The sequence below is a fragment of the Polaromonas aquatica genome (genome assembly GCF_050626995.1).
GTDB lineage: Bacteria > Pseudomonadota > Gammaproteobacteria > Burkholderiales > Burkholderiaceae_C > Polaromonas > Polaromonas aquatica_A.
This window is the reverse complement of the sequence record NZ_CP192467.1, coordinates 2841175-3061114: the sequence shown is the minus strand read 5'-3', so window position 1 is coordinate 3061114 and position 219940 is coordinate 2841175. Positions and strand designations below refer to the sequence as shown.

Sequence of the window (219940 nt, the reverse complement as noted above, 5' to 3'; positions counted from 1 at the left end):
ACCAAAAAACTTCCCCCCCTGCGCGTAGGCATAGGCGGCCCGGTCGGTTCCGGCAAAACCACGCTGCTTGAAATGCTCTGCAAAGGCATGAAGGCCAAATATGACCTGGTCGCTATCACCAACGACATCTACACCAAGGAAGACCAGCGCATCCTAACCGTCAGCGGCGCACTGGACGCCGAGCGCATCATGGGCGTGGAAACCGGCGGCTGCCCGCACACCGCCATACGTGAGGACGCCTCGATCAACCTCGAAGCCATCGACCGCATGCTGGTGGACTTCCCCAACGCCGACATCGTGTTTGTGGAGTCGGGAGGCGACAACCTGGCCGCCACCTTCAGCCCCGAGCTGAGCGACCTCACGATCTACGTGATCGACGTTGCCGCCGGAGAAAAGATCCCGCGCAAGGGCGGCCCAGGCATCACCAAAAGCGATTTGTTCGTCATCAACAAAACCGACCTGGCACCCCACGTCGGCGCTGACCTGGGCGTGATGCAGGCGGACACCATACGCATGCGCACCACGGCCAAGGGCCTGAAGCCCTTTGTCATGACCAACCTCAAAACCAACACAGGCCTTGCGGAGGTCATTGCCTTCATCGAAACAAAAGGCATGCTTCTGGCCCAGCCCGAAGCCGCATAGCCGCGGGCAGGCAAAAAAAAGCCCGGAAGACCGGGCGGTAAAACTGGCTTCGCCAGTGGAGGGAGGTGCGACCCAGGACGGGCCGCAAGGAAAGTTTAGCCAGCAGCCAACTCGCGCTGTGTAGGACAAAGCCGTAAATGCCGCTTCGGCCAAAGTCTCAGCGGGCAATCCTGACCATGGCGGGTTGCAGATTCATATGCAGAAAGCGGTATGGCAAGCGCCTCTGCTCTTACAGTTCAAACTCGCTGGGGTGAACGGTTTCAAACATCTTCCCTTCGCGGAAGAAGACCACCATCCAGCTTCCAAACTGTTGCGTAGGATGCGGCGGGATAACCTGGTTCAAGGCTTGGGCAATGGATTTCTTCACGGGTAACTCAATTTCATGAATTTCCGGGGAAAGTGAGTCCACGCTGATCAACATGAAGGTTCCCCGGTCCTGGATTTCTACACGGGGGAACGACCAGCGGGCGCCGGTGGCATGCACAAACGCCGTAGTAACCTTCTCTGCCGCCTCGGGGGAAAATGCTTGAGCAGTCATATTTGTGTCCTCAAAAAGTGCTGTAACCGAATGTTTCAATCATGGCTACGACAGCGCCTTTAGTCACCACTCTTAAAAACGTTTAGCGAGCGGAGAGGAAATAGTTCCAGGAAATAAGTCCGCTTATTTGGGCCTATTTGCTTGACACCACAAAACAGCCAGCGGCGATCCAAGGGGCCGATGTTTTAGCCCCTGCTTTCCAGCGGCGTTCCCCGCCTTGCAGGTAATCAGTATTTTGGAAGGCATCAGTGCGACGGACGCGCCTGTTATTGAGGCGGTGAGACCGCATTTACCGTCATTGATTTACCAAAGGACCAGATGACCGCTGGCGAGCGGTTAAACTATGCGGCTCGGAAGCGTGGCAGAGCGGTTGAATGCAGCAGTCTTGAAAACTGCCGAGGATGCAAGTCCTCCGTGAGTTCGAATCTCACCGCTTCCGCCACTTGTTGGCACTCACTTTTAGCTGCTCTAAAAGCGTACTATCCGGCTCTGCCTCAAGAGCCGCAATAGCAATCCAGTGCTCTGGATTTTCTCCCAAGTCGATAGCAAGGCCGCTGCAGCATTGGCATCCAGCATGCCCTGGGCCTTCAGCAATTCGACCACAGCCCCAGCAAGTCGCCTTCTTCCAACCCAGACGCAGTCTCCACCGGCGGCTGCCAGTCCATCGGATCCAGAAGCGCGGCCGGTTTCGCATGCGAAACGCCTGCATCGGCCACAGAAACGGTTTCGGTAATCACAGCAGTGATGGGAATTCTCCAAAAGGAAGTTGATGAACGAGGGAAGTTGAAAAACATCCTCTCGCTCGGGCTTCCTCGTTCCCCCGAGTAGGGGACGGAGGGGGTGCGGGTCGATCAACAAGAAAAAAACCGGGATGACCCGGTTGCCGCTGTATTGAAAATCCCCCCCCACAAGTGCCCCTCACACCGGGACGGGGTCTTGTGGGGGGATTCAGCGGCGACCGGGGCAGCGCGGTTTTTTCACAGGGAAGGCCTGGCGCCCGCAGCCGACGTGACACCAAGCGCAGCGACTGGCACCCAAGGGTGCAGCCAGGCCGGGTTATGGGTAGCGATGGTCAACACAACGAAACCGGCTGTTTGGGCTGCACTCGTCCATATTGAGGAGGTGGTCTCCACACTGTCCGCCTAGAATCGGCTTGCGGGGTTTGCTCCCTTTTTTATCGACCTGAGTGAAACTCAAAATGGGCAATAAATCTTTTAATAACAAGCACTTGGCTGGGTTTTCAGTGGCCAGGTTATACCGCAGGCGCGATGTTATACCGCAGACCTTGCGGTATACATTACGTTAAGCATCATGGGTGAAGAGTCATTGCATCCCATCGCCGCCGAAGCGCTCGTTGCTTTCGCGCCGGACACACGTGGTGTACCACCTCTCTCCTTGCGAGGGGGCAATGCGCTCGATGACTACCAAGCTCCGCCCGCTTTTGATTGCGTGGCAGACAAGCTCACTGACGAGTACCTTGAGAACTATCACTGGGGAATTGCTTACCTCGATCCCGCTTCGTTCCGTCACTACTTGCCACATCTCATTGAGTACGCGCTTCGGCGCACTGAAGCGGGCAGCAATGTAGTGGATGCACTGCTTAATGGCCTTCGCCCACCCGATCGGGAGCCACCGCGGTTGGCTTCGTTTTCCTCGGGGCAGGAGGTGGTCATCGTTAAATTTCTCGATGCGCTGGCTTTCTCGGACGGGTCCGCACATACAGAACTAGCATCGCAGGTGCTAGAAGAGTGGTGGGCGCCCGGTGCGCTTTACCGTCCCGCTGCGAATGATGCTTAACATGTCAATCGACACGGACCCACAACAGCAGGCTGCGGCTCCGCCGCAGGTTGTTGTGGTCCGGTCATTTTCACGTTAGATTGCATGCAAACCCCCGCGCCACTTTCCGATGAAGAGGCCTTCAGGAACGCCCTCCAATACTTCGGAGAAGCCTTGCAGGTGTTGGCTGCTGCGCCAGATGCGCAGTGCGAAGCAGTCGGGGACTACAACGTAGCTTGGGAGTTGAAGGACGACGTCATGGCGGGTAGGTACTTAGTTGGGCGCGGATATCTCACTCCCGCGCAGGAGAATGCCATCACACACCTCGCAGACGCTCTTGAACGAGTTGACGTCACGCGCTTGCCGAGCGGTGAAGGCAGAGAAGAGAATCTCAAGGCTATGTCAGATCCTTCTTGGGAGCCCGTGAGAAGCCTGGCACCTCGAGTCTTGGACGCACTGGTCGTTCCAATGGCTGACACGGCGGCCTACTTCGCCAAAGGGAATCATGCAATCTAACTGGTCGCCCAACACGGACCGCGTTGCGGCAGGCGTCGCCTGCCTTCGCGCGGCCGGTTGCCTTCAACGTTAGATGCGCATGAACTTCCCGCAAGCGCTCGGGCTTCTCTTTCTGGTTGGTGGCATCGTGCTGCAACCAATCGGGTGGGCCTATGTGCACTGGCTGACTCCGGCATCCTTCGTATTGATTGTGTTCGGAGTGTTCTTTCTGTTCATGGGTTGGCGAGACGCGCGGAAAGACCGTATGCGTAAACTGGCGCCAGAAGGTGGTGGTCCTGGCGACATCCATGGCTACAGCGGGCAGATGCATGGTGGTCGCTCCACTTCTTGGGAAGCAAGCCATGACGGCATTGATGGAGATGGAGGAGGCGATTGATGCGGAGTTTGGTTTCGGACTACGAAGGCACATCTAACATATCAATCGGCACGGACACGCAGCCTCAGAAGGCGGCTTCGCCGCAAGTGCTGCGCGCCGGGCAGCTTCAACGTTAAATCTCACCGATGAGTGTTGCCTTTCCGCTTCAATGTCCTGCTACTGGGGAGGGGCGCTTCATCCGTCAGCAGGGGTCGCCTGGTCGGTACGGGCACGTCTCGCTGCTAGTGGAACCAGCGGAGGGGGGAGAACCTTGGGCACTTTTATGGGAAGTCCAGCCATTCCAAATCCCCGATCACTTTGAGGAGGCGGTTCGGCGAGGCATTGCTTCTCTTTTCGTGGAAGATGCTCCCCTGGGGAGATGGCCTCTTGAGGGCTTCTCAGTCCGAGTCATCGGAGGTTCGTTTCACGACACTGACTCGAACGAACTCAGCTTCGTGATGGCTGCCGGCTACGCATTCCTCGATGCACTGAAGAATGGAGGGTGGCAGGGTGAGACTTAACTGGTCAATCGACGCGGACCAACAACAGCAGGCTGCGGCTTCACCGCTCGTGTTGGTGGTCCGGTCATTTCTACGTTAGCCGACACATGCGCACTCGCTGGCTTTTCTCACCCTGGAGGTTCGCGATGGTCGCTCCCCCCATCGCAGGGGTGCTGACATTGATAACGACGCCTCTCGGCCAAGTGGCGTTTTCCTTCTTTCCAATCTCCTTGATATTTGCTGCACTGGTTTCAACGTTGTTCGGTGTGCTGCCGGCTTTTGCGGCTGGTCTTGTTTTTGCGTTCCTTGCCCTGGGATGGGAGGCAACGGGGCGCGGTAGGTCTGTAGGCCCCCTGATTGGCGCCATCTTTGGGCTATTGAGCACAATAGGACCTATGGTCGTTTTTCTGCGAATAATAGGTCCGGGGCAATTGGAGCGAGTTGGTCCCGAGCTGCTTCTATTGGGTATTGGTGCGGTAAGTGGGGCCGTGGCAGGCGCGTGGTGCTCCCGTTCTGAAAGCGTCGAGCAATCGGCAGGTACCGACTAACATGGCAGTCAAGAAACATCGCCTTCGGCATCCATTTACTTCCAACGTTAGACCGCAGAATTGATGTCGTGCCCGTACTGCAAGACTGTGAACGCCCTCTGCTTCTGGGGGCCTCGTCCCGAAGCGCGGTGGAAACGTCCGTTCCTGTTCGTGTGCTCCCTCGCACTCGTAGCTGGCTTCGGCTGGGCGCTTTGGCACTTTCGGGGCCGCACGGATGCGTGGCTGTACTTGGCGCTCACGACATTCTTGGTCCTCATGGGAGGTCTCGGCTTGGCGGTCTCGGTTCACGGTTGCAGCGCCTGTGTAGCTCGCCTAACTGGGGAGGCCTGAGCATGCGCGCGCTTCGGCCTGGTTTGCCAATCGACACGGCCCCACAGCAGCAGGAGGCGGCTTCGCCGCAAACGTTGTTGGTCCGCTCATTTTTACGTTAGAGTTCACTTTTGAACCAAGTCATTGCATTCATCGTCGTCGAGGTTCATACGAGCCCGTGGGAAGCTCACGTCGCTCGGGCACTTCTGGAGTCTGAGGGCATTCCGGCCTTCCTTGGAAGCGAGCATATCGTGGCGGCTTGGTGGCCCATGTCTATGGTTTTCGGTGGCGTCCGCTTGCTCGTTCGTCGCGAGCATGTTGAGCAAGCGCAGGATGTCCTGACATTGCGTGATCGCGGAGAACTTGAGGCTGCCTTAGCCGAGTCCTATCCATCTGAAGTCATGCAGTGCACGCTCTGCGGGTCGGAGCAGTTTGTAGAGCGTAGGAGTTGGCCCGCGATCACGCTCGCGGTTATGCTGTTGTTCATCGGCCGTGCAATTTTTCCGCCGGCGAAAGAACTTCGGTGCGTTTCGTGCAATGAGATCAAGTGATGAGCTCTAACAGGTCAGTCAAGGCAGACCCTCTACTGCAGGCTGTCGCTTGCATCGGGTCCGCTTACCTCCAACGCTAAACGGCAATCATGTTCGGTCCTAATGCACTCGGCCACTGGAGCGGGATCAAAGCGCCAAATGCGGGTGGCGGCTATCGCTTTCTGAAAGTAGGAGAAAAGTATCGCGTTGTGCGTCCATTTACGGACCATGACGGCGACTTGCACCAGGAGGGCGAGTCGTGGACCTTTCTTGGTTATGCATTCCTGCCGTACGACGATGGGCTCTCTTTGTTTGTCTCGCTAGATGGAGCAGGTGAGTGGCATATCCCTATGCAGTGCCGTCCTGAGGAACAGGGTGGAGTGGTTGATGAATTCGATGACTATGTGCAGTCGGTTTAAGACATTGACCTCCGGCGGCTTGGCGTTTAACAGGTCAATCCAGACGGACGCCTTCGGCGCCGCTGGTTTCCAACGTTAGGCTGAATACATGGATCCCGGGGACATTCTGCGCAGGGGGCAACTGCATGCATCTGAAGGGCGGCATGGGGAGGCCCTGAGCGACTATCTTTGGTTTCATCAGCATGCGTTGAAACACGATCGCGCCTACTATGGAGTGAGACTTTCATTCGCTCTGATGTACTGGAAGGAGCTTTCCGAGGTCTATCCCCCGGCGGCCGAGACCCTGATCAACGTCAGGAACGAAGCCGCCTTCGCAGTGCTGGAAGCCCAGGGAGATACCTGGACGCTCTTCGACGAGGCAGTGGCGATCGACCGCGAACTTGGTCGCAGCCGAGACACCTACGAGCTGTTTCTTTCCTTAATGGCGAAGGATCAAGAGCGCGCGAAGAGATGTGCCGCAATTGCGATGCCCAGCATCGTCGAAGCCGGAGATTTCGCTCTCGCCACAAAGTTTTTTCCGCACCCTGAGCACTACCTTCTACTCAAAAGTGATCGTCTGAACGAAAACCTCGAGCGCAATGTTGCACCACGCAGCAGGGCGCTGGCAGAACGTGACGCATTCGTGCACATCTACTGCGAAGACGTAGAACTGCTGCTGCGCGTGATAGATGGAGTCGGAGAGAAGTCGTGGCACCGCGCTGCTACGCTGTGGGCCATTGCGTTGGTGCGGCCACGGAAAGCTCGCTCGATGGTTGCTAGTCTCTTGTTGCCTGGTGGCGCGCCCAAGGAGAGCGCTCGTGGCGCTGCAGCCTAACAGGTCGGTCGACTCGGACACGTTGCGGTCACCTTTACGTTAGATAGCTGGTGGACACACATGAAATCAGGGTTCGAAGACATGATCCGGCAATATCCAGATGATTGGAACAGAAACGTGTACGCGAAATTCGCATGTCAAGCTGGTGACGTGGATACGTTTATTGCCATGGAAGACGTCTAGCCTGGCAACTACTTTCAAAAATGCAAAGAGTACGCTGCGAAGCTGCGGCCAAACGCTCCACTATGAAGCGCATATTCATTCTCCTCCTCGCCCTCTTGTTCACCCTGTCCGGCTGCTCTCCGGTAGCAAATACGGCAGCGGCGGAGCAAGCGGTTCCACAATTCCATCAACTGCTGGATGCAGGTCACTTTTCCGAGATCTACGAGCTATCTTCCGAAGATCTCAAGAAGGTTGCGAGCAAGCAGGACTTTCTCGTCCTCCTTGAGGCAGTGCATCGAAAATTAGGAAACACGAAGTCGTCCGAAATGCAAAGCTTGAACATCACCTATAAGACGTCAGGCACTTTTGTGACCCTGGTGTACAAGACGAATTTTGCAGAAGCCGAAGCTTCTGAGAGATTTGTATTTCGCATGCGCGACAAGGCCGCGCTCCTCGCCGGTTATTACATAAATTCAAATGCGCTGCTCAAATAGAGTCGGTTCTAACTGGGGTACTCGGAACGGAAACGCAGCTGCAGGAAGAACTAACGCATCGCTTGGCCGGACGGGAGAAGCCTGCGAATAACCAGGCAAGTCAACGTTGCCATCCCCTGCAGTGCGCTGGCCTGGACAAGTGGATAAAAAGTATCGACGTCATAACGAGAGCCTCTGTTCACGAAGTCTGCGCCAAAATAAACTGCAGCCGCGCCAAGCACGGTCAAAAATCCCACCCCCCCACAAGTGATCAATCGACGCTCTCGAAAACACGTCTTCTGTAGAGCTAAGAACTGAAAATACAAGATGGACGGCATTCATAAGAATCGGAATGCCCAAAGCTATATACAGCGTTAAGGGATAGGAATCCTCTCGGTACATCCGCAACATAACGAAGCTGAGTCCCCAGCTAATCATCCTCAGGTCAAAGAAGGTACTGCGATTCATCAGTTGCTTTGAAGTGGATCGGCCACTAAAACTGCTCGATCAGTTCGCTCATCGCGACAATGCCCGCGGTTAAGCAGCCAAAAATGGAATGGCTTGAATGCTGCAATAGAGCCATCTTGCACCGAGTTGAAAAGATTCAATACATCTGCCAAAGTCAGAGCCCGATCAGAACGGGAAGTGCGGCGGTTTTTGTCATCGTGGCATCGTATCAATAACTCATTCGCATGCGAAATGGGGTCGTCTTAATGCAGCACTAAGTGCTAGTTACTAATTGCCCAAGCGCAGCGACTGGCATTCAAGGGTGTAGCCAGGCCGGGTCACGGGAAGCGATGGTCAAACACAACGGAATTGGCTTCTTGGGCCGCGCTCGTCCATATTGAGGAGGCAATAACCAAACTGCCCGCCTAGAATCGATTTGCGGGGGTTCAAGCAATTCAAACGTGCGCCTGAGGTCTCTAACATGGCAATCGACACGGACGTGGAGCTTGCAGCGTCCCGCGGCTTCGTCGCGTCCTAGTGCAAGTCGCTGGTTAACTCTACGTTAAACATCAAGGAGGTCCGCATGGAATGGCACGAGGGCATTACACAGGTTCACCCGCACATCGTTCACATTTCGACCCCTCGCGGGTCCGGCACCGGTTGGTTGGTCTCGACGAGCAAGACTACGGATTTGTGCGCGATCGCTACGGCCGCCCATGTCGTCGATCACGCACACTACTGGGAAGCACCTATTCGAATTCTCCATCCTGAATCGGGGAAATCTGTACTCTTTCGGGCCGACGAGCGTGCCATCCATCTTGATCTCTCGATAGACTCCGCGGCAATCGTTATCCGTCGCGGAGAGCTACCTTTACCTGAAGAGCCGCTGAAACTCGTGGAAGACGGGTACTACATCAAGTCTGGCGTTGAAATTGGTTGGCTTGGATTCCCCGCCGTCCATCCATCGCACGCTTGTTTCTTCTCTGGCCGCATCAGCTACTACGACGAGGCGAAGAAGCACTATTTAGTCGACGGAGTAGCGATAAACGGCGTTAGCGGCGGACCGACATTCCGTTTGACCGGAACCGCCGAACTTCTCGGCATTGTGTCCGCATACATGCCAAATCGTGCGACTGGTGAGCCGTTGCCGGGTTTGGCGATTATCCAGGACGTATCTCAGTTCTACGATATCGCCCAACGATTCAAGAATCTTGATGACGCGAAGGTAAACGAAACACCGGCTGAGGAGACAGCTGAAGCTGAGCAACCCCAGCCCGAACCTCCGCCGGCTCAAATTGGACAGAGTTAATGCTTAACCTATCAATCGATGCGGACCCACAACAGCAGGAGGCGGCTTCGCCGCTTGTGTTAGTGGTCGGTCATTTTCACGTTAGCCCCCAATTCGCATCGAGGCTCGTCTATGCCTTTCCCTCGTCAAGTTCGTGATGAAGTGCTCGTCAAGTCGCATCGTCGATGCTGCGTCTGTCATGAATTTGGTGGGCGCAGTGTAAACGTGCATCACATCGTTCAAGAGGCAGATGACGGGCCAAACACCATCGCCAACGCTATCTGCCTCTGTTTGCGATGCCACGCCGAGGCTGGCCACTTCAATCCGAGACATCCAATGGGCACGAAGTACTCGCCCGACGAGCTTCGCGCTCATCGCGATCAGTGGTGGGCTCACTGCCAAGCCCATCCCGACGAGCCTCCCGGGCTGTTCCTTGACGTTCGATTCAGAGTAAGGTCTCGCGCCGCCGATGTTCACAAGTACCGTCTGGTCGTCAACTACACGAATACTCTTTCCGAAGCACACAACGGTTGGAAGGTCCAGATCTACATCCCTGTTTTCGTACCGGTCGAAGTGGGAGACCTCGACCGGTACGAAGTCCGGGTCGACGGTGAAGCCTACGTAGAGCTTGAGTCTCGGTCCTCAGAGAAGGTCTTTCCCGGAGAGCCAATCGAAGTTATTCCCGACACTCGGCACTTCTTCATCGAGTACGAAGTTAACCATGCCAACTATCATCGCGTTCTGCGCGAGGGTAAGGTCATGTGGAAGTTCTTTACCTCCAATGCTCCGGTAATTGAGGGCGAGAGGCCCATGACGGAGCTCCAAGAGTTCTGAGGCATGGGAGCTAGCACCTCCATCGAGCGGACATGCCACGGCAGCTTCGCCATCCCGCTCATGTTGAACATTAAATGGATCTTATGGACAAGCCAACTTTCCGCGAGCGTCTCGACATGACAAACAACGAACGCGAAGTTCGGGAGCGCATAGCGCGCGGCCTCTACCACACCCAACACCTGGCAGTTGCGAAAGAATGGGTTCGCGAAAGAGAGGACGCGAGAAATCGAGAAGCAGAGGCCCGCCGCGAATCTCGAGAAGAGCAGGCGCTGGCAGTCGCCCAAGAAAACATGGAGCTAGCGAGAGCCAGTGCTGACGCCGCTTCTACCAGTGCTCACGCAGCTCGATCACAGGCAACTTGGGCCAAGTGGGCCGCAATCATCGCCGTAGTAGCAGCAATCGCAGCAGCGAAGGACATGCTCTATTCGCTGTGGCAAGCGCTCCGGTTGTAGTCATGAACATCCCTGCGTATGTACCCACATCCGTTCTGGCTTTCTTCGGTTCTAGGAGCAAGCCAAGCTACTCGAAGTGCAGTTTTATCTTTTTGGCTTGCTGACCTCGTGCCCAATCACGCCGCCCACTGCGGCGCCACCGACAGTACCCAAGGCACTGCCACCGGTTAGAGCTGAACCGGCCACGCCGCCTACGCCGGCGCCGATGGCGGTGTTTTTCTCTTGCTGGGTCATGCCGCTACAGCCCGCCAGGCCGGCGAGTACAACCACGCAAAGCGCGCTACGTTTAATGCTGTTCATTTTCAATCTCCTTAAGAAAGTGATGAAGGCTATTGAAGAGCAAATGCCGCGCAATCACGCCATCAAACCCTTCTTCACGAGAATGAATCGTCGTCTGCCGTTCCTGGTCCACCGTTCATGGAAACAAGCCACGGCGACGACTTTTCATTGCTGGTGTGTTCATGCTAGGACGCTGCTCAATTGCGGTTCTGTAGGACGGATTCCCGATACTCCGTCCAATCTCGGCGGGCACGCTTGCACGTGAAACGGACGCAGGAGCGACGGAAAAGAAGGCTAGCTAACAGCAACCTGGTGTCGTGGATTTCTCCAGAGAAGCGCTGTCAAAGCACTTTCATGAAGATTGGGCTGGATGGGAGTTGAAGTGCTTTGAAAACTTCGTAGGCTCTTACCGAGGTCCCAAAAAGAAGTCTGCCGACAGAAGGAGATATCTAGCTTGCCGATGATGCAAATATGCGTTCCCTGTTTCACTGCCTTCTACTCAACCGGGAAGAGTTGACTGGCGAGGTGACGCCCATCCCGAATGCTGCGCAGGTAATGGACTCTCGATGCAGTGCGCCGCGGCGGCCTTAAGTCAAAGTTGAGGTCAAGAAATGCATAAGAGCCGCCTGGCAACTATCGTCATCGACTGCCAAACCGACCAGCTAGATGCGGCGGCCGCTTTCTGGTCGGAGGCGTTGGGCTGGCCGTCGAAAAAACTCTCTGATCCTGACGATCAAAACTATCGACAGCTGCGCACCCCACCCAACGAGCCTACTGTCCTGGTGCAGTCTGTCTCTCATCCCAGCCGTGTGCACATTGACATTGAGACTGACAATATTGATGCCGAAGTCGAACGGCTGGAGCGGCTGGGGGCACGCCGCGTCGCACAGATCAAGCGATGGTGGGTCATGGAAGCGCCCACGGGGCAGCGCTTTTGCGTCGTACGCCCCCAGCGGAACAATTTCGAGAGTGAGGCGAATGTCTGGGGTTGATACTTTGTAGAGATTTGCAATGCTGTTTGGTGGAAGGCCCTCAACGCGTAGCGGCCCCCTTCCCTTGTAGCTCATGCCATCTTTTTCTCTTTATGCTTTCAGTCGATCGCCACCGGTTAACGGGCTGATGATGGCTTGCACAAACTCAACGCACATCATCCTGATGGGATGGACCTCGGCTTCGGTCACGCTGGCCTTGGCCATTGCTGCTTTCTCGATGTCTTCATTTTCCAGTTCTACAAATACGTTTTCACCGTCGTGTGTGCGGAGATGAACGCGCAATTTGATTCCGGTGCTGGACAGCAGCATGTTGAGATTCCTTTGTGGTCGGGTTGATGGGATTGGTTGTCGAGGCAAATGAGGTGGGCGCCGAAGCAAGGGGCCAGCCGTTCGCTCTTCGATGACTTCATTTCTGGCTGATCGCCAGTCAATCCATCGACGCATCGGCCAATCGGACCACTTCGCCACCGCGTGAGCACCTGGCTCCTGATCTACGGCAACTTCTAAGCCGGGCGGGGTTTTGCAGTCGGGGGTGACGCCGTAACTCAGCCGGCTTGTCTGGTGGCGGCTTTCCACAAAACTACCAGCCTCCAGCATGTCCATGGCTTGCTGGACATCATGAGGCTCGTATGTCGGCTTCCAGTGAGAGCCCAGCGAGTTGAGCGTCCACCAACCGCCGGTTGCGTGTAGCTGCAACCACAGGGTACGCACATCGTGGGTGAGAAGGTCGCCCATGATTGGTCGGGATCTTGTTCAGCTGCTCAGGTAACGATCAGGTCTTGGACTGCGGAGGTCCATCCGCAAGCTGGCCGAAGTTGCCTGGCGTCAGCTCATGTGCCGGCTTGCGCGGTGTCTGGTTGCGCTGATGCGGCATGGTGACGGCGATCTTGCGTGTCTGCTGAAAGGCCAGTGCGCGGTTGGCCGGATTGACATAGCGCGACGGCCACAATTCTTCGGGCCTTTTGTCGAGGGCACGCGCCACAAGCTGCTCAGCCGCCAGCCAAGGGCTGGTCAACACGCGTTGTATGTGGCTGTAACCATTTTCGATAGCAATTTTCCGCAGGCTGGTGCCTCGTTTGCGGAGGGCGGCAATGACATCGGCTGGATGCATATCGTCTTGTGCGTCTGTCGATTTCTTTGGGCTCATACCCATTATTTTCAGCACAAAAGAGGGCAAGTCAAACGGTTTTTTTGAGATGTTTCAATTTGTGCTACTTCCATGGTATTTATTACCAAAAAAATGGGTGTTATGTTTGCCTATTTTGTGCATGAAGACACAAAATAGTGTTCATGAACACAAAAGAAACAGCACAAAAAACAGGAATTTCCCGCCCACTTGGTGAGCTCCAGCCCTATTCTTTGACCTCGGTATTGCCAGCCAAGGTAGAGGAGCCAGTTGCCTGGTACCTGCATGAAGCCGCAACAGCGGCTGACAAGGCCGGGGTCAAGTCGGTACGAACCGAAGCCAGGACGGTTTTCATGCGCCAGTTCGGCCAGCGCTGCCGGATGGCCCGGGGCGCCAGGGAAATCAATGAGGTCGCGGCCACGGTCGGGGTTCACCGCAATACCATCTGGAACATTGAACGCGGCGACAGCCTGCCAGATGCCTTCGAGCTTGAAGTACTGGCCAGGGAATACCACCTGACGCCCGAGCAACTGCTGGGCCGGGAGCCTCAAAACCCAACCCGACCCGTCGCCACGGTGGCCCGAGATGTGCGCGCAGTTGAGGCCGGTACGTTTGTCTATGCGCCGCTGTTTGACCTCCGTGCCCCTCCGGATAGAGACGTCTTCAGCGATGTTGGATCGGTCGTGTCGATGCGCCCCTTTGACGCACAGTTCATCCGGTATGACCTGGGAATAGCCCATAACGACATCGTCATGTTCGTGGTGACGGGCACCTCCATGGAGCCATGGTTGCACTCGAAAGACGCAGTGCTCGCTGACCTGCGGGATCGCGATGCACTGACGGAGGGTGTGCACGTGGTAAGGCTTGACGGCGCCCTGCTGGTGAAAAAACTTCAGCGCCTGCCCGGAAGAATATTGCGTGTCAGCAGCTACAACCCGGCGTATGAGCCGTTTGACATACAGGGCTACGAAGGTACGGACCGGGATTTTGCCGTGCTTGGCCGTGTGCGCTGGGCGGGTGTGACGTTTAACTGAGCGTAAGTCCCGAGACGCCAGTGCAACAGGCGTGCGTTTCGGATGGTATTGCGGCCGCGGATGCGACGTAAACTCGGCTTCCATGGACCACCCCTTAGCGATCCGGCCTACCCAGAGCGCATCAGATATTTCGCGCGAGGATTGGGTCGAAATGCGGCTGATCCATACCTTCATGCGATATGCACAACCTGCCCTGCATTCGGCGTTGGTGCTGATCGTGTGCATGGCGGCCATTCTTTACCAGCACGTGGATTCTCTTACCCTGGGGATCTGGGCATCTGCGGCCACGGCGGTGACCTTTGTGCGCTACCGCATCATCCGCATTTACCAGCGGTCCCTGGTAGGTGTCAGCGGCCCGCCGCTGCGGGCGTTCATGGCGCGTTACACCTGGACATGGCCGATGAGCGCCGTGGTCTGGGGTGCATCGATGTTTGTGCACTTCCTCAAAGCACCTGTGTACGACCAGTTCCTCGGCATGATCGTTCTGGTGGGCATGGCCGGGTTTGCGGTGGGCACTTTTTCTTCCTGGCTGCCCTGCTTCAAAGGCTATGTGAATGGCCTTGGATTTTCCTCAATGACTGTGCTGGTTTCGCAGCTGCTTCTGGAAGGAGGGATCCCGTCCACCTTCAATACCTATGGCATGGTCGTGCTGGTGATGATTTACTGGATCGTCATTCTGATCTCCGGTCAGCGTTTTCACGAAGTGCAGCGAGCCAACCTTGAGCTGCAGTTCGACAATTCAGAATTGATCAGGTCCCTGACCGAAAAGAGCCGCGCTGCGCTGGAGGCAGTGGAAATCAAAAACCGCTTTATTGCCAGCGCCGCCCACGACTTGCGCCAGCCTGTGCACGCCCTGGACCTGTATGCCGGCTGGCTGGCTGCGGAGCCCGAATTTGTGACGCAGATAGCGCCCAAGATCGTCCGCTCCACCAAAGCGGTCAATGACCTGTTCAATTCTCTCTTCGACCTGGCGGGACTGGAGTCCAACCCGCTGCGGGTCCACCTGCAGGATGTGGATCTGAGCGGGCTGGTGCAAGACCTGGAGGCACAATACGCGCCCTTTGCCCGGGAGCGCGGCCTGCGGCTCAGGGTACGGCCTGCGGCAGGGCGAATCAGATCTGACCCCGTGCTGCTTCAGCGCCTCGTGGGCAACCTTCTCTCGAATGCGCTTCGAAATACACATCGCGGTGGCGTGCTACTGGCTGTGCGTAACAGGCGTGGCGTGCCACGCATCGAGATATGGGACACCGGGGTGGGCATTGCGAAGGAGCACCAGCAGGCGATCTTCCAGGAGTTTTACCGGATTCCCCTGCAAGGCACCGAAGAGGGCTTCGGGCTGGGGCTGGCTATCGTCGCCCGCCTGAGCGAGGCGTTGGGCCACCCTGTGGGGCTGGCCTCAAGGAGTGGCCGGGGCAGTGTCTTCTGGGTGGAGCTGCGGGAACCTGGCTAGTAACGCAGCCGTGGGATCAGGTGCTGTTAAAGCAGGCCCTGAGTGCGCGCGAGGTGGCTAGCCTGTGACCGGCTTTTCACATTCAGGCGCCGGAAGAGCCGCCACAAATGTACCTTCACCGTGTGCTCACTGATCTGGAGTTCCTCGGCGATGTCGCGGTTGCTCATGCCCTTGTCGAGCATGACCAGCAACTGCTTTTGCCGCTTGGACAACTTCTCCGTCGGCGTGGCGGGTTCGGGATCAAGCTCTTCGCTCAGGAAGACACGCAAGACGTTGGAGATCTCAGTGGCGCCCGCGGACTTCTGGATATACGCATCAGCCCCCGCCTCAATGGACAAGTCCTCGTAGTCCTGGGCCGGTGCTGCTGACAGCACCACCAGGGGAACGTTGGGGAATTGGTGTTTGAGCTCACGCACACCTGAAACACCATTGGTGTCAGGCAGCTTCAAGTCGAGGCAGATCAGTTCAGGGGTACCGTATTGCTGTACGGCGGGCATCACGGCGGCGAGCCGGTCCAGCTCGGTCACGGTGGCCTTGCTGCTCAAGCGGCGAATCAGCATGACAACTGCTTCGCGCATCAGCGGATGGTCATCTATTACAAAAATACTCATTAGTTCACATCTAAAGTATCGTTCCTGTCACCTGATGAGCATAACTGGTGAATGTCAACTTTGGGGCACTAATAAACTTGAAATTGCGGTATTTTTTCAGGGTGGTAGTACCCGAAAACAACAGCCAATAAGTCTTTCGTACCAATGTGATTCCGCTGAGGCCTGTTGCACGCGGCCTCAATTTTTGGCGGCGAGGTTGGCGTGCATCAGACGCTCAAGGCGTTTCAGATGTAAAGAATCGTAGCGTTGCTTGCACTTCTGTTACCTCGATACCGGGCGATATTTGAAGCTGATTTTGCAGTGCAGCAAACGCATTCACGCCTTCCTTCTGCAAAGCCGAAATCATCACGGCCGCCTCCCGGGGAGAGTCAAAACCATGGCTCTGCAGTAGTACCCGGCTGTCGGCATCCTGCAGCTTGAAATAAAACTTGCCGTCCTTCTCGCGGTACTGTTTGAAGGCAGGAGCAATACTTTTGACTGACTTGCCTTTCGTTGCAGCAGCGGATTTTTTTGTTGCTAGATTGCGCAAACCCACGGCGCGACGCAATTCGCCCATAAAAGGTGTCGCCTCTGCGCGTGCCTTTTGCGCACCCGCCTGCAAAGTCGCTTCGATTTTTTCCGGGTCGCTGATGAGATCGTGATAACGCTCGCGCATAGGTGCCACTTCACGGTCGATGCGTTCGAACAGTAATTGTTTGGCGTCACCCCAGGCAATGCCCTCGGCATATGCCTTGCGCAGGGCCTGGGTTTCATCCACGCTGGCAAAGGCCTGATAAATCTGGAACAGCGCCGAGCCTTCGGTTTCTTTGGGCTCGCCCGGCGCGCGTGAATCAGTGACGATGCCGGCGATCAGCTTGCGCATCTGCTCGCGCGGCGTAAAAAGCGGGATCGTGTTGTCGTAGCTCTTGCTCATCTTGCGCCCGTCCAGGCCGGGCAGCAGCGCGACGGACTCTTCAATCACCGCATCGGGCAGCACCAGGTGCTCACCATAGAGGTGGTTGTAGCGTTGGGCCATGTCACGCGCCATCTCGATGTGCTGGATCTGGTCGCGCCCCACCGGCACCTTGTGTGTCTTGAACAGCAGGATGTCCGCGCCCATCAACACCGGGTACATGAAGAGGCCCGCCGTCACGTCCGCATCCGGGTCGTTGCCGGCCGCTTCGTTCTTGTCGACAGAGGCCTTGTAGGCATGGGCACGGTTGAGCACGCCCTTGCCCGTCACACAGGTCAGCAGCCAGGTGAGTTCGGGGATTTCGGGAATGTCCGACTGGCGATAGAAGGTGACGCGCTCCGGGTCCAACCCGGCCGCGAGCCAGCTGGCGGCGATCTCGAGTGTGGACTGCTGGATGCGCGCAGGCTCGTCGCATTTGATCAACGCGTGGTAGTCCGCCAGGAAATAAAAGCTGCGGACGTCGTTGCGAAAGCTGGCCTGTACCGATGGCCGGATCGAGCCGACATAGTTGCCCAGGTGCGGTGTGCCTGTGGTGGTGATGCCGGTGAGGAAGCGGGTAGGAGAAGCCACGGCGGCGCCGGGTTGGAGGTCTTGGGTCATTTATTTCACCAGCATCGCCAGCGGCGTCAAAACGGTTTGGATCACGGTGTAGGTCACGTCCATTAAGGGGCGCATCCAGAGATTGCTGATGACACCGGAAATCACCAGCGCCATCACAATGAAAAACCCCCAGGGCTCCACGCGAGAGACCAGCAGCGCCTGTTTGTAGGGCAGCAGGCCGACCAGCACACGGCCGCCGTCCAGCGGCGGCAAGGGGAAAAGGTTGAAGACAAACATCACGACGTTAACAAGAATGCCGGCCTGGCACATCTTGATAAAAAACGGCTCGGTCACACCAGCGCCCGCGAGAAAGTAAAACAGGATGCCCCACAGCAAGGCCTGTGCGAGGTTGGCCCCAGGGCCTGCCAGCGCCACCCAGATCATGTCCCGCTTGGGGTTGCGCAGATTGCCAAACTGCACCGGCACCGGCTTGGCATAGCCGAAGAGAAACGTGCCTGCGGTTGCAAAGTACAACAGTAGCGGCATGAGGATGGTGCCGATGGGGTCAATGTGCTTGACAGGGTTGAGCGTCACACGACCCATCATCCACGCGGTGTTGTCGCCGAGATAGCGGGCAATGTAGCCGTGCGCGGCCTCATGCACGGTGATGGCGAACAGCACCGGAAGCGCATAGATGGCAACGGTTTGAATCAGGTTGGCGATATCCATGCCTGATTATCGCCCCCGCGGTCGCTCACTTCGTGTAGCTCCCTGCCCACCGAGGGAGCCGCTGCGCCTGTGGCCCGGCAGACCCGGTTCCGCAGGCCCTGCTTGAAGGGGAAGGAGAGGTACGTGACTGGAATCCCGTTCGGCGCGCTAAAGGCCCAGCGCGGCCAGCTCGCCCCTGCCCTGCCGCACCACAACAGGCTCGCCGCCATCGCCCATGGCTGTCAGGTCGATCACCGTGGTGGGCTCCTGGTGACAGGCACCCGCGTCGATCACGGCGGCCAGTTCGTGCTCCAGCAACTCGCGAATCTCGTGCGCGTCATTCAGGGGCTCGGTGCCGCCGCGTGGAATCAGTGTGGTGGCCAGCAGCGGCGCGCCGTGCAGCTCCAGCAGCGTCTGAAGCACCTTGTGTTCAGGCACGCGCAAACCGATGGTCTTGCGTGACGGATGGCTCACGCGGCGCGGCACTTCCTTGCTGGCTTCGAGGATGAAGGTGTACGGCCCTGGCGTGGCAGCCTTCAGCAGCCGGAACTGCTTGTTGTCGACCCGCGCGTAGTTCGCCAGCTCGCTCAGGTCGCGGCACAGCAGCGTCAGGTGGTGTTTGTCGTCCACACCGCGAATGCGGCGCAGGCTGTCGGCCGCGGCCTTGTCATCAAGATGACAGACCAGCGCGTAGCTGGAGTCTGTCGGCACCGCCGCAATGCCGCCGCGCTCCAGCAGTGCCACCGCCTGTTTGAGCAGGCGCGTGTGGGGGTTCTCAGGGTGAACTTCAAAAAACTGTGACATGGTGACTCAGGTGGCCTGGATGTGTGCAGACAGGTTGAACTCAAGACTCAACGGGCTCGATGGAGACCCGACTGTCACGCACCGCGAGCCATGCGCCTGTTGCGCCGCAAATGGCGATCATGGCCATGCCCAGCATGGACCACCGGTCCGGCACATGGGAGAACGCCAGCCAGCCGCCGATCATGGCAAAGCCGATCTGGGCATACAAAAACGGCGTGAGGGTCGATACCGGCGCACGGCCATAAGCCAGGATCATCATGAAATGGCCCACCGTGCCCAGCAGGCCCATCAGGCAAAGGCCGGCCCACAGCGTCCAGGCGTCCAGCCATGTCCAGACAAATGGCAGGGCCAGCGAGGCCACCAGCGTGCCGACCCAGCCGGTATAAAAGTGCATGGTGAAAGGATCTTCGGTGCGTGCCAGCCGGCTGGTCAAAATCTGGAACCAGGCGTTGGTGCCCACCAGGCCCAGCGGCAGCAGCATGGCCCAGTTGAAGTCATCACCGTCCGGCCGGATGATGATCAGCGTGCCGGCAAATCCGCCTATGACCAGCGCCCAGCGCAACCACGACACCCGTTCTCCCAGGGTCAGGGATGCCAGGAGTGTGATGACCAGCGGCGTGATCATGACGATAGCCGTGAACTCGCCAACCGGCATGTGCTTGAGGCTGAAAAACGCGAGCATGCTGCTGCACAGCAACAGCACACCGCGCAGACACTGGAATTTCGGATGCGCGGTACGCAGCACAGACCAGCCGCGTGACGGGAGCACAGCCACCGTGGTGGCAATGGCCTGGAAGGCATAACGAAACCACAGCGCCATCAACAACGGCACGCTGGCGGAAATGAACTTGGTGGTGGTGTCCAGTACGGCAAAGCAGGCAACTGCGGCTACCAGGAGCGCAATACCGGTCGGGGCGTGGGACTGTTTGTTTGCGAAGCCGGCCATCACTGGATGCGGTCCGCCAGCAGTTCCCACACAGGCGTCAGTTCACCGGGCAGGTAGGGTAGCGTTCCCAGGTCAGTGTGGCTTTCATCAGGGCTATGGAAGTCGCTGCCGCGCGAAGCGGCCAGGCCGAACTCTTTGGCCGTTTCGGCGTACTTGACGTATTCCTGCGGGGTGTGGCTGCCGGTAACCACCTCCACGCCGCGCCCGCCATGGGCCTTGAACTCGGTGAACAAGGCGTATTCCTCGTTGGGGGTGAACTTGTAGCGGCCCGGGTGGGCAATCACCGCAACGCCCTTGGCTGAGGTGATCCAGGTCACGGCGTCGCGCAGGTTGGCCCAGCGGTGCGGCACATAGCCGGGCTTGCCCTCGGTCAGGTATTTGCGAAAGACTTCAGGCGTTTCGCGGCACACGCCGGTTTCGACCAGAAAACGGGCAAAGTGCGTGCGCGAAATCAGCTCCGGGTTGCCCACAAACTTCAGCGCGCCTTCGTAAGCGCCCTTGATGCCCGCCTTGGCCAGCGAGTCCGACATTTCCATGGCGCGCTGTTCGCGGCCGCCGCGCGTGGCGCGCAGGCCCTGCTGCATCGCTGGGTCCTCAGCGTCAAAACCCAGGCCGACGATGTGCACCGTCTGGCCTGCGAAGGTCACGGACACCTCGGTGCCGGTGAGGTAGTGCATGCCGTGCGCTTTGGCAGCGGCTGCGGCGCGGTACTGACCGCCAATTTCGTCGTGATCGGTCAGGGCCCAGAGTTCGACCCCGTTGGCCTTGGCCCGTTCAGCCAGTGCCTCCGGTGTCAGCGTGCCGTCTGACACCACAGAGTGGCAGTGCAGGTCGGCATTCAGAATGTTTTTGGGAGTCACTGGGCCATTTTAGGCGTTGCGGGCTGTTGGCGCAGGCCAGCCGAAATCTCCCTGACCCCAGAAGGCCCGCCGCGTGTAGATGTCCAGCCTCCTGGCGTGGAAGACGGTTTTTATGCATTTTCAGCCTCCAGCCCAATAAAAGCGGGCGCAACAAGCTATCAATTTAATAGCGCCGGCAACCTGGCCTGATATGCGTTCCTACGCCCGAAGCAACGGATTGCTATTAAATACATAGCATCTTGCGCCCAAGTTCATTGGGCTATAGCCCCAAGGAAGTGATTTCTTTAGAGAGATTTTCCCAGGGAACATCGAAGCCGGCCTTGCTGCGCTGCGGTGGCGGTGCATGGCTGCGCAGGGCCCAGTGGGCACCGGCCAGCACGCTGTCGATCAGCGGCACGCTCACCCCCGGTTGCAGCGCCGCAGCCATGCCGGCCAGGCCCGCGCCGCCCAGAATGACGGCCTGCGCGCCCAGCTGGCGCACCGCGTCGCGGCAGGCCTGCGCAAGCAAGGTGCGCGCAGCGGCAGGATCGGCCGCAAGCTGCGCACCGGTCGGCGCGACGGTGTGGATGCCGGCCAGCGATGGCGCGTGGCCCAGCGCCTGCGCCAGCCGCTGCAGCATCGGCCCCCAGCGCTCACCCCCGGTGACGATGGCAAAACGGCCGTGGCGCGCCGCCTCGATGAACGCCGCCTCGGCCAGGCCGGTGACGGGCACCGGGCTGCTTTCGCGCAGCGCCAGCAGGCCAGGGTCACCAAAGCAGCCGATCAGTACCGCATCAGGCGCTTCTGATGCTTTTTGGGCGCTACCCGTTTCACCCGCACCGGCCAGCGCAGCGGCCCACGCGTCCAGCGTGGCGTGGGAGGCGATAGCGTAACTGGCTTCGTCCGAAATATAGGGTGCGCCGAAACGCGCGGTCACGGTGCGTACCTGCACATGCAACCCGGCGGCGGCCTGCACATGCGTTTGCAGCAGGGCACTGACCGAAGCAGACGTGTTTGGATTGATGACCAACAGCTTGCGCATGGTTAAAAATTCACCCCTGTCCAGGCTCACTGCGTGTAGCCTGTTCCCCCCTCAAGGGGGCGGCGCCTGCGGTCTGGCAAAGCCAGTCCCGCGGCCCCTGCTGGCGTGGAACCCGGCGCGAAGCGGCAAGCTTGGGGCGCATGTCAGGCAAAGAGCGTGGACAAGTCGGGCGCATCATCCGCTGGCGGCGTGAACTGCAGCTGCGACTCCAGCCGCGTCAGGTGCTCGCGCATGTGGCGCGCGGCTTCGCGAACGTCGCGCAGGCGAATCGCGTCCAGCAGGGTGCGGTGCTCACGGCAGCCGCAGGCAGCGGCTTCGTCGCGGCTGTCCTTGTGGGCCGTGCTGTAGGTCATCAGGATCAGGGACGTGCGCGAGGTGAGCTCGCGCAGGATGCGGCCCAGCGTCTGGTGGCCGGCGCGCTCGGCGATCTGCAGGTGAAAGTCGCCCGACAGCCGGATCGCGCGGTGCATGTCGCCGGCCAGGCGTGCGGCTTCCTCGTCGTCGATGCAGCGTTTGAGCTGCTGCATGTCGGCCTCGCTCGCCTTGGCAATGAAGAGCTCCACCAGCGTGGGTTCAATCAGCCGGCGCACCTCAAAAACTTCGCGTGCTTCCTGCTCGGTGGGCTGGGCCACGGTGGCGCCACGATTGGGGATCAGTGTGACGACCTGCTCATTGGCCAGGCGCACCAGCACCGGGCGGATGCGCGTGCGCGACACGCCGAAGGCGCCCGCCAGCTTATCTTCGACCAGCTTGGTGCCCGGCGGCAGGCGGTGGTCCAGGATGGCCGAAATCACGCGTTCATACATTTCGGTGTCGGTCAGGGGAGTTACCTGCGTTGTCTCGCTCATCGGGTGCCTTTCTTTTGCCGGCGGCCCAGCCACCAGGCCAGGCCCAGTGCCAGCGCCATGACCAGCAACGACACCACGGTGGTGACGGTACCCAGAGCATAAATGGACGGCGTGGTGACGGTGGTCGTCAGGCCCTGCAGCTCCAGCGGCAGGGTGTTCACGTCGCCGATGGCCTGCGAGGTGCGGGCGATTTCGTCCCAGCTCAGGGTAAAGCCAAACATGCCGATACCCACCACCGACGGCGCAATCAGCGGCAGCACCACATGGCGAAAGCCCTGCCAAGGCGTGGCGCCGAGGTCGCGCGCGGCTTCTTCGTAGGCCGGGTTGAAGCGGTTGAAAATCGCGAACATGATCAAGAGGCCAAAGGGCAAGGTCCAGGTCAGGTGCGCGCCCAGTGCCGACGTGAACAGGCCCAGTGAGGTGCCGTAGCCTTCCAGCGCATCCGTCATGCCGAAAGCTTCCAGCACATTCTTGACGCCGGTATCGAGCAGGCGAAACTCCAGGCCAATGCCCAGCGACACGATGATGGACGGCATGATCAGGCTGGCCACCACGACAAAAAACAGCGTGTTGCCGCCCGCCAGCTTCTTGCGAAAAGCCAGACCGGCCAGCACCGAGAACACCACCGTGAAAGCCATCACGGCCAGGCCCAGGCCCAGTGAGCGCTGCAGTGCCGCGCCAATATCCACCACGCCCAGCCCTTCGGCCAGCTTGTAAAACCAGTGCAGCGAGACACCGCGCAGCGGAAATGTCAGTCCGCCTTCAGGCCCCTGAAAGCTCAGCACCACGATGACAAACATCGGGCCGTACAAAAAAAGCACAAACAGCGCAAAGAATGCGGCGAGGAACCAGAAGCCGGCGGTGCGTTTGTCGGACATAGTTAGAACCCTCCCAGAAGGGGCCGCAGCGCCGGGCCGCCCCAAGCAAGGCCAGCCCCCTCGGGGGGCAGCGCAGTACACGAAGTGACAAGCGTGGGGGTCATAGTTCCTTGCGGATGTCGACCAGGCGGGTCAGCGCCCAGATGATCATCAGCACAATGGCCAGCAGGATCACCGCATTGGCCGCTGCCAGCGGAAACTGCAGGTAAGAGGTCTGCACCTGGATGATCTTGCCGATGGAAGCGATCTGCTGGCCGCCCATCACGCCAATAGTAACGAAGTCGCCCATCACGATGGTGATGACGAAGATGGAGCCGATGATGATGCCCGTGCGCGACAGCGGCACGATGACATTCCACAGCGTTTGCCAGGCCGAAGCGCCGCTGTCGTTGGCCGCTTCAATCAGGCTGCGGTCAATGCGCATCATCGAATTGAAGATCGGCACGATCATGAACATGGTGTAGAGATGCACAAACGCCAGCACCACCGAAAAATCCGAAAACAGCAGCCACTCCACAGGCTGGTTCACGATGCCCAGCCCCGCCAGGCTCTGGTTCACCAGGCCATTGCGGCCCAGCAGCGGCACCCACGAGATCATGCGGATCACATTGGATGTCCAGAACGGAATCGTGCACAGCACGAACAGCAGCGTCTGCACACTTTGCGAGCGCACATAAAACGCCAGGAAGTACGACACCGAAAATCCCGTCACCAGCGTGATCAGCCAGACCAGGAAACTGAATTTGAACGTCGAAAGGTAAGTCTTGAAGGTGACGCACAGCTCCGACGTATTGCCGCAACCCTCAAAGACCGCCAGGTAATTCTTCAGCGTGAAGCCCGGCAGCAATTCATATTCATTGAAGTCCCAGAAACTAACCATCAACACCAGCGCCAGCGGCACCAGAAAGAACAGCACAAACACCGCCGTCAACGGCGTAGCCTGCCACCAGGCCGCAAGGCTGCGCCCCGGCGCCTTGGCCGGGCTCGGATGGGCAGTGATTGCAGGTGAGTTCATGACGATCTAAAGTTAAAGCTATTCAAAAATCCTGTTTCGCAGACGGCGCAGAACCGGCTTTGCCGGGCTGCAGCGGTCGCCCCCTGCAAGGGGGGAGGACGCTACACGCAGTGAGCGGCAACGGGGGTGTGCCAAATCCACGGCTTTGCCAGGCCGCAGCTGTCGTCCCCTGTAGGGGAGAGGCCGCTACACGAAGTGAGCGACCACAGGGGGGTGCTTATTCAGGCCGCGACGAACTCATTCCACTTCTGGACCATGTAGTTGTTTTCGTCCATCACCGCGTTCCAGCAAGCGATGCCGCCCATGCGCGACTCATAGCTGCCGCCGTCGCGCACGGCGCCGGTTTTGGCCAGCACATCGCCGTTGGGGCTCTTGATGTCCTGCGAGGCCGGCTTGCCTTCCATCCAGTAGGCCCACTCGTACGCTTCCATCTTCGCCTTGGCGGTTTCCAGCACAGCGCTGTAATAACCCTGGCGGTTCAGGTAGGCGCCGGCCCAGCCGTCGAGGAACCAGTTGATGAACTCATACGCGCCGTCCAGCTTCTTGCCCGACAGCGTGGCGGGCAGGCCGAAGCCGGCAGCCCAGGCACGGTAGCCCTCTTTCAGCGGCTGGAAGTTGCAGGCGATGCCTTTGGTGCGCACCGCCGTCACAGCGGGACTCCACATCGACTGGATCACCACTTCGCCGGAGGCCATCAGGTTGACGGACTCGTTGAAGTCTTTCCACAGCGCGCGGAACTGGCCGGCCTTCTTGGCTTCGATCAGCGTGGCGATCGTGAGGTCGATCTCCTTCTTCGTCATGTTGCCCTTGTCCGGGTATTTGTAGATGCCCTTGGCTTCCACCACCATGGCAGCGTCCATGATGCCGATCGACGGAATGTTCAGGATGGCCGCCTTGCCCTTGAACTCAGGGTTCAGCAGTTCGGCCCACGAGCTGATGGGACGCTTGATCAGGTCGGGGCGGATGCCCAGCGTGTCGGCGTTGTAGACCGTGGGGATGAGCGACATGAATTGCGTCGGGCTCTTGGCGAAGACCTTGCTTTTTTCGCCTTCGAGGTAAATCACTTTCTTGGGCGCGGTGCCCTGGTCGCCTACGGCCTTGCCGGCCACAGTACCGGTGGTGAAGAGCGAGGTGATCTTGTCGGCGTTCTTGATGCGCTTGGTATCAATGCCCTTCAGGTTGCCGGTGGGCACGATTTTCTTCAGCGAAAAATATTCGGTGTCGATCAGGTCAAAGCTGTTGGGTGCGGTCACGGCGCGCTTGGTCACGTCGTCGGTGGTCACGGCCACGTACTGGATGGTGATGCCAGTGTCGGCTTTGAACTTTTCGGCAATCGCCTTGTCCTGGTTCACCGCGGTGCCCAGGTAGCGCAGCACGATTTTTTCCTGCGCGTGAACGGCCGGGAACAGGCCCGTGGCCAGGATGCCGGCTGTGCCCTTGAGCAAAGCGCGGCGCGGTACGCCGCCCACAGAGGCGTCGGCGGTGGTGTCTTTTTGATCAGGAAGAGCGTCGGACATGGTGAAAAACTCCTGGTGGCTTGGGTAAAAAATCTTCTTGCGAAGGGACGGTGGAAAACTCTGTGCTTCTGCGTTCTGTTTGGATCAGGCACTAATGACGGCAGGAGGGGCGGCCTGCAGCGTGTGCGCCGCCTCCGACGCCCATGACAGCTGCACGCTGTCACCCGGCGCATAGGGCCGGGCCGTAAACGCTGCCTCCGGCACCATCACCGACAACTCGGCCGTGGTGTGGGCTGTGGGTGAAACGCCCGGGTTCTGCAAGCCCAGCAGCACATAGGGGCCCTGGTATTCGACATCGGTCACCACGGCGCGCCGGTTGTGCGGCGCGTCGGGCGCGGCCTGGCCGGCCGGGGTGATCTTCATGTGGTCGGTACGCACGCCGATCTTGCCGGCGGGTGTGTCCAGCACGTTGTGCCCACCCATGAAGCGCGCCACAAATTCACTCGCGGGGCGGTTGTAGATTTCGTGCGGTGAACCCACCTGCTCGATCAACCCGTGGTTCATCACCACCATGGTGTCGGCCAGCGCCATCGCTTCTTCCTGCGAATGCGTGACGTGGATGAAAGTCAGCCCCAGCTCTTTTTGCCATCGGCGCAGCTCGGCGCGCATCTGGATGCGGAGGAAAGGGTCGAGCGCCGACAGCGGTTCATCGAGCAGCAGCACACGCGGCTGTGTGATCAGCGCGCGCGCCAGCGCCACGCGCTGCTGCTGCCCGCCTGACAGCTCGGCCGGCTTGCGCTCTGCCAGGTGGCCCATGGCCACGCGTTCCAGCAAGTCTTTGGCCTGCTGGCGGCGCGCCGCCTTGTCCACGCCTTTCATCTTCAGGCTGAAGGCGACGTTGTCGAGTGCCGAAAGATGCGGAAACAGCGCAAAGCTCTGGAACATCATCGCCGTACCGCGGCCGGCGGCGGGCAGGTCGGTGATGTTGCGGTTTTCCAGCAGGATGTCGCCGCTGGTGACGGACTCATGCCCCGCCATCATGCGCAGCGTCGTGCTTTTGCCGCAGCCCGAAGGCCCGAGCAGGCAGCAGTAACTGCCGCTGGCGATGCGCAGGTTAATGCCGTCGACCGCAGGCTTGTCTTGCTGCGCGTACCGTTTGGTCAGCGCGATGGCTTCAATGGCGGCTGGGGTCGGGCTGGCAAGAGCATTCATGCCATCCTTCTTGCAAAGCCTGTGCCAGCTTTGTATGCGATTTATCTAAGGATTGTGTACAAAATGCATGATTCTGGTGCTTGGACGGCCCAAGCGGCATGCCATGCTGGTGCATGCTGTCACCAGAAGTTTCCGTGAGCGTGCGATTGTGCGCGGCAATGAAGCCACCAGAATTGCTATTAAATAGATAGCATGCTGCGCCCGTTTTCAAAGGGCTGAGGCCGCTTTTATTTGATATTTTCGGCTTGCGGCGTGAGCGGCAGGCTGGTTGACGGGATGGGCGGAAAAGGCGCCTGCCTGCTGCGCACAAACTGCATGGCCTGCGGCTGGCCGACCAGTACGCACTGCTTGCCGGTGCGCCGGCAGTGGTCCTGCACGCGCCAGTAGGCGTCGTGGCTCACGCAGCCGGTCTGGCAGATCACCAGGTCGGCGGCCACCAGGCTGGCTTCAAGTGCGGCCGCGTCCTGCACGTCATCGCCCGCATGGTGCAGGAAGTGTCCTGCCCGCCATTTCAATGACATGCTGGCAGGCGGTGGTGCCGGCGCCCTGCTGGCCAACGCACAGCACGGACTTTTCGTGCAGGACAGGCGGGGTGTGCGAGGTGGACAAGGCGTCCGCCAGCGTTGCCGCGGTTTGCGGGCTCACCGCACTCCTCTTCTGCCGGCGCAGGCGCTCCCGCACCAAAGCCTGTAAATCATGGACACGGCCCAGCAGCCATTCCACCCGACGCGCCAGCGTCAGCCGCTTGGGCAGGCCGGGGATAGCCGCCTCGACTGCCTGGCGGTCTTCGCGCTCCCAGGCCAGCGCAGTCTCCCGCGCCATCGCCGCTGCGCGCAGGCGCACTGCCTGGGATTGCAGGCGCGCAATTTCTGCGGCCTGCGCGGCAATCACGGTGCTGCAGCGCTTCTGGATCTCGCCGTATTGGGCAAGCAAAGCGCGGTGTTCACGGTCAAGGCCGGGCAGAGCGTTACAGGGTCCTTGCATGTCGGGTCTCCAGAAGATGAAGGTGCCCCACTCCACAACCGGCGATCCGCAGCCGAAGGAAGAGGGAAACCCATCTTAAATGAGAATTGCTCTCATTTGGAGTAAGAATTGAAACCCGATTTGCTATGAATTCAGGAGCGGCTCGCGCACGTTCCTGTTGGCCTGAGCCCCGATTTCTTGAAATTTCAGCGAAAACCGAAGTAAGACAGGACGGCGCCGATGATGACAACAAGGCCGACGATATAAATGATGGTGTTCATGGATGCCTCAGGGGTGGTAGGCGGCGCACCGGGTTGGGCACCTTTGCGTCATCATTCCCGCCGCGTCGGCGGCCAGCTGTAGGTGGCTCCACCCGGCCATCGTCGGACAAGCGCTACAGCGCGAAAGGCCTGGGGGGTCTGGGCGGCAGAAGGCACATCGGCTGCCAGGCGAGCGCAGCGGTCCGCCTAAAGCTCCGCCGCTTCCACCAGGAACCGCACCCGCTTCACGCCCTGCCACTCGTCCGCATCCAGCCGGAAAGCCAGCTTCACCCGCGCGGGCAACGATTCGGTATGCCCAAACCAGATGCCGTCGACCGGCTGGCCCTGGTGCTTGAGCTTGAGCGCCAGGTGCTTTTCACCCACCAGCCGCTGTGACACCACTTCCACCACTTCGCTGAAGGTCGGGGCCGCAAAACCCTGGCCCCAGACTTCCCTGTGCAGCGTATCGACCACGTCGGTACGGCGATATTCGGCCGGCAGCGGGCCGTCGGTGTCCATGCGGCGCGTCAGCGTGGCGGCGTCCAGCCATTCGTGGGCGACCTGCTGCAGCGCTCTTTCGAAGATTTCAAAATGCTCTTCGGCAATGGTGCAGCCGGCCGCCATGGCGTGGCCGCCAAAGCGCAGCAGCACGCCGGGGTGGCGCTTGGCAACCAGGTCCAGCGCGTCGCGCAGATGGAACCCCGGGATCGAACGGCCAGAGCCCTTGAGCTCATGCTCCTTGCCATCGGCCTGGCTGGCGGCAAATACAAACGTCGGGCGGTGCAGCCTGTCCTTGATGCGTGAGGCCACGATGCCGACCACGCCTTCGTGAAACTCCGCATCGAAAATGGCGATCGCCGGCGGCGGCTCTTCGTCCTCGTCAATCATCGCGTCGGCCGCCAGCTGCGCCTGCTCGCGCATGCCGGCTTCGATGTCGCGGCGCTCGCGGTTGATGCCGTCCAGCATCTGCGCCAGCTCGTCGCCGCGCCCCACGTCGTCGGTCAGCAGGCATTCAATGCCCAGCGTCATGTCGCTGAGCCGCCCTGCCGCATTGATGCGCGGGCCCAGCGCAAACGCAAAGTCAAAGGTGGTGGCCACCAGCGTCTGGCGGCCCGCCGCCTTGAACAAACTGGCCAGGCCTGCAGGCAGATGGCCCATGCGTATGCGCTTGAGGCCCTGCGCCACCAGGCGGCGGTTGTTGGCGTCGAGCTTCACCACGTCGGCGACCGTGCCCAGCGCCACCAGAGGCAGCAACGCATCGAGCTTTGGCTGTGTGGCGGCATCAAATGCCCCCCGCGCACGCAGCTCGGCGCGTAGCGCCAGCAATACATAAAACATCACGCCCACGCCGGCGATTGATTTGCTTTCAAACGTGCAGACCGGCTGGTTCGGGTTGACGATCACGTCGGCCTCGGGCAGCACCACCTCACCGTCTTTCAGCGCGGGCAGGTGGTGGTCAGTCACCAGCACCTGCATGCCCAGGGCGCGCGCGCGCGCCACGCCGTCGATGCTGGCAATGCCGTTATCCACCGTCACCAGCACGTCGGCGCCAGCGGCTTTCACGCGCTCGGCAATCGGCGGGGTGAGGCCGTAGCCGTCGGTGACGCGGTCGGGCACCAGGTAGCTGACATGCTGCGCGCCCAGCAGCTTGAGGCCGCGCAAGGCCACGGCGCAGGCGGTGGCGCCGTCACAGTCGTAGTCGGCCACCACGCAGATCTTTTTTCCGGCTGCCATCGCGTCGGCCAGCAGCTGAGCCGCCTGCTGCACGCCATGCAGCGACACCGGCGGCAACAACCGCGCGAGGCCGTCGTCCAGCTCGTCCGCCGCACTTACACCGCGCGCGGCATACAGCTGCGCCAGCAGCGGGTGAATGCCGGCTTGCTGCAGCGCCCAGACGCTGCGCGGGGGCACGTCGCGTACCTGTATTTTCATTATGCTTACTATCTTTTTTATAGCTGGTTGCGCTCATACCATAAGGGCTGAGGCATCAAAAGGCTTGAAATTCTGGCCATCAGGTCGGCCGGGTGCGTTTCAAAGGTCTGCCAGCCGCGCTCGCCGCACAGCGTCAGCCGCACGGCCTCGCCTGCACGCTGGCGGGCCAGCAGCTGCGCGATGTCGCCCGCATCCAGCGCCGCCCAGGCCTGGGCATAAGCTTCCCAGTCGTCTGCAAAAACGGCTTGCGCCAGGCTGCGCGGCACGGTCGGTCTCTGGCCGCCGGGTGCGTACCCGGCAGGCAGGGCGCCGGTGCCGCTCAGCCAGAATGAATTGACCGGCAACTGGCGGCGCTCGGCGCGTTCATCGTTCAGCGCGTGGGTGTACAGCAGCATCTGCATTTCGTTCTGCAGCAGTTTGATCTTGCGGGCCGTGCTGTCCTTCGCCTCGGTTTTTCCGCCCGGCAGCCATGGGTCTACATTGCGGCCCATCACGCGGTCGAGCGAAGCGGTGGGCAAGGCACGAAACAGTTCGCCCTCGGCCAGCCACTGCCCTGCCCCCAATGCAGGCACATAGCGCAGCGTGATGCCGTCACTGTCAAAGTAAGGCTGCATGGCCGCCAGCAGCGCGCGGGACTCCGCATCATCAAGCCCCAACGCGGCCGGGTCCGTCAGCGTGGCGTGCTCGCGGCCCATGGCCCAGTGGCAAGGCGTTACCCAGGCCCAGGCTTTGCCCGACTCGCCTTGCAGGTGCTGCGCCGCATCTTGCGCCGCCCACGGAATCAGCCCATCAGGCGTGTCGGCCGTGGCAAGGCCCAGCGCAAGGGCCAAGGCCCGCTCGTGCGGCGTCGACAGCGTGTGTGCATCTGCTGTATCAGTGTGCACTGACTTCATGCCCTTGAGCAGCTGGTTGAGGTGGCGCGTGCTTTGCGCCGGCAGCGCCTTCATGGTGGGCAGCCAGGCCTCAGCGCTGCAAGCCGCAAAGGGAACCAGCAGGTGCGGCCCTGTGAAAGGAGTGGCGGAATTGGCTGACATGGGGCTATTGTCCGGGATGCCACAATTGGCCTTCAAATTTGGCGCGTAAATCGCACCGTATAAGAATCCGTTCGGGCGGGCCATCAATGGCCCGCAACGACAACCAGGTTGAGTATGCAAATTCCTTATGAGCTGATATTGGGCTGGCGCTACACCCGCGCCGGCCGTGCCACCCGGCGCAACGGCTTTATCTCTTTTATTTCAGGCGTGTCCATGCTGGGCATCGCACTCGGTGTGGCCGCGCTGATCATTGTGCTCAGTGTGATGAATGGCTTCCAGAAGGAAGTACGCGACCGCATGCTGGGCGTGATCTCCCACATCGAGGTGTTCGCCCCCAACGGCGCAGCTCTGCTAAACCCGCAAAAAACGCTGGCTGAAATCAAGGCCAACCCGCAAGTCACCGGCGCCGCCACCTTTATTGCTGCGCAGGCCCTGCTGGCACGCGGTGAAGACATGAAGGGCACCGTCGTGCGCGGCATTGATCCGACGCTTGAAGGCCAGGTCACCGACCTCGCCGCCACATCCGGCCCCACGCTGGCCAAGCTGATCCCCGGCGAATTCGGTGTGGTGCTGGGCGGCGAGCTCGCCCGCGCCATGGGTGTGCGCGAGGGCGACAGCGTCACGCTGATCGCACCCAGCGGCCAGGTCACCCCGGCGGGCGTGGTGCCGCGCCTCAAACAAATGACCGTGGTCGGCACGTTTGACTCCGGCCATTTTGAATACGACTCGGCGCTGGTGATGATGCACCAGGAAGACGCCGCGCGGATCTTCCGCCTCGAAGGGCCCACCGGCATCCGCATCAAGCTGAAAGACCTGCACCAGGCGCGTGAGGTCGCGTTTGAGCTGTCACGAAGTTTGAGCGGTGACCTGCTGATCCGCGACTGGACGCGCCAGAACAAAACCTGGTTCGCCGCCGTGCAACTCGAAAAACGCATGATGTTCATCATCCTCACGCTCATCGTTGCGGTGGCGGCTTTCAACCTCGTCAGCACGCTGGTGATGACGGTGACCGACAAGCGCGCCGACATCGCCATCCTGCGCACGCTGGGCGCCAGCCCGAAAAGCATCATGAAAATCTTCATGGTGCAGGGCGCGCTGGTCGGCGTGATCGGCACGCTCTCGGGCCTGCTGCTGGGTCTGGGCATCGCCTTCAATATCGACGTTATCGTGCCTGCGATTGAGCGCGCCCTCAACGCCAGCTTCCTGCCCAAGGACATTTACCTCATCAGCCGCATGCCGAGTGAGCCGCAATACGCCGACATCATGCCCATCGCCGTCATCTCCCTGGTGCTGTCCTTCCTGGCCACCATCTACCCCAGCTGGCGCGCCAGCCGCGTCAACCCGGCGGAGGCCCTGCGCTATGAGTGAGCTCAAAAAAGATATGACCCCCACGCTCCCGACTTCGTCTGGTTCGCTGCCCCCCGAGGGGGCCGCTGCGCCTGCGGTCTGGCAAAGCCAGTCCCGCGGCCCCGACTTGAATGGGGAGGTCGTCCTGACAGCGAGCGCTCTCACCAAACGCTTCCACGAAGGCATGATCGACCTGACCGTGCTGCACGGCGTAGACCTGCAAGTCCACGCCGGCGAAACGCTGGCCATCGTCGGCGCCTCGGGCTCCGGCAAAAGCACGCTGCTGCATTTGATGGGCGGGCTGGACGCGCCGACCAGCGGGCAAGTCGAACTCAAGGGTCAAACCCTGTCGTCGTTGTCACCCCAACAACAAGGCGACCTGCGCAACAAGCACTTGGGTTTTGTCTACCAGTTCCACCACCTGCTGCCCGAGTTCAGCGCGCTGGATAACGTAGCGATGCCGCTGTGGATCCGCCGCGAATCTCCTGCGGAATGTGCACGCGTCGCCACCAAGATGCTGGCGGCTGTTGGGCTGCAAGATCGCATCCACCACCGCCCTGCAGAGCTTTCAGGCGGCGAACGCCAGCGTGTGGCGATTGCACGCGCGCTGGTCACGCAGCCTGCTTGCGTGTTGGCTGATGAGCCGACCGGTAATTTGGACCGATCAACGGCCGACGGCGTGTTTGAATTGATGCTGCAACTCGCACGCGACTTCGGCACAGCCTTTGTGCTGGTCACGCATGATGAAACGCTGGCCTCGCGTTGCGGGCGGCGGTTTAGGTTGGTGTCGGGGCGGCTGTCGGAATGGGGTTGATCTGCGGCGTTGATAAGCGACTTGCTTGTCGAGGGTCGTGTTCTATATCGTTCTCAACATGAGGTAACGTCGGACTTGACCGGCGCGCACAAGTGAGGTGCGACCGAAGGGAGTGGACGCACTTGTGCGTCCGTGTCGAAAGACTTGTTAGAGCGCATCTTGCGAGTCTAGCCGCCTGACGATTGATACGAGATTTCGGATGGACGCGCCAAGTTCTTCGCTATCCACGGCAAGCGAGTGGTCTTGCCCAATGTACACAGCCGACGGTGGCTTGCGCCGGGATGCATGAATTCGCAACGCCGTGTTCACAGTTTCGACGGACAAGTACGTGCAGTTCTCCTCAAATGCTCGCCCCGACTTCGCGCCGGAGACAACAAATGCGGGCCAGTCAGACAATTTTGCGTCCGTGTGCGACGGCACAGGATGCAAGTAGGTTTGGAGGAGTAGCTCGCGAACCGCTTGGCCAAGATCATCGTTAGAAACAGAAAACGGCAGCCTAACCGGCGTACCTGCCTCGGAAAATCCTGACGTCGCGCAAGCAATTAAGGCTTCCTCTCCGAACGCATACAAGGCTACGCGCAGTTCGATTTGGCGTTTGGATCGAAGCTTGGCATTGATTTCGTCACGCCGGTCAAGGAAGCTGCGCGGCGTGAGTTCTCGATCGTGAAACATGGCGTCCATGCGCTCTAACGTTGGAGCTGACCGGAACCCAACCATCGCGGCGAAGCCGCAGCCTTTGGTTGTTTTTCCGTGTCGAGCAAAATGTTAGACAGCACGGTCACTTTAACTCCCACTTTTCCAAGAGTTCACGACCTTGCGAAGAAATCTCGTACGCTGCATCAATCGGAACTTCCTTTTCCTCCTTCTCATCACTTGAGCACCACGACAGGTCTTCGACGTGCCTTAAGTAGCCCCACTCGACGAGATGATCGACTGTGAAAGGACTCGCAACGACTCTCGGGTTTCTGTAGGCGCGCTTCAGGGCGTTCAGCCCCAGGCGAGTGAGTGTCTTCACAATGAGCCGGCGCTTGATGTCGCGGATCTCATCGTCGCTCGGGCCTTTGCCGTTGTGATGGCACGTGTGACAGTTGTGGCATAGAACGATCTTATTGTCATAGTTCTCGTTCTTCGGCTTAGTCTGCTCGATGTGGTGAATCGTCAATGCCCGAACATCACGCAACCCGCAGTTTGCGCAGGCATCTTCAGTCTCTATATAAAGTAGGTCGTCAGTACGCGCCATAGCAATGTGGTCTAACGTGAAGGTGACCGGACGCCGTAGGCGGTCCGCTTGACTGACATGTTAAGCATCATGCTTCACCCGCTGGTACTCAATGAAGCCGCGTGCCACTTCTCTCAGACGTTCGTCCAAGTCTGGACGCTGGGCTACTTCGGTCAGGAGGTCGAGTAACGGCCGGTCCCCGCAAGCCGTGATTCCAGCGTTTAGCAATCGATTGACCATAGCGAGGCTCAGTTCGGCCGGTTGTCTTCCGATAGATGCGAGCAGAGAAGGTTCATAGCCCTCGCATGCCTCTAAGAAATGAACGATTGACCAGTATGACTCGAAGCCATCATCAAGCGGCGCTCGTTCCAACACGCCCAGTAAGGCCTCGAACTCCTCCGGCCCACAGTTATCTGGCTCCAGCTCTGGAATCAGAGACTCCAGCGCCTTCAGATGTTCGACGCTCTGCGCATCAGAGATTCCCCTAAGACGCTCGAGCTGGTCGCGTGTGGCCGGCATGATGTTTAACGTTGGCGCTCAGCCGCGGCCGAAGGCCGTCGGATGGAACAACGAGTTAGGCCGCATGTAGGTCAGACAAGAGTTTCCTCATGTCAGTGAGTTCGATCGATTCGCGGGCGGCTTCCTCCACTCGGCGACCAGGCGGAAACGCTCGGAAACCCCAGGCAATGACTCCACTCACCAGTTCCACACGCTTGCCGTCGAGTAATACATCTGCTTGGTAGACGATGCCGATTGCCTTGAGTTTGTAATCAGCTTCGAATCGAAGCACTGTGCCCGAATAAGAGTGCACATGTTCTCCAACGATGGTTCGAACCGCCATATGTTCGCGTTCCCTTATGTATGCGCTGCTGGTTCGACTGCGGCCTAATGTTTGACATGAGAGGCGCTTGGAGGCCGAAGGCCGGAAAGCGTCCTCTCGATGGAACGGTTAGGCCGCATTGCCAGGTGGGATGCGCGGCGGCTTTAGCGTGGGGAATCCCAGGCGTTCCGCTCTGACGAAAAGTTCGTTGATCTTCCCTACGACTTCCGAAAGCGAGAGCATTTCCGCCGCTTCGGCCTCTTTCATAGGGTACAGCGCGACGTCAATGTCTTGGCCGCGCCTGTATGGGCCAGGATAGCAACCTACCCATGTATAGGAGATCGTGTCTTGAAAGGTAGGTAGCAGTTCGCCTTGGGAGGACTCATGCATTCCTGAGAAAACAAGCGGCTCAATCCCTGGGATAGTCATCTCAATGTCCGCAAACGTAAGACGGTAGTACGTTTGCCCTACGACGAGCGATGAAGTTTCCATGCGGTCTAACGTCAAAGCTGCCCGGCACGCAGCAAGCGCCGCGCAGCGGCATTCTGCTGTTGTGTGTCCGTGCCGAGCGAAATGTTATGTGTCACTGACGGTCTCCATGGTTGCCGCCAAAAATGTGACACCTGGATCTTGCTCGAAGTTTCTTACTTCAATTCGTGCAGAGTCCCACTGGCGATCGGAGATGTCCACTATCTCCATTCCAGACAAAGAACCATTAAAACCTTCGTCTATTCTCAGATTGGACACACCTGAAAAGCGCAGGTGCCGCTTTCTTCCTTGGCCTTGGGCAGTCAGCTCAATGTAGCTGCCTTTCCAAGACTGCCAGTCGATGTGGTAATGAAAATCAACGAGGTCCATATTGCTAAAGCCTGCAAGGAGAACAGCGTCATTCATTCATTTCCCCGTGACACATAACGTCGAAGCTGCCCGGCACGCAGCAAGCGCCGCGAAGCGGCATCCTTCTGCTGTGTGTCCGCGCCGAGCGAAATGTTAAATTGCATTGGCAGCCCACCCCTTCAATCCTTCGCTAAAACGAAGGTAGGAAAACGGACTCTCTCGCAGTTGGTGTGACAGTTCAGGACTGGCGAACAGGTACTCACCGTTGAGACCCAACAACCTGCAACCGTCAAGATTCAGATCGTTGATTTGGTCGGGGAAAAACTGCTGTCCAACGACAAGGCGCTCGTGAGTACGAAACTCTTGACCAGTGCGCCGATGCCAAATGGTCGCAGGCACAAACCTCACACGTTCCAACTGAAATTCTCGTAGATGGTCTGCAAGTCGGTTCTCAACCAACACATAACCAGGTCCAACCATAAGTGGTGCGATTGGACCATCTTCGATAAGCTGAAAGCGACCGTCGGCCAACTCATACAAGCCGACCGCGGATTCACTGCAAGAAACGTGGAAAGGCAGCACCATACTTGCAATTTAACGTAGAAATGACCGGCGGACAGTAGGCCGGCGAAAGCCGGACGATAGGACGTCCGTGTCGATTGTCATGTTAGACGTCACGGGCGCGAGCCTTCAAGGTACGAAACACCCACAGAACGAGGCCTCCAGCCAAGACCGACTTGTTCAATCCCCACCTCCGCAGGAACCACCGTCAGCAGCACATCCGCCGTCTGAGGATCCTTCTGACCCGCTGACATAAGCCCAGCTGTCACCACTAGACGACGGCGGACGCTCTCTGGCCTTGCGCGCGAGTTCTTCGGCTTCCTCTTGAGTTCGAAGTACGGCAACCTCTTCGCCTGAATGACGCATTCTCTCGGGCAGTTGCACCCCGCACTGCTCACACTTGGGGTAACGGCGATTGAATACGGCAAAGCCGCAATTGGGGCAGTTGAAGCTTGGCGAGCGGCGCATGGCTAGGTATAGAGGGGTGCTTTGTTGGGTGAACCGCAAAATTGACGTCTAACGTAATGTATACCGCAAGGTCTGCGGTATAACATCGCGCCTGCGGTATAACCTGGCCGCTGAAAACCCAGCCAAGTGCTTGTTATTAAAAGACTTATTTCCCATTTTGGGTTTCACTCAGGTCGATAAAAAAGGGACTAAACCCCGCAAGCTGATTCTAGGGGGACAGTGTATTGATCGCCTCCTCAATATGGACGAACACAGACCAAATCGCCGATTCCGTTGTGTTTGACCATCGATACCCATACCCCGGCCCGGCTGCCCCCTTGGGCGCCAGTCGTTGCGCTCGGTGTCACGTCGGCTGCGAGCGCCAGGCCTGCCCCTGTGAAAAAACCGCGCTGCCCGGTGGCCGCTGCCCCCCACAAGACCCCGTCCCAGTGTGAGGGGGGATTTCAATACAGAGGGCAACCGGGTCATCCCGGTTTTTCTTGTTAACTAGCTTCCCTCTCTGTCTGCGACCACTCGGGCCTCACCTGCGGCTCGAACTTCGGGCGGCAGTACGGGACAAAGCCATTTCCCGGCCGCCAGCCTGCACGGCCCCAGACGGGCATAATCCTTGATCCCTCCGCCAAGCGCGCAGGCGACTCCCCCTCACCTCGTGAGCCTCCCAACATGCCGTGCAGCTCCCTGCCTGCGGTCCAGGACACAGCCACTTTCGCATGACTGATCACTACACCGCCCTCGGGCTGGACAGCGCGGCAACGCTGGCCGATGTCAAAAAAGCCTTTCGGCAAAAGGCCTCCTTCTGGCACCCCGACAAAAATGCCAGCCCCGAGGCGCCCGAGCGTTTCAGGGCGGTGCAGCAGGCCTATGAGGTGCTGTCGGATGCGGACAAGCGCCAGGCCTATGACGACAACCGCCGCCGCAACCTGCTTGACAGCCCGATAGGCACGGCGCATGCCATCTGGGCCGACTATCTCAACCCGCTACTGTGACCCTTGCTGACCGAAAGAAAAGCACCCCATGAAAAACCCAGCAGCATGAGCGTCTCCCCCTACTTCATCGACCTGCGTTCGGCTTACCAGTCCGAGATGGATGACCTGCGATTCGACTCTGAGGGGCGCGACGTGCTGCACCAGCGCCTGGCGGGCAAACGCCAGGAGATGGCCTTTCTGGTCCAGATGATGGACACCAGCCCCGAGATGGTGGCGGTGGTGTTTCACCAAGGTTTTGACTTCACGGAGAAAACCGTGATGGACCATCTGCTCACCCACGATAGCCACGACGCCGATGGCTTTCCGGCCTGGAGCAGCCTGGCGGATGGCTTTGTGCTGGCGCCTTGGGCTCAGGACCTGGCGCACATCGTCCTGCAGGCGCCCGGCGGAGAGAAATTCCTGACGCTGACGGCGGGGCTGGAATACATGGCGGGCATGCCTGTGGCCGCGTCAATGGTGAACGCCGAAGAAGATAGTGACGGCGACGACGGCGATGACGAAGAAGACAGTGATGAGAACGGCGACGGCGCCGTGGTGATGTTTGAGGGCGATGACGATCGCGAGCAAAGCGCCGATGCCCGGGCACGCCACGAGGCAGGTTCCGAGTGGCTGGTCCAGCAGGGCTTTGATGCCAAAGACTGACGCAAGCAAGCATGACCTGGAAGGTAAAACCCTGATGACAAAGCATCTCGCCCTGATCGAAAAAACCCAAAGCCTGATCGCGGCCGGCGACATCGTCGGCGCTGAGGCTGCGCTGGTCGCGCTGGCCGACGACGAAGGTGATGCTGCGCTGATGGTGGTGCTGGAGCAGTTGCCGCCCAAGGACGTCCTGGCGGTCATTCGCGAGTACGACAACTCGAAGGAGTCGGTGGTCAGCCTGCTGGTCACGCCCGCGCAGTTTGCCCGCGCCGTGGTGATTGAAAAGCTCTACAAGGACCTGACCCGCACGCATCTGCGCGGCATGGTCAATGCGGTGATCTTCCGGGAGGACGCGGATCCGCTGGAATTTCTCACCGCGATCGGCGACCTGGAGGGTGGGAGCGAAGCCCTTGCCGATTATTTTTCCGACCAGTGGAGCCGTGTTGAAGCCTTTGCGCGCAGCGGCAGCTTTGAGCTGGCCGACGAGTACGGCAAGATGCTGTCCCAGTCCGCGCTGCTGGCCTCGGCCTACGAAAGACCGCGTGTCCAGCTGGATGAAATTGCCGACCAGGACTGGATGCAGCTCGCCTGGCTGCTGCGTTACGAACTGCCGGACCTCTTCATTGAAATGCTGATGGTGCTGCGTGCCAAGGGCACTGCGCACAAGACGGCTTCCGATGAGGAGGACGAAGAGGATGTGCAGGACGACGACGGCAAGGTTGAGCCCGGCGACACCGATCGCGGCAAGGCCACGCCGACGGCACGCGAGTCCGATGAGGAATCGGCGATCTGAACTTGCAAACGCCCATGTCCTCGCCTTCCGCCATCTCACTCTACGATACGCGCGCCTTTTTTGAAAAGGCACTGCAGTACGGCGTGCAGCACGGCATCATCGGTGCCGAAAAAATCGAAGCCATGCGGGTTGAAGGCCCCAAGGGCATGGTGCAGATCGCGCGATATTTCGGTAATGAGTACTTGCGCCCGGATCTTGAAAAAGCCCGCGATCGCATGGTGAACCTGATCAGCCTGTACCTCGAACATTCCTGTCAGGGCGACCTCCGGCAGGCGGCTGAATCGCTGCGCGATTTCTCGCTGTTGTCGCGCTCCAAGGGCGGCTCGGACATGCTCAAGGCGCTGATCGCCATGCCACAAAACAGCCACTTCGGCATGAATGAAAGCGCCGGCTTCACTGACGAGCACATTCCGCTGCTGGCCAAATGGTCACTGCGCAACCTGGCCGACTACCGGGCCGAACTCGCCAGGCGCAGCCATGTCGCGCGGGTGGTGGATGCGGCCATCTGGTTAGCGGGCGAACTGGGTATGGACGCCGACGAGCTCGAAGAAGCCGGCAAGGATGCGGAAGCGGTGATTCGCACCGCCTTGCTGGTGCTGGCGACGGGCCGCACCGAAATGCCCGACTGGGTGGCGTTCGAGAAGATGATTGCCGCCTTGCGCAAAAAACACGGGGCCGCGCCGGCTGCGCTGCCGCTCGCCGTTCCGAAAAAGCTGCCCGCCCACCTGCGGGATGTGGTGGAGGCGGTGCGACAGTCCGTGATGGCCGATGCGTCAAAAGTGCTCGATCCGGCGTTACCGCCGCGCCAGCTATTTGACCGCAGCCCGGCCTTCATGGGCCGGTATTTCTGGGTGGAAGACGGGCTGAACGAAGTCGATCACCATGACCGTCAGGCTTCCGCTGTGTGGAGCAAGGTGACCGGCGGCAATGCGGACGATGGTTCGCTATTGACCCTGTTCCTGTGCGTGGCCGCCGGCTCCGCGCCCAAGACCCTGCTGACCGAGAAAAGCGCCGCAACCCTGCTGCGCAAGATCCGCAAATCCGGTTTCGATCCCGCGCTGGCCCACCAGTACATCATGGACCACGCGCCGGTGCAGCACCAGGATGCCTACGCGAGCTTGTGGGATGAGTTTGTAGAAGAGGCGCAGGCCACGCTGCAAAGCGATGCCGTTCAAGCGTTCGACGACGCGCTGGCGTTGCTGCGGCGGGAATGCCACGTGCAATAGGCGGTTTGTGCCCGCGGTAGCGGGAACGCCGGTTTATATGCTTTTCGATTGATTCAAATTGCCCGGTTGATGAACTCGTGCGATGGAAGCCTGGGCCGTACAGGACGCTATTCCCGGCCTCGAATCGCGACCCAGAACATCAAACCGGCGAGCGCAAGCAGAAGCCCGCGTATACCCCAAGGGCCAAGAAAATAGTAGGCTGCGCTGAAATAGCGGCTCGAGCAGATTGCCGCAACCGGTTGCACAGAGAGTTGGCCTGGCGAAGCTTAGCAAGGCAACGCAGAGAAGAAAAACTCCGAGCAATGCGGCGATGAGTCTCAAATTCATGACTGAGTCCTAACTTCTCAGATGAACGAACGCCGCACTCATAACGGGCGTAGATTCAATCGAAAATCCGGGGACCCGCCAACTTCCAGTTGGGCCACCCAACGTGCCACAGATTTATCGTCCATTTCCCAGAAGCGCTTTACCGCCTTTAGATAAGCGATGACTTCTTTTCGCTTTCCTATCTTCACAAGCTCGTCGGCAAGGAGCATCGAAGGACCAAATGTGTCGAGCTGAGGGGAGCCCGTTGACTTACTTGCGGCGGCCAGAAACTGTACCGCCTCATCAGTGTTCCCCTGATGCAGCGCGGCTAATCCGAGGGCGGTGTTTGCATCGTGTATCGCGTTTCCAAAATTCCAGTTGCAGCGGAAACTTTTTGCGGCTTCCAGGTACTGCTTCGCAGCAGTCACGGATTGCGCTGAATTCCCATCCTTGTGCGCGGCGGACAGCCGATCTCCAAGGTCGTAGAAGCGTTTCAGTTGAGGGGAAACCGCGGAATTGGGAGGGTTCCACCTTTGATCGGGGGGAAGAGACTTGTCGCCGCACGCAACTACCTGGGCATGTGCCTGCGAGCACAGCGACAAACCGAGGACGAGCAAAAAAGAGGCAATCTTTTTCATGGCGACTTAGGTAAAAGCAACGTTGACCATAATTCGGTACCCAAGGCGGGTGCTATTCGCCAGATAGAACTTCCCCCCAACTTTCTCGATTTCTGTGAGCATGACGTACCCCTTGCACTTAACACGTGAGATGAGCGGTTTCCGTTGCGATCGGATCCGGGTGATATTGGAAATTGGGAAGAGCCATTGCCGCTACTTTGGCATAGCTAACGTTAAGGTGACCCGTTGGGGATGACCGTCGGACGGCAAGCGGGCGAAGCCGGCCGATAGTACGTCCGCGCCAATCGACTTGTGAGTCTGCATGCTATTCAAAGTCGCACCCCACGGGAAACGCCCCGGGCACGTCCTTGGCCGCAGCATTACGGAGCTTTGCAACGCAACCGGGCGGAAAGGACTTTGCCAGCAAGAAATCCGGATGGGCACAGTCCGCCTTGTTTCCCGACACCACCTTTCCGTTCTGGTATCGGCATGCCGCGTAGGCCCCATCAGGAAGCCAGATACGCACAGGATCGCCAGAGAGAATCTCCGTTTTCACAATTGCCTTCCACCTTGCACCATCTGCAACCCATGTGGTTTGGCAACCGCTGTAGTCAGGGCCAATCACTTTCGCACGCGGGAACACTCTCAGCAAAGCTCCGTGGCTTTGACTCTCTCCGGCCGCTGCCGGGGGTTCGTGCAGAAGGCAGTTGCTTCCAGCGAGGTCCTGGGCAAAGGCATTAGCACTGCCAAGAACGAGTAGTGCGGTGATGGTTAACGAACGCATCGCGAGGTTTAACGTTGAAGGTCGGCGCCAGGTGCAATGCCTTGCTCCAACAGGCGCCGAGCTTTGAAAGCTTCGGGAAAAAAGCCTCCTAGCGTGAGCAGGATGCCGAACAGGAACATACCCGCCGGGGCAAGCACAGATTGGAGGCTCCTATTTTCGGAAATGAAGGCATTGAGTGCGCCGACACCGACGCCTCCAAGCCACACCAACAGAAAGACAACGACAAGAGGATGCAGATGCATTCGTACGAATATTCTGGAACCAGCTGGAATCGATATCACAGAACCATGCACTCGGGGCAAGAATGAGTTCCGATACCGAATGTCGCGGCGCATCTTGAACACAGTTCCGTTGACGTTTCCGACGAAGGGCGGACCTTCTTGCGGACGTTTCTCGAAAGACTCCTTGATCGACTGAAAAAAACTCGGTGATTCGCGCATGAGTCCGCGCACGCGAAGCAGTACGGCTCGCGTTGCGAACGGGGAGTCAATCTGGAAGCGGTAGAAGGGCATCGTTATGGCGAGTCACTTGAGTTATCGAGGTATTCCCCCAGAATTTGTGCCTTCCGGTACTTGTCAGGCCCGTTGATGTCTTCCTGCGGCTCGTCGAACTGTACCCAGTGAACGAAGGTCACACCCAGAAGCGTCTCGGTAGCTTCCGGCTCATCCATGACCGTCCCCACGGAAGATCGCTTCCACCCACCACTGGTGAGGACGCGAACCCTGGAACCAGCGGGGAATCGCAACTGCTTCTGAGGAGGCATGGTACCCATTCGGTGCAAAGTGACGTTGGAGTAACCGCTCGATTCAGCCCGCGGCTGAATTATCGGCATTGAACAACCTGTCAGGCATAACTATCGAAGCTTGGGATCCGGAAACGGCAACTTATCTTGCGAACTGCTCGGCTGCGCCACCCACTTATTGCCGCGACGGTAAAAATCCGCCTGAGTTGCAGAAGTGCCGGCCCCAATCTTCAATGCGACCCCGCAAGCCACCTGACCCGGGTGTTTGGCATCAACAGCCGGGATGCACGTGCCAAGCTTGAGTTCGGCGTTTTTGTACTCTTGCATGTCCATCATCACGAGGAATGCCTGCGTAGCCTCTTTGGCATCCGGTAAGACGAGTGCAGCGGCCGTGGCAGGAGCAGGTGCGATGGTTGACACTGCGTTTGGGGTGACGGCTGGTTGCGATGATGTTTCGCTGCAGGCGGAGCAAAGAAGCAATGAGGACAAGATGACTGTGTAACGCATGAAGAATTCTTTGTGTTTTAGTTCGATAAATGAAGGGCCCAGGCCCAGCGACGATTCTAGGCGGCCGGTCTTCCCACTGCGTCCTCAATATAGACGAGCGCACGTGAACAGTCGATTCCGTTGCGTTTGATCATCAAGACCTCCAGCCCAATCCGCAGATCATTGTCATGAAATACGAAGGGCTAGCGATGCGCCCAGGAAAAATCCGGCCATGGCAAAACTTAGACGCCAAGTCACCCGCCCAACAACCACGGCTGCGCTGAGTAAGCCGTCATGAAGCTCCCGAGCGCGAGAACTATGGATGAATTTCCTGAATCTGCGAAAGGCATCGCCCATTCCCCACGATAAGTCCTCATTCGTCGCCGCGATTTCTCTGTATATCTTCGGATGGTTATTCTTTAAGCGATAAAGGATGAAGTGGAAGGATACAAAGCCGGGAACCATAAGCAGCACAACGCCGCCTATAAATACCTTTTCCAAGACCTCCGGGAACCCAATCGCGGCAACCATCACGCCTATGGCTACGCCGACCAAGGCGGTGACGAATTCTGTACGGTCCATGGGCTTTACGTGCCACCCAGGGTGGACGATACAAGCCGGATTTCAGAGTAGCGCATTGACCAGACGTGGCCAACGATCTCGACCTTGCCCATGTCTTCCAGTTCATCCATGCGTGCCTGTATGTAGGCGAATGGCAGGTGAGCGTATGCCTGATCGAATTCTTCAATCAGATCCCCGACGATCTTGGCAACCTTCTGCCAGCGGTCTGAGCACTCCCGAAGGATCAATGCGTCTACCGCGGCGGCTTCAGCGGGTGAGGCCGCGCGCATCGAAGCAATCTCTTCATTGCTTGGTTCGTAAGGCGCGGAATCCGGGTCGTAATCAGAATTTTCATTCATGGCTCAAGCGTAACTGGTCGGACCCCGGGAAAACTACTACTACTCAAATCCGCCTGAGCATGTGGTCTGGGTCATTGCCAGAACAAACACACCCAAAGAAAAGAGAACCCCACGCAGAGAGAAGAAAGCAGCAAGGACCGGCATTTCCAATGCCCGAACAACAAAAGCCACAGGACGTCGCCGCTCAAACCCATGGAAGAAAGGTAGCTGTCCCAGTTTAATTCGTGCGACAAGCTTGGGTACCGTGAACGTATCAACCCATACAAGCAGCCATGGAGCACGCCCTGGCAAGCGAAAGCACCCCACAACATCCATCCGCAAGTCGTTTTTTATATCATCAGACATCGACTTTCGCTTTCTGTGCACAGCGGATGCCCAAGAGATGAATGAGCGCGCTGACCGCCTCTGGGAGCAAGAAAACAAAGACGACCGAATCGCGAACAACGAGATAGCAGACGGCGAAAACAAGGCTATGTGCCGCCAGGGAGAGCTTCCACGTGCGAAGCCTTCGCCGCGCACCGTGGCGACCAATAGTGCCTAGATAGTGGACTTGGAGCAGGTAGACCGTGAAGACAGCTGAGGCCGCCGCCGCTCCCAGCCACATGCCGAGGATAGACGACCCCGTGAAGATAAAAAAAGCGCAAAGCAGGATGATGGAGCTCGACATCGCCGCCGATGCCGAGCGGCCAAGACTCGCCTCTTGAGGTGCCATGATCGACGTTGTAAATCGCATAACGGGCGGCTACCTTTAGATGTAACTGGCGGCATCTACCAGGTAACAGCGAAGCGAAGAAGTCGTCTGCACAAGTCGAGTAGCCAGTTAGATGCCATGTATGGCAATGTACCCCGCAAATGCGATGGCAAAAAGCGCTGCGACCTTCCAGAGGAGTCTCAATTTTGACTCCGGATTGCGCTTGGCGCGCATGCTGCCGGCAAGCAGCGCGGCGATCATGGCTAGGACAATCGTTGGCATCGAGATCGCTTGATGCTCGACGAACAAGTACCAATAGAGCGGCTCCAGTGCAAACGTGTTGGCGGTATAGCGCAGGTAAATCTCGCACGTCATAAAGCCAACACCGAGAACGAGGAAGAGCCACGTCATGCTGCTGCGCAGCACACTTCGGATGCGCCCTTCTTCAGGTTCGCTGTCTTTGTGCATGGATTCCATCGCCTCAGCCTCCCGCCAGTTCCGCCAGTTTAGCAAGTACATCCGTTACCCGCCTTCGTTGTCGACCGACGCAACACCAGGCTATAGCTGTCACCCTGGCTTCGGTGCTGCCCATCGGGCTTCTTCCACGTCTCCGGTCGCCACCACGTCCTACAGCATCACATTCAATACCCTTACAAAGTAGCGCATAAAGATCGGATGCAATAGCCTTAACCGCTACTGCGTAAAGCTAGTCGGTAAACCTACCGCTTGTCGGCTGAGTGACAGCCCTCCGTCGAGCCCGTGGCCATGTGCCACTAAACCTCTCTCGAAGGGAATCAGCATGTCTACAAGCGAACGCAAGGAATGGCGCAGAAGTTTTACCGAAAAAATCATGGAACTGGCCAACGGCAGGATCGACGTACTTGAGGCAGCCAGCTGGGCGATGGAAGCGCAGCACATCCAGGGCTATCGCGATCCGCAAGAGGTTGCGCGGGAACAGTTCAAAAGCATCGATACACCCGTTTTGGTTGGCGACGATGTTTCCGGCCAGATGCCAACACGCGTCACAAGCCAGGAGTTTCTTCTGACCAGGCCGGATCAGAATCTGCTTGACGCCGGGCCTCCGTAGAAATTGTCCTACAGCGGAGCAGGCCGCTGTGCCCATACGATCTTTTCTTTAAAGGAGACCGTATGGACAGCTACCACATCAAATCGCATGACGGGCATTGGGATCTGACCAAACAAGGCGCTGATCGCGCCTCTATCAGCAAGCCCACCAAGGCAGAGATCCTGCAGGCGACCCGGGAATTCATGGTCGGCAAAACTGCCTCGGTGAAAATCCACCGCGCCGACGGAACGTTTGAGGAAGAGCGAACCTATCCGGGTTCGGCCGACCCTTCCAGGTCCAAGGGCTAGGGATAAGCTCCGAACAAGGCCCCCGGCTCTTGCGCTGACTCTTGCGATGAGTACGATGGCCGTTCTTCGCGCCATGGCGCATGCCGGGCGTTCACCCCCTCAGGAGACACGAAATGGCCAGCAAGAAAATCAGCAAGAACACGATTTGCCTTTGGTACGAACACGACGCCGTTGAGGCCGCGAACTTCTATGCCAAAACCTTCCCCGACAGCGCTGTTGGCGCCGTCTTCCACGCACCGGGCGACTACCCCGACGGCCAGCAAGGCGACGTCCTGACAGTCGAGTTCACCGTCGCCGGCATCCCGTGCATCGGACTGAACGGCGGCCCGCACTTCAAGCACAACGAATCTTTCTCTTTCCAGATCGCGACAGACGACCAGGCCGAAACCGACCGCCTGTGGAATGCCGTCGTCAACAATGGCGGCCAGGAAAGCGAGTGTGGCTGGTGCAAGGACAAATGGGGCCTGTCATGGCAGATCACGCCGCGCGTACTCATCGAGGCCATAGCCGACCCCGATCGCGCAGCAGCCAAGCGCGCTTTCGACGCCATGATGACCATGAAGAAGATCAACATCGCCGCGATAGAGGCGGCCCGGCGCGGCTGAAGGCGCGCGGCGGATCGGTCTTGCCGGCATCACCGTGCGTCCCAGACTAAAGGAGCTGCAGCGTGCGGCCACGCTTCGGGCCGCAACGCACCAGGGACGCTCACTCCTTGAAGACTGGGATCGAACCGCCAGCGTTTCGCCGGTCTCCCGCGGCGATCAGGAGTTTCCGCAAGCGCTCAATGTTGGCCTCCCCTTTAGCCAGGGAATCTGCCGAGGTGTGGACCGAGTAGCTCCCGAGATGCAAGTCATGGGGATGCGGTGTGGCGGAACCAATCACGAAGATGGCGTCGCCAGTGGGGCCGGCCTTCAATTTCACAGGCTGAACTCCCTGCTCAAAAATGACCATTTCGCCGGCATCGGCTGGAGTTTCTCCGGTCAAAACACCGCTTGAGACCGCCATCCAGGCGAGCGGCTGTGTCGGAGGTGGCGTGAACGTCCACTCCGTGCCAGCGGCCAGCCTCACCAGCAGATAAGTCACACCCTCAGGGGCGCGTGCCGGGCTGCGGGCACCTTCGTAGCTGCCGAGAATCACGCGCGCGGGCCCGGCAGTCGGCACATGCCTGGCTTCAACATACTGGCTGTCTACAGCCTCGTGCTCAAGGTCGGGAGGCAACGCTATCCAGAGCTGAAATCCCTTGGCTCTTGGCGTCGTCCCGCCGGACAGCTCTTTACCGTGCCACACGCCGTTGCCCGCGCGCATCCACTCGAAGCCGCCAAAGCCGATATGACCAGTTCCGTCTGTGGGGTCATCGAATCGCAGGTCTCCGTCTGTGATGACTGTGATCGTCGCAAGCCCTGAGTGCGGATGGATGGAGAAGCCTGCTCGCGGATCGTGGAGATCGACGTTAAACAGGTCGAGAAACACGTAGGGCTTGAGCATGTGACCCAGGTCTGATGGGCTCATCAAGCGGGTGACCGGACCGTGTGTATTGCCGCGCGTCCTGAAGGTGACGCGACGAACGCTTTCGTCGGCAGAAATCGGCAGCTCGTTGACTGAATTCATGGTTTTTCTCCTTTTAAACTTCCGCACCTCATCGGGTTTGGCGATAGCCGCCGAAGTGTTTGATCGGTGACCAAGCGGGCAGGATCTCGGGCAATGCAGGCGAAAGCGACTGGTAGTCCTGCGCGCCGTACACCACCGGGCCATCCATGACGGTCAAGACCGAGGCGATGGATTTGATCTGGGATTCAGCAACTTCGAAGTAGTCCCTGTCGAGCAGCACGAAGTCGGCGAGGTGGCCAGGGGCGATCATGCCCAGCTCGGATTCGGCGTTCATGAACCACGCTGCATTGCGGGTAAAGAGTTTCAGCGCTTCGGCGCGTGACAGACGGTTGTCCCTGGCCAGCACTTCCGCTCCGGAGACCGACTTCCCCGACACCATCCAGCTGATACCGACCCATGGATTGAACGAAGATGCACGGAAGGCGTCAGTGGTCATGGCCAGGGGGATGCCGCTGTCGACGAGCTGGCGCAGGCGCGGGGTCAGCAAGGCTTTGTCGCGGCCATGCGTCTTGATGAAACCGTCGCCGTGCATCGCCATCTTGGCGTCCAGGGCGATGCCACCACCCAGTGCCTTCACCCTGGCGATGTTCGCGGGACTGATGGTCTCGGCGTGTTCGATGCTCCACCGCAGGCCGTCGAGCGGCGTCTTCTCATTCAGCTTCCCAAGGGCATCGAGGAAAGGCGTGATGTTCTCGTCGTAACTGATGTGCTCGCGGAAAGGAATTCGCCGCTGCACCAATTTGGAAACGTCCCGCTCCACCAGTTCCCGCATCTTCTCCGGCTCGATGATGACCGCCGGACGGTCGAAGTTCTCGTGGTCGTGGACCTCCGCCGATAACAACTCGCCGGCGCCGCGGTAAACATGACCGTGCGCGAGTTGCGGGTGCAGGTTGTGCCCCGGGCCGATAGGCGCAGTCTTCGTGATCGCCTTGATCTGCCCGTCCACCATGTTCACGGAGCCGTCTCCAAACTGCAGGTCCACGAAGGGCATGCGGATGTTGAGGCGGTTGTCGCGGGCGAGGACGTTGACGGTGGCTTGGGCCTTGGGGTACTCCCGGAACCCGGTACCCGCATCGACGATGGACGTGACCCCAAATCGGTTGAGATGGTGGGTCGTCTGGATCAGCGAGCTCACCTCTTCATCGAAGGAGAGCTGCGGCACCATGGTCTCCAGGGCGATGAACAGGAACGTGTAGCCATGGACCACGCCGGTATACCTGCCTTGCGCGTCCTTCTCGAACTCGGTGCCTGGAACCTTGGGAAATTTTTCAGTGCCCACGCCGAGGGCATCCATCGCCTGCTGGTTCATGAAGGCGCGGTTGTAAGCGTACTGCACGATCAACGGGCGATTGGGCACGGCCCGGCGGAGTTCATCCATGGTGGGGAAGCGGTTCTCCTCGAACTGGTAGGGAGACCAGCCGCCAATCACCTTGACCCAGTGGCCTTCCGTTGTTCGTTTGGCTTGCTCGTTCAGCATCGCCAGGGCCCGGCGCAGCGTCGGCACGCCTTCCCATCGCAGGGTGTAGTTGTATCCGCCCTCGTTGAGCACATGGGTGTGCGCGTCGATGATGCCCGGAATGAGCCGCCGGCCGCGGGAGTCAATGACCCGGGTGTTGGCGTTCTTCAAATCCAGCACCTCGGCATCCGTACCGACCGAGTAGATGCGGCCGTTTTTGACGGCCAGCGCAGACGCCGCGGGTTGTGCTGCATTGCCGGTGAAGATTCTGGCGTTGTGCACGATCAGGTCCGCGCCTGGCGCCACTTGCCTGGCTTGTGCATGGACGTTGGCGAAGCCAATCGTCGCCATGAATCCAATCAATATCAATTTCACTGTTATTTCTCCATTCGAGGGATCTGAAGACAGCCGCTGGGCGCCAGTCTGGATCACCCCGCTTTGGCCGGCACGGGCGTGTTGAGGAGTTGCTGCTCCCACAGGAACGCAATACCGCTGCCGCCGGCATGCTGAACGATCACTGGCGTCAGTGCGGCGGCTTGTTCGGCCCTGGCCCAGTCGCGCTGCCATTCGGCAGCCAGCGCCAGCCAGGTCATCATGTTCGCGCCGGCTGCGATCATGCGCTGGATGGCGACCTGGTGGGCTTCCACGGAAACGGCGCCCGACGCGTCGGTGATCACAGTAACGTCCCAGCCTTCGCCGAGGGCCTGGATTGTCGGCATCGCGACACACACCTCGGTCCACAGGCCGGCGATGACCAGCTGCTTGCGCCCTGTCGCCTTCACCGCGTCCACTACTTTCTTGTCCTCCCAGGTATTGATGAACGTACGGTCAATCACCTCCTGGCCGGGGAACACATCGGTGATCTGGGGAAAGAGCAGTCCGCCCCTTTCGACGATCACCGACGTCAATATGGTGGGGACACCGAAGGCTTTGGCGGCCTTGGCCAGACCGGCCGTATTGTTGATCACCATTTGCGGCTCGTGGCTGTTCACGTTCGCCAGCTGGTAGGGCTGGTGGTCGATCAGAAGAAGTACGGAATCTTCCGGACGAAGAAGCGAAGCAAGACCGTTGCGAAAAGTCATTGGTGAATCCTTTGTTGCGGTTGTGAGGGGTGGTTCCGACGGAGATTGCGCCGGCGGCCACGTCCCTGAAGGTTATTTTGCTGTTCCTCTTCTCGATGCGGTAGTACCATTTCGTGGCGAGCTGTGTCGCGAAACAAGGAACACCGAAGTGGACATCGAAGAGCTGCAGACATTCGTGGAAGTCGCCGATGCCGGGGGGATTTCGCCTGCTGCGCAGCGGCTCGGCGTCGCCAAGTCCATCGTCAGTCGCCGGCTCTTGCGGCTTGAAGCGGAGCTTGGTGTTCAGCTGCTTTCGCGATCCACGCGCGGAGCTGCCCTCACGGAAGCCGGGGCCACTTTCCGGGACTATGCTGCGAGAGTCTGCGCGGAGATCGACGCGGCCAAGGAAATGATCCTGCCCGCCGGTGACCTTCGCGGACGCTTGCGAATTGCTGCACCGCTTTCTTTCGGCCCGACTCACTTTGCGCCAGTACTCGCGGAAATGGCACGACGCCACCCGCAGCTTCACATCCAGACCTGCTACAGCGACCGCTTTGTTGACCTCATTGCGGAAGGTTACGACTGTGCGATACGAGTTGGCTATCTTCCCGACTCCAGCATGATTGCAAGGCGCATTAGCCCGATCTATGGGAAGCTCGTCGCAAGTCCAGACTATGTCAAGGCACATGGGTCGCCTGAGACGCCTGAAGAACTTCTCGTTCACGAGGCGCTGATGCAGGGCACCGAAGCATGGCAACTCACGGATGGCGACAAAATCATTACGGTTCGTCCACAGGGGCGCTTTAAGGCCGACAACGGCACAGCGTTAGTCAGCGCTGCGGTAGCAGGACTCGGGATCGCCTACTTGCCCGATTGGCTCACCCATGAATATGTGGCCTCTGGAGCACTCGTGCCGATCATGACCCGGCATCCGCCTCCGCCAGCGGGTGCTTATGTCATTCGCCCGCCAGGTCACCATCCCGCACGGAAGATAAGGGTTCTCACCGAACTCCTGATCGAATACTGCGAGAGCTTTGTACCCTTTGCGGGAGCTGTCACTGCATGAGTGGTGCTCCGACTTTGAACTCCATCCAATTCGACCACAAGCCTACCCGCACATGAACAAGTCCACACATCCTTCGGCACCATTGCCCCCGCGCTCTGCAGCCCCTGTGCCGCGTGAACCGCAGTCGCCTCCATCTCCAGCGCCGGTGAATCTTGAGGAAGAATCAGTCGCCGGCGAGGAGGACCCGGGAGCCGCGCTTGACTTGCCTACCCCGACGTCTGTCAAGCCGCCTTTAGATAAACCAGAGCGCTGAGACTTCCTGAGTATCTGGTTGTCATCGAAGGCCTCTGATCCTGCACTTCCCGACGATGACCTGGTGAGGTAATCGAGGGCGCCGCTGATGCTAAATCTCGACGACGTAGGCGTGCAGCGCAGCCATCTTGCCGTCACGAAAGCGCCAAATGTCGCAATAGGCATTGCGGGTCGCTGTCCCTTGTTCATTCCGCAGCGTGATTTCGCCAATTGCCGCGACGGTATCACCTTCGGCAATCATTTGATGGACCTTGAACTGGGGCGGCTCTTTGTACGTGGTTACCATCCACTGGCGAACGTTTTCCTTCCCGCTGATAGCTCTGTCGCCCAAGAAGGTCCACTGCGTATCTTCGGTGCAATGGACAAGAAATCCTTCAAAGTCACCCTCTGAGATTGCCGCGTTGGCCTTGGCCAATATTTCTTTGTGAATCTCAGACATGCACTTGCTCCTCGTAACTAGAACCGCCGCTTCCAGATAAACCAGCGCGTTTACGGCTGATCTTGCTTAGATCTGCCTCATTGGCAAAGGGGAAGAATTCTTGATTAGCCGTAGGAAGCGATGAAGGCTCATCCCTCTGGATACCGCCGCGAGGCATTTGGGGAACTGGCGAACATGTGGAAATTTCTTCTCGCCGTTCTCCCAAAAAAACCTGGATGCCAAAAAACCAATCCAGACGAGCGGAAACGAAAAAGCCCCGGCAAGCGGGGCTTTCAAGGCATTTCTCAGATTCGTCGGAACTTGTCTGGATGCATGTTGGCGGAGAGGGTGGGATTCGAACCCACGGTACCTTGCGGTACGCCTGATTTCGAGTCAGGTACATTCGGCCACTCTGCCACCTCTCCAGTGTGGAGCCGATATTCTATCAGCCCAAAATATAGCCCCCACGGTCGCTCACTTTGTGTAGCTTCCTGCCCCCCGAGGGGGCCGCCCGCCTGCGGCCTGGCAAAGCCAGTTCCGCGGCTCATGCTGGGTTTAAGACGCCCTACTTTGCGGCCGGTGCCAGCACCTTGATGCCGCCCATGTACGGTTGCAGTACCTCGGGCACGGTGACTGAACCATCGGCCAGTTGATAGTTCTCCAGCACCGCCACCAGGGTGCGCCCTACGGCGAGGCCAGAGCCGTTGAGGGTGTGCACAAACTCGTTCTTGCCTTGCGCGTTCTTGAAGCGCGCCTGCAGGCGGCGTGCCTGAAAGGCTTCGCAATTCGAAATGGAGCTGATCTCACGGTACGTGTTTTGGGCGGGCAACCAGACTTCGAGGTCGTAGGTTTTGGCGGCGCCAAAACCCATGTCACCGGTGCACAACAGCATCACGCGGTACGGCAGGCCGAGCTTTTGCAGGATGGTTTCTGCGTGGCCCGTCATGGCTTCGAGCGCCTCGTAGCTTTTGTCGGGATGCGTGATCTGCACCATCTCGACTTTGTCGAACTGGTGCTGGCGGATCATGCCGCGCGTGTCGCGGCCGTAGCTGCCGGCCTCGGACCTGAAGCACGGCGTGTGCGCGGTGAACTGCAGCGGCAAATCAGCTTCAGCAACGATTTCATCGCGCACGAAGTTGGTCAGCGGCACTTCGGATGTGGGGATCAGGTACAGGGCCGTGCTTTCGGCTTCGGCCGCGCCCTCTTGCCCGCCCTTTTTCGCGGCAAACAGGTCTTCTTCAAACTTCGGCAACTGGCCGGTTCCGCGCAGCGAATCTCCGTTGACGATGTAAGGCGTGTAGCACTCGGTGTAGCCGTGCTCTTGCGTCTGCACGTCAAGCATGAATTGCGCAAGCGCGCGGTGCAGGCGCGCGAGCTGGCCCTTCATCACGGTGAACCGCGAACCCGTCAGCTTGGTGCCCAGTTCAAAGTCCAGCCCCAGGGGCTGGCCCACGTCGACGTGGTCTTTCACTTCAAACGCAAAAGCCGGAGGCTCGCCGCCCGGCCCTTCAATCGGGGCCCATTTGCGCACCTCGACATTGCCGGCCTCGCCTGCGCCCTGCGGCACGCTTTCATGCGGCAGGTTGGGCACGGCCAGCAGCAGGGTCTGCATGTCGGTCTGGATCTGGTCCAGGCGCGCAGCAGACGATTCGAGTTCGGCCTTGGAAGCGCTCACCTGCGCCATGATGGCGCTGGCGTCTTCGCCCTTGGATTTGAGCTGGCCGATCTGCTTGGACAGCGTGTTGCGCTGGTTCTGCAGCTCTTCGGTGCGGATCTGCAGGGCCTTGCGTTCGGCCTCCAGTGCCTGGAAGGCTTCCACGTTGAGGAAGCCTTGCGGGGTTTTACGGGTCTCCAGCCGGGCGATAGCCGAAGGCAGGTCTTTGCGAAGCAGGTTGATGTCTAGCATGGGGCCATTGTATTTTGTGCAGCTGAGATGACCAGAGCCCGTTCAGCTCAGTTCAGGCTGGCTGGGTCCAGGTTGGCGCCGCAGATGATGAGGCAGACTTTTTCGTCGGCGCGGGGCGTGTAGCGGCCGCTTTGCAGCGCGGCCAGCGGCAGGGCCGCGGCGGGCTCAACGGCCAGCTTCAGTTCTTTCCAGAGCCACAGCTGGGCGGCGCGTATCGAGTCATCCGTGAGCAGCAGTGCATCACGCACATGGGCCTGCGTGGCGTCCCAAGCCAGGCTGCCGATGCGCTTGGCACCCAGCGAATCGGCTGCAATACCGCTGACGGCCACATCCACCGGCTCACCGGCCTCGCGGGCTTTGTAGAGCGTGGGAGCCAACTCAGGCTCCAGCGCCACCACACGGCTGCGCTGCTCAAACCAGCTGGCCACGCCGCCAATCAGGCCGCCGCCGCCCACGCTGACGAGCACGGAGTCGGGCACACCGCCCTGCTGTTCGATTTCGGCCGCCATGGTGCCCGCGCCGGCCAGCACTTCGGGCTGGTCATAGGCATGCGTCAGCAGCGCGCCGGTTTCCTGCTGGCGGGCCAGGCAGGCCTTGAGCGCGTCGGCATATGCCGCGCCCGTGACCACCACCTCGGCACCCAGCGCGGCCAGCTTGGCTCGCTTGGCGGGGGTGGAAACTTCGGGCACAAAGACTTCACAGCGCACACCCAGCTCACGCGCGGCAGCTGCGGTGGCAATGCCGGCGTTGCCGCCGGAGGCCACGATGACACCGCTGGCGGGAATCGGGTTGGACAGCAGCCGGTTGAGCATGCCGCGCGCCTTGAAACTGCCGCCGGTCTGCAGGTGCTCAAGCTTGAGCCACACTTCGGCACACTCCACGCCCAGCGCCTTGCCGGGCAGCTTCCACAGCGGCGTTTGATGAATAAAGTGGCTGTAGCCCGCTTCGAACGTGCGCAAGCAGCTCTCAATTTGATAGCGATTGGTCATTGCAAAGACAGGAGGTTCAAATCAGAGCTGATGCAGCTGGCTGTCGCTGACTTCCAGCACCTGGCCTTGCGCGTCCAGCTTCAGGCCCTTGGGCAACGGGAACTTGATGGTTTCCTCGATCCCATCCATCTTGCGCACCGACACCGCGCCCAGCGCCTTGATGCGGTTTATCACCTGCTTGACCAGAATCTCGGGCGCCGAGGCCCCGGCCGTCAGGCCCACGCGGCTCTTGCCGTCAAACCACGACTCTTTGAGCTCGCTGGCGTCGTCGACCATATAGGCCTCGGTGCCCAGCTTGGCGGCCAGCTCACGCAGGCGGTTGCTGTTGGAACTGGTCGGGCTGCCGACGACGATGAGAATGTCGACCTGCGGGCTCAGCACCTTCACGGCATCTTGCCGGTTTTGCGTGGCGTAGCAGATGTCCTGCTGCTTGGGCTCGCGCACCTGCGGAAAGCGCTGCTTCACGGCCGCGCTGATCTCGGCCGCGTCGTCCACGCTCAGCGTGGTCTGCGTGACGACTGCCAGGCGTTCGGTCTGGGCAGGACTGATGCGCCAGACATCGGCCACGTCTTCCACCAGGTGGATGCCGCTGTCGAGCTGGCCCATGGTGCCTTCAACTTCAGGATGGCCCTTGTGGCCGATCATGATGAATTCGTAGCCCTCTTTGTGCAGCTTGGCGACTTCGACGTGCACCTTGGTCACCAGCGGGCAGGTGGCGTCAAAAATCTGGAAGCCGCGGCGCTCAGCCTCTTTCTGGATGGCCTGGCTCACGCCGTGGGCGCTGAACACCAGCGTGGCGCCCGGCGGCACGTCGTCCAGCTCTTCAATGAAGATGGCGCCTTTTTCCTTGAGGTCGTTGACGACATAAGTGTTGTGCACGATCTCGTGGCGCACATAAATCGGCGCGCCGAATTTGGTCAATGCGCGCTCGACGATTTCGATGGCGCGGTCTACGCCTGCGCAGAAACCACGGGGTTCCGCGAGCAGGATCTCCTGGGGTAACAGTTTGGATTCAGTCATAACACCCCAATCACGTAGACTTCAAAAACGACCGGCTGGCCGGCCAGCGGGTGGTTGAAGTCAAACTGCACCGCGTCGCCGTCAGGGTTGACCTGCTGCACCGCCCCCGCGTACTGGCCCGCGCCGTCCGGCGTGGGGAACTGCACCACATCACCGACCTTGTATTGCTCGTCCGGGTCACCCAGCTCGTTGAGCAGCTTGCGCGCCACCCACTGCACCAGCTCCGGGTTGCGGTCGCCAAAGGCCTCGCCGGCGGGCAACCCGAACGTTGTGCGCGTTCCTTCCGGCAGGCCGATCAAGCGCTGCTCAATGGCCGGCGAAAGCTCACCCGTGCCCAGGCTCAGGGTGGCGGGCTTGCCGTCAAAGGTGTTGATGATGTCCGCACCCGGTTTGCCATCCACGGACGGCCCGGCCATGCGGTAGTGCAAGGTCAGGAACGAGCCTTGCTGGACAAGGGTTGCGTCAGGGGACTCCACGGTGGGCATAAGACTTTCTGCGGCCGGGCTGGCGCCGGGCAAGTGTTTGTAAACTGCCCCTATTGTAGAAAGTACGGCTTGACCGGGCCAAATCAGGCTTAATCCGGCTCAAACAGGTTTTTCGCTCCTCGCCGGCACCGGCTTTCCCCTTCCACACAGCCCACAAGCCCACTCATGCTCCTGAAAGACCTCCCAGAGGACGCCCGCCCCCGCGAAAAACTCCTCGCCCGCGGCCCCGGCGCACTGAGCGATGCCGAGCTGCTGGCCCTGCTCCTGCGCACCGGCCTGCCCGGCAAAAATGCGTTGCAGATGGGGCAGGAGCTGGTCGACACCTTTGGCGGTGTGGCCGGGCTGCTGCACACCGGCCCCGAAGCGCTGAAAAGCATCAAGGGCCTGGGCCCGGCCAAGCGCGCCGAACTGGTGGCCGTGCTGGAGCTTGCCCGGCGAGCGCTTGCAGAAAAGCTCCGTGAAAAGACCCTGTTCGACACGCCGCAGGCGGTACGCGACTATTTGCAGCTGCAGCTGGGCAGCCGGCCGCACGAGATCTTTGCGGTGCTGTTCCTGGACAGCCAGCACCGGCTGATCGTGCTCGAAGAGCTGTTTCGCGGCACCTTGACGCAAACCTCCGTCTACCCGCGCGAAGTGGTGGTGCGCGCCCTGGCGCTCAACGCGGCCAGCGTGGTGCTGGCCCACAACCACCCCAGCGGCACCGCCAAACCCTCGCGCGCCGACGAGGCATTGACGCAAACGCTGAAGTCAGCCCTCGCGCTGGTGGACGTGCGTGTGCTGGATCATTTCGTCGTGACAAGCTCCCAAGCGGTGTCGATGGCTGAGCTGGGCTTGCTGTAAGGTGCCTTTATGAAAAAAGCGCCCGCCCTCAAAAGCCTGCAGGACCTCAAAGCCGTCAAGCGCGACATCGAAGCCCGTGCGAAGCTGGAGAAAGAACAGGAAGCCGCGCGGGTTGCTGCCGCAGCCAAAGCCAAAGCCGAGAAAGAACTCTTCTCCCGCGCCGTCGGCCCCGTCAAAGCCCTGCCGGCCAAACACCTGCCGGGCCACAAGGCAGCATTGGCGCCGAACCAGGCACCACCCATCCCTGTGCAACAGCAGCGCGATGAACTCGCGGTGATGCGCGAAGCGATCTCCGACGAGTTTGACGTGGAGACGCTGCTCGATACCGACGAGGCGCTGAGCTTCAGGCGGCCCGGCATGGGGCCTGATGTGGTGCGCAAGCTGCGCCGCGGCGGCTGGAGCATCCAGGGCCAGCTCGATCTGCACGGCCTGCGCAGTGAAGATGCGCGCGAAGCGCTGGCTCACTTCATCAGGGACGCACACAAGGTCGGCTGGCGCTGCGTACGCGTGGTCCACGGCAAAGGCCTGGGGTCACCCGGCAAGACACCGGTACTCAAGGGCAAGGTGCAAAGCTGGCTGATCCAGAAGCAGGAAGTGCTGGCCTTTGTGCAGGCGCGGCCGGCGGAAGGCGGGGCCGGGGCGCTGGTGGTATTGCTGGAAGGCTAGCAAGGCCCATCAGCTGCTATCAATTTAGTAGCTGCTTGCGCACGTAAGAATTGGGCTAGTGGCCTATTTGATGCCTGAATTGACCTAACCATGCGCAAGGTGATCCGGTTCGCATGGGGCATGCCACAAGGCCGGTCAGGCATCGCGAAGGCACTTTCTACAGGCAAAAAGTGCTTTTAGCCCAATTGTTGCGTGCGCAAGCTGCTATATTTTTAATAGCACAGCAAATTCAAAGCCCAGGCCTGATTCGGCCGCTTCCCGGCTTAAAGTCCGAACCCCGCCCGCCCGGCTGCCGCGCATTCATAACCGTGCCTGAACAACAGCTCATACATCGGCAGTGGCATCTTCTTCAATGAGGTCGGGTAGGCAGCTGCCACCCTGACGCTCTCCGCGTCCAGCCATTCGCCGGCCGGGCAGTCGGCACCTGCACGTTCGGCGACCTCCTGGGCGGTGGCCCCTATGCGCAGGTAGGAAGCACGCCCGGGCTCCCGCGCGGCGTAAGCCATAAGTCCCCTGGCGCGCAGCGCGCGGACCTGGTCGGACATGATGTCTGCGACATGCTTGAGCCGGTACAGGCTGAGGCGGCCCATGGCAAAACCCACCGGCAAGGGTGCACCGGCGTCGGACGCAATGATGACGCCGTCGATTTTGGGTTTGGGGCCAAAGCCGGCGTCAAAGAACGGCTCCAGCCCGAGGTTGTCGTACACACCGCCGTCGTAGAGGTGGATCCGGGCAAAGCGGTCTTCGGCTGGCCGGGCGTCGTCGCCGGAAGCGAACATCGGCAGGTTCCAGTCAAAGCTGTCGGTGGGCAGGACATAAGGGCCAATCAGCCCCGGGAAAGCCGCCGACACGGCCATGGCGTCACGCAGCGGCAGCTGCTTCAGGCGTGTGGAGCCCAGCATCCAGTCGCGCAGTGCATCGCCTTCGAGGCTGGCGCGCTTGCCGGTTTCGGCCGTGGTGGCATTGACCACCCAGGCCGGCGAAGCGGGGATGTCCTCCATCAAGGCGTCAATCCCCCAGGTGCTGCCGATGGCCGACGCCAGCACATTGGCGCGCGACAGCACGAAGCGCCAATTGCGCGGGTGCAACATGGCGCGCATGGCGGCGTTTTGCAGGTCTGTGGTGGTGAGCAGCGTTTTCACGCGCGGAAGCAACACTTCCAGGCATTCCTCGCTGTCCGGCCAGCGCATCGCGTTGAGCTGCAGCAAAAGGCCCACCAGCAGGCTGCCGCCCGATACGGTAGATACCTTGCTGACCCGCTCCAGCGCGTGGTGTTCGGCCAGGAAGCTGAGCACGCCGCAGTGAAACACCATGGCGCGCGTACCGCCGCCCGACAGGGCCAGGTACACGGGCTTCATGCCGCGGCCCTGCTACGCGCAGGCAGAGTAAGCGGGCAATGCGCAGGGATCGCCATGGGAAAGCCGTGTTGCATATTTTCTTCGTGGGTGGGCTGGCCAGATTGTCCTACGCCTGCCGCCTTGATGCCCAAGCCGGCCCGGCTCGGCCCTGGGGGCGAGCCTCACAGCATTTTTGAGCAGGCGTTCAGGAAGGAGCTGCCATTCATGGATGTGACCGAATACTCATTTGCGTTGGCCTCAGACCACTCGCGCGTGGAATATACCGCCGACCTCTTCTTTCTCTTCTTTAGTTGCGCGGGGCATCCGCGCAATGCGTCTCAATCTCGTTAGAGTCGCCTTACTAAAACAAAGAGGAGTTGTCTGGATGAACGCGCTGCACAGGAAAAAACTTGGCATTCAAGAGGGCCACCGGATCGTCCAGAGGGACATCAAGGTGCAAGCCAGCGAGAGTCAGGTCACATCGACGTACTGGTATGACGAAATTGACGAGCGGGGAGAATTTGTCCGCGGCCATGTACTCAGGGAAACCAACTTCATCCAGAAAGACAGGCAAGCCGAACCCGCCAAGGCACCCGAAGCCCCCCGCAACGGCGACAAGGAAAATCCGGATGATTTGTCTGCCAATTCGCTGCGGGCACACATCCGCGAGCGCATGTGGCTTCACAACGTGCTGCCCCACGGGCGGCACCGATGTGCCATCTAGCGGGGATCAATACCGCTGCAGCCCTTTTCATTCGGGGCAAGCAGCTATACCTTTCATGGCATGCAGCGGTCCGGCATTGCGCCGGACCGTTGAGGCATCACTCGCCCCGGTTGCGCATCCAATCCGCTGTCTGGAAAAACGAGGTATTGAGCCGCGTGCGCAGGCCTTCGTCAACGCCGGTCTCGCGCATGGCCTGGTCCATGCAGGCCAGCCACTGGTCACGCTCGGCAATGCCGATGGAGCCGCCACCGGTTTGCTGCGGCATGTGGCGCATGCGCAGGCGCGGGTGGCCGAAGCGGTCGGTGTAGTACTGCGGCCCGCCCAGCCAGCCGCATAAAAACCAGAAGAGGCGCTGGCGGGCATTGTCCAGCGTGCTGCCGTGCGCGGCGCGCAGCGCTTTGTAGCCAGGCTCCAGATCCATCAGGTCGTAGAAGCGCTCAACCAAAGCTTTCACGCGCTCTTCGCCGCCTATCCAGGCGTAGGGGGTTTCGAACGGGGGGTTTCCTGGGGGCTTTTCTTCTATCTGCATTCTGGGATTATCGAGCGTTGAGTTTTTGGGTAGATTGAGAGGGTTTTAGGTTGTTGGTGATTTGGGTCTTTGGTGATTTGGGATTTGGGATTTGGTGGGCGTGCTCTTTGCATGGTTCTGCTGGCCGGGGGTTGCCCGGCGGCAAGTAACTTTCTTTTGCTTCGCCAAAAGAAAGTCACCAAAGAAAAGGCGACCCGCAGTCTGGGTCCCCTACGCTGCGCTACGGGGCAACCTGCGCTGCTCGACCCAGCCAGGACGGGGCAGTCCGAATTCGAATACCGAAAACCAATACCGACAAGGACACGCCGTGGCGTGTCCTTGTTTCTTCCGGTGTTCGGAGTTTTGTCTTCGGCTGTTGGCTGCTCGGTATTCCTTCCCCCACCCCTTCTGTATGCGCCGAGGAGCGGAGGGCCAGACGGATCAGGGCAAAAACTTGTCTGAGCCGAAGGCGAGTTGTTTTTGACCCCGGCTGGACCGAGCACCGCAGGTTTCCCTGAAGCGAAGCGCAAGGGACGCAGACAGCAGGGTCGCCTTTTCTTTGCTTACTTTCTTTTGGCGAAGCAAAAGAAAGTGAGTTGCATGCCGGGCAACCCCCGGCCAACAACCCTCAGCAAAAAACCCAACGCCCGAGCAAGCACAGGGCAAGGGCCAAGGCGACCTTATTGAGCCTTCCGCAAAGTCTCCACCACAGGCGTATTCAAAACCGACCTCAACCCCCACCACCCCGCCGCCAACGCCAGCACCGCCCCGGCAAGGCTGCCCATCAGCGGTACCGTCCAAGACCCGGTCCAGTTGAAGTCAAACACAAACCGCGCCAAGCCCCAGCCCACCGCCAGTGCGACGATGGAGGCGAGGAAACCGGCCAGCAAACCAACCCCCGCCAGCTCGGCACGCTGCACCTGCCGCAGCAGCGAGGCGCGAGCCCCTACAGCGCGCATGATGGCGAACTCACGGGCGCGCTCTTCGCGTGTGGCGGTGATGGCGGCAAACAGCACCACCAGGCCGGCGGCCAGCGTGAAGCCGAACAAAAACTCGACCGCGCGGATCACCTGGTCGAGCACACGTTGCACCTGGGCCAGCGTGCTGCTCATGTCGACATTGGTGATGTTGGGGAAGGCCTTCACGAGGGTGTTGTCAAAACTCTGGGGCGGTGGCTGGCCGGCTGCCGCTGCAACCGGGTCCGGCGAGCGGAAGGCGCTGATGAAAGAGACCGGTACATCGGCAGGCAACTGGGCCACCGGGTACATCACAAAGAAATTAACGCGCATTGATCCCCAATCGACCTTGCGCAGGCTGGTGATCTTTGCTTCACTGAGCTGGCCGCCGATGTCAAAGCGCAGGGAGTCACCCAGCTTGAGGCCCAGCGTTTTCGCCAAACCATCTTCAACACTGATCGCGTCTTTTTCACCGCCCGTCCATTTCCCGCCGGTTACCTGATTGTGCGTGGGCATGTCGGCGCTGTTGGAAAGGTTGAACTCGCGGTCCACCAGGCGTTTGGCGCGATCGTCCTCAAAGTCATCCGGCGTGACGGCCTTGCCGTTCACGGCCACAAGGCGCCCGCGGATCATGGGATACCAGTCGAACTTCTTCACGCCACCGTCGCGCAACGCTTTCTGGAAAGCTTCGCCCTGCTCCGGCTGCACGTTGATGACAAAGCGGTTGGGCGCATCGGGCGGTGTGGCTTTGCGCCAGCTGCTGATGAGGTCGGTGCGCAGCAACACCAGCAGCATCAGTGCCAGCAGGCCGACTGCCAGCGCGCTGGTCTGGACTACCGCATACACAGGGCGCGCCGACAACTGGCGCGTGGCCAGCACCAGCCAGCGCGGGGCGGTGGCTTCGTTCACGCTGGCGCGCAGCAGCTTGACGGCGGCAAAGCTGGCCACCGCAAACACCAGGACGGCGCCGGCAAATCCGCCCACGGCAATCAGGCCGAGTTTGAGATCGCTGCTGGCCGCCACCAGCAGGGCGGCAAAACCAGCCACCCCCACACCCAGCACTGCCAGTGAAGCGGGTTTGAGGTTGCCCACATCGCGGCGGATCACGCGCAGCGGCGGCACTTGCGCCAGCTGCAGCACCGGCGGCAGGCCGAAGGCCAGCAGCAGTGTCAGGCCCATGCCCATACCGAAGGCGACAGGCCACAAGGTGGCGGCCGGCAATGCTGTTTCAACCAGCCCGGCCAGCAGCACCACAAAGCCGTAGTGCACCGCAAAGCCCAGCGCAACACCAAGGGCGCTGGCCAGCATGCCCGCCACGACAAACTCAAAGGTATAAGCCAGCGCTATGGTGCGCTGGGGCTGCCCCAGCACGCGAAGCATCGCGCAATCGTCCAGGTGTTTGGCCGCAAACCCGCGCGCCACAATCGCCACCGCCACGGCACTCAGCAAGGCTGCAAGCAGCGCCACCAGATTGAGGAATTTTTCGGCGCGGTCCAGGGTCTGGCGCATTTCGGGGCTGCCCGATTCGAGCGATTCCAGGCGCACGCCACGTATGCCGGATTCAGCGCCGGGTTTTTTGATCTCGTCCGCGGCCCATTTCACGTAGGCCTTGACGGCCTTGTCGTCGCCGGCCACGGCAAAGCGGTAGTTGGTGCGGCTGGCCGGCTGGATCAGGTTGGTGGCGGCAACGTCGGTCTGGTTGACCATGACGCGGGGAGAAAAACTGATGAACCCGGCACCGCGGTCGGGCTCCTGCACGATGATGCGGGTGACCTTGAAGCTGGCATCGCCCATCAACAGTGTCTGGCCCAGCTTCAGGCCCAGCGCATCAAGAAGCGACGCATCTGCCCAGGCCGTGCCGGGCGCCGGTACCTCCTGCGTGTTCTGGCCTGCGCCGTCCAGGCTGTCGGCGACTTTCATGCTGCCGCGCAGCGGATAACCCTCTGGCACACCCTTGAAAGCCACCAGCTTGCTGGCACCACCGTCTGCGTCGGTCGCGCGGCCCATGGTGGGAAAGGTAACGGTTGAGACGCCCTTGAGGCCGAGGGCCTGCGCTTTGGCGATGAAGGCGGCGGGCGTCGCACCATCGCTGCGGACCACGGCATCGCCGCCCAGCAGTTGGCGCGCGTCGCGCTGCAGCCCGCCTTTGAGGCGATCGGCAAAAAACCCGACCGCCGTGAGGGCTGCGACGGCCAGGGTTACCGCCACGATCAGCAGCCGCAGCTCTCCCGCACGCATATCACGCAACAGGGTTTTCCAGCCGAGTTTGAGGAAAAGGGTGTTCATGGGCAGACCATAACGCAAAGTCCACGCCCCGGCACCCTGGCCTGGATTTACAAGGGGTTCTGCGAGGGGTTATGGCGACGTTTTGAAGCCAGCGCCAGGCAGCGGGACCGGCGTCGGAGCCGGGACCGAAGCCGGCGCAGCCGCCAGGGTATCCAGCCGCTGCTCCAGCGCACGCAATACGGGGCGGATACCGGTGCCTGCGCTGATCTGCGGGTTCGAGAAACCGTCGTCCTTGCCGGCGTCGATCTCGCGTTGCTTGATCAGGGGGACGGCACTGGCAAAGGCCTGCTCGAACGAGCGCGTCTTGCGCAACTGCTCGTCAAAGAGCGCCCGGCCAAAGAAGGTGAGCTCGGACAGGCTGCCGCAACCATAAGAGGTATGGGTGGCATCCGCAGCGGTCATGACGAGGGTGGTGTCGCCGGCAAGCACATCAACCCAGCCGCCTGAGAAACAGGCCGATATGGCGATCACGCGGTGACGAATGCCGGCGTTGTCGAGCGCTTCACGCAGCTCGCCGGGACTCAAGGGCGGTACCTGCAAGGGCCAGTGGGACGCGGCCAGCTTGAAATCGCTTGCGCCGTGCGAGGTCATGTAGATCACGAGCAGGTCATTCTCACGGTCCATGCGCTGGGCCAGCGCATCGATGGCGCGCTGCAAATTCAGCGTGGTGGCCCAGGGATGGCTCTGCACCGTGCTGGCGTGATTGACCAAGTGCACCACGCGGCCTTCGGCATCGAAACGCTCGGTGAGCACGCGGCTGACCATGGTGCTTTCCCGCAGGAACACGTCTTCCCCGGCATAAGGGGCAAACACCAGGCCGTAGACGTCAGTGACGCCGCGGCGCTGCGGCGCGATGGCTGCCATGGTCTTTTCCATCAAAGCCTGCTGGTGCTCGAAGGTCTGCTGGCTCAGCTGCAGGCGGGGGCTGTCTTCGGCGCCGGTCTGGCTCGCATAGTCCGGCCCCCAGGTACGCGCGTGGAATTGCCAGGCGGACAAGCCTGTCGTTGTCAGAAAGACCAGCACAAAGATTGCAGTCCGCCAGGTCCATCCGGCGAAACGAACAAAGAGGAAAAGGCCCACGCCAAGCGCCCAGGCCGTCATCGCCAGATAGAACGCCCAGTAAAACCAGGGGGCGGAAAACACCGCCGCCTTGATCCAGCCCTGCGCAATCGCACCGACCACGCCCTGGGCGACGAACACGTTGGGCAGCGCTGACGCCAGCCATAGCGCGATAAAGGCCGCCACACCGCGAGGCGCTTGATCAGGCACCGGCTCGCCCGCGTCAGGCGCAGGCGCAGGCAAAAGAGGCGAGGCAGGAAAGGCCCACCAGGCCAGGCCAATCCCCAACCCGATGGTCCACCATGTCGACAACCAGGCCTGCAGGTTAAAAACCGCAGGACCTGCAACTTCCAGCCTCATCAATGCAACTTCCGTTGCGGAGACCAGAACCGCAATGCCCAACACTTGCATAGGCGTTGGCGTTTTGCCTGCCACGCGAACAGGCAGAAAAAACGCAGCACGGAGCCCCTCCACTATCCAGCGCAATGTGCTCAACCCCCCAGAGGTATCAGGAGGGCCGCGGTCCGCGGGGCTCAGCAAAGGCTCCGGGATTCCAGGCAGGGTGTGATGAACTTGGGAGTCGTGCATGGCGGCATCATGCCACGGCAGTTTCAGGGCTCAGCGCCCACATTGCGAGGGCGAGGGCCGGCCAGTTCTGGCTGCAGCTTGAGCCGCTGCGGACTGGCATAGCAGACAAAACGTTTGTTGGTGGCACGACCGATAGCGCACAGGCCCACCGTCTGCGCGACCTGGTGCCCCATCTGCGTGATGCCGCTGCGCGAGACGACGATGGGGACCCCCATCTGCGCGGACTTGATGACCATTTCGCTGGTGAGACGGCCAGTGGTGTAGAAGACCAGACCTTCCCAGCCGGGATCCGTCAATGAAGCGCCGACGACGCCCTTCCCCTCTTCACCAGCCGGGGCCGCGGAACCGGCTTCGCCGGGCCGCAGGCGCAGCACCCCCTCGGGGGGCAGCGAACCACACGAAGTGGGAAGCGTGGGGGCTCCATCTTCATCAGCCGGGGCCGTGGAACCGGCTTCGCCGGGCCGCAGGCGCAGCGCCCCCTCGGGGGGCAGCGAGGACACGTCAGTGCCGAGCGTGGGGGCCATATTGATAGCCATCCAGCCTGCGATGGTGTCGATGGCGTTATGACGGCCGACATCCTCCACGAAGAGCAGCATTTCAGGATCGCCCCCGGTCATCGCAAACAATGCGCAGGCATGCACCGAACCGGCGGATTTGTAGGTCGTCTCTTTGAGCCGTATGGTGTTGACGAGCGAATACAACTGGGCTTGCGTCATCTGCGCCCCGGCAGGCAGCACGATGCCGTCGACCTCGTCCATCAGGCCGCCGAACACACTGCCCTGCCCGCAGCCCGTGGTGACCACGCGGCGCGAGGTTTTTTCTTCAATATCTTCAATGCCGTGGCGCGTCTTGACGGCGGCCGCGCCCACATCCCAGTCGACCGTAATGGACTCGATGTCTGCCACGTCTTTGACCAGCCGCTGGTTGCGCAGGTAACCCAGCACCAGCAATTCGGGGTGGGCGCCCAGCGTCATGAGCGTGACGAGTTCACGTTTGTCGACGTACACGGTGAGCGCACGCTCGGCGGGGATAGCGATTTTTTGCACCTCGCCGTACTCGTTGACGGCGTCGACCTCGCAGGTCAGCGCCGCCTGGGCATGGGTCATCCGAGGCAGGCTTTGCAGGCGTGAAGAAGGAGGTGTCGAAGCGCGCATGAGGGAAGACTACAACAAAAAAGCCGGCCCCTCGCGGGGTCGGCTTATAGAGCCTGTCTACGATCTAAAAGGGGCCGCGTTGGAGTGCAACCGGGATGAGTGGGCCGACCGGGAACGCCGCATGGGCTCATGCCCATGCAAGGGCTCGGGTGGCTCAATCGCCCGATTTCACCCCAACCCGGAGGGCAAGTGCCTTCTCGGGCGGTCTGCGGCGTTGCGGCGCTAGCCCATAGCTGGCTATGGGCGTCGCACCGCGCCTTGCATCCCATCCCGAGAAGGTGCTTGCGCGGTCCCTTTTAGATCGTAGACAGGCTCTATACCGGGACGGATCAGGACTTCTTGGCCGGGTTTCCGACCGCATCGGGTTGCTTGGTACTGGGCGGGCTACCGGCAGTGCCTGCGGGCGAATGCGCGCCGGCCGCTTCAATCGGCTTGGCTGCGGGCGGGGTGTAGGCGAAAGGGCCGGGGTCGGCGCAGGCGGGTGCAGCAGCGGCTGGCTTCGTTTCCTTGCCGGCGGCTTTGGCCGTCTTGTAATAGCTGGCGGCAACCTTGTCTTGCGACTTGCACAGCAGGTAGGCCTCCACCTTGCCCGTCCACGCGGTCTTGGCGGCGGCTTCAGCGGCCTTGGCCTTGGCTTCGTCACTCAAAGGAGGCAGCTTGGCCAGCGATGCGGCTGACGCGACGGCCAGCAAGCTCATGATCAGGAGTTTTTTCATCGTTGAATCCTCATTCGGGGTCTGTTAACGCTATGCCTGGACCGTCTGACCGGGCGGATCAACAGGCTTGGTGCGCTGGGCCGGGATGGTTCCGGCCTTGACATCGTCATACCAGTATTCGTGGTGCTCGCGCGCCCAGGTCTCGTCGACATAACCGGTGCGCATGGCCTTGTATGCGCCCTGCATGCCGATGGTGCCGAGGTAAATATGACCGAGGAACATGCACATCATGAGCACGGTGGCCACGGCATGCACCATGTGTGCAATCTGCATGGTGGAGCGCTCGTAGATCAGGCCCGGCAGCAGCTTGTCGAGCACAAAACCCGAGGACACCACCACGATGCCGAGGAAGAACACGCCGCCCCAGAAGATGAGTTTTTCACCAGCGTTGAAACGGTTCGAAGGCGGTTCTTCGCCGCCCGTGATCAGGCCACCGCCTTTGGCCAGCCAGTGCAGATCGCCCTTCTGCGGCCAGTTGTCGCGCAGGAAGGTAAAGAACACGATCACCAGCGACACTGCGAACAGCGGGCCGGCAAAGTTGTGCATGGTTTTTAGCACCCATGTGAGCCAGCCGAAAATCGCACCGCCGAGCACGGGCAACAGGAAGAACTTGCCAAAGGCCATCACCAGCCCCGAGATGGCCAGGATGGAAAACGCGATCGCATTGGACCAGTGCGCAGCGCGCTCAAAGGGCGTGAAGCGCTCGATCTTGCGGCCGGTATCGGCGCCGTGGGTCTTGATGGTGCCCTTGCTGTAGTAAAAAATCGCGATGGCGAGCAGCACGATCAGGAAGAGTGAGCCGCCGTAGGGAATGATCCAGTTGTTGCGCACCTGGCGCCAGGCTTCGCCGGCGTTGGTCAGGCGTGAGCCGGGATACTGCACAAAAGGCTGGATCAGATTGCCGGCTTCGGGGGCCTCGCTTTTAGGCAGGCTGCTGTAGCCGGTGACGCCTTCGCCGACCTGGCGCCACATGGGCGCGTTGTTGCCGGGCTGTACCTTGGCTCGTTCGCCGTTGGACTGCTTGGCATAGTTCGGGTCGGCGCTGGCCTCGGGCTTGACTTCAAAGATGTTCTGGCCCTGGATACCACCGGCCGCAGGAGCAGTTGCCTGCGCGGGTACGGCAACCCCCGCAGCCTGCGGAGCGGCGGCGGGCTGCTTTGCGGGTGCCTGCGCCACAGCAAACCCCGCCAGGCTACTCGCTATCAAAAATATAGCTGTTCGTGCACGAAACATAAGGCCTCCGGTCACTATTTCGAGCTGCCGATCTTGTTGTACTCGTTTTGGCTGTTCTGCGCGCGGGCCTTCAGGCTCTGCTCCCAGCTGGTCTTGTCGCCGGCCTTCCAGCCGGGCGCTGCAAACTGGTTCTGCACGCCCTGGTAGGCTGCGCCGTCGGTTTTGACGCCGCTACCCAGGGTTTGCGGCTTGTCGCCGCAGGCCGACAAGCCTGCAACCGCGATGGTCAATGCAAGAAGGCGCATCATGATTTGGCTCCTGCAGGTGGCTGGCCAGCTTGTTTAGAGCCGTAGGCGGTGCCCCAGCCCCAGACCTCGGCGCCCTTGCCGCGTTGGACCACGCGGTTACGGAAGATGTCGGCAACCACATCGCCGTCGCCGGCCAGCAGGGCCTTGGTCGAGCACATTTCGGCGCACGCCGGAAGCTTGCCTTCGGCCAGGCGGTTGCGGCCGTATTTTTCAAACTCGGCCTGGCTGCCATTGACCTCGGGGCCGCCGGCGCAGAAGGTGCACTTGTCCATCTTGCCGCGCACCCCGAACGTACCGGAGGCCGGGAACTGCGGCGCGCCGAAGGGGCAGGCGTAAGAGCAGTAGCCGCAGCCGATGCAGACGTCCTTGTCATGCAGCACTACGCCCTCGTCGGTGCGGTAAAAGCAGTTAACGGGGCAGACGGCCATGCAGGGGGCGTCGCTGCAATGCATGCAGGCGACCGAAATGGATTTCTCGCCGGGAACGCCGTCGTTGAGCGTGACCACGCGGCGGCGGTTGACGCCCCACGGGACTTCGTTTTCGTTTTTGCAGGCTGTGACGCAGCCGTTGCATTCAATGCAGCGCTCGGCGTCACAAACAAATTTCATTCTTGCCATGGTTATGCCCTTTCGACGTTGCAGACCGTCGTTTTTGTTTCTTGCATCATCGTGACGCTGTCGTAGCCGTAAGTCGTTGCCGTGTTGATGGCCTCGCCGCGCACAACCGGTGCTGCGCCGTTCGGGTAGTACGCCAGCATGTCGGCGCCTTGCCAGCGGCCGGAGAAGTGGAAAGGCATGAACACGGTATCGGGCCCGACGCGGTCGGTGACCAGGGCCTGCACGTTGAGTCGGGCGCCGGTGGGGGTATTGACCCAGGCGCGTTCGCCGTTGCGTATCCCTTTTTCGGCCGCGACCTTGGGGTTGATCTCGATGAACATCTCCTGCTGCAGCTCGGCCAGCCAGGGGTTGGAGCGGGTTTCCTCGCCGCCGCCTTCGTATTCGACGAGCCGGCCCGAAGTCATGATCAGCGGGAATTTCTCATGCACCTTGTCGGCGATGTTCTTTTGCTGGATGGTTTTGTACAGCGTGGGCAGGCGCCAGAAGGCTTTCTTGTCGTCGTGCGTCGGGTACTTGGCCATGAGGTCGGCCCGATTGCCGTAAAGCGGCTCGCGGTGCTGCGGAATGGCATCGGGGAAGTTCCAGACCACAGCGCGCGCCTTGGCGTTGCCGAAGGGATGGCAACCGTGGTTCTTCATGACGACGCGGATCAGGCCGCCTGAAGAGTCGGTCTTCCAGTTCTTGCCCTCGGCGGCGGTTTTTTCGGCGTCCGTCAACTCGTCCCACCAGCCGAGTTTTTTCACCAGCAGGTGGTCGAACTCGGGGTAGCCGGTCTGGATGTCGGCACCCTTGGAATAGGAGCCGTCTTCCGCCAGCAGGTTTTTGCCTTCGCGCTCCACGCCGAAGTTGGCGCGGAAGTTACCGCCGCCTTCCATGACATGTTTGGAGGTGTCATACAGATTGGGCGAGCCCGGGTGTTTCATCTCGGGCGTGCCGTAGCACGGCCATGGCAGGCCGAAATAGTCGCCCGTGGTGTCGTAGCCGGTTTCCTTGTCGACGCCGCCTTTGGACTTGAGGGTCTTGACATCGAACAGGTGCATGTTGCGCATGTGCGCCTTCAGGCGCTCAGGGCTCTGGCCGGTATAGCCGATGGTCCAGCAGGTCTTGTTGATCTCGCGCAGGATGTCTTCCGGCACGGGCTCGTCCATGCCCTTGACCTTTTGCATCTTGTAGTTCTTGGAGAGCTCCTTGGCGAAGCCCAGCTTCTCGGCGAACTGGTGCATGATCATGTGATCGCTGCGGCTCTCCCAGAGCGGCTCGATCACTTTTTCGCGCCACTGGATGGACCGGTTGGACGCCGTCACAGAGCCGCTGGTTTCAAACTGCGTGGCGGCCGGCAGCAGGTAGACCGCGCGGTTGGGGTTGAGGTCTTCGGCCTTACCGGGCATGGCGGCCATGGCGGCGGTGGCCGATGGGTAGGGATCCACGACCACCAGCAGATCCAGCTTGTCCATGGCCCGCTTCATTTCCAGGCCACGCGTCTGAGAGTTGGGCGCATGGCCCCAGAAGAAGACGCCGCGCAGGTTGGAGTCCTGGTCGATGAGTTCGTTTTTCTCCATCACGCCGTCGATCCAGCGCGAGACCGTGATGCCGGGCTTGCCCATCATGGCCGCCGATGCATAGCGGCCCTTGATCCAGTCAAAGTCAACGCCCCAGGTTTTTGCGAAGTGCTTCCACGAGCCTTCTGCCAAGCCGTAGTAGCCGGGCAGCGAGTCAGGGTTGGGGCCGACGTCGGTGGCGCCCTGCACGTTGTCATGCCCACGGAAGATATTGGTGCCGCCGCCGGACACGCCGACATTGCCCAGTGCCAGCTGCAGGATGCACGAAGCGCGAACCATGGCGTTGCCGATGGTGTGCTGGGTCTGGCCCATGCACCAGACGATGGTGGACGGCCGGTTCTTGGCCATCATCTCGGCGGCCATGTAGACGCGCGCTTCGGGCACGCCGCAGGCTTCTTCCACCTTGTCGGGTGTCCATTTGGCCAGCACGTCTTCCTTGACCTTGTCCATGCCGTAGACACGGTCGTTGATGTACTTCTTGTCTTCCCAGCCGTTCTTGAAGATGTGGTACAGCATGCCAAACAGGAAGGGGATGTCGGAGCCCGAGCGGAGGCGGATGTATTCGTCCGCCTTCGCCGCGGTTCGCGTGAAGCGCGGGTCAACCACGATCATCTTGCAGCCGGTTTCCTTGGCGTGCAGCATGTGCAGCAGGCTGACGGGGTGTGCTTCGGCGGCATTGGAGCCGATGTACAGGGCGACCTTGCTGTTTTGCATGTCGTTGTACGAATTGGTCATGGCGCCGTAGCCCCAGGTGTTGGCAACGCCTGCCACCGTGGTGGAGTGGCAGATGCGGGCCTGGTGGTCACAGTTGTTGCTGCCCCACAGGCTCATCCACTTGCGCAGCAGGTAGGCCTGCTCGTTGTTGTGTTTGGACGAACCCACAACGTACACGGAGTCAGGACCGCTGGCCTTGCGCAGCTCGAGCATTTTGGCGCTGATCTCGTTCAGTGCAACGTCCCATGTGATGCGCTCGTACTTCCCGTTGACCAGCTTCATCGGGTAGCGCAGGCGGAATTCGCCGTGGCCGTGCTCGCGCAACGCGGCGCCCTTGGCGCAATGGGCGCCCAGGTTGATGGGAGAGTCGAATACCGGCTCCTGACGAACCCAGACGCCGTTTTCAACCACCGCATCCACAGCGCAGCCCACCGAGCAGTGGGTGCAGACGGTGCGCTTGACTTCAATCTTGCCTGTGCCGTCAGACGTCGTGCCGGGCGCGGCGGCGGAGGCCTTTTTGACCAAGGTCAGCTGCGTGGCCGCGAGACCCACACCGACGCCCAGGCCGGAGCGGCGCAGGAAAGCGCGGCGGTCCATGGTGGGCAAGGCGTTGGACAGGCCCCGCGAGAGGCTTTGCACAAAGCGCGCGGAACCCGCGCGATGCACGGGATGGACATCAGAGGATTTTTTCGTGAGCAGCATGAAGCTCTCCGTAGAAGGTGAAATCGGGGGCTGATCGGGCTTGAGTCGAACGCCTGCGGCTACTTGGGTGCTAGATGCGGGTGGTCTTGTAGTAGCGCTTGACGTGTTCTGAGAGGGTGTAGCCGCCCCCTTTTTCAGGAGCCGGCTTGGGCGCCGGAAGCTCGGCTTGAAGTGCCGGAGCACCCGGCAGGGCCACAATGGCCGCGGCTGCCGCGCCGGTGGCGGCTGCGCCGAAAAAGAATCCCCTGCGTGAGGGTTTTGGCTGGCTGTCCTGCATGGTGATCTCCAGGGAAGGCTTGCTGGCTATGTAACCGTTTGCATAGTACTGTAAGGCAGAGTGCTGTGCACCACAATCTTTAGCGTTGCTCAACGTCCAAGTCTAGGGAAAACGATAAGCGATCTTATTGTCTGGACGGCCTGTCAGGGTTCTTGCACCGCACGAAGCTGTCTCAATTTGAGAAAAAAGCTTTCGGCTCGACGCGCGGCGTTCAAGCCAGCATGTCGAAGCCTTGGGCCTCGACGCTGATAAAAGTCTGGGTAAAGGCCGCCAGCGCCGCATAAAACCGGGCCTTGGGATGCGCGGTGATGGCATCACACATCAGCGGCACCCAGGGCTGAACATGCCGCGAAAAAAATTCGCGCTGGCGTGTGAGATTGGCAACCTCCACATCGTCACCGGCGATCAGGTAGCGCATGACCTCGCACAAATAGGCCACATGGTCTTCCGTCTCGGGCATGGTTTCATCGCGCGCCAGGCCCAGTGCGGCAATGTCGTTGCGCAAGGCGGCCAGGGGCTTCTCGTTCAAGAAACCGCTGAGGTAGTGCGACCCAAAGAGATACACCTCGGGCTTGCCGACGCCGCCGAACAGGGCATCGTGCTCGCGCGTAACGTCGGCCAGGCTGTGCGCGCGGGCAGCGGCAACCAGTTCGCTCCACGAACTTTCGAGCACGCCACCCGTCGCGGGCGCCTCGGTCACGGCTATGCGGAGGTTTTCATGAAACTCCGCAGAAGGCGCTGCGTAATAAAGCGCGGCCAGCAAGCCATAGACTTCCGCCCGCGCGGTTTCTTCGTCCAGGGTGGAAGCGGTCAGTTGGGCTTGCGTCATGGTGGTTTTGGTCGTTTTTGCTTAGCGGATGTCAGTGATCTTGATCTCGTTCTCGGCCGAATAGATGTCTATGACCCGGCAGTCACCGCACATCTTGAGGCGGTCGGCCGCCGCGCCCTGGAACATCGCATGCCCCGCGAGCTTGCCCAGCATGGACTCGATGGCCTTGAGCGTGCCGAAGGGTTTGCTGCAGCGTATGCACTGGTATGGCTGGCTTTCGTTGAGCACACGCGCTTCCTTGCGCTGCGGTGTGAGCAGCAGGCGCGGCTGCAGTGTGATGGCGTCTTCCGGGCAGGTGGTGGCGCACAGGCCGCACTGCACGCAGTTCTTTTCGATGAACTTGAGCTGCGGGCGATCAGGGTTGTCTTGCAGCGCGCTGGCCGGACAGGCGCTCACGCAGCTCAGGCACAGTGTGCAGCTGTCGGCATTGACGGCCAAACTGCCGAAGGGTGAGCCTTTGGTGGGCAGCCCGATGGCTTCGGGCAAGGCGGCGGGCGCCTGCCCAATGAGGTGGTCCAGCGCCATGTCGAGCGTGCTGCGCTTTTCCTGCGCGACAGCAAAACGCGCCGCACTGGCGGGTACTGTGGGCCGGCCGCGCGAAAGTAGCTGCAGGTTGGTGTCCAGCGCGGCGACCGCATCGCCCCCCTCCCCGGCCTGAACCAGATGAAAATGAACGCCTGCATAGCCGAGGCCATTAAGCAGGGTTTGCGCCACACGCATTTGCTGTGCCAAACCTTCAAGATAAGCAGGAGCCTCTTCACGCGTCACCAGCACCGCCACCTGCGCCGCACCGAAGGCGATGGCGCTGAGCCACAAGTCCAGGCCCATGCTGGCCGTGTGCCACAGCGCTTGCGGGATCACGTTGGCGGGCACACCCCGCACGGTTTTCTGCAGGCGCGCGGCGCGGCCCAAGGCCTCGATGGCTTGCTGGCCGCTGGCCTGGCTGTGGAACAGCAGCACCGGTTGCGTGCCGCCAGCTTTGGCGTATGCCGACAGCAAGGTCTTGATGCGCACGCCCTGTTCGCTCGCGCGAGGGTAGGCATAGGTGAGTGCGCCTGTGGGGCACGCCGTGGTGCAGGCGCCACAGCCGACGCACAGATTGGGATTGACGACGATCTGTTGTCTGTTTTTTTCGCTGCTGACAGCGCCGGCCGAGCAGATGTCGATGCAGGCATTGCAGCCCACGGTTTCGTTGCGGCTGTGCGCACAGAGTTTTTGTTTGTAGGCAAAAAATTTGGGCTTTTCAAACTCGCCCACCATGTCGCGCAGCTTGACCACGGTAGCCAGCAGGCCGGGCGAAGCCAGGCCGGCAGACGCATCGAGGGCGAAGTAGCCTTGCGGGGGGGCATGCAGCGCTACCAGCGGTTGCGCGCCAAGGTCGAGCACCAGGTCAAATGCCTCTGTGAGTGTTTGCGGCGCACGGCTGAAGTCGATGGCGCCGGCCACCTTGCACACGGCCACGCAGTCGCGGTGGGATGTGCATTTGTTGGCGTCGACCTGATAGCTCAGGTCGATGGCACCTTCCGGGCACACGGCGACGCAGGCGTTGCAACGTGTGCAGAGATCCAGGTCGATAGCGTTGGTTTTGTCCCAGCTTGCCTCAAAAGCGCCCAGCCAGCCTTTGAGCGTGAGCCGCTCGCCGCCGATCACGGGATACCTGCGCTCTTGTGAGGGAAAACCGGCCTGCGCCTGAGGCGACACGCCCTGCGCGAAGATCGTCACGTCCAGCGTGTCGGCAACAAGAGCCGCAACCTGCTCAGCCTGGTCAAGTGCGCCCACGATAAGCAGGCGCCCTGCGCTCTTGTAGGTGATAGTGGATACCGGCTCGGCATCAGGCAAGTGCGCCGCCGCCAGCAATGCCGCGATTTTCGGCATGGCGCTTGCAGCATCTTTGCTCCAGCCGCCGGTCTCGCGGATATTGACGAACTTCACCACCGAGGTGACGCCCTGGGTTTGTTCACCCACTTCGGCAAACAGCCGCTTTTCCTGGGTGCAGGCGACGACGACATCGTCACCGGATTGCGCGGCTTTCTGGAAGGCGCCTACCTCGCGGCGGCACAGCGCCGAATGCAGCGTCAGGGTTTCATTAAGTGCCGCGCCGAGCCCCTGGGGCTGGAGCGGCATGGTCTGGTTGCAGTCGCAAATCAGTGTGGGCATGGTCTTGTTGGCTGGCACCGGCCGGGTCGGGCTGGGATTGGCTGGTTGATAAAGCGCCTGGCGCCTGCGATGAGGCTATGTCCGGGTTTTCATAGGACTGTGCCACGGTTTCGCTCACGGGGTTATTGGCGCTTTCCCGTGGCGGGTTGGCGGGGCCGTCTTGCGAGCCGGTGGCCTGCGCTTGGCCTTCGCCTTCCGCCGCACCCTGCTGGTCTTTCTCCTTGTCCTCTTCGTCATCAAAGAGATTGAGAAATTTCGCGCTAGTCATCTGCCGCAGCATGGACTCAGGGATGGGGTCGGACTTGGAGTAGTCGTCGATGTAAATGTCCAGGCCGTCCATCACATTGAAATGCGGGTCGGTAAAGAGCTGCTTCATGGCCGCGTTGCGCACATCGGGCGTCACATCGCCAGCCATGAAAGGCTTGAAGTCGGAATCTTTGGTCAGCACTTTGGCGTCAGCCAGCGTGAGCACCTTCTTTTCTGGCGGATTTTCCAGCGGTGGTTGCGGCTCTTGTGACACCGGGCTTTGCGCGGCAGGCGCATCAGACGTGTTCTCGCTCATCGCAGGCGGTACGGCCGCCACCGGCTCTTCCAGTGGTTTTCCTTGTGCGATGTCAGTCTTGCGGCGGGACCACCGCCCCAGAAAGCCGGTCGGCTCGTCAGCCATGCTGGCCTCCACCGGTTTTCTTTTCTGTGCTCACCCGCGCCGGATTGCCGAAGCGATCAGTCAGGGGCTTGAAGCTCTGCGGGCGTTGGCGGCGCTTGGCTTCGATGACGTAATGCTGGTCCACAAACTGCTGGAGCCACTGCACGATTTGAATCGGCGCAGGCACCTGCTCCACCGTTTCCTGCGCGTCGAGCCAGCGCCCGGCGTCGTGGTAGCTCAGGGTGACAATTTGCGGCACGGCGATGGGTTCATCAGCCAGCAAGGCCTCTTCTTCCATGCGCCAGACCACCCAGAAGCAGGGCTGCCCGGTGCTGGCATTGAGGTAGTAGCCTTCGGCATCGTCGGTAAAGAGCTCGACCTTGAAGCCGGGATGCAGCCAGCGCTCTTCGCGCTCATCCTTGAGGAGCAGGCGCGGCGCGGCACCAAAGGCCTCCTCGTGAGGCACGATATCGGCCAGCTCCCAGCGCCAGGGCTGCCAGCGGTTGTCGATGCGCTCGCGGCGCATGACCACGGCCACCGCGGTGCAGGGGCGGTGGACGGTGGCGTCTGTTTCAGGGGACTGCAGCAGGAAATCCGACATGCCCGCAGTGTACGGCGGCGCATAAGCCCCTGAACCAGGAAGGTCCGGCCAGCGTGAATGCCTTAGGTGTTTTTGGAGATCGTGATGGTCGGGAATTTGGCGGAGAAATCCTTGGCCTTGGCCGCCACCGTGACAGCCATCTTGCGCGCCACGGCCTTGTAGATGCCGGCGACTTCGCCGTCCGGGTCGGCCACCACGGTGGGGCGGCCGTTGTCGGCCTGCAGGCGGATCTGCATGTCCAGCGGAAGCGCGCCCAGGTAGTCCATCTTGTAGTCGGCCGCCATTTTTTTGCCGCCGCCTTCGCCGAAGATGTGCTCGGCATGGCCGCAGTTGCTGCAGACGTGCACTGCCATGTTTTCGACGATGCCCAGGATGGGCACACCGACTTTCTCGAACATCTTGATGCCTTTTTTGGCGTCGAGCAGCGCGATGTCTTGCGGTGTGGTGACGATGACGGCGCCCGTCATCGGCACGCGCTGCGACAGCGTGAGCTGGATGTCGCCGGTGCCGGGCGGCATGTCGACGATCAAATAGTCCAGGTCTTTCCAGTTGGTCTGGCGCAGCAGTTGCTCCAGCGCCTGGGTGGCCATGGGGCCGCGCCAGATCATGGCTTCGTCCTGCGCGACCAGGAAGCCGATGGACATGACCTGGATGCCGTAGTTTTCCATCGGCTCCATGTTTTTGCCGTCCACGCTTTCCGGCCGGCCTTCGATGCCCATCATCATGGGCTGGCTGGGGCCGTAGATGTCGGCGTCGAGCAGGCCGACGCTGGCGCCTTCAGCGGCCAGGGCCAGCGCCAGGTTGACGGCGGTGGTGCTTTTTCCCACGCCACCCTTGCCCGAGGCGACGGCGATGATGTTCTTGACGTTGGGCAGCAATTGGACGCCGCGCTGCACGCTGTGGCTGGCGATCTTGAACGTGACGTTGACGGAGACATTGCCCACGCCCGGCACGCCCTTGACGGCGGCAATCAGGCTTTTGCGCAGGCCGGCGATCTGGCTTTTGGCCGGGTAGCCCAACTCGACATCAAAAGACACGTCGCTGCCGCTGAGCTGCAGGTTTTTCAGGGCCTTGGTGGTGACGAAATCTTTGCCGGTGTTGGGGTCCAACACGGTTTGCACGGCGTTCAGGACGGCCTGTTGGTCCAGGGACATGGGGAAATACTCCGTTGAAACTCGTTGAATCTGACTGGGCGGGGCCGGGCGCCTTTGGGGCGGCAAGCCGGCGGGGGTGTTGGCGTGAAGTCTAACGCCGCAGCGCCCAGCCCTGGGGTCATGGGGGCTTGGCGGGGCGCCCGGCAGCCCGGGAGACTTAAAATCGCGGGTTAGCCCTTCTCATAGCCTAGAGCCACCAAAGCACCCTTATGTCCCAGCGCCGCCTGTTTGTCACCACCGCCCTGCCCTATGCCAATGGCAATTTCCATATCGGCCACATCATGGAATATATCCAGGCCGACATCTGGGTGCGGTTTCAGCGCATGCAGGGCCATGCGGTGAACTTTGTGGGCGCGGACGACGCCCACGGCGCGCCCATCATGATCGCGGCTGAAAAAGCCGGCAAGACGCCGCAGCAGTTTGTGGCCGACATCGCTGCGGGCCGCAAGCCCTATCTGGACGGTTTTCACATCAGCTTTGACAACTGGCATTCGACCGACGGACCGGAAAACCACCAGCTGGCGCAGCAGATCTACCTGGACCTCAAAAAGGCCGGGCTGATTGAGACCAAGACGATTGAGCAGTTCTTTGACCCTGAAAAGAACATGTTCCTGCCGGACCGCTACATCAAGGGCACCTGTCCCAAGTGCGGCACCAAAGACCAGTACGGCGACAACTGCGAAAGCTGCGGCGCGGTGTATGCGCCCACAGACCTGATCAACCCATATTCAGCTTTGTCCGGCGCGACGCCTGTACTCAAAAGTTCTGACCACTTTTTCTTCAAGCTGTCCGACCAGCGCTGTGTGGACTTTCTGGAAAAGTGGACGCAGGACGGCAAGCTGCAGCCCGAAGTCGCCAACAAGGTCAAAGAGTGGTTCAGCGTCCGCACCAACCCTGACGGCACTCAGAGCGAAGGCTTGGGCGACTGGGACATCAGCCGCGACGCGCCTTACTTCGGCATTGAAATTCCGGACGCGCCGGGCAAGTACTTTTACGTCTGGCTGGACGCGCCCGTCGGCTACCTCGCATCGCTGAAAAACTGGTTCGACAAGGGCGGCCCCAAGGCCAAACACGGCGACACCCGCAGCTTTGACGAGTACATGGCCGCGCCCGACACCGAGCAGTACCACTTCATCGGCAAAGACATCGTCACCTTCCACACGCTGTTCTGGCCGGCCATGCTGCACTTCAGCGGCCGCAAGACGCCGGACAACGTGTTTGTGCACGGCTTCCTGACCGTGAACAACGGCGAGAAGATGAGCAAGAGCCGCGGCACCGGGCTGGACCCGCTCAAATACCTGGGCCTGGGCATGAACCCCGAATGGCTGCGCTACTACCTGGCCGCCAAGCTCAATGCGAAGAATGAAGACATTGACTTCAATGCCGATGACTTCATGGCGCGGGTGAACAGCGACCTGGTGGGCAAATACATCAACATCGCCAGCCGCGCCGCAGGCTTTATCGCCAAGCGCTCTGCAGGCAAGCTCGGCGAGGTGTCGGCCGACGGCGCTGCCCTGCTGGAAGCGCTGCGCGCCGCGAAGGAAACGATTGAGCCACTGTATGAAAGCCGGGAATACGCCAAGGCCCTGCGCGAAACCATGCTGCTGACGGACCGGGTGAATGCCTATGTGGACCAGAACAAGCCCTGGGAGCTGGCGAAGCAGCAAGGCATGGATTCGCGCCTGCAGGATGTCTGCACGGTGTGCATCGAGGCCTTCCGCCTGCTCACCATTTACCTGAAGCCGGTGCTGCCTGCACTGGCGGCGCAGGTGGAAGAATTCCTGAAAGTCAAACCGCTGACGTTTTCCGATGCTGCTTCCAGCTTGGGTAACGGCCACCTGATTGGCGACTACAAACACCTCATGCAGCGCGTCGACATCAAGCAACTTGAAGCACTCTTTGAGCCTCCAGCCCAGGCGGAATCTGCGCCAATCGCTACCGATTTGATAGCAGAGGCCACAGTCCCTGGCGGCGAGGTGATCGCCCCCACCATCACGATTGACGACTTCGCCAAGGTCGACCTGCGCATCGCAAAGATCGTCAACTGCGAAGCGGTGGAAGGCTCAACGAAGCTGCTGCGCCTGACGCTGGATGCCGGCGAAGGCCGCATGCGCAATGTGTTCAGCGGTATTGCCTCGGCCTACAAGCCTGAAGACCTAGTGGGCAAGCTCACAGTGCTGGTGGCCAACCTGGCGCCGCGCAAGATGAAGTTCGGCATCAGCGAAGGCATGGTGCTGGCCGCCAGCCACGCCGATGAAAAAGCCCAGCCGGGGATTTATGTACTGGAGCCCTTGCCGGGCGCTACACCGGGCATGCGCATTCACTGAGTGTGTTGCGCGAGGCCCGCCTGCATCAGGCTGGCGCTACGGTCCTGGCATCCGTCCCGCCCGCAAAGCGCAGGCCGGTCCCCGAGCGGCTCGAGAGTTCGCCGAGCACAAGGCCCAGCGAGTGGAGCAGTTGCGTGGCGTCGCCTTCTCTGAACGGCGCTTCGGCCACCGCAACCTTGAACTGCAGCACGGTGTTGACTGGCAAGCTGGGGCTGTCGGCAAGTCCACGGGCAATGAGCCGCTGGCCGATGTCGGTGAGCGCCCCGCGCGTCAGGTGCCCCTGCAGGATCAACACAAAATCTCCATCGCGGTGGCGGGCAACGGTATCGCCTTCCTGTGCGACGCTTGTCACGCAGGCACCCGCCTGGACCACCGCGCTTTGTGCTGCCTCCATGCCGTAATCTTGCCGGATGTCGACGGAATTGCCCAGCCGGATGCGTACCACGGCGCCCGCACCCGGGTCGCGCTGCTGGCGGATCAACAGGGCGTCCAGCCGTTGCAGCAGCACGCGGTGGTTGCCCAGGCCGGTCAGCGGGTCCACACGTGTCAGTGCACCCACCCGCACCTGGTTGTCGCGCTTTTCGCGGCTGCGCAGGTACAAGGCCATCAGCAGGAAAAGGATTTCCAGGGCGGCGCCGATTTGCGCGCCGAATTGCGTGGCCGTATTCAAAGGCATCATGCCCTGCGTGCGCAGGATGGGGAAGATGGAACCCACTGTGAGGCATAGCATCGCGGCCATCACCCAGATACCCACACCGGGCCGGCGCCACGTATACCAGACGGAAACGAACAGATAGACGAGGATGCTTCCCAGGTAATAAGGCGTGGCCAGGTTAAAAGACGATTTGTTCCCCAGGATCAGGAAGGCCAGCATGATCGCAAAGCCCAGAAAGGTCATGACCAGCAGCCCGCGGGACAGCCAGGGCACATCGCGGTCAACCACCATCTGGCGCAGCAGGAGATGCAGCAAAGCAGCCGTTGCCAGCGACAGCGCCACGGGGGCGCAGTCGTTCCACCATGCATTGCGGGGCCAGAAGAATTCCCCCGCCAGGCCAGTCAGTGACAGCTGGCCAAGCGCCACGACCAGCACATAGCCGGCATAAAACAGGTGGATGGAATCACGCCATGAGACCGCGTGAAAGCCGCTCATCAGCGCCATCAACAAGACCAGGCCTATGTACACCCCCAGCAACAGGTGCCACTGCTTGGACTGCTCGTGAAAGCTGCCCGGGTCCGACAAGACCCAGTGCATGCTGATCGGGTAGTTGTGGGTGACCCGGAGGTAACTGGGCTGTGTTTCACCGGGCAGCAGCAGCAGCTCGAAAGCCGGCGTCAGGTGGCGCACCGGCCATTGTGCCACCGGGACCACATCGCCAGAACGTTTGATCTGCCATTGCCCTGCAGTGAGAGGGTCTTGTGAAGGCCGATACAGGGAGACGCTGTCCATGTTGGGATGCGGCATCGTGAGCATGAGCCGGGTGGGCTGGCTGACCGCAGGTAACGCAAGGCGGTACCAAAGCGCGCGCCCGTCCCCGGTCTGCATGATCTGCGCGGGCCTGACCGGCGCGCCCTCGCCGGCTTCAAAACGGCTATGGGCCTGCTCGAATGTCAGCGTACCGGAATTGTCGAGCAGTACCCAACCCTGCCCGATGAACCCATTCCCCGCGGGCGGCACGCTTTGTGCAACAAAGGTTGACGCTTCGCCGGTGCTTGTGACTGGCGATTCCTGCGCAATAGCCGCGGCGTGCGCCAGCAGCAGACCTGCCACGCAGGCAGGAAGGCCTGGCAGACGCAGCACAGTCGCTAGCAGAAAACCCAAAAACCCCAACAACCACTTCCCCCCAAGAAACCACAGTGCGATGATCGAAACGGAACGACACTGGCAATTCGGCCCTAAATCGCACCAAAAGTAAGCATTTTGAACTAACTTAACTTCTAATGTAACGAATGTTTACACCTCGAGCAACGGAAAAAAGTCACGAGGAGCGCCTGTTGAGAAGCCAGGTGCAACTTTGCAACTGATCAGCATGATGCATCTACCTGCCTATCTCGCGCCTTTTCGTCCCCGCATGCTGTCTGCGCTCGCCGGCTACAACCGCGAGCGGTTTTTCAGGGATGCCGGCGCGGGCGTCACAGTGGGTATTGTGGCCCTGCCGCTGGCCATGGCATTTGCCATTGCCTCGGGCCTCAAGCCAGAGGCCGGCATCTGGACAGCGATCATCGCCGGCGCGCTGATCTCGGCGCTCGGCGGCTCGGCTGTGCAGATCGGCGGGCCGGCCGGCGCCTTCATTGTCATCGTCTACGGCATCCTTGAGCGCTACGGCCTGGCCAACCTGCTGATCTCCACCGTCTGCGCCGGTGTGTTGTTGTTCCTCCTGGGGTTTTTCAAGATGGGCACGCTGGTGCGCTACGTCCCGGTCAGCATCGTGGTGGGTTTTACCAACGGCATCGCGGTGCTGATCGTGCTGTCGCAAATCAAGGACCTGCTGGGACTGGTCGTGCCCAAAATGCCGGCCGATTTTTTCTCGCAGCTGCGCGTGATCGGGGCGCACCTGGACAGCTTCAACCCTTACGCACTGGGGCTCGGGCTGGTCTGTCTGCTGGGCCTTTTTGTGTGGCCCAAACTGTTTGGCGCGCACACACGAAGCGCCGGCGGTTTCACTACCCGGCTGATCAGGCTGATGCAGGCCGTCGAAGGCGTGCAGCTCAAGCGGGCCACGCGCATGGCTTCCCGCATGCCGGGGCCGATTGTGGCGCTGGTGACGCTCACCGCATTTACCTATTTGCTGAGCCTGCCGGTAGAAACCATCGGCACCCGGTTTGGCGGCATACCGCGCGCCCTGCCGTCCTTTGCGCTGCCTGACTTTTCCTGGGAAACGGTGCGCCTGCTGGTGGCGCCCACCATCACCATTGCCCTGCTGGGTGCGGTGGAGTCACTGCTTTGCGCGCGCGTGTCAGACCAGATTTCCGGCCTGCCGCGCCACGACCCCAACCAGGAGCTGATGGCCCAGGGCGTCGCCAACTTCGTCGTGCCGTTTTTTGGCGGCATGCCGGCCACCGGCACCATTGCCCGCACGGTGACCAACGTGCGCTCAGGTGCCACCTCTCCTATCTCGGGCCTGGTGCACGCCCTCACGCTGGTGGTGGTGGTGCTCGTAGCGGCCCCGTTGGCGGTACACGTGCCACTGGCGGTACTGGCAGGCATCCTGCTGTATGTGGCCTGGAACATGGGGGAGTGGCGCGAATTTGTCCATCTTCGCCAGGCCAGCAGCCACTACCGGCTCATCATGCTGGGCACCTTTTTGCTCACGGTGATTTTTGACCTGACGGTCGCCCTGCAGGTCGGGCTGATCCTGGCTTGCGTGCTGTTTGTGCGGCGCATGAGCACCCTGTTTCAGGTGGTGGAGGTCTCACGCAGCGCGGACGGCGCCAGCTTCCAGCTCTACGGCTCGCTGTTCTTCGGGGCAGTCGCCAAGCTCGACCCCATCCTGAACGTGGTGGAAAGCGCGCCCAAGGGCCTGGTGGTCCGGCTGGACGTACAGTCGCTGCAACTGCTGGACACCTCCGGCCTGGATGTGCTGGAACAACTGCACAAGGCCATTGTGCTGCGCGGCGGCAGGCTGGTGATGGCAGGGCTCAATGCCCAGCCGCGTGCGGCGATGGAGCGCTCCGGTTTTCTGGCAAAAATAGAAACGCTATAAAAACAGGAGCTGCCGGCGCACGTTTTGCCTGGGCTACAGCCGTGTTTTATTTGAAATTCAGCTTCAGCGGTTGTCACCGGTGGAGCCGGCGCTTTCCTCATCCACCGAGCCCGTGCTGACCACCCTCAGGTCCCGGTCAAACACCACCGTGAAAATACGCGCTGTCGACGGCGGATTCAGGTAACGCCAGTCGTAATGGGTTTCCTGTTTCAGCGCATAGGGCGTGACCTTCATCGGCTTGCCCAGCATCTTGCGCACCTGCTCCATGCGCATGCCGGGCTGCACCTTGGCGAAATTTTGCGGCGTCAGCACCTGCCGCAGCGCACTCATCTTTCCGTCCGCGCCGATAGTGATCATGTAATTGACCTGGCCTTGCGGCTGGCGGTTGTATTCGAAGGTGCGGGCGCCGGGCGCCGCCGCAGCGCCGGGCAGCGGCGTTTCGGCCATATCGGCCGCTTCCCAGATTTTTTCAGGCTCACCGAAGCGGGCGCGCACGTCGGCTTCCGTGGCCACGCCTTCTTCCAGTTCGGCGATGCGCTGCGGGTCGCACGCCACCAGGCCCAAGGCCAATGGCAGCAAAGCCATACAGGCAATCGTCCTTATGGAAAAAGAGAGGGAAAAGCCCCCGAGGGCAGGTAATAGTGGACGCAAGGCAGACCCCGGTAAAATCAGTCAACTACACGATTCAGGCAGCTTAGACCCATGTCCCTCCTCAACTTCTTCCGCCGCTCCGACTACACCTCCGACACCACGCAGTTCATTGACGAGCTCAAGGCGAAAAAACCCACCCTGGAAGCCGAGCAGCGCGCCGGGCGCGCCCTGTTGTGGGACAAGAACCTGAGCCGGGCCGAACAAGAGGAATACGGCGAGGCGCGGGTCCCCCAGCAACCTTACGTGTACGGCACCAGCAGTCACCCGAACGGAAAATAAGGGCCAAACAGGCCTTCAGCCCTTGCAGAATGAGCGCAAGTAGCTATCTTTTTTATAGCGACTTTCAACGCACTCACCGCAACGGCTTTTGCCACGGTTCCTTTCCTCACCCTTCCCCCCATGTCCCAAACCCCATTCTTGCCGTCTCCCCAGGAGCTGCCGCCGGCTGCGGGGCAGGAGCTGTCCGCAGCCTTGAGCCCGGACATGCCCGCGGTGATTGACCAGGTGGCGCTGGCCCGCCTGTACGGCGAGCCGCTGTTTGCCATGCCGCAGGACCTGTACATCCCGCCGGATGCGCTGCAGGTTTTCCTGGAGGCATTTGAGGGGCCGCTGGACTTGCTGCTGTACCTGATCCGCAAGCAGAACTTCAACATCCTCGACATCCCGATGGCCGCGGTCACCCGCCAGTACCTCGCCTACGTCGATGAAATCCGGTCCACCAACCTGGAGCTGGCGGCCGAATACCTGCTGATGGCGGCCATGCTGATCGAGATCAAGTCGCGCATGCTGCTGCCACCCAAGAAGGTGGCCGAGGGCCAGGAGCCTGAAGATCCGCGCGCCGAACTGGTGCGCCGGCTACTGGAATACGAGCAGATCAAGCTGGCGGCACACAAGCTCAACGAGGTGCCGCAGTTCGGCCGAGACTTCCTGCGCGCGCAGGTGTATGTCGAGCAGTCGCTGCAGCCGCGGTTTCCGGATGTGCACATCGTGGACCTGCAGGAAGCCTGGCGCGACATCGTCAAACGCGCGCGCCTGGTTCAGCACCACGTCATCAGCCGTGAAGAACTCTCGGTGCGCGAACATATGAGCATCGTGCTGCGCAAGCTGCAGGGCCGCAAGTTCCTCGAATTCGAAGATCTGTTCGATGCCACGCGCGGCATGCCGGTGCTGGTGGTGACCTTCATCGCGCTGCTGGAGCTCTCCAAGGAAGGCCTGCTGGAAGTCACGCAGGCCGAGGCTTTCGCACCGATCTACGTGCGGCTGGCGTATACCCCCGCCTAAAATATTGCCCCCACGGTTCAATGGAGCCCCACGGTCGCTCACTGCGTGTAGCTCCCTGCCCCCGAGGGGCCGCTCCGCCTGCGGTCTGGCAAAGCCAGTCCCGCGGCTCCTGCTTGGCTGGATAGTCCACTCCGCCAGAACCTGGTTCCATTTCAACGATGAATGAGTTTCCATGACTTCCGACAGCCTGGGTTCACATAACTTCGACGTTCTCATCATCGGCAGCGGCCTGGCGGGCCTGTCTGCTGCGCTGCTGCTGGCGCCTGACCGGCGTGTGGCGGTGGTCACCAAGCGCGAACTCAACGATGGCTCCAGCAGCTGGGCGCAGGGTGGCATGGCCGCCGTGCTGGCCGAAGGCGACTCCGTGGAGCAGCATGTGAACGACACGCTGGTGGCGGGTGCTGGCTTGTGCGACCTGCCGGCCACACGCGCCGTGGTGGAGGGTGCGCCGGAAGCCATCAGCTGGCTGCGCGAACTGGGCGTGGCCTTTTCGGAGGACGGTGACCACCCCGGCGAACTGCACCTGACGCGTGAGGGCGGCCACAGCCAGCGCCGCATTGTGCATGCGGCCGACGCCACCGGCGCAGCAGTGCAGCGCACCCTGATGGAACAGGTACGGAGCACGCCGAACATCACGCTGTTTGAGCACCACATGCTGGTTGACGTCATCACCGACCGGCAGCTCAAGCAGCCCGGCAAGCGATGCTACGGCGCCTATGTGCTCGACACCGCCAGCGGCAAAGTGCTGACCTTCAGCGCCGGCCACACCATCCTGGCAACCGGCGGTGCGGGCAAGGTCTACCTCTACTCCACGAATCCCGACACGGCCACCGGCGACGGCATTGCCGCGGCGTGGCGGGCCGGGTGCAGCGTGGGCAATATGGAATTCATCCAGTTCCACCCGACGTGCCTCTACCACCCGGAGGCCAAATCGTTTCTGATCACCGAAGCCGTGCGCGGCGAAGGCGGCAAGCTGCTGCTGCCACCCTCGGCCGGCGGCGGGCGCTTCATGCCCGCGCATGACGAACGCGCCGAGCTCGCGCCGCGCGACGTGGTGGCGCGCGCCATCGACTTTGAAATGAAGAAGCACGGCCTGGATTGCGTCTACCTGGACATCTCACACCAGAGCCCGGCCTTTCTGCAGGAGCACTTCCCCAACATCCTCAAACGCTGCCTCGAGCTCGGCATCGACATCACGCGCCAGCCCATTCCGGTCGTGCCCGCCGCGCACTACACCTGCGGCGGCGTGATGACCGACCTGGCGGGACGCACCGATGTGGCGGGTCTTTATGCCGTTGGTGAAACCGCTTGCACCGGCTTGCACGGCGCCAACCGCCTGGCCAGCAATTCACTGGTGGAATGTGTGGTGCTCGCGCGCGCCACGGCCCAGGCGATTGAAGCCCTTGCACCGGCAGCGGCTCCCGCCCTGCCGGCCTGGGACGAAAGCCAGGTCACGAATGCCGACGAAGCGGTGGTGATCTCGCACAACTGGGACGAACTGCGCCGCTTCATGTGGAACTATGTGGGCATCGTGCGCACCACCAAACGGCTGGAGCGTGCGGCACACCGCATCGCTTTACTCAATGCCGAGATCCAGGAGTTCTATGCCAACTTCCGCGTCACGCGTGACCTGCTGGAACTGCGCAACCTCGTGCAGGTAGCGGACCTTATCGTGCGCTCCGCGCACGGACGGCACGAAAGCCGCGGCCTGCATTTCAGCCGCGACTTCCCCCGCACGGCTGAACAGGCCATCCCAACAGTGCTGATACCGCCTGCAAGCTGATGCTTCCTGAGTTTTTTACCACTTACATCCGGAGCCCCTATGCCTCACCTGACCGTTGAATATTCCAGCAACCTGATCGGCTTTCCCAAAGCTGAAGTGCTCCAGGCGCTGAACCAGGCCGTTGCCGGCAGCCCTGAAATTCAGAACGAATCCGACCTGAAGACGCGGCTGGTCGCGCTGGAGAACTTTGAAATCGGCACGGCACCGGCCGCACGCGCTTTTGTGCATGCCCAGCTGCGCCTGTTGTCGGGCCGCACACCGGAAGCCAAGAAGGACCTGGGTGAGCGCATCGCCGGCGTGCTGCGCCGCCTGACGCCGCAGCCTGCGGGCCTGACGGTGCAGCTGAGCGTGGAAATGGTGGACATGGACCGCGCGTCCTATGTCAAGGAAAAGCTTTAACGGCTCACACGAGCGGGGGCTTAGACAAGGGTCGCGTCAATCCAGCCCCTCAGGCTGTTCACAAACGCCCAGGCCTCTACCGCGGCCAGCGCATCCACCCGCACGACCGCCTCGGTCAGCCGGCCTTCCCGCAAGGCCAATGCACGGCCTACACCCGGCAGCAGCCCGCAGGCCAGCGGCGGCGTTACCCAGCGGCCGTCCACCCGCATGGCGATGTTGCCGCGTGTGCATTCGGTGATCTCACCCTGCGCATTCCACAGCACGCTGTCGAATACATCAGGCGCGGTCGGCGTGAAAGCATCGTAATGGGCGCGTCGCGTCGTTTTGAAACGTACAAATTCGCCATGCATGGCATCCAGCGGGTTGCCGGCCAGTTGCAGGCGCACCTCAGGCGGTGACGGCTCCATGGCATAAGCCTGGGCGGTGAATTGGCCGCCGGCACTGAGCAGCAGGCGCACACGCCAGAGCCCCTGCGGGTGCCCCTGCGCCAAAGCCTGCAGGCACGCGCGGGCTTGCGCCGCATCCCATCGGTGGCCAAAGTGGGCCGCAGAAGCCGCCATGCGTGCCAGGTGGTCTTCCCTGTGGCGCAGCCGGCCGGCGTCCAGCGCCAGGGTTTCCAGGATGTCAAAAGGCTCGCTGGCACGCGCCAGAAAGGCCTGCTTGTGGCGCCACTCCTGCCATTCCCCTCCAGCGACGGAGCCCGAGGTGATGCCGCTGCCGATGCCGCACCGCGCCTGGGCACCGCGCAGGCTGACCGTACGGATCGGCACGTTGAAAGTCGCCGCGCCGCCGGGCTGCACTACGCCAATGGCCCCGCAGTACACACCGCGCGGCCCGGCTTCCAGCGAACGAATCGCCTGCATGGCGCGCACCTTGGGTGCGCCAGTGATCGACCCGCAGGGAAACAGCGCGGCAAACACATCGGCCAGGCTGCAGCCGGGCCGGGTGCGGGCCTGCACATCGGAGGTCATTTGCCAGACCGCGGGAAGCGGCTCGGTGTGGAACAGGCGCGGCACATGCACGCTGAAGGGCTCGGCAATGCGCGACAGGTCATTGCGCAGCAGATCCACGACCATCACGTTTTCGGCACGCTCCTTGACCGAGGTACGCAGCGCATCAGCGTGGGCGGCATCGCTTTCGGGAGTCGACCCACGCGGCGCCGTGCCCTTCATCGGCCGTGTCAGAAGCTCCCCATTACGCCAGTCAAAAAACAACTCGGGTGACACCGACAACAACTGCTCATCGCCGGTATCCAGAAAGGCCGCATAACCGCCGGGTTGTGCGCGCTGCAAAGCGCCAAACAGGACTTGGGCTGGTGCAGCTTCCTGGCCCGGCAACAACAGGCCGGTCATCTGGGCCGTGAAATTGACCTGGTAGTACGCGCCGTCGGTTATCGCCTTTTGCAGCGTGCCGAGGGCTTCGTCAAAAGCCGGTCGCTCCAGCCCCGGTTGCCACTGCACCTGCACGCCAGCGTCCGGTCCGGTCGCCGGACTGGTTGGCGGCCAGGGCAACGCTTCGTCATGCACCGCAAACCAGGCCAGCGGGCCATCCGCTTCGTGCACGGCCAGCGCGGTGTCAAAAGCCGGTGCGGCCTCATAGCGCAGGTAACCCACACACCAGGCGCCCTGCGCAGCTGCGGCCTGCACGGCATCCAGCACCGGCCGTACCTCATCAGGCGTGCGGGCGACCAATATTGATTGCGGGGTGCCGAAGGCACGGCGCAGACGCGGCGCGGCACGATCATGCGGGTCCGAGAAGTCAATACGGGCCGTTATAAGGCTCATATCAGCCTCCAGCCCCAATAAAACAAGCGCGAGCAGCTATCAAAACAGGAGCGTTTTCCTGCCCGGAGCCGGCCTCATGCCGCTCCGATATGCGGCACCAGCCCGGCGGTAGGCTGGCCTTTTTTCAGGGCGGCGGTAAAAGCCAGCATGCGGTCAATCGGCAGCCGGGCGCGCAGGCCCAGTGCAGGGTCTATCTGTACCTCATGCGCACCGGTTTCCAGCACATGGGCCAGTCCGGCCAGGCCGTTCATGGCCATCCACGGGCAGTGCGCGCAGCTTTTGCAGGTGGCGCTGTTGCCGGCAGTGGGGGCTTCAATAAACACCTTGCCAGGGTTAAGCGTGCGCAGCTTGTGCAGCATGCCGTTGTCGGTCGCCACAATGAATTCCTGCGCATCCATCTCGCGTGCGGCTTTCAGGATGCCCGAGGTGGAACCCACGGCATCGGCCAGCGCCACCACGTCGGCGGGCGACTCGGGATGCACCAGTACCTTGGCGCCTGGGTGTTCTGCTTTCAATGCCTGCAATTCAAAGGCCTTGAATTCGTCATGCACGATGCAGGCACCGTTCCAGAACACCATGTCGGCACCGGTTTCGCGCTGGATATAGCCACCCAGGTGCCGGTCGGGCGCCCAGAGGATTTTCTGGCCCTGGTCCTTGAGCTCGCGCACGATGTCCAGCGCGCAGCTGGAGGTGACGACCCAGTCCGCGCGCGCTTTCACGGCCGCGCTGGTATTGGCATAGACCACCACCGCGCGGTCCGGGTGGGCATCGCAAAAAGCGCTGAATTCATCCACCGGACAGCCCAGGTCAAGCGAACAGGTGGCATCCGGGTCGGGCATCAGCACGCGTTTTTCTGGTGAAAGAATCTTCGCCGTTTCGCCCATGAAGCGCACACCCGACACCACCAGCGTCTGTGCTGCATGGTCCCTGCCAAAGCGCGCCATCTCCAGCGAATCCGATACCAGGCCGCCGGTCTCTTCCGCCAGGTCCTGCAGGTCGGGATGCACGTAGTAGTGCGACACCATGACGGCGTTGCGGGCCTTGAGCAGCTCGCGGATGCGGGCCTTCAGTGCAGCGCGTTCGGCCGGCTTGGGCTCGGCCGGCACACGGGCCCAAGCCTGGTGTGTGCTGCAGGCAGCACCCTCGGGCTGCTCGTAGTCGACCCGGATGATGGGCAATACCTCGCTCATGCCGCCTCCGCGCTTTCCGCATCAAAACGCATGGAAAAATCAATCGCCCGCACGTCCTTGGTCAGGGTGCCGATGGAAATCCGGTCCACACCGGTTTCGGCCAGCGTACGCAGGCCCTCCAGCGTGACCCCGCCTGAAATTTCCAGGATGGCTCGCCCGTGGTTAATGCGTACGGCTTCTTTGAGGTCAGGCAGGCTCATGTTGTCCAGCAGCACCATGCGTGCGCCGGCGTTCAGCGCCTGCGCGAGCTCGTCCAGGTTCTCGACCTCAATCTCCACAAAGTCAGCCTGTGCGGCGGCATCGGCGGCACGTGCCAGCACCTGCGCAATACCGCCCGCCGCCGCGATGTGGTTTTCCTTGATGAGCACGGCGTCGTACAAACCGACCCGGTGATTGGTACCGCCGCCCGTGGCAACGGCGTATTTCTGCGCCAGCCGCAAGCCGGGAAGTGTTTTGCGTGTGTCCACGATGGCAGCCCGCGTGCCTTTCACGATGTCGACATACAGGGCCGTTTTACTCGCCACGGCGCTCAAGAGCTGTAAAAAATTGAGCGCCGTCCGTTCAGCCGACAGCAGGGCACGGGCCAGGCCGCGCACCTCGAACACAACCTGGCCGGCTTCACAGCGCTCGCCATCCAACACATGCCAGACCAGTTGGGCCTCCGGATCCAGCTGCCGTATCGCAGCCTCGACCCAGGCCCCGCCGCAAACCACTGCATTCTCACGTGCCACCACCTGAGCCCGCGACTGGCGGGCCGGGTCAATCAGCGCCGCGGTCAGGTCGCCGCTGCCGAGGTCCTCCGCCAAGGCACGCGCCACATCTGCCCGGGCCAGCACGGCAAGCGATCTGGGTGTGAAATCAAATGACTTTTTCATAAGCAATCTAAGAAAAAAACCGCGCAGTACCCTGCACTAAACTATTGAGCAGACCTCAAAACTGTCGCAAATGTTACAGCGACATCTGTCGGCGCCACCTGCCGGCCCTCCCGCCCCTTTTGGGTGTTTCCTTTTGCCGGAGTACACCTCCGCACAAAACATGTTCAGAACCCTGCTCAAATCCAAAATCCATCGCGCCGCGGTGACCCACTGCGAACTCAACTACGAAGGCTCCTGCGCCATCGACGAAGACCTGCTGGACGCCGCCAACCTGGCCGAGAACGAACAGGTGCACATCTGGAACATCAACAACGGTGAACGCTTCATCACCTACGCCATCCGCGCCGAGCGCGGCAGCCGCATCATTTCGGTCAACGGTTCCGCCGCACGCCGCGCCGCGGTGGGTGACCTCGTCATCATCGCCGCATTTGCGCAGGTGCATGAAGAGCATGTCGCAGGCTTCAGCCCCAAGCTGGTGTTCGTGAATCCGGACAACCGCATCAAGGAAGAGCGCTCGACCATTCCGGTGCAGAAACCCTGACCCGCGCCCGACTCGTGCTTTAGTCCCCGGCCTGCAACGCAAGAGCAGCCTGGGCTTTCGCTTCTTTCTTTCACCACGGGCCTTCATGGACAACCTCTCAATGACCCAGCGCAGCCTGCGCCATGTGTGGCATCCCTGCACGCAGATGAAGCTGCACGAGGCGCATCCCCCCGTGCCCATCGCCAGGGCCGAAGGCGTGTGGCTGTATGACTTTGAAGGAAAGCGCTACCTGGACGGCATCAGCTCCTGGTGGGTCAACCTGTTCGGCCACGGCCATCCGCACATCAAGGCTGCACTGCGCGACCAGCTGGAGCGGCTTGATCACGTCATGCTCGCAGGGTTCACGCACGAACCGGTGGTGGAGCTGTCTGAGCGGCTGGGCGTGCTGACCGGCCTGGGCCATGCGTTTTACGGCAGCGACGGCGCCAGCGCCACCGAGATCGCACTGAAGATGAGTGCGCATTACTGGCGCAACACCGGCAAGCCCGAAAAGTGCCGCTTCATCGGGCTGGCCGGCGGCTACCACGGTGAAACCGTGGGCGCGCTGGCCGTGACGGACATTGCCATTTTTAGGGAGGCCTATGCGCCGCTGGTGCGGTTGGCAGCCACTGTGCCCAGCCCCGATGCACGCGGCGCGCAGCCTCGCGAAAGCGCCGCGGATGTAGCGCACCACGCGGCTGCCGGGCTGCAAAGCTGGCTGGAGCAGCACCACGCGCAGACTGCCGCACTTATCCTGGAGCCCATGGTGCAGTGCGCCGCCGGCATGGCCATGCACGATGCCGCCTACCTGCGCGAGGCCCGTGCGCTGTGCGACCGCTATGAGGTGCACCTGATCGCCGATGAAATCGCCACCGGCTTTGGCCGCACCGGCACGATGTTCGCGCACCAGCAGGCGGGCATACGGCCTGACTTCATCTGCCTCTCGAAAGGTCTTACGGGCGGCACGCTGCCGCTGTCGGCGGTGCTGACCACCGACACGGTGTACGAAGCGTTTTACGACGACGACGTGGCGCGCGGCTTTCTGCATTCGCATTCCTACACCGGCAACCCGCTGGCCTGCCGCGCCGCGCTGGCCACGCTGGAACTGTTTGAACAGACCGACGTGCTGGCCCGCAACACCATGCTGGCAAACACCCTGGACCAGGCTTTTGCGCCGCTGACACAGCACCCTGCGGTGCGAAACGCGCGCAGGCTGGGCATGATCTGGGCCTGGGATATTGAGCCCGGCGCCGCTCCCAACTTCGCACGCCGCTACACGCAGCATGCGATGGCCAACGGCGTGCTACTGCGTCCTATCGGCCAGGCGATTTATGCCATGCCGCCCTATGTGATGGACGAGGAAGCGGTGGACCACCTGGCACGCGGCGCGCTGGCGGCACTCAAGGCCACGCTGGCCGAAGAAAGCAGCGCACATGGCTGAAGCGGCGCACAAAACGGTTTCGCTGTTTGTGACCGGCACCGACACCGGCGTCGGCAAAACACTGGTCAGCACCGCACTGTTGCATGCGCTGGCCCGGCGGCACCTGCGTGTGGTGGGCATGAAGCCGGTGGCGGCAGGCACGATGTCCGTTAATGGCATGGATACCAATGAAGATGTGCTGGCCCTGCGCGCCGCGTCGACCTGCCGTGTACCACCCGAACTCGATAACCCCGTGCTGCTGCCCGACCCGATGTCCCCGCACATCGCGGCGGCCCGCGCCGGTGCACGCATTGACATCGCCCACCTGGCGGCCTGCCACCGCCAGCTCGCGCAACTGGCCGATGCGGTGGTGGTGGAAGGCGCCGGCGGCTTTCATGTGCCGCTCTCGCCGCTGGAGACGGGCGCTGACCTGGCCCAGGCGCTGGGCCTGCCCGTGGTGCTGGTGGTGGGCCTGCGGCTGGGCTGCCTGAACCACGCGCTGCTCACCGCCGAAGCCGTCCGCGCGCGCGGCCTCACGCTGGCCGGCTGGGTGGCCAACCACATAGCCCCCGACATGCTGGCGCAAGAGGACAACATCGAATTTCTGCAGCAACGGCTGCAAGCGCCCCTGCTGGCCAGCATCGCCTGGCAGCCGGGCATGGACGCACACAACATCACCATCAACCTTCCCGCTGAATGGCAATGAACATGACTTCCTCCTGGCTCGACGAATTCCCGGCGCGCGTCGCCGAACTGGACCGTGCCCATCTGCGCCGGCAGCGCCGCGTGGTGGTGCCCGAAGGCGGCGCGCGTCTTTCGATTGACGGGCAAAACATGCTGGCCTTTTGCAGCAACGACTACCTGGGCCTGGCCACACATCCGGCGCTGGTGCAGGCCGCTTGCAAAAGCGCGCAAGCGTATGGCGTAGGGGCCGGTGCATCGCCGCTGGTCAGCGGCCACAGCGCCGCCAACGAAGCACTCGAACGTGAACTGGCCGCCTTCGTGGGCTTGCCGCGTGCGCTGTATTTCTACGCCGGCTACGCCACCAACATCGGCATCGTGCCGGCGCTGGTGGGTGCGGGCGATGCGATTTTTTCGGACGCGCTGAACCATGCCTGCCTGATTGACGGCGCCCGGCTCTCGCGTGCAAAAATCCACCGCTACGCCCATGCTGACCTGGACGCGTTGCAGCGTGAGCTCGCACAAAGCGATGCGCCGCGCAAGCTGGTGATCAGCGATGCGGTGTTCAGCATGGATGGCGACATTGCCGACATCGCTGCCCTGGTGGCGCTGTGCGAGCGCCACGACGCCTTGCTGCTACTGGACGACGCGCATGGTTTTGGCGTGCTGGGGCCACAGGGACGCGGCAGCCTGGCTGCGGCTGGCCTGCATGGCGCGAAAGCTTCGCGCCGCGTGCTCTACATGGCCACGCTGGGGAAAGCTGCCGGCGTGGCTGGCGCGTTTGTGGCGGGCGACGAGGCGCTGATCGAATGGCTGCTGCAAAAAACCCGCAGCTATATCTTTGCGACCGCCGCGCCTGCACTGCTGGCCAGCGCGCTGCGCGCCAGCCTTGAACTGATTGAGCAGGATGAATGGCGCCGCACACATTTGCAAAAGCTGATCACGCGGCTGCGCAACGGTTTGTCGGCTGGCCTGAAGGGCAGCCACTGGCAGCTGCCTCCATCGCGAACGGCTATCCAGCCGCTGCTGATAGGCCGCAACGACGAAGCGCTGGCCGCGATGGAAGGCCTGCGCGCACGCGGCATCTGGGTGCCGGCGATTCGCCCGCCCACCGTGGCTGAGGGAACGGCCCGTTTGCGCATCGCATTGTCGGCTGCTCACAGTGAAGCCGATATTGATCTGCTGGTCGAAGCCCTGACAGCCTTGGTCAAACAGCGACCGCAAGCATCACAACAACTGGCATCACCAATACCGTGCTGAAGAACGCTTCAGCTAGACTCAAAAACCCAGTCCCCCGAAAGGAAAAAGACCATGTCCCATGTCGCAGAACAATCCATCACGCTCCACCGTCCACGCCCTCAGGTTTCACATGCCGAACCAGCAGGCGAGCAGCGCTGGAGTGTGGACGCCATCGAGGCTTTGTTCAACCTGCCTTTTCCGGAATTGATGCACCAGGCACAAACCGTGCACCGCGAAAACTTCGATCCCACACGCGTTGAATTCGCCACCCTGCTGTCCGTCAAAACCGGCGGCTGTGCCGAAGACTGCGGCTACTGCCCGCAAGCCGCGCGCTACGACACCGGCGTAGAAGCCAGCAAGCTGATGGAGCCGGCCGAGGTGCTGGCCGCGGCCCAGCGCGCCCAAGCCGCAGGCGCGACGCGTTTTTGCATGGGCGCCGCGTGGCGCTCACCCAAAGACCGCGACATTGAAAAAGTCGCCGAGCTGGTGCGCACCGTGAAGGCGCTGGGCCTGGAAACCTGCGCCACGCTGGGGATGCTGGAAGACGGCCATGCCCAAACGCTGCAAAGCGCGGGCCTGGACTATTACAACCACAACCTGGACAGCGCGCCGGATTTTTACGGCGACATCATCACCACGCGCGACTACCAGGACCGCCTGGACACGCTGGCGCGTGTGCGCAGCGCCGGCGTCAAGGTCTGCTGCGGCGGCATCGTTGGCATGGGCGAGACGCGCCGCCAGCGCGCCGGCCTGGTGGCCGAGCTCGCCAATCTCACGCCCTACCCAGAGTCGGTGCCCATCAACAACCTGGTGAAGGTGGAAGGCACGCCGCTGGCCAATCAGGCCGACCTGGACCCGTTTGAATTTGTGCGCACGATTGCCGTGGCGCGCATCACCATGCCGACCGCGCGCGTGCGCCTCTCGGCAGGCCGCCAGCAAATGGGCGACGGCGTGCAGGCACTGTGCTTCCTGGCTGGCGCCAATTCAATTTTTTACGGCGACAAGCTGCTGACCACCGGTAATCCCGACACCGAAGCGGACGTGAAGTTGCTGGAGCGCCTGGGCATGAGCCGGTCGGCACCCGAGGCCCGCTAGGCGGCACAGCTTGTCTGGGCTCTCTAAACCGGGCACAAAAAAGCACCCCGAAGCTGGTTAGACTCTCGCTAAATTCCGGACTCACCCATGACGACTCCTGCCGACACTTCCCATCCAGCATCAGCCACGCCTTACGGCACGCTGCCGCCGTCGTCTACACCTGGTACGCCGCCTGCGCGCAAGCCGGTCAGCCTGCCGCGCCTGCGTGAAATGCAGGCGCACGGCGAAAAGATCACCATGCTGACGGCCTACGACGCCACCTTTGCCGCGGTGGCCGACGCGGCCGGCGTGGAATGCATTCTGGTGGGCGATTCATTGGGCATGGTCTGCCAGGGGTTGACCAGCACCGTCGGCGTGACGCTGGAGACCATGCGCCACCACACCGAGTGCGTGGCCAACGGCCTGCGCCGCTCGCAAGCCACGGCCTGGTTGATTGGCGACTTGCCCTTCGGCAGCTATCACGAGTCCAAAGAGCAGGCCTTGCGCAGCGCCACCGTGCTGATGCAGGCCGGCGCCCACATGGTCAAGCTGGAAGGCGGCGGCTGGACGGCCGAGACGGTGCGCTTTCTGGTGGAGCGCGGCATCCCGGTCTGCGCCCACCTGGGCCTGACACCGCAGACCGTGCATGCACTGGGCGGTTACCGCGTGCAGGGCAAGGGCGACGAAGCCGCTGCCACGATGACGCGCCACGCGCGCGACCTGCAAGACGCGGGCGCCGCCATGATGGTGCTGGAGATGGTGCCCGCGGCCCTGTCGGCCACGCTCACACAGGAGCTCACACATTGCGCCACCATCGGCATTGGCGCGGGCAACGGCACCGCAGGCCAGGTTCTGGTGCTGCATGACATGCTGGGCATGAACCTGGGCAAGATGCCGAAGTTTGTGCGCAACTTCATGGAAGGCCCGGACAACAAGACGGCCAGCGTGCGCGGCGCCATGGAAGCCTATGTTCGCGCCGTGAAAGACGGCAGCTTTCCGGTGAATGCCACCCACGCCTGGTAGCACGCTTCACCCTCCCGCCCTTTCACGAGTCAGGAAAAACAAGATGCAGATCGTCCACACCATCCCGGAGCTGCGCGAGGCCCTCAGCCCATATAAACGCCCGTCTTTTGTGCCCACCATGGGCAACCTGCACGACGGCCACATCGCCCTCGTCAAGCAGGCCAAGCCGCTGGGCGACGTGAGTGTCTCCAGCATCTTCGTGAACCGCCTGCAGTTTGCGCCGCATGAAGACTTCGACAGCTACCCGCGCACGCTGGATGCCGATGCAGAGCGCCTGCAAGAGGCCGGCTGCAACGTGCTGTTTGCGCCGCTGGAAAAACACCTTTATCCCGAGCCTCAAAGCTACAAGGTGCACCCGGCCACCGATATCAGCGACATCCTTGAAGGCCATTTCAGGCCCGGCTTTTTCATCGGCGTCAGCACGGTGGTGCTGAAACTCTTTTCCTGCGTGTTTGCCGGCATGCCCACCGGCGTGGCGGCTTTCGGCAAAAAAGACTACCAGCAGGTGATGGTGGTGCGCCGCATGGTGCAGCAGTTCGCCCTGCCGATCGAGATCCTGGCCGGTGAAACCCAGCGTGCCGAAGACGGCCTGGCGCTGTCATCGCGCAACAGCTACCTGAACCCCACCCAGCGCGCCGAAGCGGTGGAGCTCTCCAAGGCGATACGCGCCCTGGGCGAGGCCGCCCGCGCGAGCAGCACACCCGACCTGCCCGCGCTGGAAGCCCAGGCCATGCAGGCGCTGGCCCGCCGCGGCTGGAAGCCCGACTACCTCACCGTGCGCCGCCGCGCCGACCTGCTGGTGCCGCACGGCCCGCTGGCCGACGTGCCGCTGGTGGTGCTGGGCGCGGCCAAGCTGGGCAGCACGCGGCTGATCGACAACCTGGAAATCTAGGCCGAGCGCGCTCCGCCCCCACGTGGGCGGGCAGCTGGCGTGGCTCTTTCATGGCGCTCTCACCGCCTGTTCATTGCTCTCTTTTTGATAGCTGTTTGCGCAGGTTTTGCCTGGGCCACAGCCATTTTTTATTCACAAAGAAGCCGCTGCCGGCTGATTTTGTTCCCCACAGACCGACATGACCTCTCTTTCCGTACGCCTCGCCACTTTGGACGACCTGGCGGCAATCGCCGCGCTCTTTGACGCTTACCGCCAGTTTTACGAACAGCCTGCCGATGCCGCGCTGGCGCTGGACTTCATCGGTTGCCGGATGCGAAACCACGAATCGGTCATCCTGGTGGCCGAACCGGAAGACGCACCCCGCACAGGCGCGCTTGCCGGTTTCTGCCAGCTGTATCCCGGCTTCTGCTCGGTGATCGCCCAGCCCATCTACACGCTGTATGACCTGTATGTGGCACCCGCCTCGCGCAAGGGTGGCGCCGGCCGCGCGCTGATGCAGGCCGCCTACGCGCACGCGAAGCAACACGGCTTTGCACGCCTGGACCTGACCACCGCCAGAACCAATCACACAGCGCAGGCCTTGTATGAGTCCCTGGGCTGGATGCGCGACGATGTCTTCCTGGCGTACAACAAGGCAGTTTCCACCGCCTGACGCCGGTTTGCTCCCGGGGCCTACGCAGCCCCGCAAAAGCCCTGCGGTATAACGGAAGCGTTCGTCCCACGTCGCAACGTCCGCAGGAGTTCACCATGGCCATTCCCCACGCCGCTGCCGGCCAAGTCATTGACATCCAGCCGCTGGCAGGCCAGTTGCAGGAAACCAGAACTGTCGCCCTGTTCAAAAGCAGCGGACTTGAGGTCATGCGGCTCATCCTCCCGGCGGGCAAGACCGTGCCCCCGCACCACGTCAAAGGTGAGCTGACCGTACAGTGCCTGGACGGCGAAGTGGCTTTCACTGCGGGCGGCCGCACGCAAGCCATGAAAGCCGGCCAGTTGTTATGGCTGGAGGGGGGAGTGGAGTACAGCGTGACGGCGTTGCGTGACGCCTCGCTGCTGGTGACGCTGCATTTGCGCGAATAGCCAGGCGGGCCGCACGGCATACGTCCGTCGACGTGGAGCATGATTTAAGGCTCCAAGCCAACCAGTCCCGGCGCAAGCAGCTATGTATTTAATAGCAAAGACATATGGATGAAGCCCACTGCGATGACCGGCGAGAAAAAGTCCGTGGCTCAGGGTCAGGCCAGTTCCGCTGTCGGCCCTCGTCCCATCAGCGCCGCCACGGCTTCAGCCGGCTTGAGCTTGCCGTCCAGCAAGTCCACCACGCTTTGCGCGATCGGCATTTCGACGCCCAGACCGGCGGCGCGCTGCACCACCGTACGGGCGCAATACACGCCCTCGGCCACGTGCCCCAGCGAATCCACCGCTTGCGCCAGCGTCTTGCCTTCGGCCAGCAGCAGGCCTACCTTGCGGTTGCGGCTCAAGTCCCCGGTGGCCGTCAACACCAGGTCACCCAGGCCCGAAAGGCCTGTGAAGGTTTCGGCACGCGCGCCCAGCGCGACGCCCAGCCGTGTCATTTCGGCCAGACCGCGGGTGATCAGCGCCGCCCGGGCGTTCAGCCCCAGCTGCAGTCCGTCGCAGAGCCCCGTGGCGATGGCCAGCACGTTCTTGACGGCGCCCCCCACCTCGACGCCCACGACATCGTCGTTGGCGTAAACACGCAGGGTGGCACTGTGAAAGGCGGCTACGAGGGCATCGCGCACTTCAGGATGCTCGCTGGCGGCCACCAGCGCGGTCGGCTGGCCGCGGGCGACTTCGAGGGCGAAGCTGGGGCCACTGAGCACTCCCGCTCTTAAATTGATAGCAGCTTGCGCCCGTATTTCATGGACCATCAGCCCAAATGACGCTGAAGATGGGGTGGTGCCAAGCGGTGCCTCAAAACCCTTGCTCAGCCAAGCCACGGGAACGCTGGCGTGCTGCAAAGCCTGCAGCATGGGACGCGCCGCTGAAACAGGCGTCGCCAGGATGATGAGGTCCTGGCCTTTGATCGCCTCTGCCAGGGGCACATCGCCGCCTTGCAGCCGCAGGCCGGCAGGCAAGGCCACGCCGGGCAGGTAGCGGGCATTGACGCGGCTGGCGCGCAGGTCTGCGGCCAAGGCCGCATCGCGCGCCCACAAAGTGACCTGGTGGCGGGCGGCGCTGCTGACAGCCACAGCCGTGCCCCAGGCGCCGGCGCCGATGACCAGAATTTTCATGCGTGAGTCTGCAGGAGGCGGCAGCCGGAAGCCCGGCGCACCGTTAAACGATGATCTGGGGCGCAGCCGGTTGGGCTGCAGCCTCGGCCTGCTGCTGTTCGTACATGGCCTGGAAGTTGATTTCCGCCATGTGTACCGGTGAGAAGCCGCCGCGCTGGATCACGTCGGCAACGTTGCCGCGCAGGTAGGGGTAGACGATCTGCGGGCAGGCAATGCCCAGGATGGCGCCCATCTGGTCATCAGGCACATTGCGGATTTCAAAGATGCCCGCCTGTTTGGCTTCCACCAAAAACACGGTTTTGTCGCCGATTTTGGTCTGCACGGTGGCCGTCACGGAAACTTCAAACAGGCCATCGGCCACAGGGGTGGCACCTACGCCCAGCTGGATGTCAACCGCAGGCTGCTCCTGGCTCAGCAGGATTTCGGGCGAATTGGGCTGCTCCAGCGACACGTCTTTGAGGTAAACGCGCTGGATCTGGAATACGGGGTCAAGATTGGCTTCAGCCATGGTGCTCTTTCGGGTGCGGGGAAGGTTGGATAGAAGATTCGATGCGCCGGGCTAGCCGGTGACCAGCGGATTATAGGGAGCCGGGGATGTGGCCCCCACGGTCCCTCACTTCGTGTAGCTCCCTGCCCCCCGAGGGGGCCGCCCGCCTGCGGTCTGGCAAAGCCAGTCCCGCGGCTCATGCTGGCTTGAAGAGTTCTGTGGGTGCGTCCAGTAATGGAAGTATTTCACCAGTGGGGGCCGCGGGTCCGGCTTTGCCGGCCCCAGGCGCCGCCCCCTCGAGGGGGGAGCAGGCTACACGAAGTGAGCCTGAACGGGGGTGTTACGGATTCAACAACGGCAGCAGGCCGCCGCGGCTGTCCAGGGCCATGAGGTCGTCGCAACCGCCGACATGGGTGTCGCCGATAAAAATCTGGGGCACGGTGCGCCGGCCGGTGATGTCCATCATTTTTTGTCGTTCACCTGGAACCATGTCCACGCGAACTTCGTCAAGCTCGGTGACACCGCGTTGTTTCAAAATCTGCTTGGCCTGGATGCAATAAGGGCAGGTGCCGGTGGTATATATCTTGACGGTTTGCATGGTTCCTCCGGAGGAGCTGGTCTACGCGCAGCGCAGGAAAATGGATGGCCAGGGGTGAAAGCCGGGCCAAAGCCCGGTCGCCATGGCGCTGCAGTTTTCGTGCCTGCCAAAAGCCGGATCAGAAAACTGACCAAAACTGACCTGATCAGGCCTTCTCCAAGGGCAGGTTAGCTTCTTTCCACGCTTTCAGCCCGCCGCCCAGTGATTGGGCCTGCTCGTAGCCGAGCTTTTTGGCGACGGCGACGGCACGGCCGGCGCGGGCACCCGTGGCGCAGACCAGGATCAGCGGCAGGGTCTTGTTTTTGACGGTGGCCGGGAGTTTTCCTTCCAGTTCGCTGAAAGGTACGTTCTTGGCACCCGTGACGTGGCCGGCAGCAAATTCGTCGGCTTCGCTGACGTCCACCACCACCGCTTTTTCGCGGTTGATCAGCTGTACGGCGCCGCTGGCCGTCAGCGCGCCAGCGTTCATGGCGCCGGAAACCATGGGCCAAATCAGCATGCCGCCCGAAGCGAGTGCTATCGAAATCAGCATCCAGTTATCGATCAAAAATTTCACGTTGTACCCTTTATGTGTCTTGAAGCGCTTTTTCAGCGAACCCATGATTTTAGAATGGAGGGGCCCAAACGCCCATCCTGTGGCGCCCTATCCCCTCTTTTTATCTTTTCCCTCACCTTTTCATACCTTTCTGACCATGTACAAACTCGTGCTTATCCGCCACGGCGAATCGACCTGGAACCTTGAAAACCGCTTCACCGGCTGGGCCGACGTTGATCTCACGGAAACCGGCATCGAGCAGGCCAAAAACGCCGGGAAACTGCTCAAGAAAGAAGGCTACGACTTCGACGTGGCCTACACCAGCGTGCTCAAGCGTGCAACTCGCACACTCTGGCACACCCTGGACGAAATGGACCGGACCTGGTTGCCGGTGGTACACAGCTGGCGGCTCAATGAGCGGCATTACGGCGCACTGCAAGGGCTGAACAAGGCCGAAACGGCGAAAAAATTCGGGGATGAACAGGTGCTCATCTGGCGCCGCAGCTATGACACACCGCCCCCGGCGCTTGACGCCTCTGACGAGCGCAGTGAACGGAACGACCCGCGTTACGCCAGGCTACAGCCGGGGCAGGTGCCGCTGACCGAATGCCTGAAAGACACCGTGAACCGGGTATTGCCGTTCTGGAATGAGTCCATGGCACCTGCCATCAAGGCCGGCAAACGCGTGGTGATGGCGGCTCATGGCAATTCCATTCGCGCGCTGGTGAAATACCTGGACAACATCTCGGACAGCGACATTGTGGGGCTCAACATACCCAACGGCATCCCGCTGGTCTATGAACTGGATGCCGAGCTTCGGCCGTTGCGCCACTACTACCTGGGCGACAGCGAGGCGGCAGCCAGGGCGGCAGCAGCCGTCAGCGCACAAGGCAAAGCCTGACCCTCTTCCTGAGGGAACAAAAGGCAGATTTGCCTCTGCCGGGCAGGAATTCAGTGGTCGTCCTTGTAAAAGTCCTGTAAAAGCGTGCCCTTTTATCTCTTTTACAGCGTCAGGCCGCATGAATGGCGGAACTGCGGCAATTGGCCTTTCTCCAAGGTGTATATTGCTTCATTAGAGGGCGCAGGGGCTCTTCAACAGGTTTACGAAGGTATTTTCTATGGGTCAAAAGCTCAAGATAGCAGGCTGGATTTCAATTGGTGCCGTGGCTGGGGCCCTCACCACCGTGCAGTTGCAAGCTGTAGCCCGCGCAGGCCTTGCTCCCCTCCCGCTGGAAGAGCTGCAGCAGCTCGCCGCTGTCTTCGGCATGGTCAAAACAGACTATGTCGAGCCGGTGGATGAGAAAAAGCTCATTACCGACGCCATTTCCGGCATGGTGGCCAGCCTGGATCCGCATTCCGTTTACTTTGACAAGAAATCCTTCAAGGAATTCCGTGAAGGTACCACGGGCCGTTTTGTCGGGGTCGGCATTGAGATCAGCCAGGAGGATGGCCTTGTGAAGGTGGTGTCGCCGATCGAGGGTTCACCCGCGGACCGTGCCGGCCTCAAGCCCAATGACCTGATCACCCGCATCGACGATACGGCCGTCAAGGGCCTGAGCCTCAACGACGCAGTCAAAAAAATGCGCGGAGAACCCCGTACCAAGGTGTTGTTGACCATTTTCCGCAAAGACGAAAACCGCACTTTTCCGGTCACCATCACGCGGGAAGAAATCCGTACCCAGTCGGTTCGCAGCAAGGTTATTGAACCTGGTTATGCCTGGATCCGTCTGAGCCAGTTCCAGGAACGCACGGTTGATGACTTCGTGACCAAGCTTGAGCAGATTTACAAACAGGAGCCCAATCTGAAGGGCCTTGTGCTGGATTTACGCAATGATCCGGGCGGCCTGCTGGATGCGGCTGTCGCAGTGTCGGCTGCCTTCCTGCCTGAAAACGTCACCGTGGTGTCCACCAACGGCCAGCTGGCTGAAAGCAGGTTCACCTACAAGGCTTCACCGGAGTTCTACCAGCGCCGCAACGGGCCCGATCCGCTCAAACGCTTGCCTGCGGCCCTCAAGAATGTGCCCCTGGTCGTTCTGGTCAATGAAGGCTCGGCCTCTGCCAGCGAAATCGTCGCTGGCGCTTTGCAGGACCACAAGCGTGCCACCATCATGGGCAACCAGACCTTCGGCAAGGGATCTGTGCAAACCGTCCGCCCCCTGGGCCCTGACACAGGCCTGAAGCTCACCACGGCGCGCTACTTCACGCCCAGCGGGAAATCCATTCAGGCGCGCGGCATCGTGCCCGATGTACTGGTTGACGAAACCGCCGAGGGCAGCCCGTTTGCCGCCCTGCGCACCCGCGAGGCCGACCTGGAAAAGCACCTCAATAGTGGCCAGGGTGCCGAGGTGAAAGACGCTGGCCGTGAAAAAGCCCGCGAGGAAGCCCTGAAACGGTTTGAAGAGGAAGCCAAAAAGACGCCCGAGCAACGCCGGCCCCCGGAACTGGGCAGCGACAAGGACTTTCAGCTGGCCCAGGCGATCAACAAGCTCAAGGGGCGTCCCGTGCTGGTCAGCAAGACAGCCGTGATTGAGCCAAAGAACGAGAAAAAGGACAACTAGGTCGATGCGGAGCCGTGGAACCCGCCACGTGTGGGTCACACGTATCCGCACGCAGGCCCTTTCCGCCGATCCGGCCTGCTTGCGGACTGCACGCTTCCTTCCATGAACGACGAACAGCTGCTTCGTTACTCGCGCCATATCCTGCTCGACGAAGTCGGTATCGAAGGCCAGGAAAAACTCCTTCAGGCGCATGTACTGATCGTCGGTGCAGGCGGGCTGGGTTCGCCTGTCGCGCTTTACCTGGGGAGCGCAGGGGTCGGCCATATCACCGTCGCCGATCATGACCGGGTGGATGCCACCAACTTGCAGCGGCAAATTGCCCACAACCAGTCTCGCATCGGCAAGTTCAAAGCGGAATCCATCGCCGAGTCCATCGCGGCCATCAACCCCGACGTTGAGGTCACCCCGGTTACCCGGCGCGCCGAGGGCGTACTGCTCGATCAGCTGGTGCAGGACGCCGATGTCGTGCTGGACTGCACGGACAATTTTTCAACGCGCCATGCAATCAACCGCGCATGCGTCAAACACCACAAGCCCTTGGTATCCGGTGCCGCCATCCGTTTTGACGGCCAGGTCGCCGTCTATGATTCGAGACGCGAAGACTCCCCGTGTTATGCCTGCGTGTTTCCTGAGTCAGACCAACTGGAAGAAGCCCTTTGCGCGACGATGGGCGTTTTCGCGCCGATGGTTGGCATCATAGGCAGCATGCAAGCTGCCGAAGCCCTGAAACTGATTTGCGGCATCAGCGGCTCGTTGACCGGACGGCTCTTGATGCTGGAAGGCAAACACATGGAATGGAGCGAAATGAAAGTCGCGCCCCATGCAGGATGCGCTGTCTGCGGTGGCAGGACCCTGAAAATCAGCTGAGAACCCGGCCGAGGCTGCCGGAAACCTTATTTGGTGGCCGACGCCGGCATCCGCGAACCAGCACTGGAGTTTGCGGCCCTGGCAAGAATCGCAGTACAGTTTTCGTTCTGCCCCGGTCCGGTTTCAATGGTAGCGGCCAATGCCAGCAAGGGATTGATCACACCCAGCCCGACGGCAATGGCTGCGCGCCCTGCAAGAGCGCCCTTGTCAGGGCCAGCTGAAGGAGAAGCGAAGGTACCACCTATCTTCAGGGGAGAGCGGAAGCTCAGTATGCTGCGGTCTTTGGGCGCCGGATCCAAAACGAGGTCCAATGTTTCATCAGCAAGATTGACCGTTCCCCGACCGTTGATGACCGTATCTGCCGTATCCAGCACAATGGTTTTGGTGGTCATCAATCCCCTGTTCACTCCAAAGGCCGCAGCAGCACAACGCAGTTGCACATTACGGTCACCGCGAACCAGGAATTTGATCACTTCTCCACCGTCGAGGCCCATGAATTCAAGCAGGATATTGCTGATTTCGCCTTTGCCCATCAGCACGGCAACATCGCCGGACGATGTACCGAGCATTTGCGCCAATGAATTTCCACGCCCTTTCAGGTCCAGTTGGCCGCTGATCTTGCCCAGGCTGCTTTTGGAGGTCTCTATGGCCGGAAAGAGCTGGTTAAGCTGCACAGCCCGCAGGTCCAGTCGTGTCGAGAAAACTGCGGGCACAGGGTTGGAGTCGATGCGAATACTGCCCGCCACCGTTCCACCGGCAATGCCGAGCGAGACGGGCTCCAGTTGCAACACACCGGCTTTCAGCTTGACATGGACACTGCCTTTGTCGAGCGGCAGAACTTCGACGTGCCGGATATCTGCCGCGGAATAGATCACGTCGGCGTTCATGGCCTGAAGCCTCGTGACATCAAGCGCTGCAGCAGGCAGAACTTTGCGCGTTGTGCCAGTGGCAACGGATTTATTGCTTTGCGCCACCGAATCGGGGTCAGTTTTGGAGACCGGCACATTGGCCGCAGCCTTCTCAGGCTGATCGAGACCGATAACCGGTGCCAAATCGGCGAAATCAAGCAGCCTGGACTGCACCTTACCCGTCAAGAGTGGCACGGCGGCAGACTGGTCGAAACTCAGCGCGCCGCTGAGATCGGAGTTCCCGAGGGTTCCCTGTATCTGGGTGGCTGCCCATACCTTGCCATGCTTGGCGAGCTTGCCGCGCAGCTTGTAGGGTGGCGTCGAGGGCAACACGACGCCCAACAGCCTGTAGAGTTCCTCCAGATTGCGCCCCTGCAGATCGAAGGTAGCGTCAACGCCGGCCAGTTCCGCGAGATTGGAGATGGAACCCTTCGCCTTGAGGCTCGTTTTGCCCGCAACCGCATCCACCTCTATCGGGAACGGCGCCACCCTGTCCTTGCTTAGCTGGAGCACGCCACCCGTACGTCCGCTGGCGTTGAAGGGTTCGCCTTGCCACTTTCCGGCAGCCTTGTAGCTAAGGGGCAGCTGGCCTTGCAGCTCCCGTGCAAGCGAGAATTGCACATGAATATTCGCGCCTTGCGCGGCGGACTGGTAATCGACCGTTCCCTTGTCGATGATCAAAGCATCAATCCGTGGAACGGAGCCTTCATCGGAGGTATCCCGCGACAGTGCCCACGTCCTGCGGCCGTCTGGTTCTATTTGAAGCCCTATCTGCGGCTCGGTCAATGCAATGCGAGGCAGCTCGATCCGTCCCAAAAGAAGCGGTAACAGCCTGATGTCGAATTCTGCGGCGGTCGCCTTGACCAGGTAAGGTTTGCTCGCCCATTCGGGATTTGCTATTTCTACACCGTCGGCCCTGACGGTGGCAGTACGCCCCAGTTGCACCGACAGGTGGCGGGTGATTTCAAACCGCCGCCCCAGTTGCTCGGAGACATGTCGATTAATCGGGCCACGAAGCATGTCCCACGGGAAAAACAGCGCCACCAACAACAGCACAACAAGCAACACGCCAATACCGGCCAATGTCCTGCGCAGAACGGTTGAGTGAAACAAGGCGTTGTTCGTCATGTTGAGGTCGGGGTGGTTCAATCGTGGGCGCTGCATGAGAACGGGTCTGTAACGCCCCAGCATGCATGGGCTGCACACAGAAAATCGCCCGTGCAGCGTACTGAACTCCAGAGACTCAAATGTCCACCGAATCGCTTCGCAAAACCGTCGGCTAGCGCCACTGAAGCCTGTGGGCACGTACCTACAGCGCTTCCGAAGTCATCGTAGGAAACAACCTACAGGCACAAGCCTTGGCCGCTGGCAGAATGGGATTTCATAACAAGATACATTAGGAAACAAGAGCACTCACGTTCTTGAGACTTTCGTAATACTCGAATAGCCCCGCCTTCCCACCTGGACCCGAGCAGTGAGACTGAAAACGTACATCGTAGAAGACAACCCCACCATTCGTGAGAATCTGATCGGGACGCTTGAGGAATTGGCAGGCATTGATGCGGTGGGGACGGCGGAAACCGAAGACGAAGGCAAGGCGTGGCTTGCCGAGAACCGCAGTGATTGGGATTTGGCGATTGTTGACCTGTTTCTGAAACAGGGAAGCGGATTAGGCGTACTTGCGGCTTGCAGGGACCGCCCCGCCACTCAAAAGGTCGTGGTACTCAGCAACTACGCCACAGCAGATATTCGCCAAAGATGTGCCCAGCTCGGCGTTGACGCGGTCTTTGACAAATCCAATGAGATCGACGCCTTGGTGGACTATTGCATCCACCAAAGCACCATTTCCGGTTGAACTCAATCAATCAGCTTGTTCTTGAGCGCGTAGTAGGTGAGGTCGCTATTGGAGGAAAGACTCATCTTTTCCATGACGCGCGTCCTGTAGGTGCTTACGGTTTTTACGCTCAGCGAAAGCGCCTTGGCAATATCGCCCGCAGTTTCGCCCTTGGCGAGTTTGAGGAAGACCTGAAATTCACGTTCAGACAATTGCTCGTGAGAGGCCACATCATTGGGCCGGTTCAACTGTTGCGCCAGCAGCTCTGCCACCGCCGGGGTAATGTAACGTTTTCCCAGCGAAATCACGCGAATTGCATCAACAATCTCGGAAGGATCACATTCCTTGTTGAGGTACCCGCTGGCGCCTTGGCGGATCAGATTCACCGCATAGTGTTCCTCAGGGTAACCACTCAGGATAAGGATCCCGACGTCGGGTGCCTTGGCGCGGATCATGGCCAGTGCATCAATGCCGCTTTGGCCCGGCATGGACAGGTCCATCACAAGGATATCCAGTTCGACGTTACGCACCAGATCGATCGCCTCGCGGCCGCTGCCGGCTTCGCCTACGACGCGCAGGTCAACCTGGTCCGAGAAGAACTGTTTGAGCCCTGAACGCACAATGGCATGGTCGTCCACAATTCCAATTTTGATCATGTCGCTGTCTTTCTATAAGGTCTGCGCATGCGGGCAACGCAATGAAAAAGATGGCCTGCCGGACATCCGCATTGATTTTCAGTGTTCATTATTGACGAAATTTTCACCGAATTACTGAATGGAGTTTGCCGTGAAACGATTTGCGATCCCCCAAATGGCCGTCAGCCTGCCCCTGGCGGTGCTGGCCGCCGCGATTCTCATTTTCATTAATGAGGCCAGTTTTCAGAAATCCACAGAAGCGGCGGCCAGTATTGAAGAGGCCCAGCAAACCCGCGGCGCCATCACCAAATTGCTGCAACATATGCTGGATGCGGAAACCGGGCAGCGTGGCTACCTCCTGACCGGTGACGTCCGGTACCTGGAACCTTACAACACGGCCTTGGCCGATATAGACCAGAACCTGGATGTCTTGCGCCAGCTGTTCACCCCTTACAAGGATCAGCTCTCGGAATTCGGCGTCATGTCCAGGCACGTCTCGCGCAAGCTGGCCGAAATGGATTTAAGCGTGCGCATGCGCAAGGAAGGCAACGAAGATGCCTGGAAGTTTGTCCTGACCACGGATGTCGGGAAAGAGCATATGGAGGCGATCCGCGAGCAGTCCGCCAAACTGGCCTCAAACAGCATCAGCAAGATGGAACAAGGGCAAGTTCAGATCAAGAAGGCGCTGCAGCTCTCCCGCATTGGCATTGCGGCCATGGCCCTCGCGGGCCTGCTGGCTTTTTACATGTACCTGCTTCAAACCAAAGCGCTGATTGCATCCGGTCGGCGTGAACAGGAATCCCTGCAACGCGAGCGAGATTTCCTCGAAATACAGGTGCGTGAAAGAACAGCCAATCTGGCCGAGCTGGCTACTCACCTGCAAAATGTGCGTGAGGACGAGCGGGGTCATTTGGCGCGCGAGCTGCATGACGAGCTGGGAGCGCTTTTAACCGCCGCAAAGCTGGATGTCGCCCGATTGAAATCACGCCTGGCAGGCAACCTGCCGGAAGCAGCCGAACGGCTGACGCACCTGACCAACACGCTCAACAGCGGTATTGCCCTGAAACGCCGCATCGTGGAAGACCTGCGGCCCTCCTCGTTGTCACACCTGGGCCTGGTGGCTTCCCTTGAAATCCTTGCGCGCGAGTTCGAAGAGCGCTCCGGCCTGTCTATCACCACTGACCTGGAATCGGTTGAGCTCGGAGGCTCCGCGCAGCTGACGGTCTACCGCCTGGTGCAGGAGTCACTGACAAACATCGGTAAATATGCAGAGGCCACGCAAGCTGAAATCAGCCTTCACAATTTTGATAGCTACATCACCGTGGAGGTCAAGGACAATGGCAAAGGCTTCAAGCTTGAGAGCGTCGGCTCGGGAAGCCATGGCCTGGCCGGCATGCGTCACCGCGTGGAAGCGGCCGGCGGGCGCTTGACAGTAGCCAGCTCTGAAGCCAGCGGCACGCGCATCTCCGCAGTACTGCCAAAAGCACTGTGAGCAGTCCCGACCGCTGCTGAAATCTCCGGCGCTCCCGCTGTTGCCGGACTTGAAATGTCCGGTGGCTCTTTTCAAAACGCGTACTGCCGGCGTAACAAAATGTCGGCCACCTCCTACAGGGCGTGCCCGCGCGAACTGACAGGGCCTCACGCTGACAGCCGATGAGAGACACGGACCGCGCTCCTTAACCTTGCTGAAGGCGTTTCGAAAGAAGCACCATTTCTTTTCTACCCAGCAAGGAGCCCGAGATGCTGCACTACTCCGTCATTTTTCTTGTCATCGCATTGATCGCCGCCGTGTTCGGCTTCGGCGGCATCGCGGCAGGCGCTGTCGAGATCGCCAAGATTCTCTTTTTCATCTTTGCCGTCATGGCTATCGTGAGTTTTGTCATCAGCTTGATCAGGAAGAATTGATCACTTCCTTCTCCTCTCGATACCCCTCGCCGGCTCCTGTTCCCTGACCCCAACCTATCCACTTACCCAAGGACTGACATGAACACCCAAACCGTCGCCAAAACCGCCCGCCAAAGCGCTGATGAGTTGCTGCACACGGCAGAAAAAACTGCGGATACCACCCGAAGCTATGCAAATGACGCACTCGACAAAGCTGAGAACAAGGCTCGCGAACTGCGCGGAAGCGTGGACCCTGTTGTAGACATGCTGACTTCAAAGGCCCAGCACCTGGCACGCCAGAGCCTGGAAATCGCATCGGAAGCCAAACATCGCGCGCAGCAGTCACTGTCCAATGCTGCGGGTGCCACTACACGCTATGTTTCGGAGCAACCCCTTCGCTCGGTATTGATTGCAGCAGCAGTAGGCGCCGGCGTTGCACTGCTGATTTCCTCTGCACGCCACCGCAACCAGAACCGTTATTGATTCACTGCGTCAGACGCCCCCGATCTTTCGCCCGGACCCAGACCATTTCCCATGCTTCACCCCCTGTTTTCCACGATCGTGCAACGGCCTGACCTCGTCATGGACCATTTGTCGGCCTATGCGGCACTCTTCCACGAGGAAGCTTCCGATGCAGGTGCCGAGTTGCTTTCCCGGGCGGTTGCGTGGGTCATCGCAGTGCTGGCGGCTGTCGTATTTCTGGGGCTGGCGGGAACGGCTGTGATGCTTGGCATGCTGCAGAACCAGTTCCACTGGGCATTGGTAATTGTGCCGGGTATTGCATTGGCAATCCTGGTAGTAGCTTCACTGCGGGCGCGCAAGCCTTTCGTCCACGAACGATTTCCCGAGCTGAAAGCGCAGATTGACAGCGATGCGCGTGCATTGCGAGTGGCAGCCTGACACCCCGTGCCACCAGGATATCGCATGACTTCCCTTACTTCCCCTACGCCGGTGGAAAGACTGGCCAATAGCCGCAAGGCCATCGTCAGGCACATGAGCCGCGACCAACTGGCCCATGACGAAGAAGCCGGCGCCGGGGAGTCAGAGGCAGAAGATCCGGCGAACTTTGGGGACGGTGGAACCTGGGGCATTCTCAAACACGTCGTGGGAAGCTGGTGGCAGCATCACCCTGTGAGCATTGCATTTCATCTGGCTCGTCCAGCCATCGGCAAATACGCTGAGGAAAAGCCGCTCCAGTTATTAGGTCTTGCTGCAGCGGCGGGTGCGGCGGCGGTCGTGCTAAAGCCCTGGCGGCTTGTGTCACTGGGTGGTGTCCTCGTGGCCGCGCTCAAGTCCTCCGAGCTCTCCGGCGCCTTGTTTTCCATGCTGTCAAGCACACCGCAGCGCCCTGAACAGACCTCGCAAACAAAATGAATACCTCCCCCGTTTCAAGTGCCGATATCAGCGGCCTGGCTCTCGATGAAACAGGCCTGAACGCCGCCCGCAACAGCCTCGCTGACGGCGCGATCACTCCGGCGTACGGGCCTCATCGTGATGCGATCGTCAAGCTTCTGAACGACGCATTGGCAACAGAGCTGATCTGTGTGCTGCGCTACAAGCGCCACTACTTCACGGCCAGTGGGGTGTCATCTCCCGCCATCGCCGATGAATTCCTCGTGCATGCCAACGAAGAGTCGGGACATGCAGACCGCATCGCTAGGCGGATCGTACAGCTAGGGGGCGCGCCGGACTTTTCACCGGCCACCCTGCTTCAGCGCAGCCATGCCGATTACGACGAATCCAGCGATCTCAAGACCATGGTCCGGGTCAACCTGGTCGCCGAACGTGTCGCTGTTGAAACTTACCGGCAGATGATCGCGCTGATTGGCGACAAAGATCCTACAACGCGCCGCCTGCTCGAAGATGTTCTGGCGGATGAAGAAGAGCATGCCGATGAGCTCAAGGACTGGCTGGAGAAATAACGATTACCGCAGGTCGGCCGGCGTGGTGCCGCCAGCCGACAGGCCTTTTTAACCATGCACCGCAACGATTAAACCAACCCTAGAGGAAAACAATATGAAATACGCTCGCGCAATTGCATTCGCCGCCCTGGCAGGCATCACCATCATTGGCAGCGGCTGCGCCGTGGGGCGTGGTCAATCCACCGCTGGTGAGTACGTGGATGACGCCGCCATCACGACTTCCGTGAAGGCGAAATTTGTCGAGGACAAAACCGTGGCGGCCACCTCTATCAAGGTGGAAACACTCAATGGCACCGTCCAGCTTTCCGGCTTCGCCAAATCCGCCGCGGAAAAAGCCCAGGCCGAGAACATTGCCCGCAATGTGAAGAACGTCAAGGCCGTTCGTAACGATATCGTCGTTCGTCCGTAAACGGGTTTTTTCAAGACACGGCCACTGTCATGTGGCCGGAAAAGGCAGGCCGTGGAGTTTCCACGCCTGCCTTTTCTGCGTCTGGGCTCGCAGCCGGTGGTGCAAAAAATTACCCTAAGTCTTTGAAAAAAGGGGGCGCGCCGAGCAGGCCAGAACTAGCCCGCAGCCTTCACCACGAGTTTGTTGTTGACTGAGTTGACGCCTCTGACCGTTTTGGCCAGCGCGGCGGCCTTGTCACGCGCGGCCGCCGTGGGCGCGGAACCGTTGAGGGTCACAGCACCGTTGCGGGTATCCACATTGATCTTGAGCACGCTCAAGTCGGGGTCTTTCGCGAACCCGGCGGTAACGGTTGTCGTGATCGTGAGGTCGTCGATTGTTTCACCGGCCTTGGCGGTCATGTCCTTGGCTGAAGACTCGGCGCCCTGGGTTGCGTTTTTTACCGCGGCGCCGACACTGGCCATTTCGCTTTCCGCCTTGGCCTTGGCCCTGGCGGCCGCCTCTTCGGTTTTGGCAATGGCCGAATCGAGTTGCTGGCCGGCGGTTTTCCCCTCATCTTGCTTGTTGCAGGCCGATAAAGCCATCACTGCGGAGAGCGCAGCCAGGACGACCACAAGACGACGGGCATGGCCCTCACGCGTGGGACTGAAAAGTTTGGAAATCACGATGGCTCCTTGTTGGGGACTATGCGGCGGCCCGGGTTGACCGGTCGGATGCAGGAAATTCGCGAAGCAATGTCCGCGCACAGTCACTCTAGCCAGCGAACTTGCGCCCGCACATCGGCGCCAGCTGAAACAGCCGTAGGACAAGGGACAGCGCGCGGCTAGCGGCAGCTTCCGTGTTGCTTGCGAAACTGCGCGGGATACACCGGCGGCACAGCGTGCGACGGTGAAAAGATTCCCAGTCCCGCAGCTCGGGCACGCCGTTGCTGCTCGGCGTAGGGACCCGCGCTGGCGCGGCTGCGGTAAGACCAGGCCAGGCCCTGCGCCACCATCCACTCGCCCGTGTCCTCGCCTTTAAGCGTGATCTTCACCAGCAAGCGGCCATAGTCATCGTGATGTCGGCCATACACCGCCACGCGCTGACCCAGCAGCTTGCGCATGAGCGCGTCGCGGGATGCGGAGCCACCGGCCTGGCAGATTTCCGGCGCGTCGATGCCGTTGATGCGAACGCTGATAGGCTTGCCGCCGCTTGGCGGCCGCACCCTGACGGTATCGCCGTCAACCACATAGCTGACCACGCCGGACCAGGCCGGCGCCGGAGGTGTAGCCAGCGGGGAGGCCCGGGCCGGAAGCCCCAAGACCAGCAAGGTGATGATGGCGAGTGCCTGTGAAAGCGAGAGCATTGTCCGAAAAAACTTGAAGCGCTGGAGGGAAAGTGAATATGCCGGGCAAACAAACAGTATCGCCGCCCGCTTGCGCAGTCTCAGGCTGTGATGATCCAGCCTTCGAGCGGGTCCATCTCCAGCGGCAGACCGTAGCGCGGAGCGCCCCGCTGCGAGGCCCAGGCTGCCTGCATCAGGCACAGCACCGCATCCAGGCTGTCACCGCTGGCGTCGTCGGCCAGCGCATCGCGCTGGGCATGGCTGACCTTGAGGCGCAGCCCCAGCCGGGTTTGCCCGTTTTCCAGCGCGGTGATCAGGTCCTTGCGCGCAATCAGCCGTTCCGGCGTCTGTTTTGCCTTGTCATCGCTTTTGTACGACCGGCTGCCAAGCACCTCGCGCGCGAGCAGGCCGGGATAGCCCTCCAGCGCGACACGGCCCAGGTCCCCCTCGTGCAGGCCGGGCAGGTGCACGCCGGCCGCCAGCAGCCGCGGCACGCCGGCATGCAGCATGTAGGCGACCGGCGGGTTGACCCATTTCATCGATGGGCTGGAGCCGGCGGGCCCGTCGGCCGCGCGGTGGGCGAACTTCCGCCCGGCGGGACGCGCGTCGCAGAAGGCGGCGAAGGCGGTGCGGATGTCGGGCCGGCTCATCGCCGCGTAGTGCAGCATCAAATCCGGCCAATGGCCGGGCCAGCCGAGCTGTTCGACCAGTTCGCGAGGCAAGCCGAAAGGAAAATCAAAAGCACCTAGCCAAGCGGGTTCGCGGCGCAGCCATTGTTCGAAACCGTCCAGCGACTCGATGCGCTCCAGGCTCACGAGCAGCACACGGCCGCCGGCCGCGGAGCCGGTGGCCATCACGATGGGTTTGCGGCGGCTCGGACTGCTGGAGAAATCGCAGCCCAGAAGCAGGCCGGTCACCGGCGCCATGCGCGCCTCCTCCCTGGCGTTGCCGCCAGGCTCAAACGCGCCCGCAGATGGAAGCGGTGGCCATCAGGTCTTCGAGCAGTGCGTAGGAGACTTTGCCGGAGACGGAATAGGGGTCGAGTTCGGCTTTTTCGGAGTATTTCAGCAGGATGGAATGGTTGAGCTTGGAGAGGTTGACCTGCCCCATGGTCCAGCCGCCGAAACGGCGCTCTGAGATTTCCTCAAAATGCAGCAGCACCACGTCCTTGTGGCGGGCATCGTGCTGGATGTGGCCGAAGAGTTCGCTGACTGCCATGCGACCGCCTTCAATCGCCTGCAGAAAGATGCCACCGCCATAGCAGAGAATGCCGGTGATGCCGGTGGCCGGGTTGTGCTGGCGCGACTGCGACAGGATGCCTTCGATGGCTTCGGGGCTGGTGTCGACCGCGCGGCTTGCATAAAGTAAACGTACCAACATGGTTAGCCTTTTTGGGGAATCAGTGCGAGGAATTCACGGCGCAAAGTCGAATCTTTCAGGAACACGCCGCGCATCACCGAGTTGATCATCTTGCTGTCCATGTCTTTGACGCCGCGCCAGGCCATGCAGTAGTGGCTGGCCTCCATCACAATGGCCAAGCCGTCGGGCTGGGTCTTTTCCATGATGAGGTCGGCCAGCTGCACCACGGCTTCTTCCTGGATTTGCGGGCGGCCCATGACCCATTCGGCCAGACGGGCGTACTTGGACAGGCCGATCACGTTGGTGTGTTCATTGGGCAGCACGCCTATCCAGATCTTGCCGATGACCGGGCAGAAGTGGTGCGAGCAGGCACTGCGCACCGTGATGGGCCCGACGATCATCAGCTCGTTGAGGTGCTCGGCATTAGGGAACTCGGTGATGGTGGGCGGCTGCACATAACGGCCCTTGAACACCTCGTTGAGGTACATCTTGGCCACGCGGCGCGCCGTGTTGTTGGTGTTGTGGTCCCCGGCTGTGTCTATCACCAGGCTGTCGAGCACGCCCTGCATCTTGACTTCGACCTCGTCCAGCAGCTTTTCGAGCTCTCCGGGCTGGATGAACTGGGCGATGTTGTCATTGGCGTGAAAGCGCTTGCGTGCCAGGGACAGGCGTTCGCGAATCTTGACGGAAACGGGCGTACCCTCGCCGGTCGCGTCCTGGGGGGGCGTGTCGGATTTCATAAGCATGCCAGATATTACCAGCCTGCCCCTGTGCCGTCTTGTCCGGAATTTAACAGGGTCTTTGGCATCCTGCCCTTGCAGAATGGGCACAAGCAGCTATCAATTTAGTAGCTTACCCGCGTGACATGGCCCAGGGCTTCAATAGCGCTGGCCGGCCACCAGCAGCGCCAGCCGCACCAGGGCGTAAGCCACCCAGCCCCGCAGGCGCTGGCCAAGGGGGCGGTGGCTGTGGGCCGCCGGCTCCATGCGCCGCCCCTGGGTCACCATGGCCTCGCGCAGGATGCCCGCCAGGCCTTCTGCAAAAGCCTTGTCCTCGACCACTACATTGGCTTCGCGGGCCAGGAGCAGGCTTAAGGGATCGAGGTTGGACGACCCCACGGTGGCCCAGTGCCCGTCCACCACGGCCACCTTGGCATGCAGGAAGCCCGCCCCGTATTCATGGATCTCCACGCCGGCTTCCAGCAGCGCGCCATAGACGGGACGGGCCGCGTGGTACTGCATGAAGTATTCGTAGCGCCCCTGCAGCAGCAGCGTCACGCGCACGCCGCGCCTGGCCGCGCTGACAAGGGCGCGCCGGAGCTTGCCGCCGGGCAGGAAGTAGGCGTTTGCGATGATGATCTCTTGGTGCGCCTTGCCGATGGCCTTGCGGTAGACGCGCTCGATGCTGCTGCGGTTACGCAGGTTGTCGCGCAGGATCAGCGCCGCCTTCGGGCCTCCGGCGCCGGTGTCGCCGGTTTCGCTGGCCGCAGCCACCGGCGTCTTGCCGGTGCGTCCGCCGTAGCCGGCCGCCTTGAAGCGCTCCCACGCAGCGGCCATGTGGCGCTGCCGCGCGCTATAGCCGGCCTGCACACGCCACCACAGCAGCGCCATGGCGTCGGCTGCCTGCACGGCCAGAGGGCCGGTCATCGTCACGGCAAAATCGACGCGCGGCGCTTCAAGGTCGCCATGGTTGGGGTCGTAAAAATCGTCCAGCACATTGATGCCGCCGCAAAACAGCGTGTGCTGGTCTATGACGCAGAGCTTGCGGTGCAGCCTGCGCCAGCGTTCCGGAAGCAGCAAACCCAGGCCGCGCAAGCCTGTTCCCAAGGGCGAATACACAAACCATTCGACCTTGGCCTGCGCGAATTTTTCCCGCCACTGCGGCGGCAAGGGGTTGGTGCCTATGCCGTCCACCAGGACCTGCACTGTCACGCCGCGGCCCGCCGCGCGAAGCAGCGCCTCGGCCACTTCGGCCCCGGCGCCGTGGAGATCGAAAATGTAGGTTTCCAGCTGTATCCAGGTCCGCGCCGCGTCCAGCGCCCGGATCAAGGCGGGAAAGTACTCCTGCCCGCCTTGCAGCAGCTGTAGCCCGCCTGTCTTGTGAAATCGGTACAGCATGGCCGGTGGCGTTCGTCCCTTGCGAGTGGGCGGAGATGGAGCGTGGAGTGCAATCCATTTAAACCGAGCGGCCGCTGTTTGCCAATCCCGTGAAACGCCAACTCACAAAGTGTTGCGTCTGCCGCGCGGCGCGGCTCAAGTCATGAATGTGGGCAGCAGCAGCACCGCTTCCGCGTTCGAGGGCGAAAAGCATAGGTCGGCTGCCTCATGGTGCGGCAGCCATCGCCAGGCGGTGTGCTCCAGGGGATTCAGCCTCACCTCGCAGGCATCGGGCACGCAGAGGCTGAAGACATGTTCCGTGTTGCGGGTGACGCCGGCTGCGTACCTGTGCCGCCAGACCGGATAGATCTCGTAAACATTGGACAGGCCCCAGTCACGAAACTGCGCGGGTGCGGCCGTGATGCCGGTTTCTTCCAGCACCTCGCGCATCGCAGTTTCCAGCAAAACCTCCTCCTCCGTGTCTTTGGAGCCGGTGACGCTTTGCCAGAAACCCGGGTTGTCGGCGCGCTCTATGAGCAGTACCGCGCGTTGCGGTGTGTGGATGACCACGAGCACCGATTCGGGGATCTTGAACGGCTTCAAGCTAGCCCTGAAAGCCACACTCTTTTCGCCGAGCCGCAGGGCGAACGAAAGGTAAAGCCACAAACCAGCAGGGGCCGCGGAACCGGCTTAGCCGGGCCGCAGGCGCAGCGGCCCCCTCGGGGGGCAGGGAACTACACGCAGTGAGAGACCGTGGGGGCCACATTAGACGGGCTGGGGATTGCGCAAGCGGATGTGCAATTCGCGCAATTGCTTTTCGTCCACCGGGCTTGGCGCATGCGTGAGCAAGTCCTGCGCGCGCTGGGTTTTCGGGAAAGCAATCACGTCGCGGATCGACTCGGCGCCCGTCATCATGGTGACGATGCGGTCCAGGCCGAAAGCCAGGCCGCCGTGCGGCGGTGCGCCGTACTGCAGTGCGTCCAGCAGGAAGCCGAACTTCTCTTGTGCCTCATCAGGGCCGATCTTCAGTGCGCTGAACACCTTGCTCTGCACGTCGGCGCGGTGGATACGGACCGAACCGCCGCCCAGTTCCCAGCCGTTGAGCACCATGTCGTAGGCCTTGGCGATGCAGCGGCCCGGATCGGTGTCCATCCAGTCTTCGTGGCCGTCTTTGGGCGCGGTGAAAGGATGGTGCACGGCACTCCAGCGCTGGCCGTCTTCGTCGAACTCGAACATCGGGAAGTCAACCACCCACAACGGCTTCCAGCCCTTGGCGAAGAGGCCGGTTTTCTTGCCGAACTCGCTGTGACCGACTTTCAGGCGCAGCGCGCCAATGCTGTCGTTGACGATCTTGGCTTTGTCGGCGCCGAAGAAAATGATGTCGCCATTTTGCGCGCCGGTGCGCTTGAGGATTTCGGCAAGGGCTGCATCGTGCAGGTTCTTGACGATGGGGCTCTGCAGGCCGTCGCGGCCTTTGCTCACATCGTTGACCTTGATCCAGGCCAGGCCCTTGGCGCCGTAGATCTTGACGAACTCGGTGTAGCCGTCGATTTCGCCGCGGCTCATCTCGGAGCCGCCTGGCACACGCAAGGCAACCACACGGCCACCGGCGGTGGTGGCGGGAGTGCTGAAAACCTTGAAGTCCACCGTCGCCATCACGTCGGTCAGCTCGGTGAACTCCAGGTTCACGCGCAAATCGGGCTTGTCGGAACCGAAGCGGTGCATGGCGTCGGCGTAGGCCATGACGGGGAACTCGCCCAAATCGGTGTCCAGCACGGTCTTGAAGATGTTGCTGATCATGCCCTGGAACATGTCGCGGATGTCCTGCTCGGCCATGAAGGAGGTTTCGATATCGATCTGCGTGAATTCAGGCTGACGGTCGGCGCGCAGGTCTTCGTCACGGAAGCACTTGGTGATCTGGTAGTAGCGGTCAAAGCCGGCCACCATGAGCAACTGTTTGAACAGCTGCGGGCTTTGCGGCAACGCGAAGAACATGCCTTCGTTGACGCGGCTGGGTACCAGGTAGTCGCGCGCGCCTTCGGGCGTGCTCTTGGTCAGCATCGGGGTTTCGATGTCGATGAAGCCATTGGCGTCGAGGAATTTTCGCGTTTCCATGGCCACGCGGTAACGCAGCATCAGGTTGTTCTGCATGTAGGGGCGGCGCAGATCCAGCACACGGTGTGTGAGGCGCGTCGTCTCCGACAGGTTGTCGTCGTCAAGCTGGAACGGCGGCGTCACGCTGGGGTTCAGCACGATCAGTTCGTGGCACAGCACTTCGACCTTGCCGCTTTTGAGGTTGTCGTTGGTCGTGCCTTCAGGGCGGGCCCGCACCACGCCTTTGACCTGCACGCAAAACTCGTTGCGCACGCCTTCAGCAGTCTTGAACATGTCGGCGCGGTCAGGGTCGCACACGACCTGCACATAGCCTTCACGGTCGCGCAGGTCGATGAAGATCACACCGCCGTGGTCGCGCCGGCGATTGACCCAGCCGCACAGGCTCACGGTCTGGCCCATGAGACTCTCGGTCACCAGACCGCAATAGTTGGAACGCATTTGGGAAACGATGGCCATAAAAATACTCGAACTTTCAGCGCCTCATGCGCAGGGTTGCAGTTTTCGCTGTTTAAAGAGGTGGGGTCAAAGGCGGGGTTGCCGTTTTGGCGGGAACCACAACGCCCATGGAAATCACATAGGTCAAGGCTTCATCGACACTCATCCTGAGCTCGATGCAGTCGCTTTTCTTCAGCATGACGAAATAGCCGCCGGTGGGGTTGGGCGTCGTCGGCACATAAACACTCAGGTAGTCGCCTTGCAGATGGTTGACCACATCGCCACCGGGCGTACCCGTGAGAAAACCGATCGTCCAGACGCCTTCGCGTGGCCACTGCACGAGCAAAGCCTTGCGAAAGGCGTTGCCGTTTTCCGAGAACACCGTGTCGGACACCTGCTTCACACTGGAATAAATCGAGCGGACGATGGGAATGCGGCTGAGAAAGGAATTGCCCCAGCGCACCAGTTTTTTGCCAAAAAAGTTGCTGGCAATGGCGCCCATCAGCAGCACGATCAACAACGTGAGCAAGACGCCGAAACCGGGGATATGAAAACCCAGCAGTTTGTCGGGGTGCCAGGAGCCCGGCAGGATCAGCAATGTCTGGTCGAGCGTACCGACGATCCAGTCGAGCACCCACAGCGTGATCGCCAGGGGCACCAGCACCAACAATCCGGCCAGAAGCCATCGACGAAGGGAAGCCATCACGAGGAAGTCTTGGAAGAGGAGTCGCCGCCGGATGCCTTGGCAGGTGCCGCAGGCGCGGGCGCAGGCGAAGAGGCTGCGGGAGTGCTGGCCGGTGCGGCCGCGCCGGTGTCGGCTGGCTTGCTGTCGCCAGCGCTGGCACCTGCCTCACCGCCGTCAGTCTTGGGGGCAGGCGCGCCTGTGCTGTTGCCGCCGCGGAAATCCGTTACATACCAGCCCGAGCCCTTGAGCTGAAAGCCTGCAGCCGTGACCTGCTTTTTGAACGCGGGTTCACCGCATTGCGGGCACACAGTGAGCGGCGCATCCGAGATTTTTTGCAGAACGTCCTTGGCATGCCCGCAGGACTCGCATTTGTAGGCGTAGATTGGCATAGTGCTTGAGACTTTGAGGGGATATTCCCGAGGTACGCCCGGGAAATTTACCTGGAAAAGGCTTCCAGATGCAAAGCCTTCAATTATAGGCCGTTGGGGGCGTCCCCGGCGCCTTTAGAAGACCCGGACGCGCAGGATGAACTGCATCGCAATCAGGCCCAAAACAAAACCCAAACCGCCATAAATCAGGCTTTGCAACAGCTTGTTGGTGCGTTTTTGCTCGTGCAGCAGTTCTTCGAGCTCCCTGCGGGTGATGCCTGGGGGGGATTTCAGGTACTGCGACAGCAGGCGCGGCAGGCCGGGCAGCAGCTTGGCGTAGGCAGGTGCTTCCGCCTTGAGCTGCGCCATCAGTTTCTCGGGGCCTACTTGCTCCAGCATCCATTTTTCGAGGAAAGGTTTGGCGGTGCTCCAGAGATCCAGTTCGGGGTCCAGTTCCCGTCCCAAGCCCTCAATATTGAGCAGGGTTTTTTGCAACAGCACCAATTGCGGCTGGATTTCGACGTGAAAGCGCCGTGAGGTCTGGAACAGCCGCATCAGCACCAATCCAAGCGAAATCTCCCTTAAGGGCCGGTCAAAGTAGGGTTCACAGCAGGCGCGGATGGCAGCCTCCAGCTCGTCCACCCGTGTCTCGGGCGGCACCCAGCCGGATTCGAGGTGCAGCTCAGCCACACGTTTGTAGTCGCGCTGGAAGAACGCGCTGAAGTTTTGCGCCAGATACTCTTTATCGATTTCGGTCAGTGTGCCCACAATCCCGAAGTCCAGTGAGATGTAGCGCCCAAAGGTTTCCGGCGCCAGGCTGACCTGGATGTTGCCAGGGTGCATGTCGGCATGGAAAAAGCCGTCACGGAACACCTGGGTAAAGAAAATGGTGACACCATCGCGCGCCAGTTTTTTCATGTCCACACCGGCATCGCGCAGGCGCTGCACCTGGCTGATGGGCACGCCCTTCATGCGCTCCATCACCATGACGTCAGGCATGCAGAAGTCCCAGACCATCTCAGGGATCATCACCAGATCCAGGTTTTGCATGTTGCGGCGCAATTGCGCCGCATTGGCGGCCTCGCGCAGCAGGTCCAGTTCGTCGTGAAGGTATTTATCGAACTCGCCGACCACTTCGCGTGGTTTGAGACGTTTGCCGTCGGCCGAAGCGCCTTCCACCCAGCCGGCCATCATGTGCATCAGCGCCAGATCTTTTTCGATGGCAGGCAGCATGTGGGGCCGCAGCACCTTGACGGCAACTTCGCGGCCATTGGGCAAGGTCGCGAAGTGCACCTGGGCAATCGAAGCGCTGGCGACCGGGGTGTGCTCAAAGCTCGCAAAAATACGGTCCAACGGACGGCCAAAGGCTTTTTCAATGATGGCGACGGCGATCGTGGAGTCAAAAGGCGGTACCCGGTCTTGCAGGCGTGCCAGTTCGTCGGCGATGTCGGGCGGCAACAGGTCGCGCCGGGTTGACATCACCTGACCGAACTTGACGAAGATGGGACCCAGGCTTTCGAGCGCTTCGCGCAGGCGCTCTCCGCGCGGCGCCTTCAGGTTGCGTCCGACCGAAACGATGCGGGTCAGCAGACGTATCCAGGGGCGCTGAAAGCTGGAAAGCACCAGTTCGTCAAGTCCGAACCGCAGCACGGTCCAGACGATAAAAATGCCTCGAAAGAGGCGGGTCATGCAGGCGCCTTCGCAGGCGCGCCGCCCTCACCTGGGGTCGCGGAGCCCGCCGGGGCCGGCGCTGCCGGGCTGACAACCGCGGAGGAAGGAGAAAAAGAAGAAGCGGAAGGTGACAGCGGTGTCTTTGCCAAAAATTGCTTGAGCCCTTCAAACAGCTTGCGGCCCATATCCGCCACTGCATGGGCGGGCGCATCGCCGATCAGGCGGGACAGGTCTTCCTCAGCATCCCAGCGCAGGTTTTCAGCCAGCCAGCCCAATTCGGCGGCCAGCTGCACATCACCTTCGATCTTCACCGGAGGCGGTTTGCCGGCCATGACGGATTGCAGGGCAACCAGCGGAGATTCGGTGGCAACAGCCAGGGAGAGATCAGGCTTGGCAGACGGCGATGCACGGTCTACAAGGCCTGCGGGGGTCACAACGAGGTCAATGGAAAAAAGGCCCCACTGAAGGTGGACCACACGCCCTTTTTGCCGCAACAGGCGGTCTTGTGCCTGCTTTTCCTGCATCAGGACGTGGTTCAGGAACAGCACCAGCCGCTGCTGCCCCTCATCCACCACCCAGGCGGGTGGCTGAAAACGGGTGGCGATGGATTCCAGAAATGAAAAAGGGGACGTGGGCGAGGTATTCATACGCCCCTGATTTTGACAGCAAATAGAGTCCCCACGCTCTCCCACTTCGTGTGGGTCGCTGCCCCCCCCGAGGGGACCACCCGCCTGCGGCCTGGCGAAGCCAGCTCCGCAGCTCATGCTGGCCTGAAGATTCAGTGGTGTAACCAGTGCAGGGGTATTTCACCAGCGGGGGCCGAGGGTCCGGCTTTGCCGGCCCCAGGCGCCGCCCCCTTTTAACGGGGGAGCAGGCTACACGAAATGAGCCTGAACGGCGGTTATTGGAGAGCCTGTACGCCAGCGACGAGCCAGCCGCTGCCGCCGCTACGCGGCTTGGTCATGTTCCAGACTTCGCGGAATGGGCTGGCGCCTGCGGAGGCGTCTTCGCGGATCATGCCGGAGAACTCCACGCTGGCCATGTAGACGTCGCTCAGCTCCTCAATGCCAAGCAACTGGGCGTCCAGCATCACGACCTCGGTCTTGTTGGTATGGCCGCCGGTATGCGATTCGCGGTCTGCCAGCTGGGTCTTGATCTGCTCGAGCATGTCGTCGGTCATCATGGCGCGCAGGCTCTGGATGTCGGAGCGGTCCCAGGCGTCCTGCAGCGTCACGAAGTTGGCTTTGCTGGCCTTGAGGAAACCCTCAGCGTCAAACCCGGCCGGAACGCCCCAGGACTGCGCACCCAGCAAGGCCGAGCCGATCATGGAGCCACCTGCGGCGGGCGCGGCCGCGTCGTATTTGTTGGCGTCGAAAGCCATGCTGCTGCGCTCCCAAGGGCGCGCAGACGAGTCGTTGCCGACGTTTTCAGGGCTGTAGTTCTTCGGGGTGGTGGCGTTGCCGGCTCCCTGGAACGCAAACGGCGTCTGGCCGGGCGCGGAACCTTGTGCGTTGCCGGCTCCACCCTTGAGCTTGCGCATGATGAAGCCAATCACCACCATGACCACCAATGCCAACAGGGCAAACATGATGACCTGGCCGAAGGCTTCGCCCAGGCCCAGCGAAGAAGCCAGCCAGGCCAGGCCCAGACCTGCGGCCAGGCCGCCCAGCATGGCGCCCCAAGGCCTCTTGGGTGCGGCAGCCGCTGGTGTTGCCGCGGGACCCCCCGGCTTGGCGGCGGTATTGGCCCCGCCAGGCGCGGCCTCGCGTTGCGTGACGTTGGACGACTGTTTGCCGATTGACTTGCCGCCTGCCAGGCGCTTGGCCTCAGCGGACGTGCCTGCCAGGACCATGACCGTGACCAGCACGGCAGAAAGAATTGCGGACCAAATTTTCATATCGTCTCCTTAATCACACTTCAACACTTCAATACTCAACACTTGATTCCAACATGCAATGCCACTACGCCGCCTGTCATGTTGTGATAGTCCACATGACCAAAACCACCTTTATGCATCAGGGCTTTCAGTTCATCCTGACCCGGATGCATGCGGATCGACTCCGCGAGGTATTGGTAGCTTGAGTCGTCATTGGCCACCAGCTTGCCCAGCCGCGGCAGTACCTTGAAGGAATACCAGTCGTAAATTTTTTCCAATGGCTTGGCCACTTTGGAGAACTCCAGCACAAGCAGCTTGCCGCCGGGCTTGAGCACGCGGTTCATCTCGCGCAGCGCGTCTTCCTTGTGCGTCATGTTGCGCAGGCCGAAGGCCACGGTCACCACGTCGAAGCTGGCATCGGGAAACGGCAGGTGTTCGGCGTCGCACACCAGCGTCGGCAGGCTCACGCCGGCGTCCAGCAGGCGGTTGCGGCCTTCGCGCAGCATCGCTTCGTTGATGTCGGTATGGACCACACGCCCGGTGCTGCCCACTTTGGGGGCAAAGGCCAGCGCCAGGTCACCCGTGCCGCCGGCGATGTCAAGCACCTGGTGGCCTTCTTTGACATTGGCCACCAGCACGGTGTAGGCCTTCCAGGCGCGATGCAGGCCCATGGACATCAGGTCGTTCATCACGTCATATTTGGGCGCGACGGAATCAAACACCCCGCGCACGCGGCGCGCCTTGTCCTGCTCGTCAACAGATTCAAAACCGAAGTGGGTGCTGCTCATGATGTCAATGCTAGAGGGCAAAGTCCCGATTGATCCCGACAACCCTGACCTGACGCGGGGCATTGCGGGCTTATTGCGGGCTTTTATGCTGGAAAAACAACAGTGCCGCGGCACGGGCTTTTTTGCCGCACCGGCACGTCGAGACGGGGGGTTCGAGTGGTTCGCAAAATCAGTGGCTTGCGCAGCCGTGGCCACCGGCTGCAACCATGGGCGCGTCGCGATCAACACCGGCTGCCTGCAGGCGTCGCTGGTACTCATCCCACAGCTGGGCCTGTTCGGCGCCCAGCTTGTAGAGGTAGTCCCACGAAAAGATGCCGCTCTCATGGCCGTCGGAAAACACCGGCTTGACCGCGTAGTTGCCAATGGGCTCGAGCTCAACTACGGTCACCTCGCGCTTGCCGGTTTGCAGGATTTCCTGACCCGGGCCGTGTCCCTGTACCTCAGCAGACGGCGAGTAAACGCGCATGAGTTCGAACGGAATCCTGAACTCGGCGCCGTCGGAAAACGCGATTTCAAGCACGCGCGACTGGCTATGGACCGTCAGCGCGGTAGGAGTCGGTGAACCGGGTTGAAGGCCTGCCATTGGTTGTCGCTTTCTGAATGGGAAAAGACCGGACGGATCAGGCCGTCACGGTTTTGGTAATAAGCCCGTTGACACCCTAGACCAGTACTCGCTCAATGCCGCCGTGGTTAGCCGCCTCGACATAGGCCGGCAGCCATTCCTTGCCCAGGATCTGGTTGGCCATTTCCACGACGATGTAATCAGCCTCAAGCAGGCCGTTTTGCAGGTCGTCGCCGTAGCGCGAAAGCCCTTGCAGGCAGCTCGGGCAGCTGGTCAGGATTTTGACGTTGCCGCCCTCTGCCACAGCGCCTGCCTGCCGTAAAGCGGCTTCGCCCTTGCGCAGCTCTTCTTCCTTGCGAAAGCGGATCTGCGTCGAGATGTCAGGCCGGGTGACGCCCAGCGTGCCCGATTCACCGCAGCAGCGGTCGTTCTTGAGCACGTTGTTACCCAGCAGTGCCTTGACGGTCTTCATCGGCTCCTGCTGTTTCATCGGGCTGTGGCAGGGATCGTGGTACAGGTAACCGGCACCGGGCTGGTCGGTGCGCAGGGTGATTCCTTTTTCAAGCAGGTATTCGTGGATGTCGATGATGCGGCAGCCCGGGAATATCTTGTCGAATTCGTATCCTTGCAACTGGTCGTAGCAGGTACCGCAGCTGACCACCACCGTCTTGATGTCCAGGTAGTTCAGGGTATTGGCTACGCGGTGGAACAGCACCCGGTTGTCGGTGATGATTTTCTCGGCCTTGTCGAACTGGCCGCTGCCGCGCTGCGGGTAGCCGCAGCAAAGGTAACCCGGCGGCAGCACGGTCTGCACACCCGCGTGCCAGAGCATCGCCTGCGTGGCCAGGCCGACCTGGCTGAACAGGCGCTCGGAGCCGCAGCCGGGGAAATAGAAGACCGCCTCCGTCTCAGAAGTCGTGCTCTTGGGGTTACGGATGATGGGGACGTAATCTTTGTCCTCAATGTCCAGCAGCGCCCGCGCGGTCTTCTTGGGCAGGCCGCCCGGCATCTTCTTGTTGATGAAGTGGATCACCTGCTCTTTCACCGGGGCCTTGCCGACGGTTGCCGGCGGCAGTGCCGTCTGCTTACGCGCCAGCCGGCCCATCAGGTCGTTGGCCAGTCGTTGGGCCTTGAAGCCCACGTCCACCATCGCGCCACGCATGAACTTGATAGTCTGCGGGCTGGTGGCGTTCAGGAAGACCATGGCGGCGGCGTTGCCGGGCCTGAAGGACTTTTGCCCCATCTTGCGCAGCAGGTTGCGCATGTTCATCGAGACTTCGCCGAAGTCGATGTCGACCGGGCAAGGCGTCAGGCACTTGTGGCACACCGTGCAATGGTCAGCCACGTCTTCGAACTCTTCCCAGTGCTTGATGCTCACGCCGCGCCGGGTCTGCTCTTCGTACAGAAAGGCCTCCACCAGCAGCGAGGTGGCCAGAATCTTGTTGCGCGGGCTGTAAAGCAGGTTGGCGCGCGGCACGTGGGTGGCGCACACCGGCTTGCACTTGCCGCAGCGCAAGCAGTCTTTCACGCTGTCGGCAATCGCGCCAATGTCGGACTGCTGCATGATCAGCGACTCGTGGCCCATCAAGCCGAAGCTGGGGGTATAGGCATTGGTCAGATCGGAGTGTAGAGCCGATTTTTCAGTGTTTCCGACCTCCAGCCCACGTTTTTCATGGGTATGCCGCTCCTGATTTCGTAGCAACTTGCCTTTGTTGAAGCGGCCTTCCGGATCGACCTTCTGCTTGTATTCGGTGAAGGGCCGCAACTCTTCGTCGGTCAAGAACTCCAGCTTGGTGATGCCGATGCCGTGTTCGCCGGAAATCACCCCGTCGAGCGAGCGGGCCAACACCATGATGCGCGCCACCGCTACATGCGCGGTTTGCAGCATCTCGTAGTCGTCGCTGTTCACAGGCAGGTTGGTATGCACATTGCCGTCACCGGCGTGCATGTGCAGCGCCGCCCAGACGCGGCCCTTGAGCACGCGCTTGTGAATGGCATTGCACTCCTCCAGGATCGGCAAAAACGCGCCACCCGAAAAAACTGCCTGGAGCTGGGCACGAATATCGGTCTTCCAGCTGGCGCGCAGCGAATGGTCTTGCAACTGCGGAAACAATGTGGCCATGCCTGCCAGCCATCCGGACCATCGGGCCCGCACGTCAGCTACCAGCGCCAGTGCCTGGGCTACACGGTCTTCCAGCAGCTCCGCCGAAGGAATGTCGTTGGCATCGTCCGATTTGCCCAGAGGCAGGTTGCCCTTGAGGAAAAACGCCTCCAGCTCGTCGCACAGGCGGATCTTGTTGGCCAGGCTTAGCTCGATATTGATCTGCTCGATGCCGTCGGTGTACTCCGCCATGCGGGGCAGCGGAATCACCACGTCTTCATTGATCTTGAAAGCGTTGGTGTGCTTGGAGATGGCGGCTGTGCGCTTGCGGTCCAGCCAGAATTTCTTGCGAGCGTCAGGGCTGATGGCGATAAAACCTTCGCCGTGGCGTGAGTTGGCGATGCGCACGACTTCTGACGTGGCACGCGCCACGACATCGGCGTCGTCGCCGGCAATGTCGCCAAACAGCACCATCTTCGGCAAGCCGCCGTGCTTTTTCGATTTGGTCGCGTAGCCCACTGCTTTCAGGTAGCGGTCGTCCAGGTGCTCAAGCCCCGCGAGGATGGCGCCGCCGCGCTTTTGCTCGGCGAACATGAAGTCCTTGATCTCGACGATGCTGGGCACTGCGTCCTTGGCATTGCCGAAGAACTCCAGGCACACGGTGCGGGTGTGCGCCGGCATGCGGTGCACGATCCAGCGTGCGCTGGTGATGAGACCATCGCAGCCCTCTTTCTGGATGCCGGGCAAGCCGCTCAGGAATTTATCGGTGACGTCTTTGCCCAGGCCTTCCTTGCGGAATGTTTTGCCGGGAATGTCCAGTCGCTCGGTGCGAATAGGGGTTTTGCCGTCAGCTTCGAAATACTGCAGCTCGAAGCTGGCCATCTCGGCGTCGTGAATCTTGCCGAGGTTGTGGCTGACCCGCGTGACTTCCAGCCACTGCGCCTCGGGCGTCACCATGCGCCATGAAGCGAGGTTGTCCAGCGCCGTGCCCCAGAGCACGGCTTTTTTGCCGCCTGCGTTCATCGCAATGTTGCCGCCAATGCAGGAGGCTTCGGCCGAGGTCGGATCGACTGCAAACACAAATCCGCCGCGCTCGGCGGCGTCGGCCACGCGTTGCGTGACCACGCCCGCTTCGGTCCAAACGGTGGCGACCGGCTTTTCAACGCCGGGCAGCGAGACCATTTCGACTTCGGTCATGGCTTCGAGTTTTTCGGTATTGATGACGGCCGACTTCCAGGTCAGCGGGATCGCACCGCCGGTGTAGCCCGTGCCGCCGCCGCGCGGAACAATCGTCAGGCCCAACTCAATGCAAGCCTTGACCAGGCCGGCCATTTCAACTTCTGTGTCGGGCGTAAGCACCACAAACGGGTACTCGACGCGCCAGTCAGTCGCATCGGTGACATGCGACACCCGGGAAAGGCCGTCGAACTTGATGTTGTCTTTGAGAGTCAGTTTGCGCAGCTTGCGTTCCGTCAGGCGACGCAGGTCGTACATCTCGCTGAAGGAGGTGTAGAAGCGGGCGACGGCCCCGCGGGCGGCCTCGAGCAGTTCACCCACGATGGCGTCGCGCTGCTGGTCCGCATCGGGTGTACGGCGCTTTTCGACTTCGGTCAGGCGGTGCTGCAGAGCGTCCACCAGCAGCTTGCGCCGCTTGGGGTTGTCCAGCAGGTCGTCCTGCAGATAAGGGTTGCGCTGCACTACCCAAATATCGCCCAGCACTTCATACAACATGCGGGCGGAGCGGCCGGTGCGGCGCTCGTCGCGCAGGCGGTTCAGCAGATCCCAGGCTCGCTCGCCGAGCAGGCGAATGACCACTTCGCGGTCGGAAAACGAGGTGTAGTTGTACGGAATCTCGCGGATGCGGGCTTCGCCGGCCTTTGCGTCACCGGCAAAGACGTTGAGTTCTTGAAGTGTAGTAGGGGCGTTCATCGTGAAAAGCCAGCGGCTTCAGACCCGTGTCCAGCGCTGTTGCCCTATATTACCGCAGCGCAACATTTATCCTTGGCGCCATGGAAGTCGTATGTATCCTTATGGAAATCCCGCTTGTCGGGAAGCCCGCAAATCGATTAAATCGCTTGTCACAAACAGTTTTTACACTGTCTCGTTTAACGTGGCGCGCCCGGTGCGCGTCCAATTCCAGGAGTTTTAATGAAAAACCGTCTCTCAGCATTCGCCTTCGCGGCCCTCGGCCTGTGCGCGCCGTTGGCCAGCCAGGCCCAGACCGAGATCCAGTGGTGGCACTCCATGACGGCCGTCAACGGCGAATGGGTCAACGACCTGGCCAAGCAGTTCAACGAAAGCCAGAAGGAATACAAGATAGTGCCCACCTTCAAGGGCACCTACGACGAATCCATGACCGCCTCCATCGCGGCCTTCCGCGCCGGCAATGCGCCCCACATCCTGCAGGTGTTTGAAGTCGGTACCGCCACGATGCAGGCCAGCAAGGGCGCCATCGTCCCGGTCGGCAAGATCATGCAGGACGCGGGAGAAAAGTTCGACCCGAAGGCCTACATACCCGCTGTCGCCGGCTACTACACCGCGCCGAACGGCCAGATGCTGAGCTTCCCGTTCAACAGTTCCACCACCATCTTCTATTTCAACAAGGACGCCTTCAAGGCCGCCGGCCTGCCGACCGACAAGGCCCCCGTCACCTGGCCTGAAGTCGTCAACGCCGCCGCCAAACTGAAGGCCTCCGGCCACAAGTGCCCCTTTACGACCGCCTGGCAGAACTGGACGCAGGTGGAAAGTTTCTCCGCCTGGCACAACGTCGAATTCGCCACCAAAGCCAACGGCCTGCAAGGCATGGACGCACGGCTGAAGGTAGATTCGCCGCTGCATGTGCGCCACATCGAGAACCTGGCCAACATGGCCAAACAGGGCCTCTTTATCTACAAGGGCCGCGGCAACGTACCGGAGGCCAGCTTCGTGTCGGGCGAGTGCGCCATGATCAACACGTCTTCGGGCTTTTACGGCAATGTGGCCAAGAACGCCAAGTTCGCCTACGGCCTGGCACCGCTGCCTCATTACCAGGACGTTCCCGGCGCGCCGCAGAACACCGTGATCGGCGGCGCAAGCCTCTGGGTCATGTCGGGCAAGAAGCCCGCCGAATACAAGGGCGTAGCCAAGTTCTTCAGCTTTATCTCGACGCCTGAAGTGCAGTCGGCCAGCCACAAGCGCACCGGTTACCTGCCTGTCACGATGGCTTCGTACGACCTGACCGAAAAGTCCGGCTTCTACAAACAGAACCCGGGCACCGACGTGGCGGTCACGCAGATGATTCGTAAAGTCACGGACAAGAGCCGCGGCATCCGCCTGGGCAACTATGTGCAGATCCGCGCGATCGAGGATGAAGAACTCGAACAGGTCTGGAACGGCAAGAAGACGGCCAAGGAAGCGTTGAGCTCCATCGTCAAGCGCGGTAACGAGCAGCTTGAGCGCTTCCAGAAAGCAAATAAGGGCGGCTGATCGCCCACGAGACAGAGCAAGCCCGTCCGCCGGGCTACACTCGGCCCGCCTGATCCCCTCTCCCTGACAAGGGAAGGCCAGGCGGGTTTTATGTTTAAGCGCCCCCAAGCTTCCGTCCACTGAAGGCCTTATGGAAAAACGCGTTTTCTTTCGATCCAGCTGGCTGCCCTGGCTGCTGCTGGCGCCGCAGATGGCGGTCATCCTGGTGTTCTTTTTCTGGCCTGCAGCGCAGGCCCTGCTGCAGTCGCTGCAGCAGCAAGACCCTTTCGGCACCTCCATCGAATTCGTCGGCCTGGACAACTTCAGGCAGCTCTTGGACGATCCGAGCTATGTGGAGTCGTTCAAGACCACGGCGTTTTTCTCGGTGATGGTCGCCGGCATCGGCATCAGCCTGTCACTGCTGCTGGCGGTTTTTGCCGACCGTATCGTGCGAGGCGGCATGTTCTACAAGACCATGCTGGTGCTGCCCTACGCGGTGGCCCCGGCCGTAGCCGCCGTGCTGTGGGTTTTCATGTTCTCGCCTTCGCTGGGCGTGGTGGCCTATGCCTTGGGCAAGATAGGCATCAACTGGAACCACCTGCTCGATTCAGGCCATGCCATGACGCTGATCGTGATGGCGTCGGTGTGGAAGCAGATTTCCTATAACTTCCTGTTTTTCCTGGCGGGCCTGCAATCCATACCGAAATCATTGATTGAGGCCGCTGCAATCGACGGCGCCCGACCCTGGCGCCGTTTCTGGACTATCCAGTTCCCGCTGCTCTCGCCTACCACTTTCTTCCTGCTGGTGATCAACGTGGTGTACGCCTTCTTCGACACCTTCGCCATCGTTGACGCCGCGACCCAAGGCGGGCCCGGCAAGGACACGGCCATCCTGGTCTACAAGGTGTATTACGACGGCTTCAAGGCCATGGACCTGGGCGGCTCGGCTGCGCAGTCGGTCGTGTTGATGGTGATCGTGGTGGCCTTGACAGTCATCCAGTTCCGCTACGTCGAGAAAAAGGTCCAATACTGATGAAAACAAAAAATAAGGCGGGAGTCCACCATGGTTGAAAAACGCGGAACTCACGGCATCCTCGCCCACGTGATCGTGATGCTGGGCGTCTTCATCGTCGCTTTTCCCCTCTACCTGGCCTTTGTGGCCTCGACCCACACGGCGCAGGAAATCGTGCAGGCACCCATGCCGCTGCTGCCTGGCACCAACATGCTCGACAGCTATAAGGCTGCGCTGTTCGGGCGCGAATCGGCTGCCGGCTCCAACGCGCCGGTGGCGCACATGATGTGGGTCAGCTTCGTCACGGCCATGGTGATCGCCATCGGCAAGATCACGATTTCACTGCTGTCGGCATTCGCCATCGTGTACTTTCGCTTCCCGTTCAAAAAGACCTGCTTCTGGGCCATTTTCATTACGCTGATGCTGCCGGTGGAAGTGCGCATTTTGCCCACCTACAAGGTGCTGTCGGACCTGAACATGCTCAATACCTATGCGGGCCTCACGGTGCCGCTGATCGCCTCGGCCACGGCGACCTTTTTGTTCCGCCAGTTCTTCCTGACGGTACCTGAAGAGCTGACGGAAGCATCGCGCATGGATGGTGCCAGCCCGATGCGTTTTTTCTTTGACGTACTGCTGCCGTTGTCGAAAACCTCGATCGCCGCGCTCTTCGTGATTCAGTTCATCTACGGCTGGAACCAGTACCTCTGGCCGCTGCTGGCAACGACCAGTGAAGACATGTACCCGGTGGTCGTGGGCATCAAGCGCATGATCGCCGGCGGTGACGGGCAGAACGAATGGAACGTGGTCATGGCGACCGCCATCCTGGCGATGCTGCCGCCCGCACTGGTGGTGGTGCTGATGCAGAAATGGTTCGTCAAGGGCCTGGTCGACACCGAGAAATAAAGCTACAGCCCAGAACAACCAAGAACGACCAAGACACAACGGAATACAGACATGGCATCCCTTTCATTCAACAACGTCATCAAACGCTACGGTTCCGGCAAGGAGGCGCTGCAGGTCCTGCACGGCGTGAACGCCGAGATCAACGACCACGAGTTCATCGTCATCGTGGGCCCTTCGGGCTGCGGCAAATCCACCCTGCTGCGCATGGTGGCCGGACTGGAGGAAGTCAGCGACGGGCAAATCTCCATCGGCGGCAAGGTCGTCAACGAGTTGGAACCTTCCGAGCGCGATATCGCCATGGTGTTCCAGAACTACGCCCTTTACCCGCACATGAGCGTGTTCGACAACATGGCTTACGGCCTGAAGATCGCCAAGGTGCCCAAGGACGAAATCAAGACGCGTGTCGACAAGGCCGCGAAGATCCTCGAACTGGGCCACCTGCTGGACCGCAAGCCCCGCGCACTTTCAGGCGGCCAGCGTCAACGGGTGGCCATGGGCCGCGCCATCGTGCGCCAGCCGCAGGTGTTTTTGTTTGACGAACCTCTGTCCAACCTGGACGCCAAGCTGCGCGTGCAGACGCGCCTGGAGATCCAGAAACTGCACCGCGAGCTCGGCATCACCTCGCTCTTCGTCACCCACGACCAGGTCGAAGCCATGACGCTGGCCCAGCGCATGATGGTGATGAACGCCGGCCGCATGGAGCAATTCGGCACGCCCGAAGAGGTCTACAACCGCCCCGCCACCACCTTTGTGGCGAGCTTCATGGGCTCACCTCCCATGAATTTGCTCAAGCAGGCGCCGAATGCCGATTTCGGCGGCAAACCGGGCGCCATCCTGGGCATACGGCCCGAGCACCTGACGGTCGGGGCGACGGGATGGGCTGTGCAGGTCGACACGATTGAAATGCTGGGCGCAGAGCGCCTGGTGTACTGCCGCATGGGCAGCGAAGCCATCATCGTGCGCACCGACGAGAACCTGTCCACGGCGCCTGAGATCGGTGCGACTATCCACGTCACGCCGCGCGCGGACCGTCTGCACTGGTTTGATGCAGAAACCGGCAAACGGATTTAATCCCTCGGCTTTGCCGCCGCCTCAGGCCCCGAAACGCCCATGACAACTTCCGTATCTGCTACCCACTGGCCCTACCCGCGCTGGGTGGCTCACCGCGGCGCCGGCAAGCTGGCACCCGAGAACACCCTGGCCGCCTTCATGCTGGGCGCCAGCCACGGCTACCGCATGTTTGAGTGCGATGTCAAACTCAGCGCCGACGGCATCCCGTTTTTGCTGCACGACGCCACGCTGGAGCGCACCAGCAACGGCAAGGGCGTGGCTGGCGATTTGAACTGGGACGCACTGGCAAAGCTTGACGCCGGCGGCTGGCACTCTCCGGCTTTTGCCGCGGAAGGCCTCGCCAGCTTTGAGCGCATTGCCCGCTATTGCCTGGACAACGGTTATTTCCTGAATATCGAGATCAAGCCCACACCGGGGACAGAAGGCCCTACCGGGACAGTCGTCGCCAATGAGGCGGCCCGGCTCTGGCAGGGCACGGCGGTTCCGCCGCTGCTGACGTCTTTCCAGCCGCTGTCGCTGGAGGCCGCGCGCGCTGCACAGCCGCAGTTGCCGCGCGGCCTGTTGCTTGATGAACTCCCGGCCAATTGGCTGGAAACGGCCACACAGCTAGGCTGCGTGGCTATCGTTTGCAACCACAAGCTCTGGAATGCCGAGACGGTCGCCCAGGCTAAAAAAGCCGGTTTCAAACTGCTGAGCTATACGGTGAATGACAAGGCGAATGTGCAGCGGCTGCTGGCCTTGGGCACCGACGGCATCATCACGGACGCGGTGGATGTTTTTAAGCCCGACTAGGCTTTTAGCTTTTCCAGGCGCCTAGCAAGACCCACTGGCACAGCGCCGCGCCAGCCACCATCGCAGCATAGGTCAGCATCTTCCCATCACGGCCGAACAACACCAGTCCGGCCACCGATATCACGACGCTTGCTACAAAAACAATAGCTGCTTGCGCAATAAAACCGTGGGCTGGAGGACTTTTTGGCTTAAATACAGGGCCCAGAACGTGGCTTGCCAGGACCAGAATCAGGGCGATGGCGACAGCCGGCAGGACAAGATTGAGCAGGTGATTGGCCAGCAGGTAAAAAGTCATGCGCTTGAATGTGGTTGAAACTGGGTCAAACAGGCCTTTAAAGAGGCCTGCGAGAGGGCAAAAAAGGCTATCAGGGCGATTGTGCGGCCTTTGCGCCCGACACACCGCTTCAATTTTATAATCGGAGGATGTCAGTCTGGGCCCTTGGGCTAAACCACAACACCGCACCGCTCGATTTGCGCGGCCGGTTCGCCTACGCCCTGGACCAGGTCGAGCCCACTTTGCGTGCCCTGCGCGAGTCGCTGGCGCGCCAGCCTGAGGCCACCCTGCTGTCCACTTGCAACCGCACCGAAATCTACTGCGCCGGCGAAAAGACAGACCTGGACCACACACTGGACTGGCTGGCGCACAGCGGCGGCGTCTCGCCCTCCCTGCTGCGCTCCCATGCCTACACCCTGCAAGGCGACCAGGTCGCCCGCCATGCCTTCCGGGTCGCCAGCGGGCTGGACTCGATGGTGCTGGGCGAGCCGCAAATCCTGGGCCAGATGAAGGATGCCGTGCGCGCCGCCGAAGACGCAGGCGCCATGGGCACTACCTTGCACCAGCTGTTTCAGCGCTCCTTTGCCGTGGCCAAGGAGGTGCGCAGCAGCACCGAAATCGGCGCACACAGCATCAGCATGGCGGCGGCCAGTGTGCGGCTGGCTGGCCAGCTGTTTGAAAACCTGAGCGACATCAAGGTGCTGTTTGTGGGTGCGGGCGAAATGATCGACCTGGCGGCCACCCACTTCGCCGCGAAAAACCCCAAGGGCATGGCGATTGCCAACCGCACGTTGGAGCGCGGCGAAAAGCTGGCCGGCCGCTTCGGCGCCGAAGTCATGCGCCTGGCCGACCTGCCCAGCCGCCTGCACGAATTCGACGCGGTGATCAGTTGCACCGCCAGCACGCTGCCCATCATCGGCCTGGGCGCTGTGGAGCGCGCCGTCAAGCTGCGCAAACACCGCCCCATGTTCATGGTTGACCTGGCGGTACCGCGCGACATCGAACCCGAAGTCAAGGCGCTGCCCGACATCTACCTCTATACGGTTGACGACCTGGCTCACGTGGTGCAGACCGGCAAAGACAGCCGGCAGGCGGCCGTGGCGCAGGCCGAAGTCATCATCGACGCCGGCGTACAGAACTTCATGCACTGGCTCGGCCAGCGCCGCAGCGTGCCGCTGATCCAGCAGCTCAATGCGCAGACGGATGAATGGCGTGCCGCCGAAATCGTGCGAGCCAAAAAACTGCTGGCCCGGGGCGAGCCCATCGACACCGTGCTGGATGCGCTGGCTCGCGGCCTCACCCAGAAAATGCTGCATGGCACGCTGGCCGAATTGCACGCGGGCGATGCCAGCAGCCGCGAAGCCACGGCGCACGCCGTGTCGAGGCTATTCCTGCGCGGGCAGTTGCCCAAGATTCAGTCCGACGACAAAGAGCGTTAGCGACCACCGCTATGCCGTGGCTGCCCCGCAGCCATTTCCCAATAGCCTCCGGCCGCGGCCCCGCCGCCCCGTTGTGCCCTCTTTAATGTCTTGCGGCATTCCCTTTTCCTGATTCGATTGCCATGAAACCCTTTCTCCGCCAAACCCTGGACCGACAGCTTTTGCGCCTGCACGAGCTGGATGCGCTGCTGTCCGCCAGCGACGTGGTGAGCGACCTGGACCGCTTTCGCGCCCTCACCCGCGAGCACGCCGAAGCCAGCGTGATCGCCGAGCAGTACACACGGCTCACCACCCGCGAAGCCGACCTGGCCGGCGCCGAGGGCATGCTGGCCGAAGCCAAGAACGACCCGGAAATGGCCGCTATGGCCGAAGAAGAGATAGCCGCGGCGAAAGCCGATATTGCGCAGATCGACGAGGCGCTGCAGCTCATGCTGATCCCGAAAGACCCGGACGACGCGCGGGCGGCCTTTATTGAAATTCGCGCGGGCACGGGCGGCGACGAGTCGGCGCTGTTTGCCGGCGACCTGTGCCGCATGTATACCCGCTTTGCCGAGCGCAACCGCTGGCAGGTCGAAATCATCAGCGAGTCCCCGAGCGAGCTGGGCGGCTACAAGGAAGTCGTGCTGCGCATCGACGGGCCGCTGGATGTGATGGGCGTTGGCGTTTACGGCAAGCTGCGTTTTGAGTCAGGCGGGCATCGCGTTCAACGTGTGCCGGCCACCGAAACGCAGGGCCGCATCCACACCAGCGCCTGTACCGTGGCCGTGCTGCCCGAGCCCGACGAAGCCGTGGCCATCCAGATCAACCCGGCCGACCTGCGCATAGACACCTACCGTGCCAGCGGCGCCGGTGGCCAGCACATCAACAAGACCGATTCGGCCGTGCGCATCACGCACCTGCCGACGGGCATCGTCGCCGAATGCCAGGAGGGCCGCAGCCAGCACAGCAACAAGGCCCAGGCGCTGAAGGTGCTGACTGCCCGCATTCACGAAAAAGACCGCTCCGAGCGCGCCGCCAAAGACGCCGCCATGCGCAAGGGCCTGATCGGCAGCGGCGACCGCAGCGACCGCATCCGCACTTACAACTTCCCGCAGGGGCGCCTGACCGACCACCGCATCAACCTGACGCTGTACAAGCTGCTGGCCATCATGGAGGGTGATTTGGGTGATGTTGTCACGGCATTGCAGGTGGCGCGTGGAGCCGAGTTGCTGGCGGAACTGGAAACCGCCAACAGCGGGCTTTGAAGGGCCTTTTTGATGCTTTTATGGCAGTTTTTGGTATGAAATCGGCCTGCAGCCCTTATAAATCGTGCGCGAGCAGCTATATTTTTTATAGCAAAGATAGTCACCTGCCATGAATCCACCCAGCTGCGCACAGGCCTTGGCGGCGGCCCAGACCCTGGGACTGGATCGCCTGGACGCCCAGTTGCTCCTGCTACACGCACTGGGCAAGCCCGGTGACGCACGAGCCTGGCTGTTGGCGCACGATACCGACCTTTTGTCCGAAGAAGCCGTCCAGGCCTTCCAGGCCATGAGCCAGCGACGTGCGGCAGGCGAACCGCTGGCCTATATCGTCGGCAGCAAGGAGTTTTTTGGGTTGACGCTGCAGGTCGACGCTCGCGTGCTGGTACCGCGGCCCGACACCGAAACCCTGGTGACCTGGGCGCTGGAGGTGCTGCAAACGCCCCACGCCCCCGCAGAGCCACGAATGCTGGACCTGGGCACCGGCAGCGGAGCAATCGCGCTGGCCGTTGCGCACGGCCTGAGAACGACCGGCCGCCACGGCCACATCGTGGCGGTGGATGCGAGTGCGGATGCGCTGGATGTCGCCCGTGAAAACGCGGTTCGACTGGAAATTGATGTGGATTTCATTCAAAGTCACTGGCTTGAGGAAGTTAGCGGACACTTTCACCTGATCATCAGCAATCCACCTTATATCGCCAGCGCCGACCCGCATCTGGACGCCCTGACCCATGAACCTCTAGCAGCCCTTGCCGCTGGCCCGGACGGGTTGGACGATATCCGGCAGATCATCCGGCAGGCACCCCGCAGTCTTTTGGAAGGCGGCTGGCTGCTGCTGGAGCACGGCTACGACCAGGCCGCCGCAGTGCGCGAGTTGCTGGCAAGCCAGGGTTTCACGCAGGTTCAGAGCCAGCGGGACCTGGCCGGTATCGAGCGCTGCTCGGGCGGCCTATGGCCAGGCGGGTGGTCAGGCGGGTAAGGCGACGGATCGGCAATTACGCACAAAGCCAAACGGCGGGATAATCAACCTGTTGAATTCTGGTTACCAGATTCCATCTAACTGAGATGTCCCGGCTGAAACTCCAGCCTGACGCAGGCCCAGCAGCCTCCCCCAGATTTTCAAAGGATTGCACATGAGCACCACAGACTCCACCCAGCAGCGCATCGCCGAGATCGTCAAATCCAGTGATGTCGTCCTTTTCATGAAGGGCACCGCCCAGTTTCCCATGTGTGGTTTTTCAGGCCGCGCCATCCAGGTACTCAAGGCATGCGGCGTGAACAAACCCGCCACCTTCAACGTGCTGGAAGACGAAGAAATCCGCCACGGCATCAAAGAATTCAGCAATTGGCCGACGATTCCCCAGCTGTACGTGAAGGGCGAGTTCATCGGCGGCTCGGACATCATGATGGAGATGTACCAAAGCGGCGAGCTCCAGCAGGTGCTGGGTACCACCGCAGCCTAAAGCCGGCGGGTGCACAGCGCCAGCGGCTTCCTTCAGCCGCGGCACTGAAACATCAGCGCGTGTAGCCCGAGCAGGCGCCCGCGTCCACACCGCCCTTGCATTCGCGCTTGAGCCGGGCGCGACGTTGTGCTGGCGTCTCTTCGGATCCGCGGATGAATTTGACGTTTCCGCCGGTACTCGGCGCATCAGATTTGGCCGCTGTTTTTGTGGATTTCGATTTTGACTTGGCAGACTTGCCTGCGTCCTGCGCCGGCTGATTCTGCGCCATGGCATTCCCACCCAGCAAAACGGCAGCGGCCAGCAGGGCCAGTGCCGGCCCCGTGAAGAACTTTCTGTTCATTTTTTCTCTCCCTTTCACCCTCTCACATACGCTGCAGGGCTTTGCCGCTGCAGCGCTCCCATCTTGCCGAAAACGCGGGTGACACCGCTTTCCCGGCAAGCCAATTTTCTCATTGCAGTTTGGGGTCCCCAAACGTTTCGTCGTCCGGCGGCGCATCCGCCGGTAAACGAAAACCTTCACTGGCCCAGGCGCCCAGATCGATGTTCTTGCAGCGCTCGCTGCAAAACGGTCGAAATGGGTTGCTGGACGCGTAAACGCTTTCTCCGCCGCAACCGGGGCATACCACCTGTTTCACAGGGACAGACGGGAAATCTTTTTTCATGGCGGGCATGGCTTCAGGCAGTTCTGAATGAATCAACCAGGAAGGATGCGGGTCAGGAACAGAGTGTCAGCTCAAACGCCGAATCCTCAGTACTGGCATGCAGGCGGTCATCGCTTTCATGGCGCATGAGGCGGACTGAGACAATCAGGCGGTTGCCGCTGATTTCCGGAATCAGGCCCATAGAAGGATCAATCCGCAGGCGCAGCAATTGAAACGTGCGCCCTTGGGGGAGCGTCTGCTGGTACTGGCCAGCCGGGGCGATCACTTTTTGCGGAGCCCCGGAGTCGCGCAGCAGTGTCAGCAGTACCCGTATGGACTCGGCCAGGGGTACCAGCGGCGTGATCCAGCGCTGAAGGTCTTGCTGGCGAACTCCGGCATCCAGGTGCTGCCATGCATAGTAGGCTGGCAGGTCAAACTCACAAGTCCCGCCTGGAATTCCGACGCGGCTGCGAATGCTCATCAGCCAGTCATTTTCCGTCAGGGAATGGCCGGCTTTTCCTGGCAGACCGTTCAGGGCGGAGAAACACCCCTCAAGCTGGCCGGTGACCTCATCCAGAACGGCTTCGGAAATCGCCGGGTTACCGCGGTAACCGTTGAGGACATGTTTTTGCTTTTCGAGATCCTTGAGCACGTCCGTTTTCAGGTCTGCCCGGGCGCCCACATCCATGATTTCAAAAATGGTCGTAATGGCGTAGTGGTGATCTGTCGGACTTTGGCGCTCCACAAGTTCACCAAGACGGCGAAACAGGTGCTCCAGTCGCAAATACGTACGTATGCGTTCGTTAAATGGATACTCGTAAAGGATCACAGCGCTAGATTTCGTCGGCTTTAAATGAGGAGGTTTGTTTGCGCATCATAGCCCGAAGCGCGCGGCAAGCTGGCGCACCTGGGCGTCCAGGGCCTCAAGGGACAAGCCATCGTTATAAATGCTGACGTCTGCTGCTGACAGGCGCTGTTCGCGGCTTGCCTGACTGGCAAGGACTTTCTCCACCGCCTCCCGGGGCCAGCCGTTTCGGGTCATTACACGGCTGAGCTGGGAGGCTTCGCTGCAATCCACCACCAATACCTGGTCCAGCTGCTGGCGCCAGCGTCCGGACTCCACCAGCAAGGGAACGTCAAAAATCACACAAACACTGCCAGCCTGGACGGCTTGGTCATATTGGCGCAAGGTCTCCTGGCTAACCAAGGGATGGATGATGGCCTCCAGCCGCCGCCTGGCAGACGGATCGGAAAAGGCCAGTTGTCGCATCCGATCCCGGTCCATCGCTCCATCTGCTGCAACGAAGTCGCCGCCGAACTGGATGGCAATCTCTTTCATTGCAATCCCGCCGGGAGCCGTCGCCGACCGGGAAATAGCATCGGCATCCACCAGCGTCGCGCCGCACGCAAGAAGAGTACGCGCGACCGTGCTTTTTCCACTGCCTATGCCGCCGGTGAGACCAATGCGCAAGGCTGCAGGACGCATGGCGTCACAAGCCGATAAACCGCAAAATGGACTGGGGCCCGGAGATCATGGCCGTAAAACCCGCACCGGCGAGGAACGGGCCGAAAGGCACGTAGCCCCCTTCGCGCAATCCACTGGAGAACTTCATCGCAATGCCAATAATCGCACCAATGACAGATGCCATCAGGATCATGGGGACCAGCGCAGGCCAGCCGAACCAGGCGCCCAGCGCAGCGAAAAGCTTGAAATCCCCGTAACCCATGCCCTCTTTGCCAGTCACCAGCTTGAAGGCCCAGTACACCAGCCAGAGAGAAAGATAACCGGCCACCGCGCCCCACAACGCGGTCGGCAGATTGACCAAAGGGTTCCATTGCAAGGCTGCGACGATCAGGCCAGCCCAAAGCAGAGGCAAGGTGATGTCGTCAGGTAACAGGGTTGTGTCCCAATCGATCAAGGCCAGCGTCAGAAGTGCCGCGGAAAACCCGCACCAAGCCAGCGCCGTCAGCGACCAACCCCAACGCCATACACAGAAAAAGAACAGGGCACCTGTTGCCGCTTCCACTATGGGATATCGCAGGCCGTAGGGTGTGCCACATACCGAACACTTGCCCCTCAGGAACACGTAACTCAATACCGGCACATTTTCATACCAGCGGATCACATGGCCGCAGTTGGAACAACGCGAGCGGGGCACCAGCAGATTGAATTTCTCAGACGGCTCTGCCGAACTTCCCGCCATTTCGGCACACTCCTGTGCCCACTGCCGCTCCATCATCTTGGGCAAACGATAGATCACGACATTGAGGAAACTGCCGATTAACAACCCCAAAATGCCGGCCAGCGGCGCATCAAACGCCGGGCCCAACCCCGTTCCCATCAAACGACTTGACCCAGCTTAAAGATGGGCAGGTACATGGAAACGACGATTCCACCGATGAGCGTACCCAAAAACACAATGATGATGGGTTCCATAAGACTCGAAAGGCCAGCCACCATTTCATCGACCTCTGCCTCATAAAAATCGGCAGCTTTACCAAGCATGTGATCGACCGAACCAGATTCCTCGCCAATGGCGCACATCTGCAACACCATGGTCGGGAACAGGTTCGCATTGCCCATGGCGGCAGTCAGGCTGGTGCCCGTGGAGACCTCCTGCTGGATCCTCTCGGTGGCATCGGCATAAAGAGAGTTGCCGGATGCACCGCCCACAGAATCCAACGCCTCAACAAGCGGCACGCCGGCCGCGAACATGGTGGACAAGGTACGAGTCCAGCGGGCAATGCACGACTTTTCGATCAGAGCGCCAAAGACAGGTACCTTAAGCAATAGCCTGTCCATGAAGCGTTGCATCTTTTCATTGCGCCTCCAGGCCTGGAAGAAAAAGTAAAGGCCGCCACCGATGCCTCCGAAAATCAGCCACCAATAAGCTACAAAAAACTCGCTTACGGCGATAACAAACAGAGTGGGTGCGGGCAAATCTGCACCAAAGGAAGTGAACACTTCCTTGAACGCGGGAATCACAAAAATCATAATCACCGCGACCACCACAAAGGCCACAATCACTACTGAGATGGGATACATCAGGGCCGACTTGATTTTCGATTTGATGGCTTCGGTTTTCTCCATGTAGACCGCAAGACGGTCCAGGAGAGATTCCAGAATACCCGCAGCTTCACCGGCTTCCACCAGATTGCAGTACAAGGCGTTGAAATACAAGGGGTATTTCCGAAAGGCCGCACTCAGGGAGGTACCAGTTTCCACGTCAGTGCGTACATCATTGAGCAGCTTGGTAACACTGGCATTCGCATTTCCGCGCCCGACAATATCGAATGACTGCAAAAGCGGGACACCCGCCTTCATCATGGTTGCAAGCTGGCGGGTGAAGATGGCGATGTCCCTCGGCTTGATTGATTTGCCGGAGCGCATGCTGCGCTTTTTAATCTTGGTGGGCAAAATGCCTTGGCGGCGCAGGGATGCCTTGACTTGATTTTCCCCCGCTGCCCGGGTTTCACCCCGAACCTGCTTGCCGCCTCGGTCCTTGCCCTCCCACTCAAAAACAAATTCCTTGACGCCTTTGATAGATGCAGCAGTTGCCATGATGGTTTCTCGTTTTATCGATGGCCCAAGCCACCCTTCACTACAGACGCCGATTGATCAGCGCTTACGTAAATAAGTTAAACATTCGTGCAGCCCAAAACCTCTTCCAGGGAAGTCATTCCAAGTTTAACTTTCTGCAATCCAGACTGGCGCAGGCTTCTAACTCCCTCAAGTTCAGCCTGCGCAGCGATTTCAAGCGCACTTCCGTCGCGCAGGACGATACGCTGTATTTCTTCGGAAATTGGCATCACTTGATAAATACCGACACGGCCCTTGTAACCATTTGTGCACATGGAACAACCGACAGGCCTATAAGGCGACCATGAGCCGTCAACATCATCTTCCTTGAACCCAGCATCCAACAGCGTCTCGCGGGGAATATCCGCAGGGGCCTTGCAGTTGGGACAAAGCCGACGCGCCAGGCGTTGGGCAGTGATCAGAATAACGCTTGAAGCAATATTAAAGGGGGCGATCCCCATGTTGCGCATACGCGTCAACGTGGTCGGTGCGTCGTTGGTGTGTAGCGTAGACATCACCATGTGGCCGGTCTGCGCGGCCTTGATCGCAATGTCCGCCGTCTCAATATCGCGAATCTCACCAACCATGATGATGTCCGGGTCCTGCCGCAAAAAGGCCTTGAGCGCAACAGAAAAAGTCATGCCGGCCTTGTCGTTCATGCTCACCTGGTTGACTCCGGGCAGTGTGATTTCGGCGGGGTCTTCGGCGGTGGCGATGTTGACACCCGGTTTATTCAGGATATTCAGGCAGGTATACAGCGACACGGTTTTACCGGAACCCGTCGGGCCAGTCACCAGCACCATGCCATAGGGCCGCTGAATGGCGGCCAACAAACGCTCTTTCTCGATCGCCTCGTATCCCAACGCGTCAATACCCAGCTTGGCACTGCTCGGATCCAGGATACGGATCACGATTTTTTCACCATACATGGTCGGCAACGTGCTCACCCGAAAGTCAATAACGCGATCAGGACCGATCTTGAGCTTCATCTTGCCGTCTTGCGGCACACGCTTTTCTGAAATATCGAGCTTGGAGATGACCTTGATGCGCGCGGCGAGCTTTTCCTTGATGGCTACGGGCGGCGATGCGATTTCACGCAATTCACCGTCAACACGGAAACGGACCCTGTAGGTGTGCTCAAACGGCTCGAAATGAAGGTCGGAGGCGCGCATGCTGAACGCATCGAGCAGCATCTTCTGAAGAAACTTGACGACCGGCGCATCTTCGACTTCAGAGACACCGGCCTCGTCCTCGACCACACCAGAATCCGCGCTGGTCTCATCAAACTCAAAGTCATCTCCGATGATGCTTTCCATCGCTTCGGAAGCGCTGGTATTGGACGTTTCTGACAACTTGGACAGCTTGTCGTATTCGGCAATAACCCAGTCGACCCCCATCTGGGTGGAAAACTTGATTTTCTCGGCCGCTTCCTGGTCGGAAGGATCTGCCGTCGCAACAATCAGCCGGTTGTTGCGTTTGCTCAGCACAACGATACGGTACGTTGCACAGATCTTGGTATCCAGCAGCCCTTTGGGCAAACGCTGTATATCTATGGCATCCAGATCAAGCAAGGGGGCCGCAAAAGCGGTTGACATGGTATGAGCCAGGTCAGATGCGGAAACCGCCCCGGAACCAGTCAGTTCAGCAATGAAGCTGGTACGCCCCGTCTGGGCTTTCCGAAAAATGTCTTCCGCAGCCTTTTGGCCCAGCTTCCCCGCAATCACCAGGGCCCGGCCCAGACCCGGCAATGCCATCGATGGCGGTTGGTTGATAGCAGTGTCGACAGCGGCCATGGGTTCTCTGAATGGGCTTAAATGGGTATCATCGCCTATAGATTACAAGGTGTAAATCGAAAACGCGCCAGAGGCCCGTCGGGCGTTGGAAGTATGCGAACAAACGCACATATGACTAAAGACTGGGACCATTCCTGGTCGGGGTGAGAGGATTCGAACCTCCGGCCTCTACGTCCCGAACGTAGCGCTCTACCAGGCTAAGCTACACCCCGATCCCCAGCTGTCAGAAACGCCTCTCAAGCAATTGGGAAGCCAGCTGCATCAGGGCATTACTGTAAATGTTTTGGGGCAGGGCCTGCAAGGCATCCAGTGCGCGCTGCGCCTCCACCGCCGCAGCATCCCGCGTGGCCTGTAGCGCACCTGTCTGCTGCACGATCCCGATAATCTGCGCCATCTGGTCCGTGCCGCCGGTCTCAATTGCCTGCCGGATGGTCGTACGCTCGGCTTCGGTGCCTCGCTGCATGGCAATGATCAGGGGAAGTGTCGCCTTGCCCTCGCGCAAATCGTCCCCCAGATTCTTCCCCATCTCAGAGACGTCCCCGTCATAGTCCAGAACATCGTCGATCACCTGGAATGCCGTGCCAAGCGCCTGGCCGTAATCCGCGCAGCTTTGCTCAACGGCTGGCGGCGACTGGGCCAGCAACGCCGCCAGGCGGGCGCTGGCCTCAAATAGCTTGGCCGTCTTGGATCGGATCACCCTGAGATATCCATCTTCCGACAACTCGGCATCATGCATGTTCATGAGCTGCAGAACCTCGCCTTCCGCAATCACATTGGTAGCTTCGGCAAGCGTTTGCATGACGCGCATGTCGCCAGCCTCCACCATCATCTGGAATGCCCGGGAATACAGGAAATCTCCCACCAACACACTGGCGGGATTGCCGAACGCTTCGTTAGCGGTCTTGCGGCCACGCCGCAGCGTTGACTCATCCACGACATCGTCATGCAGCAAGGTTGCCGTGTGGATGAATTCGACGACGGCGGCGAGGTTGTAACGCTGGTCCTCCCGGTATCCCAGCGCGCCGCACATCAGCAGCAGCAGGGCTGGACGAAGCCGCTTGCCCCCAGCTGCCACGATGTATCGCGAAACCTGGCTGACCAGCGGCACTTCAGACTTCAGGCGGCGCTCAATGACTGCGTCCATTCCACGCATGTCGTCGGCAATCAAGGCTAAGGCTGCGGCGGTACTTGAGGAATTGGCTGACAAAAGGCGATCCAGACGTTAAGTTTGGGCAGATTATAGGAAGCCCCCTTATTCCACGAGGTCACGAGGTTCCACGAGGTCACGAGGTTCCACGAGGCGCGTGCCCCTCCCTGCCACCCGCCCAAAGCCCCCGAAACGCCCTTCTGGCCAATATGAGTCTTCCATGCTAGAATATTGGGCTCTGCGGAAATCCGTCTGCAGAACTCAATAAAGAGGTCTTACATGTACGCGGTCATAAAAACCGGTGGCAAACAATACAAGGTTGCTACTGGAGAAAAAATTAAAGTAGAACAGATTGCTGCGGACGTAGGCCAAGAGATCGTTATTGACCAGGTATTGGCTGTCGGCACCGGCAGCACAATCACGGTTGGTACGCCCTTGGTGTCCGGCGCCACTGTTACAGTCACTGTCCTTTCCCAGGGTAGGCACGACAAGGTTCGCATTTTCAAAATGCGCCGTCGCAAGCACTACCAAAAGCGTCAGGGCCACCGGCAAAACTACACGGAACTGCAAATCGGCGCCATCGCCGGTTAAACAGGGACGTACCAGGAGTAACGAAAAATGGCACAGAAAAAAGGCGGCGGCTCTACGCGAAACGGGCGTGATTCACAGCCCAAAATGCTCGGCGTCAAGAAATTTGGCGGTGAAGTCATCAACGCAGGCAGCATCATTGTGCGCCAGCGCGGCACCAAGTTCCATCCAGGCGTCAATGTCGGCATCGGCAAAGACCACACCCTGTTTGCACTGGTTGACGGCTCGGTCTCGTTTTCCGTCAAGGGCGCGCTGAACAAGCACACCGTGGACGTGACCCCGGCGTAAGCTGATCACTTCGACTGAAACGAAGCCCCGACCTGTCGGGGCTTTTTTATTTGTAAACTTGATCTCCAGCTCCTGACATCCTGTTTTTAACCGCAGCACTCCATCATGAAATTTGTTGACGAAGCCTTTATTGACATTGCCGCAGGCGATGGCGGGAGTGGCTGCGTCTCCTTCAGCCATGAGAAATACAAGGAATTCGGCGGCCCCAACGGTGGCGACGGCGGGCGCGGTGGCCATGTGTATGCGGTGGCCGACATCAACCTGAACACCCTGGTGGATTTCCGGTTCTCGCGCCGCCACGAGGCCCGTAACGGCCAGCACGGCATGGGGTCGGACATGTTCGGCGCTAAGGGTGACGACATCATTCTCAAGATGCCAGTAGGAACCATCCTGACGGACGCCGAGACCGGCGAGGTCCTCTTTGAGCTGCTGGTCCCTGGAGAGCAAGTCCTGATTGCCAAGGGCGGCGATGGCGGCTTCGGCAACCTGCGCTTCAAAAGCTCGACCAACCGCGCGCCGCGCAGCAAGACACCCGGCTGGCCCGGCGAGCGCAAGAGCCTCAAGCTCGAACTCAAGGTGCTGGCCGACGTCGGTTTGCTGGGCATGCCCAATGCCGGCAAGTCCACCTTCATTTCGGCGGTTTCAAACGCGCGTCCGCGCATCGCAGACTATCCTTTCACCACCCTTCACCCCAACCTCGGTGTTGTGCGCGTAGGCCCGGAGCAAAGCTTCGTAGTCGCGGATTTACCGGGATTGATCGAGGGCGCCTCGGAAGGGGCCGGCCTGGGCCATCTTTTCCTGCGGCACCTGCAGCGCACCCGGTTGCTGTTGCATATTGTCGACATGGCACCTTTTGACGAAGGCGTGGACCCTGTGGCGCAGGCCAAGGCCATCGTGGGCGAGCTTAAAAAATACGACGAGGCGCTGTACGACAAGCCGCGCTGGCTGGTCCTCAACAAGCTCGACATGGTGGACAAGGACAAACGTGCCGCGCTGGTGAAGGATTTCGTCAAGCGTTTCAAGTTCAAGGGCCCGGTGTTCGAAATCTCGGCCCTGACGCGCGAAGGCTGCGAGCAGCTGGTCAAGACCATTTACCAGCACGTCAAGCAGGTCCAGAAAAGCGAACAACCCGCCGAAGAGGTGGATCCCCGCTTTGCCGAGCTGCCGCCCGAGCTTCCAGAGCCGCCTTCTTCCCGGTGATTCTTGTGCGGACGCCATGCGGCGTCTGCTATATAAACGATAGCTGCTTGCGCCCATCCTGCTTGGGCTAGAGCCCTGAAATATACTTAAATGCAAGAAAAAACCGGCTCCCCGATCCTGCGCAACGCCAAACGCATCGTGGTGAAGGTTGGCTCCAGCCTGGTCACCAATGAGGGGCGCGGGCTGGATTCGGCGGCGATCGGCCTATGGTGCGAGCAGCTGGCAGCCCTGGTGAAGGACGGCCGCGAGGTCATCATGGTCAGCAGCGGTGCCATCGCCGAAGGCATGAAGCGGCTGAACTGGACGATTCGCCCCAAAGCCATCCACGAATTGCAGGCCGCCGCCGCAGTAGGCCAGATGGGGCTGGTGCAGGTCTATGAGACCAAGCTGCGCGAAAACGGCATCGGCAGCGCACAGGTCTTGCTGACGCACGCCGACCTGGCAGACCGCGAACGCTACCTCAACGCGCGCTCCACCCTGCTCGCTTTGCTGCAACTCGGCGTAGTACCCGTCATCAACGAAAACGACACCGTCGTCAATGACGAGATCAAATTTGGCGACAACGACACCCTGGGCGCATTGGTCGCCAACCTGGTGGAGGCTGATGCGCTCGTCATCCTGACCGACCAGCGGGGCCTTTACACTGCCGATCCCCGCAAGGACCCGTCGGCGCAGTTTGTCCATGAAGCCAAGGCCGGTGACCCAGCGCTGGAGACCATGGCGGGAGGCGCGGGGTCCAGCATCGGCAAGGGCGGCATGATCACCAAGATCCTGGCGGCCAAACGCGCCGCGGGGTCCGGCGCCTCCACCGTGATTGCCTGGGGCCGGGAACCGCAGGCGCTCATCCGGTTGACGCAGGGGGAACCCATTGGCACCTTGCTGGTGGCGCAAACCCTGAAAATGCAGGCGCGCAAGCAATGGATGGCTGATCATCTGCAAATGCGGGGCTCGGTCACTGTGGACGCAGGCGCTGTGGGCAAGGTTCGTGATGAGGGAAAAAGCCTGCTGCCTATCGGCATGACGGCTGTTCAGGGGGATTTCTCGCGCGGCGACGTCATCGCCATCTGGAGCCCCGAGGGCGCGGAAATCGCGCGCGGCCTGGCCAACTATTCAAGCGCCGAAGCCAGGCTGATCTGCCGCAAGGCATCCTCGGAGTTTGAGAAGCTGCTGGGATACACCGGCGAACCGGAAATGGTTCACCGCACCAATCTGGTATTGACCCGCTAGCTGTATCAGCGCCCGGCTTCGGCACACGCCCGAAAGCCGTCCTGTCCGTTTGGCCCTGTTTAGTCCCTGATCCTGAAATTCGGGTTCTTCAGGCGTGACACCAGCAGGCCCACCGTTTGCACAGGAGCTGCGCCGTCGCAAGCACCCGCCCTGGCCAAGCGCAAAGGGTGCTTGGACGGCATGTTGCCGAACACCGACTTCCATTCCGGGTTACTGACATTGGTCCATTTGCCGTCCGCCGAATAGCGGGCGTAGGTCTTGAATTCGCCGGTGCTGCAGCGTATCCCCTCGTACATCACATTGCGTGCGCCGCTGGCATTCGCAGCCACCACCACGTAGCGCACAACGCTGTCTTTGTCCGAAATGCTGACGGTCGCGGGATCCACACCGTACACCAGTTGGGAATTGGGCGACACCTCGAAGGTCACCAGCTTCGTAAGGTCGAATGCGGGCGGCGGCGGCGTCTCGATTTCCTTCCAGTCGGCAGGGTCCTCCATGGCGTACGTCTGGGCCCAGGCCGGAGTCGAGGCGTTGAGCGCCATCAGGAACAGCGAGGCCAGAAAGGCCGATTTGAATTTCATGATTTTCTGGTGGTCGGATCCGCGCCGAGGCTGGTTTGCGGATCAGGTTCAAAGGTAGCGCCGGGCGGCAATTCAAAAGACGCACCTGGCCTTACCTGGGCGTGAAAAGACTCCCCGGCGGAAGGAAAACCGCCTTCGCCGCCCTGCCCCGCATGGTCGCGTGGGTGGTGCAAACCGCCGCGCAGGTAACGGTTCCGGTGGTCGGGACGCTGCTCGAAGCGGGTATCCACACGCGGAACGAAACGCGACAACTCCGTCAGGGCCATCTCGTAAACGCCTCGCTTGAATTCAACCACCACATCCAGCGGCACCCAATAGTCGTTCCAGCGCCAGGCATCAAACTCCGGATGGTCTGTTGCGCGCAGGTTCAAATCCCAGTCGTGACCGACCAGTTGAAGGAGAAACCAGATTTGTTTCTGGCCTTTGTAATGTCCGCGCGCATCGCGGCGGATGAACCGGTCAGGCACCTCATAGCGCAACCAGTCTCGGGTTCGGGCCAGCACATTCACATGCTGCGGCAACAGCCCCACTTCTTCATGCAACTCGCGGTACATGGCCTGCTCGGGATTTTCGCCCCGGTCAATGCCACCCTGCGGAAATTGCCACGAGTGGGTACGGATACGTTTGCCCCAAAATACCTGACTTCTCTGGTTGAGCAAGATGATGCCGACGTTGGGCCTAAAGCCGTCCCGGTCAAGCATAATCAAACCTCAAATTTTTTAAACTGAGTCCATTATGCACAGCGGAGGCCCCAGCGCCAAGCGCACGGCGGGCTTCAGCACCCTTCCCGCCCCTCCTCTGCCCTTCTTCTTTCCCTTTTCCAACCCCGGAATCCCCGAAAACCGCCCATGAAAGCCTCCCAGTTCTTTATTTCCACCCTCAAGGAAGCGCCTGCCGACGCCGAAGTCGTGAGCCACCAGCTCATGATGCGGGCCGGCATGATCAAGAAACTGGGCGCCGGCGTGTACAACTACATGCCCATGGGGCTGCGCGTGATCCGCAAGGTCGAGGCCATCGTGCGCGAGGAAATGAACCGCGCCGGAGCCATTGAAATGACCATGCCGGTCGTCCAGCCGGCCGAGCTCTGGCAGGAAACCGGCCGCTTTGAAAAAATGGGGCCCGAACTGCTGCGCATCAAGGACCGGCACGGCCGCGACTTTGTCGTCCAGCCGACCAGCGAGGAAGTCGTCACCGACGTAATGCGCCAGGACATCAAGAGCTACAAACAGCTGCCAAAAAACCTGTACCAGATCCAGACCAAGTTCCGCGACGAGCGCCGCCCGCGCTTCGGCCTGATGCGCGGGCGCGAGTTCATCATGAAGGACGCCTACAGCTTTGACCGCGACCAGGCCAGCGCCAAGGCGAGCTACCAGGTCATGGCCGCGGCCTACCGCAAGATCTTTGACCGCTTCGGCCTGACCTACCGCGCTGTCGCGGCAGACAGCGGCGCCATTGGCGGCGACCTCAGCGAAGAGTTCCAGGTGATCGCCGCGACTGGCGAGGACGCCATCGTCTATTGCCCAGGCAGCGACTACGCAGCCAACATGGAAAAAGCCGAGGCGCTTGCGCCCCAGGGGGCACGCAAGCCGGCGTCGCAGGCCATGGCCAAGACGCCAACGCCCGGCAAAGCCACCTGCGCCGATGTGGCCGGGCTGCTGGGAATCCCACTCGCTTCCACAGTCAAGTCGCTGGTGCTCGCTACAGATTTAGATGATGAGTTTGGCGTTCAATCCCAAATATGGCTGCTCCTGTTACGCGGTGACCACGACATGAACGAGATTAAGGTTGGCAAAGTGCCCGGTCTCTCAGGTTTCCGTTTCGCTACGTTGCCTGAGATTGAACAAAATTTCGGTTGCCGGCCTGGATATCTCGGCCCTATCGGCAAGCCTCAAGAATTGATACATCAGGCCATGCCAACGGATGACTCTGTTGTTGCAAACCCTGTTCCCCAGCCGCGAGTTCGTCTTGTTGTGGACCGCGAAGTTGCGGCGATGAGTGACTGGGTATGCGGGGCAAACGAAGACGGCTTTCACCTCACCGGCGTCAACTGGGGCCGCGACCTGCCCGAGCCTGAACTGGTGGCCGACATCCGCAACGTGGTCGCCGGGGACCCTTCGCCCGACGGCAAGGGCGCACTGGTGATTGAGCGCGGCATCGAGGTCGGCCATGTGTTCTACCTCGGCACCAAATACAGCCAGGCCATGAACGCCACCTTCCTCGGCGAAAACGGCAAGCCGCAATTCCTGGAAATGGGTTGCTATGGCATCGGCATCACACGGCTGCCAGCTGCCGCTATCGAACAGAACCACGACGAGCGCGGCATCATCTGGCCCGACGCGATTGCGCCATTCACTGTGGTGCTGTGCCCCATCAGCCCCGACCGTTTTCCCGAAGTCGAGGCGGCGGCCAACAAGCTCTATGCCGAGCTGCTGACGGCCGGCGTGGACGTCATCCTGGACGACCGCGGTGAGCGCCCCGGCGCCATGTTTGCCGACTGGGAACTGATTGGCGTGCCGCACCGCGTCACCATCGGCGACCGCGGGCTGAAGGATGGCCAGCTCGAATACCAGCACCGCCGCGATGCGGCATCCAGCAAGATCGACGCTGCTGGCGCCTTCGATTTCCTCAAGGGAAAGCTGGCGCTTCAGCCACGCTGATCGTGTTGCCCGCTTTGACATCGGCATGGCTTTCGCAGATACCGTGAATGTGCCCGCATCCGGCCCGGCTTCCCTTGCAAGAGCCGGGTTGATTTCAAGAAGAAAATGCGTGCTGTCCTTGCCAATACTGGGCAGCCAGCTATTGATTTCGGAGCAAGCCAGCGCCGGCGCGCAGATTGAGGAGCCCTTGATTGACTCCGTCCGCACCGCACTGAGTTCGGCCATTGCCAACCAGGCGCCGCCCATTCCGGAGTTCAAGGACACCGAAAGCCGCCTCGCCTACCTGCGCTGGCTGGGTGCGATGAGCGAGCGGCTGAAGAAAAAGAAACCGGAATGGCAGATTCGCAAGGAATTCCTGCAGACGGTTTGGTACGAAAGCCGGCGTGCCGGGCTGGACGTCACACTGGTGCTGGGCCTGATCCAGGTCGAGAGCAACTTCCGCAAGTTCGCCGTGAGCAGCGTCGGCGCGCGCGGTTACATGCAGGTCATGCCCTTCTGGACGCGCGTGATTGGCGACGGCGACCCTTCCAAACTTTTTCACATGCAGACCAACCTGCGCTTTGGCTGCGTGATCCTGCGCCACTACCTGGACCGGGAACGCGGCGACCTCTTCATGGGCCTGGGCCGTTACAACGGCTCGCGGGGCAAGTCGCCCTACCCGAATGCCGTGATGGGGGCCAGCAAAGCCTGGGAGTATTAGGTACACCCCCGTTCAAGCTCACTGCGTGTAGCCTGCTCCCCCTTGCAGGGGGCGGCGCCTGCGGACTGGCAAAGCCAGATCCACGGCCCCTGCTGGTAAAGCAGTTCACCGCTATTAAATTCATAGCTGCTTGCGCTCACCAGTATTGGGTTATGGGCATTATTCATGGGGAAAAAGAGGCTCAAAACCCTTTTTGGGCGCCAAAATGGCCGCAAAACCCGTCGTCTCGGCTGAAAAACAACGTCAAAATCCGATTTCAGGCATCAAATAGCGCCTCAGCCCAATAGAGACGTGCGCAAGCAGCTATTGAATTGATAGCACCTTACTCTACCAGCAGGGGCCGCAGGTCCGGCTTTGCCGGCCTGGAGGCGCCGCCCCCTGCAAGGGGGGAGCAGGCTACACGAAGTGAGCCTGAACGGGGGTGTTCTATTTTTCTGCGGCAAACCAGTCCAGCACGGGCACCGTGCCCGGCAACACCGGCTGCACCGTCACCGGCAGGTTTTGCCAGGCAAACGACTGGCCCTCGTGCATGTGGAGTTCGCCCGTCCAGTCGAAGACCTTGCAGAAGTTGAGGCGCACCAGGGCATGGGGGTAGTCGACCATCTCGACTTTCCAGGGTTGGGCGGCGCCTATGGTGACGCCAATTTCTTCCTGCAGTTCGCGGCGCAGGGCCTGTTCAACGGTTTCGCCGGCCTCGAGCTTGCCGCCGGGAAATTCCCAATAACCTTCGTACACCTTGCCGGGTGGGCGTGAGGTCAGCAGGAAATCGCCGTCCGGCCGGATCAGCACACCGACAGCCACGTCGACCACCTTGCGGTCGGAACCGCCCTCGCGCGGGCGCTCGCCGTCGGCGACCAGCACGCTCATGTCGAATGGTCGGGCGCGTGGTCACCGTCGGGCGACGCAGCAGCGGCCGCGGCACCCGGCCGCTCATACGCCGCGATGGGCGCCGCCGCCACGGGCCGGCTGGCGCTGTCGCGGCCGGCGTAGTCGCGGGCGAACTGGTATGCCACGCGGCCGCTGCGCGAGCCGCGCTCCAGCGCCCAGACCAGGGAAGCGGGTTTCGCGGCCGCAATCGCATCGGGGCCCACGCCAAAAGACGACAGCCACTGCGCGACGATGGTCAGGTATTCGTCTTGCGTGAAAGGATAAAAGCTGACCCAGAGGCCGAATCGCTCGGACAATGAAATCTTTTCCTCGACCACCTCGCCGGGGTGCACCTCACCGTCGTCACCGTGGGTGTAAGTGAGGTTTTCCGTCATGTACTCAGGCAGCAGGTGGCGCCGGTTGCTGGTCGCGTAGATCAGCACGTTGGGCGTAGCCGCTGCCACGGAACCATCCAGGATGGACTTGAGCGCCTTGTAGCCGGGCTCACCTTCTTCAAAACTCAGGTCGTCGCAAAAGACGATGAATTTTTCGGGCAGCCCGGACACCACATCGACGATGTCCGGCAGGTCGGTCAGGTCGGCCTTGTCGACCTCGATCAGCCGCAGGCCGCGCGCCGAATATTCATTGAGGCAGGCCTTGATCAGGGAAGACTTGCCGGTGCCGCGCGCGCCGGTCAGCAGCACGTTGTTGGCGGGCTTGCCGCTGACAAACTGCTCGGTGTTGCGCCTGATTTTTTTCTTCTGGTCCTCGATTTCCTTGAGGTCGCCCAGGCTCATGTTGCCGATGTGGCGCACCGGCTCCAGCGAGCCGTGGCCGGAGCTGCGCTTGCGGTAACGGTAGGCAATCGAAGCACTCCAGTCGGGTGCGGTGAGCGGCTGCGGCAGCACGGATTCAATCCGCGCCATCAGGGACTCGACGCGGGTGATCAGGCGTTCAAACTGCTCGTTCATGCGGAGTGCTGATTAACTGCGGTAATCCGCGTTGATCTTGACGTAATCGTAGGAGAGATCGCAGGTCCACACGGTGTCGGCTGCATCGCCCCGGCCCAGCGCCACGCGTACGGTGATCTCGCTCTGCTTCATCACACGCTGGCCGTCGGCTTCAACGTAGCCGGGATGTCGGCCGCCGTTTTTGGCGACCAGCACGTCGTCCAGGTACAGGTCAATTTTCGTCTGGTCCAGGTCGTCAATACCGGCATAACCGACGGCTGCGAGGATCCGGCCGAGGTTGGGGTCGCTGGCGAAGAAGGCGGTTTTCACCAGCGGCGAATGCGCAATGGCGTAGGCCACTTTGCGGCACTCTTCGCCCGTCTTGCCGCCTTCGACCCGGATAGTCATGAACTTGGTCGCGCCTTCGCCGTCGCGCACGATGGCTTGGGCCAGCTTTTTGGCAATGTCCATCATGGCAGCGCGCAGGACCTTGCCTTCTGCGCTGTCCAGCGAAGTGATGGGCGGGTGTTTCGCCTTGTTGGTGGCCATCACGACGAAAGAATCGTTGGTCGAGGTATCGCCATCGACCGTCACACGGTTGAAGGAACCCTCAGCCAGTTCTGTGGCCAATTGCGCCATGAGCGGCTGGGCAACGCAGGCATCCGTTGCCATGAAACCGAGCATGGTGGCCATATTGGGGCGGATCATGCCGGCGCCCTTGCTGATGCCGGTGATGGTGACGTCGGCGCCTGCAATTTTTACGCGCGCGGAGAACGCCTTGGCGACGGTATCCGTCGTCATGATGGCTTCAGCGGCATTCCCCCAGTTGTCGGCTTTGGCAGCTTCCAGTGCGGCTGGCAGGCCCGCTGCGATGCGGTCGTTAGGCAACGGCTCCATGATGACACCGGTGGAAAACGGCAGGACCTGTTCAGGCGCAAGATCCAGCAGCCGGGCCAGCGCAATGCAACTGGCGTGCGCGCGGCTCAGGCCATCGTCACCGGTGCCGGCATTGGCATTGCCGGTGTTGATGAGCATGGCACGTATGCCCGCTGTCTTGCCGTCATTTTTAGCCAGGTGCTCACGGCAGATCTGGACCGGTGCTGCGCAGAAACGGTTTTGCGTGAAGACGGCGCCTACCGAAGCGCCTTCGTCCAGCAACAACACGGACAGGTCCTTGCGATTGGCCTTGCGGATGCCCGCTTCCGTGATGCCCCAGCGTACGCCAGGAACAGGGTAAAGGTCTGCAGCGGGGGTGGCAACCAGATTGACGGGCATGTTCCAGGACTCCGGAAAATCAGGGTTAAGTCGGCAGTGTCAGCGCAAGGCGGCGGCGTTCAGTTCAATCGGCCGTGGCAGTTTTTGTATTTCTTGCCGGAGCCGCAAGGGCAAGGATCATTGCGACCAGCGCGAGGTACCGCACTTGCCGGCATGGCCTGTGAGCGGCGCTGCGACTCCTCGTCCTGTGTCGTCTCCACTTCGCCGGTTTCGGTCGGCGCGGTATAGGTGACGTTGGCGATTTTCTCAGCGCGGCTCTCCATTTCCTCGGCCGCCTGCTCGAGCTGCTCACCCGACTGGATCTTCACCGTCATCAGCACCTTGGTGACTTCGTTCTTCACGCTGTCCAGCAACTGACCGAAGAGTTCAAAAGCTTCGCGCTTGTATTCCTGCTTGGGCTGCTTTTGTGCGTAGCCGCGCAGGTGGATGCCCTGGCGCAGGTAGTCGAGGGCGCTCAGGTGTTCGCGCCAATGGCTGTCGATGCTTTGCAGCAGTACAACGCGTTCGAACTGCGTGAAGTTTTCTTCGCCGATCTTTTCAACCTTGTCATTGAATGCGGCGTTGGCCGCAGCAATGACTTTTTCCACCACATCGTCATCGGTGATGGCCGTAGCTGTCTCCAGCTCCTGGCGAAGGGACAACTCAATCTGCCACTCATCACGCAGCACGTTTTCCAGGCCCGCCAGGTCCCACTGCTCTTCAACGCTTTCAACGGGTATGTACTGCCGTGCCAGGTCGGTGAAGCAGCCTTCGCGCAGCGAAGCGATCTGGGCCTGCAGGTTGGCCGCATCCATGATGTCGTTGCGCTGCTGGTAGATCACCTTGCGCTGGTCATTGGCGACATCATCGTATTCCAGCAGCTGCTTGCGGATGTCGAAGTTGCGGGCTTCGACCTTGCGCTGGGCGGATTCGATGCTGCGGGTCACTATGCCCGCCTCAATGGCCTCGCCGTCAGGCATCTTGAGCCGCTCCATGATGGCCTTGACGCGGTCGCCCGCGAAGATGCGCATCAACGGGTCGTCCAGACTCAAATAAAAGCGCGACGAACCAGGGTCACCCTGGCGGCCCGAACGGCCACGCAGCTGGTTGTCAATACGGCGTGATTCGTGGCGCTCCGTCGCGATGATGCGCAAGCCGCCCAGTGCCGTGACTTGTTCGTGCTCTTCTTTCCATACCGCGCGCAGGCGGGCAATTTCCGTTTCTTTCGCAGCCAGGTCGAGCGACTCATCGGCTTCAACGGCCTCAATCAACTTCTCTACATTTCCACCCAAAACGATGTCGGTGCCACGGCCCGCCATGTTCGTGGCGATGGTGATCATCTTGGGACGTCCGGCCTGCGCCACGATGTCCGCCTCGCGGGCATGCTGCTTGGCGTTGAGCACCTGGTGCGGCAGGTTTTCCTTGTTCAGCAGCTGGTCGATGATCTCGGAATTCTCGATCGATGTGGTGCCGACCAATACCGGCTGGCCGCGCTCATAGCATTCGCGGATGTCCTTGATCGCAGCTTCGTATTTTTCGCGCGTGGTTTTGTAGACGCGATCCAGTTGGTCGTCACGCCGGCTCACGCGGTTGGGCGGAATGACCGTGGTTTCGAGGCCGTAGATCTCCTGGAATTCGTAGGCCTCGGTGTCTGCGGTACCGGTCATGCCGGCCAGCTTGCCGTAGAGGCGGAAATAGTTCTGGAAGGTGATGGATGCCAAGGTCTGGTTTTCAGCCTGGATCTGCACGCCTTCCTTGGCCTCAACGGCCTGGTGCAGGCCGTCGCTCCAGCGGCGGCCCGACATCAGGCGGCCGGTGAACTCGTCAACGATCACGACTTCGCCGTCCTGCACCACATAGTGCTGGTCACGGTGATAGAGCAGGTTGGCGCGCAACGCTGCGTACAGGTGGTGCATCAGCGAAATATTCGCCGGGTCGTACAGCGTGGCGCCTTCGGGGATCAGGCCCAGGTTGAACAACAGGCGCTCTGCATTTTCGTGGCCCTGCTCAGTCAGGAAGACCTGGTGGGTTTTCTCGTCGATGGTGTAGTCGCCGGGCTTGGTCACGCCTTCGCCGGTGCGCGGGTCGGCTTCACCCTCCTGGCGGGTCAGCATGGGCACGACCTTGTTCATCGCCAGGTACATCTCGGTGTGGTCTTCGGCCTGGCCGCTGATGATGAGCGGCGTGCGGGCTTCGTCGATCAGGATCGAATCGACCTCGTCAACGATGGCGTAGTTCAGGCCGCGCTGTACGCGGTCTGCCACTTCGTAGACCATGTTGTCGCGCAGGTAGTCGAAGCCGTACTCGTTGTTGGTGCCGTAAGTGATGTCGGAACCGTAGGCTGCCTGCTTTTCCTCGCGCGACATGTTGGGCAGGTTGATGCCGACCGTCAGGCCCAGGAAGTTGTAGAGCTTGCCCATCCAGCGTGCGTCGCGGCTGGCCAGGTAGTCATTGACCGTCACCACATGCACGCCCTTGCCGGTCAGCGCGTTGAGGTAGACCGGCAACGTAGCGGTCAGGGTCTTGCCCTCGCCGGTGCGCATTTCTGAAATCTTGCCGTTGTGCAGCGACATGCCGCCCAGCATCTGCACATCAAAGTGGCGCATCTTCATGACACGCTTGCTGCCCTCGCGAACTACGGCAAAGGCTTCAGGAAGGATGGCATCGAGTTCCTCGCCCGCAGCCACACGGTCCTTGAATTCCTGTGTCTTGGCACGGAGCTGGTCGTCATCGAGCTTCTCGTACTGGGTTTCCAGCGCATTGATGCGATCAACGGTTTTGCGGTAGGTTTTAAGCAGCCTGTCATTGCGGCTGCCGAAAATTTTGGTCAGGATGTTGGAGGCCATAAATGCGAGGCCGCCCTGGCCGCTCCCATGAGCTGGCAATGCGGCCGAAATCCCTTTTTGTGTACGGAACCTAGGTGTGGGCGCCAACAGTTACTTCAACTGGGCCCAAACCTCTGATTTTAACTCTGCCAGGGAGTTGCACGGCTATTCGGGATAAAACCGCAGCCAGAGTGAGAAGCCGTGCATGCTGCACGGCGGGCACAGCCTCACCTAATGAGGGCGGGGCTGTTGCGGAAGCTGCATAGTTGCGGGAGCCGGAATCGGAGGCCGCACGGCGGTGGATGCCACCAGCGGTCCAGGCAGTTTCTGCCCCGCGGTGAGGAATTTTTGCGGATCCTGGAAAACACCCTGGACCAGAACCTCAAAATGGAGATGCGGACCAGTGGAACGACCGGTGGTGCCGACTTCTGCGATCTTCTGGCCGCGCTTGACCAGATCGCCTTTTTTGACCAACACACGTGACGCGTGGGCATAACGCGTGACAAGTTCATTGCCGTGGTCAACTTCGACCATATTGCCATAGGCCGGGTGGTATTCCTGTGTGACGACCACACCGCCGGCTGCCGCGAGGATGGTCGTGCCCGGCTCAGACGGGAAATCGAGGCCCGTGTGCAACGCGGAACGGCCGTTCATCGGATCAATGCGCCAGCCAAAAGGCGAGCCCAAATTGCCACCGGCCACCGGCTCCTGGGTAGGAACCATCATCTTTTTGATCTTCTGGTCAAACAGGCGCGACTCCATCACAGTCATCAGGTCCACCCGCTGGTCCGTCAGCTTGTCCAGGTCCGCCAGCGTGGACTGCAACTCTTCCATGGTCAACGAAGGACCGGCCACCAAGACACCGCCGCGACCTGGCGCCACCTTGATGTCGTTGGGGCTGACGCCCGCCAGGCCAGAGACCCGCTCGCCGAGTGCCTCCAGTTGCATCATCTTGGCCTGCATTTCACCGACCCGTTTGGCCATGACGTCAAGGTTTTCACGCATGAAGCGGTCGCGCTGGTCGAATTCATCCTTGACCATGAGTTTGACCAGCGAGCCAATGACCGGCCAGCCTTCACGGGCGCCCTTGAGAAACACCCAGTGGTAAAGACCAGCGGCTACAAGCATGAGGGCCAATGCGGCGACAAAGCCCGCGAGAACCAGTTTTGTACCGCTTAAATAGATGGCCCGGCTTTTCGCCAGCCACGCATCCGTGATAATCAAATGCACTTGTCTACCTCGTATAAAGCTTGCGCTCTCATGGCCGAGCACCGCACATCATGACCTCAAACCGGCGCCTTCCCCAAGCGCTCTCCGTGTACCAGGCCGCTGGAAACTCCCCTTCCCTGGCACGGCTGACGGAACTCGTCCAGGAATCCAGCGACAGGCTTAAAGCCATTGAGTCGCTTCTCCCTGCGGCTTTGCGCCCTGCCGTACAGGCCGGACCGATTGATGGTGAGACCTGGTGCCTGCTGGTCAGCGGCAATGCGGCCGCAGCAAAAATCCGACAACTATTGCCTCTCATCCAAGCCCGCCTTATAGGCAAGGGTTGGAAGGTTACCTCAATTCGACTCAAAATACTAATAAACAAAAGGTAGTACCAACACCGTCCAGCTGTATCACAAGGGCGGACGGGGCAACGAAACTGCCTGACCATCGCTACAAAATTCGTAGCGCATGATACCCATATGGCATGGGGAAGGCAAGAATCGGGAATAAATGGTGCCGCTTGTCGGAATCGAACTGACGACCTACCGCTTACAAGGCGGTTGCTCTACCAACTGAGCTAAAGCGGCACAAAAGCTATTTTACTTGACCCGTTTCAGCGAGGGCCGTGCGCGTGGCGGTTTGGGAGGATCTGTAGGATCCAAACCATCATCGCCAGCATCGGATGTGCTTTCGGGCACCAATTGCATGATCTTGCCGTCGGAGCCATCCGTCGTGCCATGGGGGTGCGCAGGCGTCGCCACCGGCGGTACCGCATCACCTGCGGTAGCGGGGCCGGCATCACGTCCCGGCTCTGCGCCGGAAGCATCGGTGGCTGAATGTGTGCCCATGGGAAAGGCCATGCCCTGCCCGTTTTCACGGGCGTAGATGGCAATCACATGACTGATGGGCACCATGATTTCCCGGGCGCTGCCAGCAAAACGCGCCTTGAACTCGATGAAATCGTTGCCCAGCTTGAGCGACGAGGTTGCGTCAAAACTGATGTTGAGCACGATCTCGTTGTTCTTGACGTACTCGCGCGGCACCTGGACGGTGTCGTCCACCGACACGGCCACATAAGGCGTGAAACCGTTGTCGGTGCACCAGTCGTACAAGGCCCGTATCAGGTACGGACGCGTTGACGTGGAGTCCAGGGCGTTCATGAATTCAGCCAAGTTAAACCCAAACCATCACGTGGACACCCTCTTGACCGGCCGTGAGAGATCTCTCTTCGCCAGTCAGGAGGGCCGCGGAACCGGCTTCACCGGGCCGCAAGCGCAGCGCCCCTCCTCTTCGTGCAAGGGGCAGCGCACAGCCGAAGGCACACGCAGTGGCAAGCGTGGGGGTCATTATTTCCGCATGACCTTTTCGGAAGGCGTCAGTGCTTCAATATAGGCCGGACGCGAAAAAATGCGTTCCGCGTACTTGAGCAGCGGTGCGGCATTTTTCGACAGGTCAATGTCGTAGTAATCGAGGCGCCACAACAGCGGAGCAATCGCCACGTCCAGCATGGAGAAGTTGTCGCCCAGCATGAACTTGTTTTTCAGGAAGATGGGCGCCAGCTGCGTCAGACGGTCGCGGATGTGCGAGCGGGCTTTTTCAAGCGCCTTGTCGTTGCCCTTGGAAGCGCGCGACTCGAGCGTGCTCACATGCACGAACAGCTCTTTCTCGAAGTTCAGCAAAAAGAGGCGAACGCGCGCGCGGTCGACAGGATCGCCGGGCATGAGCTGCGGGTGCGGGAAGCGCTCGTCGATGTACTCGTTGATAATGTTCGATTCGTACAGGATCAAATCCCGTTCGACCAGAATGGGCACCTGGCCGTAGGGATTCATCACGTTGATGTCTTCGGGCTTGTTGTACAGGTCAACGTCGCGGATTTCGAAGTCCATGCCTTTTTCAAACAGCACAAAACGGCAGCGATGGGAGAAGGGGCAGGTCGTGCCTGAATAAAGGACCATCATGGTGCGGAACTCCTAAATGCAAAGGAGTGGATACATTGAAAGCATCCACTCCAGAAGATGCCGGGGACTAAACCCCGGCGAAAAAAATTACTTGACGTCTTTCCAGAAGGCCGCATTCAGGCGCCAGGTAACAAAGGTCAAGCAAAGAAGGAAAAGCAACACCCAGACGCCAACGCGGATGCGGGTGTTCTGGGCCGGCTCGGCCATCCACTGCAGGTAACCTACAAGATCGCCCATGGCCTGGTCGTATTGCAACGGCGTCATCGAGCCGGGCGTAACCTGCTTCCAGCCCTTGAAGGTGGACACTTTATGGCCGTGCTCTTCTTTCTCATCAAACACGGGGGTACGCACACCCTGCAGTTCCCACAGCACATGCGGCATGGCCACGCTGGGGAAAGCCAGGTTGTTCCAGCCCGTTGCCTTGGTTTCGTCGGGGTAGTAAGTACGCAGGTAGGTGTAAAGGTAGTCAGCACCGGTGCCGCCGGCGCCGGCGCGTGACCGCGCAATCACGGTCAGATCGGGGGGGTTACCGCCGAACCAGTCCTTGGCCTGCTTCGGGTCAATCGCGGCTTTCATGGTGTCGCCCACTTTTTCGGTGGTGAACAGCAGGTTGTCCTTGATTTCCTGGTCGGTCAGGCCGATATCTTTCAGGCGGTTAAAGCGCATGAAAGCTGCCGAATGGCAGTTCAAGCAGTAATTGACAAACAGTTTGGCGCCGTTTTGCAGCGCGCCGAGATCATTGGTCCGGTCAGGCGCCTTGTCCCAGGCAATACCACCTTCGGAAGCATGTGCGCTGGCAACCAGGCCGAAGGCCGCGATCAGGGAAAAAATCAGTTTTTTCATTGTTGTTATCTCCTGCTTAGTGACCGTGGAAAACAATACGGTCAGGCGGCGTTTTGGGCGTACCCAGACGGCTCCACCACGGCATCAAAAGGAAGAAACCAAAATAGAACAGGGTGCCGAGCTGGGAAATACGCTCGCCGATGGCCGATGGCGGCTGAACGCCCAGGTAGCCCAGCACCAGGAAATTGACGACGAAGATGCCGTACATGTATTTGTGCCAGTCAGGGCGATAACGGATGGACTTGACCGGGCTGTGATCCAGCCAGGGCAGGAAGAAAAGGATGACAACCGCGCCACCCATCACCACCACACCCCAGAACTTGGCGTCAATGCCCTTGACCATCATGCCCCAGAGTTCGCCGAAGAAAGGCACGCTCGCCAGCGGTGCGGCAAGTGCATCAAGTCCCTTGGCAATGCCGGCGCCGGCGGAAGGAATCACCAGACCGATCCAGTTGGCAATCGAGGGCAGCAGGCCCAGCAGCAGGGCAGCACCGATGGCGATGACCAGCACTGCAGGCTTGAAGATGCCGGAGAGTTTGCGGCCGGCAAGCACTGCAGCGACGATGGCAATGATGCCCAGTGCGCCGGCCATTTCACCGGTGATGGCGCGCAGCATCGAGTAGTAAGGCGTGAAGTACCAGACCGGGGCGATGTGCGCCGGGGTCTTCAGCGGGTCGGCTGGGATGAAGTTGTTGTACTCCAGGAAGTAGCCGCCGAATTCAGGCGCGAAGAAGATGATGGCCGTGAAGATCATCAGGAAGACGCTCACGCCAAAAATGTCGTGCACCGTGTAGTACGGGTGGAAAGGGATGCCGTCCAGCGGGTGACCGGCAGCATCTTTCGGTGCGTTCGGGCCCTTGATCTCGACCCCGTCGGGATTGTTGGAGCCCACTTCATGCAGCGCAATGATGTGCGCGGCCACCAGGCCCAGCAGCACCAGCGGCACAGCGATCACGTGGAAAGCAAAGAAGCGGTTCAGTGTGGCGTCACCCACCACGTAGTCGCCGCGGATCAGCAGCGCCAGATCAGGGCCGATGAAAGGAATCGCGGCAAACAGGTTGACGATCACCTGGGCGCCCCAGTAGCTCATCTGGCCCCAGGGCAGCAGGTAGCCCATGAAGGCCTCTGCCATCAGGCACAGGAAAATCGCGCAGCCGAAAATCCAGACCAGCTCACGCGGCTTGCGGTAGCTGCCGTAGAGCAGGCCGCGGAACATGTGCAGGTAAACCACCACAAAGAAGGCGGAAGCACCCGTGGAATGCATGTAGCGGATCAGCCAGCCCCAGGGCACGTCGCGCATGATGTATTCGACGGAGCCGAATGCCAGCGCAGCATCGGGCTTGTAGTTCATCGTGAGGAAAATACCGGTCACGATCTGGATGACCAGAACCAGCATCGCCAGCGAGCCGAAGATGTACCAGAAGTTGAAGTTCTTCGGTGCGTAATACTCGCTCATGTGCTCTTTGTAGAGCTTGCTGGCGGGAAACCGGTTGTCAACCCAGTTCATCGCCTTGATGGCGAGCGGGGCATCGGGGGAAATTTCTTTGAATTCAGCCATAACTGATCCTGGTTCGGTGGGGTTCTTTGGCAAGCGCCTGGATACGTGCGGGAATCTGTCGGCTTCGTATGCGGCGCTGGCTACAGGTCTTGTAAAGAGGCTTGGTTAACGTGGGTTAAGGCAAGCGCTCAGGCCTTCTTGTCTTCACCAATCAACAGACGGGTGTCCGAGAGGTACATGTGCGGCGGTACTTCCAGGTTGTCCGGCGCGGGCTTGTTCTTGTACACGCGGCCAGCCATGTCGAAGGTCGAGCCATGGCAAGGGCACAGAAAGCCACCGGCCCAGTCGTTGGGCAGCGAAGGCTGTGCGCCAGGCTGGAACTTGTCGGAAGGCGAGCAGCCCAGGTGCGAACAAATACCCACCACCACCAGCGTTTCCGGCTTGATGGAGCGGTTTTCGTTGCGGGCGTATTCAGGGGTCAGTTCATCGGGCTTGCGCTCCGATTTGGGGTCGGCCAGGAGAGGGTCGATCTTGGGCAGCTCGGCAAGCTGCTCAGGCGTGCGCTTGATGATCCAGACGGGCTTGCCGCGCCATTCCACCGTGATTTTTTCGCCGGGTTTCACGCCGGAGATATCCACCTCGACGGCCGCGCCGGCAGCCTTGGCTTTTTCGGAGGGCTGGAAAGTGCTGACAAAGGGGATTGCGGTAGCTGCAACGCCTGCGCCGCCTACAGCGCAGGTGGCCACGAGCCAGTTTCTTTTATCTTTATCGACAGGGGCACCGTGGGGCACACCGTTCGCGCTTGCTTCGCTTGCTTGGGTCATGAGAGTCCTTCAAGAACTGGCTTGAAATAGGCTTGATGGGAGGCTTAGTGGGGTCAACCCGCAATTGTAGCGGAGCGCGATGTCGTTTTTCAAGGCAGGAAGCCTGACGCGGACAGCCGCAGCCCGCACAGCGGTGCATGCGGTGCCTGTTTTTCAGGCAATCAGCCGCTGCGCATACTTTGTTGCAAGCCGGGCCTGCGCGCCGGCTTGGAAAGCGCGGCCAGCCTTCATAATCATTTTCCAGAAAGCACCGGCACGGCCGGTAGCCGCCGCCAACAAAAGGAAAGAGGAGCAATCCATGGGAATGATGCAGGAATTCAAGGAATTTGCCGTCAAGGGCAACGTGATCGATCTCGCTGTGGGCGTGATCATTGGGGCGGCTTTTGGCAAGATCGTTGACGCCGTGGTGAGTGACCTGATCATGCCGGTGGTGGGCCTCGTCTTCGGCAAGCTGGACTTCTCCAGCATGTACGTACTCCTGGGCAATGTGCCCCCGGGTACCGACATGTCGCTCGACGCCCTCAAGAAAGCCGGTGTTCCGGTGTTTGCCTACGGTCACTTCCTGACGGTCACGGTCAACTTCATCATCCTGGCCTTCATCATTTTCCTGATGGTCAAGCAGATCAACCGACTCAAGCGCCATCACGAGGCCACTCCAGCGGCACCCGCCGCCACACCCGAAGACATCGTGCTGTTGCGTGAGATCCGTGACAGCCTGAAGAAATAGACTCCCCCCTGTTGCCCGCTCACTTCGTGTAGCGGGCCTCTCCCCTACAGGGGACGGCGCCTTGCGGCTGGCAAAGCCAGACCGCGGCCCCCGCTTGCGAAGGGACGGTGCTTGCTATTGATTTAATAGCTGCTAGCGCCGACTGCTATTGGGCTAGAGCCAGATTTCGCTTGATTTTTAGCCAGCAACAAGCTGGCGCGCCATGCGAATGGCTGCTAACAGGCTGGACGCATCCGCGATCCTTTTTCCGGCGATGTCAAACGCCGTGCCGTGGTCCGGGCTGGTGCGCACCAGCGGCAGGCCCAGCGTGACATTGACGCCCTGCTCCACACCCAGGTATTTGACCGGGATCAGCCCCTGGTCGTGGTACATCGCCACCACCACATCAAACTCACCGGGCTTGCCGGCTGCATGGCGTGCCCGCATGAACACCGTGTCGGGTGCGAAGGGACCGCTCACATCCAGGCCCTCCGCGCAAGCGGCGGCGATGGCCGGCGCGATGATGGCCTGCTCTTCGCTACCGAACAGCCCGCCTTCACCGGCGTGCGGATTGAGCCCGGCCACAGCGATGCGCGGCGCCCGGCCCAGACTGGCCGCCACCGCGCGGTGCGTGATGCGCAAGGTCTGCAGCACGTTGTCAAAGGTCACGGCTTCAATAGCGCGCCGCAATGACATGTGAATGCTCACCAACACCGTCTTGAGTTCGTCGTTGGCCAGCATCATGCGCACCGGCACGTCGCCTGCAGCTTTGCCCAGAAAAGCAGCCGCCTCAGCCTGGAGCATTTCGGTGTGGCCCGGAAAAGCCGCCGCCCAGCCACCGGCAGCCGCCAGCGCCTCTTTGTGGATGGGTGCGGTCACCATGGCGCAAGCCTCACCGGCCAGCACGCTACGGGCCGCCCAAACGATGCAATCGGCTGCGGCCTGGCCCGCCTGGGCATTGATCTTGCCGTAGGGTACGGCCGCCAACTCGCATTTTTGCAACACCCCGATGCAATGGGGCGGCACCTCCGCCGCCGCAGCCAGTGCGTCCAGCCGGGCCACCGGCAGCGCCAGCGGGGAGGCTGTCAGCGCAGCCGCGCGGCGCATCGTGGCGACATCGCCCACCACGAGGCAACCTGCCATGTCAGAGGGAGCATCGCGAAAAGCCCTGGCGATGATCTCGGGGCCGATGCCGGCGGCATCCCCCATGGTGACAAGCAGGGGCTTGTTCACAAGCCGGATCCTGCAGCGACAAATTGGGTCCGCCGTGTGCATTTGCTTACAGTACGGCCCATAATCGCAAAAAAACGGGTCAACCCGCTGACGGCATGGTCCGGCGGCAGATAAATGGATTCAGGGAGTTCGGTCAGATGCATGCTGGGAGTATTTTGGCCCAAACCACACCGCTGCGGCAGGTAGCCGGCGCGCAGGACACCAGCCTGCCGTGAGTCCCGCCCTGCCCGCCCTGATGTCCAGCATCGAGATGATGCTGTGGAGTGCCGTAGCCGGCGCACTGGGCCTGGTGCTTCTGCTGGCACTGGCCGACGCCTTTTACAGCCGCACCCGCGCTGCTTGGCAAACCCTGGCTTACCTGGCGCTTTGCTGGCTCGTTGTGATGCTGCTGTGCGGCCTGCCTGTCGAACTCTGGCCGGAGGGCAAAGAGCCGCTGGGCATTGCGCAACTCCTGGTGGGACCAGTTTGTGCTGCGATGGGCAGCTACGGCGCCAGCAAGTGGCTCTCGGCCCACCAGCGAGACCACCTGATGAAGGTCAGCCTGCTGGCCATGACGCTGGTATGCGTTATCGGCGGGCCGCTGTGCCTGTTGCTGGCGCCGCAATGGGCCCTGCCCGCCTCAGCCGCGCTGGCTATTGCCAATCTTTCCGTGGTGCTGTGGCTGTCGGTGCGCGCCACGCAGCTTGGTGACCGGCTGGCCTGGGGCCTGGCGCTAGGCTGCCTGCTCACCCTGCCCGCGCAGATCGGCCTGTATGGCCTGGCGCTGAGCCCCACCCGGTTTTCGCTGCCGCTGCAGGCAGGCGTGGCAATGATCGCCTTGCTCAGCGTGGTCACCACTGCCGCCATGTTGTGGCTGCGCAACCGGCAAATCCGGCAACTGAAGCGGGGCGAAGCGTCGGGGCGCGACCCGATCACCCAGCTCTATGACGGCGTGACGATGGTGCAGAAAATCATCCGGGCGCAGCGCCGGCGCAGGCGCACGCGGCGCGACGGCGCGCTGATGGCCGTGCTGCTGTTCGAGCCCGAAAACCTGCTGCCCCAGATCGGCCAGGCAGGCCTGAACGAAATCTACATCCAGATGGCGCGCCGCATTCAGCGCCACACCGGCGCCGTCAATCCGGCTGGCCGCTACTACGACCGCTGCTTTGTGGTGCTGCTGGAAACCATGCATTCGCCGCGCTGGATACGCACGCTGGGCCTGCGCGTGGCCTCCAGCCTGCGCCGGCCGATGGACGTGGCGGCCCTGGGCGGAGGGCGCGTGCGGATCAAGCCGGACATCGCTGTCGGCATCGTGCATCTGTCGGTCATTGGCAAGGACGTTGCCCAGTTGCTGCATGAAGCGCAGTCTGTGGCGCAGGCCGCCCGCGCCATGCGCTCCCGCGCCGCGCTGCTGGATCCGGAAACCCGCACCGCCGTGCCGGTAGAGCATGCCGAGCTGGGCTCCAGCTGGCATGCGCTGCGAAACGCCACGCCGCAAACCCCGCTGCGGGCCGAACCCGGCAACCCCAACCCGGGCCGAACCGGGCGGCAGCGCCACAAGCCCGCCTGATCCCCGCAGAAAAACGTTTCAAGCCGGGTTGTCGATATCGATGAACTGGTGGACCAAACCCAGCTGTGCGGCAACATGCGCGGCCACGGCCGGTGCGCCATAGCGCTCGGACGCATGGTGCCCGCAGGCAATGAAGGCCACGCCCATTTCGCGTGCGTAATGCGCCTGGGGCTCGGAAATCTCGCCGGTGATGAAAGCGTCGGCGCCAGCGGCAATCGCTGCCTCAAAATATCCCTGTGCACCACCCGTGCACCACGCTATGTTTTTGATAGCTTTCTGCGCGGATCCTACTTGGGTTACAGGCCGATTCAGTACTTTTTCGACGTGCGCCGCCAACGCAGCCGCATCGGCAAACAGCTCGCCACCAGCGCGCCCACCGATAAAGCCCAGGTCTTGCTCGCCGAAGCGCCCTGTTGCGGCAAGGCCCAGCTGCAACCCCAGCTGCGCGTTATTGCCAAGCGCCGGGTGCGCATCCAGCGGCAGGTGGTAGGCGTAAAGATTGATGTCATGCGCCAGCAGCCGCGCCAGCCGCTGCTTCATCCAGCCGGTGACACGGCCGTCCTGCCCGCGCCAAAAAAGGCCGTGGTGCACAAAAATGGCGTCGGCCTGCGCCGCCACGGCCGCTTCAATCAACGCCAGGCTGGCCGTGACGCCGGAAACGATCTTTTCCACCGTGGCCCTCCCCTCGACCTGCAAGCCGTTGGGGCCGTAGTCCTTGAAATGCACGGGCTGCAAAAGTGTGTCGAACGCCTGCAGCAAGTCCTGTCGTGTGGTGCTCATGGCCCTATTGTCTCAGGGCGCTGTTTCGGAGCACTGTCTGGGGCGCTCAGTTTTTCTCGATGCCCAGCAAGGCATCCTTGAGCATGAAGTCAGCCGGCGCAGAACCCAGCCAGATACCCAGCACCATGCGAAAGAACTCCGCGTCACCGACCGCCGCGCCCTGCGGCTGCTCGGCGATGAAAAAGCTGGTTCCCTTTCCCGGCACGAATTCCATCGCGAACGAGTCGCCGGGCATCAACTTGCTGCGGCCTGAGAAGATGTCGATGAGCCGGTTGCTTGACACCGAATGGCGGCTGACGGCATCGCGGCTTGAGTTCTCGGCCATGCCGCGCAGGAAGAGCCGGCCCAGGTCGGTGCCGGAAACTTCGCGCAGCGCCACGAAAGCCAGACGTACGGGCGTGCCCAGCTTCATCGCCTCGTCGGCCGACGTGACCTTGCGCGTCGTGTACATGGCCATGTCATAGACCTTAAAAATGGCCTTGAAACGGGTGCCGGCGCCGTTGAGCTGCAGCGCGGTGCCCTGCACCACCAGGCTGGCCGGGAATTTGGTTGAGGTGGGTGCGGCCAGAACCGGCAAAGCCAGGCCTGTGGAACCCGCCGTCAATACCGCCGCGCCGCGCGCGAGCCACGCCCGCCTTGAAAACTGATGCATGTTGTTGTCTCCTTGTTATGGTTGTTGAGCGTGGGGCGGCTGTTTCAGGCCTGCCTGTCACAAACGGCTTTCCGGCCGTCCAAAACATGGTACCGGAGCAAGCCGGCGTGCTTCCTTACAGCAGCCGGGGACCCGAAGCGATAAACTCCATCACCTGGCGCCGCGCCCCTTCCGGCCCTGCGCCGCCCCGGCTCCTGCCTCTTCGTTTTTTCCGTCTCTTCGTACCGGCTCGCCGACACCCATCGCTTCATGAAACGTACCTGGCTTCTTTTTTCCCAAACAGTCACCGTCCTGCTGGCGGCGTACTTCGTGGTGGCCACGCTCAAGCCGCAGTGGCTGGACCGCGAGATCCCGGGCGTTTCCGTGATCGAAGCACCGGCCGGCGGTGCACCGCGCAGCGCCGGCGCGGGCGCAGGCTTTGCCGCAGCCGCCAAAGTGGCCTCCGCAGCGGTCGTCAGCATCAACACCAGCAAGGCCGCCGCCAGAAACCCGCACGCCGAAGACCCCTGGTTCAGGTTTTTCTTCGGCGACCAGGGGCCCAATGAGCCGCAGGGCGGCCTGGGCAGCGGCGTGATCATCAGCACCAGCGGCTACATCCTGACCAACAACCATGTGGTCGAGGGCGCCGACGAGATCGAAGTCATTCTCAATGACACGCGCAAGGCCAAGGCGCAGGTGATCGGCACCGACCCGGACACCGATCTGGCGATCCTCAAGATCGACCTGGACAAACTGCCCGTCATCGTGCTGGGGAACTCCGACGCGCTGCAGGTGGGTGATCCGGTGATGGCCATCGGCAACCCTTTTGGGGTGGGACAGACCGTGACCGGCGGCATCGTGAGCGCGCTGGGGCGCAACCAGCTGGGCATCAACACCTTTGAAAATTTCATCCAGACCGATGCGGCCATCAACCCCGGCAACTCAGGTGGCGCACTGGTCGACATGAACGGGCACCTGATGGGCATCAACACCGCGATCTATTCGCGCTCGGGCGGCTCCATGGGCATCGGCTTTGCCATCCCCGTATCAACGGCGAAACAGGTGCTTGAAGGCATCGTGAAAGACGGCCAGGTCACACGCGGCTGGATCGGCGTGGAGCCGCAGGATTTGAACCCCGAACTGGCCGAAACCTTTGGCCTGCCTAAGGCGGCAGCCAAAGACGGCGGTGTCATCATCACCGGGGTATTGCAAAACGGCCCGGCCGCGCAGGCAGGCCTCCGGCCCGGCGACGTGATCACGGCGGTCAACGGCAAGGTCGTGCGTAATGTCAGCCAGTTGCTGACGGCTGTGGCGGCGCTCAAGCCCGGGACGCCCGCACCGCTGACGGTGTTGCGCAAGGACAAACAAAGCGAGATTGAAGTCACACCGGGCAAGCGCCAACGGCCCAAGGTGCAGCAGCGCTAAAGACGTTCCCGCCGCAACGGGCGCGAAGGTTTGCTATCAATTTAATAGCTTCTTGCACCCGTATTTATTAGGCTAAAGCCCTATTTGCCAAGAAAATAGAGAGTCAAGGCAGCCTTGGCCCAGCCAGGGCGCGCAGCTTCAGGACTTGGCGGTTTCGGCCTCGCCGTCGCCTTCGGATTTTTTGGTGTGTTTGACGAACAGCTGCGCGGCAACGATACCGACCTCATACAGCCCCCCGACAACGGCCAGCAGCATGAGCATCGAGCCCGCGTCCGGCGGCGTCACCAGCGCGGTACCGACGGCTGCAGCCACCCAGAAGTAACCGCGGTATTCGCGCAGCTGGGCAACAGTAAGCACACCCATGCGCACCAGCAGAATCACGGCAATCGGCACCTCAAAGGCCAGCCCGAAGGCCAGGAACATGCCGAGCACGAAGTTGAGGTACTCCTCAATGTCAGGCGCAGCGGTGATCGACTTGGGCGCAAAACTCTGGATGAAGTGAAACACCTGGCCGAACACGACGAAATAGCAAAAAGCCACGCCGACAAAGAACAGCAGCGTGCTCGACACCACCAGCGGCATCACGAGCTTTTTCTCGTGCGAATAAAGGCCGGGCGCCACAAAGGCCCACACCTGGTAGAGCACCACCGGCAGCGCGATCATGAACGCCGCCATGAACAGGATCTTGATCGGCACCACGAACGGTGAAATCACGTTGGTGGCAATCAGCGTCGCGCCCTTGGGCAACGCGGCCACCAGCGGCGCGGCCAGGATGTCGTAGAGCGCGCCCGGGCCCGGGAATATCGCTAGCACCGCCGCAGCGATACCGATGGCGATCACCGCCTTGATCATCCGGTCGCGCAGCTCCATCAGGTGCTGCACAAAGGGCTGCTCGGTGCCCGCGAGTTCGTCGGGCTTGTCGGTGTTGGGGTCGCTCATGGGGAAAGAGGTGTGCGCTGGATGGATTGCGCCGGTATGCGCGCCTGGCAGGAAATGTCAGTGGGGGCTGCGGGGCAGTTCAAAGCGGGCGGCCCGGCTGCGGGCGGAACCGCGCCACACGGGCAGCGCCGGACTGTGCCCGGGTGCGCACGCCTGAACGGGCTTTGTACCACTGCGGCGTGGCGCCCTGCTTGAGGCGCCACTTCTTTTTAGGGTGCTTGTATTCGGGGAAGATCTCCATGCCGGGGAGGCTGGCGGAAGAACCCGAATCGCCTGTGACGTCGGCCCACGATTTCTCAAAATCACTGGCGTTGGTCTGGATGGAGTTCTCCACGTCGCGGGCCGCGCCCTCGACGGTGTCCTTCATCTTCTTGAGTTCGTCCAGCTCCATGGAACGGTTGACTTCGTTCTTGACGTCGGCCACATAGCGCTGCGCCTTGCCCAGCAAGGTGCCTACGGTGCGCGCCACGCGTGGCAGCTTCTCCGGGCCGATGACGATCAGCGCGACCGCGCCTATGAGCGCTATTTTGGAGATGCCGAGATCAATCATGAAATATCAAATCACGCGACAAGAGGGGCATGACGCCATCACACGCACGCAATTTCCCGCCGGGCCGCCCCCAGGGAAATTAGCCCCTTCGGGGGGCAGCGCAGTACGCGAAGTGACAAGCGTGGGGGCCATATCTTCAGGACTTTTGCTTGGCTTCGACGTCGATCGTCGTCTTGTCGGCGGCTTGGGCGTTGGTTGTGACGCTGGCAGGCGGCACGGGCACATCGGCGGGCGTCTGGCTGCCGTCCTTCATGCCGTCTTTAAACCCTTTGACGGCACCACCGAGGTCGCTGCCCATGTTTTTCAGCTTCTTGGTGCCGAAAACCATCACCACGATCAGTAGAACGATCAACCAGTGCCAAATGGAAAATGAACCCATGATTTGCTCCTAATCTGGAAATTGTGAGGTGTAAGTGCAGGTAAATGCAAAACTTGCGGAATTGCCGGTTTGCACGCAACTAGGCTTGATTCTAAAGGCCCGGCCTGTCAGGACGGTGATTACACACATTGCCCTACCGGGTTAGTGTAGGTTGGGTGCGTCGGGGTTCCCCGCTGACGAGGCTCCTTCTCACCCAGCCGGGGCCGCGGAACCGGCTTAGCCGGGCCGCAGGCGCAGCGCCCCCTCGGGGGGCAGCGAACCACACGCAGTGGGGAGCGGGGGGCTAACCTTTCAACCACGGACGGGGACCGCCGATCACGTGAAAGTGAAGGTGATGCACTTCCTGCCCTCCTTCCGCGCCGGTGTTGGTCACGATGCGAAAACCGCCTTCCGGGTAAGGATTGCAGCCCTGTTCCATCGCCAGCTTCGGGGCCAGCGCCATCAGGCGGCCCAGCATCGCGGCATGCCCCGGGCCGACCTGGGCCATCGAAGGGATGTGTTCCTTGGGGATGATCAGGAAATGCACCGGTGCCCAGGGGTTGATGTCGTGAAAGGCGAAAAGCTCGTCGTCCTCATACACCTTGCGGCTGGGGATGGCGCCGGCGGCGATCTTGCAGAAAATGCAGTTGTCTGAATGGCTCATGGCTTGGGTCAATCCGGAAAGGTCAAGTGGGCCTGTGGCTGTTAAAGCGCATCCAGCCCCGCACGCAACGGTACAAATACCAGAGCCAGACGATGCCGTAAGCCACAAAGCCGGGCAGCACAAACAGCAGCCAAAGCGGAGACAGCAGCACCAGCCAGACCAGTGTCCACCAGAAGGTGCGGATCATGTAGCTGTGGTGGTCGATATAGAGCGCATCGGATTCATCGGCGCGGCGGATGTAATTGATGATGACCGCAATCACCGCGAACACGCCGCCGCTGAACCAGGCCAGCGTGTGCAGGCCATACAGCACGTGCATGATGATGCGGCCGTTGGGGTTCTTGCTTTCGAATTCGGCCAGGTCGGTTTCCATCAGGTCTGGGTCCTCTTGGGATCAAGGGAGATTAAATATTGGCGTCCGGTTCAGGGTTTTCCGGATTTTTCAACCGTATCGCGGTGCTGCGCCTTGCGCAGGGCTTTTTCTTCAATGCCGCTGGTGCCTTCACGGCGCTCCAGCTCGGCAATCACGTCCGCCGGGCTGAGGCCGTAATGCGCCAGCGCGATGAGGCTGTGAAACCACAAATCAGCCACTTCACCGACCAGCTTGCCCTTGAGTTCTGCCGTGGGCCCGCCGCGGTCAATGTCCTTGGCGGCCATCACGGTTTCAGTGGCTTCTTCGCCGATTTTTTTCAGAAAGGCGTCGGGGCCTTTGTGCAACAGGCGCGCCACATAGCTGGTGTCCGGATCGCCGCCATTGGCCGCCTTGCGGCTTTCAATGATTTGCGCCAGGCGCTGGAGGGAGTCATTCGTGCTCATGTTTGCCAGAGTCTGTTGATGCTTTTTTATACATGGTGGTCGGGTCTTTCAGGACCGGCTCGGTCACTACCCACTGGCCGTCTTTATACACACTGAAAAAGCAGCTGTGGCGGCCGGTGTGGCATGCAATGCCGGGCGTGTGACCGAGCTGCGTCACCTTGAGCAGGATCACATCGTTGTCGCAGTCCAGCCGGATTTCGTGCACCGTCTGCTGGTTGCCGGACTCTTCGCCCTTGTGCCACAGGCGGCCGCGCGAGCGGCTGAAATACACCGCCTGGCCGAGCTCAGCGGTTTTTTGCAGCGCCTCGCGGTTCATCCAGGCAAACATGAGCACATCGCCGCTGGAAGCTTCTTGTGCAATGACAGGGATCAGGCCCTTGTCGTCCCAGCTGACTTCATCTAACCAGTTCATAGTGACTATTGTCCGGGATTTGGGGTGTGGTTACAGAAGCTCTTAAAACCAAGGGCATCGCGGAACCGGCTGTGCCGGGCCGCAGATGCCGCCCCAGCAGGGGGAAGGCGTAGCGCAGCGAAGCCTGCAGGGGTTGCTTTTCCTCAGGGGGAAGGCGCAGCGACACGCAGTGCGCGAAGCCTACGGGGGTTACGTCAACCTAACAGGAATGCCGCGTGAATCCATGTGTTGCTTGGCCTGCTGAACGGTGTATTCACCGTAATGAAAGATGCTGGCAGCCAGCACCGCGTCGGCGCCGCCGTTCTGTATGCCGTCGGCCAGGTGTTCCAGGTTGCCGACGCCGCCTGAGGCGATCACTGGCACGCTGATGGCGTCGCTCACCGCGCGGGTCAGCGCCAGGTCAAAGCCGGATTTGGTGCCGTCGCGGTCCATGCTGGTCAGCAAGATTTCGCCGGCGCCGCGCCGCGCCATGTCGGTGGCCCAGGCCACAGCGTCCAGACCGGTGTTTTTGCGGCCGCCGTGGCTGTAAACGTCCCAGCCTGGGCCGACGGGTTTACCTCCCGGCGTCAGGCGCTTTTCGTCTTCGGCGCTGCGGCGCTTGGCGTCGATGGCCACCACGATGCATTGCGAGCCGTACTTGGCGGAGGCGTCGGCGATCACCTGCGGGTTGGCGATGGCGGCTGAATTGAAGCTGGTCTTGTCGGCGCCGGAATTGAGCAGGCGGCGCACGTCCTCAACAGTGCGAACACCACCGCCCACAGTGAGGGGAATGAACACCTGCGAAGCCACCGCCTCGATGATGGGCAGGATCAGATCGCGCCCGTCGCTGGTGGCGGTGATGTCGAGAAAAGTGAGTTCGTCGGCGCCCTGCTCGTTGTAGCGCGCGGCGATTTCCACCGGGTCGCCCGCGTCGCGTAGCTGGGTGAAGTTAACGCCTTTGACGACGCGGCCGCCGGTCACATCGAGGCAAGGAATGATTCGTTTGGCGAGCATGGAACAACTTGTAGGAAAAGAGATCGGGAGATTCGAGAGAACGAAAAGGCGGCGTGGCTAAAAGTCTCTGTAGATGTAACCCAGCAACAGATAGATCGCGGTGGGCAGGCTCAGTACGGTGTAAACAAGCTGCCTGTAAATCGCGGTTTTTTGCCAGTAGCCGTCAATGTGTTGATGGATATACCAATAAGCAAAAATGCATGCTGCCAATACCGCAAAACCGCTCAATCCCTCGAAATACGACGCGGTGGCAAGCCCGAACCAGATCACCAAAAAAGCGCCCACCATGATGGGCAGAGCCGACAGCAGCGACGCACCCCATATGGCCCAAAACCAGCCAGGGGTGACGAGCTTCTCCAAGGGAAGAAGCCCGATTTCAGCCGTTGAGTTCGTCAGCGCGGGCCTGCGCTTTCTCAAAATCGAGGTCACCGCTGTAGATCGAACGCCCGCAGATCACGCCCTCCACGCCCTCTTCTTCAACTTCGCACAGCTTTTCGATATCAGCCATGTTCGAAAGGCCACCCGAAGCGATCACAGGAATGGTCAACGCCTGGGCGAGCTTGACGGTGGCGTCGATGTTGATGCCGGTCAGCATGCCGTCGCGGCCGATGTCGGTGTAGATGATGGATTCAACGCCGTAGTCCTGGAATTTTTTACCGAGGTCGATGACTTCGTGGCCGGTCATCTTGCTCCAGCCGTCGGTAGCTACCTTGCCATCTTTGGCGTCCAGTCCGACGATGATGTGGCCGCCGAAAGCGGTGCAGGCGTCTTGCAGGAAGCCGGGGTTTTTCACGGCTGCCGTGCCGATGATGACGTAGCGCAGGCCGGCGTCGAGGTAGCGCTCGATGGTGTCCAGGTCGCGGATGCCGCCGCCCAGCTGCACGTCGATTTCGCTGCCGACTTCGGCCAGGATCTGCTTGATCGCCGCCTCGTTCTTCGGCTTGCCCGCGAAGGCGCCGTTCAGGTCTACCAGGTGCAGGCGGCGCGCGCCTTTGTCGACCCAGCTGCGCGCCATGGCGGCCGGGTCTTCGCTGAAGATGGTGGATTGATCCATGTCGCCCTGTTTGAGGCGGACGCAGTGACCGTCTTTCAGGTCAATCGCGGGGATAAGTAGCATGTGGCGGTAAAAAAGACGATGAAAAGACGGTAAAAAAAAGAGAGCGGTGTCAGGGTATCAAAAACTCTGGCGTCCCGGTACCGGGTCTGACCCAAGTCGGATATTGCGTGCTAGGGGTTCCAGTGCAGGAAGTTGCGGTACAGGGCCAGCCCGTGGTCGGCGCTTTTCTCGGGGTGGAACTGGGTGGCAAAAATATTATCGCGTGCAATGGCCGCCGTAAAGCGCGCGCCGTAGTCGGCCTCGCCGGCGATGTGGTGCGCATCTGACGGCCGGGCGTAAAAGCTGTGTACGAAATAGAAATACGAGCCGTCCGGTACGCCGGCCCACACCGGGTGGGCTTCGGGCGTGCCGGCCCCATTTTGGTGAACCTGGTTCCATCCCATCTGGGGCACCTTGTAGCGGCTGCCGTCGGGCTGTATCTGGCCGGCCAACTCGAACTTGATGACTTCGCCAGGGATCAGGTTCAAGCCTTTGGTGCCTGCGCCGCCGTCGCCAGGCATACCTTCTTCGCTGTGCGTGAGCAGCATCTGCATACCCACGCAGACACCAAAGAGCGGCTTATGGGCCGCAGCGTGCAGCACCGACTCCAGCATGCCGGAGTCGGCCAGCTCGCGCATGCAGTCGGCAATGGCGCCCTGGCCTGGCAGCACGACGCGCTCGGCGTTCATCACGTCTTCGGCTCTGGAGGTGACCATCACCTCAAAGCCGCTACCCGCGGCGACATGCCGAACGGCCTGCGACACAGAGTGCAGGTTGCCCATGCCGTAGTCGACCACGGCGACAGTTTTGGGTTTTGCCATCAGGATTGGGAAAGTATTTTGCTACAAATTTAATAGCTGCTTGCCCACATCTTTATTGGGCTAGAGCCCTAGAAGGCATTGAATCAGCGGGGAAGGTTATAGCGAGCCCTTGGTCGAGGGAATCACGCCGGCAGCGCGCGGATCGATCTCCAGCGCCATGCGCAGCGCGCGGGCGAAGGCCTTGAACACGGTTTCAGCCTGGTGGTGGGCGTTTTCGCCTTTGAGGTTGTCGATGTGCAGCGTGACGAACGCGTGATTGACGAAGCCCTGGAAGAATTCGTAGGCGAGCTGGCTGTCGAAGGTGCCGATCATGCCGCTCTTGAAGGGCACATGCATCTCCAGGCCAGGGCGGCCCGAGAAATCAACCACCACGCGCGACAGCGCTTCATCGAGCGGCACATAGGCGTGGCCGTAGCGGCGCAGGCCCTTCTTGTCGCCCACGGCCTTGGCCACCGCTTGGCCGAACGTGATGCCCACGTCTTCCACCGTGTGGTGGCCGTCAATGTGCAAGTCACCCTTGGCCTGGATGTCGAGGTCGATCAGCCCGTGGCGGGCGATCTGGTCCAGCATGTGGTCGAAAAAGCCGATGCCCGTGGAAAGGTTGGCCTTGCCGGTGCCGTCGAGGTTGAGCTTGACGGTGATCTGGGTTTCGGCGGTGTTGCGCGAAACCTCGGCGGTTCTCGGCGTAGAAGGAGCAAGGGTGGGGGTGGTCATAGGGATTCTTTAAGCGCCGCCAGCATGTGTGTGTTCTCGTCTGCGGTGCCGACCGTCAGGCGCAAACAATTGGCCAGCAATGGATGCATTTTAGAAACGTTTTTGATGAGGACCTTGCGCGACCGCATGCCCTCAAAGGTCTTGGCGGCATCGGGTACGCGCACCAGGATCATGTTGGCGTCGCTTTTCCAGGCTTGTACGCCGGGCAAGGCCTTCAGCGCGTCAAAAATGCGCGTGCGCTGGAAAAGGATGTCTTTGGCCTGGGCGGCGAACACCTCCTGGTGGGCCAGCGCAAACAGCGCGCACTCGTAGTTGAGCACGCTGATGTTGTAGGGCGGGCGCACCTTGTCGACCTCGGCGATCAGCGCTTTGGGGCCCATCATGTAGCCCAGGCGCACGCCGGCGAGGCCAAACTTGCTCATGGTGCGCATCAGCAGCACATGCTTGTGTTTTGCGATGCGGTTGATATAGCTCTTGCTGGAAAACGGCTGGTAGGCCTCGTCCATGACCACCAGGCCACCTTGTTCGCCCACGGCTTCGATGATTTTTTCGATCACCGCGTCGTCCCACAGATTGGCCGTCGGGTTGTTCGGGTAGGCCAGGTAAATAATCGAAGGCTTGTGCTCCTGGATGGCAGCCAGCATGGCGGCTTCGTCTAGCTCAAAGTCGGCCGTCAGCGGCACGCCGATGAATTTCAGCCCCTGCAGTTGCGCGCTCATGGCGTACATCACAAAGCCCGGCAGCGGCGCCAGGATGGAACCCCCTTCCACGTCGCAGGCCATGGCCAGCAGCGAAATCAGCTCGTCCGAGCCATTGCCCAGCATGATGTCAAAGCCCTCGGGCATGCCTGCGTGGGCAGCCAGTGCGCGGCGCAGGTCGTTGACGCGGCCGTCGGGGTAGCGGTTAAGCGCGACCGCGCCCAGCCGCTCGCCCAGCTTGGCCTGCAGCTCAGCCGGCAGGCGGTGCGGGTTCTCCATCGCGTCGAGCTTGACCATGCCAGCCGAGTCCTGGATGGCGTAGGCGTGCATGGACTGGACGTCCTGGCGGATCAGTTGCTTGAATTTCGGATCTAGCGAAGGAGTGGATTCGGTCATGGAGCTTGCTCCAGCAGTTCAATGCCGGTTTTAAAAGGGTTGATCACCTGGACACCGCCGTAGTGCTGCTCGTGCGTCAGGCCCTCACTGAGCAAATAACGGCACCCCAGGTGCTGGGCCGCGGCGACGACGAGACTGTCGCGGTAATGCAGGCCGTAGCGGCTTTCCACCGCCCAGGCGGATTCGACGGTCGCGTGGTCGGTTTGCCAAGGTTGCCAGAGCTCGTAGCGGCGCACTTCGGCACGCGCATCGCCGGCAGGCATGGGCGGATTGATCTTGCGGGTGGCCAGCAGGTAAAACTCATTGAGCACCTGCGTGCTGATACGGCCCATGCCACGCTGCCACAGCACCGTCAGCCAGGCCAGGGCGGCTTTTTGCTTGGCAGGGTCGGCCCCGTCTTCGCTGTAAATCAGGATGTCGGCGTCGACAAAGACGCCGCCTGTGGTGGTGCTGCCGCTCATGCGCCGCGCTCGTCAAGGTCGATACGGGTGGGATAAGGCCGCCCGTCAGACACCCAAAGCCGCGCCTTGTTCTGCCAGTCGTGCATGGCGCGCTGGTAGGCGTCGGTGCGTTGCATCTTTTCGGTCAGCATCTCGCCCACCAGGCGCGAAACGCTGGTATTGCGCTTGGCCGCCTCCACCCGCACCCATTCGAGGGCGGCGTCGTCCACGGTGATGGTGACGTTCTTCATGGACTGAAGTTTACACGAAATTCGTGTAACACGAAGTTCGTGTAAGAATTCCCACTAATTCAGAAAGAATTTCAGCGTTTTCATGTCCAGGCCGAGGTTTTCCGCGTGGGGAAGGTTTGAATCAATCCACTCTCGATGCGCTGAATCCAGCATTTGCCAGGAATTGTTGAAGTCCCCCAACCAGCGCTGGATGCCAGTGAGGCACAACCGGCTGTGTTGGGAATGCAGGCCGGCGATTTCCAGCAGCAAGGCCAGCTCCAGCCACTTGTCGAGCGACCGGGCCCAGCGGTGAAGGCGTCGCGCGATCGCGTCCGAGGCGGCCTGTGCGGCCAATTCCCGCCATTGAGTGTGTGACGGCTTCAATTCCAGGGTCAGCGCGGCCTGCATGGCGGCGCGACCCACGGCCGATATCTCGCTCACCACGGCGGGCAATAGCAGCGGCCTGGCATCGTCGGGCGACAGCCGCGCTAGCGTCAACAAGGCTGCGCCCCGCACAGTCGGGGCCGGGTGTTTGAGAAAAATCGAATTCGCCAGATCCGCATAGTCCTTTTTGCCGCTTGACCCGAGCAAAAGCAGGCCGACGCGGATATCGCAGGAACTGGCATCTGGTGACCGGACGCGCTGCTCGGTCAGGGCCAGCAAGGCTTCCCGCGACAGGCCGGACAGCTTGAAAGCCTTGTCGCGCAGGGCGGCATAAGGCGACATCAGATGGCTCATCGCGACTTCGCGAGCCTTGGCAGGGTCGACGCGCCACAGCATGTCGAGCCCATACCAGCGCAGGTAGCTCCGGGAGCTCGCCAGCAGCGACTGCGCATAGCCAGCCTGCTCGCTGGCCGGCAGGTTGCGAATCATCTGCAATGCCCGCCCCTGCAGGGTCACGTCAGCCTTCGCCAATCCTAGCTCGATCAAGCGGGCCCGAGGAAAGGCTGATCGCTCCAGTAGCACAAAACAATAGCGGGAGTGCTTGCGCGAATCGCTGGCGCCGGCCGCTTCGAACAACGCGGCCAGATTCTGGTCTTCAATCAGCCGTGAATCGAATTTCGCAATGAAGTCGGCATGATCCTCTCGTCGCCTTGAAACCAATTCGGCGAGTGCCGGAAGGTGGGGCAAAAGGGTTTCGACGTCCGCATCGTGTAGCCAGTCGAGCGCCACTCGCTTCGCCTTCGTCCGTATCGGTGATACCCAGTCATTGCAAAGCCCGAATACCTCCGTCCACAAGGCCGTCGCATGCAGCGAATCCACTCGGCTCAGGGCCGCTTCACGCAAGTAGCCATTGCCATCGCCAAGCAACCGGCGCAACTCCTCAACATCAGCCATGTCCCGGATTTGGGAGATTCCGGCTTCCAGCCAACGCTTGTACTCGTCGCTACTGGAGAAATAGGGCTCGGGCTGCGAAGCCTGCGTCCGGGCCAGTCCCAAGGCGACCTGGATTTTCTCGATCAATGTCGCCATGGATCAGGCAGTAGTTTGGAATCGAAAACTCACTTCAACCGCATCTCGGCCGCCCGCGCATGCGCCTGCAAGCCTTCGCCATAAGCCAGCTCGGCGGCAATCTTGCCCAGCACTTGGGCGCCAGCTTCGCTGACTTCGATCAGGCTGGAGCGCTTCTGGAAGTCGTAGACACCCAGCGGTGAGCTGAAGCGCGCTGTGCCGCTGGTGGGCAACACGTGGTTGGGGCCGGCGCAGTAGTCGCCCAGTGATTCGCTGGTGTAGGCGCCCAGGAAGATGGCGCCGGCGTGTTTGAGCAGCGGCTCCCACTTGTGCGGGTCGCGACTGGAGACCTCGAGGTGTTCGGGCGCGATGCGGTTGCTGATCTCGCAGGCCTCTTGCATGCTGCGGGTGTGGATGAGCGCGCCACGGCCGGTAAGAGACTTGGCAATGATCTCGGCGCGCGGCATTTCAGGCAGCAAGCGGTCAATCGAGGCCTGCACTTCATCGATGTACGCGGCGTCGGGACACAGCAGGATGCTTTGCGCGAGCTCGTCGTGCTCGGCCTGGCTGAACAGGTCCATGGCCACCCAGTCGGCGGGCGTGCTGCCGTCGGCCAGCACCAGAATCTCAGACGGCCCGGCGATCATGTCGATGCCGACCGTGCCGAAAACGCGTTTCTTGGCGCTGGCGACGTAGGCATTGCCTGGGCCGGTGATCTTGTCGACCTTGGGCACGGTATTTGTTCCGTAGGCCAGCGCAGCCACGGCCTGCGCACCGCCGATGGTGAAGGCGCGGGTGACGCCGGCCACGTAAGCGGCAGCCAGCACCAGGGCGTTTTTCTCGCCCTTAGGTGTTGGCACGACCATGATGATTTCGCCAACACCGGCGACGTGGGCTGGAATCGCATTCATCAGCACCGACGACGGGTAAGCGGCCTTGCCGCCGGGCACGTAGATGCCCACGCGGTCGAGTGGCGTGACCTTCTGACCCAACAGAGTGCCGTCTTCGTCGCGATAGCTCCAGCTTTCGCCGCTGGCCTTCTTTTGGGCTTCGTGGTAGCTGCGCACGCGGCGTGCGGCGGCTTCGAGCGCGTCTCGCTGGGCTGCGGGAATCGCGTCAAACGCGGCTTTCAATTCGGCTTGGGTGAGTTCAAGCTGTCCCATGGAAGAGACGTTGAGCCCGTCAAAGCGCGCCGTGTATTCCAGCACTGCCGCATCGCCGCGCTGCTGAACATCCGCCAGGATGTCGGCCACGCGTTGCTCGATGGCCGCGTCGGTATCGGCGGACCAATGCAGCCGCGCCTTGAATTCAGCATCAAAAGTGGCTGTAGCCGTTGAAAGACGTGCGGGAGCAGCTACTAATTTCATAGCATCAGGCTTTTGACGAAGGTGGCGATATGGCGGCGGACAGGTCGTCGATCAGCTTGCGGATCGGCTCCTGTTTGAGTTTGAGCGCGGTCTGATTCACGACCAGGTGCGAGCTGATGTCCATGATGCGCTCGACCTCGACCAGGTGATTGGCCCTGAGCGTGCTTCCGGTGGAGACCAGGTCGACGATCGCGTCGGCCAGGCCGGTGAGGGGCGCCAGTTCCATGCTGCCATAGAGCTTGATCAAATCGACGTGCACGCCTTTGGTGGCGAAGAAGTCGCGGGCAATCGCCACGTACTTGGTGGCCACTTTCAGGCGCGAGCCCTGGCGCACGGCGGCGGCGTAGTCAAAGCCTTCGCGCACTGCCACGCTGATGCGGCATTTGGCGATTTGCAGGTCAAGCGGCTGGTACAGGCCCTGGCTGCCGGATTCGAGCAAGGTGTCTTTGCCGACCACGCCCAGATCCGCGCCACCGTATTGCACATAGGTGGGCACATCCGTGGCGCGCACCAGCACCACGCGCAGGCCGGGCTGGTTGGTGTCCAGGATCAGCTTGCGGGATTTTTCCGGGTCATCAAGCACCTCGATGCCAGCGCTTCGCAGCAGCGGCAGGATGTCGTCAAAGATACGGCCTTTGGACAGCGCTAAGGTAATCATGCTTTGACTCGCTCTATGTCGGCGCCGATTCCGCGCAGTTTTGCTTCCATCTGGTCGTAGCCGCGGTCCAGGTGGTAGATGCGGTCGACCAGCGTTTCACCTTCGGCTACCAAGCCGGCAATCACCAGGCTGGCGGAGGCGCGCAAATCAGTCGCCATCACGGTCGCGCCGGAAAGCTTCTCAACACCTTCCATGACAGCGACCTTGCCCTCGATCTGGATCTTGGCACCCAGACGCACCATCTCGTTGACGTGCATGAAGCGATTTTCAAAGATCGTCTCGGTCACAGTGCTGCTGCCCTGCGCGATGGCGTTGAGCGCCATGAACTGGGCCTGCATGTCGGTCGGGAAGCCGGGGTACTCGGTCGTGCGGAAAGATTGCGCCTTCATCCGGCCGCTGGCCTGGATGCGGATGGAACCCTCGTTTGCCGTCACGGTCGCTCCGGCTTCGCGCAGCTTGTCGATCACGGCATCAAGGTGGTCAGCGCGGCCGTGCTTCAACATCACGTCACCGCCGGCAGCCGCTACCGCGCACAAAAAAGTGCCGGTCTCAATGCGGTCGGCTACCACCTGGTGGATGCAGCCATGCAGGCGTTCCACACCCTGGATTCGGATGCGGCGCGTGCCGTGGCCTTCAATCTTCGCGCCCATCTTGATGAGCATTTCAGCGAGGTCGCCGATCTCGGGCTCTTGCGCGGCGTTTTCCAGAATCGTTTCGCCTTCGGCCAGGCTGGCGGCCATCAGGAAGTTTTCAGTGCCGGTCACGGTCACCATGTCGGTGGTGATGCTGGCGCCCTTCAGGCGCTTCTGACCGGCCGGCAGTTTGGCGATCATGTAGCCGTGCTCGACCACGATCTCGGCGCCCATGGCCTGCAGGCCCTTGATGTGCTGGTCCACCGGCCGCGAGCCGATAGCGCAACCGCCCGGCAGCGACACGGTGGCTTCGCCGAAGCGCGCCAGCAGCGGGCCCAGTGCCAGCACCGAGGCACGCATGGTTTTCACGAGTTCGTAGGGGGCTTCTGGCGAACTCAGGGGCCCGGCGTTGATCACCACGGTGCTGGGCCTTGCCTCGGTGCGCTCGGCCTCCACGCCCATGTTGCGGATCAGCTTGAGCATGGTGGAAACGTCCTGCAGGCGCGGCACGTTTTGCAGCGTGACCGTATCGGCCGTGAGCAGCGCGGCGCACAGCTCCGGAAGCGCGGCGTTCTTGGCGCCCGAGATTTCGACCGTGCCGGCCAGCGACTTGCCGCCCTTGATGAGTAATTTGTCCATGTCGTTTTTCAGTTCGCGTTGTGGTGCGTTGTTGTTATTGTGGATTGTTGGCCCATTCGGCCGGGGTATAGGTTTTCATCGACAGCGCATGCACCTCGTCGGTCTGCATACGGCCGCCCAGCGTGGCATACACCTTCTGGTGTCGCTGGATCAGGCGCAGGCCCTCAAAAGCGCTGGACACCACGGTGGCGTACCAGTGCCGGCCGTCGCCCGACAGCTCAATGTGCTCGCAGGGCAGGCCCGCGGTGATGATGGCTTGGAGTTCTTCGCTGGTCATAGGTTGTCTATTGGGGCATGAGACGAAAGTCTCCGCAAGCAGGGGCCGCGGAACTGGCTTTGCCAGGCCGCAGGCGCAGCGCCCCCTCGGGGGGCAGAGAGCGACACGAAGTGCGCGAACGTGGGGGTCATATTTCTAGTGACGTATTTTGTAGCCGGTCCGCAGCAGGTTGACGGCCACCGCGCTGACGGCCAGCAAGGCGGACGCCACGATACCCAGGCTCAGCCACGGCGAGACGTCGCTGACGCCGAAAAATCCGTAGCGAAAACCGTCGATCATGTAGAAAAACGGGTTGAGGTGGCTGACCTTTTGCCAGAAAGGCGGCAGCGAGTGGATCGAATAGAACACCCCGCTCAGAAAAGTCATGGGCATGATGACGAAATTCTGGAAGGCTGCCATCTGGTCGAACTTTTCAGACCAGAGGCCGGCGATTACGCCCAGCGCGCCCAGCATAGCGGCGCCCAACACCGCGAACAGCACGATCCACAGCGGCGCCACAAAAGCAGGTTGGCCAAAAAACACGGTGACGGCAAACACGCCCGTACCCACCAGCAACCCACGCGCGACCGAAGAGCCGACATACGCAAAGAACCAGTGCCAATGCGACAACGGCGTAAGCAGCACAAACACCAGGCTGCCCATGATCTTGCTCTGGATCAGTGAGGAGGAGCTGTTGGCGAACGCGTTTTGCAACACGCTCATCATCACAAGGCCGGGCACCAAAAAGGCGGTGTAGCTGACCTGGTCGTACACCTTGACCTGATCTTGCAGCACATGGCCGAAGATCAGCATGTAGAGCACGGCCGTCAGCACGGGCGCGCCTACGGTCTGAAAACCCACCTTCCAGAAGCGCAGGGTTTCCTTGTACAAAAGTGTTTGCCAGCCAGTCATGTCGCTACTTTCTCGAGGTCTACCGCCACAGCCGTAGCCTCTACCGCCGGCTTCTTGTTCATGACATCCAGAAAAACATCTTCCAGATCGGCCTTGCGGATTTCAACATCTTCGGCTACCAATCCCGCCTCACGGATCGCTGCGAGATACTGCTCGATCTCGTTGGCGTTGTGCGCCGGAAACTGCACGATGCGCCCGATAATGCGGGCCTGCACAGCCAGATGCCCGGGCAGCTCGCTGTCGATCTTGAAGCGCAGCACATTGGAGGACGCGGCCTTGAGCAGCTCGGACGTTTGCGCCAGCGCGACCACCCTTCCCTGCTTGAGCATGGCGATGCGGCTGCACAAGGCCTCGGCTTCTTCAAGGTAATGCGTGGTGAGCAGCACGGTGCTGCCCTGCTTGTTGAGTTTGGCGATGAACTGCCACAGGGTCTGGCGCAACTCGACGTCGACGCCGGCTGTGGGCTCATCGAGCACGATGACTTGCGGCTTGTGCACCAGCGCCTGCGCGACCAGCACACGGCGCTTCATGCCGCCCGAGAGCTGGCGCATATTGGCGTTGGCCTTGTCGGCCAGGCCCAGGCTGACCAGTAACTCATCAATCCAGTCGTCGTTGTGCTTGATGCCGAAATAGCCCGACTGGATGCGCAGCGCCTCGCGCACGGAGAAAAATGGGTCAAACACCAACTCCTGCGGCACCACGCCGAGCTTGCGCCGGGCGTTGACGTAGTCAGCCAGGACATCACTGCCGTGCACTTTGACAGTGCCGCTGCTGGCCCGCGACAGGCCGGCCAGGATGCTGATCAAGGATGTTTTCCCAGCGCCGTTAGGCCCCAGCAAGCCGAAAAATTCGCCCTGCCGGATATCAAAACTCACATCGTCAAGCGCCTTGACGACAGGCCCCGTCTGGTTTCGCGCGGATGAATAGGTTTTGGAGACGGACTGGAATGAGATCGCTGGCATGAGCCCGTCATTTTAAGGGCGGATGCTGTTTTTACCGGGCTCGGCGGCCGAATGCCCCGCTCCAAGGTCCACAGCGGGCGAAGAATGCCGGAAACGGCGTCTCAGGCAGCCGGGGCGGCAGTGGCAGGAATCAGCTCCGCCACACCATAAAGGCCTGCGAGCTGACGCAGGCGGGCCGGCAGGCCGGCGACCGAAAACGTCTTGCCGGCGGCCAGCGCTTCACGCCGGCACTCCAGCAGCACTGCCAGTGCGGAGGAGTCAAACTCCTTCAGGGCGCCCGCATCAGCCACCACACCGCCCTGCTCGGCTAGCACGGCCTGCTTCAGACCGCGGGCAAACCCGGCCGCTTCAGCATGCGTAAGGACGGAGGGAAGCGTCAGCACAGGTATTTACCTGTTCAGGACTTTTTGGCGGCCGCGCCGGTATTGGACTGGTTACGCTGCACCAGCGATGCGATCAGGCCATCCACGCCCTTGGCGCTGATCTCCTGCGCAAACTGCGTGCGGTAGGTTTCCACCAGCCAGACACCGAGCACATTCAGGTCATAGATCTTCCAGCCCGAGGGGGTTTTTTCCATGCGGTAATCGAGCTGGACGGGGTCGCCCCGGCCCAGCACTTCGGTACGAACCACCACCTCGGTGTCAGCCGGTTCTGCGCGCAGAGGTTTGACGTTGACACTCTGGTCGCTGACCTGAGCCAAGGCGCCAGAATAGGTGCGGATCAGCAGGATCTTGAACTCGTCCTGAAGCTTCTTTTGCTGCTCCGGCGTGGCCTGGCGCCAATTGCGTCCGACGGCAGAGGCCGTCATGCGCGTGAAGTTCACATTGGGCATGATCTTGCTATCGACGAGCGCAAGCACCTTGGTGAGGTCGCCAGCTTTCACGGCCTTGTCTGTCTTGATGTTGTCCAGCACCTCGGCCGATACGCGCTTGATCAGGGCATCGGGTGCCTCGTCAGCTGCGCGAACAAACGGCGCCGATCCCAACAGGGCCAGGCTGAGGACAGTGGTGAATAGATGGCCAAGTGTTCTACGTTTCATGATTTTCCTTCTATGACGAAGCATGCGGTTGCAAAAATGCCATACCTTTTAGAGATCTGCTGCAACCGATGGTTCGATGGTTATTCTGTGCGATGGTTTCCGGGCTGTGGATGAAGTTTTACGGCAGTCTTGTAAATATTGTTTGCAATCAACAGCCTTCAACTCCTCCTCAAGCCCGGCAGGACACTATTTGGCCGCAGGCGCCGGTGCTGCTGGTGCGGTGGAGGCACCCTCAGGCAAATCGTAGCGCTCTTCTTTTTCTACCGAAGCGCCACCTATGAGGCTGCGGCGACGCTGCAGGTAGATTTCGCGGGTAAAACTGTATTTATCCAACGCGGCCTGGTCCAGAACGTCACCGGCTCCCAGGACATTGGCGCGGATGTTAACCAGTCGAAGAGCCGTCAGGGAGTTACGGATAGGAACATCATGGGTACGGCTTACCAGGTCACCCTGGTAGTCAACCAGCGTACCCACCGAGTCGCGTGCAGAAGAAGGGCCCAACAGAGGCAGTACCAGATAAGGGCCCGACCCCACACCCCAGACGCCCAGCGTCTGGCCAAAGTCTTCCGTGTGTTTGGGAATCTTCAAGTCGGTCGCGACGTCAAAAATGCCGCCTACACCCCAGATCGTATTGGTCGTGACACGGAAAAAACTTTCACCGGCGGCCTGGCCTTTACCCTGGAGCAGGTTATTGACGGTAGACCACACATCGGAAATGTTGCCGAAAAAATTAGTGACACCGGTACGCACAAGCTCAGGGGTGACGTCCCGATACACGGTTGCTACGGGCTTGACCACCGCACGGTCCAGGCCGTCGTTGAAGTTGAACATCGTGCGGTTGAACGGCTCAAGCGGATCGGCCGGACTGGCATTGGGGCCGCTCGCACATCCCTGAAGAAGCGCCAACGCAAGCAGGGCCACAACCCAGCCCCCCATTTTTTTCATCGTGTTTTCCGTCGTCATTTTTTTTCTGGCTTCCCTGGTGGCGGTGCAGCCCCTGATCCAGAGCTGCTGTCCGCCGCTTTACTGTATAAAAACTGGCTGATCAGGTTTTCAAGCACGACGGCCGACTGTGTGTTTTTGATCACGTCGCCCGCAGCAAAATTCTTCTCGTCCCCGCCGGCTTCCACGCCGATGTATTGCTCGCCCAGCAGTCCGCTGGTCAAGATTTTCAGCGAACTGTCTTTGGGAAAGACGTAGCGGCTTTCCATGGCCAGGGTGACGCTCGCCTGATAGGACTTGTCGTCGAAAGTGATATTTTCAACCCGTCCGACCACCACACCGGCACTTTTTACCGCGGCACGCGGCTTCAGGCCCCCGATATTGTCGAACTTCGCCGTGATCTTGTAAGAAGTGTCGAAATTCAGGGAAAGAAGGTTGGCAGATTTCAGCGCCAGAAACAGGATGGCAGCGCCCCCAATCAGGACAAACAGGCCAACCCAGAGATCATTTTTTGAGCGTTGCATGGTTCTTCTTTCAGTGGCCCGGGAGGGCAGCCCTGCCCATGCGGGCCGCTTCAGCCCTGCACCATCCATTCAAGGCAAACACTGGAACGGTGGATTTTCTCATGGACGGATTAAAAATGTTTTAGGGGTGATTCAAAGGCCGGATCAGACGCTGAACATGGCAGCGGTCAGCAAAAAGTCCAGCCCCAATACGGCCAAAGACGCCACCACTACGGTACGCGTAGTGGCACGCGAGACACCCTCCGGCGTCGGCTGGGCCTCAAAGCCCTGGTGCAAAGCCACAAAAGTAACCGTGACGCCGAAGACAAAGCTCTTGATGACGCCGTTGCCCACATCGCGCCAGACATCCACACCGCCCTGCATCTGGCTCCAGAAGGAGCCGGCATCAATGCCGATCATGACCACGCCGACCAGCCAGCCGCCCATGATGCCCACCGCACTGAACACCGCGGCCAGCAAAGGCATGGCGATGATGCCGCCCCAGAAACGGGGCGCCAGAATGCGCCGGACCGGGTCAATCGCGGTCATTTCCATGTAACTCAGCACTTCATCGCGCTTCATGATGCCGATTTCGGCCGTCAGGGCGGTGCCAGCACGCCCGGCAAACAGCAGGGCCGTGACGACAGGCCCGAGCTCACGCACCAGGCCGAGCGCCACCAGGAGGCCCAGCGCGCTTTCAGAACCGTAGCGCTGCAGGGTGTAGTAGCCCTGCAAGCCCAGCACAAAGCCGACAAACAGGCCTGACACCGCAATGATGGCCAGCGAATAGTTGCCCAGGAACAGGATCTGGTCTCTTACCAGCCCGAACCGGGCCAGCGCCGGCCCCGTCAGGGCCAGCAACTTCGACATCAGGCGAGCCGCGTAGCCGATTTCCGCCATCTGCTTGCGTACGGCATATCCGAGGTCGGACAGGAGTCGGACAGGGCTGTAGCGGCTCATGACTGCCCCTTGCGGGATGCGGGCTGGCTGCCGAAGTCCGATACGACTTCAGGCCCTGGGTAATGGAATTTCACGGGCCCCTCGGCAAGCCCGTTGACGAACTGGTGCACCAGCGGGTCGGTCGAATTCCTGACTTCGTCGGGCGTGCCTTGCGCGGCAATGCTGCCGTTGGCCAGGATCACCACCTTGTCAGCGATGCGAAACGTCTCTTCAAGGTCATGCGACACCACGATGCTGGTGATGCCCAGTGTGTCGTTGAGCTCGCGGATCAGCTGGGCAGCGGTGCCCAGCGAAATGGGATCCAGCCCTGCGAAGGGTTCGTCGTACATGATGAGTGCGGGATCCAGGGCGATGGCCCTCGCCAGTGCGACGCGCCGCGCCATGCCGCCGGACACCTCGCTGGGCATCAGGTCCCGCGCGCCACGCAGGCCGACCGCATTGAGTTTCATCAGCACGATGTCGCGGATCAACCGCTCGTCCAGGGCGGTGTGCTCGCGCAGGGGAAACGCGACGTTGTCAAACACGCTCAAGTCGGTGAACAGTGCCCCAAACTGGAACAGCATGCCCATGCGCCGCCGCGCCGCATACAACTCAGGCTGGGCCAGCTTGCCGATGTCCTGCCCCTCAAACATGACGGTGCCGCTGATGGCCTTCTGCTGCCCGCCAATAAGGCGCAGAACTGTGGTTTTTCCGCCTCCCGAAGCGCCCATCAGCGCCGTTACCTTGCCACGTGGCACGGACAGCGTGACCTTGTTCAGGATGACGCGATCACCGGCGGAGCCGGGATAGGAAAACGTCACATCCTTGAACTCAACCAGTGATGAAGCGGAAATGTCGGCCATTGAAGGGAAAAGGACAGGCCAACTGCGTGCTGGCCGGGGATAAGTAATACCGAATGATACGGGGTTTGCCCTTATACATTCCACGGCCTGAGACCAAAAACCCTCAGCCGGTAAGCGCAAGCAGCAGGGAGGGCGAACCAGGGTGGCGGGGTTTCAAGGCAAATAACGATCGCGAGCCACAACTATCCGGCGCAAGCAGCTATTTTTTTGATAGCAGTCAGTTTTTTCGGTGTTATTTGCCAAACAGGCTGCTGTGCGCAAAGCGCAACGCCCGTCACACCAGACAGGGGGTTCCTGAGTCCAAACCCATTTCTACACACATGGCACTGGCTTTGGCACTGCCTGCTGCCCTGGCGCCTGGGGTTTACCTAACCGCCCCTCGGGGCGATTTGTGAAGGCCGGGTACAGCGCTTAGCGAGGCAGGTCGCTGTAACCCATCAAAAACTCGTCCACAGCACGCGCTGCCTGGCGGCCTACGCGCACCCCAAGCGCAAGCTTGGGGTTTACCTAACCGCCCCTCGGGGCGATTTGCGAAGGCTGGGCACGGCGTTAGCGAGGCAAATGGCTGTAGCCCATTAGGAACTCGTCCACGGCACGCGCGGCTTGGCGGCCTTCGCGAATCGCCCAGACCACCAGGCTCTGGCCACGGCGGATGTCGCCGGCGGCAAACACCTTCGGTACGTTGGTGGCGTAACCGCCGGTGAAGTCGGTGTGGGCCTTGGCATTGCCGCGGTTGTCTTTCTCAATGCCGAAAGCCTCCAGCACGGAAGCCACTGGCGAGACGAAGCCCATGGCCAGCAACACCAGGTCGGCCTTGAGGGTTTGTTCCGAACCCGGCACTTCGACCATCTTGCCGTCTTTCCATTCGACGCGAACAGTCTTCAGGCCGGTGACCTTGCCTTTTTCGCCGATCAGTTCCTTGGTGGAGATGGCGAACTCGCGCTCGCAGCCTTCTTCGTGGCTGGAAGACGTACGCAGCTTGATTGGCCAGTAAGGCCAGGTCATGGGGCGGTTCTCTTCTTCGGGCGGCTGGGGCATCAACTCAAACTGGGTGACGCTGACCGCGCCGTGGCGGTTGCTGGTGCCCACGCAGTCGGAACCGGTGTCGCCACCGCCGATCACGATGACATGCTTGCCGTCGGCGCGTAGCTGGCCCTTGACCTTGTCGCCGGCATTGATCTTGTTTTGTTGGGGCAAAAACTCCATCGCGAAATGCACGCCGTCCAGGTCACGGCCGGGCACGGGCAGGTCGCGCGACTGCTCGGCGCCGCCGGTGAGGATTACGGCGTCAAAGTCTTTTTGCAGCTGCTCGGGGGCAATGCTTTCCTTGGCCCAGTTGGTGACCTTGGAATCTTTTGGCAGACTGCCGACCATCACGCCGGTGCGGAAGTTCACGCCCTCGGCCTTCATCTGCTCGACGCGGCGATCAATATGGACTTTTTCCATCTTGAAGTCGGGGATGCCGTAGCGCAACAGGCCGCCGATGCGGTCGTTCTTTTCAAACAGCGTCACATCGTGGCCGGCGCGCGCCAGCTGCTGCGCGGCGGCCATACCGGCGGGGCCGGAGCCGACCACGGCAACCTTCTTGCCGGTCTTGTGCTTGGGCATCACGGGCTTGACCCAGCCTTCGGACCAGGCGCGGTCGATGATGGCGTGCTCAATCGACTTGATGCCGACGGCGTCGTCATTCACGTTCAGCGTGCAGGCGGCTTCACAGGGCGCGGGGCAGATACGGCCGGTGAACTCGGGGAAATTGTTGGTGCTGTGCAGCGTGTCAATCGCGTTTTTCCAGTCGGCGCGGAACACCATGTCGTTGAAGTCGGGAATGATGTTGTTGACCGGGCAGCCGCTGTTGCAAAACGGCGTGCCGCAGTCCATGCAGCGCGCGGCCTGCTTGTTGGCCTGCGCGTCGTCCAGCCCGATGACAAATTCCTTGTAGTTCTTCAGGCGCTCCGGCACGGGCTTGTAGCCCTCCTCGATGCGCTCGTATTCCATGAAGCCGGTGATTTTTCCCATGATGCAGTCCTGTGCAATTCTTTAAGCGTTTTATGCCTCTAGCCCTTTAACAAAGGGCGCGAGCAGCTATAAATTCGATAGCAATTAGTTGTGAGTGACGGCGCGGCCGGTTATTTGGCCGCCACTGCTTCCTGGTTGGTGGCGACCTGAGCTTTTGTGGTCTCGGTCGAGGCTTCCAGGCGGCGTTCCTTGCGCTCGATCAGGGCCTTCTTGTATTCATTCGGGAAGACCTTCACAAACTTCAGGCGTGACTCGCTCCAGTTGTCGAGCAGTTCGCGCGCGCGCTTGCTGCCGGTCCAGCGGTTGTGGTCTTGCAGCAGGCGCTTGAGCAATTCTTCGTCGCTTTGCTCGGCATGCCAGTCAGCCTTGTCATGGGTGTGCTGTTCGGCCGTGGTGACGATGCGGTCCATCGACACCATGGACGTGTTGCAGCGCGTGGCAAACAAACCGTCTTCGTCATACACGTAAGCCACGCCGCCGCTCATGCCGGCGGCGAAGTTGCGGCCGGTCTTGCCCAGCACCGCGACGGTGCCGCCCGTCATGTATTCACAGCCGTGGTCGCCCGTGCCTTCAACGACGGCCGTGGCGCCTGACAGGCGCACAGCGAAGCGTTCGCCGGCCACGCCGCTGAAGAAGGCTTCGCCGGTGGTCGCGCCGTACAGCACAGTATTGCCGACGATGGTGTTCTTCACCGCGTCGCCGCGGAAGTCGATGCTGGGGCGCACGACGATGCGGCCGCCGGACAGGCCCTTGCCGGTGTAGTCGTTGGCATCACCGATCAGGTACATGGTGATGCCTTTGGCCAGGAAGGCGCCGAAAGACTGGCCGCCCGTGCCTTCGAGCTGGATGCGCAGCGTGTCGTCCGGCAGGCCCTGTGGGTGGTGGCGTGTCAGCTCGCCTGACAGCATCGCGCCGACGGTGCGGTTGACATTGCGCGCCACCTCGATGAACTGGACTTTTTCACCCTTTTCAATCGCGGCTTTGGATTTTTCGATCAGGCGCACGTCCAGCGCCTTGCCGAGCGCATGGTCTTGCTCCATCACATGCATACGCGGCACGTCGGCCGGCACGTTGGGCTGGTAGAACAAGCGGGCGAAATCCAGGCCGCTGGCTTTCCAGTGTTCGATGCCTTTTTGCGTGTCGAGCAGGTCGGCGCGGCCGATCAGGTCGTCAAACTTGCGCACGCCGAGCTGCGCCATCAGCTGACGGGCCTCTTCGGCGACGAAGAAGAAGTAATTGACGACGTGCTCAGGCTTGCCGCTGAATTTCTGGCGCAGCACCGGGTCTTGCGTGGCGACACCGACGGGGCAGGTGTTGAGGTGGCACTTGCGCATCATGATGCAGCCTTCAACGACCAGCGGCGCGGTAGCAAAACCGAATTCGTCGGCGCCCAGCAGCGCGCCGATGATGACGTCGCGGCCGGTTTTCATCTGGCCGTCGGCCTGCACGCGGATGCGGCCGCGCAGGCGGTTGAGCACCAGGGTCTGCTGGGTTTCGGCCAGGCCGATTTCCCAGGGTGAACCGGCATGTTTAATGGACGACCAGGGCGAAGCGCCCGTGCCGCCGTCATGGCCGGCGATCACCACGTGGTCGGACTTGGCCTTGGCCACGCCCGCGGCAATGGTGCCGACGCCGACTTCACTTACCAGCTTGACGCTGACGCTGGCGCGCGGGTTGACGTTCTTCAGGTCGTGGATCAGCTGGGCCAGATCTTCGATCGAATAGATGTCGTGGTGCGGCGGCGGCGAGATCAAACCGACGCCGGGCACCGAGTAGCGCAACTGGCCGATGTATTCGCTGACCTTGCCGCCGGGCAACTGGCCGCCTTCACCGGGCTTGGCGCCCTGCGCCATCTTGATCTGGATCTGGTCGGCCGACACCAGGTATTCGGCCGTGACGCCGAAGCGGCCCGACGCGACCTGCTTGATGCGCGACCGCAGCGAATCGCCGTCTTGCAGCGGCAAATCCACCTCGACCTGTTTCGGGCCGATCACGCTTTTCAGCGTCTCGCCCTTCTTGATCGGGATGCCTTTGAGTTCTTGCCGGTAACGGTTCGGGTCTTCACCGCCCTCGCCCGTGTTGCTCTTGCCGCCGATGCGGTTCATCGCCACAGCCAGCGTGGCGTGGGCTTCGGTGCTGATGGAGCCCAGCGACATGGCGCCGGTGGCAAAACGCTTGACGATCTCTTTGGCCGGCTCGACCTCATCAATCGGGATGGCCTTGGAGGGGTCAATCTTGAACTCGAACAAGCCGCGCAGGGTCATGTGGCGGCGGTTCTGATCGTTGATCAGCTGGGCGTATTCCTTGTAGGTGTTCCAGTTGTTGGAGCGCGTGGAATGCTGCAGCTTGGCGATGGCGTCAGGCGTCCACATGTGGTCTTCGCCGCGCACGCGCCAGGCGTATTCGCCGCCGGCGTCCAGCATGTTGGCCAGCACCGGGTCGTCACTGAAGGCTGCGCGGTGCATGCGCAGCGCTTCTTCAGCGATCTCGAACACGCCCATGCCTTCGACCTGGCTGGCGGTGCCGGTGAAGAACTTGGCCACGGTGTCACGGTTCAGGCCGATGGCCTCGAACAGCTGCGCGCCGCAGTAGCTCATATAGGTCGACACGCCCATCTTGGACATGATCTTGGACAGGCCCTTGCCGATGGCCTTGGTGTAGTTGTAGACGGCCTTGTCGGTGCTGAGGTCGCCCGGCAGGCCCTTGGACAGCTCAGCCAAGGTTTCCATGGCGAGGTAGGGATGCACGGCTTCGGCGCCGTAGCCGGCCAGCACGGCGAAGTGGTGCACTTCACGGGCGGAGCCGGTTTCAACCACCAGGCCGGCGGTTGTGCGCAAGCCTTCTTTCACCAGATGCTGGTGGATGGCCGACAGGGCCAGCAGGGCCGGAATGGCGACCTGGGTGGCGCTGATACTGCGGTCGCTGATGATCAGGATGTTCTTGCCATCCTTGATCGCGTCAACTGCCTCGGCGCACAGTGAAGCCAGCTTGGCCTCGACGCCCTCGTGGCCCCAGGCCAGGGGGTAGGTGATGTCCAGGGTGTAGCTCTTGAACTTGCCCTGCGTGTGCGCTTCGATATCGCGCAGCTTTTGCATGTCGGCCACGTTGAGCACCGGCTGGCTCACTTCGAGCCGCATAGGCGGGTTGACCTGGTTGATGTCCAGCAGGTTGGGCTTGGGGCCGATGAAGGACACCAGCGACATCACGATGGCTTCGCGGATCGGGTCGATGGGCGGGTTGGTCACCTGCGCAAACAGCTGCTTGAAGTAGTTGTAGAGCGGTTTGTTCTTGTTGGACAGCACGGCCAGCGGACTGTCGTTGCCCATGGAGCCGGTGGCCTCTTCGCCGTTGGTTGCCATGGGAGACATCAGGAACTTGATGTCTTCTTGTGTGTAGCCGAAAGCTTGTTGCCTATCGAGCAGAGCGATGTTGGACGCGGCTGGAGCGGTCACAGGAGCCGCCTTGGCCGCCTTACCTGCCACATCGTCCAGCTTGATGCGCAGGTTTTCAATCCACTGCTTGTAGGGCTTGCTGTGGGCCAGCGTAGCTTTGATTTCCTCATCGTCGACCATGCGGCCTTGTTCCAGGTCGATCAGGAACATCTTTCCGGGCTGCAAGCGCCATTTGCGCACGATCTTGTGCTCGGGAATCGGCAGCACGCCGGATTCGGAGGCCATGATGACCAAGTCGTCGTCGGTCACGCAGTAGCGCGAGGGGCGCAGACCGTTACGGTCCAGCGTGGCGCCGATCTGTCGGCCGTCAGTGAACACGATGGAGGCCGGGCCGTCCCAGGGTTCGAGCATAGCGGCGTGGTATTCATAGAAGGCCTTGCGGCGCTCGTCCATGGTGGTGTGCTGCTCCCAGGGCTCGGGGATCATCATCATCACGGCCTGGCTGATGGGGTAGCCGGCCATGGTCAGCAACTCCAGGCAGTTGTCGAAAGTGGCGGTGTCGGACTGGCTGGCAAAGCTGATCGGGTAGAGCTTTTGCAAGTCGGCGCCCAGCACCGGCGACGACATCACGCCTTCGCGGGCCTTCATCCAGTTGTAGTTGCCCTTGACGGTGTTGATCTCGCCGTTATGTGCCACGTAGCGGTAAGGGTGAGCCAACGGCCACTCGGGGAAGGTGTTGGTCGAGAAGCGCTGGTGCACCAGGCCGAGCGCCGAAACGCAGCGTGGGTCTGTCAGGTCACGGTAGTAGGTGCCCACTTGGTCAGCCAGCAGCAGGCCTTTGTAGACCACCGTGCGGCTGGACATGCTGGGCACGTAATATTCTTTGCTGTGCGTCAGGCGCAGGTTCTGGATGGCGGCGCTGGCGGTTTTGCGGATGACGTAGAGCTTGCGCTCCAGCGCGTCCTGCACGATGACGTCGTTGCCACGGCCGATGAAGATCTGGCGCAGGATGGGTTCCTTTTCGCGCACGGTGGGCGACATGGGCATGTCGCGGTTGACCGGCACATCGCGCCAGCCCAGCAGCACCTGGCCTTCGGCCTTGACGGCGCGCTCCAGCGCCTGCTCGCATGCCAGGCGGGAGGCGTGCTCTTTTGGCAAAAACACCATGCCGACGCCGTATTCGCCAGGTGGCGGCAGCTGCACGCCATGGCCGGCCATTTCTTCGCGGTACAGCGCGTCGGGCAGCTGGATCAGGATGCCGGCGCCGTCGCCCATGAGCTTGTCAGCACCCACTGCGCCCCGATGGTCCAGGTTTTCGAGGATCTTCAGGCCCTGCTGGACGATGGCATGGCTTTTGTGCCCCTTGATATGCGCCACAAAGCCGACGCCGCAGGCATCGTGTTCGTTCGCACCGGAGTACAAACCGTTTTCTTCAAAATGCTTGATTTCAGCAGCCGTGGCCATGGCAATTCCTCGTCAGTTGGGATGAGGGCGATGCCGCACGACCTTTCAAAACAAGGCTTGGCAACGCTCCCATCCGCAAGGTTCATAATTTTTCGCAGGGAATGGGAGCATATTGCATTGCAACAACAATGCCAAGTGTTTTTAAATGGGGTCAGATACTTATTAGTTCTCGATTATTTTCATCAACATTTAATCGGGGACACATCAAATTTGATAGCATCTTGCCCGCATGAAACCTGGACTACAGGTCTTTTTGATCTTCAGCTTTCACCCGGACAGGCCGCCCAGGCTGGTTTTTGGTGAGGCGGCGATCGGTTCGCTTCTGCAGTTCGGCGATGAAGCCTTCGTCGCCCAAAACCCAGCCGCTGAGCGCGGAACGGGTCAGCCGGTCCTGCTGCTCCGGGCTGATGCCGGCACGCACCAGTTCGGCATAGGCCGCTTCACGGGCAAAGGGTGTATTGCCCAGTGCCCAGACCAGAGGATGCGGCGTTAGAAGACTGTCGATTCGCAAGCCCGCGTAGTGTCCATGGCTGGACCACGGATAGTCCCTGGTCTCGGCCACCAGCCCCGCCCGCACCGGATTGAGGTCAAGATAGGTCATGCAGGGAAGCAGGTAGCGCTCGGCTTCGATTACGGTAGCCCGATAACGTCCTTCCCACAGGGTGCCGGAGCGCCCCTGGCTGTCGTTGAAATAACGCACATAGCGCCTCCCCGCGGACTGCATCATCTGCGGCAGGCCGTCAGCCGTGGACGGTGTCGCGAGCAAATGAAAATGGTTGCCCATCAACACGTAAGCATGCAAGGCGACGCCAAATTTCCGGGCGTTTTCTTCCAGAAACCCCAGCAGTACCGGATAGTCAGCCGCTGATGAAAAAATCTCCCCGCGGTTATTGCCCCGCTGGATGATGTGATGGACATAGCCGGGAAGGGTGAGACGGGGAAGGCGCGCCATGGAATGCAGTACCTGAAGTTTGCACCATCATATTGGAATCCGACCCCAATTCTTTCACCCAACCTCTGATCGCTCGGAGCACCTCTTCTCGTGGCGCTCCGAGTGAAGCCGCCTAGCGAACGACTTTGCCGTCGGGGGTGATAGTGACCAAATCGATTGCACGCACCGAATCGTATTTCTTGCGGCGCAGGTTGACGCGAAAGCCGCCCACGTCGTAGTCCGTCATGGTCTCAAACGCCTTTTGCAGGCCTGCCCTGTCGGGCTTGCCGCTACCGGCCGCGCTGCGGCGCACGCCTTCGGCAAAGGTCTTGGCGGCGATGTAGCCCTCGACACTTTCATAGCTGGGCGTCTGGTCGGTCTGGTTCAGCACATCCAGGTATTCCTTGATGATCGGCGTGCCGGTACTGCGCGGTGAAGGCACCACCTGCGAGATGACAACCCCGCCGATCTCCTTGCCCAGCGCGCTGAACAGCGGATCAATCCCCACCACGGAGAAATTGAGGAACTGCCCTCCAAAGCCAGCCTGACGCATCTTGCGGATAAAGGCGGCCGATGAATTGAACAAGCTGACCTGGATGATGGCCTGCGGCTGCGCCTTCATCAGTTGCGCGACCGCAGCGTCCACCTTGTCGCTATTGACTGGCGACAATGCGCTGCCGACGATAGGCGGACGTTTCAGGTCAATCAAGGCCTGGTTGACGGCGGCCAGGCCGCCCTTCCCCATTGCATCGTCTTCGGCAAACACGGCAATGCGGTCCTGGTTCAACGTGGCGCAGTGACGCGCAATCTTGTAAGCCTCATCTGCCAGCGCTGGACGCACATGGAAAACGTTGACGAGCGCGGGATCATGCAGCGCATCTGAAGCGGCAAACGGTGCGAAAAACAGGGTGCCGGAAGCTTTGGCTGCGGCGAAAGCCGCATCACAGCTGGCCGTACCGGTGAAGCCGAATAGCGCATCCACGCCTTCATCGATCAGCAGCTTGGCGTTGGTAGCGGCCTTGGCCGGGCTATAGCCGTCGTCAAGCGCTTTGACTTCGATCTTGTAGCCACTCACGCCGTTTTTGGCATTGACGGCGTCAAAGTAGATCTTGGCACCGTTCAGGTAGGCCAAGCCAATCTGGTCGGCCGCTCCGGTCAGAGGCACAGACTGGCCCAGAACAATTTTTTTGACCCCCTTGGTGCCTTGCGCCCACAACGCGGGACTCGCCACAGCGACACCCGCCGACACACCACCAAGAATTAATTGACGCCGATTGAAGCTCATGACAACACCTTTTGAGATACGAGATAGCCATAGCAGGTTTGATGCCTGTAATGAAGCATGCGCTTACTGTTCCAGAAAAATGTGACAAATTGTGCGCAGACACAGAGCGTAATCCGTGTGGCGCGGAAAAACAGCAGGGGAAATGCCAACACGTCATAAGCCTATGCGGACGCTTGTGGTTTTTTAACTGCTTTTTTGGCCGGAGTGGGGCGCCTTACAAGGTCTAAATGGAGCGGGAAGAACCACGCCAACAGTCAATCGCACCGGCGATCACCCGGGAAAGACGGTGTGTCCCTTGAGCCGTTCATGCTCTTTGGTGGCAAAGCGGTCGGTCATGCCGGCGATGTAGTCCGCCACTACTCGCTCGGGCTTGGCGCCCACCGCATGCGGAGCGTCAATACCGTCAAACCGGTCGATGTGCGCCTGCGGCATCTGCGTGGGGTCGGCCATATAGGCGTCGAACAAATCGCGCACGACCTGCTTGGCAGCCTGCGTGGTTTCCACCACCTTCGGGTGGCGATAGAGGTTTTGAAGCAAAAAGCGCTTAAGTGAAGCCGACTGCAGTGCCATCTCGTCGGTGAAGCAGACCAGCGGGGAATGTCGGCGAACATCATCCACGCCGGCCGGTGCAGCTTGGTGAAGGGCGGCCGATGTCGCGTCCATCACGTTGAAAACCTGCGCGCTTAGCATGCGCCGTATCGTCTCGAACAAAAGCCGCCGCCCTTGCAGTTCGCGATGGGCCAGGCGGGTTTCGCGGCAGTGCTGGGCGAACAGTTCCACGTCTTCGAGCTGCTCCAGGCTCAGCAGGCCTGAACGAACGCCGTCGTCAATGTCATGCGCGTTGTAGGCGATTTCGTCAGCGAGGTTGGCGAGCTGCGCCTCCAGGCCGGGTTGTTGCCAGCGCGGGCCGTCAGAAGCCTGCTCGACAAACCGGCTGGCCACACCGCCGGGTTCGCGGGCCTCGATATGGCGCGCATTGCGCCGCGAGCAGTGCTTCAGTATGCCCTCGCGCGTCTCGAAGGTCAGATTCAGGCCGTTGTAGGCGGGATAGCGCTCTTCCAGCGCATCCACCACACGCAGGCTTTGCAGGTTGTGCTCAAAGCCCGCGCTTTCCGGATTGCAATCCTTCAGGCACGCATTAAGGGCGTCCTGCCCGGCATGACCGAAAGGCGTGTGGCCCAGGTCGTGCGCCAGGGCGATGGCTTCCACCAGGTCCTCGTTGAGCCCCAGGGTGCGGGCGATGGACCGCCCCAGTTGTGCGACTTCCAAGGAATGGGTCAGGCGGGTGCGGAACAGGTCGCCTTCATGATTCAGAAAGACCTGCGTTTTATAAACCAGACGCCGAAAGGCCGTGGAATGCACAATGCGGTCGCGGTCGCGCTGAAATTCGGAGCGTGTTGGCGCAGCCAGCTCAGGATAGCGGCGGCCGCGCGACAACGCAGGATCACAGGCATAAGGCTGCAGGGTCATGGTTTAAGTGAAAAACGGCCTTTAGCCCAGTGAATTCGGCTGCTAGGTGCTACAAAATTCATAGTAAATGATTGCGGCGATTTTGAAGCCATCTGAACCCTGCGCGGGATTATGCGCAGCACAGGTCAATCACACCCCGCACCAGGGCGTCAGGCGCACTCCGAACCACGGCCTTGCCGGGTCCATCGATCACGACAAAACGTATTTCGCCCGCTTCGGATTTTTTGTCGATACGCATCAGTTCGAGGTAGCGCCCGGCGTTATCGCTCGCCGACAGCACCGGCGCCCTGACAGGCAGGCCTGCCCTCAGGGCAAGGCGGGTCAGGCGCTCCACAAAGAGCTTGTCGACCAGGCCCAGGCGTTCGGACAGATGGGCGGCCATCACCATGCCGCAACCTACGCCTTCGCCATGCAGCCATTCGCCATAACCCAGGCCCGATTCAATCGCATGGCCAAAAGTATGGCCGAAATTCAGGATGGCCCGCAGGCCTGACTCGCGCTCGTCCTGGCTCACGACCCAGGCCTTGATCTCGCAGCTGCGCCGGATGGCGTGAGCCATGGCTGCGGGCTCCCTGGCGAGCAAGTCCTCCAGGTTGGCCTCAATCCAGTCAAAGAATTCCATGTCGGCAATGGGTCCGTACTTGATGATCTCCGCCAGGCCCGCGCTCAGCTCACGGGAAGGCAAGGTCGCCAGTGCATCAAGGTCGCACACCACCTGCAGGGGCTGGTAGAACGCACCAATCATGTTTTTTCCGAGTGGATGATTGATCGCAGTCTTGCCGCCCACCGACGAATCCACTTGGGCCAGCAAAGTCGTAGGTACCTGCACGAATGGCACGCCGCGCATATAACTGGCCGCGGCAAAGCCGGTCATGTCACCGACCACGCCGCCGCCCAGAGCAAATAGCACGGTTTTTCGGTCGCAACCGTTTTCCAGCAGCGCATCAAAAATCAGTTGGAGGGTCGGCCAGTCCTTATGAACCTCGCCGTCTGGCAGAGTTACGAGCAGCACCTTGCCATAACGATGACGCAAGGCCTCGGTGAGTTGCGCCGCATAGAGGGGCGCCACCGTAGTGTTCGACACCACCAATGCTGCCGCGGCCTTGGGAATATCCTGGTAAGTCAGACTGCTGCCAAGGAGCCCGCTGCCTATGACGATGGGATAACTGCGCTCACCGAGGTCAATGTGTATATGAGCTGTATCAGGAGAAGAATTTGCTTGCATGACGGAAGTGTAGGGGCTACCACCAGCCTGCTGGGCGATAGGCACATTGCGCCATGCATGCCATCAAGGTTTGGAGCCTGAAGCCACAGGCGCGTCCATAACGCCGGCAAGCTCCAGTTGCATAAAGATCATGTTCACCAAGGTAGACACCGAAGGCCGGCCGGTCTCAATAATGAAGTGGGCAGTTTCCCTGTACAAAGGATCACGGGCCAGGTAAAGATCCCTGAGCCGGGCCAGTGGATCGGCGACCTGAAGCAAGGGCCGGTTCTGGTCATGCCGCAAACGGCGAAACACTTCCTCGGGAATGGAATGGAGGTACACCACATGCGACCGCTCGTGAAGAGATTGTCGGTTGGCCGGACGGAGAACGGCCCCTCCCCCGCTGGAGAGCACACAAGGCGGGCCTTGAGTCAACTCGTCAATTACCAGTTGCTCAATATCGCGAAACGCGTCTTCGCCCTCACGCTCAAAAAATTCCCGGATGGAACAGCCGATGCGCTGCTCGATCACCTGATCCGAGTCAATGAACTGAAGCCCCATTCTTCGGGCGAGATGCCTGCCGACCGTGGACTTTCCCGACCCTGGCAAGCCCACGCAGGCGATTCTCAACGGATGTGCGTTCAATTGATCCATGAAACGGCTGACGGATCGCGTGAGCAATCACCACAGCACCTGAGGGCGCCTTGGAGATACAACGACCTATTCCAAGCGCGGAAAGAGGCCGCGGTACTTGACAGCTAGGAGGCCCGCATCTGAACCCGGCCCCGCGATCTGACCATTAACGCAACGCTCCTCCATTGGTCAGCATTTTTGGAGTCAAGAACACCAACATTTCCGACTTGGTGGCGGAGCGTGTTCTTGTCTTGAACAGGTTGCCGACCCCTGGTAGATCACCAAAGAAAGGAACCTTTGTTTCATTATCGCGATCATTCTGTTCAAAAATTCCACCGATCACCACGGTACCGCCATTTTCTACAAGCACCTGCGTTTGAATATGTTTGGTATCAATGGCAAATCCATTGGCGGTTTCACGGCCGACGCTGTCTTTGTTCACGTCGACATTGAGAATAATGTTGCCCTCTGGGGTGATCTGAGGTGTTACTTCCAGCTTCAGATTGGCCTTACGGAAAGCGATGGACGTTGCGCCACTGGAAGTTGCCTGCTGATAGGGCAACTCCGTACCCTGCTCGATCAAAGCTTTAACCTGATCAGCGGTAATGATGCGGGGGCTGGACACAATCTTGGTTTTCCCATCAGCCTCTGATGCAGAGATCTCGAGATTCAGGAACCGGGTCTTGGCCGCGTTAAACAAAGATATCGCAAACTGGCCGGCAGGAAAACCGTTCTGTCCAACACCCGGAAGTTGAACATAATCCCCCCCAAAAGTCCCGGAAACACCCGGGGTGTAACTCGAACCGAAACTGGAATTTCGGTTGGCATTTAACGAGAACGGCTGACCGCCCAACCTGACACCCAACGATCTTCCAAACGAATCCGAGGCCTCCACAATGCGCGCCTCAATCAATACTTGACGCACCGCTACATCGAGCTTCGCGATAAGAGCCTGCACCTGCTCAAGCCGGGAGGGTATGTCAGTTACAAACAATTGGTTAGTACGCGTCTCCGATATCACGCTCCCGCGCGGAGACAATATTTTTGTAGTACCAGCTCCGGAGCCCAAAAGTCCCGCCGCGATATCGGCAGCTTTTGCATAATTGAGTTTGAAATCCTGAGTCCGCAGCGTTTCCAGACTTTGAATCGCATTCTTGGACTCCAAATCCAGCTTGTCTTTTGCCGCGAGTTCGTCTTTGGGTGCGATGAGAAGCACATTCCCTGATTTACGCATGCCCAAGCCTTTGGCCTGAAGAATAATATCAAGCGCTTGATCCCAAGGTACGTCTTTCAAACGCAGTGTCACAGCACCCGAGACAGAGTCTGAAGTCACAATATTAAAATTCGTGAAGTCCGCGATTACCTGCAAGAGCGAGCGAATTTCAATGTTCTGAAAATTCAGCGAAAGCTTCTCACCGTTATACCCGGGGCCCTGCGTCAGCTTGCTTGGATCTATTTTCTGCTGGCGGACTTCCAGTACAAACTGGTTATCACTTTGGTAGGCACTGTGCTCCCACGCCCCCTTCGGCTCCACGATCATGCGAACCTTATCCCCCGTTTGGAACGTGGTAACAGTTTGGACAGGTGTTCCGAAATCTCCCACATCAAGGCGACGCCGCAGACCTTCTGGCAATGCCGTTTTCAGAAACTCAACCACCAAGCTCTGACCCTGTTGACGAATGTCCACACCCACTTGATTGTTGGGCAAGTCCACCACAATGCGGCCCGAGCCCTCTACCCCGCGACGAAAGTCTATGTCCTTCAGTGGAAGAGTGTCGATATTGCGATTTTCAGCAAATACCGGTGGTGTACCAGCTGCGGGGGCTGCCACGGTCACGTTATCAAGAGTGATCAGGAGTGATTTACCCTGAATCTCGGCTTTGTACGCCGCGGGCACCTTGAGATTGAGAACAACACGAGTCCTCTCACCCGCCTGCACCACGTTTGCCGACCGCAGATTTCCCAGATTAAGGTCAACTGCTGAGCGCCCCATGGAATTGCCGACACCAGGGAAATCCAGCGCAATTCGAGCGGGTGTCTGGATGCTAAAGCCAGTAGGAACTGCGGCCAAGGGCTCAGCCAAGTCAATTCGGATGATTTCCGAGCCGCCTTGAATCGATCCTGAAACAGCCTGAATCGCGTTTTGCGCATGAGCCAGCAAAGGAGCGGCGGTAACAGAAAATGCCAGACTGAGTGAAGCACAGCGCAACACGCGTCCAAACAGAAGCTGCAGACGCTTCCCCATTTTCTGCGTCTTCGATGTCCGTGTCTGCTTGTTCATTTTGATCCCTCTAATAGCTGTAATGTCGCGGTCCGCTCTATCCATTCACCCGCTGCGTCTTGCACTATCTCGCGCAAGGCGAGATCCGTCTCGGTGACCTTGGTGATGCGGCCATAGTTTTGGCCAAGATAATTACCGACTCGAGCCTGATAAATAAGGTTATCAATCCTTACCAGCGCAACTGGCTGACCCACTTTAATCAAACTACCCACCATGACAATCGCATCCAGGGGGTATGCCTCCAGCGGTTCTTTTCGCCGGCTCAATTCGGGCGCGATCAACGCAGCATTGGCTGTTGCCTGGCTGGACTCACGTTTGAGCGCTTGCGTCAGTTTCTGATTACTGAAAGGCTCAATTGAACCTTCCTGTCCGTATGGTTGTGGTGAAAATTTGGTGGGTTCTGGCAAAGGCTCAACCTTGGGCTTGGTAGCGTTGCGTTGCTGCGTCATCCATTCCTGTAGCTCCTCCTGATCGGAAGAACTACAGCCAGACAGGCCAAATACAATCGCCACCAGGCTTAAGGCGGTTAACACGCGTTTGCCTGCACTCATTTTTTCGCTCCTGGAGCACTTTTACGCTGCAAAGCCACTTCTTCAGTATCAAGATAACGGAACGTCTTGGCGGTGGTATCCATGACCAAGGTGCCTTCCTTACCCGGCGTTATGGCCAGATTATTCAAAGTGACGATGCGGGACAGATTCGCGATATCAGCAGCGAAAGCGCCAATGTCGTGATATCGCCCAGTCACACGAACAGCGATAGGCAGTTCCGCGTAATATTCTTTTACGCTGACCTGACCCGGACGAAACAATTCGAACTGCAGACTACGACCTAAACCGGCCTGATTGATATCGGAGAGCAACGCATCCATTTCGGCTTTGCTTGGCAACTGCTTCTCAAGCTGCGTGACATACTGCTGAACTTGCTCACGTTGCTTTTTCAATGCATCAAGATTGACAGCCTGCGCGAGCTTTTTTGTGTAGTCCTCTTTGAGTTGAACTTCCTTGGCCTTTTCTGCGGTCAGCTCTTCATCGGAGGAACTGAGCCATAAAAACCAGAGCGCTACGATTACAAAGATCGCTACCGCCACGCACAACAGATAACGCGGAAGCGCAGGCCAAGAAGGCGGATCATTGGGATCCAAGCCTGTGAACTGGGACTTCAGGCTGCCTTGAATCGCAGCGAAATCAATGGGGTTTTTAGATATTTTTGCCATGATCAAACTCGTTCATCCACCTCATACCTTGGCGGGCGCCGATGCGGCCGAGGCAGGCTTGACAACAGCACCAGACACTACTGGTACCGTCCCTGAGCTCGCCGGTGCAGAGCCAGCGGTTTTAGGATCGCTGGCCCGCTTCAGCCCCACTCTCATCGAGAAATTGGACACCCTACGCTGATCACGAGGACTCAGCGCCACTGTACCGGCGGTGATTTCTACAAGTTCTGGCCGAGTCAACCACGCGCTGTTATTGGACAGGTTGCGCAGAAGTTCCGAGACGCGTTCGTTAGACTGCGCGACTCCATTGATCAACACACTTTGGTTTTCTTGCCGCATGTTGGTGATATAGACACCGTCCGGCAACTGCTTGACCAACTCGCTCAACAGATATACGGGCAGATTACGGTTTCCCTGCAAGTCTTCCACGGCACCCTGACGCGCTCTGAGTGCGGAAATTTCTGCCTGCAGTGTGGCGATGTCCTTGATCTGTCCTTCAAGGCGGGTAATTTCCGTTTTCAGAAAATTGTTCTTACCGCGCTGGCTTTCAATCTGCGCTAGATACCAGGAGTACACAGCGCCGCTTATAAGAACGCCGATCAAGGCAGCCATGCCCAGAGTAGCAAAAAATACTTCGCGCCTGCGCTTGCGCGCAGCTTCACGGTGAGGAAGCAGATTAACCAGAATCACTGCAGGAACCTCCGCAAAGCCAGACCACAAGAGGTCAGATAGGATGCCGCTTCGCGCCGCATTTTCTTTTCACGTACGCCGTCTCCGAGCTCCATTCCCTCGAAAGGATTGGCCAGCACGCAGGCAAACGAAGTCTGCTGAGTGACGGAATCGGTCAGGCCTGGCAAGGCGGATGAACCACCAGCCAACATCACATAGTCAACTTTATTGTGAGGGGTGCTGGTAAAGAAGAACTGCAAAGCCCGTCCGATTTCCTGGGCCATGCTCTCAACAAAGGGCTTCAGCACACCAGACTCATAGTCTTCGGGCAGATCACCGCTGCGTTTTTTGCTTTCCGCTTCTTCCGGGGAAAATCCATATTGGCGAATGATGAGCTGGGTCAGCTGTGCGCCACCGAATGCCTGATCACGCTCGTACAGAACGTCATCGTTTTTGATGACCTGCATACTGGTGGTCAATGCACCAACCTCAAACAGAGCCACCATGGTGTCCACGCCCTTGTTGGGAAGGCTCTCAATAAGGCGCGCGGTAGCCAGGCGGGAAGCATATGACTCCACATCCACGACAATGGGCTTAAGGCCAGCGGCCTCGGCAAGCCCTTGCCTGTCCTGCACTTTTTCTTTGCGGGAGGCTGCGATCAGCACTTCGACATCCCCGCTGGAGGTGGCGCTAGGGCCTACCACACAGAAGTCGAGGCTGACTTCATCCAGTGAGAACGGTATGTACTGATTGGCTTCCGACTCGACCTGGATTTCCAGTTCGGCGTCACTGAGACCACCCGGGAGGATGATTTTCTTCGTGATGACCGCCGACGCGGGAAGGGCCATTGCCACATTCCTGGTACGCGTTCCGCTCTTCTTGACCAGCCGACGCACGGCGTCGGCTACCTCATCGAACTTCTCGACGTTGCCATCGGTGATCCAGCCACGTTCCAGCGGCTCGATCGCACAGCGGTCAAGCACCAGATTACCGGCTTTATCACGGCTCAACTCCACCAGTTTGACGCTGGATGAGCTGATATCTAAACCCAGCAAGGCGGGCTGTTGGCGGTTGAATAACGATCCCAGAGAGATCAAGGCGGTCCCCAAATGACGGCTAATATGTAGCCCTGCATACTTAAGAAATCACTTGAATAGTAGCAGTAAGCTCTTTGTGCAGTAAGGATTTTTCCCGTTTTAGACATCCGAAACGTTGTCAAAAGCAGACGGTCGTGCCGCGCTGCGAGTTGGCAAGTTCCGCAAAACGATGTCTGCAAACGTAAAAGCATGGTGCCCGCGCTGACACTCGGCGCACCCCGCTTTTCAGGATTTTTATAATAGTGACGCGACTTTACGATTGCCTACATGCCCTCCAAGCCCTCCTCCCCTGATTCAAACCCCGGCCCGGCCGCGCAAGGTTCGACCAAGTCCTTTATGCCGGGCTGGCTGATCAAGCTTTTTTTATGGAGCGGAGGTTTGCTGCTGGCCGGAGCCGCCGCGATTTTGCTGTTTGTGGCGGTTGCACTGTCGGTCGCCTATCCCAACCTGCCGGATATCTCCGATTTGTCCGACTACCGGCCCAAGCTGCCGCTGCGTGTTTTTTCTGCTGACGGCGTGGTCATCGGGGAATTTGGTGAAGAGCGTCGCAGTCTTACGCCCATCAAGGACATTCCTCAGGTCATGAAAGACGCCGTGCTGGCAATCGAGGATGCACGCTTCTTCCAGCACGGCGGGGTGGACTATCTAGGCGTCATCCGCGCCGGCTTTGCCAATGTGGGCCGGGCCAAAGCCCAGGGCGCGTCCACCATCACCATGCAGGTGGCCCGCAATGTCTACCTGTCGGCTGAGAAAAGCTACACCCGCAAGATCTATGAAGTACTGCTGACCTTCAAGCTGGAGCACCTGCTCACCAAAGACCAGATCCTTGAGATCTATATGAACCAGATTTTTCTGGGCAACCGGGCCTACGGCTTCGCGGCGGCATCGGAAGCCTACTTTGGCAAGCCGCTCAAGAATATTTCAATCGCCGAAGCCGCCATGCTGGCGGGCTTGCCCAAGGCACCTTCGGCCTACAACCCCATCATCAACCCCAAACGGGCTCGGGCCCGCCAGCTCTACATCATTGAGCGGATGGAAGAGAACGGCTTCATCACCGCCGAACAGGCCAAAGCGGCCAAAGAAGAACAGCTCAAGGTCCGGACAGGGCCGGATGCAGGCCGGGTACATGCGGAATATGTCGCTGAAACCGTGCGTCAGCTGGTTTACAACCAGTACGGGGATGAAACCTACACCCGCGGCCTGAATGTCTACACCACCTTGCGTGCCGACGACCAGACAGTCGCGTACAAGGCCCTGCGCAAGGGGATCATGGACTACGAACGCCGCCAGATTTACCGAGGTCCCGAGAAATTCATCGACCTGCCCGCCAATCCGCAGGAAACCGAAGACGCGATTGACGACGCCCTGACCGACAACCCCGATAACGGCGACGTGATGTCAGCCGTGGTCCTGGAAGCCAACCCCAAGCGTATCCTGGCAATGCGCCAGAACAGCGAAACGGTTGAAATCATCGGTGATGGGCTGAAACCGGCGCAGTCCGGGCTGGCTGACAAGGCAGGGCCCAACATCAAGATTCGCCGCGGCGCCCTGATCCGCGTAGTGAAAACACCGAAAAACACCTGGGAAATCACCCAGTTGCCTGAAGTTGAAGGCGCGTTTGTGGCGCTGGATCCCCGGGACGGTTCCATCCGGGCCCTGGTGGGTGGATTTGATTTCGAAAAAAACAAGTTCAACCATGTAACCCAGGCCTGGCGCCAGCCGGGTTCCAGCTTCAAGCCCTTCATTTACTCCGCAGCCCTTGAAAAGGGTTTCACCCCGGCGACCGTGGTCAATGACGCACCGCTGTTCTTCGATGCCGGCGTTACAGGTGGCCAGCCCTGGGAGCCCAAGAACTACGACGGCACCTTCGACGGCCCCATGAGCCTGCGTACCGGCCTGAAGAAATCCAAGAACATGGTTTCCATCAGGATATTGCAGGCGATCGGTGCTCCGTATGCGCAAGACTGGATCACCCACTTCGGCTTTGAGGCTGAAAAGCACCCTGCCTACCTCACCATGGCGCTCGGCGCCGGCTCGGTAACGCCCATGCAGATGGCCACCGCTTATTCGGTGTTTGCCAACGGCGGTTACCGGGTCAATCCTTATCTGGTCACCAAAATTACCGACCAGCGCGGCAAAGTCCTGCTGGATGTGAAACCGCCCGCGCTGGACGAATCCATGAGGGGTATCGATGCACGAAACGCCTTCATCATGGACAGCCTGCTGCAGGAGGTGGCTCGTTCCGGCACGGCTGCCCGGGCGCAAGCCACCCTTAAACGGTCCGACCTGTTCGGCAAAACCGGAACAACCAACGACTCTATCGACACCTGGTTTGTGGGCTTCCAGCCCACACTGACAGCCGCTGTCTGGATGGGCTACGACACGCCGAAAAAACTCGGCGACCGCGAAACCGGCGGCGGCTTGAGCCTGCCTATCTGGATCAATTTCATGGAATACGCCCTCAAAGGTGTCCCCGTCGCTGAATACCCTCCCCCCGAAGGTGTCGTCAACGTTGCAGGTGAGTGGTACTACAGCGAATATGCCAAAGGCTCCGGCGTCAGCACCGTGGGCATACAGCAGGATCCCGCCGCAGCGGCAGCCGCTCCGGCAGCCTCAGGTGCGATCCAGGTGCTGCCACCTTCGGATGAAAAGAAGCGCATCCTGGACCTGTTCAAGAACTGACAGAACGCGCATCAAAAAAGGGCTCCGTGGAGCCCTTTTTTGTTTCGGTACCAATCACAGACCCCCGCGGCTGCTATGCCTTCTTTTCTTCAGCGAGCGCACGGAACACCAGCGGCTGGCCGGCCTGCTCGCTGGCATAGCGGGACAAACTGGCAAAAAATTCGCTCGAATCCTTGGTATCCGCCCATTGCCCGTTCCGGAATTTGTAGTGAAAGCCGCCAGCCTTGGCCGCCATCCATATTTCCTGCAAAGGCTTCTGGAGATTGATGATGATCTGGCTGCGGTTGGAAAAACTCAGGGTGATCATGCCGCCCGTACGCTGGTTATCGATATCCGCATCGGTCTCGTCATTGATCCGGTCGCAGGCAATTTCAACGGCCCTGAGCGCACTCTCGGCCAGATCCTGGTATTCAAGGTCCGTCATTACAATCCCATCATGGTTTCTTCAGCTCAAATTTTAGGTCGCATCCGCCTTTCGGCTTCCCGCTATGGCCTTGCTGCTGTTGTGGTCGGTGCGGCCCTGCTCGCCGGCTGCGGCCAAAAAGGCGCGCTCTTTCTGCCCGTGCCTCCAAAAGTGCCGCCAGCGCCTACAGCCACCACGCCGCCGTCCGTTACGCCGGCCTTGCCTGCTTCAGCCGCCCGTTAAGGCTGCGGCACACGGGTGCCGACATTCGAAGATTCAGGTCAATCGGTGTCTGGGCCTTGAAATCCAAGGCACCTGTATCTTCACACCACGAATCGGTTATGGCGCGCATGTCACGCGCTCCTTAAGATGGTCTCAAATAATCCAAACGTTTCACAGCCACCCACATGACCCGCCCATCCCTCCCCGGCCACCCCCATTTCATTTACCGTGATGACGAGCTGGTCGTCGAAAACGTCCGTCTGCGCGACGTCGCCGCCGCGCACGGCACCCCCTTGTTTGTGTATTCCAAAGCCGCCATGCTCTCGGCGCTGGCGGCCTACCAGCGCGGCTTTGCGGGGCGCCATGCGCAAATCTGCTATGCCATGAAGGCCAACTCCTCGCTGGGTGTGCTGCAGGTATTTGCCCGTGCCGGCTGCGGTTTTGACATCGTCTCAGGTGGTGAACTGAGCCGCGTCCTGGCTGCAGGCGGCGAGCCCGGAAAAATCATCTTCTCGGGCGTCGGAAAAACCCGCACCGAGATGCGCCAGGCGCTGGCGGCCGGTATCGGCTGCTTTAACGTCGAAAGCGAGGCCGAGCTGGATGTACTGTCTGAAGTGGCGCTGGCCCTGAAGCTTCGCGCGCCGGTCAGCATCCGCGTCAATCCCAATGTGGATCCCAAGACACACCCCTATATTTCCACGGGCCTCAAAGACAACAAGTTCGGCGTGGCGCATGAAGACGCCCTGCGTATTTACCAGCATGCAGCATCCCTTAAGGGCCTGCGGGTTGTAGGCATCGACTGCCACATCGGCTCGCAGATCACGGACACCACGCCTTACCTCGACGCGATGGACCGTGTACTTGATTTGGTGGCGGCAATTGAAGGCGCGGGCATACCGCTTGAGCACATCGACTTCGGCGGCGGCCTCGGCATCAACTACAACAACGACACCCCGCCGGAAGCCGATGCGCTCTGGCAGCAGTTACTCGCAAAAATCGATGCGCGCGGTTACCAGAACAAGAAACTGATGATCGAGCCGGGCCGCTCGCTGGTCGGCAATGCCGGCGTGTGCCTCACCGAAGTGCTGTATGTGAAGCCCGGTGAACACAAGAACTTCTGTATCGTCGATGCTGCCATGAACGACCTGCCCCGCCCCGCGATGTACCAGGCATTTCACGCCATCGTGCCCTTGTCAAAGCCCGGCGATGACGCGGCGAAAGTAACGTACGACGTAGTCGGCCCCGTCTGCGAAAGCGGCGACTGGATAGGCCGCGACCGCGCACTGGCGGTGGCGCCGGGCGACCAGCTGGCGGTGATGTCGGCAGGCGCCTATTGCATGAGCATGGCCAGCAACTACAACACCCGCGGCCGCGCCGCGGAACTCCTGGTCGATGGCGACAAAGTGCACCTGATCCGTCAGCGGGAAACCGTGGACGACCAGATTCGCCAGGAACAGCTGGTCGCCGGCTGAAATCCGGTTGCTATCATTACGATAGCTTGTCACGCATGTTATACACGGGCTGCAGCTTCTTTTTCTTCAAGAATTGCTGCACGCGCCAACCCAGCAGCACGGCAATGATTGCGGCGTAGACAAACACTTCGGCGAAGTCGTTCTTGCCGGCGCGCATCCAGAAGAAGTGCAGCAGCCCCAATCCTGCGATCAAATAGACCAGCTTGTGTAGCCACTGCCAGCGTTTGGCGCCCATCGCCTTGATGGCGGCATTGAAGGACGTTGCCGCCAGCGGCGTCAGCAACACAAAGGCTGAAAACCCCACAAGGATGAACGGCCGCTTGGCAATGTCTTTGGCAATATCGGCAAAGTCAAAGCCCATGTCGAACCAGCTGTAGCTCAACAGGTGAATGACGACATAAAAATACGCGAACAACCCCAGCATGCGCCGAAAGCGCGCCAGCGCCGGCGTGCTGGTGATGACCCGCAGCGGCGTCACCGCCAGCACGATGCAGAGAAAGCGCAGCGTCCAGTCCCCAGTGGCGCGAATCAAGGCTTCGGCCGGGTTGGCGCCGAGTTGATTAGTGAAGGCACCGTAGAAGAGCCAGGCAAACGGCAACAGGCACAGCAAGAATACGACCGGCTTGGCCGCCGGATGCAGCAACCACTTTTGCTGCGCCATCACAGCCATCCACCATCAGGCCAACTCTCGCCGAGATGCAACGCAGCGTAGGCCTTACACCAGCAGGGGCCGCGGAACCGGCTTTGCCGGGCCGCAGGCGCAGCGGCCCCCTCGGGGGGCAGCGCACTACGCGAAGTGAGAAGCGTGGGGACCATATTTTTAGAAGTTCTTCTTGAGGTCCATGCCAGCGTAAAGCTGGCCTACCTGCGCTTCATAGCCATTGAACATCAGCGTCTTGCGCTTCTTGGCAAAGAGGCCGTCTTCACCAATACGGCGTTCGGTGGCCTGGCTCCAGCGCGGATGGTCGACATTTGGGTTGACGTTGGAATAAAAGCCATACTCCTGCGCGGCGGCCTTGTTCCAGGCGGTACGCGGCTCCTTGTCGGTAAAACGGATCTTGACGATGCTCTTGCCGCTTTTAAAACCGTACTTCCAGGGCAGCACCATGCGCACCGGCGCGCCGTTCTGGTTGGGCAGCACTTCGCCATACATGCCGAAGGTCAGCAGCGCCAGCGGGTGCATGGCTTCATCCATGCGCAAAGCCTCCACATAAGGCCAGTCGAGCACGCGCGAGCCCACAAAAGGCATGGTCTTGGGGTCAGCCTGGGTGATGAACTCGACGTACTTGGCATTGCCCAGCGGCTCGACCTTCTTGATGAGCTCAGACAGCGAATAACCCACCCACGGAATCACCATGGACCAGCCCTCGACGCAGCGCATGCGGTAGATGCGTTCTTCCTGCGAGCTGAGTTTGAGGAGGTCTTCGAGCGTGAAAGTCTTGGGCTGCTTGACCAGGCCTTCGACAGCCACCGACCAGGGCTTGGTTACCAGCGTGTGGGCATTCTTCGCCGGGTCGGCTTTGTCGGTGCCGAATTCGTAGAAGTTGTTGTAGGTACTGGCGTCTTTGTAATCGGTGATCTTTTCCATGGTCACCGCACCGGCCACTGCCGATTTGCCACCGGCCAGTGCCGCCAGCTTCCCCGGTTTTTGCACCGTTTGCGCCATGGCCTGCCGCCCAGCCCAGCCGGCCATCGCAGCACCTGCTGCGCCCGTAGCCATGAGCTTGATCAGGTCGCGGCGGCCGTGGTAAACACCTTGGGGCGTGATCTCGCTGGGAACGGGATGGTTGAAGCCGCTGGCGTGGGTCTTGATGAGCATGTGAGGTCCTTGAAAAATCCGTTTAGGGTTTAGTCTGAATACGCCGCAACTTCTTACAGGGATTCAACCTGGCCGGTTCTTATAAACCGACCTTACAAGGACTCGATGCCGGTTACAAGGTTCCGTAGCTGTGCAAGCCCGACAGGAACATATTGACGCCGAGGAAGGCGAACGTGGTTACCGCCAGCCCCACCAAAGCCCACCATGCGGCGACCGTGCCACGCAGGCCCTTCATCAAGCGCATGTGCAGCCAGGCCGCATAGTTGAGCCAGACAATCAGCGCCCAGGTTTCCTTGGGGTCCCAGCTCCAGTAACCGCCCCAGGCTTCCGCGGCCCACAGGGCACCGAGCACCGTCGCGATGGTGAAGAAGGCAAAGCCGACAGCGATGGCCTTGTACATCACGTCGTCGAGCACCTCAAAGCTGGGCAGGCGCGCGGCGATGCGCTTGCGGCCCAACAAAATGCCGGCGGCGATCAGGCCGGACACAGCCAGGTAACCAACCCAGTAGTAGCTGCCGCCCACTTCGGCGGGCGACTTGCTGCGAAACACGATGGGCACAAAGCAAAGCACCACGCCCAGCATCCACAGCGGCGTGAGCCGGTGCCAGCGCGTTTCGTCGGCCTGTTGCTTGATGAGGTAGGACAGCGACACCATGGCGGCGAGCGCAAACATGCCGTAGCCGATGAAGTTGGCAGGCACATGCAGCTTC

The 219940-nt window shown here is 60.6% G+C and carries 228 protein-coding genes, 4 tRNA genes and 2 pseudogenes (2 of these 234 running past the window's edge); 77 read left to right on the top strand and 157 right to left on the bottom strand.

Annotated features, from left to right (window positions below; genetic code table 11):
- Positions 1–642, top strand: the 3' portion of a protein-coding gene (gene ureG, locus ACQ4MS_RS14670) for an urease accessory protein UreG (RefSeq protein ID WP_431095362.1). 27 nt of this gene lie to the left of the window's left edge; only the last 642 of its 669 coding nucleotides appear in the window; the start codon falls outside the window, past its left edge; its stop codon occupies positions 640–642.
- 229 nt (positions 643–871) lie between these two features.
- On the opposite strand, the gene ACQ4MS_RS14665 is transcribed toward ureG, so the two are convergent.
- Positions 872–1180 (bottom strand): hypothetical protein, encoded by a 309-nt coding sequence (locus tag ACQ4MS_RS14665; protein ID WP_431095361.1) that lies wholly within the window; start codon positions 1178–1180, stop codon positions 872–874.
- Positions 1181–1532: 352 nt separating this feature from the next.
- Between ACQ4MS_RS14665 and ACQ4MS_RS14660 the strand changes: the two genes are divergently transcribed.
- A tRNA-Ser gene (locus ACQ4MS_RS14660) sits at positions 1533–1622 on the top strand.
- Positions 1623–1767: 145 nt separating this feature from the next.
- Here ACQ4MS_RS14660 and ACQ4MS_RS14655 read toward each other — a convergent pair.
- Positions 1768–1974 (bottom strand): hypothetical protein, encoded by a 207-nt coding sequence (locus ACQ4MS_RS14655; RefSeq protein WP_431095360.1) that lies wholly within the window; start codon positions 1972–1974, stop codon positions 1768–1770.
- 517 nt (positions 1975–2491) lie between these two features.
- Between ACQ4MS_RS14655 and ACQ4MS_RS14650 the strand changes: the two genes are divergently transcribed.
- The 11 genes and pseudogenes from ACQ4MS_RS14650 (at position 2492) to ACQ4MS_RS14600 (ending at position 10603) form a co-directional block, all read left to right on the top strand.
- Positions 2492–2977 (top strand): DUF6714 family protein, encoded by a 486-nt coding sequence (locus ACQ4MS_RS14650; RefSeq protein ID WP_431095359.1) that lies wholly within the window; start codon positions 2492–2494, stop codon positions 2975–2977.
- A 574-nt stretch (positions 2978–3551) separates the two neighbouring features.
- Positions 3552–3848 (top strand): hypothetical protein, encoded by a 297-nt coding sequence (locus ACQ4MS_RS14645; RefSeq protein ID WP_431095358.1) that lies wholly within the window; start codon positions 3552–3554, stop codon positions 3846–3848.
- A 125-nt stretch (positions 3849–3973) separates the two neighbouring features.
- A complete protein-coding gene (locus ACQ4MS_RS14640; RefSeq protein WP_431095357.1) occupies positions 3974–4348 on the top strand; it encodes a hypothetical protein in 375 nt (124 codons plus the stop codon).
- 967 nt (positions 4349–5315) lie between these two features.
- Entirely contained in the window at positions 5316–5735 is a 420-nt protein-coding gene (locus ACQ4MS_RS14635; protein ID WP_431095356.1) for a DUF2007 domain-containing protein, read from the top strand.
- 89 nt (positions 5736–5824) lie between these two features.
- Positions 5825–6133 (top strand): DUF3601 domain-containing protein, encoded by a 309-nt coding sequence (locus tag ACQ4MS_RS14630; RefSeq protein ID WP_431095355.1) that lies wholly within the window; start codon positions 5825–5827, stop codon positions 6131–6133.
- An 88-nt stretch (positions 6134–6221) separates the two neighbouring features.
- On the top strand, positions 6222–6947 hold the full coding sequence (locus ACQ4MS_RS14625) for a hypothetical protein (RefSeq protein WP_431095354.1): 726 nt from the start codon (positions 6222–6224) through the stop codon (positions 6945–6947).
- Positions 6948–7192: 245 nt separating this feature from the next.
- A complete protein-coding gene (locus ACQ4MS_RS14620; RefSeq protein WP_431095353.1) occupies positions 7193–7603 on the top strand; it encodes a DUF4019 domain-containing protein in 411 nt (136 codons plus the stop codon).
- Positions 7604–8612: 1009 nt separating this feature from the next.
- Entirely contained in the window at positions 8613–9338 is a 726-nt protein-coding gene (locus ACQ4MS_RS14615) for a S1 family peptidase (protein WP_431095352.1), read from the top strand.
- 111 nt (positions 9339–9449) lie between these two features.
- A pseudogene (locus tag ACQ4MS_RS14610) lies at positions 9450–9617 on the top strand (HNH endonuclease); the annotation flags it as partial.
- Between the two features lie 36 nt (positions 9618–9653).
- Positions 9654–10151, top strand: coding sequence for a hypothetical protein (locus ACQ4MS_RS14605; protein ID WP_431099651.1), 498 nt, complete (start codon positions 9654–9656; stop codon positions 10149–10151).
- An 83-nt stretch (positions 10152–10234) separates the two neighbouring features.
- Positions 10235–10603 (top strand): hypothetical protein, encoded by a 369-nt coding sequence (locus tag ACQ4MS_RS14600; RefSeq protein WP_431095351.1) that lies wholly within the window; start codon positions 10235–10237, stop codon positions 10601–10603.
- An 84-nt stretch (positions 10604–10687) separates the two neighbouring features.
- On the opposite strand, the gene ACQ4MS_RS14595 is transcribed toward ACQ4MS_RS14600, so the two are convergent.
- Positions 10688–10903, bottom strand: a complete 216-nt coding sequence (locus tag ACQ4MS_RS14595; protein WP_431095350.1) for a glycine zipper 2TM domain-containing protein — start codon at positions 10901–10903, stop codon at positions 10688–10690.
- A 590-nt stretch (positions 10904–11493) separates the two neighbouring features.
- Between ACQ4MS_RS14595 and ACQ4MS_RS14590 the strand changes: the two genes are divergently transcribed.
- Positions 11494–11874 (top strand): VOC family protein, encoded by a 381-nt coding sequence (locus tag ACQ4MS_RS14590; RefSeq protein ID WP_431095349.1) that lies wholly within the window; start codon positions 11494–11496, stop codon positions 11872–11874.
- A 90-nt stretch (positions 11875–11964) separates the two neighbouring features.
- Here ACQ4MS_RS14590 and ACQ4MS_RS14585 read toward each other — a convergent pair whose 3' ends face one another.
- Positions 11965–12609: a hypothetical protein gene (locus ACQ4MS_RS14585; protein WP_431095348.1), complete on the bottom strand. Its 645-nt coding sequence runs from the start codon at positions 12607–12609 to the stop codon at positions 11965–11967.
- A gap of 37 nt (positions 12610–12646) precedes the next feature.
- Positions 12647–13021: a helix-turn-helix domain-containing protein gene (locus ACQ4MS_RS14580; protein WP_431095347.1), complete on the bottom strand. Its 375-nt coding sequence runs from the start codon at positions 13019–13021 to the stop codon at positions 12647–12649.
- A 143-nt stretch (positions 13022–13164) separates the two neighbouring features.
- Between ACQ4MS_RS14580 and ACQ4MS_RS14575 the strand changes: the two genes are divergently transcribed.
- Both ACQ4MS_RS14575 and ACQ4MS_RS14570 read left to right on the top strand, forming a co-directional pair.
- On the top strand, positions 13165–14034 hold the full coding sequence (locus ACQ4MS_RS14575) for an XRE family transcriptional regulator (RefSeq protein ID WP_431095346.1): 870 nt from the start codon (positions 13165–13167) through the stop codon (positions 14032–14034).
- An 82-nt stretch (positions 14035–14116) separates the two neighbouring features.
- Positions 14117–15484, top strand: coding sequence for a sensor histidine kinase (locus ACQ4MS_RS14570; RefSeq protein ID WP_431095345.1), 1368 nt, complete (start codon positions 14117–14119; stop codon positions 15482–15484).
- A 26-nt stretch (positions 15485–15510) separates the two neighbouring features.
- Here ACQ4MS_RS14570 and ACQ4MS_RS14565 read toward each other — a convergent pair whose 3' ends face one another.
- From ACQ4MS_RS14565 to ACQ4MS_RS14495, 15 genes and pseudogenes are all read right to left on the bottom strand, one after another.
- Positions 15511–16095 carry a LuxR C-terminal-related transcriptional regulator gene (locus ACQ4MS_RS14565; RefSeq protein ID WP_431095344.1) on the bottom strand — a complete coding sequence of 195 codons (585 nt, stop codon included), beginning with the start codon at positions 16093–16095 and terminating at the stop codon, positions 15511–15513.
- Between the two features lie 214 nt (positions 16096–16309).
- The gene (locus ACQ4MS_RS14560) at positions 16310–17647 is read right to left on the bottom strand and encodes a tryptophan--tRNA ligase (protein WP_431095343.1); all 1338 of its coding nucleotides are present in this window, start codon (positions 17645–17647) and stop codon (positions 16310–16312) included.
- Positions 17648–18316, bottom strand: coding sequence for a site-2 protease family protein (locus tag ACQ4MS_RS14555; protein ID WP_431095342.1), 669 nt, complete (start codon positions 18314–18316; stop codon positions 17648–17650). It lies immediately after the preceding gene.
- 147 nt (positions 18317–18463) lie between these two features.
- Entirely contained in the window at positions 18464–19099 is a 636-nt protein-coding gene (locus ACQ4MS_RS14550) for an L-threonylcarbamoyladenylate synthase (protein ID WP_431095341.1), read from the bottom strand.
- A 40-nt stretch (positions 19100–19139) separates the two neighbouring features.
- A complete protein-coding gene (locus ACQ4MS_RS14545) occupies positions 19140–20045 on the bottom strand; it encodes a DMT family transporter (RefSeq protein WP_431095340.1) in 906 nt (301 codons plus the stop codon).
- Positions 20045–20905: a 3',5'-nucleoside bisphosphate phosphatase gene (locus tag ACQ4MS_RS14540; protein WP_431095339.1), complete on the bottom strand. Its 861-nt coding sequence runs from the start codon at positions 20903–20905 to the stop codon at positions 20045–20047. The genes ACQ4MS_RS14545 and ACQ4MS_RS14540 overlap by 1 nt, the downstream gene beginning before the upstream one ends.
- A gap of 259 nt (positions 20906–21164) precedes the next feature.
- Positions 21165–21926, bottom strand: a complete 762-nt coding sequence (locus ACQ4MS_RS14535; protein ID WP_431095338.1) for an aspartate/glutamate racemase family protein — start codon at positions 21924–21926, stop codon at positions 21165–21167.
- Positions 21927–22069: 143 nt separating this feature from the next.
- Entirely contained in the window at positions 22070–22774 is a 705-nt protein-coding gene (locus ACQ4MS_RS14530; RefSeq protein ID WP_431095337.1) for a GntR family transcriptional regulator, read from the bottom strand.
- Entirely contained in the window at positions 22771–23652 is an 882-nt protein-coding gene (locus ACQ4MS_RS14525) for an ABC transporter permease (RefSeq protein ID WP_431095336.1), read from the bottom strand. The genes ACQ4MS_RS14530 and ACQ4MS_RS14525 overlap by 4 nt, the downstream gene beginning before the upstream one ends.
- A 100-nt stretch (positions 23653–23752) precedes the next feature.
- Positions 23753–24667, bottom strand: coding sequence for an ABC transporter permease (locus tag ACQ4MS_RS14520; RefSeq protein ID WP_431095335.1), 915 nt, complete (start codon positions 24665–24667; stop codon positions 23753–23755).
- Between the two features lie 221 nt (positions 24668–24888).
- Positions 24889–26184 carry an ABC transporter substrate-binding protein gene (locus ACQ4MS_RS14515; RefSeq protein WP_431095334.1) on the bottom strand — a complete coding sequence of 432 codons (1296 nt, stop codon included), beginning with the start codon at positions 26182–26184 and terminating at the stop codon, positions 24889–24891.
- A gap of 84 nt (positions 26185–26268) precedes the next feature.
- A complete protein-coding gene (locus ACQ4MS_RS14510) occupies positions 26269–27336 on the bottom strand; it encodes an ABC transporter ATP-binding protein (RefSeq protein ID WP_431095333.1) in 1068 nt (355 codons plus the stop codon).
- Positions 27337–27563: 227 nt separating this feature from the next.
- Positions 27564–28179, bottom strand: a pseudogene (locus ACQ4MS_RS14505) (DUF2325 domain-containing protein).
- Positions 28180–28766: 587 nt separating this feature from the next.
- Entirely contained in the window at positions 28767–30491 is a 1725-nt protein-coding gene (gene recJ, locus ACQ4MS_RS14500; RefSeq protein WP_431095332.1) for a single-stranded-DNA-specific exonuclease RecJ, read from the bottom strand.
- 17 nt (positions 30492–30508) lie between these two features.
- Complete coding sequence (locus ACQ4MS_RS14495; RefSeq protein WP_431095331.1) at positions 30509–31525, bottom strand: hypothetical protein; 1017 nt, start codon at positions 31523–31525, stop codon at positions 30509–30511.
- A 114-nt stretch (positions 31526–31639) separates the two neighbouring features.
- Between ACQ4MS_RS14495 and ACQ4MS_RS14490 the strand changes: the two genes are divergently transcribed.
- The gene (locus ACQ4MS_RS14490) at positions 31640–32893 is read left to right on the top strand and encodes a lipoprotein-releasing ABC transporter permease subunit (protein ID WP_431095330.1); all 1254 of its coding nucleotides are present in this window, start codon (positions 31640–31642) and stop codon (positions 32891–32893) included.
- A gap of 163 nt (positions 32894–33056) precedes the next feature.
- Positions 33057–33686: a lipoprotein-releasing ABC transporter ATP-binding protein LolD gene (lolD, locus tag ACQ4MS_RS14485; protein ID WP_431099596.1), complete on the top strand. Its 630-nt coding sequence runs from the start codon at positions 33057–33059 to the stop codon at positions 33684–33686.
- A 147-nt stretch (positions 33687–33833) separates the two neighbouring features.
- Here lolD and ACQ4MS_RS14480 read toward each other — a convergent pair whose 3' ends face one another.
- The 7 genes from ACQ4MS_RS14480 to ACQ4MS_RS14450 form a co-directional block, all read right to left on the bottom strand.
- Positions 33834–34367: a hypothetical protein gene (locus ACQ4MS_RS14480; protein WP_431095329.1), complete on the bottom strand. Its 534-nt coding sequence runs from the start codon at positions 34365–34367 to the stop codon at positions 33834–33836.
- Positions 34368–34464: 97 nt separating this feature from the next.
- A complete protein-coding gene (locus tag ACQ4MS_RS14475; protein WP_431095328.1) occupies positions 34465–34926 on the bottom strand; it encodes a hypothetical protein in 462 nt (153 codons plus the stop codon).
- Between the two features lie 60 nt (positions 34927–34986).
- Positions 34987–35424 carry a hypothetical protein gene (locus tag ACQ4MS_RS14470; protein ID WP_431095327.1) on the bottom strand — a complete coding sequence of 146 codons (438 nt, stop codon included), beginning with the start codon at positions 35422–35424 and terminating at the stop codon, positions 34987–34989.
- 55 nt (positions 35425–35479) lie between these two features.
- Positions 35480–35746, bottom strand: a complete 267-nt coding sequence (locus tag ACQ4MS_RS14465) for a hypothetical protein (protein WP_431095326.1) — start codon at positions 35744–35746, stop codon at positions 35480–35482.
- Positions 35747–35854: 108 nt separating this feature from the next.
- Entirely contained in the window at positions 35855–36217 is a 363-nt protein-coding gene (locus ACQ4MS_RS14460) for a hypothetical protein (RefSeq protein WP_431095325.1), read from the bottom strand.
- Positions 36218–36301: 84 nt separating this feature from the next.
- The gene (locus ACQ4MS_RS14455; RefSeq protein ID WP_431095324.1) at positions 36302–36619 is read right to left on the bottom strand and encodes a hypothetical protein; all 318 of its coding nucleotides are present in this window, start codon (positions 36617–36619) and stop codon (positions 36302–36304) included.
- Between the two features lie 96 nt (positions 36620–36715).
- Entirely contained in the window at positions 36716–37147 is a 432-nt protein-coding gene (locus tag ACQ4MS_RS14450; RefSeq protein WP_431095323.1) for a hypothetical protein, read from the bottom strand.
- A 1154-nt stretch (positions 37148–38301) separates the two neighbouring features.
- Between ACQ4MS_RS14450 and ACQ4MS_RS14445 the strand changes: the two genes are divergently transcribed.
- Genes ACQ4MS_RS14445 through ACQ4MS_RS14430 form a run of 4 tightly spaced genes read left to right on the top strand, consistent with a single transcriptional unit; the run spans position 38302 to position 41235 of the window.
- Positions 38302–38577, top strand: coding sequence for a DnaJ domain-containing protein (locus tag ACQ4MS_RS14445; RefSeq protein ID WP_431095322.1), 276 nt, complete (start codon positions 38302–38304; stop codon positions 38575–38577).
- Positions 38578–38622: 45 nt separating this feature from the next.
- The gene (locus ACQ4MS_RS14440; protein WP_431095321.1) at positions 38623–39219 is read left to right on the top strand and encodes a hypothetical protein; all 597 of its coding nucleotides are present in this window, start codon (positions 38623–38625) and stop codon (positions 39217–39219) included.
- Positions 39220–39253: 34 nt separating this feature from the next.
- Positions 39254–40009 carry a hypothetical protein gene (locus ACQ4MS_RS14435; protein WP_431095320.1) on the top strand — a complete coding sequence of 252 codons (756 nt, stop codon included), beginning with the start codon at positions 39254–39256 and terminating at the stop codon, positions 40007–40009.
- Between the two features lie 14 nt (positions 40010–40023).
- A complete protein-coding gene (locus ACQ4MS_RS14430; RefSeq protein WP_431095319.1) occupies positions 40024–41235 on the top strand; it encodes a hypothetical protein in 1212 nt (403 codons plus the stop codon).
- 365 nt (positions 41236–41600) lie between these two features.
- Here the strand turns inward: ACQ4MS_RS14430 and ACQ4MS_RS14425 are convergent, their stop codons facing one another.
- The 8 genes from ACQ4MS_RS14425 to ACQ4MS_RS14390 all read right to left on the bottom strand — a co-directional run bounded on the left by ACQ4MS_RS14425 (position 41601) and on the right by ACQ4MS_RS14390 (position 46258).
- Positions 41601–42179: a hypothetical protein gene (locus tag ACQ4MS_RS14425; RefSeq protein ID WP_431095318.1), complete on the bottom strand. Its 579-nt coding sequence runs from the start codon at positions 42177–42179 to the stop codon at positions 41601–41603.
- A 771-nt stretch (positions 42180–42950) separates the two neighbouring features.
- Complete coding sequence (locus ACQ4MS_RS14420) at positions 42951–43454, bottom strand: hypothetical protein (protein WP_431095317.1); 504 nt, start codon at positions 43452–43454, stop codon at positions 42951–42953.
- A 2-nt stretch (positions 43455–43456) separates the two neighbouring features.
- A complete protein-coding gene (locus tag ACQ4MS_RS14415; protein WP_431095316.1) occupies positions 43457–43612 on the bottom strand; it encodes a hypothetical protein in 156 nt (51 codons plus the stop codon).
- Positions 43613–43795: 183 nt separating this feature from the next.
- Entirely contained in the window at positions 43796–44191 is a 396-nt protein-coding gene (locus ACQ4MS_RS14410) for a hypothetical protein (protein WP_431095315.1), read from the bottom strand.
- A 165-nt stretch (positions 44192–44356) separates the two neighbouring features.
- Positions 44357–44752: a hypothetical protein gene (locus tag ACQ4MS_RS14405; RefSeq protein ID WP_431095314.1), complete on the bottom strand. Its 396-nt coding sequence runs from the start codon at positions 44750–44752 to the stop codon at positions 44357–44359.
- 5 nt (positions 44753–44757) lie between these two features.
- A complete protein-coding gene (locus ACQ4MS_RS14400; protein ID WP_431095313.1) occupies positions 44758–45090 on the bottom strand; it encodes a DUF3658 domain-containing protein in 333 nt (110 codons plus the stop codon).
- A 337-nt stretch (positions 45091–45427) separates the two neighbouring features.
- A complete protein-coding gene (locus ACQ4MS_RS14395; RefSeq protein ID WP_431095312.1) occupies positions 45428–45802 on the bottom strand; it encodes a hypothetical protein in 375 nt (124 codons plus the stop codon).
- Between the two features lie 108 nt (positions 45803–45910).
- The gene (locus ACQ4MS_RS14390) at positions 45911–46258 is read right to left on the bottom strand and encodes a hypothetical protein (protein WP_431095311.1); all 348 of its coding nucleotides are present in this window, start codon (positions 46256–46258) and stop codon (positions 45911–45913) included.
- Positions 46259–46580: 322 nt separating this feature from the next.
- On the opposite strand from ACQ4MS_RS14390, the gene ACQ4MS_RS14385 reads away from it, so the two are divergent.
- From ACQ4MS_RS14385 to ACQ4MS_RS14375, 3 genes are all read left to right on the top strand, one after another.
- A complete protein-coding gene (locus tag ACQ4MS_RS14385; RefSeq protein WP_431095310.1) occupies positions 46581–46868 on the top strand; it encodes a hypothetical protein in 288 nt (95 codons plus the stop codon).
- Positions 46869–46930: 62 nt separating this feature from the next.
- On the top strand, positions 46931–47155 hold the full coding sequence (locus ACQ4MS_RS14380; protein WP_431095309.1) for a DUF2188 domain-containing protein: 225 nt from the start codon (positions 46931–46933) through the stop codon (positions 47153–47155).
- A 113-nt stretch (positions 47156–47268) separates the two neighbouring features.
- Complete coding sequence (locus ACQ4MS_RS14375; RefSeq protein ID WP_431095308.1) at positions 47269–47760, top strand: VOC family protein; 492 nt, start codon at positions 47269–47271, stop codon at positions 47758–47760.
- Between the two features lie 100 nt (positions 47761–47860).
- Here ACQ4MS_RS14375 and ACQ4MS_RS14370 read toward each other — a convergent pair whose 3' ends face one another.
- Genes ACQ4MS_RS14370 through ACQ4MS_RS14360 form a run of 3 tightly spaced genes read right to left on the bottom strand, consistent with a single transcriptional unit; the run spans position 47861 to position 51301 of the window.
- Positions 47861–48763: a pirin family protein gene (locus ACQ4MS_RS14370; RefSeq protein WP_431095307.1), complete on the bottom strand. Its 903-nt coding sequence runs from the start codon at positions 48761–48763 to the stop codon at positions 47861–47863.
- 28 nt (positions 48764–48791) lie between these two features.
- Positions 48792–50594: an amidohydrolase gene (locus ACQ4MS_RS14365; RefSeq protein ID WP_431095306.1), complete on the bottom strand. Its 1803-nt coding sequence runs from the start codon at positions 50592–50594 to the stop codon at positions 48792–48794.
- 53 nt (positions 50595–50647) lie between these two features.
- The gene (locus ACQ4MS_RS14360; RefSeq protein ID WP_431095305.1) at positions 50648–51301 is read right to left on the bottom strand and encodes a hydrolase; all 654 of its coding nucleotides are present in this window, start codon (positions 51299–51301) and stop codon (positions 50648–50650) included.
- Between the two features lie 148 nt (positions 51302–51449).
- Here ACQ4MS_RS14360 and ACQ4MS_RS14355 point away from each other — a divergent pair, with 148 nt between their 5' ends.
- Positions 51450–52346, top strand: coding sequence for a LysR family transcriptional regulator (locus tag ACQ4MS_RS14355; protein ID WP_431099595.1), 897 nt, complete (start codon positions 51450–51452; stop codon positions 52344–52346).
- Between the two features lie 343 nt (positions 52347–52689).
- Here ACQ4MS_RS14355 and ACQ4MS_RS14350 read toward each other — a convergent pair whose 3' ends face one another.
- The 6 genes from ACQ4MS_RS14350 to ACQ4MS_RS14325 form a co-directional block, all read right to left on the bottom strand.
- On the bottom strand, positions 52690–53037 hold the full coding sequence (locus ACQ4MS_RS14350; protein WP_431095304.1) for a nuclear transport factor 2 family protein: 348 nt from the start codon (positions 53035–53037) through the stop codon (positions 52690–52692).
- A gap of 316 nt (positions 53038–53353) precedes the next feature.
- Positions 53354–53441 (bottom strand) — tRNA-Ser (locus tag ACQ4MS_RS14345).
- Positions 53442–53581: 140 nt separating this feature from the next.
- Positions 53582–54922 (bottom strand): serine--tRNA ligase, encoded by a 1341-nt coding sequence (gene serS, locus ACQ4MS_RS14340; protein ID WP_431095303.1) that lies wholly within the window; start codon positions 54920–54922, stop codon positions 53582–53584.
- Between the two features lie 47 nt (positions 54923–54969).
- Complete coding sequence (locus ACQ4MS_RS14335; RefSeq protein WP_431095302.1) at positions 54970–55911, bottom strand: threonine/serine dehydratase; 942 nt, start codon at positions 55909–55911, stop codon at positions 54970–54972.
- Between the two features lie 21 nt (positions 55912–55932).
- The gene (gene ispH / locus ACQ4MS_RS14330) at positions 55933–56931 is read right to left on the bottom strand and encodes a 4-hydroxy-3-methylbut-2-enyl diphosphate reductase (RefSeq protein WP_431095301.1); all 999 of its coding nucleotides are present in this window, start codon (positions 56929–56931) and stop codon (positions 55933–55935) included.
- Positions 56928–57416 (bottom strand): FKBP-type peptidyl-prolyl cis-trans isomerase, encoded by a 489-nt coding sequence (locus ACQ4MS_RS14325; RefSeq protein ID WP_431095300.1) that lies wholly within the window; start codon positions 57414–57416, stop codon positions 56928–56930. Before ACQ4MS_RS14325 ends, ispH begins: the two co-directional genes overlap by 4 nt.
- A 165-nt stretch (positions 57417–57581) precedes the next feature.
- Between ACQ4MS_RS14325 and radC the strand changes: the two genes are divergently transcribed.
- The gene (gene radC / locus ACQ4MS_RS14320; RefSeq protein ID WP_431095299.1) at positions 57582–58256 is read left to right on the top strand and encodes a RadC family protein; all 675 of its coding nucleotides are present in this window, start codon (positions 57582–57584) and stop codon (positions 58254–58256) included.
- Positions 58257–58265: 9 nt separating this feature from the next.
- Positions 58266–58922 (top strand): Smr/MutS family protein, encoded by a 657-nt coding sequence (locus ACQ4MS_RS14315; RefSeq protein ID WP_431095298.1) that lies wholly within the window; start codon positions 58266–58268, stop codon positions 58920–58922.
- Positions 58923–59185: 263 nt separating this feature from the next.
- On the opposite strand, the gene ACQ4MS_RS14310 is transcribed toward ACQ4MS_RS14315, so the two are convergent.
- Positions 59186–60280: a patatin-like phospholipase family protein gene (locus ACQ4MS_RS14310; RefSeq protein WP_431095297.1), complete on the bottom strand. Its 1095-nt coding sequence runs from the start codon at positions 60278–60280 to the stop codon at positions 59186–59188.
- Positions 60281–60644: 364 nt separating this feature from the next.
- Between ACQ4MS_RS14310 and ACQ4MS_RS14305 the strand changes: the two genes are divergently transcribed.
- Entirely contained in the window at positions 60645–60983 is a 339-nt protein-coding gene (locus ACQ4MS_RS14305; RefSeq protein WP_431095296.1) for a hypothetical protein, read from the top strand.
- Positions 60984–61080: 97 nt separating this feature from the next.
- Here ACQ4MS_RS14305 and ACQ4MS_RS14300 read toward each other — a convergent pair whose 3' ends face one another.
- From ACQ4MS_RS14300 to apbC, 15 genes are all read right to left on the bottom strand, one after another.
- Positions 61081–61512, bottom strand: coding sequence for a group II truncated hemoglobin (locus tag ACQ4MS_RS14300; RefSeq protein WP_431095295.1), 432 nt, complete (start codon positions 61510–61512; stop codon positions 61081–61083).
- A gap of 659 nt (positions 61513–62171) precedes the next feature.
- Positions 62172–64733, bottom strand: coding sequence for an ABC transporter permease (locus tag ACQ4MS_RS14295; protein ID WP_431095293.1), 2562 nt, complete (start codon positions 64731–64733; stop codon positions 62172–62174).
- Between the two features lie 69 nt (positions 64734–64802).
- Entirely contained in the window at positions 64803–66152 is a 1350-nt protein-coding gene (locus ACQ4MS_RS14290; protein ID WP_431095291.1) for a C13 family peptidase, read from the bottom strand.
- Positions 66153–66403: 251 nt separating this feature from the next.
- Positions 66404–67486: a formate dehydrogenase accessory sulfurtransferase FdhD gene (locus tag ACQ4MS_RS14285; protein ID WP_431095289.1), complete on the bottom strand. Its 1083-nt coding sequence runs from the start codon at positions 67484–67486 to the stop codon at positions 66404–66406.
- A gap of 377 nt (positions 67487–67863) precedes the next feature.
- A complete protein-coding gene (locus ACQ4MS_RS14280; RefSeq protein WP_431095288.1) occupies positions 67864–68250 on the bottom strand; it encodes a hypothetical protein in 387 nt (128 codons plus the stop codon).
- Positions 68251–68280: 30 nt separating this feature from the next.
- Positions 68281–69483, bottom strand: a complete 1203-nt coding sequence (locus tag ACQ4MS_RS14275; RefSeq protein ID WP_431095287.1) for a formate dehydrogenase subunit gamma — start codon at positions 69481–69483, stop codon at positions 68281–68283.
- Between the two features lie 14 nt (positions 69484–69497).
- Entirely contained in the window at positions 69498–69731 is a 234-nt protein-coding gene (locus ACQ4MS_RS14270) for a hypothetical protein (protein ID WP_431095286.1), read from the bottom strand.
- Complete coding sequence (gene fdh3B / locus ACQ4MS_RS14265) at positions 69728–70348, bottom strand: formate dehydrogenase FDH3 subunit beta (RefSeq protein ID WP_431095285.1); 621 nt, start codon at positions 70346–70348, stop codon at positions 69728–69730. Before fdh3B ends, ACQ4MS_RS14270 begins: the two co-directional genes overlap by 4 nt.
- 2 nt (positions 70349–70350) lie before the next feature.
- Positions 70351–73323 (bottom strand): formate dehydrogenase subunit alpha, encoded by a 2973-nt coding sequence (locus ACQ4MS_RS14260; protein ID WP_431095283.1) that lies wholly within the window; start codon positions 73321–73323, stop codon positions 70351–70353.
- A 70-nt stretch (positions 73324–73393) separates the two neighbouring features.
- Positions 73394–73600: a formate dehydrogenase gene (locus ACQ4MS_RS14255; RefSeq protein WP_431095281.1), complete on the bottom strand. Its 207-nt coding sequence runs from the start codon at positions 73598–73600 to the stop codon at positions 73394–73396.
- A gap of 211 nt (positions 73601–73811) precedes the next feature.
- Complete coding sequence (locus ACQ4MS_RS14250) at positions 73812–74429, bottom strand: TorD/DmsD family molecular chaperone (RefSeq protein ID WP_431095280.1); 618 nt, start codon at positions 74427–74429, stop codon at positions 73812–73814.
- 21 nt (positions 74430–74450) lie between these two features.
- A complete protein-coding gene (locus ACQ4MS_RS14245) occupies positions 74451–76586 on the bottom strand; it encodes a 4Fe-4S binding protein (RefSeq protein WP_431095279.1) in 2136 nt (711 codons plus the stop codon).
- Positions 76516–77253: a DUF3306 domain-containing protein gene (locus tag ACQ4MS_RS14240; protein WP_431095278.1), complete on the bottom strand. Its 738-nt coding sequence runs from the start codon at positions 77251–77253 to the stop codon at positions 76516–76518. Before ACQ4MS_RS14240 ends, ACQ4MS_RS14245 begins: the two co-directional genes overlap by 71 nt.
- Complete coding sequence (locus ACQ4MS_RS14235) at positions 77246–77758, bottom strand: DUF3305 domain-containing protein (protein WP_431099594.1); 513 nt, start codon at positions 77756–77758, stop codon at positions 77246–77248. The genes ACQ4MS_RS14240 and ACQ4MS_RS14235 overlap by 8 nt, the downstream gene beginning before the upstream one ends.
- A 137-nt stretch (positions 77759–77895) precedes the next feature.
- Positions 77896–78987 carry an iron-sulfur cluster carrier protein ApbC gene (gene apbC / locus ACQ4MS_RS14230; protein WP_431095277.1) on the bottom strand — a complete coding sequence of 364 codons (1092 nt, stop codon included), beginning with the start codon at positions 78985–78987 and terminating at the stop codon, positions 77896–77898.
- Positions 78988–79196: 209 nt separating this feature from the next.
- Here apbC and metG point away from each other — a divergent pair, with 209 nt between their 5' ends.
- Entirely contained in the window at positions 79197–81314 is a 2118-nt protein-coding gene (gene metG, locus ACQ4MS_RS14225) for a methionine--tRNA ligase (protein ID WP_431095276.1), read from the top strand.
- Positions 81315–81339: 25 nt separating this feature from the next.
- Here the strand turns inward: metG and ACQ4MS_RS14220 are convergent, their stop codons facing one another.
- On the bottom strand, positions 81340–83112 hold the full coding sequence (locus ACQ4MS_RS14220; RefSeq protein WP_431095274.1) for a sensor domain-containing diguanylate cyclase: 1773 nt from the start codon (positions 83110–83112) through the stop codon (positions 81340–81342).
- Between the two features lie 232 nt (positions 83113–83344).
- On the opposite strand from ACQ4MS_RS14220, the gene ACQ4MS_RS14215 reads away from it, so the two are divergent.
- Positions 83345–85015 carry a SulP family inorganic anion transporter gene (locus tag ACQ4MS_RS14215; protein ID WP_431099593.1) on the top strand — a complete coding sequence of 557 codons (1671 nt, stop codon included), beginning with the start codon at positions 83345–83347 and terminating at the stop codon, positions 85013–85015.
- A 63-nt stretch (positions 85016–85078) separates the two neighbouring features.
- Here ACQ4MS_RS14215 and bamE read toward each other — a convergent pair whose 3' ends face one another.
- On the bottom strand, positions 85079–85600 hold the full coding sequence (gene bamE / locus ACQ4MS_RS14210; protein WP_431095273.1) for an outer membrane protein assembly factor BamE domain-containing protein: 522 nt from the start codon (positions 85598–85600) through the stop codon (positions 85079–85081).
- Positions 85601–85717: 117 nt separating this feature from the next.
- On the opposite strand from bamE, the gene ACQ4MS_RS14205 reads away from it, so the two are divergent.
- The 4 genes from ACQ4MS_RS14205 (at position 85718) to ACQ4MS_RS14190 (ending at position 89129) form a co-directional block, all read left to right on the top strand.
- Positions 85718–85945, top strand: a complete 228-nt coding sequence (locus ACQ4MS_RS14205; protein WP_431095272.1) for a DUF3460 family protein — start codon at positions 85718–85720, stop codon at positions 85943–85945.
- 120 nt (positions 85946–86065) lie between these two features.
- Complete coding sequence (locus ACQ4MS_RS14200) at positions 86066–86947, top strand: segregation and condensation protein A (RefSeq protein WP_431095271.1); 882 nt, start codon at positions 86066–86068, stop codon at positions 86945–86947.
- 172 nt (positions 86948–87119) lie between these two features.
- Positions 87120–88730 carry an L-aspartate oxidase gene (nadB, locus tag ACQ4MS_RS14195; protein WP_431095270.1) on the top strand — a complete coding sequence of 537 codons (1611 nt, stop codon included), beginning with the start codon at positions 87120–87122 and terminating at the stop codon, positions 88728–88730.
- 39 nt (positions 88731–88769) lie between these two features.
- On the top strand, positions 88770–89129 hold the full coding sequence (locus ACQ4MS_RS14190; RefSeq protein WP_431095269.1) for a 5-carboxymethyl-2-hydroxymuconate Delta-isomerase: 360 nt from the start codon (positions 88770–88772) through the stop codon (positions 89127–89129).
- A 20-nt stretch (positions 89130–89149) separates the two neighbouring features.
- Here the strand turns inward: ACQ4MS_RS14190 and pabB are convergent, their stop codons facing one another.
- From pabB to nadC, 3 genes are all read right to left on the bottom strand, one after another.
- Positions 89150–90913: an aminodeoxychorismate synthase component I gene (gene pabB / locus ACQ4MS_RS14185; protein ID WP_431095268.1), complete on the bottom strand. Its 1764-nt coding sequence runs from the start codon at positions 90911–90913 to the stop codon at positions 89150–89152.
- A gap of 74 nt (positions 90914–90987) precedes the next feature.
- Entirely contained in the window at positions 90988–92103 is a 1116-nt protein-coding gene (gene nadA, locus ACQ4MS_RS14180) for a quinolinate synthase NadA (RefSeq protein WP_431095267.1), read from the bottom strand.
- Entirely contained in the window at positions 92100–92978 is an 879-nt protein-coding gene (gene nadC / locus ACQ4MS_RS14175; protein WP_431095266.1) for a carboxylating nicotinate-nucleotide diphosphorylase, read from the bottom strand. Before nadC ends, nadA begins: the two co-directional genes overlap by 4 nt.
- A 160-nt stretch (positions 92979–93138) precedes the next feature.
- On the opposite strand from nadC, the gene panD reads away from it, so the two are divergent.
- The 9 genes from panD (at position 93139) to ACQ4MS_RS14130 (ending at position 100904) form a co-directional block, all read left to right on the top strand.
- Positions 93139–93519, top strand: a complete 381-nt coding sequence (panD, locus tag ACQ4MS_RS14170; protein ID WP_431095265.1) for an aspartate 1-decarboxylase — start codon at positions 93139–93141, stop codon at positions 93517–93519.
- 85 nt (positions 93520–93604) lie between these two features.
- Entirely contained in the window at positions 93605–94939 is a 1335-nt protein-coding gene (locus ACQ4MS_RS14165) for an adenosylmethionine--8-amino-7-oxononanoate transaminase (protein ID WP_431095264.1), read from the top strand.
- Complete coding sequence (bioD, locus tag ACQ4MS_RS14160; protein ID WP_431095263.1) at positions 94932–95624, top strand: dethiobiotin synthase; 693 nt, start codon at positions 94932–94934, stop codon at positions 95622–95624. The genes ACQ4MS_RS14165 and bioD overlap by 8 nt, the downstream gene beginning before the upstream one ends.
- A 2-nt stretch (positions 95625–95626) precedes the next feature.
- The gene (gene bioF / locus ACQ4MS_RS14155; protein WP_431095262.1) at positions 95627–96859 is read left to right on the top strand and encodes an 8-amino-7-oxononanoate synthase; all 1233 of its coding nucleotides are present in this window, start codon (positions 95627–95629) and stop codon (positions 96857–96859) included.
- A gap of 51 nt (positions 96860–96910) precedes the next feature.
- The gene (gene bioB / locus ACQ4MS_RS14150) at positions 96911–97933 is read left to right on the top strand and encodes a biotin synthase BioB (protein ID WP_431095261.1); all 1023 of its coding nucleotides are present in this window, start codon (positions 96911–96913) and stop codon (positions 97931–97933) included.
- Positions 97934–98020: 87 nt separating this feature from the next.
- Positions 98021–98935 carry a 3-methyl-2-oxobutanoate hydroxymethyltransferase gene (panB, locus tag ACQ4MS_RS14145; protein WP_431095260.1) on the top strand — a complete coding sequence of 305 codons (915 nt, stop codon included), beginning with the start codon at positions 98021–98023 and terminating at the stop codon, positions 98933–98935.
- 43 nt (positions 98936–98978) lie between these two features.
- The gene (panC, locus tag ACQ4MS_RS14140) at positions 98979–99827 is read left to right on the top strand and encodes a pantoate--beta-alanine ligase (RefSeq protein ID WP_431095259.1); all 849 of its coding nucleotides are present in this window, start codon (positions 98979–98981) and stop codon (positions 99825–99827) included.
- Positions 99828–100005: 178 nt separating this feature from the next.
- Positions 100006–100479, top strand: coding sequence for a GNAT family N-acetyltransferase (locus tag ACQ4MS_RS14135; RefSeq protein WP_431095258.1), 474 nt, complete (start codon positions 100006–100008; stop codon positions 100477–100479).
- A 95-nt stretch (positions 100480–100574) separates the two neighbouring features.
- A complete protein-coding gene (locus ACQ4MS_RS14130) occupies positions 100575–100904 on the top strand; it encodes a cupin domain-containing protein (RefSeq protein WP_431095257.1) in 330 nt (109 codons plus the stop codon).
- 155 nt (positions 100905–101059) lie between these two features.
- On the opposite strand, the gene ACQ4MS_RS14125 is transcribed toward ACQ4MS_RS14130, so the two are convergent.
- The 4 genes from ACQ4MS_RS14125 to ACQ4MS_RS14110 form a co-directional block, all read right to left on the bottom strand.
- Positions 101060–102076, bottom strand: coding sequence for an NAD(P)H-dependent glycerol-3-phosphate dehydrogenase (locus ACQ4MS_RS14125; protein ID WP_431095255.1), 1017 nt, complete (start codon positions 102074–102076; stop codon positions 101060–101062).
- Between the two features lie 43 nt (positions 102077–102119).
- A complete protein-coding gene (secB, locus tag ACQ4MS_RS14120) occupies positions 102120–102584 on the bottom strand; it encodes a protein-export chaperone SecB (protein WP_431095254.1) in 465 nt (154 codons plus the stop codon).
- A gap of 319 nt (positions 102585–102903) precedes the next feature.
- Positions 102904–103161: a glutaredoxin 3 gene (gene grxC, locus ACQ4MS_RS14115; protein ID WP_431095253.1), complete on the bottom strand. Its 258-nt coding sequence runs from the start codon at positions 103159–103161 to the stop codon at positions 102904–102906.
- A gap of 145 nt (positions 103162–103306) precedes the next feature.
- Positions 103307–103717, bottom strand: coding sequence for a rhodanese-like domain-containing protein (locus tag ACQ4MS_RS14110; protein ID WP_431099592.1), 411 nt, complete (start codon positions 103715–103717; stop codon positions 103307–103309).
- A gap of 136 nt (positions 103718–103853) precedes the next feature.
- Here ACQ4MS_RS14110 and gpmA point away from each other — a divergent pair, with 136 nt between their 5' ends.
- From gpmA to ACQ4MS_RS14095, 3 genes are all read left to right on the top strand, one after another.
- Positions 103854–104597, top strand: a complete 744-nt coding sequence (gpmA, locus tag ACQ4MS_RS14105) for a 2,3-diphosphoglycerate-dependent phosphoglycerate mutase (protein WP_431095252.1) — start codon at positions 103854–103856, stop codon at positions 104595–104597.
- A gap of 217 nt (positions 104598–104814) precedes the next feature.
- Positions 104815–106254 (top strand): S41 family peptidase, encoded by a 1440-nt coding sequence (locus ACQ4MS_RS14100; RefSeq protein WP_431095251.1) that lies wholly within the window; start codon positions 104815–104817, stop codon positions 106252–106254.
- 102 nt (positions 106255–106356) lie between these two features.
- On the top strand, positions 106357–107121 hold the full coding sequence (locus ACQ4MS_RS14095; protein WP_431095250.1) for a HesA/MoeB/ThiF family protein: 765 nt from the start codon (positions 106357–106359) through the stop codon (positions 107119–107121).
- Positions 107122–107147: 26 nt separating this feature from the next.
- Here ACQ4MS_RS14095 and ACQ4MS_RS14090 read toward each other — a convergent pair whose 3' ends face one another.
- On the bottom strand, positions 107148–109157 hold the full coding sequence (locus tag ACQ4MS_RS14090; RefSeq protein WP_431095249.1) for an AsmA family protein: 2010 nt from the start codon (positions 109155–109157) through the stop codon (positions 107148–107150).
- Between the two features lie 346 nt (positions 109158–109503).
- Between ACQ4MS_RS14090 and ACQ4MS_RS14085 the strand changes: the two genes are divergently transcribed.
- Positions 109504–109884: a response regulator gene (locus ACQ4MS_RS14085; RefSeq protein WP_431095248.1), complete on the top strand. Its 381-nt coding sequence runs from the start codon at positions 109504–109506 to the stop codon at positions 109882–109884.
- A gap of 2 nt (positions 109885–109886) precedes the next feature.
- Here the strand turns inward: ACQ4MS_RS14085 and ACQ4MS_RS14080 are convergent, their stop codons facing one another.
- On the bottom strand, positions 109887–110519 hold the full coding sequence (locus ACQ4MS_RS14080; protein WP_007867910.1) for a response regulator: 633 nt from the start codon (positions 110517–110519) through the stop codon (positions 109887–109889).
- Between the two features lie 130 nt (positions 110520–110649).
- On the opposite strand from ACQ4MS_RS14080, the gene ACQ4MS_RS14075 reads away from it, so the two are divergent.
- From ACQ4MS_RS14075 to ACQ4MS_RS14045, 7 genes are all read left to right on the top strand, one after another.
- Positions 110650–111990: a sensor histidine kinase gene (locus ACQ4MS_RS14075; protein ID WP_431095247.1), complete on the top strand. Its 1341-nt coding sequence runs from the start codon at positions 110650–110652 to the stop codon at positions 111988–111990.
- A gap of 248 nt (positions 111991–112238) precedes the next feature.
- A complete protein-coding gene (locus ACQ4MS_RS14070) occupies positions 112239–112403 on the top strand; it encodes a DUF1328 domain-containing protein (protein ID WP_431095246.1) in 165 nt (54 codons plus the stop codon).
- 78 nt (positions 112404–112481) lie between these two features.
- Entirely contained in the window at positions 112482–112865 is a 384-nt protein-coding gene (locus ACQ4MS_RS14065; RefSeq protein WP_431095245.1) for a hypothetical protein, read from the top strand.
- 51 nt (positions 112866–112916) lie between these two features.
- Entirely contained in the window at positions 112917–113282 is a 366-nt protein-coding gene (locus tag ACQ4MS_RS14060; RefSeq protein ID WP_431095244.1) for a hypothetical protein, read from the top strand.
- Positions 113283–113306: 24 nt separating this feature from the next.
- Entirely contained in the window at positions 113307–113756 is a 450-nt protein-coding gene (locus ACQ4MS_RS14055) for a hypothetical protein (protein ID WP_431095243.1), read from the top strand.
- Positions 113753–114304 (top strand): ferritin-like domain-containing protein, encoded by a 552-nt coding sequence (locus ACQ4MS_RS14050; protein WP_431095242.1) that lies wholly within the window; start codon positions 113753–113755, stop codon positions 114302–114304. The genes ACQ4MS_RS14055 and ACQ4MS_RS14050 overlap by 4 nt, the downstream gene beginning before the upstream one ends.
- Before the next feature lie 94 nt (positions 114305–114398).
- Complete coding sequence (locus tag ACQ4MS_RS14045) at positions 114399–114713, top strand: BON domain-containing protein (RefSeq protein ID WP_431095241.1); 315 nt, start codon at positions 114399–114401, stop codon at positions 114711–114713.
- A 155-nt stretch (positions 114714–114868) separates the two neighbouring features.
- Here ACQ4MS_RS14045 and ACQ4MS_RS14040 read toward each other — a convergent pair whose 3' ends face one another.
- From ACQ4MS_RS14040 to ACQ4MS_RS13965, 16 genes are all read right to left on the bottom strand, one after another.
- The gene (locus tag ACQ4MS_RS14040) at positions 114869–115294 is read right to left on the bottom strand and encodes a BON domain-containing protein (RefSeq protein WP_431099591.1); all 426 of its coding nucleotides are present in this window, start codon (positions 115292–115294) and stop codon (positions 114869–114871) included.
- A 239-nt stretch (positions 115295–115533) separates the two neighbouring features.
- Positions 115534–116055: a thermonuclease family protein gene (locus ACQ4MS_RS14035; protein ID WP_431095240.1), complete on the bottom strand. Its 522-nt coding sequence runs from the start codon at positions 116053–116055 to the stop codon at positions 115534–115536.
- Between the two features lie 80 nt (positions 116056–116135).
- Positions 116136–116960, bottom strand: a complete 825-nt coding sequence (locus ACQ4MS_RS14030; RefSeq protein WP_431095239.1) for a DUF429 domain-containing protein — start codon at positions 116958–116960, stop codon at positions 116136–116138.
- 31 nt (positions 116961–116991) lie between these two features.
- Positions 116992–117414: a BLUF domain-containing protein gene (locus tag ACQ4MS_RS14025; RefSeq protein ID WP_431095238.1), complete on the bottom strand. Its 423-nt coding sequence runs from the start codon at positions 117412–117414 to the stop codon at positions 116992–116994.
- Between the two features lie 2 nt (positions 117415–117416).
- Positions 117417–118139 (bottom strand): GTP cyclohydrolase I, encoded by a 723-nt coding sequence (folE, locus tag ACQ4MS_RS14020; RefSeq protein WP_431095237.1) that lies wholly within the window; start codon positions 118137–118139, stop codon positions 117417–117419.
- A 132-nt stretch (positions 118140–118271) separates the two neighbouring features.
- Entirely contained in the window at positions 118272–119510 is a 1239-nt protein-coding gene (gene clsB, locus ACQ4MS_RS14015; protein WP_431095236.1) for a cardiolipin synthase ClsB, read from the bottom strand.
- 135 nt (positions 119511–119645) lie between these two features.
- Positions 119646–120092 carry a dihydroneopterin triphosphate diphosphatase gene (gene nudB / locus ACQ4MS_RS14010; protein WP_431095235.1) on the bottom strand — a complete coding sequence of 149 codons (447 nt, stop codon included), beginning with the start codon at positions 120090–120092 and terminating at the stop codon, positions 119646–119648.
- 162 nt (positions 120093–120254) lie between these two features.
- Positions 120255–122060, bottom strand: a complete 1806-nt coding sequence (gene aspS / locus ACQ4MS_RS14005; RefSeq protein WP_431095234.1) for an aspartate--tRNA ligase — start codon at positions 122058–122060, stop codon at positions 120255–120257.
- 52 nt (positions 122061–122112) lie between these two features.
- Positions 122113–122742, bottom strand: a complete 630-nt coding sequence (locus tag ACQ4MS_RS14000; RefSeq protein ID WP_431095232.1) for a DUF502 domain-containing protein — start codon at positions 122740–122742, stop codon at positions 122113–122115.
- Positions 122742–123113 carry an FmdB family zinc ribbon protein gene (locus tag ACQ4MS_RS13995; RefSeq protein WP_431095231.1) on the bottom strand — a complete coding sequence of 124 codons (372 nt, stop codon included), beginning with the start codon at positions 123111–123113 and terminating at the stop codon, positions 122742–122744. The genes ACQ4MS_RS14000 and ACQ4MS_RS13995 overlap by 1 nt, the downstream gene beginning before the upstream one ends.
- 114 nt (positions 123114–123227) lie before the next feature.
- Entirely contained in the window at positions 123228–124781 is a 1554-nt protein-coding gene (ubiB, locus tag ACQ4MS_RS13990; RefSeq protein ID WP_431095230.1) for a ubiquinone biosynthesis regulatory protein kinase UbiB, read from the bottom strand.
- On the bottom strand, positions 124778–125410 hold the full coding sequence (locus tag ACQ4MS_RS13985) for a hypothetical protein (RefSeq protein ID WP_431095229.1): 633 nt from the start codon (positions 125408–125410) through the stop codon (positions 124778–124780). Before ACQ4MS_RS13985 ends, ubiB begins: the two co-directional genes overlap by 4 nt.
- 254 nt (positions 125411–125664) lie before the next feature.
- Positions 125665–126660: a Tim44 domain-containing protein gene (locus ACQ4MS_RS13980; RefSeq protein ID WP_431095228.1), complete on the bottom strand. Its 996-nt coding sequence runs from the start codon at positions 126658–126660 to the stop codon at positions 125665–125667.
- Between the two features lie 35 nt (positions 126661–126695).
- Positions 126696–127427, bottom strand: coding sequence for a bifunctional demethylmenaquinone methyltransferase/2-methoxy-6-polyprenyl-1,4-benzoquinol methylase UbiE (ubiE, locus tag ACQ4MS_RS13975; RefSeq protein ID WP_431095227.1), 732 nt, complete (start codon positions 127425–127427; stop codon positions 126696–126698).
- A 169-nt stretch (positions 127428–127596) separates the two neighbouring features.
- The gene (locus tag ACQ4MS_RS13970) at positions 127597–128010 is read right to left on the bottom strand and encodes a gamma-butyrobetaine hydroxylase-like domain-containing protein (RefSeq protein ID WP_431095226.1); all 414 of its coding nucleotides are present in this window, start codon (positions 128008–128010) and stop codon (positions 127597–127599) included.
- A 76-nt stretch (positions 128011–128086) separates the two neighbouring features.
- Entirely contained in the window at positions 128087–132019 is a 3933-nt protein-coding gene (locus ACQ4MS_RS13965; protein ID WP_431095225.1) for a DUF3683 domain-containing protein, read from the bottom strand.
- 219 nt (positions 132020–132238) lie between these two features.
- Here ACQ4MS_RS13965 and ugpB point away from each other — a divergent pair, with 219 nt between their 5' ends.
- The 5 genes from ugpB (at position 132239) to ugpQ (ending at position 137312) form a co-directional block, all read left to right on the top strand.
- Positions 132239–133555: a sn-glycerol-3-phosphate ABC transporter substrate-binding protein UgpB gene (gene ugpB, locus ACQ4MS_RS13960; protein ID WP_431095224.1), complete on the top strand. Its 1317-nt coding sequence runs from the start codon at positions 132239–132241 to the stop codon at positions 133553–133555.
- Positions 133556–133685: 130 nt separating this feature from the next.
- Positions 133686–134567, top strand: coding sequence for a sn-glycerol-3-phosphate ABC transporter permease UgpA (gene ugpA, locus ACQ4MS_RS13955; RefSeq protein WP_431095223.1), 882 nt, complete (start codon positions 133686–133688; stop codon positions 134565–134567).
- Positions 134568–134597: 30 nt separating this feature from the next.
- Positions 134598–135449, top strand: a complete 852-nt coding sequence (gene ugpE / locus ACQ4MS_RS13950; protein ID WP_431095222.1) for a sn-glycerol-3-phosphate ABC transporter permease UgpE — start codon at positions 134598–134600, stop codon at positions 135447–135449.
- 51 nt (positions 135450–135500) lie between these two features.
- Entirely contained in the window at positions 135501–136520 is a 1020-nt protein-coding gene (locus ACQ4MS_RS13945; RefSeq protein ID WP_431095221.1) for a sn-glycerol-3-phosphate import ATP-binding protein UgpC, read from the top strand.
- Between the two features lie 39 nt (positions 136521–136559).
- Positions 136560–137312, top strand: a complete 753-nt coding sequence (ugpQ, locus tag ACQ4MS_RS13940; RefSeq protein ID WP_431095220.1) for a glycerophosphodiester phosphodiesterase — start codon at positions 136560–136562, stop codon at positions 137310–137312.
- Positions 137313–137316: 4 nt separating this feature from the next.
- Here the strand turns inward: ugpQ and ACQ4MS_RS13935 are convergent, their stop codons facing one another.
- Positions 137317–137607: a hypothetical protein gene (locus ACQ4MS_RS13935; protein WP_431095219.1), complete on the bottom strand. Its 291-nt coding sequence runs from the start codon at positions 137605–137607 to the stop codon at positions 137317–137319.
- A gap of 128 nt (positions 137608–137735) precedes the next feature.
- Between ACQ4MS_RS13935 and hemA the strand changes: the two genes are divergently transcribed.
- The 4 genes from hemA to grxD all read left to right on the top strand — a co-directional run bounded on the left by hemA (position 137736) and on the right by grxD (position 141729).
- The gene (gene hemA / locus ACQ4MS_RS13930) at positions 137736–139025 is read left to right on the top strand and encodes a glutamyl-tRNA reductase (RefSeq protein ID WP_431095218.1); all 1290 of its coding nucleotides are present in this window, start codon (positions 137736–137738) and stop codon (positions 139023–139025) included.
- Between the two features lie 122 nt (positions 139026–139147).
- Positions 139148–140269 carry a peptide chain release factor 1 gene (gene prfA, locus ACQ4MS_RS13925; protein WP_431095217.1) on the top strand — a complete coding sequence of 374 codons (1122 nt, stop codon included), beginning with the start codon at positions 139148–139150 and terminating at the stop codon, positions 140267–140269.
- A gap of 109 nt (positions 140270–140378) precedes the next feature.
- Complete coding sequence (prmC, locus tag ACQ4MS_RS13920) at positions 140379–141245, top strand: peptide chain release factor N(5)-glutamine methyltransferase (protein WP_431095215.1); 867 nt, start codon at positions 140379–140381, stop codon at positions 141243–141245.
- A gap of 154 nt (positions 141246–141399) precedes the next feature.
- A complete protein-coding gene (gene grxD, locus ACQ4MS_RS13915) occupies positions 141400–141729 on the top strand; it encodes a Grx4 family monothiol glutaredoxin (RefSeq protein ID WP_431095214.1) in 330 nt (109 codons plus the stop codon).
- A gap of 52 nt (positions 141730–141781) precedes the next feature.
- Here the strand turns inward: grxD and ACQ4MS_RS13910 are convergent, their stop codons facing one another.
- The 9 genes from ACQ4MS_RS13910 to ACQ4MS_RS13870 form a co-directional block, all read right to left on the bottom strand.
- A complete protein-coding gene (locus ACQ4MS_RS13910) occupies positions 141782–142069 on the bottom strand; it encodes a hypothetical protein (RefSeq protein ID WP_431095213.1) in 288 nt (95 codons plus the stop codon).
- A 109-nt stretch (positions 142070–142178) separates the two neighbouring features.
- Complete coding sequence (locus ACQ4MS_RS13905) at positions 142179–142400, bottom strand: DNA gyrase inhibitor YacG (protein ID WP_431095212.1); 222 nt, start codon at positions 142398–142400, stop codon at positions 142179–142181.
- Between the two features lie 43 nt (positions 142401–142443).
- On the bottom strand, positions 142444–143199 hold the full coding sequence (zapD, locus tag ACQ4MS_RS13900; RefSeq protein ID WP_431095211.1) for a cell division protein ZapD: 756 nt from the start codon (positions 143197–143199) through the stop codon (positions 142444–142446).
- Between the two features lie 45 nt (positions 143200–143244).
- A complete protein-coding gene (gene coaE / locus ACQ4MS_RS13895) occupies positions 143245–143856 on the bottom strand; it encodes a dephospho-CoA kinase (RefSeq protein ID WP_431095210.1) in 612 nt (203 codons plus the stop codon).
- A 4-nt stretch (positions 143857–143860) separates the two neighbouring features.
- Positions 143861–144712, bottom strand: coding sequence for a prepilin peptidase (locus ACQ4MS_RS13890; RefSeq protein ID WP_431095208.1), 852 nt, complete (start codon positions 144710–144712; stop codon positions 143861–143863).
- Entirely contained in the window at positions 144712–145932 is a 1221-nt protein-coding gene (locus ACQ4MS_RS13885) for a type II secretion system F family protein (RefSeq protein WP_431095206.1), read from the bottom strand. Before ACQ4MS_RS13885 ends, ACQ4MS_RS13890 begins: the two co-directional genes overlap by 1 nt.
- Before the next feature lie 77 nt (positions 145933–146009).
- A complete protein-coding gene (gene pilB / locus ACQ4MS_RS13880) occupies positions 146010–147743 on the bottom strand; it encodes a type IV-A pilus assembly ATPase PilB (RefSeq protein WP_431095205.1) in 1734 nt (577 codons plus the stop codon).
- A gap of 135 nt (positions 147744–147878) precedes the next feature.
- Positions 147879–147955: transfer RNA gene (locus ACQ4MS_RS13875), tRNA-Pro, on the bottom strand.
- 11 nt (positions 147956–147966) lie between these two features.
- A complete protein-coding gene (locus ACQ4MS_RS13870; RefSeq protein ID WP_431095204.1) occupies positions 147967–148950 on the bottom strand; it encodes a polyprenyl synthetase family protein in 984 nt (327 codons plus the stop codon).
- 219 nt (positions 148951–149169) lie between these two features.
- On the opposite strand from ACQ4MS_RS13870, the gene rplU reads away from it, so the two are divergent.
- The 4 genes from rplU (at position 149170) to proB (ending at position 152193) form a co-directional block, all read left to right on the top strand.
- Positions 149170–149481: a 50S ribosomal protein L21 gene (gene rplU, locus ACQ4MS_RS13865; RefSeq protein WP_122955355.1), complete on the top strand. Its 312-nt coding sequence runs from the start codon at positions 149170–149172 to the stop codon at positions 149479–149481.
- A 27-nt stretch (positions 149482–149508) separates the two neighbouring features.
- Entirely contained in the window at positions 149509–149766 is a 258-nt protein-coding gene (rpmA, locus tag ACQ4MS_RS13860) for a 50S ribosomal protein L27 (RefSeq protein WP_007868030.1), read from the top strand.
- Between the two features lie 105 nt (positions 149767–149871).
- On the top strand, positions 149872–150966 hold the full coding sequence (cgtA, locus tag ACQ4MS_RS13855) for an Obg family GTPase CgtA (RefSeq protein WP_431095203.1): 1095 nt from the start codon (positions 149872–149874) through the stop codon (positions 150964–150966).
- Positions 150967–151056: 90 nt separating this feature from the next.
- Positions 151057–152193 carry a glutamate 5-kinase gene (proB, locus tag ACQ4MS_RS13850; RefSeq protein ID WP_431095202.1) on the top strand — a complete coding sequence of 379 codons (1137 nt, stop codon included), beginning with the start codon at positions 151057–151059 and terminating at the stop codon, positions 152191–152193.
- A 59-nt stretch (positions 152194–152252) separates the two neighbouring features.
- Here the strand turns inward: proB and ACQ4MS_RS13845 are convergent, their stop codons facing one another.
- Positions 152253–152774, bottom strand: a complete 522-nt coding sequence (locus tag ACQ4MS_RS13845; RefSeq protein WP_431095201.1) for a CNP1-like family protein — start codon at positions 152772–152774, stop codon at positions 152253–152255.
- Positions 152771–153475 (bottom strand): RNA pyrophosphohydrolase, encoded by a 705-nt coding sequence (locus ACQ4MS_RS13840; protein ID WP_431095200.1) that lies wholly within the window; start codon positions 153473–153475, stop codon positions 152771–152773. Before ACQ4MS_RS13840 ends, ACQ4MS_RS13845 begins: the two co-directional genes overlap by 4 nt.
- 147 nt (positions 153476–153622) lie before the next feature.
- On the opposite strand from ACQ4MS_RS13840, the gene ACQ4MS_RS13835 reads away from it, so the two are divergent.
- Both ACQ4MS_RS13835 and ACQ4MS_RS13830 read left to right on the top strand, forming a co-directional pair.
- Positions 153623–155431 (top strand): proline--tRNA ligase, encoded by a 1809-nt coding sequence (locus ACQ4MS_RS13835; RefSeq protein ID WP_431095199.1) that lies wholly within the window; start codon positions 153623–153625, stop codon positions 155429–155431.
- Positions 155432–155456: 25 nt separating this feature from the next.
- Positions 155457–156131: a lytic transglycosylase domain-containing protein gene (locus ACQ4MS_RS13830; RefSeq protein ID WP_431095198.1), complete on the top strand. Its 675-nt coding sequence runs from the start codon at positions 155457–155459 to the stop codon at positions 156129–156131.
- Between the two features lie 426 nt (positions 156132–156557).
- On the opposite strand, the gene ACQ4MS_RS13825 is transcribed toward ACQ4MS_RS13830, so the two are convergent.
- The 5 genes from ACQ4MS_RS13825 to ACQ4MS_RS13805 all read right to left on the bottom strand — a co-directional run bounded on the left by ACQ4MS_RS13825 (position 156558) and on the right by ACQ4MS_RS13805 (position 163257).
- Complete coding sequence (locus ACQ4MS_RS13825; RefSeq protein WP_431095197.1) at positions 156558–156998, bottom strand: NUDIX domain-containing protein; 441 nt, start codon at positions 156996–156998, stop codon at positions 156558–156560.
- Positions 156995–157969, bottom strand: a complete 975-nt coding sequence (locus ACQ4MS_RS13820; protein WP_431095196.1) for an ATP-binding protein — start codon at positions 157967–157969, stop codon at positions 156995–156997. The genes ACQ4MS_RS13825 and ACQ4MS_RS13820 overlap by 4 nt, the downstream gene beginning before the upstream one ends.
- Positions 157970–157981: 12 nt before the next feature.
- Positions 157982–159223 carry a bifunctional glutamate N-acetyltransferase/amino-acid acetyltransferase ArgJ gene (gene argJ / locus ACQ4MS_RS13815; protein ID WP_431095195.1) on the bottom strand — a complete coding sequence of 414 codons (1242 nt, stop codon included), beginning with the start codon at positions 159221–159223 and terminating at the stop codon, positions 157982–157984.
- 59 nt (positions 159224–159282) lie between these two features.
- Positions 159283–162048 carry a preprotein translocase subunit SecA gene (gene secA / locus ACQ4MS_RS13810; RefSeq protein WP_431095194.1) on the bottom strand — a complete coding sequence of 922 codons (2766 nt, stop codon included), beginning with the start codon at positions 162046–162048 and terminating at the stop codon, positions 159283–159285.
- A 210-nt stretch (positions 162049–162258) separates the two neighbouring features.
- Positions 162259–163257 (bottom strand): M23 family metallopeptidase, encoded by a 999-nt coding sequence (locus ACQ4MS_RS13805; RefSeq protein WP_431095193.1) that lies wholly within the window; start codon positions 163255–163257, stop codon positions 162259–162261.
- Between the two features lie 50 nt (positions 163258–163307).
- Between ACQ4MS_RS13805 and ACQ4MS_RS13800 the strand changes: the two genes are divergently transcribed.
- On the top strand, positions 163308–163625 hold the full coding sequence (locus ACQ4MS_RS13800) for a hypothetical protein (RefSeq protein ID WP_431095192.1): 318 nt from the start codon (positions 163308–163310) through the stop codon (positions 163623–163625).
- Positions 163626–163747: 122 nt separating this feature from the next.
- Here ACQ4MS_RS13800 and ACQ4MS_RS13795 read toward each other — a convergent pair.
- The 6 genes from ACQ4MS_RS13795 to petA form a co-directional block, all read right to left on the bottom strand.
- Positions 163748–163823, bottom strand: a tRNA-Thr gene (locus tag ACQ4MS_RS13795).
- A gap of 12 nt (positions 163824–163835) precedes the next feature.
- On the bottom strand, positions 163836–164396 hold the full coding sequence (locus ACQ4MS_RS13790) for a ClpXP protease specificity-enhancing factor (RefSeq protein ID WP_431095191.1): 561 nt from the start codon (positions 164394–164396) through the stop codon (positions 163836–163838).
- Positions 164397–164582: 186 nt separating this feature from the next.
- The gene (locus ACQ4MS_RS13785; RefSeq protein WP_431095190.1) at positions 164583–165194 is read right to left on the bottom strand and encodes a glutathione S-transferase N-terminal domain-containing protein; all 612 of its coding nucleotides are present in this window, start codon (positions 165192–165194) and stop codon (positions 164583–164585) included.
- 87 nt (positions 165195–165281) lie between these two features.
- On the bottom strand, positions 165282–166037 hold the full coding sequence (locus ACQ4MS_RS13780) for a cytochrome c1 (RefSeq protein ID WP_431095189.1): 756 nt from the start codon (positions 166035–166037) through the stop codon (positions 165282–165284).
- Between the two features lie 16 nt (positions 166038–166053).
- Entirely contained in the window at positions 166054–167595 is a 1542-nt protein-coding gene (locus tag ACQ4MS_RS13775; protein ID WP_431095188.1) for a cytochrome b, read from the bottom strand.
- A gap of 128 nt (positions 167596–167723) precedes the next feature.
- The gene (gene petA / locus ACQ4MS_RS13770; protein ID WP_431095187.1) at positions 167724–168359 is read right to left on the bottom strand and encodes a ubiquinol-cytochrome c reductase iron-sulfur subunit; all 636 of its coding nucleotides are present in this window, start codon (positions 168357–168359) and stop codon (positions 167724–167726) included.
- Positions 168360–168657: 298 nt separating this feature from the next.
- Here petA and mscL point away from each other — a divergent pair, with 298 nt between their 5' ends.
- Positions 168658–169086 (top strand): large conductance mechanosensitive channel protein MscL, encoded by a 429-nt coding sequence (gene mscL, locus ACQ4MS_RS13765; RefSeq protein ID WP_431095186.1) that lies wholly within the window; start codon positions 168658–168660, stop codon positions 169084–169086.
- Positions 169087–169263: 177 nt separating this feature from the next.
- Here the strand turns inward: mscL and pdxA are convergent, their stop codons facing one another.
- Entirely contained in the window at positions 169264–170298 is a 1035-nt protein-coding gene (pdxA, locus tag ACQ4MS_RS13760; RefSeq protein ID WP_431095185.1) for a 4-hydroxythreonine-4-phosphate dehydrogenase PdxA, read from the bottom strand.
- A 211-nt stretch (positions 170299–170509) separates the two neighbouring features.
- Between pdxA and ACQ4MS_RS13755 the strand changes: the two genes are divergently transcribed.
- Positions 170510–171847, top strand: a complete 1338-nt coding sequence (locus ACQ4MS_RS13755; protein WP_431095184.1) for a hypothetical protein — start codon at positions 170510–170512, stop codon at positions 171845–171847.
- A gap of 18 nt (positions 171848–171865) precedes the next feature.
- Here ACQ4MS_RS13755 and ACQ4MS_RS13750 read toward each other — a convergent pair whose 3' ends face one another.
- Together ACQ4MS_RS13750 and ACQ4MS_RS13745 are read right to left on the bottom strand one after the other, a co-directional pair.
- Entirely contained in the window at positions 171866–172627 is a 762-nt protein-coding gene (locus ACQ4MS_RS13750) for a Nif3-like dinuclear metal center hexameric protein (RefSeq protein WP_431095183.1), read from the bottom strand.
- A 46-nt stretch (positions 172628–172673) separates the two neighbouring features.
- Positions 172674–173279 carry a chalcone isomerase family protein gene (locus ACQ4MS_RS13745; RefSeq protein WP_431095182.1) on the bottom strand — a complete coding sequence of 202 codons (606 nt, stop codon included), beginning with the start codon at positions 173277–173279 and terminating at the stop codon, positions 172674–172676.
- Between the two features lie 249 nt (positions 173280–173528).
- On the opposite strand from ACQ4MS_RS13745, the gene ACQ4MS_RS13740 reads away from it, so the two are divergent.
- The gene (locus ACQ4MS_RS13740; protein WP_431095181.1) at positions 173529–174683 is read left to right on the top strand and encodes a S1C family serine protease; all 1155 of its coding nucleotides are present in this window, start codon (positions 173529–173531) and stop codon (positions 174681–174683) included.
- A gap of 138 nt (positions 174684–174821) precedes the next feature.
- Here the strand turns inward: ACQ4MS_RS13740 and tatC are convergent, their stop codons facing one another.
- From tatC to ACQ4MS_RS13540, 40 genes are all read right to left on the bottom strand, one after another.
- Positions 174822–175622, bottom strand: a complete 801-nt coding sequence (gene tatC, locus ACQ4MS_RS13735) for a twin-arginine translocase subunit TatC (RefSeq protein WP_431095180.1) — start codon at positions 175620–175622, stop codon at positions 174822–174824.
- A gap of 79 nt (positions 175623–175701) precedes the next feature.
- Positions 175702–176172, bottom strand: coding sequence for a Sec-independent protein translocase protein TatB (gene tatB / locus ACQ4MS_RS13730; protein WP_431095179.1), 471 nt, complete (start codon positions 176170–176172; stop codon positions 175702–175704).
- 136 nt (positions 176173–176308) lie between these two features.
- Entirely contained in the window at positions 176309–176551 is a 243-nt protein-coding gene (gene tatA / locus ACQ4MS_RS13725) for a Sec-independent protein translocase subunit TatA (protein ID WP_298385500.1), read from the bottom strand.
- 283 nt (positions 176552–176834) lie between these two features.
- On the bottom strand, positions 176835–177194 hold the full coding sequence (locus ACQ4MS_RS13720; protein WP_431095178.1) for a histidine triad nucleotide-binding protein: 360 nt from the start codon (positions 177192–177194) through the stop codon (positions 176835–176837).
- A 22-nt stretch (positions 177195–177216) separates the two neighbouring features.
- Complete coding sequence (locus ACQ4MS_RS13715; RefSeq protein ID WP_431095177.1) at positions 177217–177567, bottom strand: DUF4870 family protein; 351 nt, start codon at positions 177565–177567, stop codon at positions 177217–177219.
- Positions 177568–177617: 50 nt separating this feature from the next.
- Positions 177618–178010, bottom strand: coding sequence for a phosphoribosyl-ATP diphosphatase (locus tag ACQ4MS_RS13710; RefSeq protein ID WP_431095176.1), 393 nt, complete (start codon positions 178008–178010; stop codon positions 177618–177620).
- Positions 177997–178422, bottom strand: coding sequence for a phosphoribosyl-AMP cyclohydrolase (gene hisI / locus ACQ4MS_RS13705; protein WP_431095174.1), 426 nt, complete (start codon positions 178420–178422; stop codon positions 177997–177999). Before hisI ends, ACQ4MS_RS13710 begins: the two co-directional genes overlap by 14 nt.
- A 189-nt stretch (positions 178423–178611) precedes the next feature.
- Positions 178612–179415: an imidazole glycerol phosphate synthase subunit HisF gene (hisF, locus tag ACQ4MS_RS13700; protein ID WP_431095173.1), complete on the bottom strand. Its 804-nt coding sequence runs from the start codon at positions 179413–179415 to the stop codon at positions 178612–178614.
- Between the two features lie 57 nt (positions 179416–179472).
- Positions 179473–179844, bottom strand: a complete 372-nt coding sequence (locus ACQ4MS_RS13695) for a hypothetical protein (RefSeq protein ID WP_431095172.1) — start codon at positions 179842–179844, stop codon at positions 179473–179475.
- On the bottom strand, positions 179792–180532 hold the full coding sequence (gene hisA / locus ACQ4MS_RS13690; protein WP_332700223.1) for a 1-(5-phosphoribosyl)-5-[(5-phosphoribosylamino)methylideneamino]imidazole-4-carboxamide isomerase: 741 nt from the start codon (positions 180530–180532) through the stop codon (positions 179792–179794). The genes ACQ4MS_RS13695 and hisA overlap by 53 nt, the downstream gene beginning before the upstream one ends.
- Positions 180533–180642: 110 nt before the next feature.
- Positions 180643–181332 carry an imidazole glycerol phosphate synthase subunit HisH gene (gene hisH / locus ACQ4MS_RS13685; RefSeq protein ID WP_431095171.1) on the bottom strand — a complete coding sequence of 230 codons (690 nt, stop codon included), beginning with the start codon at positions 181330–181332 and terminating at the stop codon, positions 180643–180645.
- A gap of 96 nt (positions 181333–181428) precedes the next feature.
- Complete coding sequence (gene hisB, locus ACQ4MS_RS13680; RefSeq protein ID WP_431095170.1) at positions 181429–182046, bottom strand: imidazoleglycerol-phosphate dehydratase HisB; 618 nt, start codon at positions 182044–182046, stop codon at positions 181429–181431.
- Positions 182043–183140 (bottom strand): histidinol-phosphate transaminase, encoded by a 1098-nt coding sequence (gene hisC / locus ACQ4MS_RS13675; RefSeq protein ID WP_431095169.1) that lies wholly within the window; start codon positions 183138–183140, stop codon positions 182043–182045. The genes hisB and hisC overlap by 4 nt, the downstream gene beginning before the upstream one ends.
- On the bottom strand, positions 183137–183601 hold the full coding sequence (locus tag ACQ4MS_RS13670; protein ID WP_431095168.1) for a PIN domain-containing protein: 465 nt from the start codon (positions 183599–183601) through the stop codon (positions 183137–183139). Before ACQ4MS_RS13670 ends, hisC begins: the two co-directional genes overlap by 4 nt.
- Positions 183598–183831: a CopG family transcriptional regulator gene (locus ACQ4MS_RS13665; protein ID WP_431095167.1), complete on the bottom strand. Its 234-nt coding sequence runs from the start codon at positions 183829–183831 to the stop codon at positions 183598–183600. Before ACQ4MS_RS13665 ends, ACQ4MS_RS13670 begins: the two co-directional genes overlap by 4 nt.
- Positions 183832–183885: 54 nt before the next feature.
- Positions 183886–185283: a hypothetical protein gene (locus ACQ4MS_RS13660; RefSeq protein WP_431095166.1), complete on the bottom strand. Its 1398-nt coding sequence runs from the start codon at positions 185281–185283 to the stop codon at positions 183886–183888.
- 29 nt (positions 185284–185312) lie between these two features.
- Complete coding sequence (gene hisD / locus ACQ4MS_RS13655) at positions 185313–186629, bottom strand: histidinol dehydrogenase (RefSeq protein ID WP_431095165.1); 1317 nt, start codon at positions 186627–186629, stop codon at positions 185313–185315.
- A 4-nt stretch (positions 186630–186633) separates the two neighbouring features.
- Positions 186634–187287, bottom strand: a complete 654-nt coding sequence (hisG, locus tag ACQ4MS_RS13650; RefSeq protein WP_431095163.1) for an ATP phosphoribosyltransferase — start codon at positions 187285–187287, stop codon at positions 186634–186636.
- The gene (gene murA, locus ACQ4MS_RS13645) at positions 187284–188558 is read right to left on the bottom strand and encodes a UDP-N-acetylglucosamine 1-carboxyvinyltransferase (RefSeq protein ID WP_431095161.1); all 1275 of its coding nucleotides are present in this window, start codon (positions 188556–188558) and stop codon (positions 187284–187286) included. The genes hisG and murA overlap by 4 nt, the downstream gene beginning before the upstream one ends.
- 34 nt (positions 188559–188592) lie before the next feature.
- Entirely contained in the window at positions 188593–188835 is a 243-nt protein-coding gene (locus tag ACQ4MS_RS13640; RefSeq protein WP_431095159.1) for a BolA family protein, read from the bottom strand.
- A gap of 135 nt (positions 188836–188970) precedes the next feature.
- A complete protein-coding gene (locus ACQ4MS_RS13635) occupies positions 188971–189726 on the bottom strand; it encodes an ABC transporter permease (protein WP_431095157.1) in 756 nt (251 codons plus the stop codon).
- On the bottom strand, positions 189723–190688 hold the full coding sequence (locus tag ACQ4MS_RS13630; protein WP_431095155.1) for an ABC transporter ATP-binding protein: 966 nt from the start codon (positions 190686–190688) through the stop codon (positions 189723–189725). The genes ACQ4MS_RS13635 and ACQ4MS_RS13630 overlap by 4 nt, the downstream gene beginning before the upstream one ends.
- Before the next feature lie 101 nt (positions 190689–190789).
- A complete protein-coding gene (locus tag ACQ4MS_RS13625; RefSeq protein ID WP_431095153.1) occupies positions 190790–191071 on the bottom strand; it encodes an STAS domain-containing protein in 282 nt (93 codons plus the stop codon).
- 14 nt (positions 191072–191085) lie between these two features.
- Positions 191086–191727, bottom strand: a complete 642-nt coding sequence (locus tag ACQ4MS_RS13620; RefSeq protein WP_431095152.1) for an MlaC/ttg2D family ABC transporter substrate-binding protein — start codon at positions 191725–191727, stop codon at positions 191086–191088.
- Between the two features lie 186 nt (positions 191728–191913).
- Positions 191914–192690, bottom strand: a complete 777-nt coding sequence (locus tag ACQ4MS_RS13615; RefSeq protein ID WP_431095151.1) for an MlaA family lipoprotein — start codon at positions 192688–192690, stop codon at positions 191914–191916.
- Positions 192687–193193, bottom strand: coding sequence for an outer membrane lipid asymmetry maintenance protein MlaD (gene mlaD / locus ACQ4MS_RS13610; protein WP_431095150.1), 507 nt, complete (start codon positions 193191–193193; stop codon positions 192687–192689). The genes ACQ4MS_RS13615 and mlaD overlap by 4 nt, the downstream gene beginning before the upstream one ends.
- 144 nt (positions 193194–193337) lie before the next feature.
- The gene (mlaE, locus tag ACQ4MS_RS13605) at positions 193338–194132 is read right to left on the bottom strand and encodes a lipid asymmetry maintenance ABC transporter permease subunit MlaE (RefSeq protein ID WP_431095149.1); all 795 of its coding nucleotides are present in this window, start codon (positions 194130–194132) and stop codon (positions 193338–193340) included.
- Complete coding sequence (locus ACQ4MS_RS13600) at positions 194129–194974, bottom strand: ABC transporter ATP-binding protein (protein WP_431095148.1); 846 nt, start codon at positions 194972–194974, stop codon at positions 194129–194131. The genes mlaE and ACQ4MS_RS13600 overlap by 4 nt, the downstream gene beginning before the upstream one ends.
- A gap of 549 nt (positions 194975–195523) precedes the next feature.
- Complete coding sequence (locus tag ACQ4MS_RS13595; protein WP_431095147.1) at positions 195524–196990, bottom strand: glutamate synthase subunit beta; 1467 nt, start codon at positions 196988–196990, stop codon at positions 195524–195526.
- A gap of 110 nt (positions 196991–197100) precedes the next feature.
- Complete coding sequence (locus ACQ4MS_RS13590) at positions 197101–201846, bottom strand: glutamate synthase-related protein (protein WP_431095146.1); 4746 nt, start codon at positions 201844–201846, stop codon at positions 197101–197103.
- A 241-nt stretch (positions 201847–202087) separates the two neighbouring features.
- Complete coding sequence (locus ACQ4MS_RS13585) at positions 202088–202798, bottom strand: transposase (RefSeq protein WP_431095144.1); 711 nt, start codon at positions 202796–202798, stop codon at positions 202088–202090.
- A gap of 112 nt (positions 202799–202910) precedes the next feature.
- Positions 202911–204062, bottom strand: coding sequence for an ABC transporter substrate-binding protein (locus ACQ4MS_RS13580; protein WP_431095143.1), 1152 nt, complete (start codon positions 204060–204062; stop codon positions 202911–202913).
- 270 nt (positions 204063–204332) lie between these two features.
- Positions 204333–205532: a deoxyguanosinetriphosphate triphosphohydrolase gene (locus ACQ4MS_RS13575; protein ID WP_431095142.1), complete on the bottom strand. Its 1200-nt coding sequence runs from the start codon at positions 205530–205532 to the stop codon at positions 204333–204335.
- A gap of 109 nt (positions 205533–205641) precedes the next feature.
- On the bottom strand, positions 205642–206757 hold the full coding sequence (aroB, locus tag ACQ4MS_RS13570) for a 3-dehydroquinate synthase (RefSeq protein ID WP_431095141.1): 1116 nt from the start codon (positions 206755–206757) through the stop codon (positions 205642–205644).
- Positions 206758–206820: 63 nt separating this feature from the next.
- Positions 206821–207390, bottom strand: coding sequence for a shikimate kinase (locus tag ACQ4MS_RS13565; RefSeq protein WP_431095140.1), 570 nt, complete (start codon positions 207388–207390; stop codon positions 206821–206823).
- Positions 207391–207535: 145 nt separating this feature from the next.
- Complete coding sequence (gene pilQ, locus ACQ4MS_RS13560; RefSeq protein WP_431095139.1) at positions 207536–209650, bottom strand: type IV pilus secretin PilQ; 2115 nt, start codon at positions 209648–209650, stop codon at positions 207536–207538.
- Complete coding sequence (locus tag ACQ4MS_RS13555; protein WP_431095138.1) at positions 209647–210201, bottom strand: pilus assembly protein PilP; 555 nt, start codon at positions 210199–210201, stop codon at positions 209647–209649. Before ACQ4MS_RS13555 ends, pilQ begins: the two co-directional genes overlap by 4 nt.
- Positions 210198–210866: a type 4a pilus biogenesis protein PilO gene (locus ACQ4MS_RS13550; RefSeq protein ID WP_431095137.1), complete on the bottom strand. Its 669-nt coding sequence runs from the start codon at positions 210864–210866 to the stop codon at positions 210198–210200. The genes ACQ4MS_RS13555 and ACQ4MS_RS13550 overlap by 4 nt, the downstream gene beginning before the upstream one ends.
- A gap of 21 nt (positions 210867–210887) precedes the next feature.
- On the bottom strand, positions 210888–211556 hold the full coding sequence (locus tag ACQ4MS_RS13545; RefSeq protein ID WP_431095136.1) for a PilN domain-containing protein: 669 nt from the start codon (positions 211554–211556) through the stop codon (positions 210888–210890).
- Positions 211553–212632 carry a pilus assembly protein PilM gene (locus ACQ4MS_RS13540; RefSeq protein WP_431095135.1) on the bottom strand — a complete coding sequence of 360 codons (1080 nt, stop codon included), beginning with the start codon at positions 212630–212632 and terminating at the stop codon, positions 211553–211555. The genes ACQ4MS_RS13545 and ACQ4MS_RS13540 overlap by 4 nt, the downstream gene beginning before the upstream one ends.
- 267 nt (positions 212633–212899) lie before the next feature.
- Between ACQ4MS_RS13540 and ACQ4MS_RS13535 the strand changes: the two genes are divergently transcribed.
- Positions 212900–215314: a penicillin-binding protein 1A gene (locus ACQ4MS_RS13535; RefSeq protein WP_431095134.1), complete on the top strand. Its 2415-nt coding sequence runs from the start codon at positions 212900–212902 to the stop codon at positions 215312–215314.
- A gap of 73 nt (positions 215315–215387) precedes the next feature.
- Here ACQ4MS_RS13535 and cyaY read toward each other — a convergent pair whose 3' ends face one another.
- Positions 215388–215738 carry an iron donor protein CyaY gene (cyaY, locus tag ACQ4MS_RS13530; protein ID WP_431095133.1) on the bottom strand — a complete coding sequence of 117 codons (351 nt, stop codon included), beginning with the start codon at positions 215736–215738 and terminating at the stop codon, positions 215388–215390.
- Between the two features lie 12 nt (positions 215739–215750).
- On the opposite strand from cyaY, the gene lptM reads away from it, so the two are divergent.
- Together lptM and lysA are read left to right on the top strand one after the other, a co-directional pair.
- Positions 215751–215960 carry an LPS translocon maturation chaperone LptM gene (gene lptM / locus ACQ4MS_RS13525; protein WP_431095132.1) on the top strand — a complete coding sequence of 70 codons (210 nt, stop codon included), beginning with the start codon at positions 215751–215753 and terminating at the stop codon, positions 215958–215960.
- 164 nt (positions 215961–216124) lie between these two features.
- Positions 216125–217411 (top strand): diaminopimelate decarboxylase, encoded by a 1287-nt coding sequence (gene lysA / locus ACQ4MS_RS13520; RefSeq protein ID WP_431095131.1) that lies wholly within the window; start codon positions 216125–216127, stop codon positions 217409–217411.
- 16 nt (positions 217412–217427) lie between these two features.
- On the opposite strand, the gene ACQ4MS_RS13515 is transcribed toward lysA, so the two are convergent.
- The 3 genes from ACQ4MS_RS13515 to ccsB all read right to left on the bottom strand — a co-directional run.
- Positions 217428–218072, bottom strand: coding sequence for a sulfite oxidase heme-binding subunit YedZ (locus ACQ4MS_RS13515; protein ID WP_431095130.1), 645 nt, complete (start codon positions 218070–218072; stop codon positions 217428–217430).
- Positions 218073–218231: 159 nt separating this feature from the next.
- On the bottom strand, positions 218232–219230 hold the full coding sequence (msrP, locus tag ACQ4MS_RS13510; RefSeq protein WP_431095129.1) for a protein-methionine-sulfoxide reductase catalytic subunit MsrP: 999 nt from the start codon (positions 219228–219230) through the stop codon (positions 218232–218234).
- A gap of 112 nt (positions 219231–219342) precedes the next feature.
- Positions 219343–219940 carry the 3' portion of a c-type cytochrome biogenesis protein CcsB gene (gene ccsB / locus ACQ4MS_RS13505; RefSeq protein WP_431095128.1) on the bottom strand. Its footprint extends 791 nt past the window's final position, so only the last 598 of its 1389 coding nucleotides appear in the window; its start codon lies beyond the right edge, outside the window; the stop codon is at positions 219343–219345.

Bases quoted from the DNA above. Each gene is read 5' to 3' on its own strand.
- ACQ4MS_RS14665 (WP_431095361.1), bottom strand. From the start codon at position 1,180: ATGACTGCTCAAGCATTTTCCCCCGAGGCGGCAGAGAAGGTTACTACG.
- ACQ4MS_RS14655 (WP_431095360.1), bottom strand. From the start codon at position 1,974: ATGTTTTTCAACTTCCCTCGTTCATCAACTTCCTTTTGGAGAATTCCC.
- ACQ4MS_RS14650 (WP_431095359.1), top strand. From the start codon at position 2,492: ATGGGTGAAGAGTCATTGCATCCCATCGCCGCCGAAGCGCTCGTTGCT.
- ACQ4MS_RS14645 (WP_431095358.1), top strand. From the start codon at position 3,552: ATGAACTTCCCGCAAGCGCTCGGGCTTCTCTTTCTGGTTGGTGGCATC.
- ACQ4MS_RS14640 (WP_431095357.1), top strand. From the start codon at position 3,974: ATGAGTGTTGCCTTTCCGCTTCAATGTCCTGCTACTGGGGAGGGGCGC.
- ACQ4MS_RS14630 (WP_431095355.1), top strand. From the start codon at position 5,825: ATGTTCGGTCCTAATGCACTCGGCCACTGGAGCGGGATCAAAGCGCCA.
- ACQ4MS_RS14625 (WP_431095354.1), top strand. From the start codon at position 6,222: ATGGATCCCGGGGACATTCTGCGCAGGGGGCAACTGCATGCATCTGAA.
- ACQ4MS_RS14620 (WP_431095353.1), top strand. From the start codon at position 7,193: ATGAAGCGCATATTCATTCTCCTCCTCGCCCTCTTGTTCACCCTGTCC.
- ACQ4MS_RS14615 (WP_431095352.1), top strand. From the start codon at position 8,613: ATGGAATGGCACGAGGGCATTACACAGGTTCACCCGCACATCGTTCAC.
- ACQ4MS_RS14605 (WP_431099651.1), top strand. From the start codon at position 9,654: ATGGGCACGAAGTACTCGCCCGACGAGCTTCGCGCTCATCGCGATCAG.
- ACQ4MS_RS14600 (WP_431095351.1), top strand. From the start codon at position 10,235: ATGGACAAGCCAACTTTCCGCGAGCGTCTCGACATGACAAACAACGAA.
- ACQ4MS_RS14595 (WP_431095350.1), bottom strand. From the start codon at position 10,903: ATGAACAGCATTAAACGTAGCGCGCTTTGCGTGGTTGTACTCGCCGGC.
- ACQ4MS_RS14590 (WP_431095349.1), top strand. From the start codon at position 11,494: ATGCATAAGAGCCGCCTGGCAACTATCGTCATCGACTGCCAAACCGAC.
- ACQ4MS_RS14585 (WP_431095348.1), bottom strand. From the start codon at position 12,609: ATGGGCGACCTTCTCACCCACGATGTGCGTACCCTGTGGTTGCAGCTA.
- ACQ4MS_RS14580 (WP_431095347.1), bottom strand. From the start codon at position 13,021: ATGAGCCCAAAGAAATCGACAGACGCACAAGACGATATGCATCCAGCC.
- ACQ4MS_RS14575 (WP_431095346.1), top strand. From the start codon at position 13,165: ATGAACACAAAAGAAACAGCACAAAAAACAGGAATTTCCCGCCCACTT.
- ACQ4MS_RS14570 (WP_431095345.1), top strand. From the start codon at position 14,117: ATGGACCACCCCTTAGCGATCCGGCCTACCCAGAGCGCATCAGATATT.
- ACQ4MS_RS14565 (WP_431095344.1), bottom strand. From the start codon at position 16,095: ATGAGTATTTTTGTAATAGATGACCATCCGCTGATGCGCGAAGCAGTT.
- ACQ4MS_RS14560 (WP_431095343.1), bottom strand. From the start codon at position 17,647: ATGACCCAAGACCTCCAACCCGGCGCCGCCGTGGCTTCTCCTACCCGC.
- ACQ4MS_RS14555 (WP_431095342.1), bottom strand. From the start codon at position 18,316: ATGGATATCGCCAACCTGATTCAAACCGTTGCCATCTATGCGCTTCCG.
- ACQ4MS_RS14550 (WP_431095341.1), bottom strand. From the start codon at position 19,099: ATGTCACAGTTTTTTGAAGTTCACCCTGAGAACCCCCACACGCGCCTG.
- ACQ4MS_RS14545 (WP_431095340.1), bottom strand. From the start codon at position 20,045: ATGGCCGGCTTCGCAAACAAACAGTCCCACGCCCCGACCGGTATTGCG.
- ACQ4MS_RS14535 (WP_431095338.1), bottom strand. From the start codon at position 21,926: ATGCGCAAGCTGTTGGTCATCAATCCAAACACGTCTGCTTCGGTCAGT.
- ACQ4MS_RS14530 (WP_431095337.1), bottom strand. From the start codon at position 22,774: ATGAGCGAGACAACGCAGGTAACTCCCCTGACCGACACCGAAATGTAT.
- ACQ4MS_RS14525 (WP_431095336.1), bottom strand. From the start codon at position 23,652: ATGTCCGACAAACGCACCGCCGGCTTCTGGTTCCTCGCCGCATTCTTT.
- ACQ4MS_RS14520 (WP_431095335.1), bottom strand. From the start codon at position 24,667: ATGAACTCACCTGCAATCACTGCCCATCCGAGCCCGGCCAAGGCGCCG.
- ACQ4MS_RS14515 (WP_431095334.1), bottom strand. From the start codon at position 26,184: ATGTCCGACGCTCTTCCTGATCAAAAAGACACCACCGCCGACGCCTCT.
- ACQ4MS_RS14510 (WP_431095333.1), bottom strand. From the start codon at position 27,336: ATGAATGCTCTTGCCAGCCCGACCCCAGCCGCCATTGAAGCCATCGCG.
- recJ (WP_431095332.1), bottom strand. From the start codon at position 30,491: ATGAAAATACAGGTACGCGACGTGCCCCCGCGCAGCGTCTGGGCGCTG.
- ACQ4MS_RS14495 (WP_431095331.1), bottom strand. From the start codon at position 31,525: ATGTCAGCCAATTCCGCCACTCCTTTCACAGGGCCGCACCTGCTGGTT.
- ACQ4MS_RS14490 (WP_431095330.1), top strand. From the start codon at position 31,640: ATGCAAATTCCTTATGAGCTGATATTGGGCTGGCGCTACACCCGCGCC.
- lolD (WP_431099596.1), top strand. From the start codon at position 33,057: ATGATCGACCTGACCGTGCTGCACGGCGTAGACCTGCAAGTCCACGCC.
- ACQ4MS_RS14480 (WP_431095329.1), bottom strand. From the start codon at position 34,367: ATGGACGCCATGTTTCACGATCGAGAACTCACGCCGCGCAGCTTCCTT.
- ACQ4MS_RS14475 (WP_431095328.1), bottom strand. From the start codon at position 34,926: ATGGCGCGTACTGACGACCTACTTTATATAGAGACTGAAGATGCCTGC.
- ACQ4MS_RS14470 (WP_431095327.1), bottom strand. From the start codon at position 35,424: ATGCCGGCCACACGCGACCAGCTCGAGCGTCTTAGGGGAATCTCTGAT.
- ACQ4MS_RS14465 (WP_431095326.1), bottom strand. From the start codon at position 35,746: ATGGCGGTTCGAACCATCGTTGGAGAACATGTGCACTCTTATTCGGGC.
- ACQ4MS_RS14460 (WP_431095325.1), bottom strand. From the start codon at position 36,217: ATGGAAACTTCATCGCTCGTCGTAGGGCAAACGTACTACCGTCTTACG.
- ACQ4MS_RS14455 (WP_431095324.1), bottom strand. From the start codon at position 36,619: ATGAATGACGCTGTTCTCCTTGCAGGCTTTAGCAATATGGACCTCGTT.
- ACQ4MS_RS14450 (WP_431095323.1), bottom strand. From the start codon at position 37,147: ATGGTGCTGCCTTTCCACGTTTCTTGCAGTGAATCCGCGGTCGGCTTG.
- ACQ4MS_RS14445 (WP_431095322.1), top strand. From the start codon at position 38,302: ATGACTGATCACTACACCGCCCTCGGGCTGGACAGCGCGGCAACGCTG.
- ACQ4MS_RS14440 (WP_431095321.1), top strand. From the start codon at position 38,623: ATGAGCGTCTCCCCCTACTTCATCGACCTGCGTTCGGCTTACCAGTCC.
- ACQ4MS_RS14435 (WP_431095320.1), top strand. From the start codon at position 39,254: ATGACAAAGCATCTCGCCCTGATCGAAAAAACCCAAAGCCTGATCGCG.
- ACQ4MS_RS14430 (WP_431095319.1), top strand. From the start codon at position 40,024: ATGTCCTCGCCTTCCGCCATCTCACTCTACGATACGCGCGCCTTTTTT.
- ACQ4MS_RS14425 (WP_431095318.1), bottom strand. From the start codon at position 42,179: ATGAAAAAGATTGCCTCTTTTTTGCTCGTCCTCGGTTTGTCGCTGTGC.
- ACQ4MS_RS14420 (WP_431095317.1), bottom strand. From the start codon at position 43,454: ATGCCCTTCTACCGCTTCCAGATTGACTCCCCGTTCGCAACGCGAGCC.
- ACQ4MS_RS14415 (WP_431095316.1), bottom strand. From the start codon at position 43,612: ATGGATGAGCCGGAAGCTACCGAGACGCTTCTGGGTGTGACCTTCGTT.
- ACQ4MS_RS14410 (WP_431095315.1), bottom strand. From the start codon at position 44,191: ATGCGTTACACAGTCATCTTGTCCTCATTGCTTCTTTGCTCCGCCTGC.
- ACQ4MS_RS14405 (WP_431095314.1), bottom strand. From the start codon at position 44,752: ATGGACCGTACAGAATTCGTCACCGCCTTGGTCGGCGTAGCCATAGGC.
- ACQ4MS_RS14400 (WP_431095313.1), bottom strand. From the start codon at position 45,090: ATGAATGAAAATTCTGATTACGACCCGGATTCCGCGCCTTACGAACCA.
- ACQ4MS_RS14395 (WP_431095312.1), bottom strand. From the start codon at position 45,802: ATGGCACCTCAAGAGGCGAGTCTTGGCCGCTCGGCATCGGCGGCGATG.
- ACQ4MS_RS14390 (WP_431095311.1), bottom strand. From the start codon at position 46,258: ATGGAATCCATGCACAAAGACAGCGAACCTGAAGAAGGGCGCATCCGA.
- ACQ4MS_RS14385 (WP_431095310.1), top strand. From the start codon at position 46,581: ATGTCTACAAGCGAACGCAAGGAATGGCGCAGAAGTTTTACCGAAAAA.
- ACQ4MS_RS14380 (WP_431095309.1), top strand. From the start codon at position 46,931: ATGGACAGCTACCACATCAAATCGCATGACGGGCATTGGGATCTGACC.
- ACQ4MS_RS14375 (WP_431095308.1), top strand. From the start codon at position 47,269: ATGGCCAGCAAGAAAATCAGCAAGAACACGATTTGCCTTTGGTACGAA.
- ACQ4MS_RS14370 (WP_431095307.1), bottom strand. From the start codon at position 48,763: ATGAATTCAGTCAACGAGCTGCCGATTTCTGCCGACGAAAGCGTTCGT.
- ACQ4MS_RS14360 (WP_431095305.1), bottom strand. From the start codon at position 51,301: ATGACTTTTCGCAACGGTCTTGCTTCGCTTCTTCGTCCGGAAGATTCC.
- ACQ4MS_RS14350 (WP_431095304.1), bottom strand. From the start codon at position 53,037: ATGTCTGAGATTCACAAAGAAATATTGGCCAAGGCCAACGCGGCAATC.
- serS (WP_431095303.1), bottom strand. From the start codon at position 54,922: ATGCTAGACATCAACCTGCTTCGCAAAGACCTGCCTTCGGCTATCGCC.
- ACQ4MS_RS14335 (WP_431095302.1), bottom strand. From the start codon at position 55,911: ATGACCAATCGCTATCAAATTGAGAGCTGCTTGCGCACGTTCGAAGCG.
- ispH (WP_431095301.1), bottom strand. From the start codon at position 56,931: ATGACTGAATCCAAACTGTTACCCCAGGAGATCCTGCTCGCGGAACCC.
- ACQ4MS_RS14325 (WP_431095300.1), bottom strand. From the start codon at position 57,416: ATGCCCACCGTGGAGTCCCCTGACGCAACCCTTGTCCAGCAAGGCTCG.
- radC (WP_431095299.1), top strand. From the start codon at position 57,582: ATGCTCCTGAAAGACCTCCCAGAGGACGCCCGCCCCCGCGAAAAACTC.
- ACQ4MS_RS14315 (WP_431095298.1), top strand. From the start codon at position 58,266: ATGAAAAAAGCGCCCGCCCTCAAAAGCCTGCAGGACCTCAAAGCCGTC.
- ACQ4MS_RS14310 (WP_431095297.1), bottom strand. From the start codon at position 60,280: ATGAAGCCCGTGTACCTGGCCCTGTCGGGCGGCGGTACGCGCGCCATG.
- ACQ4MS_RS14305 (WP_431095296.1), top strand. From the start codon at position 60,645: ATGAACGCGCTGCACAGGAAAAAACTTGGCATTCAAGAGGGCCACCGG.
- ACQ4MS_RS14300 (WP_431095295.1), bottom strand. From the start codon at position 61,512: ATGCAGATAGAAGAAAAGCCCCCAGGAAACCCCCCGTTCGAAACCCCC.
- ACQ4MS_RS14295 (WP_431095293.1), bottom strand. From the start codon at position 64,733: ATGAACACCCTTTTCCTCAAACTCGGCTGGAAAACCCTGTTGCGTGAT.
- ACQ4MS_RS14290 (WP_431095291.1), bottom strand. From the start codon at position 66,152: ATGAGGCTGGAAGTTGCAGGTCCTGCGGTTTTTAACCTGCAGGCCTGG.
- ACQ4MS_RS14285 (WP_431095289.1), bottom strand. From the start codon at position 67,486: ATGACCCATGCCCAGGCGGCGCTGACCTGCGAGGTCGACGCCGTCAAC.
- ACQ4MS_RS14280 (WP_431095288.1), bottom strand. From the start codon at position 68,250: ATGAAAAAACTCCTGATCATGAGCTTGCTGGCCGTCGCGTCAGCCGCA.
- ACQ4MS_RS14275 (WP_431095287.1), bottom strand. From the start codon at position 69,483: ATGTTTCGTGCACGAACAGCTATATTTTTGATAGCGAGTAGCCTGGCG.
- ACQ4MS_RS14270 (WP_431095286.1), bottom strand. From the start codon at position 69,731: ATGATGCGCCTTCTTGCATTGACCATCGCGGTTGCAGGCTTGTCGGCC.
- fdh3B (WP_431095285.1), bottom strand. From the start codon at position 70,348: ATGGCAAGAATGAAATTTGTTTGTGACGCCGAGCGCTGCATTGAATGC.
- ACQ4MS_RS14260 (WP_431095283.1), bottom strand. From the start codon at position 73,323: ATGCTGCTCACGAAAAAATCCTCTGATGTCCATCCCGTGCATCGCGCG.
- ACQ4MS_RS14255 (WP_431095281.1), bottom strand. From the start codon at position 73,600: ATGCAGGACAGCCAGCCAAAACCCTCACGCAGGGGATTCTTTTTCGGC.
- ACQ4MS_RS14250 (WP_431095280.1), bottom strand. From the start codon at position 74,429: ATGACGCAAGCCCAACTGACCGCTTCCACCCTGGACGAAGAAACCGCG.
- ACQ4MS_RS14245 (WP_431095279.1), bottom strand. From the start codon at position 76,586: ATGCCCACACTGATTTGCGACTGCAACCAGACCATGCCGCTCCAGCCC.
- ACQ4MS_RS14240 (WP_431095278.1), bottom strand. From the start codon at position 77,253: ATGGCTGACGAGCCGACCGGCTTTCTGGGGCGGTGGTCCCGCCGCAAG.
- ACQ4MS_RS14235 (WP_431099594.1), bottom strand. From the start codon at position 77,758: ATGCGCCGCGAGCGCATCGACAACCGCTGGCAGCCCTGGCGCTGGGAG.
- apbC (WP_431095277.1), bottom strand. From the start codon at position 78,987: ATGTCCCTGGACCAACAGGCCGTCCTGAACGCCGTGCAAACCGTGTTG.
- metG (WP_431095276.1), top strand. From the start codon at position 79,197: ATGTCCCAGCGCCGCCTGTTTGTCACCACCGCCCTGCCCTATGCCAAT.
- ACQ4MS_RS14215 (WP_431099593.1), top strand. From the start codon at position 83,345: ATGCATCTACCTGCCTATCTCGCGCCTTTTCGTCCCCGCATGCTGTCT.
- bamE (WP_431095273.1), bottom strand. From the start codon at position 85,600: ATGGCTTTGCTGCCATTGGCCTTGGGCCTGGTGGCGTGCGACCCGCAG.
- ACQ4MS_RS14205 (WP_431095272.1), top strand. From the start codon at position 85,718: ATGTCCCTCCTCAACTTCTTCCGCCGCTCCGACTACACCTCCGACACC.
- ACQ4MS_RS14200 (WP_431095271.1), top strand. From the start codon at position 86,066: ATGTCCCAAACCCCATTCTTGCCGTCTCCCCAGGAGCTGCCGCCGGCT.
- nadB (WP_431095270.1), top strand. From the start codon at position 87,120: ATGACTTCCGACAGCCTGGGTTCACATAACTTCGACGTTCTCATCATC.
- ACQ4MS_RS14190 (WP_431095269.1), top strand. From the start codon at position 88,770: ATGCCTCACCTGACCGTTGAATATTCCAGCAACCTGATCGGCTTTCCC.
- pabB (WP_431095268.1), bottom strand. From the start codon at position 90,913: ATGAGCCTTATAACGGCCCGTATTGACTTCTCGGACCCGCATGATCGT.
- nadA (WP_431095267.1), bottom strand. From the start codon at position 92,103: ATGAGCGAGGTATTGCCCATCATCCGGGTCGACTACGAGCAGCCCGAG.
- nadC (WP_431095266.1), bottom strand. From the start codon at position 92,978: ATGAAAAAGTCATTTGATTTCACACCCAGATCGCTTGCCGTGCTGGCC.
- panD (WP_431095265.1), top strand. From the start codon at position 93,139: ATGTTCAGAACCCTGCTCAAATCCAAAATCCATCGCGCCGCGGTGACC.
- ACQ4MS_RS14165 (WP_431095264.1), top strand. From the start codon at position 93,605: ATGGACAACCTCTCAATGACCCAGCGCAGCCTGCGCCATGTGTGGCAT.
- bioD (WP_431095263.1), top strand. From the start codon at position 94,932: ATGGCTGAAGCGGCGCACAAAACGGTTTCGCTGTTTGTGACCGGCACC.
- bioF (WP_431095262.1), top strand. From the start codon at position 95,627: ATGACTTCCTCCTGGCTCGACGAATTCCCGGCGCGCGTCGCCGAACTG.
- bioB (WP_431095261.1), top strand. From the start codon at position 96,911: ATGTCCCATGTCGCAGAACAATCCATCACGCTCCACCGTCCACGCCCT.
- panB (WP_431095260.1), top strand. From the start codon at position 98,021: ATGACGACTCCTGCCGACACTTCCCATCCAGCATCAGCCACGCCTTAC.
- panC (WP_431095259.1), top strand. From the start codon at position 98,979: ATGCAGATCGTCCACACCATCCCGGAGCTGCGCGAGGCCCTCAGCCCA.
- ACQ4MS_RS14135 (WP_431095258.1), top strand. From the start codon at position 100,006: ATGACCTCTCTTTCCGTACGCCTCGCCACTTTGGACGACCTGGCGGCA.
- ACQ4MS_RS14130 (WP_431095257.1), top strand. From the start codon at position 100,575: ATGGCCATTCCCCACGCCGCTGCCGGCCAAGTCATTGACATCCAGCCG.
- ACQ4MS_RS14125 (WP_431095255.1), bottom strand. From the start codon at position 102,076: ATGAAAATTCTGGTCATCGGCGCCGGCGCCTGGGGCACGGCTGTGGCT.
- secB (WP_431095254.1), bottom strand. From the start codon at position 102,584: ATGGCTGAAGCCAATCTTGACCCCGTATTCCAGATCCAGCGCGTTTAC.
- grxC (WP_431095253.1), bottom strand. From the start codon at position 103,161: ATGCAAACCGTCAAGATATATACCACCGGCACCTGCCCTTATTGCATC.
- gpmA (WP_431095252.1), top strand. From the start codon at position 103,854: ATGTACAAACTCGTGCTTATCCGCCACGGCGAATCGACCTGGAACCTT.
- ACQ4MS_RS14100 (WP_431095251.1), top strand. From the start codon at position 104,815: ATGGGTCAAAAGCTCAAGATAGCAGGCTGGATTTCAATTGGTGCCGTG.
- ACQ4MS_RS14095 (WP_431095250.1), top strand. From the start codon at position 106,357: ATGAACGACGAACAGCTGCTTCGTTACTCGCGCCATATCCTGCTCGAC.
- ACQ4MS_RS14090 (WP_431095249.1), bottom strand. From the start codon at position 109,157: ATGACGAACAACGCCTTGTTTCACTCAACCGTTCTGCGCAGGACATTG.
- ACQ4MS_RS14080 (WP_007867910.1), bottom strand. From the start codon at position 110,519: ATGATCAAAATTGGAATTGTGGACGACCATGCCATTGTGCGTTCAGGG.
- ACQ4MS_RS14070 (WP_431095246.1), top strand. From the start codon at position 112,239: ATGCTGCACTACTCCGTCATTTTTCTTGTCATCGCATTGATCGCCGCC.
- ACQ4MS_RS14065 (WP_431095245.1), top strand. From the start codon at position 112,482: ATGAACACCCAAACCGTCGCCAAAACCGCCCGCCAAAGCGCTGATGAG.
- ACQ4MS_RS14060 (WP_431095244.1), top strand. From the start codon at position 112,917: ATGCTTCACCCCCTGTTTTCCACGATCGTGCAACGGCCTGACCTCGTC.
- ACQ4MS_RS14055 (WP_431095243.1), top strand. From the start codon at position 113,307: ATGACTTCCCTTACTTCCCCTACGCCGGTGGAAAGACTGGCCAATAGC.
- ACQ4MS_RS14050 (WP_431095242.1), top strand. From the start codon at position 113,753: ATGAATACCTCCCCCGTTTCAAGTGCCGATATCAGCGGCCTGGCTCTC.
- ACQ4MS_RS14045 (WP_431095241.1), top strand. From the start codon at position 114,399: ATGAAATACGCTCGCGCAATTGCATTCGCCGCCCTGGCAGGCATCACC.
- ACQ4MS_RS14040 (WP_431099591.1), bottom strand. From the start codon at position 115,294: ATGGCTTTATCGGCCTGCAACAAGCAAGATGAGGGGAAAACCGCCGGC.
- ACQ4MS_RS14035 (WP_431095240.1), bottom strand. From the start codon at position 116,055: ATGCTCTCGCTTTCACAGGCACTCGCCATCATCACCTTGCTGGTCTTG.
- ACQ4MS_RS14030 (WP_431095239.1), bottom strand. From the start codon at position 116,960: ATGGCGCCGGTGACCGGCCTGCTTCTGGGCTGCGATTTCTCCAGCAGT.
- ACQ4MS_RS14025 (WP_431095238.1), bottom strand. From the start codon at position 117,414: ATGTTGGTACGTTTACTTTATGCAAGCCGCGCGGTCGACACCAGCCCC.
- folE (WP_431095237.1), bottom strand. From the start codon at position 118,139: ATGCTTATGAAATCCGACACGCCCCCCCAGGACGCGACCGGCGAGGGT.
- clsB (WP_431095236.1), bottom strand. From the start codon at position 119,510: ATGCTGTACCGATTTCACAAGACAGGCGGGCTACAGCTGCTGCAAGGC.
- aspS (WP_431095234.1), bottom strand. From the start codon at position 122,060: ATGGCCATCGTTTCCCAAATGCGTTCCAACTATTGCGGTCTGGTGACC.
- ACQ4MS_RS14000 (WP_431095232.1), bottom strand. From the start codon at position 122,742: ATGGCTTCCCTTCGTCGATGGCTTCTGGCCGGATTGTTGGTGCTGGTG.
- ACQ4MS_RS13995 (WP_431095231.1), bottom strand. From the start codon at position 123,113: ATGCCAATCTACGCCTACAAATGCGAGTCCTGCGGGCATGCCAAGGAC.
- ubiB (WP_431095230.1), bottom strand. From the start codon at position 124,781: ATGACCCGCCTCTTTCGAGGCATTTTTATCGTCTGGACCGTGCTGCGG.
- ACQ4MS_RS13985 (WP_431095229.1), bottom strand. From the start codon at position 125,410: ATGAATACCTCGCCCACGTCCCCTTTTTCATTTCTGGAATCCATCGCC.
- ACQ4MS_RS13980 (WP_431095228.1), bottom strand. From the start codon at position 126,660: ATGAAAATTTGGTCCGCAATTCTTTCTGCCGTGCTGGTCACGGTCATG.
- ubiE (WP_431095227.1), bottom strand. From the start codon at position 127,427: ATGAGCAGCACCCACTTCGGTTTTGAATCTGTTGACGAGCAGGACAAG.
- ACQ4MS_RS13970 (WP_431095226.1), bottom strand. From the start codon at position 128,010: ATGGCAGGCCTTCAACCCGGTTCACCGACTCCTACCGCGCTGACGGTC.
- ACQ4MS_RS13965 (WP_431095225.1), bottom strand. From the start codon at position 132,019: ATGAACGCCCCTACTACACTTCAAGAACTCAACGTCTTTGCCGGTGAC.
- ugpB (WP_431095224.1), top strand. From the start codon at position 132,239: ATGAAAAACCGTCTCTCAGCATTCGCCTTCGCGGCCCTCGGCCTGTGC.
- ugpA (WP_431095223.1), top strand. From the start codon at position 133,686: ATGGAAAAACGCGTTTTCTTTCGATCCAGCTGGCTGCCCTGGCTGCTG.
- ugpE (WP_431095222.1), top strand. From the start codon at position 134,598: ATGGTTGAAAAACGCGGAACTCACGGCATCCTCGCCCACGTGATCGTG.
- ACQ4MS_RS13945 (WP_431095221.1), top strand. From the start codon at position 135,501: ATGGCATCCCTTTCATTCAACAACGTCATCAAACGCTACGGTTCCGGC.
- ugpQ (WP_431095220.1), top strand. From the start codon at position 136,560: ATGACAACTTCCGTATCTGCTACCCACTGGCCCTACCCGCGCTGGGTG.
- ACQ4MS_RS13935 (WP_431095219.1), bottom strand. From the start codon at position 137,607: ATGACTTTTTACCTGCTGGCCAATCACCTGCTCAATCTTGTCCTGCCG.
- hemA (WP_431095218.1), top strand. From the start codon at position 137,736: ATGTCAGTCTGGGCCCTTGGGCTAAACCACAACACCGCACCGCTCGAT.
- prfA (WP_431095217.1), top strand. From the start codon at position 139,148: ATGAAACCCTTTCTCCGCCAAACCCTGGACCGACAGCTTTTGCGCCTG.
- prmC (WP_431095215.1), top strand. From the start codon at position 140,379: ATGAATCCACCCAGCTGCGCACAGGCCTTGGCGGCGGCCCAGACCCTG.
- grxD (WP_431095214.1), top strand. From the start codon at position 141,400: ATGAGCACCACAGACTCCACCCAGCAGCGCATCGCCGAGATCGTCAAA.
- ACQ4MS_RS13910 (WP_431095213.1), bottom strand. From the start codon at position 142,069: ATGAACAGAAAGTTCTTCACGGGGCCGGCACTGGCCCTGCTGGCCGCT.
- ACQ4MS_RS13905 (WP_431095212.1), bottom strand. From the start codon at position 142,400: ATGCCCGCCATGAAAAAAGATTTCCCGTCTGTCCCTGTGAAACAGGTG.
- coaE (WP_431095210.1), bottom strand. From the start codon at position 143,856: ATGCGTCCTGCAGCCTTGCGCATTGGTCTCACCGGCGGCATAGGCAGT.
- ACQ4MS_RS13890 (WP_431095208.1), bottom strand. From the start codon at position 144,712: ATGGGAACGGGGTTGGGCCCGGCGTTTGATGCGCCGCTGGCCGGCATT.
- ACQ4MS_RS13885 (WP_431095206.1), bottom strand. From the start codon at position 145,932: ATGGCAACTGCTGCATCTATCAAAGGCGTCAAGGAATTTGTTTTTGAG.
- pilB (WP_431095205.1), bottom strand. From the start codon at position 147,743: ATGGCCGCTGTCGACACTGCTATCAACCAACCGCCATCGATGGCATTG.
- rplU (WP_122955355.1), top strand. From the start codon at position 149,170: ATGTACGCGGTCATAAAAACCGGTGGCAAACAATACAAGGTTGCTACT.
- rpmA (WP_007868030.1), top strand. From the start codon at position 149,509: ATGGCACAGAAAAAAGGCGGCGGCTCTACGCGAAACGGGCGTGATTCA.
- cgtA (WP_431095203.1), top strand. From the start codon at position 149,872: ATGAAATTTGTTGACGAAGCCTTTATTGACATTGCCGCAGGCGATGGC.
- proB (WP_431095202.1), top strand. From the start codon at position 151,057: ATGCAAGAAAAAACCGGCTCCCCGATCCTGCGCAACGCCAAACGCATC.
- ACQ4MS_RS13845 (WP_431095201.1), bottom strand. From the start codon at position 152,774: ATGAAATTCAAATCGGCCTTTCTGGCCTCGCTGTTCCTGATGGCGCTC.
- ACQ4MS_RS13840 (WP_431095200.1), bottom strand. From the start codon at position 153,475: ATGCTTGACCGGGACGGCTTTAGGCCCAACGTCGGCATCATCTTGCTC.
- ACQ4MS_RS13835 (WP_431095199.1), top strand. From the start codon at position 153,623: ATGAAAGCCTCCCAGTTCTTTATTTCCACCCTCAAGGAAGCGCCTGCC.
- ACQ4MS_RS13830 (WP_431095198.1), top strand. From the start codon at position 155,457: ATGGCTTTCGCAGATACCGTGAATGTGCCCGCATCCGGCCCGGCTTCC.
- ACQ4MS_RS13825 (WP_431095197.1), bottom strand. From the start codon at position 156,998: ATGAGCGTGCTGGTCGCCGACGGCGAGCGCCCGCGCGAGGGCGGTTCC.
- ACQ4MS_RS13820 (WP_431095196.1), bottom strand. From the start codon at position 157,969: ATGAACGAGCAGTTTGAACGCCTGATCACCCGCGTCGAGTCCCTGATG.
- argJ (WP_431095195.1), bottom strand. From the start codon at position 159,223: ATGCCCGTCAATCTGGTTGCCACCCCCGCTGCAGACCTTTACCCTGTT.
- secA (WP_431095194.1), bottom strand. From the start codon at position 162,048: ATGGCCTCCAACATCCTGACCAAAATTTTCGGCAGCCGCAATGACAGG.
- ACQ4MS_RS13800 (WP_431095192.1), top strand. From the start codon at position 163,308: ATGACCTCAAACCGGCGCCTTCCCCAAGCGCTCTCCGTGTACCAGGCC.
- ACQ4MS_RS13790 (WP_431095191.1), bottom strand. From the start codon at position 164,396: ATGAACGCCCTGGACTCCACGTCAACGCGTCCGTACCTGATACGGGCC.
- ACQ4MS_RS13785 (WP_431095190.1), bottom strand. From the start codon at position 165,194: ATGATGGTCCTTTATTCAGGCACGACCTGCCCCTTCTCCCATCGCTGC.
- ACQ4MS_RS13780 (WP_431095189.1), bottom strand. From the start codon at position 166,037: ATGAAAAAACTGATTTTTTCCCTGATCGCGGCCTTCGGCCTGGTTGCC.
- ACQ4MS_RS13775 (WP_431095188.1), bottom strand. From the start codon at position 167,595: ATGGCTGAATTCAAAGAAATTTCCCCCGATGCCCCGCTCGCCATCAAG.
- petA (WP_431095187.1), bottom strand. From the start codon at position 168,359: ATGACCCAAGCAAGCGAAGCAAGCGCGAACGGTGTGCCCCACGGTGCC.
- mscL (WP_431095186.1), top strand. From the start codon at position 168,658: ATGGGAATGATGCAGGAATTCAAGGAATTTGCCGTCAAGGGCAACGTG.
- ACQ4MS_RS13750 (WP_431095183.1), bottom strand. From the start codon at position 172,627: ATGAGCACCACACGACAGGACTTGCTGCAGGCGTTCGACACACTTTTG.
- ACQ4MS_RS13745 (WP_431095182.1), bottom strand. From the start codon at position 173,279: ATGCATCAGTTTTCAAGGCGGGCGTGGCTCGCGCGCGGCGCGGCGGTA.
- ACQ4MS_RS13740 (WP_431095181.1), top strand. From the start codon at position 173,529: ATGAAACGTACCTGGCTTCTTTTTTCCCAAACAGTCACCGTCCTGCTG.
- tatC (WP_431095180.1), bottom strand. From the start codon at position 175,622: ATGAGCGACCCCAACACCGACAAGCCCGACGAACTCGCGGGCACCGAG.
- tatB (WP_431095179.1), bottom strand. From the start codon at position 176,172: ATGATTGATCTCGGCATCTCCAAAATAGCGCTCATAGGCGCGGTCGCG.
- tatA (WP_298385500.1), bottom strand. From the start codon at position 176,551: ATGGGTTCATTTTCCATTTGGCACTGGTTGATCGTTCTACTGATCGTG.
- ACQ4MS_RS13720 (WP_431095178.1), bottom strand. From the start codon at position 177,194: ATGAGCCATTCAGACAACTGCATTTTCTGCAAGATCGCCGCCGGCGCC.
- ACQ4MS_RS13715 (WP_431095177.1), bottom strand. From the start codon at position 177,567: ATGGAAACCGACCTGGCCGAATTCGAAAGCAAGAACCCCAACGGCCGC.
- ACQ4MS_RS13710 (WP_431095176.1), bottom strand. From the start codon at position 178,010: ATGAGCACGAATGACTCCCTCCAGCGCCTGGCGCAAATCATTGAAAGC.
- hisI (WP_431095174.1), bottom strand. From the start codon at position 178,422: ATGAACTGGTTAGATGAAGTCAGCTGGGACGACAAGGGCCTGATCCCT.
- hisF (WP_431095173.1), bottom strand. From the start codon at position 179,415: ATGCTCGCCAAACGAATCATTCCTTGCCTCGATGTGACCGGCGGCCGC.
- hisA (WP_332700223.1), bottom strand. From the start codon at position 180,532: ATGCTACTTATCCCCGCGATTGACCTGAAAGACGGTCACTGCGTCCGC.
- hisH (WP_431095171.1), bottom strand. From the start codon at position 181,332: ATGGCAAAACCCAAAACTGTCGCCGTGGTCGACTACGGCATGGGCAAC.
- hisB (WP_431095170.1), bottom strand. From the start codon at position 182,046: ATGACCACCCCCACCCTTGCTCCTTCTACGCCGAGAACCGCCGAGGTT.
- hisC (WP_431095169.1), bottom strand. From the start codon at position 183,140: ATGACCGAATCCACTCCTTCGCTAGATCCGAAATTCAAGCAACTGATC.
- ACQ4MS_RS13670 (WP_431095168.1), bottom strand. From the start codon at position 183,601: ATGAGCGGCAGCACCACCACAGGCGGCGTCTTTGTCGACGCCGACATC.
- ACQ4MS_RS13665 (WP_431095167.1), bottom strand. From the start codon at position 183,831: ATGAAGAACGTCACCATCACCGTGGACGACGCCGCCCTCGAATGGGTG.
- ACQ4MS_RS13660 (WP_431095166.1), bottom strand. From the start codon at position 185,283: ATGGCGACATTGATCGAGAAAATCCAGGTCGCCTTGGGACTGGCCCGG.
- hisD (WP_431095165.1), bottom strand. From the start codon at position 186,629: ATGAAATTAGTAGCTGCTCCCGCACGTCTTTCAACGGCTACAGCCACT.
- hisG (WP_431095163.1), bottom strand. From the start codon at position 187,287: ATGATTACCTTAGCGCTGTCCAAAGGCCGTATCTTTGACGACATCCTG.
- murA (WP_431095161.1), bottom strand. From the start codon at position 188,558: ATGGACAAATTACTCATCAAGGGCGGCAAGTCGCTGGCCGGCACGGTC.
- ACQ4MS_RS13640 (WP_431095159.1), bottom strand. From the start codon at position 188,835: ATGACCAGCGAAGAACTCCAAGCCATCATCACCGCGGGCCTGCCCTGC.
- ACQ4MS_RS13635 (WP_431095157.1), bottom strand. From the start codon at position 189,726: ATGACTGGCTGGCAAACACTTTTGTACAAGGAAACCCTGCGCTTCTGG.
- ACQ4MS_RS13630 (WP_431095155.1), bottom strand. From the start codon at position 190,688: ATGCCAGCGATCTCATTCCAGTCCGTCTCCAAAACCTATTCATCCGCG.
- ACQ4MS_RS13620 (WP_431095152.1), bottom strand. From the start codon at position 191,727: ATGAAACGTAGAACACTTGGCCATCTATTCACCACTGTCCTCAGCCTG.
- ACQ4MS_RS13615 (WP_431095151.1), bottom strand. From the start codon at position 192,690: ATGACGACGGAAAACACGATGAAAAAAATGGGGGGCTGGGTTGTGGCC.
- mlaD (WP_431095150.1), bottom strand. From the start codon at position 193,193: ATGCAACGCTCAAAAAATGATCTCTGGGTTGGCCTGTTTGTCCTGATT.
- mlaE (WP_431095149.1), bottom strand. From the start codon at position 194,132: ATGAGCCGCTACAGCCCTGTCCGACTCCTGTCCGACCTCGGATATGCC.
- ACQ4MS_RS13600 (WP_431095148.1), bottom strand. From the start codon at position 194,974: ATGGCCGACATTTCCGCTTCATCACTGGTTGAGTTCAAGGATGTGACG.
- ACQ4MS_RS13595 (WP_431095147.1), bottom strand. From the start codon at position 196,990: ATGGGAAAAATCACCGGCTTCATGGAATACGAGCGCATCGAGGAGGGC.
- ACQ4MS_RS13590 (WP_431095146.1), bottom strand. From the start codon at position 201,846: ATGGCCACGGCTGCTGAAATCAAGCATTTTGAAGAAAACGGTTTGTAC.
- ACQ4MS_RS13585 (WP_431095144.1), bottom strand. From the start codon at position 202,798: ATGGCGCGCCTTCCCCGTCTCACCCTTCCCGGCTATGTCCATCACATC.
- ACQ4MS_RS13580 (WP_431095143.1), bottom strand. From the start codon at position 204,062: ATGAGCTTCAATCGGCGTCAATTAATTCTTGGTGGTGTGTCGGCGGGT.
- ACQ4MS_RS13575 (WP_431095142.1), bottom strand. From the start codon at position 205,532: ATGACCCTGCAGCCTTATGCCTGTGATCCTGCGTTGTCGCGCGGCCGC.
- aroB (WP_431095141.1), bottom strand. From the start codon at position 206,757: ATGCAAGCAAATTCTTCTCCTGATACAGCTCATATACACATTGACCTC.
- ACQ4MS_RS13565 (WP_431095140.1), bottom strand. From the start codon at position 207,390: ATGGATCAATTGAACGCACATCCGTTGAGAATCGCCTGCGTGGGCTTG.
- pilQ (WP_431095139.1), bottom strand. From the start codon at position 209,650: ATGAACAAGCAGACACGGACATCGAAGACGCAGAAAATGGGGAAGCGT.
- ACQ4MS_RS13555 (WP_431095138.1), bottom strand. From the start codon at position 210,201: ATGAGTGCAGGCAAACGCGTGTTAACCGCCTTAAGCCTGGTGGCGATT.
- ACQ4MS_RS13550 (WP_431095137.1), bottom strand. From the start codon at position 210,866: ATGGCAAAAATATCTAAAAACCCCATTGATTTCGCTGCGATTCAAGGC.
- ACQ4MS_RS13535 (WP_431095134.1), top strand. From the start codon at position 212,900: ATGCCCTCCAAGCCCTCCTCCCCTGATTCAAACCCCGGCCCGGCCGCG.
- cyaY (WP_431095133.1), bottom strand. From the start codon at position 215,738: ATGACGGACCTTGAATACCAGGATCTGGCCGAGAGTGCGCTCAGGGCC.
- lptM (WP_431095132.1), top strand. From the start codon at position 215,751: ATGGTTTCTTCAGCTCAAATTTTAGGTCGCATCCGCCTTTCGGCTTCC.
- lysA (WP_431095131.1), top strand. From the start codon at position 216,125: ATGACCCGCCCATCCCTCCCCGGCCACCCCCATTTCATTTACCGTGAT.
- ACQ4MS_RS13515 (WP_431095130.1), bottom strand. From the start codon at position 218,072: ATGGCGCAGCAAAAGTGGTTGCTGCATCCGGCGGCCAAGCCGGTCGTA.
- msrP (WP_431095129.1), bottom strand. From the start codon at position 219,230: ATGCTCATCAAGACCCACGCCAGCGGCTTCAACCATCCCGTTCCCAGC.